The organism is Kitasatospora terrestris, assembly GCF_039542905.1.
Taxonomy (GTDB): domain Bacteria; phylum Actinomycetota; class Actinomycetes; order Streptomycetales; family Streptomycetaceae; genus Kitasatospora; species Kitasatospora terrestris.
The window spans coordinates 507,496-730,137 of the sequence record NZ_BAABIS010000001.1 but is presented as its reverse complement, the minus strand read 5'-3'; the positions used below and the strand labels follow the sequence as shown (position 1 = coordinate 730,137).

Sequence of the window (222,642 nt, the reverse complement as noted above, 5' to 3'; positions counted from 1 at the left end):
GGATGGTCCTGGTACTCCGCTGCGCACGACGACACCGCGGCCTACGCCCGTTCCCGGGACCAGGCGCTGGCGGCGGGCGAGCAGGCGATCCAGAACATGAACACCCTCGACCACGCCGACCTCGCCCGGGGGCTGGACCTCTGGGAGGCCTCCACCACCGGCGACCTGCACGAGCAACTCGTCCAGGGACGGACGGAGTTCGGCAAGCAGGTGACCCAGGCGCAGACGGTGAGCACCGCCAAGGTGCTGGCCGGGGCGGTGACGGAACTGGACGAACGCTCGGGCCGGGCGGCGGTGCTGGTGGCCCTGCGGATCACCGTCCGGGCGCCCGAGCAGCAGCCCGCCGTCAAGGACAGCCGGCTGCTCGGCGAACTGACCCGCACGTCCACGGGCTGGAAGCTCAGCGCCCTCGGCCAGGCGCCCATGGGGTCCGCCACCGGCGGGTAGCCCCCGCCGCTGCCCAGCCCGCCGCCTGTCACCCGTGAAAGGACGCCATGTCGACCACCACCCGCCACGTGATCAACCGTCAACGCCGCCTCGCCGCACGCCCGTCCGCCGCGGAGACCACCGCGCCCGCCCGCCTGCCCGCCCCCGGGACCGCCCCCGGGGCCGCCCCAGAAGCCGCCCCCGAAGCCGCGGCCGGGGACGCCCCACCCCGCCGATCCCGCCGGACGCCGGTGCTCGCGGCGCTCGCCCTGCTCAGCGTGCTGCTCGGCGGCTTCAGCGCGCTCGCGGCGAGCCGGGCGGCCGACCTCCGCTCGGGGGGCGCCGCGCACAACGCCGCGCTCGCCGACCCGGCCCGGACGAGCGAGGTCAAGGGCGCCGTGATCCAGGCGGTGAACGCCCTGTTCTCGTACAACTACGCCGACACCGCCCGCACCGACGACGCCGCCAAGACCCTGCTCACCGGCGCGGCCGTCCAGCAGTACGCCGGCATGCTGGCCCAGGTCCGCCAACAGGCCCCGCAGCAGAAGCTGGTGCTCACCACCACCGTCACGGACGCCGGTGTGGTCCGACTCGACGGGGACCGGGCCAGGCTGCTGGTCTTCGCGGACCAGCGCAACGTCAGTACGGCGGCCGGCACCACCGGCAAGGACGACGCGAGCTACGCCGCCGCCATGTTCGCCGTGGACGCCGTCCGCGAGGGAGGCCGTTGGCGGATCGCCGCCATCGACACCTTCACCCGCTGACGCCGCCGGACCCCGACCCCGCCACGCACGCCGACGGCTCGCGAGGCGGCGTGACCCCCGCGCACGCTTCTGTGCGGGTACCGATGCGCGAACGATGCGAGTGTTCGGCCGGATCCCGAGCGCCGAGGGTGGTGGTCGGAGGCGCCCGCTCCGGGTGCGTGCAGGAGAGTGACCATGGACTTCCACCCCGCGGCGGCCACCCGATGAGCACGGCGCGCACGCACTGGCTGTTCGGCGACCAGCTGGGCCCGCACTTCACCGAGCCGGGCGAGGACGGGCCGGACGCCGACGCGCCCGTGCTGCTGATCGAGGCCCGGTCGGTGTTCCGCCGGCGGCGGTTCCACCGGGCGAAGGCGCACCTGGTCCTGTCGGCGATGCGGCACCGGGCCGCCGAACTGGGCGACCGGGCCCGGTACGTCCGGGCGGAGACGTACCGGGAGGGGTTGCGCCGGGCGGTGGGTTCGGCGCCGGTGACGGTGTGCCACCCGACCTCCCGGGCCGCCCTCGGGCTGGTGACCTCCCTGCCGCAGGTGGAGGTGCTGCCCCCGCGCGGCTTCCTGGTGCCGTTCGCGGACTTCCGCCGCTGGGCGGACGGGCTGGGCGGGCGGCGCCTGCTGCTGGAGGACTTCTACCGCCGGGTCCGCCGGGCCGAGCACCTGCTGCTCGACCCCGACGGCGAGCCCGCCGGCGGCCGGTGGAACCTCGACCGGGACAACCGGGAACCGCCGCCGCGCGGCGCGCCGACGCTGCCCGTCCCCCCGCCCCGCTGGCCGGTCGAGGACGACATCGACCGGCAGGTCCGGGCCGACCTGGACCGTTGGGAGCGCTCGGGCGAGGTGTCCTTCGTCGGCCGCGACGGCCCGCGCCGCTTCGCCGCCACCCGCGCCGAGGCCGAGGAGGCCCTGGAGCACTTCGCGACCGCCCGGCTCGCCCACTTCGGGCGGTGGGAGGACGCGATGCTGCACGAGGACCCGTGGATGGCGCACAGCCTGCTCTCCGTCCCGCTCAACCTGGGCCTGCTGCATCCCGGCGCGTGCGTGCGCCGAGCCGAGGCGGCGTACCGCGGCGGGGCCGCGCCGCTCAACAGCGTGGAGGGCTTCGTCCGGCAGGTGGCGGGCTGGCGGGAGTACGTGTGGCAGCTGTACTGGCACCTGGGGGAGGGGCACCGCTCCGCCAACGCGCTCGGCCACCGCAGCGCGCTGCCCGACTGGTTCGCCGACCTGGACGCCGACGCGGTGCAGGCCCGGTGCCTGTCCCGGGTGCTCGCCGAGGTCCGCGACAGCGGGTGGGTGCACCACATCCCGCGGCTGATGGTGCTCGGCAACTGGGCGCTCCAGCACGGCTACGACCCGGCCGCGGTCACCGACTGGTTCCACCGGTGCTTCGTCGACGGCTACGACTGGGTGATGGTCCCTAACGTGGTCGGCATGTCCCAGTACGCCGACGGCGGCAGGATCACCACCAAGCCGTACGCGGCCGGCGGCGCGTACCTGCACCGGATGAGCGACTTCTGCGGCCCGTGCCCGTACCGGCCCACCGAGCGGCTCGGCGAGCGGGCCTGCCCGTTCACCACCGGGTACTGGGCCTTCGTCGACCGCCACCGGGACGTCCTCGCCGCCAACCACCGCACCGCCCGCTCGGTCGCCGGGCTGGACCGGCTCACCGGCCTGCCCGAGGTGCTCGCCGCCGAGGCCGCCCGCGGGGCGTCAGCCCCCTGACGCGGACGCGAGGTCGGCCAGCACCTCGCGGGCCGCTCGCGCCCCCGACGCCAGCGCGCCCTGCACCGACCCGGTGGCCCGGTGGTCGCCGCACACGTACCGCCCCGGCGCCCACCGGCTGCTGCGGCTCAGCGGGTGCGGGGCCGGCATGGCCGGCAGCGCCCCGGGGATCCGGTACGCGGCGAGCGACCGCCACCCCGAGGTGTCGCACCCGTACAGCTCCCCGAGCCGGGCCCGGACCGCGCCCTCGTCGGCGCCGGTGCCCAGCACCGAGGTCGACACCAGCGAGAGCCCCGGCGGGGCGCAGCCCGGCACCACCTCGGAGAGGACCACCGAGTTGAGCAGCCGGCGGTCGGAGTCGACCAGGAGCATCGGCTCGGCCCGGGGGCTGCGCTCGGCCGCATGGTAGAAGGTCGTCACCGCCCGGAGCGCCGGCACCGGCAGGCCCGGCAGCAGAGCGCCCGCGGTGCGCGGGTCGGTGGCCACCACCACGCAGCGCGCGCCGATCTCCCGGCCGCCCTCCAGCTGCACGCCGTCCTCGCCCACGCCCGCGACCCGGGCCTCCAACTCCAGCGTCCCCGGCGGGAGTTGCGCGGCAAGCTGGGCCGGCACGGCTCCGATTCCGGCCTCGGGCAGGGTGAGCGACCCGCGCATCATGCTGCGCCAGTAGAAGTGGAACACCCGGCTGGAGGTGGTCAGCGTGTCCTCCAGGAAGATCCCGGCGAGGAAGGGCCGCAGCACCCCGTCGACCGTCTGCAGCGAGACCCCCGCACCGCGCAGCGCCGCCACCGTCGACACGTCGCGCCCGCCGCGCAGCAGGGAGGCCGGCAGCAGCCGGTCACGCGCACCGAGGACACCGAGCGCCACGACGTCCCGCGGCGGCAGCATCCGGCCGGGCAGCAGGTCGGCCGCCAGATCGGGCCGCCGCAGCGGATCGACGAACCGGAACCGGCCGTGCGACCCGGTCAGGACGAAGCCCGGGGTGAACCGGTGCAGCCGCAGCGCCCGCACGTCCAGCCGGCGCCGGACCTGCGGGTACGCGGTGTTGAACACCTGGAACCCGCGGTCCAGCCGGAACCCGTCGACGAGGTCGGTGCGCATCCGCCCGCCCACCCCGTCCGACGCCTCCAGCAGCCGGACCTGCCGCCCGGCCGCCGCGAGGTCCAGCGCGCACGCCAGCCCCGCCAGGCCGGCCCCGACCACCACGACATCCGCCGAACCGACCGCACGCATCATGCCTCCTCGTTCGCCCTGTCCTCCCGGCCGCTGCCGCCGGGCCCGCCACGCCGGTCCGTGCCGCGCGCGGTGTCCGGCCCGCCTGCCCGGCTGGTTCGGAGCCGCGGGTCCGACCGGATTCCGGGCCCGCGCCGCAGGGCCGCCGACGCGGCCACCGCCGCCGTGCGGCCCGAAGCCGCCGCAGCCGTCACAGCCGCACCCCGAGCCGGGCCGCCGCATCCGCCACCGGACGGCTCGACGGCGCGGTGCGCAGCAGCTCGCCCGCCAAGGGATGGGTCCGCACCACCTGGGCGGCCACCCGGTCGGCGGCCAGCAGTTCACCCGCCGCGCCCACCGCGTCCCCCGCGCGGGCCGCGGCACGCGCCCGGTCGATGCCGTGCCGGGCCCGGCGCTCGGCCGGGAGGGCACGGAGATCCATCCCCTCGATCCGCGCCAGGGCGCCCAGGTCCTCGCCGAGTTCGAGGGCCGCGTGGACGGTGTGGACGGCCCACTCGCCCTCGCCGAACCCGGTCGGTCCGGACGACGACGCATCCGTGTGCGCGAGGGCCGAGGCCGCCTCGGCCAGGTGCGCCGAGGACTCCGCCTGTCGGCCGCGCTGCCCCTCCAGCACGGCCGACACCAGGTGCAGGGTGCCCCACACCGCCCACGCCTGCGGGGCCGCCCGGCCGAGCACCGCCCCGGCCGCGGCCAGCCCGGCGTCCAGGCACTCAGCGGCCTCGGACACCGCGCCCGCAGCCAGGCCGACCTCGGCCTGCAGCCACAGCGCCGACGCCGACAGCACCGGGTCCGCGGCGGGCTCGGCGAGGTGGCGCACCTCCGCGGCCGCGAGCGCCGCCAGGTCGAGCGCGCCCAGGCGCTTGGCCAGGAGGGCGGCCTCGTGCAGGGCCCGCGCGAGGAGCCGGGACGGCTCGGTGTCGGCCGGGGCGTCGGCGGTGCGGGCTCGCAGGTCGTCCATGAGCGGGGGCAGGGCGAGGGCGAGGTTGGTCCAGCGGGCTTCCTGCCGGTGGCGGACCGCCGCCGACAGGCGGTGCCGCAGCGCGTCGACGGACGGCCGGTCGGCGGGGTCCGGGCCCGCGGTGAACACGTGGGCGGGGGACGGGCCGGCGGATCGTGCGCCGGTGGCGGCGGTGCCGGCCGGTCGCGCGCCGGCGGAGAGCGAGCCGGTGGAGGGCAGGTCGGCCCCCGGCAGGTCGGCCGCAGCCCGGGCGGGGATCCCGGACCGCAGCAGGGCCCGACGCAGCGCCGGGACGGCCCGGTGGAGCGGCCCGGTGACCGGGTCCTCCCGGCCGCACGGCAGGCCCAGCAGCTCGCCGGGCGCGACGCCGAGCGCGTCGGCGAGGGCGTCGACCATCGCGTACCGGTCGAGCCGCTGCCGGCCGGCCTCGGCGGCCCGCAGCCATTCGGTGCTGCGCCCGACCGCCTCGGCGACCTCGGCCCGGGTGAGCCCGGACGCCTCCCGCAGCAGCGCCACCCGACGGCCCACGCACAGCCCCGCGTCCATCCCGACCTCGTTCCGTGCCCGTCGTCCCGGCACCCGGGAGCCGATAGCCACGGTAGATCGACTCGGAGCGAGCGCGGCCTGACACGCCGTCGGACCCGAACGATCCTTGCGCACCGCACCGCACGGCAGCACAGCCGGTGATGCGCTGCACGAGCGCTGCGAGCTGCTGCGCGCGGCGGGCCCTCGGCAGGCTGGAACCCTCCCCGGGCGATGGAGGTGTGGGACTCATGACCGTACGGCTCACCCGAGCGGAGCTCGACGCGATCGAGGCCGTGGAGCGTCGGCTCCGGGCAAGCGACCCCGCGCTCGACCGGCTGCTGAGCCGGTGGCCCGGACGCATCGGGCGCCTGCTCTGGCGTCCCGTGCCGCTGGTCGTCCTCATCGCGGTGCTGGCCGTCGCGACCGGCGCGGCGGCCGTCTGCGCGGGCGCCGCCGCCCCGGAGGCCTCGGCTGCAGCCGTCGCCGGGGCCGTCGCGCTGGTGGCCGCGTTCCGCCGGCTCCTCCGGGTGGCCGGCCGGTGAGCGGGGGAGAGCCGCAGGCGGCGGACCGGTCGGGCCCGCCGGGAATCCGGCAGGTGGACGGGCTGAGACTGCTCGTCGCCGGTGCCACCGGCGAGCTGGGCGGCGCGGTCGCCGCCGCAGCCGCGGACCGCGGTGCCCGGGTGGTGCCCGCCGGCCGCGATCCCGACCGCCTCGCGGCCGCCGCCCGCCGTGCGGGTGCCCCGGGCACCCTGCGCTTCGACGCCTATGACCTGGACGGCTGCGCGTCGCTCGCGCCCCGCGCGGCCGACCTCCTCGGCGGACTGGACGCCGTGCTGACCGCGTTCGGGGTGGTGGCCTTCGGCCGCGCGGACGAGACGTCGCCCGAGGTGGAGGAGCACCTGATGGCGGTCAACGGGCTCGCTCCGGTCGCGGTGCTGCGCGGCGCCCTGCGGGTGGTCGGCCCGGGTGGTGCGATCGGTGCCGTCACCGGCATCGTGGTCGAGCGCCCGCTGGCCACGACGGCGGCCTACCGCGCCTCCAAGACGGCGCTGGCCGGGTGGCTCGACACCGTCCGCCTGGAGCTGCGCCCCCGACACGTCGGAGTCCTGGACGTCCGGCCGCCCCACCTCGACACGGGGTTCGCCGCCCGGGCCGTGGCCGGCCGCGCCCCGCGGCTGCCCGCCGGGGCGGACCCGCGCCCCTGGGCGGAGGCCGTCGTGGACGGACTCGCGGACGGGACGGCACTCCTGCGGCCCGGGCCGTCCGGCGAACCGCGGTGCGGCCCTTGACGCCCCGCGCGCCCGGGCACCGGCTGCGCCGCCCCGCCCGTCCGCCGGCCCGCCGCCACGACGCCGACACCCGTGCGGACACGCTCCTCGCCGACCTCGTCCCGCCGGACGGCACGGCGGACGGCACGGCGCCGGCCGTGGTCCGGCCGCGGGGCCGCCGCGCCGCCGGCGGCGCTTGATGACGCCGCGGCGGGTTCCTACCGTTGAGGGCATGGACGCCGACGACCGGGCGACTCCCCGCAGCCTGCGCGAGCGGCTGGGGTCCGCGCTGTTCGAGCGGGTGGCCGGCCCCGACGGGCCGGCCAAGCGGCGGCGCATCCACGGCACGCCCGGGCCGCGCTGGTTCCCGCCCGACGCGGCGATCAGGGCCGTGCACGGGGACGCCTCGATGTTCGTCGGTGGCCTCGCCGCCCTGCTCGTCCAGTCGCTGCACCCGTCGGCGATGGCGGCGGTCGCCGCGCACTCCGGCTACCGCAGCGACCCCTGGGGCCGGCTCCAGCGCACCAGCACCTTCCTCGCGGTCACCACCTTCGGCACCGCTGCGGACGCGCAGGCCGCGGTCGACCGGGTGCGCGCGGTGCACCACCGGATCCGGGGCACGACCGCGGCCGGCCGGCCCTACCGCGCCGACGACCCGCACCTGCTCGCCTGGGTGCACGCCGCGGAGGCGCACAGCTTCCTGCGCGCGCACGAGGTGTACGGCGCCGCGCCCCTCGATCCGGCCGGGTACGACGCCTACGTGGCGGACATGGCCGTTGTCGCGGCCGCCCTCGGCGTCGAGGACCCGCCCCGCGACCGCGCCGGGCTGGACGCCGTGCTCCACTCCTACCGGCCCGAGCTCGCCCGGACGGACGAGGCGCGCGAGGCCGCCCGCTTCCTGCTGCTCCACCCGCCCCTGCCGTGGCCCGTCCGCCCGGCGTACGGCGCGCTGGCGGCGGCCGCGGTGCACCTGCTGGAACCGGAGCACCGGGGCCTGCTCGGCCTGCCCGGCGTGCCGCTCGTCGAATGCGCCTTCCAACCGCTGGGCACGGCCGTGGTCCGGTCGATCCGCTGGGCCCTGCCCGCAGCGCCCGGACCCCGGACGGCCTCCTGAGACCCGCGCCGACCGCTGCGCATTCGATGCGAGGGGTGCCGGCCCGGCCGGGGCGACGAGGCTGAGGCCGGGCGGACGTGGAAGGAGAGGGCGATGACGTTCGACGACTCCGGTACCGAATCGGTCTGGGACTATCCGCGTCCGCCGGTCGTGGTGCCGTGCGGCGAGCGGGTCGTCGTGACCTTCGGCGGGCTGGTCGTGGCCGACTCCGTCCGGTCGGTGCGGGTGCTGGAGACCAGCCATCCGCCGGTCCACTACCTGCCGGCCGAGGACGTGCGCACGGATCTGCTGGTGCCCGCCGCCGGGCGGACGCAGTGCGAGTGGAAGGGCGTCGCCCGCTACTGGGACCTGAGGGTGGGCGCCCGGGTGAGCGCCCGTGCGGCCTGGAGCTACCCGCAGCCGCTGCCGGGCTTCGAGGCGATCCGGGACGCGTTCGCCTTCTACCCGGAACGGGTCGACGAGTGCCGGGTCGGCGAGGAGCCGGTGTCGGCGCAGCCCGGCGACTTCTACGGCGGCTGGATCACCTCCCGCATCCGCGGCCCGTTCAAGGGCGCGCCCGGGACCGGAGGCTGGTGAGGGCGCGCGGCTCCGGTCAGCGGGCGTCCCCGGTGGCGAAGTCGGGGAGCTCGGGGGAGAGGAGTTCCTCGGCCCCGCCGTCGAGGAGCTCCTGCATCGCGGTGGAGCGGGGGAGCATCGTGCTCTCGTACGCGCGGACGGCCGCGCCGAGGCTGTCGCTCCCGGCGACGGCGAGGGCGAGCTCGCAGGCGTCGAGCATGGCGAGGTTGACGCCGACGCCCAGCGGCGGCATCAGGTGGGCGGCGTCGCCGAGCAGGGTCACGCCGGGGTCGTGCTCCCAGGTGTGGGGGACGGGCAGGGCGTGGATCGGCCGGTCGACGTACCGGCCGTCGTTGTCGGTGATCAGCCGGCGGAGCTCCGGTGACCAGTCCCGGAAGGACTCCAGGAGCCGGGCGCGGACGGCGTCGGTGTGCCCGGGGGCGGGGCCGGCGGCGGTGGGCCGGTCGACGGGGGTGCGCTGGATGACGTAGACGCGGATGTGGTCGCCGCCGTTGCGCTGGGCGAACAGGGCGCGGTCGCCGTCGGCCGCCGCCGCGCTGCCCCGGCCGACCAGCTCGGCGATCTCGGGGTGCCGGTTGTCGACGTCGTGGAACCAGGCCTCCAGGAAACTGACACCGGTGTACCGCGGGGTGGCGGGCGAAACGGCGCGGCGGACCCGGGACCAAGCGCCGTCGGCGCCGACGACGAGGTCGGCCTCGACCGCGGAGCCGTCGGCGAAGCGCAGCCGCCGGGGGCCGCCGGCGGGGCCCTCCACCGCCTCGACCGCGCTGCCCCAGCGCACGGTGCCGGGCCGCAGCGAGCCGAGCAGGAGGTCGCGCAGGACGCCGCGGTCGATCTCCGGCTTCGTGCGCTCCCCCTCCTCGGGGACGTGGTGGAAGACCAGGTCTCCGGACGGGTTCAGCTGGCGCATCTCCTGCCCCTCGGGGCGGGAGAGCCGGTGGAACTCCTCCAGCAGTCCGGCCTCGCGCAGCGCGATCTGGCCGTTGTCCCGGTGCAGGTCGAGGGTGCCGCCCTGGTCCCGGGCGTCGGGGCCGCCGTCGCGGTCGTGGACGGTGACCGGGATGCCGTGGCGCTGGAGGATCCGGGCGAAGGTCAGGCCGCCGGGGCCGGCGCCGACGACGGCGATGCGGGGTGCGGGGGTGGTGTTCATGCCTCCAGAAAACCAGAACGACTTCACAAGTGCAACGGTTGCACTTTTGAATCCGCACCACCCAAGGCGGTACGATCCTCGGCATGAGCGAGAGCGACACCGGGCCCGCGCCGATCGGGCGCCGCGAACGCAAGAAGGCCGCCACCCGCCAGGCGATCGCCGACGCCGCCCTGCGCCTCTTCCTGGAGCGCGGCTACGACGACGTCGGCATCCGCGAGATCGCCGACGCGGCCGACGTGTCCACCACCACGCTCTTCAAGCACTTCCCGGTCAAGGAGGCGCTCGTCTTCGACCAGGACGCCGACCAGGAGGCCCGGCTGCTCGCCGCCGTGCGCGAACGCCCCGCGGGCTGTTCGATCCCGGCGGCCCTCCGCGAGCACGCGCTGCGCCACCGGATGGCCGCCGCCGACCGGGACGAGCGCTTCACCGCCTTCTTCGCGCTGGTGAACGGCACGCCCGCCCTGCGGGACTACCTCCAGGGCATGTGGATGCGCCACGCCGCGGCCCTGGCCCGGGTCATCGCCGAGGAGAGCGGCCTGCCCGAGGACGACCCGGCCTGCGCGGCCCTCGCGCACTTCGCCCTCGAAGCCCCCCGCGCCGCCGACGGCCGGCCGGACCCCCGCCGGGCGGTGGCCCGCGCCTTCGACCTGCTGGAAACCGGCTGGCAGGCCCTCGCCGCCGACCGCTGACCGGCCGCGCCGGTAGGCGGTGCCATCCGATCGGGCCCGCGCTCCGAACAAGGGCTGACAGGGAGCGCACCCGTACCCCGGAAGGAACACCGCCATGGTCACCGTCGAGCGGAGCATCGTCCTCGACCGCCCCACCGACGACGTGCTCGCCTACCTGGCCGACTTCGGCAACACGCCGGAGTGGGACCCGGGCACCGAGAGCTGCACCCGGCTCGACAGCGGGCCGGTCGCGCCGGGCGCGAGCTGGCTCAACGTGTCCCGCTTCCGCGGCCGCCGGACCCAGCTCACGTACACCCTGGAGAGCTACCAGGCGGACCGGCTGCTCTTCGTCGGCCGCAACCGCACGGTCACCGCGACCGACGACATGACGCTGCGGTCGGTCGACGGCCGCACCCTCCTGGTCTACCGCGCCCAGCTGCGGTTCAAGGGCGTCGCCCGGCTCGCCGCGCCCTTCCTGCGGTCCGCGTTCGAGCAGCTCGCCGACCAGGTCGCGGAGCGCATGCCGCGCGTCCTGGCGGCCCCGGAACGGAGGTGACGGCCGTGCCCGCGCCCACCGGCGGCCGGCCCCGCGACCTGGTGGACCGGATCGCCCGCGCCGTCGCCGACAACGACCCGGTCGCCCTGGAACTCCTGCTGGCCGCGCTGGAGGCGGTGGCCGACCCCCCGATGCTGGACCGCCTCGACGCGGCGATGGGACGGGCGGTGGTTCCCCACCGGCGGCAGGCGGCGGCCGCGGCCGGCGGGCAGCCGGGCTGAGCGCTCGCCCGCCGCCGGTCAGCCGCGGGCGACGCGCAGGGCCCAGACGATCAGCGGGGCCTGCAGGGGGAGCCGGGCGACGGCGGCGGCCCGCAGTGGGGCGGGCTTGTGGCGCCAGTCGTACGCCATCTTGACGTTCGCTGGGAACACCGCGGCGAACAGCCCGGCGGCGGTGAGCGCGCCGGCCCGGCGGGTCGCCGGGAGGGCGACGGCGGCGCCGACCGCCAGCTCCGCGACCCCGCTGAGGTGCGTCCAGGTGCGCGGCGAGCCGGGCAGGCTGCGCGGCACGATCGCGTCGAACTGGCGCGGCACCACGAAGTGGGCGACACCGGCGCCCAGCAGGAGGCCGCTGAGCAGGCGGGCAGAGCGGTCGGTCGGCATGGTGCTCCTCGGCGTTCTCGGCGGGGGCGTGCGGGGCTTCGACGGACAGCGGCGATGCTACCGGCCGGTAACGTCCGGTGGGAAGCACCGGTCCGGGGCCGGACGGCCCAGGCCGTTCTGCGGCGCCGCTCCTACGATGAGGGTGGAGGCCGCCGACGCGGTCGGGCGGAGCCCGTCCACGCCGGCCCCCTCCTTCCGGTCCGCGCCGTCCGCGACGCGGTCATCGCAGAAGGAGCGCACGACATGAGCAGCAGCGTCACCGGACCCGACCGCGGTGCCCCGGCCACGAAACACCGGCCCTTCGCCGCCGGGTGGACCGTCTTCGCCGCGGTCATGCTGGTCCTCGGCGGCATCCTGAACCTCCTCCAGGGGATCTCGGCCATCGCCAAGGACGACCTGGTGGTCGTCACCCGCGACTACACGTTCTCGTTCAGCACCTCGGCCTGGGGCTGGATCCACCTGATCCTCGGCATCGTGATCGTCCTGGCGGGACTGGCGCTCTTCAGCGGCGCGGTCTGGGCCCGGGTGGTCGGCATCGCCCTGGCCGTCCTGAGCATGATCGCCAACTTCCTGTGGCTGCCCCACTACCCCGTCTGGTCGGTCGTCCTGATCGCCGTCGACGCCTTCGTCATCTGGGCCCTGTGCGTCGGAACCAGCAGAAGGGCGGACTGACGACGTGCCCCCTAGGTCCGGGGCAGGAGGACGGTGAAAACGGTCCCGTCCGCGGTGCTGCGGACCTCGGCGACACCGCCGTGCGCGGTCACCACGGCCCGCACGATCGCCAGCCCGAGGCCTGTGGAGCCGGTGGAGCGGGACCGCGCCCGGTCTCCCCGGACGAAGCGCTCGAACACGCGGTCGATCAGCTCGGGCGGGATGCCGGGCCCGGTGTCCGCGACCACCAGGCGGACCGACCGCTCCGCCGCCTCGACTCCCAGGGTCACCCGCGTCCCCGGCGGAGTGTGGGAGCGGGCGTTGGCGAGCAGGTTGGTGACGACCTGGCGCAGCCGGTCGGCGTCGCCCCGGACGAGTACGGGCTCCGCCGGCAGCTCGAGGAGCCAGCGGTGGTCGGGCCCGGTGGCCTGGGCGTCCGCGACGGCGTCCAGCGCGATCCTGGTCAGGTCCACCTCCTCGTCGGCCAGCGGCCGGCCGGCGTCGAGGCGGGCGAGCAGCAGCAGGTCCTCGACGATCGCGCCCATCCGCCGGGCCTCGGCATCGATCCGCTCCAGGGAGTGGTGCACGGGGTCCGGCACCGGCCCGGGGTGGCGCAGCGCCAGTTCGGCATGGCCCCGTACGGTCGCGACGGGTGTGCGCAGTTCGTGGCTGGCGTCCGCCGCGAAGGCGCGCAGCCGCTCCTCGATCTCGTGGCGGCGGTTCAGCGACGAGCCGATGTGGTCGAGCATCCGGTTGAGCGAGGCGCCGACCCGGCCGACCTCGGTGCGCGGGTCGTCGTCGGGAACGCGGTGGGAGAGGGCGACCGCGCCGCTGTCCAAAGGCAGTTCGCTCACCTCCTCGGCGGTGCCGGCCACCCGCTCCAGGGGGCGGAGCGACCAGCGCACCCACAGGGTTCCGGCGACGCCCACGGCGACCAGGGCCACCGCGAACACCGTCAGCTCCAGGCTGATCAGGCGCTCGGTGGTCTCCTCGACCGGGTGCAGCGGCAGCCCGGTGACCAGGACGTCGCCGTCGCGGCCGGAGACGGCGCGCAGCCGGTAGTCGCCGAGCGCGGCGATTCCCACGGTGCGCGCCGCGCCGTCCACCGGCAGCGCGGCCACCGCCCGCTGCTCGGCGGAGGTGAGGGTCACCCCGTCGTCGTCGTTGGGCTCCACGCCGTCGTCCGCGTCGCCGTCGACCACGCCCGCCGCGGTGACCCGGCCGGACACCAGGCGGGCCCCGAAGGTGCCGGGCGCCTGCGCCCTGGTGTCGGCGCCGTCGGTCGGCGCCCCGTGCTCCAGGCTCGCCGCGTACCGGCCGCCGGCCACGGCCAGCTGCTGGTCGAGCCGGTCCACGAGGAAGTGCCGCAGCGCGGCCGTGGTCGCCAGCCCCACGCCGACGAAGGCCAGGACGAGCAGCGCGAGCAGTCCGGCGACCAGCCGGGCCCGCAAGGTCCGGGGGACGAGCCGGGGCCGGCGTGCGGCCCGGCGGCTCACGGGGCGGCCTTGATCAGGTAGCCGGCCCCGCGGACGGTGTGGATCATCGGTGGCCGTCCGGCGTCCACCTTCTTGCGCAGGTAGCTGATGTACAGCTCGACGACATGGGCCTGCCCGCCGAAGTCGTACGACCAGACGGCGTCGAGGAGCTGCGCCTTGCTCAGCACCTGACGCGGGTGCTGCATCAGGTGGCGGAGCAGCGCGTACTCGGTGGGGCTGAGCTCGACCGGCTCGCCGCCGCGGGTGACCTCCCGGGCCCGGTCGTCGAGGACCAGGTCGCCGAGGACCAGGGCGTGCTCCGGCGGCCCGCCCGCGGGCCGCGGCTCGGTGCGGCGCAGCAGGCCGCGGAGCCGGACGGCGACCTCGGCCAGGCTGAACGGCTTGGTGACGTAGTCGTCCCCGCCCGCGGCGATGCCGGCGATCCGGTCCTCGACGCCGTCCCGGGCGGTCAGGAAGAGCACCCGGACCTCGGGCTGCTCCCGGTGGAGCAGGCGGAGCACCTCCATCCCGTCGAGGTCGGGCAGCATCATGTCGAGGACCACGGCGTGCGGGTGCCAGGCCGCGGCGATCTCGACCGCTTCCCGGCCGCGGGTGGCGCCGCGGGTCTCCCACCCTTCGTAGCCGAGCGCGCCGCAGAGGACGTCGACGAGGTCGGGTTCGTCGTCGACCACGAGGATCCGCCAGGTCGGCTGAGTGCTGGGCTCCACTGTGCTCCCGGGTGCTGGTCTGGCTGCCGTCCCCATTGTGGCCGCCGCGATGAGAAAGCGGTGAGATCCAGTGCCCCCCGGTTCTCGATCCCGACCGCGCTGACCTGCGGAGGAACCGTCCCGGTCCGCTCGTCGGGGGCCCGGACTCAGAGGGAACTGAGAGGTTGCGGTGGCAGGGTTGGTCCCCTCGGCGGCACCGTGCCGCCCGAGGTCGGAAGGAGGCCGGGGATGGTCGCCGTCGCACCGCGGCGCACGCCGCCCGCCAGTCGGCACGCGCGCCGTGATCCCCGCCGCTTCCCGGTCGCGGCCGTGCCGGCGGCCGTCCTGGCCGCGATCGCGCTGGGCGGCCTCGGGGTCCTCGCGCTCTGGTGGCGCGGCACCGGCTCGGTGACCGGGGCGGCGGGCTGGCTGACCGGCGCGGGCCGGATCACCGGCCTGCTGGCCGGGTACGCCGCACCCGTCCTGCTGCTGCTGATGGCCAGGATCCCGGTCCTGGAGCGGGAGGTCGGCGCGGACCGGCTGGCCCGCTGGCACGCCTTCGGCGGCCGCTACCTGGTGTCGCTGACGGCCGTGCACGTCCTGACGATCGTCTGGGGCTACGCGTTGACCGGTGGGCACGGTCTGCTGGGCGAGGGGGTGGACATCGTCCTCCACTACCCCGAAATGATCAAGGCGTCGCTGGGCACGCTGCTGATGTTCGCCACCGGTGCGGTCTCCGCCCGCGTCGCCCGTCGCCGGATGTCCTACGAGGTCTGGTACTACCTGCACCTCGCGACCTATCTCGCCGTGGCGCTCGCCTTCGGGCACCAGTTGGCCACCGGCGCCGACCTCGGTGACGGACCGGCCCGCCTCGCCTGGTCGGCGCTGTACGTGGGCACCGCCGCGGCGCTCGGCTGGTTCCGGCTGGCCGTGCCGTGGCTGCGGGACCGGCGGCACCGACTGCGGGTGGCGGAGGTCCGGCCCGAGGGTCCGGGGGTGGTCTCGGTGTTCCTGACCGGGGAGCGCCTGAGCGAGCTGCGGGCCGAACCCGGCCAGTTCTTCAGGTTGCAGTTCCAGGCCCCCGGGCTCCGCTGGGCGGCCAACCCGTACTCGCTGTCCGCACCGCCGCACGAGAGGTTCCTGCGCTTCACGGTGAAGGACCTCGGGACGCACAGCGCCGCCGTCGCACGGTTGCGGCCGGGCACCCGGGTGCGGGCCGAGGGCCCGTACGGCGCCTTCACCGAGCGGCTGCACCGGCGGTCCAAGGTGCTGCTGCTCGGCGCGGGCGTCGGGATCACCCCGCTGCGGGCATTGTTCGAGACGCTGCCGGGCGAGGTCACGCTGGTCCAGCGGGCGCGCCGCCCCGAGGACCTGCTCTTCACGGCCGAGCTGGCCGCGGTGGCCGAGCGACGGGGCGGGCGGGTCCTGGCGCTGACCGGCTCCCGCGCCCAGGTCGGGGACCTCGGCGAAGCGCTGCGCAGAGCGGTCCCGGACCTGGCCGCCCACGAGGTCTACCTGTGCGGTCCGGAGCCGATGGCCGAGGAGGCCGTCCGGGCCCTGCGGGCCGCCGGTGTGCGCCCCGGCCGCATCCACCACGAGTCGTTCGCCTTCTGAGGAGCACCGCCATGCGCCGAGCCGTCGTCACCGGTGCCGCCACCGCGGCCGGGGTCGTCCTGCTGCTGTCGCTGAAGCCGCACGAGAGCGCCCCCGCCGCCGCGATCGGCACGCAGGCCGACACCGAGCCGGCCGCGGGTCGCAGCGAGCCGACCCCGGGTCCCGCCACCACCGGAGCACCGTCCGCGGCCCCGTCACCCTCCGCGTCGGGGAGCCCGTCCGCCTCGGCCGCGTCCCGGGCGGTCACCGGCGGCGCCGTGGACACCCGGTACGGACCGGTGCAGGTCAAGGTGACCCTCGCCGGTTCGCGGATCACCGCCGTCGACGTCGTCCAGTACCCCGCCGAGGACCGGCGCGACCGCGAGATCAACAGCTTCGCGCTGCCCGTGCTCAACAGGGAGGCGATCGCCGCGCAGAGTGCCCGGATCGACGTGGTCTCCGGGGCGACCTACACCAGCAACGGGTACATCCGTTCCCTGCAGAGCGCCCTCGACCGGGCCGGACTGTGAGCGCCGCACCGGCGGAACCGGTCCGCCACGCCGAGCACGTCATGGGAACGGTCTTCTCCGTCACCGTGCGCGACCCGGGCCCCGGCACCGGGCCGGCGTTGGAACGGGCGATGGCACGGCTGCACGAGATCGACGCGGTCTTCTCGACGTACCGCGAGGACAGCGACATCAGCCGCCTCGACCGCGGGGACACCACCGTCGAGGACTGCCACCCCGACGTGGCGGAGGTTCTGGCCCGGTGCCGGGAGACCGCAGCCCAGACCGACGGCTGGTTCACCGAACGCCCAGCCGGGCGGCTCGATCCGAGCGGCTGGGTCAAGGGCTGGGCGGTGGAGGAGGTCGGCCGGATCCTTCGGGCCGGGGGCTCCCGCGAGCACTGCGTGAGCGGCGGTGGGGACGTCCTGACCGAAGGCGGGCCGTGGCGGGTGGGCGTGGCGCACCCCTTGGTGCCGGGCGCCCTCGCGGGCGTGGTGACCGGCACCGGCCTGGCCGTGGCGACCTCCGGCACGGCCGAACGGGGCGCCCACGTGATGGACCCGTTCACCGGCCGCCCGGCCACCGCCTTCAGTTCGGTGACCCTGGTCGGTGCCCCGGAGGTCGGACTGGCCCGCACCGACGCCTGGGCCACCGCCGTGTTCGCGATGGGCCCCGAGCGCGGACCGGCCTGGGTCGAGCGACAGCCCGGGGTGGAAGCCCTCGCCGTCCTCCCGGACGGCTCCCGGCTGCGGACGGGCGGCCTGTCCCGCTACCTGCCGCCCGTGGGACCCGCCGACTGGACCCTGCCCGCCGCCGCCCGGTGAGCGGTCGTCGGTGCCGCACGGCCCGTCGGGCACCGGCGGAGCGTCAGACCAGCGCGGCGCCCCAGGACCTCGCCCGGTCGAGCTCGCCGGCGCGCAGCGGTCCGTCGGCCTCGTCGATCAGGAAGCCCTCCGGCTCGGCCACGACGTCGTAGTGGTGGTGGGTGAGCCGGTGGGCGATGCCGTCGGCCGCTCCGCCGGGGTGCTTGATGGCGGCCCGGGTGTCGAACGCGGCGGCGTGGGTGCCCGGTTCGGTGTCGGGGAGGCTGTGGAACCAGGTACGCAGCCCGGGTCCCTCGGTGGTGGCGCGGGCCTCGTCGGCCTGCTCCTGGTGCCCGGCCTTCTTGGCCTCGGCGGAGGCGGCCATCTTCCGGCTGAGCCGGTTGGACATGCCGTGCATGTGGGTCGGCCCGCCGACCACCAGCAGGTCGGCCGTGCGGGTGACGTCGACGCCCGCCTCGGCGACCGGCAGGCAGCTGACCGTGGCGTCCGGACTGGCGTCGTGGACACCTTCGGCGATCGCCTCGGCGACCTCCCTGGTGTTGCCGTACATGCTCTCGTAGACGATGACGGCTCGCATCGCTCCCACCTTCTTCCCACCGCCGCCGCGCCGCGGCGGCGGTGCTCGTCATTCGTGAGGGACCACCGCGACCGGGCACCGGGCGTGGTGGACGGCCGCATGGGTGACGTGACCGATGTGGGGCCCGGGAGCGCCACGCCGGCTCCGACGGCCGACGACCAGGAGGCTCGGCCGGTCGGCCGCCTCCAGGAGCGTCGAAGCGGCGCTGCCGCGCAGCAGCGTGGCGGTGCACCCGACGTCGGGGTACTTCTCGCTCCAGGCGCCCACCAGGTCGTCGAACTGCTGCTGCTCGACGCCCGCGATCTCGTCCTCGATGCCCGCGACCGCGGTGGGCGCGAGGTACTGGGCGGCGCGGGCCGGCTGCCAGGCGTGGACCACGCGCAACGGCAGCTCCCTGCGTCGGGCGGTGTCGAAGGCGAAGGCCAGCAGGTCGTCGCAGGGGCTGCGCGGGTCCAGTCCGAGGACGATCCCGGGCGCGGGCGGCGGCGCGTCGGCGACGGGTGCGCGGACGAGGACGGTGGGACAGGCGGTCCGGGCGAGGACGTGCTGGGCGACCGATCCGACGAGGAAGCCGCGCAGCGTGGTGAGGGCGCGGGAGCCGAGGACCAGGAGGGAGGAGGTCCGGCTCGCTGCGACGAGCGCGTCCTCGGCGCTGACGGGCATCTGCACCGGTCGCACCTCGACGCCCGGCAGCAGGGCCCGGAGCCCGCGTTCCGCCGAGGTGAGCCGGCTCCTGCCCTCCGCCACGGCGTCGGGCGTGCCGAGCAGGTGGGGCGCGGCCCACGGCCAGGCCTGCAGCAGCTCCAGCGGGACTCCCCGCAGCGCGGCCTCGTCGACCGCCCACTCCGCGGCGGCCAGCGCCTGGGGCGATCCGTCGAAGCCCACGGTGACCGGCCCGTCCATGATGACCTCCGGCGCGCTCGAAGTGGCTGGTCCGCTGCCAGTCTTCCGCGTCGCGCACGGCGGGGGAGGGTGCCGACCGGCCCTGTTCGCGGTCCGGTCGGCCCCGTCGCGTCCGGTGTGGCTAGACGACCGTGCCGGTCAGGCCGCGGGCGGTGACGATCTGCGCGGTGCCGTCCGCCAGGCGGTAGGAGATGCCGACCACGGCCGCGTCGCCGGCGGCGACGGCGTCGGCCACCACGCGGGAGCGGTCCAGCAGGAGGTCGACGGTGTGCCGTATGTGCTCGTTGATGAAGTCGTCGTCGTGGGTGAAACCGGCGGCGAGGGTGGCCAGCACGCTGGGCGTGACGCGCTCGATCACGTCGCGCACGTACCCCGGCGCGGTCGTGCCGTCCTTGATGGCGGCGCGGGTCGCGGCGACGGCGCCGCAGGAGTCGTGTCCGAGGACGACGACCAGCGGGCTGCCCAGGACGCTGACGCCGTACTCGATGCTGCCGAGCACCTCCGGGCCCATCACGTGACCGGCGGTGCGGACGACGAAGAGGTCGCCCAGGCCCTGGTCGAAGATGATCTCCGCGGCGAGGCGGGAGTCCGCGCAGCCGAACAGCACGGCGAACGGGCTCTGCGACGGGGCGGTGGCGGCCCGACGGGCGGCGTCCTGGTTGGGGTGCTCGGGCTCGCCGGCGGTGAAGCGCCGGTTGCCCGCCAGGAGTGCGTCAACGGCGTTCTGGACAGTCAGTCGATCGATCATGGCCGTAGCCTATGCGGACTCGGCCCCCCGCAGGTTTCCGGTCCGTGACGTGGTCACGGGTGGCCCTCCCGCCACGCCGCGCCCGAAAACAGTGCACGACCGCTGCGAGGGGATCCTCCCGGGCCGGGTCGCCACGATGGGTGCAGAGGAGGACCACCATGACTCTCGCCGACTCCACCCCGTCGACCCCTCCCGAACCGGACCGTCCCGGACTGCGGACGCCCGAAGAGACGCCCGAGTGCGAGGGGTCGACCAGCCACGGGATCTCGATCCCCGAACCGGTCGAACTGCGCACGGCCTGGCCGAGCTGGATCCCCCTGCTCGCCATCGGCCTGCTGGTGGTGAGCTTCGTGGGCTTCGCCGTCGCGCGGGTCTGCGGGTGGGGAGGCTAGGCCCGCACTCCGCACGACCCCCGCCCCCGCTCCGTCCGGCTGCTCCGTCCTGCGCGGGCCGGGCGGAGCGGGCTGACGGAGCGGCCTGACGGAGCGGGCCGTCCCCCGGTTGCGACCGGTCAGCCGCCGGCGCCCGCATAGAGGGCGATGGCGTCGCCCGCGCCGACGGTGGCGGAGAAGGTGCCGTTGCCGGCGACGGTGTACTTGGGGCCGCTGCAGCCGCCGCCCGCGCTCGGGTCGCCGTGCTGGACGTCGCAGTAGCTGCCCGCCGGGAGCGAGGTCTGGAAGGTGCGGGTCAGCGCGGTGGTCTCGTGGTTGATCGCCACGTAGCCCTTGGAGCCGCGGCCGAAGGCGATGGCGTTGTTGCCGTTGGACCACCAGTTGGTCACCGCGGTGCCGTTGGTGGCGTTGCGGAAGCCGACCATGTTGGCGATCTGCCGCCAGGCGTGCTGGCACTTCCAGCCGTTCTGGTAGCAGGCGGTGACGCTGCCGCCGTTCGGCGGTCCGGCGTCGATGTCGGTGAACTCGTAGCCGGAGTACACGTTCGGCGAGCCGTAGGGCCAGGCCAGCAGGTAGACGTTGGCGAGCGTGTAGGTGTTGCCGTTCTTGTAGTTGAGGGTGGATCCGTTCCGCTCGGTGTCCCAGTTGTCGGTGAAGGTGCGGGAGTTGGTGCTGGGGAGGTAGCCGGCGCCCCAGGAGTCGTTCCAGTTGCTCAGGTAGGCGAGCTTCTCGCTGGTGAAGATCCGCTTGAGGTCGTAGGCGCCCATGAAGGCGTCGACGTCGCCGGTGCCGGTGTACTCGCCGGGCTGCACGGCCTCGCCGGAGCCGTAGATGACCTCCTGGGCCCAGTAGATGCCCGGGTTGGTCAGCTTGGCCTTGATCGCGGCCAGGTCGCCGGAGGCGATGTGCTTGGCGGCGTCGATCCGGAAGCCGTCCGCGCCCTTGGCGATCAGGCCGTTGAGGTAGGCGGCGATGGTGGAGCGGACGTAGTCGCTGCCGGTGTCGAGGTCGGCCAGGCCGGAGAGCTGGCAGTTCTGGACGTTGGCCCGGTCGGCGTAGTTGGAGATGTTCGTCCGGCAGGAGTGGAAGTCCCAGTCCTGGTAGTAGCCGGGGTAGTTGTACTTGGTGTAGACGGTGCCGCCGGTGCCGGTGCCGGACCCCGCGCTCATGTGGTTGACCACGGCGTCCACGACGACCTTCACGCCCGCGGCGTGGCAGGTGTTGACCATGGAGGTGAACGCGGACGCGTCGCCGAGCCGTCCGGCGATCTTGTAGCTGACCGGCTGGTAGGAGGTCCACCACTGGCTGCCCTGGATGTGCTCCTGGGGCGGCGAGACCTCGACCCAGCCGTAGCCCTTGGGGCCGAGCACGTTGGTGCACTCCTTGGCGACCGAGGCGTAGTTCCACTCGAAGAGGGTGGCGGTGACGGTCTTGCTGCCCGGAGTGGAGGCACGGGCTTCGGGGGGAGCGGTCGCGAGTCCGGCCGCCGCCGTCGCCGCGATCAGGGTCGCGGTGACGAGGGAGGCGCTGCGCCGACGGTGGGGGACGGGCGAGCGGTGGTCCACGGGTTCTCCAGGTGGGGTGGGAGCCGGGATTGCCCGAAAAGCGCACGGCACCTCCTGCAGGTCCTTGCTGCAAGAAGCCTGAAACTTGCCGGAAACATTTTCGGTAGCGCAGACCGTACGGGCGGCGCCGACGGGGCGTCAAGGCTCTTGACCGCGTCCGTACACCAACTCGCTCAGAGGCGGACCACGACCAGGGCGGTGTCGTCGGTGGCGCCGTCGGGCGGCAGGAGCTCGGTGAGGACGGTGTCGGCCAGCACCTCCGGGTCCGCCGAACGGTGGGCGGCGAGCGACCGGGCGAGCCGCTCCAGGCCGACGTCGATGTCCTCGGTCCGGCGCTCGACCAGGCCGTCGGTGTAGAGGGCGAGCGTGTCGCCCTCGGAGAACCGGACGGCCGCCTCGGGGCGCGGGCGGTGGTCGGGCCGGGCGCCGAGCGGCGGATCCGTGGCCCCGTCCAGGAACTCCACCGTGCCGTCGCGGTGCACCAGCGCGGGCGGCAGGTGGCCGGCGCTGCTGTACCTGATGGTGCGGTCGGCCGCGTCGATGAACGCGGTCGCGGCGGTCGCGGACTCGGCGCCCTCGACGAAGCGCGCGTACAGGCCGAGCACCTCCAGCGCCTGGGCCGGGCCGCGGGCGACCCGGGAGGCGGCGCTCAGGGCGCTGCGCAGTTGGCCCATCACCCCGGCGGCGGCCAGGCCGTGACCGACCACGTCGCCGACCGCGACCGCGACCCGCTCGCCGGGCAGCTCGACCAGGTCGTACCAGTCGCCGCAGACGTTGAGCGCGCCGAGCGCGGGGCAGTAGCGGACGGCGGCGCGGTGGCGCTCCAGCGGCCGCGGGGCGGGCAGCATGGCCTCCTGGAGGGCGAGCGCGACCTTCCGTTCCTGGGCGTGGGCCTCGCGCAGCCGCTCGTTCACCTCCTGCAGCTCGCGGGCCCGGGTGTACAGCTCGGCCTCCAGGACGCGGGCCCGGTTGCCCTCGGGCAGCCCGTGCGCGCGGATCAGCTGGGTGATCTCCTCGACCCGGTGGACGAGCAGGACGGTGCGGCCCTCGCCGTCGAGGATCGGTACGTTGACCGGGCTCCAGTACCGCTCCTCCCACTCCCCGGGCCGCTCCGCGGACTGGACGTCGTAGCGCTGCAGCGCCATGGTGTCGCGCTCGCCGGTGGCCAGGACCCGGTTCAGCGAGGCCGCGAGGTTGCGGACGCCCGTGGCGTTCGGGTCGTTGGGGTTGTCGGGGAAGACGTCGAAGAGGTACCGGCCGACCACCTGCTCGCGGGTGCGGCCGGACTGCAGCAGGAAGTCGTCGTTGGCGTCGGCGTACACCAGGTCGGGGGTGAGCAGCGCGACCATGCACGGCAGGGCCTGGAAGACCGCCCGGTAGTCGACCGCGGGCCCGGTCACCACGCCCGGTCGGTCGGTGTCCTCGATCATCACGCACCTCCGACAGCCGCAGCGGGCCCGCCGCGCGTCGCGCGGCGGCGCCGGCAGTGCTCCCATCCTCGCGGAGGACGGCCGCACAGGCTCGCCGGGCGCGCCGCGCCGCCCGGATGCGCCGGTGCCGCCACGCGCTGCCGTACCGTGGGAAACACCCCCACGGGTATGTGCAACGGAACGCCCCCGAACGGAGCCCGGCATGGAGTACGGCATCCCCGTCACCCTCGACCTGCCCTTCGCCGACGCCGTCGAGCGGACCAGGGCCGCGCTCGCCGACCAGGGGTTCGGGATCCTCACCGAGATCGACATGCAGGCCACCCTGCGGGCCAAGCTCGGCGAGGAGATCGAGGAGTACCTGATCCTCGGCGCCTGCAACCCGCCGCTCGCCCACCGCGCGCTCGGGGCCGACCGCAGCATCGGGCTGCTGCTGCCCTGCAACGTGGTGGTCCGGGCCGCCGACGGCCGCACGGTGGTCGAGGCGATGGACCCGCAGCTGATCGTCCGGGTCGCCGGGAACCCCGAGCTGGCGGCCGTCGCCGACGAGGCCGCCGCCCGCCTGCGCGCCGCGCTGGACGCGTTGGCCGCGCTGGATGGCTGAGCCACGGCGGGGGCGGTCGCCGGCGAGGCGGAGACCGGCGTGCCGGCAGGCGGGACGTCGTTGACGGCGGGCGGCGGCCCTGCTGCAATGGCCGGATGCGCTCCGGGCTGCTGCTGGTGACGAGGGCCCACATCGACTTCGGTCGGGTGTGGTCCGCGGCGTGTCGTCGTCCCTGACCACGCCGCGACCCCGTCCTGCCCTTCTCCCCGGAGCCCCCATGTCCCACGCCCCCGTCGGCGCCCCTTCCGCTGCCCTGATCGACCCCCGCGGACCGCGCTTCGCCGCCACCCTCACCACCGTCGTCCTGGCCGCGACCCTGGTCACCGGCAGCGGCTGGCTGCTCGCCGCCCAGACCGCCGTCTTCGCGACCGGCGCCCTCCTCGGCCTGCGCCGCTCCCCGTACGGCGTGCTCTTCCGCACCCTCGTCCGGCCGCGCCTCGGCCCGCCCGCCGAGCTGGAGGACGAGCGCCCGCCGCGCTTCGCGCAGGCCGTCGGCCTCGCGTTCGGCCTGCTCGGCACGGTCGGCTACCTGGTCGGACCGGCCTGGCTCGGCCTCGCCGCCACCGGCGCCGCGCTCGCCGCGGCCTTCCTCAACGCGGCGTTCGGCTACTGCCTGGGCTGCGAGGTCTACCTGCTCGCGACCCGGCTGCGCGGGGCGGAGCCGGCCCGTGGTTGACCCGACCGGGCTGGTGATCTGCGCGGCCGTCCTCGTCGCGGCGGCCGTCTTCGGCGCGGTCCGCACGGCGCGCGACGGCCGGCTGCGGGTGCGGAGCGCCGACGCGGGGCTGCGCCTGACCTCGGCCGAGCTGGGGCAGCGGGTCGGCGAACGGGCGACGCTGGTGCAGTTCTCCACCACCTACTGCTCCTCCTGCGACGCGGCGCGCCGGCTCCTCGGCGGCCTCGCGGCGACGACGGCGGGCGTCACCCACGTGGAGGTCGACGCCGAGGCGCGGCCCGACCTGGTCGCCCGCCTGGGGCTCCTGCGCTCGCCGACCGTCCTGGTGCTCGACCGCGACGGCCGGATCGTCCGCCGCGCCTCCGGGCCGCAGCGCCGCGCGGAGATCCTCGCCGGGATCGAGGCCGCCACCGTGTCGGAGACCGCGGGGGCGCCGAGTCGCGGCTGAGCCCTTGTCCTGACGCGGAATCATCTGCAGGCTTCCAGCCATGACTTCGCAGGAACTGCTGGACGACCTCCGCGCCATCTGCTCGCCGCTGCCGCCCGAGGGGGCCGGGACGGCGGGCCGGGACCCGCTCCTCGCCGCGCTCGGGGACCTCGCCGCGGTCCACGGGGCCGCCGACGAGCGGGTCCGGCTGCTGCTGGCGTACGGCCGGATCTTCGCCACCCCGCGCCCGCGCACCCCGCAGGCCCTCGGCGAGGCCGCCGGCCTCACGCCCGCCGGGGTGGGCGATGCCTTCGGGGCCGGCGAGGTCCGCAGGGTCGGTCGGCTGACCGGGCGGTGGCCCGCCGCGGCCGACCTCGACGACCACCACCGCGCGGGCATCTCCGGCAAGGAGAGCAGGCTGCGGTGCACCTGGGGCGGTGACAGGCTCAACCCGTGCGGGGAGAAGCCCAAGTACGCCGTCGTGGACGCGCGCGGTGCGCAGTGGGCCTGCTGCGACGGCCATCTGCCCGGCTATCTCCGGTCCCGGTCCGGCAGTTGAGGACTTGTCGGGAGCATGATGTGTAAAATTGCTGAAAGTTTCAGGCTGTTCTGCCGTTCTCCTTGACGACCGTCGCGCGAGGCGGCATCGTCACTGGCGCGACCGGCCCGCAGCCCCAGGCCGGGGAAGACGGGGCCGGGCGCATCGGAGTCCATCCATCCGAACTCCGGGACGCCCGCCGCAGCCCCCACGCGCCGTGCGGGCGTCCCGGCCTGCTCGGCGCCAACGGCGCGACGGCGGTCGCGGCACCGCCCGGCGGCCGGCCGGGGCCGGGCCGGATCCGTCGACGCCGCCCCGTTGCAGTGGAGCGCTGCCGGCCGGAGGGGGAGACCGGGATGAGCCGTACGACGCCACCGCGTCCGCAGGACCCGGTCACGGTCCTGCCGGAGCTGGTCGGCCACGGCCGTACCACCACCCGGCTGCACCCGCGTCACGGTGCGCCCGGCGTCGGGGACAGTTCGATCGGCGGGCCGCTGCTGTGGCCGCAGGACGAGCCGTGGCCCACGTGCACCGAACCGCACCCGCGGGGTGAGGGCTACCTCCTGCGCGACGTCGAGCAGCGGCACGCCGAGCTGTACGGTCCGCGCCGGGTGCGCATCTCGCCCGAGGGCCGGCTGATCCCGTTCCACCCGGTGCCGCGGGCGCTGCACCGCCCCGACCTCGCCGACACCGACCCCCTCCCGCTGCTGGCGGTCGCCCAGTTGTACCGCCGGGACGTGCCCGACCTGGCGCCCGGGCCCGACGGCTGCGACCTGCTCCAGGTGCTCTGGTGCCCGTTCTACCTCCACGGGCCGAACCGACTGGAGCTGGAGCCCCGGCTGTACTGGCGGCGCAGCGGGGAGGTCGGTGACGTCCTCGCGCCGGCACCCCGGCCGGAGGTCGCCGGGCCGGGATCGGCGTTCGCCGGGCCGTGCGTCCTGCACCCCGAGCAGGTCATCGAGTACCCCGATCTCCCGGCGCTGCCGAAGGCGGTCTCCGGACGCCTGACCGGAGGGGAGGCGGAACGGTACCGGGCCGCGCTCGGGGTGGCCCCCGGCTGGAAGGCGGGTGGCTTCCCGCACGACCACGAGGCGGGCCCGCCGCCGACCCGGTGCGCGTGCGGGGCGGCCCTGACCCTGCTGCTGGCCGCGACGTACGGCGAGTGGGATCCGGAGAACCCGACCTGGCAGCCCGTCGAGGACCGGCCGGGCCGGGTGCGGCTGAACGCGCCGACCGGGTTCGGCGTCTGCGAGGGGTCGGCGGTCCAGATCTTCGTCTGCTCGGACGATCCCGCGCATCCCCACCTCACCTGGACGCGCCTCTGACCGCCGGGTCGCGGACGACTGCCGCGGCGGCCGCCTCGGGTGGGCGCGGGTGATCCGCCCGGTGCGGTGGAACCGGCGCCCGGTGGCCGGATCCATCCCTGCGGAAGCCGGCAGGACCGCCCGGCCGCAGGGGCGCGGTGCCCCGGTGGGCGGGCCGGCTGACCGGGCGTGAGCGTGTTCGGATCGTCGTCCTTGCCTCTGACCAGGGGACTCTCCCGCGCGGGAATGCCGCACCGCTGCCCGGAGCGGTCCCGGCAGCGGGAGCCGGCGGGGCGGTCGGTCCGGGGACGGCCGAAAGTGGGTGCGCGGATCCGGACACCTGACGCCAGGTGGTGGGTGAGTCGGCCGCGTGGGTACGCAGGGCGTTGGTTGGCGTGCTATCGGTTGACTCAGGCAACCGTTTCGACGTCGGCCGAGTGCCCGCGCCCCAGCGGCGGGTGCTCCCGACCCCAGCCGACCGTGTCCGCCCCCGCCGGAGGTGCTCGATGAAGGTGACCGTCGACCAGGACCGCTGCTGCGGCTCGGGACAGTGCGTCCTGACCGCGCCCGAGGTCTTCGACCAGTCCGACGACGACGGCCTGGTCCGCCTGCTCCTGCCCAGCCCGACGCCGGAGCAGCACGCCTCCGTCCGGCTCGCCGCAGCCCTGTGCCCCGGCAACGCCATCACCGTGCACGACGTGTGACCAAGCAGCCCCCTGCGACAGGACCGGAAGGACCGGAATGACCACCGCCGCACACCGTGCCGTCCCGAGCGACCCCGCCGACCTGGCCGTCCCCGCCGCGCGTGACGGCGGCTGCCCCTTCGACCCCCCGCCCGCCTACGACCAGGCCCTGCACACCGCGCCCGTCACCCGCGCCGGACTGTGGGACGGCAGCTCGCTGTGGCTGGTCACCGGCCACGCCCAGGTCCGGGCCGTCCTCGCCGACGAGCGCTTCTCGGCCGACGCCCGCCACCCGGGCTTCCCGTTCCTCTCGCCCGGCCGCCGCGAACTGGTCACCCGGACCACCCCCACCTTCCTGCGCCTCGACGGCGCCGAACACGCCCGCCAACGCCGGATGCTCACCGGAGACTTCATCGTCAAACGGATCGAGGCCATGCGCCCCGAGATCCAGCGGATCGTCGACGACACCCTCGACCGGATGACCGCCGACGGCTCGCCCGCCGACCTGGTCAGCGCCTTCGCCCTGCCGGTGCCGTCGCTGGTCATCTGCCACCTGCTCGGCGTCCCGTACGAGGACCACGCGTTCTTCCAGAGCCGCAGCACCTCGCTGCTCGACCTCGCCGCCCCCGCCGAGGCCGTCGGCGTCGCCCAGCGCGAACTGACCGACTACCTGCGCGAGCTGACCGGCCGCAAGCGCAGCCACCCCGACGAGAGCGTGCTCGGGCGCCTCGCCGCCCGCCCCGACACCACCCTCGAAGAGGCCGCCGCCATGGGCCTGCTGCTGCTGGTCGCGGGCCACGAGACCACCGCCAACATGACCGCCCTCGGCACCCTCGCCCTGCTCCGCAACCCCGAGCAGGCCGCCCGGCTGCGCGCCGAACCCGGCATCGCCAAGGGCGCCGTCGAGGAACTGCTGCGCTGGCTGAGCATCGTCCACCTCGGCGTGCCGCGCGTCGCCGTCGAGGACGTCGACCTGGACGGCACCCCGGTCCGGGCCGGCGAAGGGGTGCTCTGCATGGTCTCGACGGCCAACCGCGACCCCGAGGTGTTCCCCGGCGGCGACCGGCTCGACATCGGCCGCGACGCCCGCCGCCACTTCGCCTTCGGCTTCGGTGTCCACCAGTGCCTCGGCCAGCCGCTCGCCCGCGCCGAGTTGCAGATCGCCCTGCAGACCCTCTTCCGGCGGCTGCCCGAGCTGCGGCTCGCCGTGCCGTACGAGTCGATCCGCTACCGGACCGACATGGTCGTGTACGGGGTGCACGAGCTGCCGGTGGCCTGGTAGGGCCCGGGTCCGCGGTGCGTCTGCCCGGTGGCCGACCCGGCAGCCGGGCCGACCACCCGGTCCAGCGTCGGGGCGCCGGGCTTCACCGGTCCGGGCCGCCCGCCGCGTCGCGGGCGACGGCCAGGTCGGACCGGACGGCCAGCGTGGTCGGGTGGGTGTCGCCGAGGATCCGCAGGCACTGGCGGAGGGCGGCCTCGAACAGGGGGACGGCGCGGTCCGGTTCGCCCGCCGTCTGGTGGGCGAGCGCGAGGTTGTTGCGGGCGGCCAGGGTGTCGGGGTCCTCCGCGACGTCCTGGACCGCTGCCGCCAGCGAGGCCTGCTTGGGGTCGGAGCGCCGGCGCGCGACGGCTTGGAGGACGCGGCGGCCGAGGTCGGACGTGGCGTCCGCGGCGGAATTCCCCGCCCGGGCCAGGACGGCCCCGCCGTAGGCCCGTACCGCAGCGGTCGGGTACGGACCGGCCTGCTCCACCAACCGGACGATCTCCGCACTCATCCTTGTCTCCCCTCGGGTCGAGCACAGGGGCAAAACAGGCTTCCTGACGGAGCGTAGATCAACGGACTGACTGGTTCGGGTGTTCGGCTCGACCACTGCCCCGCTGCCCCGCTGTCGTGACGGCATGTCAGAATCCGCTGCATGATCGAGAACACGGGGATGAACACCTACCAGCGCCTGGCTGCCCGGCTGCACGAGCTCGGCATGATCACCCGCCGGAAGGCGGAGGAGGTGTGCGCGTACACCGCCGACTGGAGCGAGCCCCGCCCGGAGCGGCGCACCGACGAACTGGCCGCGGTGTTCGAGGACTGCGGCGTGGCCCTGCAGGTCCACGGCGAGGACGTCGACTTCGCCGAGGGCGCCTACGCCGGCATCCTCGAGGACGCGGAGCGGATCATCGGCGGCGCGGTCGCCGTCACGGACGTGGCACTGGTCGGCGAGATCGGCTCGCTGCGGGACCTCGACTTCAAGGTCAACGGCGAGGCCAAGTCCTGGCAGATCGAGCAGGAGTCCGACGACTACCTCGACCTGGGGGCCGTCCACGAGGGCATCTCGGACCTCCTCCCGGGCGGCGGCGACCCGCGGGTCTTCCACTGCGTCCCCGGCGACGGCGCCTGTGCCGACGACTACTACCTGCTGGCCACCCCCGGCCAGGCGGCGGCGCTGCGCGACGAGTTCGGCCTGCGCATCGAGGTCCGCGGCGCGGACGGACTGCCTGTCCGCCGGCAGTAGCGCCCCCCGGCACGGCGCAGGACCAGAGGCCGGGCGCCGTGCCGGGTCCGGCGATCAGCGGGTCTCGATGACGACCTTCTCGATCACCACGTCCTCCAGCGGCCGGTCGTTGCGGCCGGTCTCCACATCGACGATGGTGTCGACGACCCGCTGGCTGGCCTCGTCGACGACTTCGCCGAAGATGGTGTGCTTGCCGGTGAGCCAGGTGGTCGGCCCGACCGTGATGAAGAACTGGGAGCCGTTGGTGCCCGGCCCGGAGTTCGCCATGGCCAGCAGGTAGGGCTTGGTGAACGCCAGGTCCGGGTGGAACTCGTCGGCGAACTTGTAGCCGGGCCCGCCGGTGCCGTTGCCCAGGGGGTCGCCGCCCTGGATCATGAAGCCCGAGATGACCCGGTGGAAGACCGTGCCGTCGTACAGCGGCTCGTTGCTGGGCTGTCCGGTGTTCGGGTCGATCCACTGCCGCTCGCCCGTGGCGAGTTCCACGAAGTTCTTGACGGTCTTCGGGGCGTGGTTCGGCAGCAGCCGGACCGCGATGTCACCCCGATTGGTCTTCAGCGTCGCGTACAGTTCCTCCGCCATCACGATCCTTCGGTGTGCGTCCGATTGGTGCGGCCAGTCTCCCCGCCCGACGCGTGCAACGCCGGTCTGTGACACGGTCTCTCACCCGTACGGATGGCCCGGTTGTCGTCGGCCGGGGGAGCGGCGGGCGCGTGGGCGGCACTGGTCCGGCGGGGGCGGGGCGACACCGAGGTGCCCGGGCTGCTGCCGGCGCTGGAGCCTGCGCCGCCCGACGGGGCGGGGGCGGCGGCGCGGGGGTGGAGGCGGCCCCCGACGCGCTGCGGGTGGTGAGGAGGACGGTGTCGCCGGTGCCCGACTGCGCTCCGGCCGGAAGGACGGCGGCCCTCGGCCTGTCCCGGGTCCTGCGCGCGGCCACCTGATACCCCGCCCGAGGTCGGGGCGCGGGTGTCCGCCAGACTGTCCCGATCGTCGACAGGGAGTGGGAATGGGCAACACATCTGCTGGTGGACCGGCTCCCGTGCAGTCGGACGGCCGGGAAGCCGCAGGGGCGGGGGACGGCGAAAAGCGAGCCGCCACCCGCACGCCGCCCCCGCGGGTCAGACGCCTCGGCGTCACCAGTGCCGTCGTCACCCCGCTCGCGCTGATCGGCCTGGGGGCACTCGGGAGCAATCCGGACTACACCGTGGTGAGCCTGATCGCGGGGGTCCTGGTGTTCTGCCTCGGCGGTGCACTGGCGCTCCTGCCTCGGACAAGCACATGGCCGGTCCTTCTGATGGCCCTGCCGGGGATGGCACTCCTGATCGGGGTCGGTCCGGCGATCCAGTCCGAGGTGCTGGTCCTGAGCGGAGTGCACACCCCTGTCGTGGTGACCGCCGCCCACAGCTCGAAGGGCAAGAACGACCGGGTCAGCTGGACGTGCGATCTGCGCCGGACGGACGGGCTGCCCCTGCCGCACGCCTTCCTCGACGGAAGCTCGGGCTGCCACGGCCGGTCGGATGTCGGCCGGACACTCGACGTCCTGGTGGATCCGGCCGGGTGGGTGCCTCCGGGTGTGCCGGACATGGACCGCGAGGACCTCAGGCAGGGGATCACTCTGCTCGCTGTGGCGACGGCGCTCCTGGCGGCCGTGCCCGTCCTCGCCCGGCGCACCAGGCCGCAGGCCGCCGGCCTGTAGGCCGCCCACCAGGCGGGCCCCAGGGCCAGGCTCTCACCCAGGCCGGCGAGGACGCCTTCCTCAGCGGCCTGTCCGCCTCCCTGGCCGTCGTCACCGTCATCGTGCTCGCCGCCGCCCTCGGCTGCCTCCTGCGCGCACCCCGGCAGGCCCCGAACAGCGGCTGACCCGGCCGGCGGTGTGCCAGGGTGGCACGGCAGGTGGACGCTTCCGTCCGCCCGGTGAGAGGTGTTGGTGACCATGGCCACGTACGTGCTGATTCCCGGTGCCGCGGCGGGCCCGTGGTACTGGCACCTGGTGGGGGCCGAGCTGCGACGGCGCGGCCACGACGTGGTGGCGGTGGACCTGCCGTGCGAGGACGACTCGGCCGGGCTGGCCGAGTACGCCGACACCGTGGTCGACGCGATCGGCGGCCGCACCGGCGTGGTCCTGGTGGCGCACTCCTTCGGCGGGTTCACCGCGCCGCTGGTGTGCGACCGGGTTCCGGTGGACCTGCTGGTGCTGGTGCAGGCGCAGATCCCGGCACCGGGCGAGAGCCCGGCCCAGTGGACGGCCGACACCGGCTACGAGCAGGCCCGGCGCGAGCAGGACGAGCGCGACGGCCGGGCCCCGGGCGACGACGACACCGACCTGTTCTTCAACGACACCCCGCCGGACCTGGTCGCGGAGGCGCAGCGGCACACGCGTGGGCAGTCGGCCACCCCGTTCGCGGAACCGTGGCCGCTGGCCGCGTGGCCGGACGTGCCCACGAAGTTCCTGCTGGCCCGGGACGACCGCTTCTTCCCCGCCGCGTACATGCGCCGCATCGTCCGGGACCGCCTGGGGATCACGCCCGACGAACTGCCGGGCGACCACTGCCTCATGCTCGGACACCCCGCGGAGCTCGCCGACCGGCTGGAGGCGTACCGCACGGGGGCCTGACGGCCGCCCCAGCCCCAGCCCCAGCCCCAGCCCCAGCCCCACTGGCCACCCGCGATCAGCTCCGCGTCTCCTCGCGGCGTCCAAGAGCGGCCGCACCGGGTACGACGAGCAGCTTGCCGGTGGTACGCCGAGCCTCCAAATCGCGGTGGGCCTGGGCGGCCTCGGACAAGGCGTAGCGGCCCGTTACGGTGACCTCAAGGGCCTTGGAGCGCACCCACTCGAACACATCGGCGGCCCGTCGGAGCAGTTCGGACCGATCGGCGATGAAGTCCCCGAGGCTGGGCCGGATCAGGGTCAGCGAACCGCCGTGGGCGAGCCGGATCGGATCGAACGGCGGCACGGCACCACTTGCCGCACCGAAGAGCACGAGATGGCCGCGGGCTCGCAGGCTGGCGAGGCTCGCATCGAAGGTGTGCGCGCCGACGCCGTCGAAGACGACCGGCAGCCCCTGACCGCCGTTGAGCCGCCTCACCTCGGCTGCGAGATCGTCGACCGCGGAGGAGAGGATCACCTCGGCGGCCCCGGCGCGCTTCGCCAGCTCGGCCTTCGCCGTGGTCGACGTCGTGCCGATCACCCTGCCGCCGAGACGGGTGATGAGCTGGGTCAGAAGCAGCCCCATGCCACCGGCAGCCGCATGCACGAGTACCGTGTCACCTCCCTGGACCGGGTAGGCGTCCTTGACGAGATAGTGCGCGGTCATGCCTTGGAGGAGCACGGCGGCTGCCGTCTCGAAGCCGATGTCGTCGGGCAGCGGCACCAGCCGGGAGGAGTCCACGACGGCCCGCTCGGCATACGTGCCGGGAATCTCCACCCAACCGACCCGGTCCCCCACCGCGACGTCGGTGACGCCGGGGCCGACTTCGACGACCGTGCCGGCGCCCTCAGCACCCGGGGTGAAGGGCAGCGGGAGGCCGTAGCGGCCTTCGCGGTGGTACACGTCGAGGAAGTTGACCCCGGACGCGGCGACCTCCACGACCGCCTCGCCCGGACCCGGCCGCGGCTGGTCCACCTCGGCCTCCTGCAGCACCTCGGGACCGCCCACTCCGTACACCTGAATCGCTCGCATGACCCCTCCGACAACGGCTCAGCCCCCTCCAACCCCGTTGATGGCGATCCGATTCCCGACCAGCAGACCGGCCCGCCCGACCCACCTCGACCGCGCGACCGGGCACGTCATACGTCGCTACGAACGCGAGAGACCCGGCGAGCTCGGGCACGTCGACATCAAGAAGCCCGGCAGCATCCCCGACGGCGGCGGACACAAGGTCCCTGGCCGGCAAGCGGGCCGCAAGACCCGCAGGAACGTCGGCTACAGCTACCCGCACACCGCCGTCGACGACCGCTCCCGCCCCGCCTGCAGCGAGATCCACGCGGACGAGAAGAAGGAGACCGCCGTCGCCTTCCGGCAACGGGCCCGCGCCTTCTTCACGGACGCTGGGACCACCGTCGAACGGGTTCTGGCCGACAACGGCTCCTGCTACCGCTCACGCGACTGGCACCACAGCCTGGCGGCGGCCGGGATCACCCACGAACGAACCCGGCCCCACCGGCCCCGGACCAACGGCAAGGTCGAACGCTTCAACCGCACCCTGCTCGACGAATGGGCCTGCGCCGGCTCCTACCGGTCAGACATCGAACGCCGTGAAGCGTTCCCCGGCCGGCTCCACTCCTGCAGTCACCACCGCGGACACACCGCACTCGCAGGCACCCCCCGCAAGCCGCGTCCCCAACCTGACGGGCCAGAACAGCCAGCCCGTCCGGGCGGGGCGCACTCGCGCATCCGCCTCGCCGCCGCAGAAGCCGCCTTCGCCGCAGCCGGCGCCGAAGGATCTGCGATCTTCCTCGCCACGGAGTGGTGGGTGTGACGAACGGGTGCGGTGGCCGATGGCGTGTGGTGCGCAGTGTCCGCGCCGGTGCGTCCCGACGGGACGCGTCCGGGCGGGCGCCGTGGTGTCGGCGCCCGCCCGGGGGACGTGCCGGCGTCGGGTCAGAACTCCAGCACCTCGCGGTCGAGCGGATACTGCGCACGGTGAGGGCCCTCGTACGGTGAGGGCGTGATCGGCAGGACGCCGGTCGGTTGCAGGCCCAAGTTGTCGTCCCAGATCCGGGGTTCGACCTGTCCGAGGACGCGGAACTGCTGGAAGGTGAACGGCGGGCTGTCGGTCGGGAAGAACTCGGCCGTGGTCATCACCTGGAAGTGCAGGTGCGGGGTGGTGGAGTTGCCGCTGTTGCCGATCAGCGCGAGGATCTGGCCGGGTTCGACGCAGTCGCCCTCCCGGACGTTGAGCGAGCCTGGCTGCAGGTGGGCGTAGAGCAGGTAGCGGCCCGGTGCGACTTCCAGGGTGATGTGGTTGCCGACGGTGTCCTCGATCGGCGGGATGGGCGGCGTGTGGGGCGGCGGGTTGTCCGGGACCCCGTCCTGGACCTCCACCACCCGGCCGCGGGCCGCGGCCGCGACCGGCTGGCGGTAGCTCAGGTAGCTGGTGAGCTGGGTGGGGTCGCCTTCCCAGGCCTGCCCTTGCTCGCCGACCCGGTACCAGTCGATCGCGAAGCGCTGCGGCACGCCGAAGCGGCCGTTGACCGGGGCGAGACCGCGCCGGTGGTGGGTGTTGCCGCAGCACGACTCGCTGGCGTACCAGGCGCCGGGGAGGACCGGCGGGCTCAGGTTCAACGGCGCGGTGCGGGCGGTCGGGGTGGCCTGCACCGTCTCCTCGAACGCGGAGGGGCCGGAGGCGGTCAGGATGGCACCCGAGAAATGGTGTTCGAGGACCTCGGGCACCGTTCGGCCCTGGTCGAGGGTCAGGTCGAGCCAGATGATCCACTGCTGGGAGCCCTGGATGACGGTCGGCGTCGGCGCCGGGGGCGGTGGGGTGTACGCGTCCGCACCGGGCAGGGGGTTGCCCACCGGATTGGCGGCCTCGGCCAACGCCTGCCCGCTCAGCGAGCCGATCACCTGGTGGGTGCCGGCGTCCTCGACGTCGACACGGTCGAGCCGCACCGGCGCGCTGCTGGACAGTGCGCTCGTGGTGAGCAGTTCGTACGAGAGGTGCGTCTTGCCGTCCGTGGCGTCGAACGGTGCCGGTTCGGTCATCACCGCCGCCGTCAGGGGCGTGAACTGCGTGCCGGGCGCCAGAGCGGCCGCGCCGGTCCCGTATCCGGGTCCCGCTGAGGCCACCAGCGTGCCGACCGCGAGCGCGGCTGCGGCGAGCCCGCGAAGTAGAGGGACGCGACCGGTGCGGTTACGAGGGTCGTGCTCTGCCATGGTGCTCTTTCATCCGTCGGGTCCGGGGCCGTGAAGGACACCGGCACGCCCCGCGCCGAGACGCAGGCCCATGCAACCCGCAGGCGCACCGCTTCGGACGGAGGCCACCAGGACGAGGCGTCGAACTACACCCGTCCAGCCGCACGCCGGTCTGCGCCGCCAACTGGACCAAAGGCGCCACTGCGCCATCTGACGTCATGTCGGAACCACGGGTACGGGCGGGGCCCAAAGGACCCTGGAACTCGGGTGGGGACAGTCGAACCTGGGTGTTTCGCTATCCGAGCGACCTGTCCGATGCCCGCTGGGCCCTCGTCGAGCCCGCCCCCACCGCCTGGCGCCAGGCCCGAACCGAACGGGCCCTCGCATTCGGCCGACCGCCCGAACACGACCTGCGCGACCTCCTCGACGCAATCCTCTACGTCTGGCACGGGCCGCCGGCCGGGTGGCCGCCGCGATGGTCGCAGTGACGCCGCCCGGGATCCCGGTGCCGATGCCGGGCGAGGACGGGCCGGACGCCGACGCGCCCGGCGGTCCGCTGCTGTGCTGCCTGGTGGCATCGAGGGGTTCGACCGGCGGTTCCACGGGTTCCACGGCGCGACCCACGGTGTCACGATCGGCCCGGCCACCGGCGACTACCTGATCGAGTGCGTCCGCGAGCCGTGACCGGCCGCGGTGGCTCACACGCCGTCCGGTCGCGCGGACCGGACGGGCAGGCGGCTGGGCCGCCCCGCCTCCGGAGGGCGTCGGTGCTCAGCGCCGCCCGGACGGGCTGCCGATCCGCAACAGGTTGCCGCTGCGGTCGACCAGCGCGAACTCCCGCATCCGGTGACCGGTGTCGGCGGGTGGCATCAGCCGACTGCCGGTGGCCGGGTCGATGGGCACGCCGAGCCGCGCCCAGTCCCCGTGCAGCGCGTCCGCGTCCCGGACCTGCAGGTAGCAGCTGCCGGCCGTGGTCAACGGGTCCACCGCGGGGTCGTACCGGAAGTGCAGTTCGACCGTGCCCCGGACGACGATCAGGTAGCTGTCCTCCCCGTCCCAGCGCCCGCGCGGCTCGAAGCCCAGGCGGGAGTAGAAATCCGAGGTCTCGTCCAGGTCCCGGCTCGGCAGGACCGGTACCGCATACTCGACGCGTTTCCCGTACTCGTCCACGGCGCCACCGTAGGGCGTCCCCCTGACACCGGGCCGTGCCGGGCGCGCGTCTCCGGGGCGCGGCCCACCGCCACGGGTGTGACGCCGGGCCGTGCGGCGTGTGGGCGTCGTCCAGGGCGGGGACGCTCGTGCGATGCAGAGGGACATCACCGTACGGGTCGACGGGGTCGCGCGTCGGCTGACCGTCGACACGCGCACGACGCTGCTGGACGCCCTACGCGAGCGGCTCGGGGTGACCAGCCCCAAGAAGGGGTGCGACCACGGGCAGTGCGGCGCGTGCACGGTGTTGTCCGGGGCCCGGCGCGTGCTCAGCTGCCTGACGCTCGCGGTCTCCCAGGACGGCGCCGAGGTCGTCACCGCCGCAGGGCTCGCCGCCGGGGCGGCCGCCGGCGATGGACCACCGGGCGCCGCCGGCGATGGACCACCGGGCGCCGACGGCGGCCTGCACCCGGTGCAGCGGGCCTTCGTCGACTGCGACGCACTCCAGTGCGGCTTCTGCACCCCGGGGCAGGTCGTCTCGGCGGTCGGGGCGCTCGACGAGTTCGCCAGGGGCTGGCCGAGCGCGGTGACCGAGGGTCCGGGGACGCCACGGCTGGACCGGGCCGAGGTGGCCGAGCGGATGAGCGGCAACCTGTGCCGTTGCGGGGCCTACGCCAACATCGTGACCGCCGTCCGGCAGGCGGCCGGGGCCTCCCCGGCCGCGCGGGCGGTCACCTCCCGGCCGGGCGGCCCCCGGGAGACCGATACGGAGGTGGCGGGGTGAAGCCGTTCGACTACCTCAGCCCCGTCGACGCCGCGGCCGCCGTGCGCAGCGTGGCCGGGAATCCGGGCGCGGTGTTCCTCGGCGGCGGGACGAACCTGGTGGACCACCTCAAGCTGGGCGTCGTGGCGCCCGAGCTGGTGGTCGGCCTCGCCGGTGTCCTGCCCGCCGAGGTCGAGGAGCTCGACGAGCTCGACGGCGGCGGTCTGCGGATCGGCGCGGGGGTAAGCAACAGCGAGCTCGCCGCGGACCGGCGGGTGCGCGAGCGCTTCCCGGTGCTGTCGCAGGCACTGCTGTCGGGGGCGTCGGGGCAGCTGCGCAACATGGCCACCGTCGGCGGCAACCCGCTGCAGCGGACGCGCTGCGCCTACTTCCAGGACGTCACCACCCCTTGCAACAAGCGGGAACCCGGCTCCGGCTGTTCCGCGATCGGCGGGTGGACCCGGCACCACGCGGTCCTCGGCGCCTCCGAGCACTGCATCGCGGTCCACCCGTCCGACATGGCGGTGGCCATGGCGGCGCTCGACGCGCGGGTGCGGGTGCTCGGTCCGGCCGGGGAGCGCACCGTCCCCTTCGTGGGGCTGCACCGGCTGCCCGGCGGCGCACCCGAGCGCGACACCGTCCTGGAGCACGGTGAGCTGATCACCGCGATCGACCTGCCGGCCGCGCCGATCGCCCGCCGCTCGGCCTACCGCAAGGTGCGCGACCGCGCGTCCTACGCCTTCGCGCTGGTCAGTGTCGCCGCGGCGCTCGACGTCGAGGACGGCGTGATCGTGGACGCGCGGGTCGCGTTCGGCGGCGTCGCGCACGCACCGTGGCGCGCGTACCGGGCCGAGGAGGCGCTGCGGGGCGCCCCGGCCTCGGAGCGGAGCTACCGGGACGCCGCGGACGCGGAACTGGCCGGTGCCCGGCCGGCCGAGGGGCTGGACGGCGGCAACGCGTTCAAGATCCCGTTGCTGCGCCGAACCCTCGCCGCCACCCTGCGCGGCCTGGCAGGAGAGGGGTCCCGATGACGTTCCCGAGCGAGCCGGACGCCGTCGGCCGCGATCTGCCCCGCCGGGACGGGCCGGTCAAGGTGCTGGGTACCGCCGGCTACGCCGGTGACGCCCCGTTGGCGGACGCCGCGTACCTGCACGCCGTCCAGGCCACGATCGCGCGAGGTCGCGTCACCGCGCTCGACACCACCGCCGCCGAGGCACTCGACGGTGTGGTCGCGGTGCTCACCCCCGCGACCGCCGAACGCCTGGCCTCCACCGAGGACCGCGAGCTGGCGGTCCTGCAGGACGAGGAGATCGCCTTCCGGGGCCAGGTCGTGGCCCTGGTCGTCGCCGACAGCTCCGAGGTGGCGCGGCACGCGGCCGCTCTCGTCCGGGTCGGCTACGCACCGCAGGCGCACGACGTCGAGCTGCGGGCCGACCGCGACGACCTGTACGCGCCCGAGAAGGTGAACCCGGACTTTCCCGCCGACACCTCCGAGGGCGACGTCGACGCCGCGCTGGCGGCCGCAGCGGTGACCGTCGACGAGACGTACACCACCGCGATGTACCACAACAACCCGATGGAGCCGCACACCACGGCGGCCCTGTGGGACCCGGCGGGTGACGGATTCCTCACCCTGTGGGACTCCACCCAGGGCGTCCACCCGACGCGTGCCGTCCTGGCGCCACTGTTTGGTCTGGACGAGGCGCGGGTGCGGGTGGTCTGCCCGTACGTGGGCGGCGGGTTCGGCTCCAAGGGGCAGCCGCACGTCAACGTGGTGCTCGCCGCGATGGCGGCGCGCGCGGTGCCCGGCCGGCCGGTGCGGATCGCGCTGACCCGGCAGCAGATGTTCGCCCTCGCCGGCTACCGCACGCCGACCGTCCAGCGGTGCCGCCTCGGTGCCGACCGGGACGGCAGGCTCACCGCGCTCGCGGTCGACGTCGTCGAACAGACCTCGCGCATCAAGGAGTTCGCCGAGCAGACCGGGGTGCCCGCGCGGATGATGTACGCCGCGGCGAACCGGCGGACCACGCACCGGCTCGCCGCGCTCGACGTCCCGGTGCCCTCCTGGATGCGCGCACCGGGCGAGTGCCCCGGCATGTTCGGCCCGGAGGTGGCGATGGACGAGCTGGCCGAGCGCCTGGGACTGGACCCGGTCGAGCTGCGGATCCGCAACGAGCCCGCCGTCGAACCCGGCTCCGGCAAGCCCTTCTCCAGCCGCGACCTCGTCGGCTGCCTGCGCGAGGGCGCGGCGCGCTTCGACTGGGCGCGGCGCGATCCGCGGCCCGGGGTGCGCCGCCGCGGCGACTGGCTGGTCGGTACGGGCGTCGCGGCCTCCACCTACCCGGTCAACCGCATGACGAAGTCGACGGCGACGATCCGGCGGGAGGGCGGACGCTACGTCGCCGAGATCGGGGCGGCCGACCTTGGCACCGGCACGTGGACCACCCTGGCGCAGATCGCGGCGGACGCGCTGGGCGTGCCGGTGGACCGCGTGGAGGTGCGGATCGGCGACACCGACCACCCGGTGGCGTCGGTGGCCGGGGGCTCCTCGGGCATGACGACCTGGGGCTCGGCCGTCGTCGAGGCCGCCCGCGCCTTCCGGGCGGAGCACGGGGCCGAGCCGCCGGACGGGGCCGAGGCCTCCGGCGCCGTCGGTCCGGCCGACGACCGCTACGCGATGCACGCCTTCGGGGCGCAGTTCGCCGAGGCGCGCGTCCACATCGACACGGGCGAGGTGCGGGTGGCGCGCCTGCTGGGCGTGTTCGCCGCGGGCCGGATCATCAACCCGCGCACGGCGCGCTCCCAGTTCGTCGGCGGGATGACGATGGGACTGTCGATGGCCCTGCACGAGCAGAGCGTCCTCGACCCCCGCACCGGTCACGTCGTCAACCACGACTTCGCCGACTACCACATCGCGGCCAACGCGGACGTCGACGGGATCGAGGCGCACTGGCTGCCCGAGCACGACCCCCACGTCAACGCCATGGGGTCCAAGGGCATCGGGGAGATCGGCATCGTCGGCACGGCCGCCGCGGTGTCGAACGCGGTGTGGCACGCCTGCGGGGTGCGCGTGCGGAACCTACCGATCACGCTGGACAAGGTCCTGCACGCTCTGGAGCAGCGGCCCGGGCCGTGAGGAGCTCCTGACTCCGAGCGCTGGAACGTCCGCATGGGTTTGAACTGGGGTGATGCGGTGCGTCCGCGTCCGCAACGCGACCGGTCCGGGTGGTGCACCGCGTGATGGCCTCGCCCCGGTGGCTCTGTTCACGAGATCGAGCCAGTACCCGATCTCGTGAACAGAGCCACCTGCCTGACAGCTGGGCGACGGACCGTCGGCGGGCGCAGGACGCGCAGTGCCGGATCTGCGATGCGCCCCGCCACCACCGCGGCCACCCTGTCCCTTCCGGGCGATGACCGCGGTCTGGTCGAGCACGCTGTCCCCCCGGCAGCTCAGCGACCTCGACGGAGCAGTGATCGCAGCGGCCTGCAGACAACCGACCACCCACGCCGAGACCGAGACCGGCGATCTCTCCCCTCAGGACGCCTACGGGAAGGAGGCCCGCCTCCCAGGCCGGCGTCCCCATGGGTTCGGGTTATTCGGCCCTGCCCGTCGCTCGCAGTAAGGCGCCGGGCTCTATGGGGCAAGCGACTCTTCGTCCGCAACGCCGCGGAGGCACGGCTGCTTGTCGATGCGGGTCCCTAGCCGACCAGGCGGCGGCGCCAGTCCAAGGGGGTGACGGTGATGGCCCGGCCGGGGTCGTGATCCCACTCGGCAGGGAGGCCGACTGCTTCGAGGGCAGCCACGACCTCGTGGCCGATGGCGGTCGTGGTTTCGGACGAGCCGTCGAAGCCGCCGTAAAGCAGCATCAGTCCGTGGCCGGCCGCGGCGGAGTCCGTGCACTGGGTGTGGAAGTAGACGAAACCACGGGCGTCGGGCCCGCCTTCAGCGCCGATCTCGGCCTGGCCGCAGCTGCGGCAACAGGTGAAGTTCTCGCGGGCGGTGATACCGGCCTCCCGCAAGGCGGTGAACGCTCGGGTGAGCCGCTCGGGGTCGGTCTCGCCCTGCCATTCGGCCTGCTCCGCGACCCGCTCCAGCCACAACCGGTCGGCCAGTGCCTGCGCCTGCTCGCGCGAGACGGGCCGGCGGTCCTGGGTGACCAGGTACTCCTCCGCAAGCTCGGCCAGCCCGGCGCGGGAGACGTAACCGCCGGCCAGCACCTCGCGGACGCGCTCCTCCAACTCCACGCGCTCGCCTTCGTCGAGGTCGAGCGGCGGCACCTCACGGGCGGGGCCCATGTCCAGCAGCGACCAAACCAGACCGCCGTCCCACCCTGCCTCCTGTCGGGCCCAGCCGGTCATCGCCGCAATCACCACCTCGGGCCCGTCGGCCATCGCCTGGAAGTGCCGGTCGGCGGCACCGTCGCGGTACTCCAGCGTGTAACCGCCACCGGTCTGGTGCCAGACCTGGGCGAAGACGTCAGGCAGGTCGGGTATCCGCTGGACCACCAGGAAACGGTCACCGTCACCACCGATCCGCCGGACCAGCCCAGCCAGTTCCTCGGCGGACACGCGGACGTGCCGCTCCCGGTTCTCCGTCTTCACCACGATCTCGAGCATGCGCAGACTCTGACACAGCCCTCTGACTGCGGACCTTCCCGGGACCGCGACGCAACTGCTGCTGCGACAGCTCGAACAAGCACCAAGAACAGGACTGATCGGACAGAGATCACGTCGCGGTGGCAGGCCTCACCTGGGGACGCGGGGACTGCGTGTGGGAAGGTCATGCGTGTGATCAACCAAGATGGCGGCTCGGATCACGAGCTCGTACTCGCGGACGGCATGAGTCCTGCGGACGTCGTGCTTGTTCATCGCGAGGCGCTTCGGGTACTGCGCTCCGGCATCGACACAGCCCACGTCGACGCCTACAGCGACGATCCCTGGCCGCCCGCAGTGGTGCACTCGTACGAACGCGTGCTGTCCCTGGCCCGGGAGGCGGCGGCACATGGCACCCGCCCCCGGCGCGCCGATCCCGGTATGGGCATCGACATCGATGTCCGCGACGACGCGCAGTTCGAGCTGTTGTTGGACTTGGCTCCCCACGCGATCAATGCCGAAGGCCGGCGAGGGGATCGGTTGGTGTTCGGCGCCGGTGACTCCGGCACCTCTCTGTGGATTGCCGTGACACGGGAGCAGGAGGTGGAGCTCCTGTCCCGACTGGATGCGCTGGGGATCCCGCCGACCGCGTTCGCCGTCCGGCAGCGTAACCACTGAGACGCCCTCACGCTGCGGGTTCGGGCTCGATCCGGCTCAGGGTGTAGTCAGTTTCCCTGCTCACGGGCCCTACCGGCTCAGGAAGTGCGGGTCGTCCGACGCGATGTACCGGCTGAGGAGCTCGCGGTCGTGGAACGCGGAGTGCAGCAGGTCGGCGTCGCCGTCGAAGAGACAGACGCAATGGGAAGGGTCCGATTCGCCGGTTTCGTCAAGGTGAAACGGGGCGAGGGGCGATTGGCCGGTCACGGGGTGATCGTATGGGCTAGTTCGGACAGCTGGAGGTCGTATGCGGGGCCATGCCCGCGGCAACCATGCCCGCTGCCATGGTCGGGGGCCCCTGAAAGCTGTCCAGGAGCGTAGCTGGCGGAACTGATGCCTGCGGGTCCGGCGGTCGCTGCTGGTCCTGCCGCGAGAAGGAGCAGCAACGGCGCTAGGCGAAACGGGAGACCGAGGCCCAGGCGCGGCTGGAGGCGGCCCGCGCGGCGAACTCCGCACTGGGCCCGTGCTGGACGTGCCGGGGCTCGAGCGGCGGGAAGGAGGGCCCGGTGCTGGAGCTGTGGGAGAAGGCCGGCCCCGACCGGCTGGAGTGCCTGCAGTGTGTCAGCGACCGGAAGATGCAGGAGCTGGGCCCGCTGGTGCTTCCCGCCCTGATCCGGCGGGAGTTGGTGGCTGCGTTGGTCTCCGCCCCGGATGGCCCTCGCCCATGATGCGCGCGATCACGTTGGTCTCCCGTGGTGAAGTGCTGCTCCTGCCGGATTGGCTGGAGCGTTGCCCCTCCCATCGTTCTTCCGCCGCGGGAGCTGGTGTGCAGGGCGCGTGGCGGAGGCTCTTCACCCGTGCGGTGCACCCAGCGGATGCGCCCACCGGGCCCGGCGTCGGTCAGGGTGAACAGGTTCGGGGACCAGGTGGTCCACGACGCGGCCACGATCGGGACGGTGACCGTGGCCGACACCCCCGCGCGGCGCCGCCATGGTGGCGGCCAGAGGTGCCGACGTCCTCGGTGCAGCCGCCGATCGGCTCGGTGAACAGGATCAACCCTGACTCGGCAGGCCGAAGGCGGCGGTCGAACGCCTCCTTCGGCGGGGTGGTGACGGCCGGCGCGACATGGGCCGCGCCGGCGCCGGGTGCTGTCGCCACACCCTCCCAGCAGCGGGGTGGAGAGCGCGCCGGCACGACGGCCCCGAGGCAGGCGGATACCGGTAGGGTCTCGGCACGTCCGGCTCCCCGTGGAGCCCCACAGCTGGACGCCAGGACCGGCTTCCCGGTGGCCGGCACCCACCAGCGCGGGGTCGTCATTGGGCAGTCGGCGTGACTGGGAAAGGCCGCCCCTCCTCGGGCGGGTGTTGCGCAGGAGGGCCGGGGAGGCGGCTACTGCCCGACGAGGTCCTTGTACTGCTCGGCCGTGAGCAGGTTGTCCAGTTCGCCGGTGTCGGTCAGGGTGAGCTCAATCATCCAGCCGTCGCCGTACGGGTCCTGGTTGACCAGTTCGGGTTCGCCATCGAGCTCGGTGTTCAAGGCGGTGATCTTTCCAGATACCGGCATGAAGAGATCACTCACCGTCTTGACCGCCTCCACGGTTCCGAAGACCTCTTCGGCGGCGAGCTGCTTTCCCATCGTGGGGATGTCGACGAAGACCATGTCGCCGAGCTCTCTCTGTGCGAACTCAGTGATGCCCACGCGAGCGGTGTTCCCCGTGACCAGCACCCACTCGTGGTCCTTGCTGTACTTGAGGTTCGACGGGAATTGCATGGAGGTCTCCTCGCTGGTGGAAAGACAATTGCGTAAGGAGCCTGCTACAGGTCCCGGCCTTCCTGCGCGACCGCCATCCCAACGAGTGAACGTGGGGTGTCAGCTTCGCCGGCCCGGTGCCGCCCCGCCCCGAGCTGGTATCGGGCCATCGAGGTACCGGCTCCGCTGCCGGCCAGCGGGTTCGCGGTGCGACATCGCCCCCTGGCGCGGCTGCGAGCGCGGTGGCGTCGCCGTGCGACGGACCGGCTGCGCCCCGCCGGTCTGTCGGCGACGCGCAGCCAGCGCCTGCCCGTCCCCATCGCATGCCGAGTCGGGTGAGGCGTTGGTGTGACTGCTCGGTGTCGTGGCGGAACCCGAACTGGCCTGGTGACGCGTCAGCCGTATCACAGGCTGCGGGCGCCGCCCTCGATGAGGATGAGCAGACCGATGGCGATCAGGATCACGGGGGAGCGGGACGTGACCCCAGCGGGCGAGGGCCTCGGCGATGACGGGGCGGGTGGCGAAGGACTTGCCCGTGAAGCACCACACGGCCACGCGTACGAGAAACACCGCGGCGTACACGCCCATCCCGCCGATGCCGCCGATGCCGGCGGTGGCGAAGACGGGCACGTGGACGCCGGTATCGTCCCCGCCGTCGGCGAAGGTGACCGCCGGTCGGGGCGCGCACCGGAGGGTCTGCACTGCAGTGGTCATCCCGACACCGGAGCGGCCGTGAGGGTTCGCGACCGGGGCTACACGGTGGTGTCAGGTGGTGTCAGGCCGTCCGACGTGCGTGAAACCCGGCGCGCCACCCAGGGTTGCCCCTTCGTTCGCAGTGTCGATCTGCTGGTCGGGAGGCTCGTTGTCCGGGCCGGGCGGGCCGGCCCCGGCACGGGGCGGTGGGCCGGGTGGCGTGCTACTCCGGACTCTTCCCGTGCCGACCGTTCGGGTGGCCCTTCGGTCCGTGTCGGCCGTTGCCGGCCGGGTGATTCGGGCCGAGGGGCGTGGGGGCCGGGGCAGGGGCCGCGGTCCGGGGCTCGTCAGCGGATGCGGGGGAGAGGGGTGCCGGCGGGGCCGTCTGCTGCGGGCTCGGCGCCGAAGGGCTCTCGGGGGAGGGCACCGCCGCCGTCGGTGCCGTGGCGGGTGAGGTCGCCGGGCGGTGAACCGCCGTGGGGCTGTCGTCGAGGGTGGCGCTGCCACCCAGGCCAGTGAGGACGACGAGCGAGGCCGCGGCCAGGAGCGGTTTCGCGTACGCCGGCCGCATGGCACCGGTTCGCGTCCTGCGCAGGGACCGGTGGACGACGGCGGCGACCCCGGCAGGTCCGCCCGGTTCCTCCTCGGTGAGGAGCCGGGCGCAGGCGGCCGCCGACGGGCGGCGTTCCGGATCCATGTCGGTCATCCGCCGCAGGGTCCTCGCGAGGCCGGCGGGCAGGGACCGGGGGATGGCGGGCGGGCGGTGCAGGCGCGCCGCCGCTGCTTCTATCGGGGCCCCCGTGTACTCGCGGATGCCGGTCAGGCACTCGAGCAGCAGCAGACCCAGGGCGTACACATCGGCGGCGGCCAGGGCGCCCTGGCCGCGGATCTGTTCCGGAGCGAGGTAGGCCGGGGTGCCGATGATCAGGCCGGTGCCGGTGAGTGCTTCGTCACCGGGGGCAGCGGCCTCGGCGAGGAGCCGGGCGGCACCGAAGTCGGCCAGCCTGACCCGGCCGTCAGCGTCCATCAGGACATTGGACGGTTTGACGTCCCGGTGGACGACCCCGTGGGAGTGTACGAACGCCAGCACCTCGGCCACATCACGTCCGAGCCGCCGGACCTGATCGGTCGGCATCGGGTGGGACCGCAGCAGCTCCGCCAGCGTGGGACCTGGCACCAGTTCCAGGGCGAGGTAGGGCTGCTCGCCGACGACCCCGTAGTCGTAGACCTCGATCAGCCCCGGATGGCGGAGCCGGGCCAGCAGCCGCGCCTCCGTGCCGAAGCGCCGGGCCGCGTCCGCGCTCGCACCGGGTCGGAAGACCTTGAGAGCCACCTCACGCTTCAAGCGCTCGTCCACGGCGTGCAGGACGTCGGCCCCGCCGCCCCGGCCGAGCACCGAACACACTCGGTACCGCTGCGCGAACAGTATCGTCGCCGTGCTGCTCTCGGCGGTCACGGTCATACCAGTCTCCGGAAGTCGAAGGTCGCCAGTTGCCGCACGCCCTGCTGGAACGCGTGTGTCCCGCCGCCTACCCGCGATCCCCGGGTACACGCTCCCGGGTGTGCTGACGCCGCCCCTCATCCGCGGAACCCCGTCCGGCCGCCGGCGCGTTCCTGGGGGCGACGCCCACAAGGACATCCACGTCGCCGCCGTGATCACCGGGCGCGCGAGCCGGGCCGCACGGCGATCAGTCCCGCCACAAACAGGCGCCCCGGTCCCGCCGTCGCGCCACGACCGGTGCCACTGGCAAGCCGACTTCGAACTCACCCGCAGGCGCCGGGCCACCTCCGCCGGCTTGACCTCCTGCTCGGACAACTCGGCTGCCCGCGCCCGCACCCGCACCCGCACCCGTACCGACTCCCGGCGCAGCCGCTTCAGGACCATCAGGGACTTCGCCCGGATTCACCCCGACGGGCTGAAGTCAGCAACGAAGACCAACCGTGTCGCCCGAGACGTGGACAGCCGTAGGGCCAGACCCAGAGGGCTGGTGTTCACCTGACCGGAGTCTGCGTCTCGCCGGCCAGACCGAGGTGGTCCTTGAGCGCGCGCTTGCCGGTGTCGGTGAGAGCGACGGCGCGGCTTGTGCCGATCCGAGTGATCCAGCCGGCGTCGAAGGCGTGACGGCACAGGGCGGCGCCGACGGCGCCGGCCAGGTGGGGGCGGCGTTCGGTCCAGTCCAGGCACGAGCGAACCGGCGGGCGCCGGGTGGCGGGCGGTTGTGCGATGCCGAGTTCAGCGAGCCAGGCGGCCCCGTCGCTGGTGAGAGTCAGCCCCTGCCCCCAGTCCAGCAGCCCCCGATCGGTCATCGCCTCGGTGATCGCCACCCCGAGAGCGCCGGCGAGATGGTCGTAGCACGTGCGGGCACGGGCCAGCGCCCGGCTGCGGTTGGCAGCGGGCAGCGAGCGGGGCGGATCGGCGCGCCGAGGCGCCATCGAAGCAAGCTTCTCGATCAGTTCGGCCGTGTCGGGGTCGGCCAGGCGGACGTAGCGATGGCGGCCTTGGCGCTCCTGCGTGAGGAGCCCCCCGCTGACCAGGAGGTTCAAGTGCCCGGTCGCCGTCGAGGCGGCCACTCCGGCATGGCGCGCCAACTCGCTCGCGGTCCATGCACGGCCGTCCAGAAGGGCCAGGCAGAAGCCGGCCCGGGTGCCGTCGGCCAGCAGTGCGGCCAGTGCGGCCAGGTCAGGGCCCTCGACGTGAGCGTCATGGGTTGTTCATCGCTGTCCATTGTCCACCTGCGATTCTTCGGCGGCCGCCGAAGAATCGCAGGTCTACGGTCGGCCCCATGAACACCGCTACGCCCAGCAGCGCGCCCACCGACCTGTCGTCCGAACACGTGACCGTCACGCCGAGCATCCTGTACTTCGGAACGCCGGTCGTGCTGCTCTCCACGGAGAACGAGAACGGCTCCTTCAACCTTGCGCCGATGTCCTCGGCCTGGGCCCTGGGCCAGGTGATCGTCCTCGGTCTTGGCGCTGATGGACAGACCGCCCACAATCTCCGCAGCCGCCGTGATCTGGTGGTCAACCTCCCCGCGCCCGCACAGTGGCCGGCGGTGGAACGATTGGCGCCGCTGACCGGGCGCACCCCGGTACCCGTGGGCAAACGTGGTTCCTTCCGTTTCGAGCCCGACAAGTTCGCCGCCGCCGGCCTGCGGCCTCAGCCCTCCGAGCTGGTGCGGCCGCCTCGCGTCGCCGAATGCCCGATGCAGTTGGAAGCCCGTGTCGCCCGGGCCCAGCCCGATGTCTCCGGAGAGTTCCTCATCGTCGAAGCCCGTGTGCTCAAGGTGCACGCTGATCCCCGGATCGTCGTCTCCGGTTCCCAGCACATCGACCCGGCCGCGTGGAGCCCGCTGATCTACAACTTTCGCCACTACTACGGACTCGGCCCCGAACTGGGCCACAGCTTCCGCTCCCAGACAGCCTGACGAAGCCAGTGGTCCACCGCGAAGAGCCACGGGACAAGCGAGAAGATCGAGCACGGACCATCACCCGGCGGCCCATCCCCACCGCGCATACCAGGATCTTCCCGCACGAATGACCACGAAATGCAGGCGGGTTGCCTGTTACTGGGAGCTCCTACTGTCGGTGCAAGGCTTCGGCGACCGCGATGGTGTCCCAGTAGAACGGGTGCATCTCGGTAATGAGTCCGTCTTTGACGGTGATCAGTTGCATGACCGAAGTTTCCAGGGTCCGACCGGTGGCGCGGGCCTGCAGGCGGCCCCGGTTCAGTACCACGACACTGTCTCCGTCAACCACGAATCTCTGCTCCAAGAACTCCAACGACTGCCACGCCTCGCTCATCGCGGCCATGAACTCCTCGATGCCGCGCGGCCCGTGCCAAGTGCCCCCGTAGGGCAACCCGGGTGCCTGGTACATCACCACCTCAGGATGGAGACACCCGGCGAGTTCGTCGAAGCCGGCCTTGCCCATGCCTCCGGCGGCGATGTAGGCCGCTTCGGCGGCGTAGAACTTCTGCAGCACAGCCAAGGCGTCGCCCCGTGCGCGCACATCTCTGCGCGGTTCGGTCACCGATACCGCGGTCGGGCTCGAATCCATCGTGTTCTCTGCGGTCATCAGCCCATGGTGACGATTCGACGGGAAGGACGCCGGCGACAATCGGACATCGCGTCCTGAGGGTCACCATCACGGTCGGCGCGGGAGATCCGGCCGGTGGCCGGTGTCGTCGCCGTGCCCGGTGACACCGGGTAGCGGGTTCTCCAGCCGCGCCCCACCCTCCAGGCGCAGGGCCGCGCCGGCGAGGTGGCGCCGATCGGCCACACCGGGTTCCAGTCCGGATCGATCGCAGCCGGCGCCTGAGCCCGCGCAGCGCATGCCTTGCCCCATGGGCGGCGTAGAGGGCTATAGTGCTAGGCAACTAGATAAATGGAGGAACCGGTGATTGAGTTCCACCTGGACAGCCGGTCCGGCCTGTCCCCGTACCAGCAGCTGGTCCAGCAGGTGAGGCACGCACTGCGCCTGGGCCTGCTCGAGGAGGGCGACCGGCTGCCGACGGTCAAGGACGTGGCGAGGCAGACGGCGGTCAACCCGAACACGGTGCTCAAGGCGTACCGGGAGCTGGAACACGACGGTCTGGTGGCCGCCCGTCCCGGCGTCGGGACGTTCGTGACCCGGACGCTGGCCGGCGGCACGCTCGCCGCGCAGGGACCGCTGCGCAAGGACCTGCAGCGCTGGCTGACCAAGGCCCGCCTGGCCGGGCTCGACGACGAGAGCATCGAGGCGCTGTTCATGGACACGTTCCGCAACGCCGCCGGAGAGGACGTAGCGTGAGCGCCGTCTTGCGAGCCCAGGGCCTGGGCAAGAGGTACAGGCAGCGCTGGGCGCTGCAGAACTGCGACCTGGACGTCCCCGCCGGCCGGGTGGTTGGCCTGGTCGGCCCCAACGGCGCCGGAAAGTCGACCCTGTTGAAGCTGGCCTGCGGCATGCTGACCCCGACGGCCGGCAGCATCGAGGTCTGCGGTGGCCGTCCTGCCGCGGGTGTGGAACAGCTGGCCAAGGTCGGCTTCGTCGCCCAGGACACCCCGGTCTACGCCGCGCTGAGCGTCGCCGACCACCTCGACTTCGGCAGACGCCTCAACCCGGGCTGGGACGACGCCGTGGCGCACGACCGGATCCGCCGCCTCGGTCTGGACCTCAAGCAGCGGGCCGGCCGACTGTCCGGCGGCCAGCGCGCGCAGCTCGCTCTCACCCTGGGCATCGCCAAGCGGCCGGAGCTGCTGGTCCTGGACGAGCCGGTCGCGGCTCTGGACCCGCTCGCCCGACGGGAGTTCATGCAGGACCTGATGGAGGCCGTCGCCGAACACGAGCTGAGCGTCGTGCTCTCCTCCCACCTGGTCTCCGACGTGGAACGGACCTGCGACTACGTCATCGTCCTGGTCGATTCCCAGGTGCAGATGGCCGGCGACATCGACGACCTGGTCGCCCGTCACCACCGGCTCACCGGCCCCCGCCGGGACCCGGACACCCTCCCGGCCGGCCGGCACGTCATCACCGCCAGCCACACCGACCGGCAGACCACCCTCCTGGTGCGCACCGACACCCCGCTCCACGATCCGTCCTGGACCGTCAGCCCGCTCGGCCTGGAAGACATCGTCCTGGCCTACATGACCCGGCCCGCCGATGCGGTACGTGACACCCGACCCGCGCTGGAGGTACTCCGATGATCTGGCTGACCTGGCGCCAGTTCCGCACCCAGGCAGCCGTGGTGTTCGCCGCGGTGGCCGCCCTCGCCGCCGCCCTCGCGGTCACCGGCCCACAGCTGGCCGACCTCTACCGGACCGCCGGCAGCAGCCTGGTGGACCAGATCGCCAGTTCGGACCGGACCCTCTACTACACCGGACTGCTGGCCGTGCTCGCCGTCCCCGCGGTCATCGGGATGTTCTGGGGCGCCCCGCTGGTCTCCCGTGAACTGGAGACCGGCACCCACTGAGCGTTTTCAGCGCGGGCACCGATCGGGTGACGGCTGGGTGACGTCAGCGGGCAGCGAAACGAGCGAGGCTCTCCGGCGGTTGAGTGAGATGTCTGACGTCTCAACTCGGTGGCCGGAGAGCCTCGTTGGTTGTCTATCCTGCATCACTTGACCTGCCGCACGCGCTGGTGGAGTGGGTCACCATGCTGATTGTCACCCGTGAGGGTGACCGGCGCTGCAAGCTCCGGCCGTCGCAACGCGCGATCGTCGCGCTGGTGTACCTGCGCAAGCACGACACGCTCGCGCAGATCGCGGCCGGGTTCGGGATCAGCGTGGGTACGGCCCACGCCTACGTTCGTGCGGTGACCGGGCATCTCGCCCGCAAGGCGCCGGGGCTGACCCGGGCCCTTCGCGAGACGGACGGGGCATACGTACTGGTCGACGGCACCCTGGCCGAGTGCGACCGGGTCGGCGACGGCCGTGCCGATTACAGCGGCAAGCACCGCCGCCACGGCGTGAACCTGCAGGTCATCACCAATCCCGTTGGCAAGCTCGCGTGGATCTCACGACCGCTGCCGGGCCGAATCCACGACCTGACCGCGGCCCGGCACCACCGGATCGTCGAGACCTGCGCCCGGCTGCGGATCCCGGCGCTCGCGGATCTGGCCTATACCGGAGCCGGCCCAGGCGTCGCCGTTCCGGTTCGCCGCCGGCCCAAACGCGAGCTGACCGCGAAGGAGAGGTCCCTGAACAAGGCCCATGCCAGGCTCCGCTGTCCGGTCGAGCGCGGCGTCGCCACCCTCAAGCATTGGCGCATCTTCCGACACGCCCGCTGCAGCCCCAACTGGCTCACGTCAGCCGCCAGGGCGGTCCTCACCCTGGAGAGGCAACGCTGAAAATGCTCACTACCTCGCGTGGAACCAGGGCGTCACCCGCACCCGCTGGCTGGTGACCAAACTGGGCCTCGGCGCGGCAGTCTCCATGGCCGCTGCGGGGCTGACCAGCCTCGCGGTGACCTGGTGGAGCAGCCCCATCGACCGTGCCGTCGACGCCGGCGGCGCAACGGACACGTACTTCCCACGGCTCGACCCCGTGGCCTTCGCCGCACGGGGCATCGTCCCCATGGCCCACGCCGCCTTCGCCTTCGCCCTGGGCGTCGCCCTCGGCCTGGTCATCCGCCGTACCCTGCCTGCGATGGCCACCACGTTCGCCCTCTACACCGCCGCCCAGATCGCCGTGCCGATGTGGATCCGGTCCCACCTGGCCGCCGCGGACCGGACCGTCCTGCCGATCGAGCCCGACGGCGCCCCTCTCGGCATCCAGGACGGCGCCAAGCAGATCGTCGCGCACCTCGAACAGGCACCCGGGGCCTGGGTCACCTCCCAGCAGACACTGAACGCCGCCGGGCAGCCGGCCCCCGTGCCGTCGTCATTCGCCGACTGCCTGCACATCGAGTCGGGCCCGCCCACCCTGCAACAGGTCGACCGCTGCGTCGCCGATCTCGGCGCCCTGGGATACAAACAGCAGGTGACCTACCAGCCCGCCGGCAACTTCTGGGCCCTTCAATGGGCCGAGGCCGGGCTCTACCTCGGCCTCGCCCTGGCCCTGACCGGGTTCTGCGTCTGGTGGATCCGCCGCCGGGTGACCTGACAGACGCCAGCCCCACGACGCGAACACCCATGAGGGCAGGCCGCAACCAGGCTGACCCTCACCGCACCGGGACCTCCCGCCACTCGCCGGTACCGGCTGCTCCGTGCACCCCGGAGCCGGTACAGGCACCGGCTTGCCGGCTCGGGTTCACCTCGACTCCGCCCGGGCCTCGCCGGAGGCGTCCGCCGACACGCGGGAACGGGGCACAGGGAGCAGCGGGCGTGAGGGTGAGTCGCCTCTCCATTTGTGACTGGTCGGCATTTCGGTTGTGGTGGGGTCTGTACGGCGGCGCGAGTGGCACGGTGACCGGCCCACGGGTGTTCCCCCTCGGGTAGCACGTGCGGCCGTCGCTGACTATCCACGAACGTGAACTCGCGATGGATAGTCCTGTGATCGTCGTTCGGGGATTGTTGAACCCGACAGCGGGGCCGGTATCTCTGGGCCGGTATTGACTCATGGTTCGTTTTGGATTCTGTCCGGTACGGAGGGTGGCAGGGGTCCTCCCGGCCGAGACGCTTCGCTGTTCGTCATTGAACGCCTGAAAGTATGAAAAAAAGGGGGGCCTGTGAAGAAGAACATGCGTACGGCGGCCAAGGCGCTCGCTGTCGGAGCTGTGGCGGTGGCCTGCATGGCCGCTGGGACGGGGAGCGCTTCGGCGCTCGACCGGAGCGTGCTGCCCAAGGGGTACAGCCTCAACATCGGCGACAGGCTCCTGTCGCCGATGGACTCCACCCTGCGCCAGTACGAACTGGTCCTGCAGTCGGACGGCAACCTCGTCGAGTACCGTCTCGACCACGGATATCGGACGAAGACCTGCTGGGCGTCGGGTACCTACGGCAAGCCGGTGCACCACGCGACGTACCAGCAGGACGGCAACTTCGTGCTGTACGGCAACGACATCTACAACACGGCGTACTGGGCCTCGAACACCGTGGGCGTGCCTGGCTCGACGGTCAACGTCAACATCGGCGGCGCCATCTACGTCGGCACCAAGCTCTACAAGGGCAACTGCTGACCAAATGCTGTCCTGGCCGGCTCGGTACCCGTACGCGTACCGGGCCGGCCAGCAGTGCTGTTGCACGTTGCACGGCCATCGGACCGAGCTGGCGGGGGTGCCCAGGCCGATCAGGCGCTTGCCCCTCCCCGGCACCGGGGAAGCCGTCGGCTGAGGGGCACCGTGGTCGTCGCGCTGCGCGCCGTGGGCGTGGTGGTTGTCCGCTGCGCAGCGGCCAGGCTCCGTGGGATGTGAGCAGTGCGTCCCGGGGCGGGCCTCAAACCGCCTGCTGAGCGAAGTCGTGCGGGCTACTGGGGAGTGCGCTGGTAGAGGACCACACGGGATGAGCGTGTGCGTTGCACGCGTCCGGCGCGGTGCAGGATCTGCAGGTGGTACGAGACGGTTGACGGGCTGAGGTACAGGCGCTGGGCAAGCTCACTGGTGCTGCGGGGTTGGGCCAGTTCGGCCAGCATTCTGGCGCGGGTGCTACCGAGCAACTGCTCGTCGGACGACGGGAGGCGGTCTTCCCGACCCGCTGGGTAAAGGATCATCGGTTTGCGGGGGGCTGCAACGCTTGTCGGTTCGCCGGCGCAGAAGATGGCCCTGTCCGCGAAGACGCTTGGCACGAGGATCGCGGCGTCGGCGGACAAGTGGAGACGGTGGCGGCTGGACGGGCGGAGGTGGACCTGGAGGGAGCCGTGGCGCCATTCCAGGTTCGGCGCCAGCTGGTCGATCGTGTCGGCGATTCCGTTCCGGGCGATGCTGGTGGCCCGCACGTTGATGTCCCCTTCCAGCCGGGCCCGGATGCGTGGCCACTCGGGTGCGAGGGCGGCGTGCCAGAACTGGGCCAGTTCACCGGCGACGCGGTGAGCCAGGTGGGCCTCGCCACGCTCCAAGGCTGCCAGGAGTATCCGGGGTGCTCTGGAAGCAGCGGCCTGATCCCACGAGTGGCCGTTCACGGCCCCTTCGAGCTCGTAACGGATGCGCTCCGATGGCGTCGTCGCGACCGCGTGCAGGGCGCCGTCCAGGTCGGTGACCGGGCCGGCTGCTGGCTGTGGTCGCAGGAAGTCCGGCGCGTAGCCGTGGGGTCCGCCACCCGCGACGACTGCCAGCAGGCCCAAGTGCTGCTCGGACAGCGCCTTGGCGGCCCTGGCGCGCCAGGCACCGGACAGCGCCTGCGGCATCTGAGCGAGTGCGAAGAGCAGGTCCTTCGCCGGGTCCAAGGGGGAGAAGGCGAACCGAATCCTGCCCAGGCCTTCCGTACCCAAGTCGATCCGGATCACGAGAAGCCCCCTCTGGCAAGTGTCTTCGAAAACAATCGAATCATTCGACGACGGACACGTCATCCGATTCCCTGGATCCGGGCCGAACCCCCGGCCCCGGATGAAGTACGGAGGACGTCTTGCGCGCACTGCCGAAGGCACCTGAGCTCCGCCGCACCGTCGCCATGGCCACCGCCGCCCTCGTGATCGCCGGCGGTGCCACTCTCACCAGCGCCGGCTCGGCCGGCGCCGCCACCCCGAGCTGCGGCAGCGATCAGGGGGGTACCAGTGGTGCACCCTGGTACAGCTGGCACCTGGTTCCCTGCGTCAACTACGACAGCTACAACAACAAGTACTACCCCACCGTCCACATCTGGGGCGGCAGCACCGACGTGCGCATCTACCAGGGCATCTACGACTCCTGCAACGGCGTCACCTACGGGGTCAACGGGGACTCGAACTCCAACCACATCTTCCCGGGCGACAACTGGATCGTCGCCGGCAACTCGGTCCCCAACCCCTACTGCGGCTCCGGTGTATGGGCCATCGCGCGGATCTCCGAGTCCGGGAACGGCTCGCCCTGGGCCTGGTCGTCAAGGATGTGAGCACTCCACCGGTCCGGGGTGGATTGCGCCTCTGACCTGGCCATTCATCTCTTCCGAGGGGCGATGGGTCCGGGGCCGGCCCGGGCGCGCGCCGGATACGCGGACCCTCGGGCGAGCCGGGCGAGGACTGGTTGATCGGTGGGCCGGGTGCGCGCGGCTCAGTCCACCGTGACGACCATCTTCCCCGTCGCCGCGCCGGACTCCATGGCCCGGTGCGCCTCGACGATCTCCTCGAACCCGAAGACCCGCACCGGGCGGGCCCGCAGGGTCCCGCTCTCGACCTTCGCGAGGATGGAGTCGAACGGGATCGAGGAGAGCGGGAAGTCCGGCGTTCCGAGGGCGAACGCGCTGCCGAAGAAGCTCAGTTGGACGCCGGAGGGCAGATCGGTCAGCGGCGCGAACTCGTGGACCGGAGCGAGGCCGCCGAGGAAGCCGAGCTGGCACACCCGTCCGCGCGGGCGCACCGTGGCGAGGGAGTCCCGCAGGACGCTGTTGCCCACGACGTCGAGGAGCGCGTCCACCTCGATCCCCCCGGCCCGGACCTGTGTCGCCAACCGGCCGTCGTCGACCAGCACCCGCGAGGCGCCGATCTCCCGGAGCAGGCCGGCCCGGTCGGCGCTGCGGGTGGTGGCGACCACCGTGGCGCCGTGGTCGCGCGCCAGGTTCACCGCGGCCTGGCCGAGCGAGGACGTCGCCCCGCGGACGAGCAGCGTCTCCCCGGGGCGCAGCGCCAGGTTGCCGTGCAGCGCGCTCCACGCGGTGGCGTACACCTCGGGGACGGCGGCCAGATCGGCCCAGTCGAGCGAGGTGCGGACCGGTACGACGTTGGTGGCGGGGGCGGTGACCAGCTCCGCGTAGCTGCCGTTGCGGGTGCGCCCCATGCCGCCGAGGAGTGCGACGACAGTGGCGCCCGTGGGGAGTCGCCCGCTCGGGTCGTGCTCGACGGTGCCGGCGCATTCGATGCCGGTGACCGCGGCGACGTCGCCCCAGGCGCCGCTGCGCATGTAGGTCTCGGCGTGGTTGAGCCCGAACGCCCTGACCCGGACGAGGACTTCGCCGTGGGCGGGGCGCGGGTCGGGCAGGTCGGTGACGGTCAGGACCTCGGGTCCGCCGGGGGTGGTGATGACGATGGCGCGCATGATCGATCTCCATTCTTGAGCGGTCGTTCAAATAAAGGGCCGAAAAACGGCCGCCACGGGGGGTGGCGGCGTCGAGGTGCGGAGGGAGGGTCAGGCCGTGGCGGCGAAGGCGTTGTCGACGATGGCGCGCAGGACCGCCTCGTCGGGGTTGGCCTTGCCCACCACCATCAGCCCCTGGGCGGTGGCGACCAGCAGCCTGGCGGTCCCGGCCGGGTCGAGGCCGGCCCGCGCCTCGCCGCGGCGTACGGCGGTGGTCAGCGCCCGGGTCATGCAGTGTTCGAGTCGGGCGAGGTGGCCGCGGACCACGGCGGCGGCCTCGTCGTCCTCGGCGGCGTTCTCGATCGCGGTGTTGACGAGCAGGCAGCCCTGCCGGCCCTCCGGGCTCAGCAGGTCCCGGACCAGCCCGTCGAAGTAGCCGCGGACCTCGGCCACCGAGGCGTCGGGGGAGTCGAGTTCGCCCAGCTTCTGGGGCACGACGAGCTTGGAGTAGCGTTCCAGCGACTTCAGGAAGAGCGCCCGCTTGCCGCCGGGGAAGGCGCTGTAGATGCTCCCCGGCTTGACCCCGGTCGCCTTCACCAGGTCCTCGATGGACGTGGCCCGGTAGCCGCGCTCCCAGAAGCGCCGCATCGCGGCCTCCAGGACCTGCTCCGGCTCGAACTCCCGTGGTCGTGGCATGCGGACAACATATCTGAATGGGCATTCAAGAACAACCGTCCCGGTCCCACGGCCTCCGTCGAGCACGACCATCGGCCCGCGACGGCACGTGACCTCGGGACTTCGCCACGACGCGTGCACCGAACCGGTCCTCCCGGCCGTGTCCCACCGCAACGACCGCCGGGACGGGGGTCTCCCGTGCCGCGAGAACCGGGGCGCGCGGCTGTCGAGGTGCGCCCCGGCCGCGGGTTCCCCGGGCCCGGCCCGCTCAGGCGGGGCTGACGGTCTTCAGCCGCTCGAGCAGCGCGGTGCCGTCCGGTACGCCGAGTCCGGTGCAGGCGTCCCAGCCGGGACCGGCAGTGAAGGCTCCGATGTCGCCCTGGGTGATGTCCCGGAACCCGACCGGGGACGTGCCGGCCGTGGCGCCGTCGTAGAGCTGGGGCTGCATCAGGCCGAGCGGCCGGCCGAGCGACTGGGAGAGCCGGCAGGCCAGGGCCGCCCACAGCGGCGCGACGGCGCTCGTCCCGCCGAAGACCAGGCGCTCGCCGTCGACGAGCACCTCGTACCCGGTGGTGGGGTCGGCGACGGCGGCGACGTCGGGCAGGCCGAGGTGCTGCTTGCCCGGGGTGCCGTTCGGCACGCCGACGCCGTGCTGCCAGACGGGCTGGGCGTAGAACTTGCTGACGCCCCCGCCGGAGGCGGACTCGGGCCCGTTGTTCCAGACCCGTTCCAGCTTGATCGTGCCGGACTTCGGGTCGGCGTCCAGGTGTGTCCCGCCGCAGGCGAGGGTCCCGGGGCTGGAGGCGGGGTAGTCGGCGTGCGGCTGGCCGTCCGGCTCGCCGTCGCCGCTGCCGTTGTCGCCGGCGGCGGCGCAGACGGTCACCCCGAGGGCGGCAGCGTCTGCCAGGGCGGCGTCGAAGGCCTTGCGGCCCTGCTTGGTCCACCGCTCCTCGTTCGCGCCCCAGCTGATGCTGACCGCGGTGGGCGTGGGCGTGGCGTGCACCGCCGCGCTGAGCGCGTCCGCGAAGCCCCGCAGGGTGTTGTGCGCGAAGTAGACCACCTGCTTGGCGCCGGGGGCGAGCCCGCCCGCGACCTCGATGTCGAGCAGCACCTCGCCGTCGGCGCTGTTCGGGTCCCCGTTCGGCCGGTTGGCGGCGCCGTTGACACCGACTGCCGTCACGCTGGGCGTCGCGATGCCGAGTCCGGAGAAGTACGCGTCGAGGTCCGCCTGCGTGAAGCCGCCGTCGAGCTCGATGATGGCGAGGTGGTGCCCGGAGCCGTCGGTGTTCGGCGGGAACTTGTAGATCCGGCCGAGCTCCACCGGCGTGTAGCTCCTGCGGGCCGCGGCCGGCTTGAGCCGGTGGAGGTGGGGCTTGGCCTGGGGCCGGTCGTCCATGCCGAGGACCGCGACCACGGCGTCCTGCCAGTCGGCGAGGATCTGCAGTTCGCCTTCGCGCTGCCGGTGCGCGACCAGCGCGCCGTCGTCCGGGTGCTGGCTCTCGACCATTTCGAGCGATCCCGGGTCGACCACGGTGCGGATCCGGCTCAGCGGGCCGCTGATCTTGATCCGGCGGGAGCCCTGGTCGACCTCGGTGACCTGCAGTCCGTGTTCCTGCGCCGTGCGGCGGATCATCTCGACGTCGGCCGGATCCGCCCCGTACCGCTCGGCCAGCTCCTCCCGGCTGATCGTCTGCGGGCCCTGGACCAGGGAGTCGGGGATCTCGGCCCGGCGCCGCAGGACGAGGGTGAGGTCGATGGGCTGGGAATCGTCCACGGCTCCCACGGGGCGGGCGTCGGAAGCGGCCGTACGCGCAGATCCGGGGAGCGGAACAAGTCTGTTCGTTGACATACCAAGAGTATTCTCCCGGGCACTCTGCGTGGGCGACCGCCGAACGGCTGACACCGCGCCGGCGCACCCGCCTCCACGTGGTTCGAGCGCGACGGGTCGACGGCCCTCCCCCCGCTCTGTTCCCCGGGCGACGGCCGCCGGAGGCCCAACTCGGCAGCCCCCGGGCGCTCGTGAACCACCCGCCCGAAGGCTTCGCTGACGGGCGGCGCCGGACCCGACTGCGTGCTATCCGCTGACCGGCCGTCAGGGGCCCGTGGCATCATGCCGCCATGACGACGCGCGAAGCTCCCGCAACGGCGGCCGAGGCGGTGCAGGAACTTCGGGAGATCGCCCACGGGTGGGTCGACGGCCGACGCGCTGACCCGGATCTTCTGATCCGGGCCGCGCTCCGCGCCCTGGTCGCCGGCGTGGACACCCCGTCGGTGGTTCTCCTCGCCGCGCTCTTCCGCGGTGAGGAGGACCAGGCCCCGGAGCTGTTCGGCCAGGTGATGGACGAACTCGGCTTCGGCTTCCACCCGCCCAAGGACTACTGGGAGGGCCGGCTGGCGCTCGCCCGCTGGTGGGCCGCGGAGATCGCCGGCGGGTGGCTCGACCCCGTCGAGGGCGCCGCACTCATCGTCGAGGATGTGGCCGAAGCCTACGGGAAGTGCGAGGAGTTGGCGCCGATGGTCGATGCGATGGTGGCGCTCATGGACCCTGTCGGCGCCGCGTACCCGGACGACGTTCCCGCACACCTGACCCGGGCCGCCCGCGAACTCCTGGCCCGCATCCCGCCCCCGTCCGCCCCTCTCTGACAGCACGAGGGCGCCGTGCCTGCCGCAGGCCGGCTTTCGTCCGAGTGTTCTGCGAAGCGCCCCCGGCGCGGCCGGCCGGCAGCACGTCCTGACTGCCGAACGCCGCGAACGCGGATCCTCGATATCGGCATCCCGTGGGTCCCGGCGTCAGCGGCCGCCCCGAGCCCGCGGCCTGCCTGCGCGATCGGGGCGCCGCCGATACAGCGCGCGGTACTACGCCCGGCGCGCCGGCGGGACGGGTGCGCCGGCGTCGGGTCGACGGGCGGTGCGGTCAGTACTCCTCGTCGGGGTAGCCCCAGTCGATGGAGGTCTCGGCGTCCGGCGCGGCCTCGGCCACGGCGGAGGCGAAGGAGGTCTCGAAGTACGGCTGCCAGCGGCCGAATCCGCTGATGCTGACCGGGAACCTGGACTCGCCGGTGACGTAGTGCACCCCGTTGTCGACGACCGGGCCGTAGCTGATCTGGCCCTCGAAGCCCTCGTCGCGCAGCAGGGTGCCGACGGACGCGGCGACCGCCTCGGCCTGCGCGGCGTCGGTGAGCTTGGAGACGGTGAAGTGGAGATCGATGTTGACGGACATGCCCGCAGGCTACCGGCCGTCGCCGACAGCCTTGCGGGGCGGCCCGGGCGGGGCTTCGGGAGGGACGGGCCGGGTCAGAGCTCCGGGTGGTCGCCGAAGCCGTCGTGGCCGGCGCCGGCCGCCGTCAGGGCGAGCCAGCCGTGGCCCCGGACGGGGGTGTCCGCGCCGATCGCGGCCGGGTCCACCGAGAGGTGCGCGGCGGCGGTGTTGACGCCGGTGGTCTCGGCCCGGCCCGGGTCCTCGGCGTACCACTCGTACTCCTCCGGGTCGTCCTCGAAGTCCGCCTCGGTCAGGACGGTCTCCCAGGGCAGCGGCGTACCCGTCCACTCCGAGTCCTCGTGGCGCCAGTACCCGCGGACCACCTCGCCGTCCACCGCCGCCGCCCAGATCACCGCGTCGGCGAACGGGTCCTGGTAGTAGACCTGGGCCCGGCCGCACGCCCTGCTGAGCCGCTCGATCACCTCGTGCGGCCCCCACCGCGTCGCCCCCAGCGGTTCGTTGGCGTAGATCAGCCGCCAGCCCGCGTACTCGGGCGTGACGAACACCCGGTGCACCGCGTCCGGCGCGTACTTGGTGTCCTCCTGCTGCGCCTCCTGCCCGTACCGGACCGTCACCGGGATCCGGTCGTGCAGGCCCAGCGCCTCGAAGGCGGCCTCGTACGTCGCGCCCGGCACCGCCAGCCACCAGTGGTCGGGCTGCTCCTCCGGGCGTTCGGCGGCGAAGCGGTCGCGGGCGAGCCGCTCCCACCCGGCCCGGTCGAGCCCGGCGGACTCGGAGGTGGCCAGCAGGACGTCGACCAGGCGGGCCAGATCGGCCTCGGCGGGGATCATGGTGTTCATCCGGGCGAGTCTAGGCCGAACGGCTGACGCGACGTCACGGGAGCTGCGGGGGAGCGGCAGGGAGGCGTGGCGGGGAGGCGTGGCGGGCCCGGAATCAGGCCGCGAGGACCTCCTGCCCGCGCTTCGAGGCCCTGACCTTGGGCTTCCGGTTCGGCAGCGAGAGCCGGACGACCTTGCGCCACGCGGAGAACACCTGCTTGGGCAGGGGCCCGGTGACGTACTCCAGCTCGTACTTCTCGAACAGCGCGCGCACCTTCACCGCGACCTCGGCGTACCGGTTGCTCGGCAGGTCCGGGAACAGGTGGTGCTCGATCTGGTGCGACAGGTTGCCGGTCATGAAGTGCATGGCCCGGCTGCCGCTGATGTTCGCCGACCCCATCATCTGGCGCAGGTACCACTGGCCGCGCGTCTCGCCGTCGATCGACCGGCGCTCGAAGACCTGGACGCCCTCGGGGAAGTGCCCGCACATGATCACCGAGTGGGACCAGACGTTGCGGACCAGGTTCGCGGTGAACGTGGCGGCGAGCGTGGGGAGGAACGACGGGCCCGACAGCAGCGGGTGGATCACGTAGTCCTTGAGCACCTGCTTGCGGATCTTGCGGCCCACGGCCCGGGCCCGCGCCCGGAACTCCGGGTCCTTGCGGCGGCGCTTGCCCAGGTTCTTGCCGAGCTCCAGGTCGTACGCCGCGATGCCGTACTCGAAGAAGCAGGCGTTGACGAGGTTCCACAGCGGCTGGCCGAGGTGGAACGGCTGCCACTTCTGGTCCTCGTCGACGCGCATGATGCCGTAGCCGAGGTCGTTGTCCTTGCCGATCACGTTGGTGTACGTGTGGTGCAGCTCGTTGTGCGAGTGCTTCCACTGGTCGGACGGCGAGACGTGGTCCCACTCCCAGGTGGTGGAGTGGATCTTCGGGTCCCGCATCCAGTCCCACTGGCCGTGCAGGACGTTGTGGCCGATCTCCATGTTGTCCATGATCTTCGCCACGGACAGGCCGGCGGTGCCGATCAGCCACGCGGGCGGGAAGAGAGAGAACAGCAGCACGCCCCTGCTGGCCAGCTCGAGCTTGCGCTGCGCGGAGATGACCTTGCGGATGTACGCGGCGTCCTGCTCTCCGCGGTCGGCGATCACCTCGTCGCGGATCGCGTCCAGCTCGCGGCCGAGCTCCTCGATCTGCTCCGCGGTCAGGTGGGCGGTGGGGTCGATGGCGGTCAAGGTGCGCCTACCGTTCGATGTCGCAGGGGCCCGCCGCGGCGGACACGCAGGTCTGGATGAGGACGCCCGGCTCGGCCTCGGTGATCTCGCCGGTGCGCAGGTCGCGGACGGCGCCCGCCTTGAGCGGCGTGACGCAGCCGAAGCAGATGCCCATGCGGCACCCCGAGGGCATCAGCACCCCGGCCTCCTCGCCGACGTCCAGCAACGGCGTGGCGCCGTCCGCGTCGACCGTCCGGCCGGTGGCGCTGAACGTGACCTCGCCGCCCTCGCCGGTGACGACGGTGGCGGGGCGGAAGCGTTCGGTGTGCAGGAGCTCCCGGACGCCGTGCGCGGCCCAGTGCTCCTCGGCGGCGTCGAGCAGCCCCGCGGGCCCGCACGCCCAGGTCTCGCGCTCGGCCCAGTCGGGCACGAGCTCGTCGAGACGGGCGACGTCGAGCCTGCCGTCCGTGCCGGTGTGCACCTCGGTGAGGCGCAGCCGCCCGTTGGCGGCCAGCCCGTGCAGCTCGTCGCGGAAGATCACGTCGCGCGGCCGCGGCGCGCAGTGGACCAGGACGACATCGGCGAAGTCGGTGTCGCGCAGCATGCCCATCACGGGCGTGATGCCGCTGCCGGCCGTCAGGTAGAGCACCTTGGCGGGCTTGGCCTGCGGCAGCACGAAGTCACCGGTCGCCTGCTCCAGCTGGACCAGCGTGCCCGGGGCGGCCCTGCGGACCAGGTGGTTGCTGACCTTGCCGTCCGGGACCGCCTTCACGGTGATCGTGAGGCGGCCGTCCCGGCGGTCCGTCGGCGAGGTGATCGAGTACGCCCGCCACAGGCGCCGCCCGTCGACGTCGACCCCGATCCGCAGGTACTGGCCGGCCGTGTGGCCGCGCCAGCCCCGTCCCGGCCTGATCACGACGGTCGAGGCGTCACCCGTCTCGGGGTGCACGGCCTCGATGCGCCCACGCAGGTCGGCGCCCGCGCGCAGCGGGCTGACCAGGTCGAGGTAGTCCGACGGCAGCAGTGGCGTCGTGACCATCTCCAGCAGTTTCCACGCCCTGCCGCGGAGGGTTGCACTCGTCATGTGTCCAGCTTGCTGCGCTTCGGGGCGTAAAGTCCTGACCGTAGGACGTGAAACTGCTCGACCGAATTGTTCGCAGGAAACAAGAACGTGAGCCATGCCATCCGGAGGGCCAGCGAACTGGCCCTGGACGAGACGACGGTCACCGCACTGCGGGCCGCGCTGAAGACCACCGCCGACGAGGTCGTCCAGGCGATCATCGACGAGGTCCCTCCCTATGCCAACGCCCTCTCGGGCAGCATGGGAGGCACCATCCGCCGGGCCGTCCGCACCGCCCTGGGGCACTACCTGGACCTGGCGAGCGGGAACGCCACCGGCGGCGACGCCGGTGACGCGGCGTACGAGCTGGGCCGCGGCGAGGTGCGCGACGGCCGCTCGATGGACGCCCTGCTCAGCGCCTACCGCGTCGGCGCCCGCGTGGCCTGGCGGTGCCTGGCCGCCGGTGCCGTACCCGCCGGCCTGCCCGCCGCCGAGGTCGCCAAGTTCGCCGAACTGACCTTCGCCTACATCGACGAGCTCTCCGCCGCGAGCGCCGCGGGCCACGCCGACGAACTGGCCGCCCGGGGCAGGGCACAGGAGCGCCACCTGGAACACCTGGCCCGCGACCTCCTCGCGGGCGCGAACCCGGACGTGCTGGCCGCCTCCGTCCAACGGTCCGGGTGGCAGCCCCCGGCCACGCTGACCGCGGTCCTGCTGCCGGCCGCCCAGGCCCGGCCCGCCTACCGCGAGCTCGACCCGGGCACCCTCGTCCTCGACGACCTGCCGGACGCCACCGGTGTGCTGCTCGTCCCCGACGCCGACCGGCCGCACCTCCTGCGGCAGCTGACCGACCGCACCGCCGTGGTCGGCCCGGCCCGGCCGTGGACCCGGGCGGCCGCCTCGTACGCACGGGCCGTACGCGCCCGCTCGCTCTCCGCCGACATCCGCGACACCGAGGACCACCTGCCCGAGCTGGTGCTGAGCGCCGACAAGGACGCGTTCGCCGACCTGCGGGCCCGGGCCCTCGCGCCGCTGCGTTCTCTGCCCGGCGCGACCGCGCGGCGGATGGAGGAGACCTTGCGGGCGTGGCTGCTGCACCAGGGCAGGCGGGACGAGGTGGCGGCGGCCCTGTTCGTCCATCCCCAGACGGTCCGGTACCGGATGGCGCAGCTGCGGGAGCTGTTCCCGGACCTCGCCTCGCCGCAGCGGGTCCTCGAACTGACGCTGGCCGTGGGGCTTCGGACCGGCTGACGCCTACCTCGACGTCCGCGAACGGGTCGGCGGGTCGGCGGTGGTGGCCGGGGCTGCGGTACGGGGACGAGACGCCCGGTCGAGGTGGGCGCACGGGGGTACGGGGGAGGGGTATTGTCGGAGCGCGCCAAGCCGCCCCGGACAGGAACCCGGAGGAACCGATGCAGACCAGCAGCCGCCCGGCCACGGCCCGGCTCCTCGTGGTGTGCACCCTGCTGCTCGGACTGTTCCTCATGCACGGCGCCCCGCTCGCGGCCGGAGGCTGCCACGACGACATGGCGCGCGCCGTCGCGGCCCCGGCCATGGCATTCCCGCACCTCGCGCACCCCGCGACGGCGGGCGACGCCGCCGGCCGCGACCCGCGCGCCGTGCCTGCCGCCGCCGACACCCGCGGCGGATCGGCCTGCCTGTCCACGCCGGCCCACGGGCGCGTCGTGCTGGACCCGCCCCCGCTCCTGGCCGTCCTGTCCGTGGCCCTGATCGTCGGCACGGGCATGCTCGCCACGACCGCGGGAACGGCCAGGCTGCGCGGCCCCCCGGGCGGCGGGCGCCGACTCCTGCTCCAGGTGTGCGTCGCGCGGACGTGAGAGGGCCCACCCGATCCCCGCACGGGGAACCGGGCACCGACCCTGCTCACCTCCGCGCCCTCGGCGCGGCCTTCTCCAAGGACATCCGATGCGTACCACCCGTCTGTCCCGCCGCACCCTCGCCCTGGCGGGCGCCGCCCTCCTCACCACGGTCCTGACCGCCTGCGGTTCCGGCACGGACCACGACATGCCGGGCATGAACCACGACGGCGCCTCGCCGAGCGCCTCCGCCTCCGCCGGCCACGCCATGCCCGGCATGGACCACGGCGCGCCCGTTGCCGACGGCGCCGGAGCGCCGGCCGACAACCGCTCCGGGTACCGCTTCGACGCGGCCGCCGCCACCCTGCCCGCCGGGCAGCCGACCGACTACCGCTTCAGCATCACCGGCCCCGACGGCAAGCCGGTGACCGCCTTCGCGGTCGAGCAGACCAAGCAGATGCACTTCTACGCGATCCGCTCCGACCTCACGGGCTTCCAGCACCTGCACCCCACCATGGCCCCCGACGGCACCTGGACCGCCCCGCTCGCGGCCCTGACCTCCGGCTCCTGGCGCACCTACGCGTCCTTCACCCCCGACACCGGCGACGGCAAGGGCACGGCGCTGGTCCTCTCCCGCACCGTGGACGTCGACGGCAGGGCGGACGCCGCGCCGCTGCCGGCCGCGGCCACCACCACCCAGGTCGACGGCTACACCGTCACCCTCCAGGGCGCCCCGATGGCCACCATGGCCCACCCCGTGACGGTCACCGTCACCAAGGACGGCAAGCCGGTCACCGACCTCCAGCCCTACCTCGACACCTACGCCCACCTCACCGCCTTCCACGAGGGCGACATGGCCTTCGCCCACCTCCACCCCGCGAGCGCGGCCGCCGGCGGCCGGGGCGGCCCCGAGCTCGCCTTCCACGCCGAGTTCCCCCAGGCCGGCAACTGGCGCCTGTTCCTGCAGTTCCAGACCGCCGGGCAGCTGCACACCGCTGCCCTCACCCTCAAGGTCGGCTGAGCCGTCCGGGGGGCGGGGCGTCGCCGCGACGACGCCCCGCCCCCCGGACACCGTCGTGCGTCAGTCGGTCGGCATGCGGGCCTCGCATTCCTTGATCACGGCTTCGAGGTTGTCGGAGAACAGGGTCTCCAGCGGGAAGGTGATGGGGAGGGCGGACTCGACGGCGGTCATCAGTTGAACGGCCGCGAAGGAGTGGCCACCGGATGCGAAGAAGTCGTCGCCGAGGTCGGCGGTGGGGACACCGAGCGCCTCGCACCAGGCGTCGATGACGGTGCGGTCGACCGGGGGGTCGCTGCTCATGGAGGGGCCTCCGGTTTCTGCCGGCTCCGGCCGGCTCGGTCGTTCGGTCACTTGGGGAGGAGGGTGACCGGCATGTGCTCGACACCCCACATGAAGTTGGAGTGCATCGTCCGGACGGGGCCGGCGAGTTCGGCGCCGGAGAGGCGGTCGACGAGCAACTGGAGCATGACGCGGAGCTCGATCCGGGCGAGCGCGGCGCCGATGCAGAAGTGACTCCCCATGCCGAACGCCAGGTGACGGTTGGGGGTTCGGCCGAGATCCAGCCGGTCCGGCCGGTCGAAGACGGCCTCGTCACGGTTGGCGGAGGGGTTCCAGATGGCGACGGTTTCGCCGGCCTTGATCGTCTGACCGCCGATCTCGGTGTCGGTGCGGGCGACGCGCTTCATGTGCATCGCCGGACTGGTGTAGCGGAGGACCTCCTCGACCGCGCTGTCCGGACTGACGTCGCCGTCGCGCAGGCGCTGCCATTGGGCGGGGTTCTCGATGAGGGCGAGCAGACCGCCGGCGGAGGCCAGCCGGGTGGTCTCGTTGGCGCCGAGGAGGATGCCGTTGCAGTTCATGACGATCTCTGCGTCGGTCAGGGGGACCCCGTCGACCTCGCTGGTGGCGAGCGTGCTGACGACGTCGTCGCCGGGCGCGGCGCGTCGCTGCTCGAGGAGTCGGGCGTAGTAGGCGAAGATCTTCGCGTTGGCCACGGTGCTCGCCGCGACGCTGACCGGGCCGCCCTCGGCGCCGAGGTTGGCGCCGAACGCCCTGCTGGTCATGTCGGTGAAGGCCTGGTGCTCCTCGCGGGCCACGTCCATGATGTGGCACACGATCGCTGCGGGCAGGACCGCCGCGATGTCGGTGACGAAGTCGACCACCCCGGTCTCGACGGCCTCGTCGATCAGGGGGGTGAGCACGTCGCGCATGGTCTGTTCCATCTGGGCGGTCCTGCGCGGGGTGAAGGCCGAGTTCATCAGGTTGCGCAGCTTGGTGTGGCGCGGCGGGTCGGTGACGATCATCATCCGGCCGGCCGCCGCGTCCACGCCGTGCCGACCGGAGCCGAGGCGCATGCCGCGTTCGGAGGTGAAGGTGTTGGTGCCCTTGTAGACCTGGACGGCGGGTTCGTACGTCATCACCGCCCAGAACGCCTCGCCGGGGACACCGGTGTCGTTCCAGTGGACGGGTGCGGTGGCCCGCAGTTCACGCCAGACCGGCAGGGGGTCGCCGTGGGCGTAGAGCGCCGGGTCCGCGACGTTCAGTGCTGGGGTGGGCCGCTGCGCGCGGTCCTTGGCCGCTGCGGTCATCGGGCGGTCACTTCGACCGGGATGCTCTTGTACTCGAGCATGAAGTTGGACCGCAGGCGGACCACGTCGCCCGCCGGAGCCAGTCGGCCCGGCCGCGTGGGCAGGCTGCGGAGCAGCGCGTTGAGCGCGGTGCGGCCCATCGCCGCACCGATGCAGTGGTGCGGGCCGCTCGCGAAGCCGACGTGGCGGTTGGGGGTGCGGCCGAGGTCGAAGCGGTTCGGCTCGGGGAACTGGTTCGCGTCGCGGTTGGCGGAGGCGATCCACAGGGTGACGGAGTCCCCCTCGGCGATCTCGACACCGCGGACCGTGACCGGCCTGGTGGCCGTCCGCTGGACGTAGGAGGCGGTGGAGGTCCAGCGGACGAATTCCTCGATGCCGGTGTCGACCAGTTTCGGATCGGCGCGCAGCCGATCCCACTCCGCCGGGTCGTCCATCATGGCGAGCACGCCGCCACTGGCGCTGTGCTGGGTGGTCTCGTTCCCGCCGATGGCCAGGTTCATCAAGTTGAACAGCAGGGTGTCCTCGTCGAGTTCCCGCTCGCCCTCCTCGGGGGTGAGCAGGATGCTGACCGCGTCGTCGCCGGGGACGGCGCGGCGCTTGGCGATCAGGTCGAGGAAGAAGTCGAAGATGTCCGCCTGGGCGGTGGCCAGACGCAGGCCCTCGTGGCTGATGCCGAGGGAGTGGTCGTCGTCCCGGTAGCCGATCATGGTCTGGGTCAGGGCCAGCAAGTGGAGCGCCTCGTCGTGGTCGATGCCCAGCTGCGCCATGAGTCCGCCGGCCGGGAGCTCCCGGGCCACGTCGAGGGCGAGGTCGCCGCCGCCGTCGGCCCAGAGCCGGTCGAGGGCGAGCTCGACCCGGTGTCGGACCGTCGTGGTGACCCGCTCGATCAGCGCGGGTGAGAAGACCCGGTGCATGCGGCGGCGCAGCTGTCGGTGGCGCGGCGGGTCGGAGGTGACGAGCATCCGCCCGGAGGCGGTGTCGATCTCGTCGCGGAAGGACCCTCCGATGACCGTGCCGTGCTCCGAGCTGAACGTCTCGGTGTCGCGGAGCGCCGCGAGCACGTCGTCGTACGTGGTCAGCGCCCAGAAGCCGCCGGACGGGGTGGGGTTCCAGTGGACCGGGGACTGGGTGCGCAGCTGTTCCCACAGGAGGTGGGGGTCGCCGCTGACGAAGGCCTCGGTGTCGTTGAGGTCGATCCGGGCCACCGGTCCGGGAACCTGGGTCACGTGTCGTCTCCCTTGCGCGGTGCCGCGTCGGTGGCGGCGGCCATGTCGGTCAGGACGGTGTTGGACAGGATGCTCTCGAGGGTGACGAACGCGCCGTTGTCGCGGGCGATCCGGCGGCTGAGCCGGAAGGCCAGCATCGAGTTGCCGCCGAGCTCGAAGAAGTCGTCGTCGGTGCCGATCCGTTCGGTGCCGAGCAGTTCCTCCCAGACGCCGGCGAGGTAGCGCTCGGTGTCCGTCGCGGGTGCGGTGTACCCGCTGCGGCGTCGGCCCCGGTCGGCCAGCAGGTCGAGCAGGGCCGCGGTGTCGCGCTTGCCGTGCGGGGTCGCCTGGATCTCGGGGACGTTCAGGAACTCCGAGGGCACCTGGTAGTCGGGCATCGTCGCCTGGGCGTGGGCCCGGACCTGGGGAACGGTGGTGCGTCCCTGGAGGACGACGAAGGCGACGAGCCGCTTGTCCTGGTCGCTGCCCTGCGGCAGGACCGCCGCGTCCAGGACACCGGGGTGGGCGATCAGCGAACGCTCCACTTCGCGCGGCTCGACCCGGTAGCCGCGGATCTTCACCTGGTCGTCGTTGCGGCCCAGGTAGTCGAGGACGCCGTCCCGCTCCAGGACCAGGTCGCCGGTGGCGTACATGGTCGATCCGGGTGGGCCGAGCGGGTCCGGGAGGAACCGCTCGGCGGTGCGGGCGGGGTCGCCGAGGTAGCCGCGGGTGACCCCGGCGCCGCCGATGTACAGCTCGCCGGGCGTGCCCACCGGAACGGGGCGCAGCTCGGGGTCGAGGACGTGGAGCAGGACGCCGGACAGCGCGCGGCCGATCGGGACGCTGGTGGCGTCGTGCAGCACCTCGGTGATCCGGTGGGCGGTGGCGGCGGTGGTGCCTTCGGTCGGGCCGTAGAGGTTGACCAGCTCGCCGTCGAACTTGCCGGCGAGGATGTCGCGGCAGGCGGCGGGGCGGACCACGTCGCCACCGGTCTGCAGGATCCGCAGCGAGGAGAAGACGTCGGGGTCCTCCGCGGCGATGTGGTTGAAGGCCATGGTGGGGGAGAGCAGCGCGGTGATCCGGCGGCGGCGCAGCTCCCGGCCCGGGTCGCCCTTCACCAGGTCGGGCACCGAGGGCATCATGACGATCTCGGCACCGAACCAGAAAGAGCTCCAGAGCTCCCAGTGGAAGGTGTCGAAGGAGACGTTGGCGATCTGGGCGACCCGGTCGGCCTGGGTGAGCCGGGGCAGTTCGGGATTGGTGACGAAGTGCACCAGGTTGCGGTGCTCGACCACGACGCCCTTGGGCGTGCCGGTGGAGCCGGAGGTGAACAGCACGCAGGCCGCGTCCTGGCCGTCGGGTTCGGGCAGGTCCGGGCCGGCGGTCCGGGGAGCGCCGACGGACGGGTCGTACCGCTGGACCAGCGGGTTGAACCCGGGGTCCAGCTGTTCGGCTCCGGCGGCGTCCACCAGGGTGACCCGGACGCCGGCCGCGCGCAGCATGAGCTCGCGCCGGGCCTTGGGGTAGCGCTGGTCCACGGCGACGTAGGCGGCGCCCGCCCGCAGCGCGCCGAGGATGCCGATGACCAGGTCCACGTCGCGCTCGCGGTGGATGCCCACCCGGTCCTCCCGGCGCACCCCGGCCTCGATCAGCTGCCGCGCCACGGCGGCGGAGGCGCGGTCGAGTTCGGCGTAGGTGAGCCGGCGGCCCGAGTCGTCGGAGACGGCGGGCGAGTCGCCGTGGGCGGCGACCGAGTCGGCGAACATCCGGGTGAGGGTCGGGGGCGCGGTCGGGCCGTGCGGGTTCACGGTGGGAGCACTCCTTGTCATTCGGGCAGGCCGTCCGCGATGACCCGCAGCAGGTCGTCGGGCGCAGAGCGGTGGGTGTGGTCGTCGCCGGGCAGCAGGATCTGGCGGACCCGCCCGTAGGCGGACCATTCGTCCATCTCCTCGGGGCGCGTGTGGGTGTCGGCGGTCCAGGAGATCGTGGTGATGTCGAGGGGCGTGGGCCCGGGGCCGGCCGGCGTGTAGCCGCAGGTGAGGCTGGTGTCCGCGCGCAGGACCCGGATGGAGAGGGCGAGCAGTTCGGCCGGGGGTTCCGGTTCGTCTCGTGACGCTGCGCCGTACCGGAGTTCGGCCAGGTACTCCTCGTCGGTGGTCTCCGGCGTGAAGGGCCCGTTGCGGCCGCCGCCGAAGTAGCCGCCGCGGTGGGGCGCCAGGCAGGAGGAGGCGAAGAGCTGTTGCGGCAGGGGTGCCGAGCGGCGGGCCAGTTCGGCCGCGAGTCCGTAGCCGAGCCGGGCACCGAAGCAGTGCCCGAAGAACGCGAACGGCCGGTCCAGGCAGGGGCCGAGGGCGTCGGCCGCGTCGCGGGCGAACTCCTCCATCGAGGTGTACGCGGGGTCCCGCATGCGGTTCTCGCGTCCGGGCAGCTGGATCGGGCAGACCTCGATGTCGCCGATCCGGGTGGGCCAGGCCCGGAAGACCGAGGCGCCGATGCCGGACACCGGCAGGCAGAACAGGCGGGCCCGGGAGTCCGGATCGAGGTCGCGGATGAGCCAGCGCCGGGTGCCTTCGCGGGCGCTCATCGCGCGACCCGGCCGACACCGGCGGGACGGGGGTCGGTCCAGTTCTCGGCTATCCAGGCGAGGCAGGCGGACCGCTCGCCGCGCTGCCCGGTCGGCTGCCAGCCCTCGGGCACGGGACGGGTGGCGGGCCAGATGCTGTGGCGTCCCTCGGTGTTGCTGACGGTCAGCCAGTCGGCGTGCTCCGCCGTGTCCACGGATGTCTCGCTCATCACTGCTCCGGTCGGATGTGTGGGGTGGAGTCGGGCCGACCGTGCGGCGCCATGGCCGACCGTGCGGCGCCATGGCCGGCCGTGCCGGCCCGGAGGCCGGCACGGCCGGCGACGGGTCGCGTGCGGTCGTTCGGGGCATCGCGACGGACCGCTCCGTCCGGCGGCGGGGCAGGGCGGCAACAGTGCCGAGCCGGGCCGGTACGGCGACCTCAGAGTGAGGCTAGGCGGTGCAGAGGGTCTCCAGCGGCACCTGGTGCGGCAGAAGGGAGGCACCTGTGGGTGCCGCGGCGGCACCGCTCGTCCTGGATCCGGCGGACCAGGTCGAGGACGGCGAACCGGGGTGTCCCCCCGGCCGCCGGGCGGACCGGGCGCACCATGCCCCGGCTGACCAGCAGGTGGACGGCGGTCGCCGTCGAGTCCTCGGTGAGGCCGGTGCGAGCGGTGGCGTCCGCCAGGGTCCAGGGCGGCCTCATGGCGGCGAGCCGGCACAGCACGTCGGCCTCGGCCGGGCGGAGCGCGTCGAGGCCTGCCTCCAGCGCGGCCCGCAGGTCGGTCGCGGGCCGGGACGGCGGGGTGACCAGTCTGAAGGGCTGGTGCACGGCGATCCCCAGGAGTTCGGCGGGCTCGTAGAGCAGCAGCCAGTCCGCGGCGGCCTCGACGGCGGCCGGGATGCCGTCCAGCCGCCGACAGACCTCGGCCAGCGAACGGAGCATCGCCGGGTCCCGGCGGGCCGCGGGCCCCAGGTGGTCCGCGCGGGCGAGCAGCAGCCGCAGCGAGGGGGCGGCTGGCGGTTCGTGGCCGGTGCCGTCCGCCGCGGTGACGTCGAGCGGGAAGACGGGGTAGTCGGTGTCCGCCCCGCAGCGGCCGTGCTCGCGGCTCTCGTGCAGCACCCGCAAGCCCGGGCAGAGCTCCACCAGCCGCCGCAGGGCGGCCTCGGCCCTGGTGTCCAGGCCGCCGCCGGGCAGCGCGAGCAGGGTGTCACCGGTACCGAACGCGGCAGCCAGGTTGTCGAGTTCGGGCTCGCCGCGCAGCAGCGCGTCGAGGCGCTCGGACACCTGGCCCCGGTGGCGCCCGGTGACGGAGCCCCAGGTCCCCGCCCACACCACGGGCATGAGCCCCGCGGCGTACGTCCGGTGGGCGACCTCCTGGATGAGCCTTGACTTTCCGACTCCCGCGATGCCGACGACCCGGATGAGCCGCCGGCCGCCGGAGGCGATCTGCCGGGCGAGGGCCTCGACCTCGCGTTCGCGACCGATGATCGGCCCGAGGGCGGCGGGTGGCGGCGTGAGCTGGTCGGCCAGTTCGACCTGCGTCCGGGCTCCGGTCGCGGCCTGTTCGAGCTCCGCCCGGCGGGTGCCGGTGAGCCTGAGCCCGTCGAGGAGCAGCCGCAGCGTCTCGCGGCGCGGATTGAGGGTGAGGTCGAGCTCCAGGTCGCGGATGGTGCGGATGCTCACCGAGGAGAGGTCGGCGAGCTGGCCCTGGGTCATGCCGGTCCGTCTGCGCGCGGCCTTCAGCAGGTCCCCGAGGCTGGGGCCGGCCGCGCCTGCCGTCCCCTTCGCCGACGTCGCCGAGTGCTGTGCCTTGCTCAAGATTCCCCCGCCCTCGTGCGTTCCGGCATCGCCGGAACGGATCCTCCCGGTGTCCGCGGAATCGGCACGAATTCGCCCGAGATTCATTAGTCGCGGCGCCGGACGTTATATCCCCGTGATTGGCAATTCCGACCGGGGTGTTCGGGATCTTGGCCCGTACCCGATCTGCTTCTAGGTTCTCTCCCGGGTCGGCTTGACTTGTCAAGGCCATCCGAATAATGAGACAGGGGCCCTGTCCGACTCGCCCCGATCGCCCCATGTGGGCGTGATGTGCTGTCAACTTGGCTGTTTGATCTGCGCGTTCTCCGAACTTGTCATGTCTGCTAGGGTCCCATGCCCATGGCAGTCCGTCTCACGGGCGACTACGCCCGACTGTGGTTGGCATCCGGAACGTCGTCATTGGGGGACGGTGTCACAATTGCCGCAGGGCCATTGCTGATGGCCACCGTCAGCAGTGATCCCGCAGTGGTAGCCGGAGCAGTGTTCGCGCAGCAACTTCCCTGGCTGCTCTTCTCGCTCTTCAGCGGTGTGTTCGTGGACCGGGTCGACCGGCGGGCAGTCGTCGGCGCGGTGGGCGCCGCCCGCGCGCTGGTCATGGCGGTCCTGGCGGTCCTGGTCTGGCGGGACCTGGCGAGCATCCCGGTGATCTATGCGGCGGTCTTCCTGCTCGGCACGGGGGCGACCCTGTCGGACAACGCCGGCCAGGCACTGGTGCCGAGCGTGGTGGCCACCGGCGACCTCGCCCGGGCGAACGCCTGGATCTCGGGCGTCCGCATGGTCTGCAACCAGTTCGGCGGCCCGCCGATGGGCGGCTGGCTGTTCGCCGTCGCCGCGGCGGTGCCGTTCGGCGTGGACGCGGTCTGCTTCGTGGCCTCCTCGGCGCTCGTGCTCTCGCTGGCCGGACGCAAGGCCGCCCCCGCGGCCGGCCCCCGCAGCCCCGACGGGTCGACGGCTCGCGCCTCGGTCCGGCAGGAGATCGGCGACGGGCTGCGCTGGCTGTGGAACCGCAGTGCGCTGCGCATGCTCGCGGTCGCCATGGGCCTGATGAACATCAGCTACGGCGGAGCCTTCGCGGCGTACGTGCTCTACGCGCGCGAGCGATTGGGCTTCTCCGAGGTCGGCTACGGGTTCCTGCTCGCGGCGACCGCCGTGGGCGGCGTGGTGGGCACCGTGTCGGTGGCCCGGCTGGATGCCAGGTTCGGCGCCGCGACGCTCCTCAGGGCCGGTATGGTCGTGGAGACGCTGACCCACCTGGTCCTCGCGGTGACCCGCTCGCCCTGGGTGGCGGGTCTGACCCTGGTGCTGTTCGGCGCGCACGCCACCATCTGGGGCGTGGTCTCGGTGACGCTCCGGCAGCGGGTCACGCCGGAAGGCATGCTGGGCCGGATCAACAGCGTCTACCTGCTGTTCAGCATGGGCGGGTTCGCGATCGGCTCGCTCCTCGGCGGCCTGGTCGGCCATGCCTTCGGCATCGTCGCGCCGTTCTGGGCCGCATTCGCGGCGATGACCGTGATGACGGCCGCCGCCTGGCGGGTCATGGTGCCCGCCGCCCTCTCTCCCCGGGCGACGGAGCCCGCCCGCTCCCCGGCCTGACCACCCCGACAACCTGGACGGACGAAGCGATGACCCCTCAAACGCCGGACCGGACCGAACGCGCCGCACTGCGCGAGCTGTTCGCCGAGGTCCTCGAACTCGATGCCGGGCTGATCGGCGACGACGACGACTTCTTCCGCCTGGGCGGCCATTCCCAACTGGCCATCAGGCTCGCGGTCCGGGTGCGCAACCGGCTGGGCGTCCGGCTGACGGTCGGCGACGTCTTCGCGGCACCCACCGTCGGCTCGCTCGCCGGCCGGGTGGCCGACGCCCCGAAGGCGGCCCCGCCCCTGCGGGCCCGCCCGCCGGCCGGCGGGGCCGCCGACTGACCCGGACCGGCACCCGAGATGCCGGTGATCTGCCTCCTGAGGTGCCGTCGAGCAGCCCGGCGGCGACCTAGCCTTTGGCCGAGGTGCGGTCGGCGGTCCCGATCCGCCGGCGACCGGGCGGATCGGAAGGAAGGCAAGGCCGTTGACCCCTCTGTCCTACGGCCAGCAGCGCCTGTGGCTGCTGGACCGGTTCGAAGGGACCGGCTGGACGTACCACATCGCCATGCGGCTGGAGATGCGCGGCGACCTGGACGTGCCGGCCCTGGAACAGGCGCTGGCCGATCTGGTGGAGCGCCACGAGACCCTGCGCACCGCCTTCCCGGACGACCGGGGGGTGCCCCGCCAGGAACTCCTGCCGGCCGCCCGGGTCCCCCTCGCCGTCCTGGACGGGCGGAGCGCCGGGCTGCAGACGCTGGTCGACCGGGTCGTGCGGCAGGAGTTCGACCTGGCGACCGAGGCCCCCTTCCGGGCGGTCCTCATCGCCCGGGGCCCCGCCGAGCACGTGCTGTGCATGGTGATGCACCACATCGCGGTCGACGGATGGTCGATGGAACCCCTGCTCCGGGACCTGGCGGCGGCGTACTCGGCGCGGGCGGCCGGCCGGGCCCCCGGCTGGGACCCGCTGCCGGTGCGGTTCGCGGACTTCGCCCTGTGGGAGCGGGACGTCCTGGGCTCGCCGGACGATCCGACCTCCCTGCTCTCCGAACAACTGGACTACTGGTCGGCCGCCCTGCGGGGCATGCCCCAGGAGATCGCCCTCCCCACCGACCGGCCCCGGCCCGCGACGCCGAGCCTGCGCGGCGGGGCCGTACCCGTCGTCGTCGACGCCGACCTCCACCGGACGCTGGCGGCACTGGCCCGGGACTCCCGGGCGACCCTGTTCATGGTGGTGCACGCGGCCGTCGCGGCGCTGCTGTGCCGCCTGGGCGGCGGTGAGGACATCCCGATCGGCACCGGTCTTGCGGGCCGCGTGGACGAGGCGCTCAACGACGTGGTCGGGTTCTTCGTCTCCACCGTGGTGCTGCGCGCGGACCTCTCCGGCGACCCGACCTTCCGCGAGCTCCTCGGCCGCACCCGGGACGCCGACCTGGCCGCCTTCGACCACCAGGACGTGCCCTTCGACCGGGTGGTGGAAGCGCTCGCGCCCCGCCGGGAGCCCGGCCGCCACCCGCTGTTCCAGACCATGCTGGCGATCCAGGGCGACTACCGGTCGAGACTGGACTTCGCCGGACTGGACGTGACGGCCGAGAAGGAGGGCGCGATCGAGCGGCAGGCCGCCAAGTTCGACCTCTACCTCGACCTCTCCGAGACCCGGGACGCCGACGGCGTGCCGGCGGGCCTGCACGGCGAGCTCAAGTACGCGTCCGCCCTGTTCGACGAGCCCACGGTCCGGCTGCTGGCCGAGCGCCTGCTGCGGATCCTGCGGGCGATGGCCGCCGATCCCGGCCTGCGCCTGTCCGAGGCCGTCCTGGTCCCCGCCGACGAGCAGGCCCGCCTGGCCGCCGGCCTCGGCGCCGAGGACACCCTGCCCGAAGCGGTGGCCCGGGTGCTCGCCCGCCAGTCCCGCCCGGGCGGCCGGTACCGGGTCCGGGTGCTGGACGGACGTCTCGCGCCGGTGCCGACGGGAGTGTCCGGCCGGATCCACCTGTCCGGGGGCCCGTTCGCCGGCGACGCGGCGACCGTGCCCGACCCGTACGGGACCGCCCCGGAGGAGCTGCTGGACACCGGGCTCCAAGGCCGGCTGCGACCCGGCGGCGGACTCGAACTGACCGCCGACGGGGGCCCGTTTGTCCCCGAGCTGCTGACCGGTCGCCCCCGCGGCACGACCCGCGGACCGTCCGCCCGCCCGCGGACACCGCGCCAGGAGATCCTCTGCGGCCTGTTCGCAGACGCGCTCCGGCTGGACACCGTCGGAATCCACGACGACTTCTTCGAACTCGGCGGCCACTCCCTGCTCGCGGCCCGGGTCGTCGGCCGGCTGCGCACCGACCTCGGCCTCGCCCTCGACCTCGGCGCGGTCTTCCGCGCACCCACGGTGGCCCGACTGGACGCCCTGATCGGACAGGGCGCCGGCCGGCCGGCGGAAGCCGCGCCCACCGCGCCGCGCCCGGAGCCGATGCCGCTCTCCCCGGCCCAGTTCGGGCTGTGGATGGTCGACCAGATCGAGGGGCCCAGCGCCTCCTACAACATCCCGGTCGCGTTCCGCCTCACCGGGCCGCTGCGGCCCGACTGCCTCGAGGCCGCGCTGAACGACGTCGTGCGACGGCACGAGGCCCTGCGCACCGTCTTCCCGCAGGACGGACTCGGCGACCCGTTCCAGCGGATCCTGCCGCCGCAACGGGTCCGCCTGGACCTGCACCGCGAACACGGCACCGAGAACGGACTCGCCGACCTGCTGGCCGCCCTCGGCGCGCAGGTCCTCGACCTGGCCGACGGCCCACTCTTCCGGGCCCATCTGATCGAACTGGGCCCGACCGACCACGCGCTGATGCTGCTGGTCCACCACATCGTCTTCGACGGCCGCTCCCTGCCCCCGCTGCTCGACGACCTCGGTGAGGCCTACGCGGCACGGCTGTCCGGCCGGGCACCGGACCTGCCCCCTCCACCGGCGCAGTACGCCGACTGCGCGCTCCGCCAACTGGCCCGGCTCGGCGACGCCGACCACCCGGACAGCCTGCTGGCGACCCAGCTCCGGTACTGGCGCGACGCCCTGGCCGGACTGCCCGCCGAGTCCACCGTGCCGGGCGACCGGCCGCGCGCCCGCGCGGCGGGCGACCCGAGCGGGATCGTCCCGGTCGTGCTCGACCTCGAACTGCACCGCGGTCTGCTCCGGACGGCACGGCAGAACGGCACGACACTCTTCATGGCCCTGCACGCCGGATGGGCGGCGGCCCTCGCCCTCAGCGGCGCGGGCGACGACATCGCGATCGGAACCCCCGTCGACGGTCGGGCCGGCGGCGACCCGGACGACGCGATCGGCTACCTCGTCAACACCCTGGTCCTGCGCACCGACGTCTCCGGCGACCCCACCTACCGGGACCTGCTGGCCCGGGTCCGGGCGACGAACCTGGAGGCGTACGCCCGGCCCGACGTGCCGTTCGACCGGCTGGTGCAGGCGCTCAACCCGCCGCGGGAGGCCGGCCGCAACCCGCTGTTCCAGGTCGGGCTGGCCCTGGAGCAGGGCACCGTTCCGACACCGCGCCTCCCGGGCGTCCACGCCGCGGCCCTGGCGCTGCACGGCGCGAGCGCCAAGCTCGACCTCGACCTCACCCTTGCCGAGCAGTACGACGGCGAGCGGCCCGCGGGCCTCGCCGGAACGCTCGAGTACCCCACCGCCCGCTACGACCGCGCCACCGTGGAGGCCGTCGCCGCCAGGTTCGGGGCGCTGCTCGCCCTGTTCGCGGACGACGCCGACCTCCGGCTGCGCAGCGCCGCTGCGATGCTCCGGCGCGAAGAAATGGAGTCCTGACGATGCACCCGTCCTCCTTCCGGCAGCAGGGGCTCTGGTTCCTGGACCAGTTGGAAGGTCCGTCCGCGACCTACAATGCGCCGAGCGCCGTACGGCTCGACGGACCGTTGGACCGGGAAGCCCTCGACCTCGCACTGAACGACCTGGTCGAACGCCACGAGGCGCTGCGCACGGTGTTCCGTGCCCAGGACGGACAGGTCTACCAGGAAGTGCTCGGCGGGGGAGCGGGCACCGTCCGCCTCGCGGTGGTGCCGACTCCCGAACCGGACGTACCCGCGGCCCTGGCCCGGCTGGCGGCCGAGCCCTTCGACCTCGCCGCCGACCTGCCGATCCGCGCCCACCTGCTCCGGATCGACGACGACCGCCACGTGCTGCTGCTGGTGATCCACCACATCGTCACCGACGGCGCCTCGGAGGTCCCGCTGCTCCAGGACCTCGCCGCGGCCTACCGGGCCCGCGCCGGCGGCCGACCGCCGGGATGGGAACCGCTGCCGCTGCAGTACGCCGACTTCGCGGTGTGGGAACGCGACCTGCTGGGCCACCCGGACGACCCCGACTCCGAGGCTCACCGTCAACTCGCATTCTGGAAGGACCAGCTGGCGGAACTTCCGGAGGAAGTCGGCCTGCCGGTCGACCGGCCGCGGCCGGAGGCCGCCTCCTACCGCGGCGCCCACACCACCGTGCACTGCCCGCCCGAACTGCACCGGGCCCTGATCGAGGCGTCCCGCGAGACCGGGACGACTCCCTTCATGGTGGTCCAGGCCGCGACAGCGGTCCTGCTCACCCGGACGGGCGCCGGCGAGGACATCCCGCTCGGCTCGACCGTGGTCGGCAGACCGGAGGAGGCCCTGGAACAGCTGGTCGGCTACTTCACCAACACCGTGGTGCTGCGCACCGACACCAGCGGCAACCCCTCCTTCCGGACCCTGCTGGGCCGGGTCCGGGAGGCCGACCTCGACGCCTGGTCGCACGAGGACCTGCCGTTCGACCGGATCGTCACCGCCCTCAACCCCACGCGGTCGGCCGGTCGGCACCCGTTGTTCCAGGTCAGCCTCGCGATGGAGGAGGGGAACCCGGTCGCACTCGACCTTCCGGGCCTGCGCGCCGAGTTCCTGCCCGTCTCCACCGGCACCGCCAAGTTCGACCTCACCTTCGTCTTCACCCGGCACCGGAACACCGACGGGAGCCCGGCCGGCCTCGACATCACCGTCGAGTACGCCGCCGACCTGTTCGAGGAGACGACCGCCGCGGCCGCGGCCGCACGCCTCGCCCGGCTGCTCGCCGCTCTGACCGCAGACCCGGACGCACGGATCCTGGACGTCGAGGCGCTCGCCCCGGACGAGCGCGAGCAGCTCCTCACCACCTGGAACGCCGTCGCCCTGGAGCCGTCCGCCGCCACCCTGGTCGACCTCTTCGAGGCGCAGGCCGCCCGGCGGGCCGGGGCGATCGCGGTGACGGCCGGAGAGGAGCGGCTCGGCTACGCCGAGCTCGACGCCCGCGCCAACCGCCTGGCCAGGCACCTCGTCGCGCACGGCGTCGGCCCGGAGCAGCTGGTCGCGGTCGTGCTGGAGCGCTCCGTCGACCTCGCCGTCGCGATCCTCGCGGTCCTCAAGGCCGGCGGCGCCTACCTGCCGATCGACCCCGACTACCCCGCCGAGCGGATCGCCCGACTGATCGAGGAGGGCCGGCCCCTCCTCGCGGTCACCAACACCGTCGCCGCCCGGCACCTGCCGGGCCCGCAGGGTCTGCGGCGCATCACCCTCGACCACCCCGAGACCCGTTCCGCGCTCGACGCCCGGGACCCCGCGCCGCTCACCGACGCCGAGCGGCGTGCCCGGCTGCGGCCCGAGCACCCGGCGTACGTCATCTACACGTCCGGTTCCACCGGCCGTCCCAAGGGCGTGGTCATCCCGCACCGCAACGTCGTCGCGCTGCTGCGGGCGACCGAGGACGCCTTCGCCTTCGACGACCGGGACGTGTGGTCGTGGTTCCACTCGTACGCGTTCGACGTGTCGGTCTTCGAGATGTGGGGCGCGCTGGCCCACGGCGGACGTCTGGTCACCGTCCCGTTCGACGTCTCGCGCTCGCCCCGGGCCTTCCTCGACCTGCTCGCGGACGAGGGCGTCACCGTGCTGAGCCAGACCCCCTCCGCGTTCTACCCGCTGATCCGGGAGGACGCGCGCCGGGGGCGCGAGCTCGCTCTGCGAACCGTGGTGCTGGCCGGCGAGGCACTGGACCTCGGTCGCCTGGGCGACTGGTACGACCGGCACCCGGACGACGCGGTGACGCTGGTCAACATGTACGGGATCACCGAGACCACGGTCCACTCCACCCGTCTGGCCCTGGACCGCGCCACGGCCGCCGCCGCGGCGGGCCGCAGCCCGGTCGGCCGCCCGCTGCCGGGCCTGCGGATGTTCGTCCTGGACGAGCGCCTGCGTCCGGCCCCGATCGGCGTGACGGGCGAGCTGTACCTGGCCGGCCCGCAGGTGGCGCGCGGCTACCTCGGCCGGCCGGGCCTCACGTCCGAGCGGTTCGTGGCCTGCCCGTTCGGACCGGACGGCGAGCGGATGTACCGCAGCGGCGACCTGGCCCGGTGGACGGCGTCCGGCCGGCTGGAGTACCTGGGCCGGGCCGACGACCAGGTGAAGATCCGCGGCTTCCGGATCGAGCCGGGAGAGATCCAGGCTGTGCTCACCGCGGACCCCGACGCCGCCCAGAGCGCCGTGGTGGTGCGCGAGGACACCCCCGGGGACCGGCGCCTGGTGGCCTACGCGGTGCCGTCCCGGCCCGACGTGACCGCGGACCGGCTCCGCGGCTCCCTCCAGGACCGGTTGCCGCAGTACATGGTCCCAGAGGTCATCCTGCTGGACGCCCTCCCGCTGACCCGCAACGGGAAGCTCGACCGGCGCGCCCTGCCCGCCCGGGCGGGGGCCGGCGACGACCCCCGGACGCCCCGGACCCGGGTCGAGGAAGAGCTGCTCCGGTACTTCGCCGAGGCCCTCGGCGTCCCCGAGGTCGGCATCGACGACAACTTCTTCAACCTCGGCGGGCACTCCCTGCTCGCCGTCCGCCTCCTGGACCGGATCAAGGGAATCGCCGGAACCGGCACCGCCACGCTGTCCATCCGCGACCTGTACCGGTGGCCGACCGTCGCCAGACTGGCCGAGCAGTTCGCCACCCGCACCCGGGGCAACCCGATGGAACCGGTGCTGACCATGCGCTCGGGCGAGGGCGCCCCGCTGTTCTGCGTGCACACGCCGTCCGGACTGAGCTGGGTCTACTCGGGGCTGCTGCGGCACATCCACGAGGACCGCCCCGTCATCGGGCTGCAGTCACCGCAGTACACCGACCCCGGACTGCGGCAGCCGACGGTGGAGGAGATCGCCGACAGCCATGTGGCGCGGATCCGCGAGGTCCAGCCGCAGGGGCCCTACCACCTGCTCGGCTGGTCCTTCGGCGGCGTCGTGGCGCATGCGATCGCGGTCCGCCTGCAGGCGCTGGGGGAGCAGGTGGGCACCCTCGCGATGATGGACTCCTTCCCCCTGCCGCGGAGCTTCCGCACCGGCGCCGTGGTGGACCGCCGGTGGGTGATGTCCGCGCTGCTGGAGGACGAGGGCCGGGAGCTGCCGGAGCCGGAGTCGGACGAGGAACTGGTCGAACTGCTGCGCCGCCAGGACACCGTGTTCGGGATGCTGGAGCACGACCAGGTCGCCACCGTGGTCCGCACGACCTTCGACAACCTGCGGGCGTTCGTGGCCTACGAGACCGCCGGGACGTTCGCCGGCGACGTCCTGTACTTCCGAGCCCTCGGGACCGAGGCGGAACTCGACCCGGCCGAGGCCTGGGCCCCCTACGTGCGGGGCGCCCTGGTGTCGCACGGCGTCGACGCCGAACACATGGGGATGAACCAGCGCGAACCGATCCGGGTGATCGGGAGCCTGCTCGACGCCCGGCTGACCCGCCCGAACACGGAGGAGTGACAGTGCAGCGGACAACCACACTCGAATGGCGGCTCACGCCCGGCGCGCCGGCCACCGCGGTGGTCGACGGGGTGGGCCCGGAGCGGGCCGCCGCATGGCTGGAGGAGCGCCGCCCGGAGATCGCCGGGGCCCTGCTGGAGCACGGCGCACTGCTGCTGCGAGGTCTGCCGGTCGACGGCGTCGAGTCCTTCGCCCGTCTGCGCGACGTCCTGATCCCCGAGCGGACCCCGTACCGGGAGAAGGCCACCCCGCGCAGCGACTTCGGCGCGGACGTCTTCTCCTCCACCGAACTGCCGCCCGCGCAGGCGATCGAGATGCACAACGAGAACAGCTACACGCTGACCTTCCCCGGCCTGCTGCTGTTCGCCTGCCTCGTCGCCCCGGACGAGGGCGGCGCTACCCCGGTGGCCGACGTCCGGCAGGTCCTCGCCGACCTCCCCGACGCCATCCGGGACCGGGTGCGCGCGGTCGGCTGGAGGCTGACCCGCAGCTACCTCGAGCACATGTCCACCGACTGGCAGACCGCATTCGCCACCGACGACCCCGCCAGGGCCGAGGCGTACTGCGCCGACAACCGGATCGGCTGGTCGTGGCGCGAGGACGGGCTGCTGCGCACCGGCCAGATCCGGCCCGGGATCATCCGTCACCCGGCGACCGGCGACGAACTCTGGTTCAACCACCTGGCGTTCTGGAACGAGTGGGCGCTGGACGAGGAACTCCGCGAGACCCTGGTCGAGGAGTTCGGACGCGACGGCCTGCCGTTCAACACCTCCTACGGCGACGGCACCGCGCTCACCCGTGAGGACCTGGAGACCATCCGCGCCGCCTACCGGCGCGCCACCGTCCGCGCCCCGTGGCAGCCGGGAGACCTGCTCCTGGTCGACAACCTCCGGTGCGCGCACGGACGGGACCCGTTCCGGGGCGATCGGCGGATCGTCGTGGCGATGGGCCGGCCGGTGGCCCTCGCCGACTGCCGTCCCACCGTCCAGCCCTCGGCCGCCGCCGTCTGAGCCCGAACCGAAGGAGGTCCCGAAGGTGCCAGCAGTACGACCGATGACCACCGCGCCCGACAGCGAACCGCGCCACCCCGACCTGGTCGACCGGTTCCGCGCCGCGGTCCGTCGACACCCCGGCCGGACCGCCGTGTGCGGCCCGGACGGAACGCTCGACTTCGCCGCACTCGACCGGGAGTCGGCTCGCCTGGCCGCCGCCCTGGCGGCCCGCGGGGTCGGACCCGGCGACCGGGTCGCGGTGAGCGTGCCCCGCGGCTGCGCGCTGGTGAGCGCCCTGCTCGGGGTGTGGCGGGCAGGCGCCGCCTACGTCCCGCTGGACGGCGGCTACCCCGCCGAGCGGCTGGAGTTCATGGCCGGGGAGGCCGGGATCACCGCGGTGATCGGCGGGCCGGCCGACGGCCGGGCGGCGCCCGGCGGGGCATGGGTCCTGGACCCCGCGGCCGACGAGGGGCCGACCGCGCCCGGCGCCGACGCCGCTCCGGGGCCGGGCGACCCGGCCTACGTGATCTTCACCTCCGGTTCCAGCGGCCGTCCCAAGGGAGTCGAGGTGACCCGCTCCGCGGTGGCCTCGCTCTACGCGGCGCTGGAGGAGGCCGAGGTCTTCGAGGGCCCACCGGCGGTGGTCGGCTGGAACGCCAGCGTGTCCTTCGACGCCTCGGTGCCGCAGTGGGCACGGGTGTGTCGCGGCGACACGGTGGTGGTCATCGGCGAGGACGACCGCAAGGACCCGGACCGGCTCGCCGCACTGCTCGACGAACACGCCGTCACCGATCTCGATCTGACGCCCTCCCACTGGGAGTTGCTGCGCGACCGGCTGCTCGGCCCCCGGCCCGACGGTCGCCGGCTGCGGCTCCTGATGGGCGGTGAGCCCGTACCGGCGCCGGTCTGGCGCGAACTGGCCGACGCCGGCGGGCAGGGCGGGCCGCAGGCGCTGAACCTGTACGGCCCGACCGAGTGCACCGTGGAGGTCGCCCGGGCCCGGTTCGCGGGCCGGGACCCCCACCTGGGCGAGGCACTGCCGGGCAGCCGGCTGCACGTCCTCGACGGAACGCTGCGGGAGACCGCCCCCGGCGAGGAGGGCGAGCTGTACGTCGGCGGCGGAAGACTCGCCGTCGGCTACGTCAACCGCCCCGGGCTGACCGCCGAGCGGTTCGTCGCCGATCCCTTCGGACCGCCCGGGGCGCGGATCTACCGCACCGGCGACCGGGTGCGGCGGACCGGGGCCGGCCTGCTGGAGTTCCTCGGCCGCGCCGACCGGCAGGTCAAGCTCCGGGGGTTCCGGGTGGAACTCGCGGAGGTGGAGGCCGCCCTGGCCGCCTGCCCGGAGGTGTCCAGCGCCGTGGTGCTGCACGACCGCGGCCCGGCGGGCGACCGGCTGATCGGCTACGTCGTCCCGGCCCGTGCGGCCGGCGACCGGCTGCGCGAGCGGCTGGCCCAGCTGCTGCCCGAGCACATGCTGCCCGCCGATGTGGTGGGCCTGGACGCGCTGCCGCTCAATCCGAACGGGAAGCTCGACCCGGGCGCCCTGCCGCGGCCGGAGCGGGTCCCGTCCGGCGGCCCCGCGGGCAGCAGGCCGCTGGGCCCGGTCGAGGAGCTGATCGCGGAGGTGTGGACCGAGGTGCTGGGCCGCGAGGGCGTCACCGCGGACAGCGACTTCTTCGCGTTGGGCGGGCACTCCCTGCTCGCCCTCCGGGTGGTCGGGCGCCTGAAGCGGGAGCGCGGCGTGCTGATCGCCACCAAGGACGTGTACCGGTACCCGCGCCTGCGGGACCTCGCCGCCCACGTGACGGGCCTGGCGAACGCCGCCCCGGGCGGCCCGACGGGGCGCGAGCCCGGAAGGTGAGGGGGCCGATGTCCTCCATCGGACAGCAGGACCCGGCGGTGGTCCGCCCCAGGATCCTGCCCGGGGCCCGACGCACTCTGGTGTGCCTGGGCTTCTGCGGCGGCGGTGCCGGCGCCTACCTCCCGTGGGCCGACACCCTGGCGCCGGACACCGAACTCGCGGTGGTGTGCTACCCGGGGCGGGAGGGGCGGTTCGCCGAGGAGTTCCTGCAGGACTGGGACGAGCTGGCCGAGGACGCCGTCCGTGCCGTCGGCTCGGTGGCCGCCGAACGCCCGTACGTCCTCTTCGGGCACAGCATGGGCGGCTGGATGGCCTTCGACGTCGCCTCCCGGATCCAGGACCGGGGCGGGCCCGCCCCGCAGGCGCTGGTGGTGTCCTCCGCGAACGCGCCCAGCCGAGGCCTCACGCCCCAGGACATGTTCCCCTCCCAACGGGACTCGGACGCCGGCCTGCTGGAGTGGATGCGGACCTTCGGGCTGATCCCCGCGCACGTACTCGGCGACCCGGACCTGCGGGCGATGGCCGTCGAGCTGATGCGGGCCGACCTGGTGGTCAGGGACACCTTCCGCCACCGCGGGGCGGCGTCCGTGGGGATGCCGCTCCAGGTGCTCAGGGGCGCGGACGACCCGGTCATCGACCCCGACACGGTGGGGCAGTGGCGGGCGCTCGCGACCGGCGACTACCGCCACGACGTGCTGCCGGGCGGGCACTTCTACACCCCCGAGGTCTGGGCCGGCCTGCCGTCCCGTATCACCGCGCTCGGCGTCGTCTGACCCGCCGCCCGGCGGCGGCATTTCGCCTGCGAGCTGCCGCCGGGACTGCCGACCGTGCCTGCGCCGCTCACCTACTGTCCGTCAGGTGACCAGTGCCAGCGGATCGTGCCAGACGATCGAACGAACCCTGCGCGAGACATGGGCCGACCTGTTCGGCGCCGAGGTCTCCCCGTACGACGACTTCTTCGAGATCGGGGGCAACTCGCTCCGGGTGGTCGACGCGGTCATCGCCGCACGGCAGCGCGGGATCGCCCTGCGCAGCTCCGCGGTGTTCCGCAACCCGACCCCCGCCCGGCTCGCCGAGAGCCTCACCCTCGGCGCCGCAGGCGAGGGCGTCCGTCCGCCCGCGGCGCTGACCGCGGACTCCCCGGCGGCGGCCGATCCGACCGAACGCCGCAGGCTGACGCGGATCACCACCGGCGAGGGCTCGCCGGTCTTCCTGGTGCACTCCGACCGGTACGCCGGCGCCGAGCGGGCGGCCGCGCTCGGCTGGTGCGGCGGACGCCCGGTCCACGGCCTGGTCCTGCCGGGCACGGACGGGACCGACCCGTGGGAGGGCAGCCTGACCGGGCTGGCCGAGGCCTACGCCGCCGAGCTCCTGGAGGCCCGGCCCGAGGGCGGGTTCGCGCTGGTCGGCGTCGCCGCCGGCGCGGTGCTCGCCTTCGAGACGGCCCGGGTGCTGCGGGCCCGCTCGGCGCAGGTGTCCGCGCTGGTGATGATCCGCCCGGACCTCCCGGGGCAGGCCGGACCGGCCCACCCGCAGGAGGCGCTGGAGGCCCAACTCGCCCGTGTGGCACGGCTGTGCGGGCTCGGTGGCGAGGAGAGCGGCGAGCAGGTGCTGGCCCGGCTGCGGGCGGAGGGCTGGTACGACGGGGAGACCCCGGCGGCGGAGCTCCCCAGGCTGCAGCGGGCGTCCGCGGCGCTCGCGGTCGCCCTGGCCGGATACCGGCCGCGGGCCTACGACGGCCCGGTGCTGATCGTCCAGGACGAACGGGACGCCGGGCCGACCGAGGAGGTCTGGGGGCCGGTGCTGGAGGACGACGCCGTCCACTGGACCGACTACGGAGTGGAGTCGCCGGGCCCGCTGCTCGCCGACCCCGAGATCGCCCGCATCACCCGCGAGGAGCTGGCCCGATGACCCACCTGCGGACCCTGCCGAACGGCATGGCGGTGCACACCCTCAACCGCAACGAGACCGACTACCTCTACAAGGAGATCTTCGAGGACGAGGGCTACCTCCCGGCGGAGGGCCTCGGCCTGCCCGACCGGCCGGTGATCGTGGACGTCGGCGCCAACATCGGGATGTTCAGCCTGTTCGCCGCGCAACGCTGGCCCGGCGCTCGGGTGTTCTCCTTCGAGCCGGTGCCCAGGACCTTCGAGGCGCTGAGCCGCAACATCGCCGCACTGCCCGGCGTCACCGCGTTCAACCTCGCCCTCGGCAGCGCCCCCGAGATCCGGCAGCTGACCCACTACCCGCAGTACACGATGATGTCCGGCTTCGACGCCGACCCCGCCGAGGACAAGGCGCTGGTCCGCTCCTACATCGAGAACGTCGCGGCAGGACTGGACGACCCACTCCGCCGGGAGGTCTTCGTCGAGGAGGCGGACGAGCTCCTGGAGGGCCGCTTCGAGGACGTCGAACTGGTGGCCTGCCAGGTCGACCGGCTCGACGCCGTGGCGGCACGGCTCGGCATCGACCGGATCGACTTCCTCAAGGTCGACGTCGAGGGATTCGAACTCGCGGTACTCCAGGGCATCGGCGACCGGTTGTGGCCCGGGATCCGCAACGCCGCCGTCGAGGTCGAGGGCGGACCCGCCGAACTCGCCCGGATCGACGAGCTGTTCACCCGCCACGGGATGCGCACCGCGGTCGACCAGCCCGCCGAGTACCGGGGCACCGAGGTCTACACCCTGTTCGCCACGCGAACGGCCTGAACCACCCAGGAGGACCGTGAACACGCCGCAGCCGAGCGCGGGCACCGCCCGTTCCGCCGGCTACCTCCGCCTGGCCGGGCGCAACCGGCTCACCGACCGGAAGTGGATCGCCCGGCCGCGCCGGGTCGCCGACCCGCGGCTGCGGGTCGTCTGCTTCCCGCACATCGGGGGCGGAGCCGCGCTCTACAACGGCTGGACCGGCCGGCTCCCCGCCGACACCGAGCTCTGCGCGGTCCGGCTGCCGGGCCGGGAGAACCGGGTCGAGGAGCCGCTCGTCGACGAACTGCCGGTCCTGCTGGACGGCATCGAGGGGGCACTGGCTCCGCTGCTGGACCGCCCCTACGTGTTGTTCGGACACTGCTCCGGCTCGATGCTGGCCTTCCAGCTCGCCCGCCGCCTGCGGGCGGCGGGCCGGCGCATGCCGTCCCTCCTGGTCGTCTCGTCCATCGAGGCACCGGCGGTCCGCGAGATCACCGACCCGATGCACGTGCTGCCCCGCGAGGAGCTGTTCCGCAGGTTCGCGGACTACGGCGGGATCGCGCCGAGCGTGCTCGCCGACCCCGACCTGATGGCGCTGTTCGAACCGGTGATCCGGGCCGACTACCGGCTGATCGAGCGGCTGGCCTACCACCCGGAGCCGCCGCTCGACGTGCCGCTCACCGTGATCGGCGGCCTGCACGACCCGGTCGTCGAGTACGGCGCGATGACGCACTGGCGCGCCGAGACCTCCCGGCCGTTCTCCCTGCGGCTCGTCGACGCCGGCCACTTCGTGGTCGACGAAGCGGCCGACCTGGTGGCCCGGATGCTTGCCGAACTCTCGACCGAGGAGAACCAGTGACCGTCCTGCTGACGTTGCCCGGCGCCTGGGAACCGGACCCGGTGCCGACCCCGGGCCGACCGACCGAGGAGAGCGTCGGATTCGCCGACCTCGCCGAGCGTCTCGGCGGGCCGGAAGCCGACCCGGTGACCGCCCTGCTCGTGGTCCACCTCAAGGTCCTCGACCTGATCTCCGAGGACGAGGGACTCCACACCGAGGTCGCGCTGCCCGGGCGTGACGGGATCCGCCGCCTCCAGGTCGGACCGCCCGGCCCGACCTGGCAGGAGTCCGTCCGCCGGCTCGCCGACCCGCTCGACGCGCCCGCCGACCCGCTCGACGCCGATCCGCCGGCCCGGCACCGGCAGGTGCTGTTCACCGCCGTGGACGCCCCCGGGACGGGCGGGTACGGGCTGGAGGTCTTCGTACAGGGGTCGACCCTGCGACTGCGCGCCCGGGCCGACGCGCTCACCCCCGACCGCCTGACCGCCCTCGGCCGGATCTACCGGTTGGTCCTGGAGGCCTTCGCCGCCGACCCCGGGGGCCCGGTGTCCGGGGCGTACCTCCCCGCGCACGACCGGCACGCCGAGCTGGAGACCTGGGGATCCGGCGGCACCGCGCACCGCGAACCGGTCGGTGTCGACGAACTGATCACGGCACAGGCCGCCCGCACCCCGGACGCGACGGCCGTCCGGACCGCCGCGGGCACGCTCAGCTACCGCGACCTGGAGGAACGCTCGAACCGGATCGCGCGGCACCTGCGCTCCCTCGGCTCCCGTCCGGACACGCTGATCGGTGTCTGCCTGGGACGCACCCTCGACCTCCTGCCGGTCCTGATCGGCGTGTGGAAGTCCGGAGCCGGCTACCTCCCGCTCGACCCCGAACTGCCGGCCGAGCGGCTGCGGCTGATGGCCGCCGCGGCGGGCTGCGAGATCGTCGTCACCGAGCGCCGGCACCTCGAAGCCCTCGGCCCGGCCGGCCCCGGGCACCACCGGGTGCTGATGGACGAACACCGGGCCGCCGTCGACGCCCACCCGCCGACCGCGCCCGAGGCACCCGTCCGGGACCACCGGCGGCTCGCCTACGTCATCTACACCTCCGGCTCCACCGGCGCCCCCAAGGGCGTGATGATCGAGCACCGCGGCCTGGCGAACTACCTGCTCTGGACGGTCGACGCCTACGCCGCCCGGGGCACGGGAGGATCGGCGGTCTTCTCCTCGATCTCCTTCGACCTCGGGATCCCCAACCTCTTCACCCCGCTGCTGACCGGGCAGCCGGTCCATCTCCTGCCCGAGCCGCTGGACCTCGCCGACCTGGGCGACCGGCTCGCCGAAGGCGCACCGTACAGCTTCCTCAAGATGACGCCGGGCCACCTGGACCTCCTCAGCCTCGACCTCACCCCCGCGCAGACCCACCGCCTGGCCGGGATCGTGGTCGCCGCCGGCGACGCGTTCACCAGCGAGCTCGCCGCCCGCTGGATCGACTCCGCGGGCACCGGCGGCACGGTCGTCGGCACCGAGTACGGCCCCACCGAGATCACCGTGGGCAACTCCGGCGAACCCGTCCTCGAACCGCCCTCCGGTGAACTCATCGCCCTCGGCGCGCCGATCCCCAACACCACCATGTACGTGCTGACCGAGAGGCTGGAGCCGCTGCCGCTCGGCGTCCCGGGCGAGGTGTACATCGGCGGCGCCGGCGTCGCCCGCGGCTACCTCGGCCGCCCCGGGCCGACCGCGGACCGCTTCCTCCCGGACCCGTACGGCGCACCGGGCAGCCGGCTCTACCGCACCGGCGACCGGGGCCGGCGGCGCCCCGACGGCTCCCTGGAGTTCCTCGGCCGGCTGGACCACCAGGTGAAGATCCGCGGCTACCGGGTCGAACCGGGCGAGATCCAGGCGGTCCTGCGCCGCCACCCCGACGTGGCCGAGGTCGTCGTCCTCGCCTGCGGGCCCCACGGGCGGGGCCGGCGTCTGGCGGCGTTCGTGGTCCCGGCCCCCGGCACCACGGCCGACGCCGACCGGCTGCGCGCCCACGTCGCGGCAGACCTGCCCGACCACATGGTCCCCACCCACGTCCTGGCCGTCGACCGAATCCCCTTGACCGCCAACGGCAAGGTCGACAACCGGACGCTGCAGGGCCTGCTCCCGCTCTGACGCAACCACCAGCTCCGAGAGGTATCAGCGTGTCCGTACTCGCCGCACCCGACGCCGCACCCGACGCCGTGCCCGCCCGCACGCTCCGACTGGAGCTCACCGGGCCCGAGCGCGCGGCGATCCGGCAACTCGCCGGGGAACTCGCCGGGACCGCGCCGGCCCTGCTCGACGACCACGACTGGCTGGCCGAGGCCCGGCGGCTGAGCTGCCGGCTGCCGCTGCGGCTCCTGGAGGGCCTCCGCGAGCTGCGCCAGGACTCCGGCCGCGGCCTGTTCGTCCTGGCCGGCCTCCCCATCGACGTCGGGACACTGCCGAACACCCCGACGGTGGCCGGCTCGGTGGAGCGGCTGCCGCGGCTGCCCGCCGCGGTCGCGATGCTGCTCGGCCAGCAGCTCGGCGAGGTCGTCGCCTACCGGGACGAGAAGCAGGGCGCCCTGGTCCAGAACGTGGTGCCGGTCAGCTCCCTCGCCCACACCCAGAGCAACGCCGGGTCGGTCCAGCTCGAACTCCACAACGAGAACGCCTTCCACCCCCACCGCCCGGATCTCATCGGCCTGTTGTGCCTGCGCACCGACCACGAGGGCCGGGCCGGAACGCTGGTCGCCTCGATCCGCGACGCACTGGCGCTGCTCACCGAGGACGAGCTCGCCCTGCTGCGCGCGCCGCGGTTCGTGACCGAGGCTCCGCCCTCCTTCGGCGCCGGCGGCGCCACCGAGCCGCACCCGCTCCTCGGCGGGAGCCCGACGGACCCGGACATCCGGGTGGACTTCAACGCGACCGCCGGCCTGGACGACGAGGCCGGCGGCGCGATGGCCGGGCTGGGCGCGGCGCTGCTCGCGTCGGCGTCCTCGCTGGTCCTGCGCCCCGGCGAGATGGTCTTCATCGACAACCGCCTGGTCGTCCACGGGCGGACCGACTTCACCCCGCGCTACGACGGCCGCGACCGCTGGCTGCACCGCATCTACGTGCACCTGGACAGCCGGCGGAGCGCCGGTTCCCGCACCGGCCGCGGCCCCGTACTGATCTAAGGCGTGTCTGACAAATGATCATCTGGCTGGTTCGCGGAGCCAGAGGATCAGGGAGGCCAGGACGACTCCGGCTCGGTAGCGGTCGGCGAGTTTGTCGTACCTGGTCGCGATCGCGCGGAACTGCTTGAGGCGGGCGAAGCATCGTTCGACCACGTTGCGGTCGCGGTAGATCTCCTTGTCGAAGGCGGGTGGTCGGCCGCCGAGGCGCCCTCGGCGTCGGCGGTTGGCCGCCTGGTCGCGGCGCTCGGGGATCGTGGCGGCGATGCCCCGGCGTCGCAGCAGGTGGCGAATGGCCCTGCTGGAGTAGGCCTTGTCTCCCAGCACGCGCTGCGGTGTCGTGCGCGGACGGCCCGTGGCTGCCCGCGGGATGCGGATCCCGTCGAGGACGTCGGCGAACGCGGTGGCGTCGTTGACGTTGCCCGGGGTGAGCACGATCGACAGCGGCAGGCCCCGGCCGTCGACGGCGAGGTGGACCTTGGTGGTCAGCCCGCCTCGGGACCGGCCGAGGGCCTGGCGCGTCTGCGAGCGGCCCGGATCTTCCAGTTCGTCCCCGTCTGCATCCCCTTTTTGCGGGCGCCGGCGGCGTGCTGGTGGGCGCGGTTGACCGTGGAGTCGACGGCGACGGTCCATTCGACCCGGCCCACCGCGTCGTCGTGGACCTGGACGTGTTCCAGGAGTTTCGCCCAGGTGCCGTCCGCCTCCCAGCGGGCGAACCTCTCGTAGACGGTTTGCCATGGGCCGTACCGATCCGGGAGGTCGCGCCAGGGTGCTCCGGTCCGGAGCCGCCACAGCACGCCGTTGACCACCTGCCGGTGATCGCGCCATGGACGGCCACGCCCGTCCACCTGCGGCAACAAGGGCTCTATTCGCTCCCATGCCGCGTCCGTCAGCTCGCCTCGACCTGCCACAAGATCAATTATCAGACACGCCTTAGGAGGAACCGTGCGCGATCCTGATGCGCCGCCGGCCGGGGCCGGCGGCTGGTACGTCGTCGTCAACGACGAGCAGCAGTACTCGGTCTGGTGGGACGACCGGCCGCTCCCCGCCGGCTGGAGGTCGGTCGGTCCGCCGGCCGGCCGCGAGCAGTGCCTGGAGCGGATCGAGGAGCTTTGGGTCGACATGCGTCCGGCGGCCCGCCGGCCGGACACCCCGGTCGCGGCTGCGGGCCGAGGACAGGAGCAGGGATGAACGGCACCTCCCCCGGACCCGTCGTGCTGGGGATCTCGGCGCACTTCCACGACGCCGCCTGCGCGGTGCTGGTCGGCGGTGAACTCGTCGCCGCAGCCCACGAGGAACGGTTCACCCGGATCAAGCAGGACCCGGCCCTCCCTCGCCGGGCGGTCCTGGAATGCCTGCGCCAGGCCGGGCTGACGCTGGCCGACGTCGACTGCGTGGCGTACTACGAGGACCCGGTGAAGAAGCTCGACCGCCAGCTGTGGACGGCGCTCCCCGCTCTTCCCGACGCGCGCCCGGAGGCCCTGGACCGGCTGGACGCGGACCGGCCCCGCCGGGAGATCCGCGACCTCCTGGGTTACGACGGCCCCCTGGAGATCGTCGACCACCACCTGTCCCACGCCGCCAGCGCCTACTACTACTCGGGCTTCGAGGAGTCGGCAGTACTGACCGTCGACGCGGTGGGGGAGTGGGCCACCACGACCTGGGGCCGGGGCGCGGGCGACGACCTGGACCTGCTCGCCGAGGTGGAGTTCCCGCACTCCCTCGGCCTGCTGTACAGCACGATCACCGGCCACCTCGGCTTCGAGGTGAACGAGGGCGAGTACAAGGTGATGGGTCTGGCACCGTACGGGCAACCGCGTTACGCGGACCGCGTGCGCCGGCTGGTCGAGGTGGCCGACGACGGCTCGTTCCGCCTCGACCTCGACTTCTTCGACTTCACCAACTCCCGCACGATGGCCGCAGGCAAGCTCGCCGACCTGCTCGGCCTCGAGGCCCGGGAACCGGAGTCCGAGATCGGCCAGGACCACTGCGACCTCGCCCGTAGCATCCAGCTGGTCACCGAGGAGACCCTGCTGACGCTCGCCTCGCGGGCCCGCCGGCTGACCTCCAGCGACCGGCTGTGCATGGCCGGCGGGGTCGCCCTGAACGTCGTGGCGGTGCGCCGGATCGTCGAGGAGGGTCCGTTCCGCGAGGTCTTCGTCCAACCCGCCGCGGGTGACGCCGGCGGCAGCCTCGGCGCCGCGGCCGTCGCCCACCGGCGCCTGACCGGCCGGCGTCCGGCCCGCGGGCGGATGCGCACCGCGCTGATCGGTCCGGGCCACTCCGTGCAGGAGGTCGCCCAGACCCTGGCCGCGGCCGGCGACCGGGGCTTCCACGACTTCCGCGGCCGTGAGGACCGGCTGTTGGAGGCGGTCGTGGACCGACTGGCCGCCGGCAAGGCGATCGGCTGGTACCACGGCCGTTCGGAGTTCGGGCCGCGGGCGCTCGGCGGCCGGTCCATCCTCGCCGATCCCCGCCGCCCGGAGATGCGCGACCGGATCAACGCCCTGGTGAAGATGCGCGAGGGTTTCCGCCCGTTCGCTCCGGCCGTGCTCGCCGAGAAGGCCGCCGACCACTTCCGGCTCGACCACGAGTCGCCCTTCATGCTCGAAACCTGCGAGGTGACCTCGCCGCTCGACCTGCCGGCCGTTACCCACGTCGACCGCTCGGCCCGGGTACAGACCTTGACCGAGCAGGTGAACGGCCGGTTCTACCGGCTGGTGCGCGCCTTCGACGAGCGCACCGGCTGCCCGATCCTCCTGAACACCTCGTTCAACCTGCGCGGCGAGCCGATCGTGCAGACCCCGGAGGACGCTCTCCTGTGCTTCGTCCGGTCCGCCATCGACTGCCTGGTGCTCGAGGACTTCGTCATCGACCGCGAGGACATTCCCCCGGCCTGGCTCACCTGGTTCTCGGGGACCCGTCCCGCAGGCGGTCCGGTGGTCAGCGACTCCGTCTACTCACTCCTTTAGGCGCGCCCATGCCCAGCGACACCGACCCGATCCGCTCCTACACCCGCCGCCTCGCCCGGACGCTCGCCGCGGAGGACGGCGCGCTGGCCCTTGGGCTCCTCCAACGGCTGTCGGCAGCGGGGGCCGCACCCGCGGCGCCCCGATCCGCCCCGGTGGACCCCCGCGACCTCGGCATCTGGCGGCTCGACGACGACGGGACCCACCTGCGCCGCCCCGACCTCAAGGCAGACTGGCAGTTCTGGGCGGACCTGGAACGCCTGCCGCCGGCCACCGGCCACCGCCGGGTGGCCGTGCTCGGCGAGTCGGTGGCCCGCGGGTACTTCTTCGACCCCGCCACCACCTACGCCGGTCTGGTCGGTGACTGCCTGCGCAGCCTGCCCGGCCTGACCGACGTCGACGTCCTCGACCTGGCGCGGACCAACGCGAACGCCGAGGACATCCGCCGGATCCTGGCCGAGCTGGCTTCCGTCGCTCCCGATGCGATCGTGGTGTTCGCGGGCAACAACTGGTACCAGCCCACCCTGACCGACGCCGAACGCCGGCTGATGGCCGACGCGCTGCGGGCCGGGGGCTACCCCGCCGCACAGCGGCTCTTCCACGCCGCCATGGTCGCCCGGGCCCGCGAGTTCCTGGACGGCCTGGCCGCCACCGCGGCCGACTACGGCGCCGAAGTCGTCCTCGTGGTGCCCGAGTTCAACCTGGCGGACTGGCACGAGGAACCCTTCCTGGCCTGCCCGGTGCTGCCGGGTGCCGGCAACCTCGCCTGGCAGCGGCTGCGAGAGCGCGCCGAGCGGCAGCTCGCGGCCGGTGAGACCGCCGAGGCGGCCGGGACCGCGGTCGAGATGATCGCCCTCGACGGTGGCGGCAGCGTCGCCGCCCATCGGCTCCTGGCGAGCGCACTGGCGGGCGACGACCCGGCCGGTGCCGAGCGGGCCCTGCGCAACGCCAAGGACGCCGCCGTCGGACGGTTCGCGCCGCACGCGCCCCGGATGCTTACTGCCGTCCAGGAGACCATGCGGGCCAAGGCCGCAGAACACGGCTTCGCCCTGGTCGACCTGCCCGAGATCCTGCGCCGGGCGGCCGACGGCCGCACTCCGGGCCGGGAGCACTTCCTCGACTACTGCCACCTGAACCACGAGGGACTCGCCCTGGCCGCCGCGTGGACCGCGGCTGCCCTCGGCACCCGGCTGGGCGGCCGCGACGACCGGACGGATCCCGCCGCGATCGCGGCCGCGCTGACCCCGCCCGCCGCGGCCGGCCAGGCCGCCGCGCACTTCCTGGCGGCGATCCACAACGCGCACATCGGACAGCCCGCGGAGATCGTCCGGTACCTGCTGGAGCGGGCCCTGACGCTCGACGAAGGCGTCGCGGCACACCTGGCCGAATATCTCGACTACCAGTCCAGGCTGGCCCCGAACTGGATCTGCGCCAGTTTCGAACGCTCGGCCCGCGTGCCGGAGCTGGCCCGCTACCTGGAGGTCGGCGATCCGCAGTCGGCCGCCAAGCTCGCCGACCACGACCTGCGGCAGACCATGCTCGACCTGCTGGCCGAGCGCGGTGCGGCCGACCCCGACGCGTACCGGCGGCTGCTGATCGCCGAGCACGCCCGGCCGGAGGTCGACCTGCTCACGGACATCAGCCGGGCACCCACTTGGCGCGAGCAGTTCGGCAGCACCGGGCAGCCGCACCCCTTCGTGGTCGCGCCGGGCCCGCACACCTACACCTGGCTGGTCCTGGCAGGGCCCGCGGAGGTCGAGCTCGGGCTGACCGCCCGGCTGCCGGCCGGCGACCCCGGCGAAGCCCTCGTCGGCGTGCTGGTCAACGGCGTGGAGGTGGCGAGTGTCGGCCTCGGCCCGGAGTGGCGCAGCACGCGGACGACCGTTCCCGCGCAGCACTGGCGGCCGGGCCTGAACCGGGTGACGCTCAGCTGGCCGCTTCGGGAGATCCCCGGCGACCGGCTGCTGGAGGAGGCCGCCCGGACCCTGGAGCGCGGCGGGACGCCGCGTAGCAATCCGGCCCGCGGCCACCTGCACGTCCTGACCGCGTCCGTCCGGTCGCCCACGGCCTGACGAACGGAACGAGCGAATCCCGGGCTTCCCGGCGCCGATGCGCCGGGAAGCCCGGGATTCGCGTGCGCGGCCCCGCCGTCAGGCGTCGAGCGGGGCCAGGAACCGGCGCTCGTACCGCTTGATGCACTTGGTGGTGCGAGCCAGCTCGAAGGCCGCCAGGCATTCCTCGTCGGCGAAGCTGGCGGTGCGGTACCGCTCGTACGCGGCCAGGCTCTCGAAGGAGAACAGCGCGTACGCGACATCGCTGTCGCCCTCGCTCGGCAGGAAGTAGCCGTGGTGGGTGCCGCCGAGGCGGTTGACCAGCGTGATCCAGCGCCGGCCGTACTCGGCGAAGTCGTCGAGCCGGTCCGGGTCGATCTCGTAGGTCAGGTGAACGGTGATCATGCCTGGACCGCCAATCGTCGGGCCTCGATGTCCTCGGCCAGGTGCCGGGCCAACAGCTCCGGCTCCTCGAACAGGTAGAAGTGACCGCCCGGAAGCGCGTGGAACGCCACCGGCAGGGTGCTGCGGGACCGCCATCCGTCGATCATCGGTGTCGTGGTCAACGGATCGCCGGTACCGGTGAAGACGCTGATCGGGACGTCGAGCGGCGGGCCGTCGGCATGGGTGTAGGTGTCGACGATCCGCAGGTCGGCCCGGAGCAGGTCCACCATGTAGTCGACCATGTCGGGGTCGGCCAGCATCTCCTCCGGGGTCCCGCCGAGTTCGCGCAGGAAGGCGACCAGGCGCTCCTTGGGCCACAGGTCCCGGCGGTCGGGGAAACGCGTGCTCACCAGGTCCGGGGCCGGCATGGCCGACACCCCGAGCCAGACCGGCGGCCTCCCGCCCCGGACCAGCTCCCGCACCAGCTCGTAGCCGATCAGCGCACCCATGCTGTGCCCGAAGACCGCGAAGGGCCCGGTGACCTCCCGCAGCAGCTCCGGGGCCAGCGCCCGCACCGCGTCGGCCGTGCCGCGCCACGGTGGATCGTCGGAGGCCAGGCCCCGGCCCGGAAGCTCCACGGCACGCAGCCGCCAGTCGGACGGAAGGTGGCGCTGCATCAGGAGGAAGCTGGCCGACGAGCCGCCCGCATGGTGCAGGAAGAAGCAGGTGAACTCCTCCGGCCCGGGCGCGCCCGGCGGCGGGGCCGGGCGCTTGCGCAGTTCCCTGAACACGACCGGCCCTACCGCGCGGCGCGGTCGACCGCGCCCGCGACGGCGGAGACGGCGGCGTACGCGCCGTCCGGGTGGATGGCGACGCCCCAGGTGGGCACGCCGTCGACCGTGCACTCGGCGCAGACCGCGACCGAGGAGGGCTCCCCGTCGACCGGCTGCACCGACAGGGCCAGCACCTGCACGTCGACACCGAGCTCGCGCAACCCGGCGGCGAAGGCGTCGCCGTCCCCGGCCGCCAGCCGGTGCTCCTGTCCGTCGAGCCGGACCGCCACCCGGCCGTCCTGCGCATCGCCCAGCCGCAGCCGGTCGCCCGGCGACAGGTACTCCGCGCGGAAGAGCTCCCACACCGTGGCGGACCCGACCTCGGTGGCGCTGCTCTCGCTGTGTCGCTGGACGACCTTGGAGAACTCGAACTGGAGGCGGCGCGGCAGGTCGATCCCGTGCTCGGTCTTGAGCAGGTAGGCGACCCCGCTCTTGCCGGACTGGCTGTTGACCCGGATGATCGCCTCGTACGACCGACCCACGTCCTTGGGGTCGATCGGCAGGTAGGGCACTCCCCACGGGGTGTCGGCCAGATCCGTCCCGGCCAGGCCCGCGGCCCGCTCCATGGCGTCCAGGCCCTTCTTGATGGCGTCCTGGTGGGATCCGGAGAACGCCGTGTAGACGAGTTCGCCCGCGTACGGGTGCCGGGGGTGGACCGGGAGCTGGGTGCACTCCTCGGCGACGCGGCGCACCTCGTCGATGTCGGAGAAGTCGATCATCGGGTCGACGCCCTGCGAGAACAGGTTCATGCCCAGCGTCACCAGGTCGACGTTGCCGGTGCGCTCCCCGTTGCCGAACAGGCAGCCCTCCACCCGGTCGGCGCCGGCGAGCAGCGCGAGTTCGGCCGCCGCCACACCGGTGCCGCGGTCGTTGTGCGGGTGGACGGAGAGCACGATGTGCTCCCGGCGGGAGAGGTGGCGGTGCATCCACTCGACCTGGTCGGCGAACTCGTTCGCGGGGGTGCACTCCACGGTGGCCGGGAGGTTGATGATGATGGGCCGCCCCTCGGCTGGCTGCCAGACGTCCATCACCGCCTCGCAGATCTCCAGCGCGTAGTCGGGCTCGGTGGCGGTGAACGACTCCGGCGAGTACTCGAACATCAGCACGCCGCCGACGTGCTCCGCGGCGAGCTTGGTGATCAGCCGGACGGCATCCACGGTCAGCTCGCGGATCCGCTCCCGCCCGGCGTCGAAGACGACCTGCCGCTGCAGCGGGGAGACCGAGTTGTACAGGTGCACGATGGCGCGCGGGGCGCCGCTCACCGCCTCGAAGGTCCGCTCGATCAGCTCGGCCCTGGCCTGGGTGATCACCTGGATCGTTACGTCGTGGGGGATCAGGTCCCGGTCGATCAGCTCGCGGACGAAGTCGAAGTCGGTCTGGCTCGCCGAGGGGAAGCCCACCTCGATCTCCTTGAAACCCATCCGCAGGAGCTGCTGGAACAGCAGGTGCTTCCGGGGCAGGTCCATGGGCTCGACGAGGGCCTGGTTGCCGTCGCGGAGGTCGACCGAGCACCACAGCGGCGCGTGGCGCAGCCTGCGCGAGGGCCAGGTCCGGTTGGGCAGGTCGGGCCCCTCGAACGGCCGGTAGCGGTGGGCCCGCATGCCGCTCGGCCGCTGGACGGTTCCGGTCAGGGCGGGGACGGCGGGGACGGTCGGTCCCGAGGTGTTGGTGGTCATGTATCGGTTGCCCAATCGAAGCGGGATCAGAACGGGGACTGCAGCCGCCGAGTGCCGGCCGACTGCCACAGGACGCGGGCCGAGCCCGCCACGGACCCCAGGGAGTAGGCCGTACGGAAGAGGCGGACCACATCGGGGTCGCTGGTGCCGGCGGCGCCGAAGACCTGGACGGCGGTGTGGGCGCAGTCCAGGGCGGCGGACAGGCTCGCGGCGGCGGCGGCCGGGGCCCGGTGGGCGGCACGCTCGCCCTGGTCCTCGCCCTGCGCCGCTCGCCACAGCCCGGCCCGGGCCAGTACCAGGTCGACGGCGCAGCGGGCGATGCGGTGCGAGGTGCCCTGGTGTTCGAGCAGCCGTCGTCCCGCCACCACCCGCCGCGAGGCCCGCTGCTGGGCCAGCTCCAGACAGCGCCGACCGACCCCCACGGCGTACGCGCCGAGCGCGATCAGGTCGCGGTCGGCCACGTCCCGCGCGGTCCGCGGGTCGGCGGCTGCGGTCGTCCGGGCCAGCGCGGCGGGCAGTTCCTCCCGCGGGTCCGCGTCGGCCCGGCGCGCCCGGGCCCACCGCAGGAATTCCTCGCCGGCCCGCGGGTCCGCCGGGCCGGCCGTGAGCGTGTCGAGGAGGGCGCGGACCTGTCGGACCAGTGCGTGGTCGCGGCAGCCGGCGCCCAACTCCTCCAGGACGAGGCACCATTCGAGCAGGCCGAGCAGCGGCGCACGGCCCGGCTCCGGCAGCAGCAGCTCGGAGAGGCCGAGGCCGTCGACCACCTCCCAGCCGGACGCCCCCGGCCCGGCGGCTGTGCCGCTCTGCTCCACGGCGGCCAGCAGCCCGTGCTGCGCCGGATCCAGTAGAAGGTTCACCGGATCGTCCTTCCGATCGCGAACTCGCCTGCGATCAGGTCGAGTTGAAGTTCCTGGGCGCCTCCGGAGACGGTCAGCTCCGGGGCCTCGGCGACGGCGGCGCGCAGCACGGACCGGCTGCCTCCCGGCCCGTCGGCGCCCGGCACCGCGAGCAGTTCCTCGGCCGCCCAGCGCACCAGCGACTGAGCGGCGAGCCCGGTGCCGAGCTTCGCGTAGGCCGTGACGGTCTCGTCCAGTTCCAGCCCGTCCGCGGTGGCCACCGCGTGGTACGCCACCGCGCGTGCGTTCTCGACCGCGAACTCCCGGCGCACGAAGTCGGCGGCCAGCACCTCGCGCTCGGAGTCCGGCAGGGCGGCGAGCTCCGCGGCCGCCGCGTCCCGCCAGGCCCGGGCCCGGGTCAGGTAGTCGAAGCCGCCGCGCTCGAAGCCGATGACGGTGGGCAGCAGCGCCCAGCCCCGGTGCGGCTCGCCGAGCACCGCCTCCGGTCCGACCCGGACGCGGTCGAGGGTCACCGTGTAGTACGGCTCGCCCGAAGCGCGGGCCACCGGCTCCACCCGGACACCGGGGGCCGAGAGGTCGACCAGGAACAGGGAGATGCCGTCGTAGCGGCTCTCCGACCGCCGGGTGCGGGCCGAGCACAGCGCGATCGCGGACAGGTCGGTCAGCAGGCTCCAGGTCTTGCGGCCGCTGACCAGCCAGCCGTCGCCGTCCGCCGTGCCGGTGGTCTCCACCCGGGTCAGGTCGCTGCCGGCCCCGGCCTCGGAGAGCAGCAGGCTGGCCAGCAGGCGGCCGGACGCGATCTCCGGGAGCCACCGGCGGCGCTGGGCCTCGGTCCCGAACGCCAGGATCGCGCAACCGACTCCCTGGACGGTGATCAGCTGGGCGACGTCGGGAAGCCCGCGGAGCCCGATGCGCTCGGAGGCCGCGGCGTGGTGGGCCAGGTCGAGGCCCCGTCCCCCGTACTCGACGGGGAAGTGCACGGCCAGCAGCCGGGCCGCGCCGAGCCGCCGGAACGCCTCCTGCGGCCCGGCACCGGCGGGCAGGGCGTCGAGCACCGCGTCCACCTCGGCCACCAGGGCCGCCTGATCGGGGCTGAGTTCACGACGCACGGACGGTGCTCCCGTCGACGGACCGGGCGGCGAGCGCTGCGGCGAGCGAGCCGGCGGAGGTCCGGTCCAGGGCGTCGCCCGCGGCCGCCCTCAGCTGCTCGACCTGCGCGGCGAAGTCCGCGAGTCGCGGGTTCGCGAAGAGCACCGACACCCGCAGCCGCAGGGCGGTCTGCCGGGCGAGCCGGCTGACCAGGTGCATGGCCAGGACGCTGTCCCCGCCCACCGAGAAGAAGTCGTCGTCGAGGCCGATGTCGGCCCGTTCCACGAGCTCGCGGGCGAGGGACAGGACGAGCGCGGGCACTTCCCGCTCGCCGCCCGCCGGTGCGGCGTCCTCGGCGGGGCGGGTGGCGTCGTCGGCGGGGCCGTTCATGGGCGCGGGACCTCCGAAGGGTTGTCACAGGGCATGGGTGTGTTCCTGGTTCTGGCCGGGCGGCGCGGCGCGGTCAGGCCGGCAGCGCGGAACCGACGGTGGTGGGCTCGGACGACAGCAGCAGCCGGTCGACCTTGCCGCTGACCGCGGTGGGGAGGCCGTCGACCCGGCGCCACAGGCTCGGCACCATGTAGCCGGGCAGGCGGGCCGCGGCGAACCCGGAGAGCTCGCGGGAGCCGAGTTCGCTCCCGGCGGCCAGCACGGCGACGGCGACCAGGCGGACGCCGGTCCGCGCCGCGTGCGGGACGACGGCGACGTCGAGGACCGCGGGGTGTTCGAGCAGGCAGGTCTCCACCTCGCCGAGCTCGACGCGGAACCCGCGGACCTTCACCAGGTGGTCCGACCGTCCGTGGTAGACCAGCTCGCCGGCCTCGTCGACATGGCCGAGGTCGCCGGTCCGGTACATCCGCTGCCCGGGCCGGTCCGGTCCGGGCAGCGCCACGAAGCGCTCCGCGGTGAGCCCGGGCCGGCCCAGGTAGCCCCGGGCCAGCGCCTGACCGGACAGGTAGATCTCGCCCACCTCGCCCGGCGCGGCAGGCCGCAGGTCGCCGGTCAGCACCTCGGCGCGCAGCCCGGGAATCGCCCGGCCGATGGGGACGTGCGGCCCCGGGTCCGCCTCGCTGCACCGGTGGGTAGTGGCCCAGACGGTGCTCTCCGTCGGGCCGTACTCGTTGTGCAGCCCGGCACCCGGGACCTCGGCCAGGTGCAGGCGGGCCACGGTGTGCGGCAGGGCTTCGCCGCCGAGGACGACGCACCGCAGACCGGCCAGCGCTTCCGGGTGGTAGCGGAGCAGGGCGGCGTACTGGGACGGCAGGCCGTCCAGGTGACTCACCCGTTCCTCGACCAGCAGGTCGGCCAGGAGTTGAGGGTCGCGGATCTCCTCCTCGTCGGGGACGAGCAGTCGGCCGCCCGCCGCGAGGGTGAAGTACAGCCCGGCAACGGCCGCGTCGATGGTGAGCGGAGCGAGCATGGCGTAGGTCGTCGGCGCGGGGTAGACCCCGAACCGGGTCAGCGTCGAGGACACCACCGAGCGGTGGGAGATCACCACGCCCTTGGGCCGCCCCGTCGAGCCCGAAGTGAAGATCGCGTACGCGGCGTGGTCCGGATGGAGGGCGGCCGGCTCCCGTGCGGGGCGGTCTTCCGCCGAGCCGCCGTCGACCGGCACGAACTCCGTCCCCGCCGCCTCGGCGACCCGGCGGTCCACACCGGTGACGGCCACGGGCCGGGCGTCGGAGGCGATCATGCGGACGCGGTCGGCCGGCAGGTCGGCGGCGATCGGAACGTAGGCGGCCCCGGAGAGCACCGTCCCGAGGACCGCGACCACGGACTCCGCCGACCGGTCGACGGCCACACCGATCATGCCGTCCGGCCGGGCGCCGGCCCGTACCAGGGCGTCCGCGAGCCGCTCGGCCCGTGCGAACAGCTGCCGGTAGGTGAACGAGGTCCGGCCCGCCGTGACGGCCGGCGCGTCCGGGGTGGCCCGGGCCCGCGAGGTCAGCAGGGCGCGCAGATCGGTCGCCGTGCCGCCGTCCTCCCGGCGGGTCTGCGTGGAACTCATGTCCCCTCCTGCCCGTGGACGGCGGCCGAGAGCAGCTTGCGGACCTGAGGAGAGTCGAGGAGGCCGCCCTCGGCCTCGACCCGGTGGATCCGGGCCGCCGCCGGGGCGGTGAGCAGGGGCGTCAGCACCGGGTGGGGCCGGGCGGTGATCACGCTGATCCCCCCGCCGGTGGCCGCGGGCCCGGCGGTCATGCTCGCGCGCAGGAACCTCAGCCAGCCGCAGTAGCGGTCCAGCAGGTCGTCGACCAGCTCGTACGCCTCGTCGTCCCCGCCGTACTGCTCGGCCATGCTGTCCCGGGAGCCGAGCAGTGCCGACTCCCAGCGCGCCACGTCCGGCTCCCGCTCCGGGTCGAGGAGACCGGCCGGATCGATACCGCTGGAGGCGCACAGCCGCGCGAAGTCCTTGCGCAGATCGGCCGCGGTCACCGGGTAGGGGTCCACCAGGACCGCCGGCGTCCCGGCGACGGAGCAGATGTGCAGGCCGAGTGCCGCCGTGCCGCAGTAGGCGAGGACCAGATCGGGGGCGGCGGGCAGGGCGTCGAGGATCAGCCGGGCGTGCTCGGTCAGCAGGAGGGGGTGCTCGATGTGGTGGACCAGCGGGTCGACCCGCACCAGGTCGACCGGTCCACCCGGCGCCGCGAGGAAACCGAAGTCCGCCGTGTCGCCCACACCGCGGAACTCCAGCGCCAGAACGGTCCGCGGAGCGGTCACGAGGCCGCGCCCGCCGTGCTCGGCCGCAGCGCGGGGCGGGCCCGGCGGGCGCCCTTGAGCTGCGCGGCGAGCTCGGCCGGCGTGGGGTTCTCGAACATCGTCTGCAGGGCCAGCTCGACCCCGAACTCGTCCTTGAGCCGGTTGAGCACCCGGGTGGCCAGCAGCGAGTGGCCGCCGAGCTCGAAGAAGTCGTCGTCGACGCCGACCGTGTCGAGCCCCAGCATCTCGGCGAAGTGGGCCGCCACCCGGCCGGCGGGATCGCCGGGCGCACCGGAGACCCCGGCCCCGTCGACCGCGTCGGCCAGCGACGCCGGACGCATGTCCGTCCAGTGCCGGTCCACGTAGTCCAGGCAGTTCTGCCGACGGTCAGGGCCGTGCACGGTCTTCCACCCGGCCGGGACGCCGACGGGCGCGGGCCACAGCGAGTGCTGGTTCTCGTCGTTCACCAGGACGAGGAATTCGCCGTTCACATCATCGAAAAGAGCGCTCACGAATCCCACCTTGCTTGCGGCGGTACTCTGATGACCGCGCACGATGTCACGAAGGTAGAAGACGGGACGTCCGTCGATCGGCAGCACCGGCGGCGACCGAGCGGCAGCTTCCGCCCGGCCGGCCGCCGGGTTTCACCGGGCGTTGAAGTACTTCGCCTCGGGGTGGTGGATGACGATCGCGTCGGTGGACTGCTCGGGGTGCAGCTGGAACTCCTCGGAGAGCACCACGCCGATCCGTTCCGGCCTCAGCAGCTCGGCGATCTTGGCGCGGTCCTCCAGCTCCGGGCAGGCGCCGTAGCCGAGCGAGAAGCGCGCGCCCCGGTACTTCAGGGCGAACATGTCGCGCACGTCCTGCGGGTCCTCGTCGCCGAAGCCCAGCTCGAAGCGGACCCGGGCGTGCCAGAACTCGGCCAGCGCCTCGGCCAGCTGCACCGACAGTCCGTGCAGCTCCAAATAGTCGCGGTAGGAGTTGGCGGCGAACAGCTCGTTGGCGGCCTCGGAGATCCGGTTGCCCATGGTGACCACCTGCAGGGCCACCACGTCCCGCTCGCCCGACTCCTCCGGGCGGAAGAAGTCCGCCAGGCACAGCCGCCGTCCGCGCCGCTGGCGCGGGAAGGTGAAGCGGGTGCGCTCCGAGCCGTCCTCGCTGTAGACGATCAGGTCGTCGCCCTTGGAGTTGGCCGGGAAGTAGCCGTAGATCACGGCCGGCTCCAGCCAGCCCTCGGTCTGCAGCCGGTCCAGCCACATCCGCAGCCGCGGCCGGCCCTCGGTCTCCACCAGCTCCTCGTACGAGGGGCCGCCGGAGCGGGCCGCCTTCAGACCCCACTGGCCCTTGAACAGCGCGTCCTCGTCCAGCCAGGTGGCGTAGTCCTGGAACGGGACGCCCTTGACGATCCGGTCGCCCCAGAACGGCGGGGCGGGCAGCCGGTTGTCCACCGCCACGTCCGAGCGGATCTGCCCGAGGTTGACCTCCTCCGGCTCCTCCACCTCGACCCTGGCGTGCCGCCGCTGCCGCAGCTCCGGCAGGGCCGCGCCGGGCACCCCGCGCTTGACCGCGACCAGGGCGTCCATCAGCTTCAGGCCCTCGAAGGCGTCCCGGGCGTAGCGGACCTCGCCCTGGTAGATCGCGTGCAGGTCCTGCTCCACGTACGCGCGGGTCAGCGCCGCGCCGCCGAGGATCACCGGGAAGTCGGCGGCCAGGCCGCGCTGGTTCAGCTCCTCCAGGTTCTCCTTCATGATCACCGTGGACTTCACCAGCAGGCCGGACATGCCGATCACGTCCGCCCTGTGCTCCTGCGCGGCCTCCAGGATCGCCGAGACCGGCTGCTTGATGCCCAGGTTGACCACGTTGTAGCCGTTGTTGGACAGGATGATGTCGACCAGGTTCTTGCCGATGTCGTGGACGTCGCCCTTCACGGTGGCCAGCACGATGGTGCCCTTGCCGTCCGCGTCGGACTTCTCCATGTGCGGCTCCAGGTGCGCCACCGCGGCCTTCATCACCTCGGCGGACTGGAGCACGAACGGCAGCTGCATCTGGCCGGAGCCGAACAGCTCGCCGACCACCTTCATGCCGCTCAGCAGGGTCTGGTTGATGATCTCCAGCGCCGGACGGGTGGTCAGCGCCTCGTCCAGGTCGGCCTCCAGGCCGCCCCGCTCACCGTCGATGATCCGCTGCTGCAGGCGCTCCTCCAGCGGCAGCGCCGCCAGCTCCTCGGCCTTGGACGCCTTCACCGACGCCGAGCTGACGCCCTCGAAGAGCTGGAGCAGCTTCTGCAGCGGGTCGTAGTCCTCGGTGCGCCGGTCGTAGACCAGGTCCAGGGCGACTTGGCGCTGCTCCTCGGGGATCCGGGCCACGGGGAGGATCTTCGCCGCGTGCACGATCGCCGAGTCGAGGCCGGCCTCCACGCACTCGTTGAGGAAGACCGAGTTGATCACCACGCGGGCGGCCGGGGAGAGGCCGAAGGAGATGTTGGACAGGCCCAGCGTGGTCTGCACCGCCGGGTGACGGCGCTTCAGTTCGCGGATCGCCTCGATGGTCTCGATGCCGTCCCGGCGGGACTCCTCCTGGCCGGTGCCCAGGGTGAAGGCCAGGCAGTCGACCAGGATCGAGCCCTCGTCGACGCCGTACTCGCCGGTCAGCTGCTCGATCAGCCGCTCGGCGATCGCGACCTTCTTCTCCGCGGTGCGGGCCTGGCCCTCCTCGTCGATGGTCAGCGCGATCAGGCCGGCGCCGTGCTCCCGGGCCAGCGCGGCGATCCGGCCGAACCGGGTCTCGGGCCCGTCGCCGTCCTCGTAGTTGACCGAGTTGAGCACCGCGCGGCCGCCGAGGTGCTCCAGGCCGGCCCGCAGCACCTCGGGCTCGGTGGAGTCCAGCACGATCGGCAGGGTGGAGGCGGTCGCCAGCCGGGCGGCGATCTCCTTCATGTCCGCGACGCCGTCGCGGCCGACGTAGTCCACGCACAGGTCCAGCAGGTGGGCGCCCTCGCGGATCTGCTCGCGGGCGATCTCCACGCAGGCCTGCCAGTCACCCGCCAGCATCGACTCGCGGAACTTCTTCGAGCCGTTGGCGTTGGTCCGCTCGCCGATCGCCAGGTACGAGGTGTCCTGGCGGAACGGCACCGGCTGGTACAGCGAGGCGGCGGCCGGCTCGGGCTGCGGGTCGCGGACGGCGATCGGCCGGCCCTGGACCCGCTCGACCACCCGGCGCAGGTGCTCGGGGGTGGTGCCGCAACAGCCGCCGACCAGCGACAGGCCGTACTCCCGGGTGAAGGCGTCGTGCGCGTCCGCCAGCTCCTCGGGGCTCAGCGGGTAGTGCGCGCCGTTCTTGGTCAGCACCGGCAGGCCCGCGTTCGGCATGCAGGACAGGCCGATCCGGGCGTTCTTCGCCAGGTAGCGCAGGTGCTCGCTCATCTCGGCCGGGCCGGTGGCGCAGTTCAGACCGATGAAGTCGATGCCCAGCGGCTCCAGCGCGGTCAGCGCCGCACCGATCTCCGAGCCCAGCAGCATGGTCCCGGTCGTCTCCATCATCACCTGGACGGTGAGCGGCAACCGCAGTCCGTACTCGCGCATCGCCTGCTGCGCCCCGGACACCGCGGCCTTGACCTGCAGCAGGTCCTGGCTGGTCTCCACCAGCAGCGCGTCCGCGCCGCCGGCGATCAGGCCCGCCGCGTTCAGCCTGAAGCCCTCGCGCAGCACCTCGAAGGTGGTGTGGCCGAGGGTGGGGAGCTTGGTGCCCGGGCCCATCGAGCCCAGCACCCAGCGCTGCCGGCCGTCCTCGGCGCCGAAGGCGTCCGCCGTCTCGCGGGCGATCCGCGCGCCCGCCTCGGACAGCTCGAAGATCCGCTCGGGGATGTCGTACTCCCCCAGCGCCGTGCGATTCGCACCGAAGGTGTTGGTCTCCACGCAGTCCACGCCGACCGCGAAGTACGCCTCGTGCACCGAGCGCACGATGTCCGGGCGGGTGACGTTCAGGATCTCGTTGCAGCCCTCGAGCTGCTGGAAGTCCTCCAGCGTCGGGTCCTGCGCCTGGAGCATCGTGCCCATCGCGCCGTCGGCGACGACGACACGGGTGGCGAGCGCCTCGCGCAGCGCGTCCGCGCGCAGTTGCTGGGCAGGGGGGACGAGTGCGGCCATGGCAGGCTCCCTGGGTGCGACGGCTGTCGGCTACGCGTCCGGACGGACGCGAACGGTCAGCGTACGTCTTCGGGCCGCCGCGCTGACGGAGCGTCCGGCATTCGGTACTCGGACCGCCGCGAGTCGGGACCGCTCCGGGTCATGGAGGCCGTACTCAGCCGCATCCACCGCACGCTCGGCATCCGTTGCTGACGCGCCCGTAACCTGTGGTCATGGCGATCAACGGCTTCGGGGCCACCGAGCTCCAACTCGTCCTGCTCCGCCGGATGGCCGACTTCCAACCGGCCCTGGTGGAGGACGCGGTGCTCCGGCTGGGCGCCACCCGGGCCGAGCTGCGGGAGGCGAACAAGCGCTGGCAGGCGATGATCCGCGCGCCCCGCTTCCCGCGCGGTGGTGCTCGGTACACCGCAGTGCTCGGACCGCCGGGCGCCACCGCGGCGCGGCGCATCGGCGACCTCGACTGCACCGCCCACCAGTGGGCCCTTTCGCTCTGGCCCGAGCTCCGCTTCGAAGTGCTGCTCGGACCGGCGGAGCTCGGCGCACCCCTGCTCAACGAATGGCTGGTCCGCCCGCCCGGCTCCCCGGTGCCTGCGCTGCGCACGCTCGTCGACCTGGCGCCCTGGACCTGCGTGCCGGACGACGTTGGTGCCGCGTTCCCGTCCGCCGTACCGCGGGAAGGGACCGCGCCCACCCGCTTCCAGCTGGACCTTCAGGCGCCGGACACGGACGGGCGACTGCACTCCTGCACGGCCGACTTCACCTGGGGCCTGCTCCAGGAGGTCCGGGTGGCGGACGAGTAGCCGCCACCACCCACCGGGGCGGCACTCGGACGGACCGCCCGGCGGGGCAGCGAAGATGCTTGCGTGGAAAGGGGATTGACGGGCCCGGAAGCGTCGGAGGCCGTCCACGACCACGGCTGGCGCTTCCTGCTGGGCAGCCTGCGGACGTCCGTTCCGGTCGGTTCGCCGGCCGAGGCGATCGACGTCGCGGCCACGGCCTCCACCGTGTGCGGCAGCGACGCCGACCGGCGCCTGACGGTCGACGCCCGCCCCCACCGGGTCGTCCTCACCCCGCAGTCGGTGGACCGCGCCGCCGTCACCACCCGGGACGTCGAACTCGCCCGCCTGGTCTCCGCCGCCGTACGGCAGACCGGCCCGTCGACGACCGGCCCCGAGACCGGAACAGGCGCACCGCGTTCGGTCCAGAGCCTGGAGATCGCCATCGACGCGCTGCGCATCGCCGAGATCCGGCCGTTCTGGAAGGCGGTGCTGGGCTACGCCGACGAGGCGGGTGCCGGAGGACCGGAGGACCCGCTCGTCGACCCGGTCGGGCAGGGCCCGGCGATCTGGTTCCAGCAACTGGACCGGGCGCGCCCGCAGCGCAACCGCATCCACGTCGACATCTGCGTCCCGCACGACGAGGCGCCCCGGCGGATCGAGGCCGCGCTGGCGGCCGGGGGCCGCCTCGTGTCGGCGACCCGCGCCCCCGCCTTCTGGGTGCTCGCCGACGCGGAGGGCAACGAGGCCTGCGTCACCACCTGGCGGGGCCGCGACTGACTGGCCCCACCGAGCAGAATCCCGCCGCGCGATGAGGATCGTCGCGGCGCAGCGCCGGCTGCGGGCTGTCCGCTCCGCGACGGTGCCGCGGGTCGGAATTGACCTGCGAATGTCCCAGCCAAATGAACCACGCCATGGGTCTTTTCGCGACCTAGAGTTGTGATCGCAGGGCCGCGAACGAACGACGGAACGGCCCATGACCAGGGGAGACCATCATGAGCAGCACCGCGTCGAAGCCCGTCCTCACCCGCGCCACCGAGGCCGAGACGACCAGCGACCCGAGCAGCACCATGACGCTGCTCGCCGACTGCGGCACCGACGGCAGCCCGATCACCACCTATCGATCCACCTTCGCCAAGGGCGCGGTCGGCGCCCCGGCCCACTTCCACACCCGGGCCTCGGAACAGTTCTTCGTCATCTCCGGCGCGCTCCAGGTGCTGGTGGGCGACGAGGTGAAGACCCTGAACGAGGGCGACTTCCTCCTCGTCCCCCCGCACACCCCGCACGCCTTCGCCGCGGCACCGGGCAGCGAGGCCGACGTGCTGTTCACCTTCACGCCCGGCATGCCGCGCTTCGACTACCTCCGCCTGCTGGGTCGGGTGATGCGCGGGGAAGCGGACGTGCAGGAGATCAAGGACTCCTCCGAGCTGTACGACAACCACTACGTCGACAGCCCGCTGTGGCGCACCACGTTGGAGGCCGCTGCCGAGTAGACGCGCCACTTGCCGTGCCGGCCGGGCGCGGCGGGACGGCGCGGACGGGCCGTCACCCGCGTCCCGGCCGAGCGGGCGGTGCGGGTGAACTTCTGGTCGGACTCGCCGTCACGCATGCACCGCACGAGCGGGGGTAACCGCCACGCACGACCAGGTACCTCCGAGGCGGACGAACTCGATTCCCGCGGAGGCGAGTTGAAGGGAAGGAGCCAAGGTGACGACGGGCATACCGGGCAACGACGCATCCGCACCGTCACTCGACGAGCTGAGCGACCAGGCCGACCGGACCCGCAGACGGCTCGACCACACCGAGGACGCCCCGACCGGTGGAATCGCGCTCCCCGAGAGCGCCGTGCGAAAGGCGGCAGCCGTGAAGGACGAAGTCCAGGAACAGGCCGTGCAGGCCGCCGAGGCGGTACGCGACACGGCCGCACGCGCCGTTCGCGCCGCACGGGAGCACACCCCGGCGGAGGTGCGCGACCGGGCCGGACAGGTGATGGCGCAGGCCCACGAGGCGGTGGCCCACCTCGGGCACCTCGCCACGGACCACACCCCGCCGCAGCTGCGCGAGCAGGCCGGCCGTGCGGCGACCACGGCACGCGCCAACCGTACCCAGCTGCTCGCGCTCCTCGGCGCGGCGGTTCTCGCCGCCTCCGTGGTCCGGGTCGTGCGCAGAAGGCGTCGGTGAGAACGGCGGACAAGCCCGCCGGGCAGGTCGGGAACCCGGGCACCGGGCCCGACCTGCCCGGCGGCGCGCGGTTCGCGCCGCCGCCCTGGAGGGGGCCGGGTACGTACGGGTCAAGAAGGGGTACGCCGGCAAGCGTTCGCGTACCTGGCTCGCCGCGGTGCCTTCTGCGGCGTTCCTGGCCCGCGGGTGCCGTTCCCCTGCTCCGGTGTCCGCTCCTGCCCCCATGGGGCGCGACCGGGCCTATGGAAAACGTATCGGCCGGCGCAGACGCTCCCGCAACACCGCACCTCGTCTCCTGGTCGTACCGCCCGGGCATCCGGCCCGGCGGCACGACACGGACGCCGGGAGGCAGCGGTGGGCAGCACGGCGACGAGGACGCGCCCGGCCGGTAGGAGCCGGCTCGTCACGGGGGCCGGGCCCGCGCTCCTGCCCCGCCGACGTCCGACGGCCGGCGCCTGGAGGCGCGGCCGCGTGCTCACCCCGACCGTCCTGCTCGCCGCCCTCGCCCTCGCAGGCCACCGCCGGGTACCGGACCTGGGGGTGCACCTGGGCAGCCTGTGGGAGAGCGTCCTGCCCTGGACCGCCCTCCTCGTGCCCGCCGTGCTGCTCGCCGCCGCGGTGCGCCGGGCACCGGCGCCGGCCTGCGCCGCGCTCGTGCTCGCCGCGGTGTGGGCGGCCCTGTTCGCGGCGCCGCTCACCCGCGGCGCCGGGGCAGCCGGCACCGGCACCGGACTCACCGTGGTCACCCACAACGTCGGCGCCGCCAACCCGGACCCCGGCGCGACCGCCCGTACGCTCCTCGCCGCGCACCCCGACCTGATCGCCCTGCAGGAGGTCACCGACGCCTCCCTCCCCGACTACCAGAGGGCGCTGGGCCCCGAGCTGCCGCACCACGTCCGGATCGGGACCGTCGCACTCTGGAGCCGCCACCCGCTGACCGGCGAGCGGCGACTGGTGATCGACCCCGGGTGGAGCCGCAGCCTGCGGGCCGAGGTCCGGACACCCGGCGGGACCTGGGCCGTGTACGTCGTGCACCTGGCCTCCGTCCGGGTGGGCGCGTCCGGCTTCACCACCGGCCACCGCGACCGGAACATCGCAGCGCTCGGGCGGGCGCTGGACGAGGAACCCCTGCGCAGGGTCGTGCTGCTGGGCGACCTCAACACCGCGGCCGGGGACCGCGCGCTCGACCCGCTCACCCACCGCCTGAGCTCCGCGCAGGACGCCGCGGGCAGCGGCCTCGGATTCACCTGGCCGACGACCTTCCCGCTGGTGCGGGCCGACCACATCATGACCCGGGACGTGGTCGCCACCGCCGCATGGACCCTGCCCGCCACCACCAGCGACCACCGGCCCGCAGCGGCCACGCTGACCCCGTAGGAACCACGGCGCGCGGCCGTGCGGGGACGGACGTCGCGCCCCACCCGGACGGGTCGCAGGAACCGGCGAGTGCGCTGAGCCCGCCGGACGGGGCACGATGTCGGCGGCCGGGCCCGATTTCCCACGGGCGGCCGGTCGGTGGGGCGGGCGGCCGCGATCCGCCGTGCAGACCGTTGATCTCCGGGCAGTGCGGCACCGCGGCCCCCACTTCCGGTGCCGCGCAGCCGTCCCACCGCACTTCGCAGATTCCGGCCGGAGAGGCCGGAACGGTCCGGTCCGGCCTCTCCGCAGGACTCGTGCGACGGACCGGACCCGGCCGTGGTTGCTAGGATGACGGCTGGTCAGGGAGGGCTCGGGCGTGGGGGATCGACCGGTGGGTTCGCAGGCGGGAAGTGACCGCGCGGGTTTCGGGTGCGCGGCGTGCTGCGCCGAGGACGCCGCGGTGGCGCGGGCGCACCATCGGAGCCGCGACGGGGTCCGGCTCGAGACGATGATCCGGGACGACTCGCACTTCATCGTCTCCGTGCAGCGCTGCGTCCTCTGTTCGCAGGCCTTCGTGAGTGTCTTCACCGAGTACGTCGACTGGGTCGCCTCGCAGGACGCGCAGTACCGGACCGTGCTGCCGATCACGGACGCCGAGGCGGACGACCTGGCGGCGGGGCGGTTGAGCCCGCACCGGGTCGGGGCCCTGGGGCACGGCCGCCGCCATCTGCAGAGCGACTGGCCGAGCGAGGCCGACGAGCCGTCCGTGTACTGGGACAGCGGCGTCTTCGAAGTGCGCGAGGGTCGCTGAGCCGGACAGCCCCACGCCGGCCCGGTCGGTTGCTCGTGCAGCGCCTGCTCATGGCCAGTCGGGGGCGGGGTCTTCGTCGAGGAGGGGTCTGATGGCGCCGAGGACGGCGCCGATGCAGACGTCGCGCAGTTCGGTTCGGGTGCAGGTCTCGTGGGTGAGCCAGTCCACGCACAGCACCTGGACGAACACCAGCCAGCTCTTCAGGACGCCGGACACGGCTTCCCGGGTGCCGGCGTCGGTGAGCGGGAGCACGCCGAGGAGCCGCTCGCGCAGGGCGTCGAGTTCGTTGGTGATGATCGTCTGGACCAGGCGGTCGCCGGCCAGGACCCGGTTCGCCGCCAGGACGGTGTTGCGGTTGGCCGCGAAGTACTCGATGTGGGCGTCCAGGCCCTCGGTGAGCTGTTCGACCAGGGTGTCCGCGGGGTCGAGGCGGGTCCGGGCGAGCAGCTGGTCGGCGACCTGCTGATAGAGGGCGGCGAACAGGTCCCGCTTGCTCGGGAAGTGACGGTAGAGCAGAGCCCGGGAGACCCCGGCGCGCTCGGCGACGTCCTCCATGAGCACGTCGTCGTACGGCTGCGCGGCGAAGAGCTGCGCGGCGACCGCGAGGAGTTGGGCGCGGCGGTCGGCGGGGCTGAGTCTCTGGCGGGGAGGCACACCGCCATGCTACTTGACACGTGTCTACTAGTCGGCCGTAGCCTGGTGCCGCTGGTTGACATGTGTCTACTAAAGGGGGATGCCATGGCCGAGGCCAGGGCGCTGCGGATTCTCATGACAGTCATGGGGTACGCGTGCGTGGCGATCGGGCTCTTCCACGTCCTGCTCGGGAACGCCGCGATCCCGGGCGCGGGTTCGGCCGGTGCGACCGTCGACAGCCTCGGGCGGTTCTTCGGGGCGGTCTTCGCCGGCTACGGCCTCGGTTGGCTCTGGGCCGCTCGGCAGTCTCCGATCCCGGCAGCCGCGGTGCGCTGGCTGGCGGGAGTCCTGCTGCTGGGCGGGTTCGGGCGGCTGGTGTCCCTGGCCGTGGACGGGTGGCCGCACTGGTTCCAGGTCGTCCTGGCCGTGGTCGAACTCGTGCTTCCGCCGGTGTTCTTCCGGCTGGCCGGCGCGCGGGGGCAGGCGCCCCGGCCGGCGGACGCTCCCGCGGGCCTGTAGACCAGGGGAGCGAAGGCCCCTGGCAAGCCGCCGTGAAACGGCCTGCCAGGGGCCTTGTGGCGACGGATCGTCACGCCGTCGGCGGCACCGGCCCATTCACCGTGCAGGTCTCACGAGGCCGCGATGGGGACCAGGAAGAACACCTGGCCGTCGGGCCCCTCGAGGCGCAGCGGCGTGTCGGGCAGGGCCTCGAAGACGGCGTCGGCCACCTCCTGCGGGTCCGTGGCGCGGGTCAGCGGCTCCCGCAGGGCGTTCCGTACCGCCAGCCGGGTCTCGGGGGACGGGGCCGGCGCCGAGGCGTCGTCCCTGGCCTCGGCTATGCACTCCAGTAGCTGGGTGTCGGTCATGTCCGCGTCCAGGCCGCGGCGCAGGGCGATCGCGGCGGCGCCGGTCGCCAGCGCCGCCCGCGAGTGCGCGCGGCAGATCTCCCCGTCGGTTCCGGCGGGGTGGAAGAAGCGGGCCGTGCCGATGTTGGACCTCACAGCAAGCCTCCAAGGCGAGCAGAAGTGACGCGGGAGTGACGCGGAAGTGGGGTGTGGGAAGCAGTGGGATCAGGCGCCGCACCTGGCGTGGCCTGCAGAGATATTCTCTCGCCCGGCACTGACAGTCCGTCGGCCCCACAGCTTCGAGGAGTCCCGGTTCCGGCCCCGCGCCGGCCCGCCACGCGGGGCTGCGGCACGGCTGCGGCCGGCTCCCTCCACCCGAACGAGGCAGGGGCGCTCATGGCGACGACGGCGGCGCGGCCGCTGTCAGGGGACCAGGCACTGCGGCGGCAGCGGGAACCAGCGCAGGGCCTCGAACTCTGCGGGGAGGGTGCAGGGGCCGGAGTCGATCAGGTCGGGCCGGCTGTCGAGCAGGGCAGCGGCCTGGGCGAGTTGCCCGGGCAGGGCCTCCTCTCCCATCCGGGTCCGGGAGTGCGGCCACCGCAGGTTTCCGTGCCTGTCGTAGCGGGCGTCGGTGAGCCGCAGCGGCGGTTCGGCCGCGGCGTTCCGGTGGCGCCAGAGGCCGGTGTGCGGGTCGAAGCGGTAGTCGGGCAGCAGCCGGTGGCCGTGGTCGGCGAGCAGGTCGACGGCGTCGATGAGGTAGTCCCGGACGGTGTCGGAGACGAAGTAGTGGAAGTTGATCCGGGTCCAGCCCGGTTTGATGCCCTCGCAGTGGTGTCCGACGATCTCGTCCCGGAAGGCATGGGAGTGCGGCGTGTCGATGGCGAGCAGCCGGTGGCCGTAGGGGCCGGCGCAGGAGCAGCCGCCGCGGGACTGGATGCCGAAGAGGTCGTTCAGGACGGCGACAACGAAGTTGTGGTGCAGGAAGCGCTCTTCGTGCCGGATCCGGAAGGAGACGATGGACAGCCGACGGGCCCGGTGGCTGCCGAGGACGTCGATCCGCGGGTTGCGTTCCCACCGGTCCAGGGCGGCCTGCCACATCCGTTCCTCGCGGGCCTGGATCAGGTCGGTGCCGACGGCGTCCTTGAGCCCGAAGACCAGCCCGGCGCGGATGGACTCGACGATGGCCGGCGTGCCCCCCTCCTCCCGTGCGACCGGGTCGTCCAGGTACCGGTGGCTGCTGGGGTCCACGAACACGACCGTGCCGCCCCCCGGTGCGGTCGGGACCGGGTTGCGGACCAGGTCCCGGCGGACGACCAGCACGCCGGGTGTCTGCGGGCCGCCGGGGAACTTGTGCGGTGACAGGAAGAGCGCGTCCTTGCCGTCGCCGCGGCCCGGGGAGCTCTCGGCCGCGCGCACGGGGACGTACGGTGCGGCGGCGGCGTAGTCCCAGAACGAGAGCGCGCCGTGGGCGTGCAGGAGTCGGGCGGTGCGGTCGGCGTCGGTGAGGATGCCGGTCACGTTCGAGGCGGCGGAGAAGCTGCCGATCTTCAGCGGCCGGTCGGCGAAGCGCAGGAGTCGGGCCCCGAGGTCGGCGAGGTCGAGGTGGCCGTCGGCGTCCTCGCCGATGGCCACCACGTCGGCGACCGTCTCGCGCCAGGGCAGTTCGTTGGAGTGGTGCTCGTACGGCCCGACGAAGACCACCGGCCGCTCCCCGGGCGGCAGGTCGGGCCCGGGCCGGGCGACGGGGCCGGCGGGCGTGCGCAGTCCGAGGATGCCGACGAGCTTGTTGACGGCGGCCGTGGAACCGGAGCCGCAGAAGATCACCAGATGGTCGTCGGTGCCGCCGACGCTCTCCCGGATCGTCCGGCGGGCGTCCTCCCGGAGCCGGGTCGTCTGCAGACCGGTGCCGGAGCTCTCGGTGTGGGTGTTGGCGTACCGGGGGAGTACGGCCTCGCGGATGAAGTCCTCGATGAAGTCGAGCGATCGGCCGGACGCCGTGTAGTCGGCGTAGGTGACCCTGCGCGGGCCGTAGGGGCCGTCGAGGACCGCGCCCTCACCGATGATGCCGGCCCGGATGCGCTCCAGGAGCGGTGAGGTGGGAGCGGAGGAGGTGGACTGCTCGCCGGACGCGGTGGTGGTGCTCACGTCGGCCTCCTTTCGGGGCGGCCGGGACCGGTGGCTGCGGTCCCGGAGATCCCCCGGGTGACTGCCAGCATCCCCCACCCGCCTGCGCCGGGCCAGTGCCGGTGGGCCCGGGTCGGAGTCGTGATCGTCCTTCAGCCGTACACCCGTCCCGTTGTGGCAGCTCCGCGGACCGGCCCGTGGTTGTGGGACGATCACCGCGATCACCGCGCCCGCCCGGCCCGCCGCCCGCGGGTGCGGCGGGCCGGGCGGCGCGGACGCAGGACGAGGGAGAACCGGATGACCAGCAGCACGGCCGGCCCGCGGCTCTCCGCGCGGGCCCGCGGCACCGCGCCGTTCTACGCGCTGGAGTTCGGCCGGCAGGCCGCCGCGCTGGAGGCGCAGGGCCACAAGGTGGTCAAGCTGAGCATCGGGGAGCCGGACTTCGGTGCGCCGGCCGCGGTGCGGGAGGCGATGCGCGAGGCGATGGACGGCCGGCCGCTGCCGTACACGGCGGCACTCGGACTGCCGGAGCTGCGGGAGGCGATCGCCGGGTTCTACGCCGAGCGGCACGGGGTGGAGGTGGACCCGGCCCGGGTGGCGGTGACGGCCGGGGCGTCGGCGGCGCTGGTGCTGGCGGCCGCGGCCCTGGTGGATCCGGGCGACGAGGTGCTGATCGCGGACCCCTCGTACCCCTGCAACCGGCAGATCATGGAGAGTTTCGGGGCGCGGGTGCGGCTGGTGCCGACCTCGCCGGAGACCCGCTTCCAGCTGGACGCGGCGACCGTGCGCGCGCACTGGTCGGCGGACACCCGCGGGGTGATGGTCGCGACCCCCGCCAACCCGACCGGCACCTCGGTGCCGACGGAGGAGCTGGCGGCGCTGTGCGCGCTGGCCGCCGAGCGGGGCGGCTGGCGCCTGGTGGACGAGATCTACCTCGACCTGGCGGACCGGGACGCGGACGGGCGCCCGCCGCGCAGCGCGCTGGCGCTGGACCCGGGAGCGGTGGTGGTGAACAGCTTCTCGAAGTACTTCGGCATGACCGGCTGGCGGCTCGGCTGGTGCGTGCTGCCCGAGGAGCTGGTGCCGGCGGTGGACCGGCTGGCGCAGAACTACTTCCTGTGCGCCTCCGCCCCGGCGCAGCTGGCCGCGCTGGCCTGCTTCACGCCCGCGGCGCTGGCGGAGTGCGAGGAGCGCCGGGCGGAGTTCGCCCGGAGGCGGGCGCTGGTGCTGGACGGGCTGGCCGGGATCGGCCTGCCGGTGCCGGTGCCGCCGGACGGCGCGTTCTACGTCTACTTCGACGTCAGCGGGACGGGGCTGTCCTCCTGGGAGTTCTGCGAGCGGGCCCTGCGGGAGGCGCACGTGGCGCTGACGCCGGGGCTGGACTTCGGCCGGGTGTCGGCCGGCACCCACGTCCGGCTGTCCTACGCGGCTTCGAGCGCGGAACTGGCCGAGGGCATCGAGCGCCTCGGCCGCTTCACCGCCGCGCTGCGGGCGTGAGCGGGCAGGCCGCTCGGCCGCGGCCGAGCAGCCGCGCCTGGAAGCCGCCCCCCGCGAGCGTCGCGGTCGCAGCCGCAGCGGGCGTTCTTCGAGGTGAGACCCTCCTCGGGCGCCGCGTGCTCATCCGGCGCTCGACGAGCCGCTACCGCCGGGACGGCCGCCGCACCCCCCCGACGCCTCGAGCGATCCGGCTGCCGGTCGGCCTCAGCCCCAGTCCTGCAACTGCTGGATCAGGTCGGCGTCGCCCTCGATCCGCAGCGAGCCGGCCGGAATGCGCATGTACATCAGCAGGGCCGTCTCGCTCGCCGTGCCGTGGACGGCGGTGGTGGGCTTGCTCCCGGCGGCCTCCGCCGCGGTGAGGCGGGTGAAGCGGGAACCGGCGGCGTCCACCGTCTGGCGCCAGGAGCCGCCCTCGGCCGCGTGGTAGTCGATGGTGGCGGGCTCGCCCGGCCACGGCACCGTGCCGGTGCAGACGGTGGCGAGGAACTCCTCGATGGCGTCGAGCGCCTCGGTCGTCGGCAGCTCCTGCGGAGCACCGGAGGCCAGCTGGGCGTCATAGGTGTGGATCAGCGACTCCGGGACGCGGCGGCGGGCCACGGCGGCCACCGTGTGCGGCGAGGCCAGCGGTTCCCACCAGGCCCAGCAGCCCCGGTCCGGTCCGGCCTCGCGCAGAGCGGTGAGCAGCTGCTCCGTCGAGTCGGCCAGCCAGGTCATGAGGGCCTCGCGCTCCCTGGGCGCCGCCAGCCCGTCCTTGCTCGGCCGCTCGTCGCCCGGCGCGGTGTTCAGCACGATGTAGGCCCAGAAGCGGTCCCCCTCACTGAGGTGGTTCGCCAGGTCGTACAGCGTCCAGCCCGGACAGGACGGGACGTCGGCGTCGAGGCTGGGGGCCGCGGCGACGGCGGCGCGGAACGCGGCGGAACGCTCGTCAATCATCCGCAGCAGGGTGGGGAAGTGGAGATGATCAGTCACGCGGACCTTCTACCACCCGGACCGGGCCCCTCGCACTCGATTAACCGATCATTTCTTCGAGGTGCCGCAGGAGGGCCGTCTCGTGAGGTCGGGGGCCCCGTCCCGGAGCGTCCTGGCTCAGCCCGAGGCGTCGATCAGGGAGGTGACGCAGGCATCCAGCCGCTCTTCGACGGTTCGTGTCGTCAGCTCGGTCCGTCCTGCGTCCCACCACGGCCGTGCCCCACTGCACTTCCTCCGAGAACGCCAGTGGCTCCCGCACCTGCCAGTACAGCCGCTCGTCCGCGGTCGCGGCCAGCACCCCGCCGGCCTCCTGGTACGCCTCGGTGAAGCGCAAGCCCCACGCCGGGCCGTGCAGCAGCGCGAGACTGGTGGAGCAGTGCGCCACGTCGAGGTCCGCCGGGCCCCAGGAGGCCACCGCCCAGTCGACGACGCCGGTGATCCGGGCACCGGCGGCACCGGCCGGGTCCTCGGTCGGCAGGGCGAACAGCACGTTGCCGGGCTGGAAGTCCCGGTGCAGGAACCGCCCGTTGCAGTTCGGCGCCGGCCGGCGGATCACGTCGATCGCGGCGGCCCAGACCGCGGCGTCGGCGCCCCCGGTTTCCTCCGGCACCGACATGGCTGCTTCGTGCGTGCGGCGTCGGGTTCCTAGGCTGCTGTGCCGGCTTCGGTGATCATGCGCAGGAGTTCGCGCGGGCCGCCGGTGGCCAGTGCTCGGCGTTGGCGGTGGGCGCCGTTGCCCTCCTGGAGCAGCCGGTGCAGCAGGGAGGTGACCTGTCGCTCGTCCCCGCTGTCCTGCAGGGCCGGCCGGATGTGCCGGACGAGGTCGGCGACGATGTCGCCGACCTTGTGCAGTCGGGCGGTGCGGGGGTGGTGCAGCTGGTCGTCCGTGCCGTGGCGGGCGGCGTGCCAGGCGGCTGCTGCCAGGCTCTCGGGCGGTCGGGGGACCGTCGGGGTTCGGCCGGTCCGGCCGTTGAGGGCGGTGGCGACCAGGGCGCGGACCAGGCCGGCCATCAGGACGGCTTCGTCGGCCCGCAACTGGACGTCCATCGCCCGGACCTCGATCGTCGGATAGCGGTCGGACAGGCGGGCCTGCCAGTACAGCTGCCCCAGGTCGCGGATCATGCCGTGTTCCACCAGCGCGTGGATGCGCCGGTCGTAGTCGGCGGCGTCCGCGAATTCGGGCGGGATGCCGGCCACGGGCCAGCGGCTGAAGACGATCGTGCGCCAGCTGGCGAATCCGGTGTCGCCGCCGTGCCACAGCGGTGAGTCGGCGCTCAGAGCGGTCAGCACCGGAAGCCACGGCCGGAGCTCGTTCAGCACCGCCACCTGTGCCTCGCGGCCGGGCACGCCGACATGGACGTGCATGCCGCAGATCAACTGCTCACCGACGAGTTGCGGGGCGTCGGCGTGGAGGGCCCGGTAGCGTGCGTCGGCGCTCACGGGGACCGGTGCGACCGGGGCGAAGGGGGCGGTGCCGCAGGCCGCGAGGCGGCAGCCGACGCTCTCGGCCGCGTGGGCGAGCGAGTGCCGAAGCCGCAGGAGGTGGCCGCCCACCTCCGCCAGTTCGTGGCAGACGGGGGTGGCGATCTCCACCTGGCAGCGGAGCATCTCCTGCTGGACTTCGCCGGGGCTGATGGCGGGCTGAAGTCCGGCGGCCTTCCGGACGCGGTCCGTCCAGGGGAGCGGACGGCCGGTCAGCGGGTGGAGGAGGAAGTACTCCTCCTCCACGCCCAGGGTGAGCCCGTCCATGGTGATCGGCCTTTCGAACGGCGGCTCCTGCAGGCGTGCAGGAGGTTTCGGGATGCTTCTTGTCCGGACGGGGTCGTTCCATGCGCGGGGCCGCCCGCCGCGGACGGCCTCCGGCAGGACAGGTCAGCGAAGACCGGCGATGACGCAGGCGATGACGAACAGCACGGCAACGGCGATCACCAGTACCGATGCGGTCCAGCGGGCCCTCAGCTCGCGGTACCGGGCCTCGTACTCGGTGCGCAATTGCTCGTGGCGAGTGCGCAGCCGGACCAGGTTTTCGCGGGCGGTGTGCAGGTGGGTGCGGATGTAGTGGTGCTCGAGGTCGCGGCGTTGGGCGGTGGTGAGCCAGGGCAGCAGGTCGGCGAGGTCGCGGGCGGCCTGCCGGGCCCGCTGGTTCTCGGCCTGCCAGTGCAGGTAGCCCTCGAGCTTGCGCAGCCCCCGGTCGGCCTCGGAGCCGGCCGCCGCAGGGTGCGACTGCGGTCGGCGCCGAGGCTTGCCCGGGTGGGGGAGGGTCACGTGCCGTCCCGGCCGCGCTCGTCCGCGGTGCGGGCGACGCCGCCCTGGTGGACGGCGTCCTGGAGCTCGTCGGGGATCTCGGGGTGGTGGAGGTTGAACGCCGGGGATTCGGAGCGGATCCGGGGCAGGGTGAGGAAGTTGTGCCGCGGCGGCGGGCAGGAGGTCGCCCATTCCAGGGAGCGGCCGTAGCCCCACGGGTCGTCGACCTCGATCTTCTCCCCGTACTTGGCGGTCTTCCAGACGTTGTAGAGGAACGGCAGGAAGGACAGGCCGAGCAGGAAGGAGCCGATGGTGGAGAGGGTGTTCAGCGTGGTGAAGCCGTCGGAGGCGAGGTAGTCCGCGTAGCGACGCGGCATGCCCTCGGCTCCGAGCCAGTGCTGGACCAGGAAGGTGGTGTGGAAGCCGATGAACAGCGTCCAGAAGCAGATCTTGCCGAGGCGCTCGTCGAGCAGCTTGCCGGTCATCTTCGGCCACCAGAAGTGGAAGCCGGCGAACATCGCGAAGACGACGGTGCCGAAGACCACGTAGTGGAAGTGCGCGACGACGAAGTACGAGTCCGAGACGTGGAAGTCGATCGGCGGGGAGGCCAGCAGCACGCCGGTCAGGCCGCCGAAGAGGAAGGTGATCAGGAAGCCGATCGACCAGAGCATCGGGGTCTCGAAGCTGAGCGAGCCCTTCCACATGGTGCCGATCCAGTTGAAGAACTTCACGCCGGTCGGGACGGCGATCAGGAAGGTCATGAAGGAGAAGAACGGCAGCAGCACCTGGCCGGTGACGAACATGTGGTGCGCCCAGACGGTGACCGAGAGTCCGGCGATGGCGATGGTCGCGGCGATCAGGCCGGAGTAGCCGAACATCGGCTTGCGGCTGAAGACCGGGATGACTTCGGAGACGATGCCGAAGAACGGCAGCGCGATGATGTAGACCTCAGGGTGACCGAAGAACCAGAAGAGGTGCTGCCAGAGGAGCGGGCCGCCGTTGGCCGGGTCGAAGACGTGCGCGCCGAACTTGCGGTCGGCCTCCAGCGCGAAGAGCGCGGCGGCGAGGATGGGGAAGGCCAGCAGGACCAGGACGGAGGTCAGCAGGACGTTCCAGACGAAGATCGACATCCGGAACATCGTCATGCCGGGGGCGCGCATGCAGATGATCGTGGTGATGAAGTTGACCGCGCCGAGGATCGTGCCGAAGCCGGAGAAGGCCAGGCCCATGATCCACATGTCGCCGCTCACCCACGGGCTGTGGGTGCCGTCGGACAGCGGCGTGTAGGCGAACCAGCCGAAGTCCGCCGCCCCGTTGGGGGTGAGGAAGCCGGAGATGGCGATGGTCGAGCCGAACAGGTACAGCCAGTAGGCGAACATGTTCAGCCGCGGGAAGGCGACGTCGGGGGCGCCGATCTGCAGCGGCATGATCCAGTTGGTGAAACCGGCGAACAGCGGGGTCGCGAACATCAGCAGCATGGCGGTGCCGTGCATGGTGAACAGCTGGTTGTACTGCTCGTTCGAGACCAGCTGGATGCCGGGGCGGGCGAGCTCGGCACGCATGATCAGCGCCATGATCCCGGCCAGCAGGAAGAAGACGAACGAAGTGACCAGGTAGAGGCTGCCGATCTTTTTGTGGTCGGTGGTCGTCAGCCAGACGACGATGGCCCTGCCCCGGCGGGCCCACTGCGATGTTCGAGTGGGGCCGGGGGGAGTGGGCGGGGTGCCGGACTCGGTGAGGATGGTCATGGGCAGGCTCCGTTCCTGAAGACACGCCATACCTAACAGTCACCTGGGCGATACGCACGGTGACACTCGGGTGCGTGGGTGACCGCCGGGGTTGAACACCCGCCGCCGTGTTGACGCGCCCCCCGTCCGTTGCACCCGTCCGTCGCCCTTGCGGCGACAGCCGCGGAGGATCTTCCAGGTCTTCATCCGGGCGAAGACGTGCTCGACCCGGGCGCGGACCTGTCGGTGCTCACGGTCGTGCTCGGCCTGCCGACCGGTCAGCTCGCCGATCCGGCGCGCTCGGGCGGCCGCTCACCCGCGACCAGCGGCCCGTAGCCGTATCCCTTGATCAGCACGGACCGGAGTGTCTCAGGCCCCGGCTTCGACGAGGATGAGCAGGCCGATGGTGATCAGGACGACGGGGAGCAGGAGGTGGCCCCAGCGGCTGAGGGCCTTGGCGATCAGGGGGCGGGTGGCGAAGAAGCGGCCCGCGAGGCACCAGACGGCGACCAGGGCGAGGAAGACGATCACGTACACGCTCATGCCGCCGACGCCGGCGGTGGCGAAGACAGGGACGTAGACGCCGATGTTGTCGCCGCCGTTGGCGAAGGTGACGGCGGCCACCTCCAGGGCCCTCGGTCCGACCTCGGCCGTCTCCTGCTCGTCGCCCTCGTCGCCGCGGTGCTTCCACGCCTGCCAGGCCGCCTTGAGGCCGAGGCCGAGGGGCAGCAGGCCGAGGTAGGGGATCGCCGACTCGGGCAGGAAGGTGGCGCCGAACGCGGCGGCGACGGCGACGGCGAGGATGGCGGCGAAGCCGAGGTACTGGCCGATGACGATCCGACGCGCGGAGCCGGGGCGCCCGGCCCCCTGGGCGAAGAACAGGGACAGGATCAGGATGTCGTCGATGTTGGTGACGGCGAACAGGGCGACGGCCTGCCCGATGATGCCCAGGTCCACGAGTTGGTGTCCTTCTTCCTCGGTACGAGTGTCCGCTGACGCTATCGGGAGCCGACTCGCGCCGGGCGCGGGGAGCCGGACCGGCCCCCCGGAATGGCTTGACCTGTCGGCCGCATCGGAGACGATGCGGCCGTGAACGACTTCGAGGAGTTGATCAGCCGAGTCGTGGCTGCGTCGGCCGCGAGTGACCTGCTCCGGTCCCCGGTTTCCGCCGCAGGGCCGGCCGAGGCCGAGCGGAAGCTCGGCTTTCGCCTGCACCCCCTGCGCGCCGCGCTCTACCGAAGGGTCGGCAACGGCGGTTTCGGTCCCTCGGACTCCGTTCTGCCGCTCTCCGGCGGGCCGAGCGCGGACTGGGAGACCTCGGTGGTGCAGGGGTACTCGGACAGGATCCCTCCGCGAGGATCGGACACTTGGTGGTCATGGCCCGAAGGGGTTGTGCCGGTGCTGGACTGGGGCTGCGCGATGTTCGCGTGCGTGGACTGCCGCAGCGACGAGGGAACCGTCCTGCTCTTCGATCCCAACGCGATCAGCGGCCAGGACGTGTCCAGGGCGTGGTTCGTCGACGGAGGCAGCCTCGCCGAGTGGCTCGGGACGTGGCTGGACGGCCGAGGCCGGTACGAAGAAGACGCCGTCAACGGGGGCTTCCCCCGGCTCCGCTGGGCGGACGCGGCCTCGCGACTGCAGTCGGCTCGGCTCGGGGACGGGTGAGGACCGGATCCTCAGCAGCCGGAACGAGCCCCGGCCGTACACGGCTCCCTCGAGCATGCCGCCACCTGCGCGATGTCCGGCATGCGAGGCGGCCTGGTCGAGGTGCTCGATCTCCTGGGTACTGGCCGTGCCGGCTTTCAGGGTTCGGAGGCAGGAGGTGAATGTCCAGTAGCCGCCGCGGAATCCGCGCTCGCAGATCTGCTGGAACAGCGTGCGGCCGATGACTCGGATCCTGGTGGTCCGGCGCCCGTGTAGGACGCCCCGGTTCGGGCAGCCGCGTGGATTCGTACACCTCACACACATCACATCAGGGCGGAGAACCCTCATGATCAAGCTGCTGCACAAGGCCGGAGTGAAGTCCGAGCACGCCTACATGGCCGGCATCGCCTCCATCGGGCTGTCCTTCGCCTCCTGGATGGTCTCCCTCACCGCCGAGCCCGCGGGCCTGGACCGCGCCGACCGCTGGGGCATCTTCGTCGGCGAGTGGGCACCCACCTTTTTCTGCATGGGGCTCGCGCTCTCCCAGTACGAGCGCGAGGACAGCAACCCCGTCTACGTCGAAGACCCCCGCATCGCCGCCAACGCCTGACGGCCGACCGCGACCGACCCACCGTCCAGCCGCATCCTCTCTTCGCACACCCGCCGGAGAACGCCATGACATCCGTCCAACGTCCACCCATCGAAGAACACCCCGACCTCGCCGAACTCCGCGACCGCCACGACCGCGTCGCCGTCAGCTCGCGCGGCCAGATGATCGAAGCCCTCGCGCTGCTCACCGGCCTCTACCTCGCCGCCTCACCCTGGATCTGCGGCTTCAACGGATTCACCACCCTGGCGGTGAACAACCTGCTCTCCGGCATCGCCTTCATGCTGCTGCTCGGCGGCCTCGGCACCTCCTACGAGCGCACCCACTCCATGGCCTGGGCCGCCGCCGCCATCGGCGTGTGGACCATGATCGCCCCCTGGGTCGTCGCCGGCGACGTCGCCCACACCCGCTCCATCACCAGCAACCTCATCACCGGCGCCGTCGCCCTCCTGCTCGCCTGCGCGGCCGCCGCAGGCGCCCGCGGCAGGCCCCAGCGCGTCCAGAACGCCACAGCGGCCCGGCAGGGCACCCGCGCCAACCCGCACGACGGACTCTGACACCGGCCGCGCACCGTCGGCCCGCGCACCGTCGGCCCGCGTGCCGGACGGGTCTGCGGGCCGGCCGCGCGCAGGAGGGAGGAACGCGATGGATACGCGGAACGACGCCGGGCCTGCCCCGGCCGTTTCGGTGGCCGTGGCGCAGGGCGCCTTCAACGCGGTCGGCGGGCTGTGGCCGCTGCTGCACCGCCGCAGCTTCGAGTGGGTCTTCGGACGGAAGACCGACGCGTGGCTGCAGACCACGACGGGGGGCCTGCTGGTCTCCGTCGGCGCCACCCAGCTCGCCGCCGCCCGCGACCCCGACGGGCCGGCGCACGCCCGGCTCATCGGCCTCGGTACCGCACTGACCCTGCTGGCCGTCGACCTCGCCAACGTCCCCACCGGGCGGATCCGTCCCACCTACCTCCTCGACGCCGCCCTGGAAGCCGGCTGGATCTTCGCCTGGCTGCGGGCACGGCCGGCCCCGGAGCCCCGGTGACCGACCGCCCTGCGCAAGGCCGCCCGTCGGCCCCGCCCGGGGCCGCAGAGGCGACCGGGAACCGCGGCGCCCCCAGCGGTCCGAGGACCACCGGGGGCGCCGCGGCGGGAGCTGCGGTCACTCCCACTGCTCGGCCGTCGCGCCGTGGTCGCCGAGTGCGCTCCTGACCTGGTCCGCCGGGTCCCTCGCCTTGTCCTTGAACGGGTGGCCGACTCCGATGCCTCTCCTGCTCCTGTGACCGGGTAGCCCCCGTCCCGGAAACCACAGCGGCACGCGTCAGCGCCCCGCGGGGATCGCCCGACTGGCCCAACCCGGCCCGCCCGCCGCTGGTGGCGGCGCGGGTCGGGGTCTAAGAAGGAAGCCGGCCGGGCAGCCGCCCGGCAGGAGCCCCAGGCCACCCGGCCCGGGGCGAGGGCCGGCCCGGTGGCCTGGGCAGTCCGCCGAGCGGCACCACCCGGGCCGCCGCGCCGGCGAGGAGGAAAGGGGTCGTGATGGCCAGACCCGTATGGACCGGCGTGCTCACCTTCGGCCTGGTGACCGTGCCCGTGTCGCTGTACACCGCGACCGACAGCCACAGCGTGGCCTTCCACCAGCTGCAGCGCGGCACCGGCGACCGGGTGCGCAACAAGCGCGTGAACGAGCGCACCGGCGACGAGGTCCCGTACTCGGAGATCGTCAAGGGCTTCGAGGTCACCGACGGCGAGTACGTGGTCGTCGAGCCGGACGAGCTGGAACAGATCTCCCCCGGGCGCTCGCGCACCATCGACATCTCCGGCTTCGTCGACCTGGACCAGGTCGACCCGATCTTCTTCGACAAGACGTACTACCTCGGGCCGAAGGGCAAGGAGTACGCGAAGATCTTCCAGCTCCTCACCGAGGCGCTGACCCGCTCCAACCGGGCCGGTATCGCCCTGTTCTCCATGCGCGGCAAGGAGTACCTGACCGCGGTGCGTGCCGAGGGCGGCCTGCTGGAGCTGCACACCATGCACTGGGCCGACGAGGTCCGCGACCCGCACCAGGAGATCGGCGACCTGCCGGACGGCCCGGCGAAGTACAGCCGGCAGGAGCTGGCGACCGCCCAGCAGCTCATCGACGTGCTCAGCGTGGACTGGGACCCCAGCGAGTACCACGACACCTTCGAGGAGCAGGTCAGAAAGCTGATCGAGGACAAGCTCGCCGGCCGCGAGATCGCCGTCTCCGAAGGGCCGCCCGCCGAGGCCACCAACATCGTCGACCTCATGGACGTCCTCAAACGCAGCCTCGAAGGCGTCAAGGGCGGCACAGCAGAGCCCGCCGCCCGCTCGTCGCGCACAACGCCGAAGGCCACCGACGGGAAGAAGAGCACCAGCAGTGCCCGGTCCGCCGACGCGAAGAAGCCGGCCGCGAAGAAGCGCGTCACCGCGAAGGAAGACCTGTCCCAGCTGACCAAGGCGCAGCTCTACGAGAAGGCCACCCAGTACGAGATCGCCCACCGCTCCACCATGACCCGCGACGAACTCCAAAAAGCCGTCGCCAAAGCGGCCCGCAGCCACCTGCGCGCCGCCTCCTGACCGACAACCCACCGGTGGTTTCTCCGAGAGGGCGGTTCGCGAGCACCTGGGCGGAGTCTACCCGCCCAGGGCCGTGCTGCGATGCGCCCCGGCCCACGACCGCCCGTGCGGCACCTCGGCCAACTCCGAAACGATCAGGCGGTCCCGGAGGACCTCCACCGCCAGGGGCAGGACATGGGCTAGGCGAGGCCCACGTCCTGCCTGGTCAGCAGCCGCATGTCCTCGACCGTCAGGCCACCGAGCGGCCTGCGCCGCAGCTCGCGCACGGTCGCCTTCAGCCGGGCTTCGCCGCCTGACGGGGCCGACCAGCAGTCGCGCACAAGCTCCTCAAGAGAGCGGTCACGGTTCACGAGCCGCGTCACCGACCGGTCGTCCCATGTCAGATCTCGAACGCGGTCCGAGCCGTCGGCGCTGGGTCAGTTGGAAAGCTTCTGGCGCCGGGTGCGGCGAGGCGTGCCGGCTGCATCGTGACGGTCACCCGTCATGGCTCCCCCCAGGTTTCCCCACTCTGCGGACACGAGTACCTGCGCTATCTCCGTTCCGGCTCTTCTCCTGTGCCGAGCGGGAGTTGGTCCTCCGTCGGAACGTTCGGCAGGACCTGGTGTGACGTTGGTCGATGCCCCGTGGGCCGTCCTGCGCGGCAAGGTCCGTCAAGCCGGGGCCTGGGATGCTCTCCACCCGGGCGGTGTCGGCGCTCAGCCGCGTGGCCCGCAGTCCTCCGGCGTCAGGGGCGGTGGAAGGAGGGCGAGTGCCTGCTCTTCGAGTGCTCCTTCGAGCGCGAGGCCGGGTCGGCGTCATCACCGGGATCCGCCGGACTGATGGGCTGAGCGGCGCGAACGAGAACGCCCCGTGACGTATGGTCGGGAGCCTTGAAGATCATCGATCAGGGGAGGGGGCATGGTGGTCGGGACGGCGGAGTTCACGCGGGCCGCGGAGCGGGACGGCCTGGTGCTGGACGAGGGGCAGTGGGCGGTGGCGGCCCGGCTCGCCGGACTCGGATCGGCGTTGGGCGGCAGACGGCGGCTGTTCGGCCGGGCGACGGCGCCGGTTCGCGGGGTCTACCTGTGGGGATCGGTCGGCCGGGGCAAGAGCTGGCTGGCGGACACGCTGTTCGACGCCGTCCCGCTGACCGAGGAGACGGAGAAGCGGCGCCTGCACTTCCACGAGTTCTTCCGCCGCTTCCACACCGCCTACGGCCGGTACCGGGACGAACGGGCCGCAAGCGACCGGGCGGTCGAGGAATTGCTCGGCGACTGCCGGTTCCTGTACTTCGACGAGTTCCACGTCCACGACGCGGGCGACGCGATGCTGATCGGACGGGTCGTGCGCTCGCTCCTCGCCCGCGGGACCACCCTGCTCGCCACCTCCAACTACCCGCCCGCCGGCCTGCTGCCCAACCCCGTCTTCCACCAGCTCTTCGAACCGGTCATCGCCCTGCTGGAAGCCTCGCTGGACGTCGTCGAGCTGCCGGACGGCCAGGACTACCGGACCTCCCGCGGCGCGGGCCGGCCCCGCTCCGGGTTCGCCGCCGGACGCCACCTGTGGCCCGGCACCGAACATCAGCTCACCGACGCGGGGTTGACCGTGCCGACAGCGGACGAACGGCGCCCGCTGCGCGCCGGGACCGGGAAGGTGGAGGCCCTGGCCGTGCGCGACGGGCAGGTCTGGTTCGACTTCCACGAGCTGTGCGACCGTCCCGTCTCGACCGGCGACTACCTGGAACTCGCCGACACCGCGCAGGACTGGGTGCTCACGGGCCTGCCCCGGCTGGCCGAGACCAACCGGGACGCGGCCCAGCGCTTCGCCAACCTGATCGACGTCCTGTGCGACCGGGGAACACCGCTCACCCTGGTGAGCCGGGCGCCCCTGGCCGAAGTGCTCCGCGGCGACGGCCTGCCCGCCGACATCAACCGGACCGCCAGCCGCCTGTCCCTGCTGGAGCAGCACGCACCCGCGGGCGCCGTTCCGCCGACCGCGCACGAATCCGCAGACCGGTGCGGCTCAGGTGAGTCGGCGGACGGGGGGCGGGGTCCAGCGTCCGTCGAGGGCTTCGGGGCGGGGTGCGTACAGGCGCAGGGTGAGGCCGAGCGGGCCGGTCGGTGCCGGTAGCCAGTTCGCGCGCCGCTCGGGTCCCGGGTCGCTGTGGGAGATGTGGATGTCGAGGGAGCCGTCGGGGTTGTAGGCCAACGCGTCCCGGTCGCCCAGCGCGAAGCGGTTGATGGGGTTGGCGACCTGGAAGCCCTCGGCGTCGTACATCGTGACCGACCAGAACGCGGCGACCGGCGGCAGGTCGTCGGCCGGGAAGTGCAGCAGGTAGTCGTGCTCGCCGGTGACGGGGTTGCCGTCCGCGTCGGTGGTGAGGACGGGGTAGATGGCGTCCTCCGGAGGGTTGGCGCCGAGCCCGATCGCGGTGACGGCGGCCCGCTTGAAGTAGGCGTTGCCGTACACGCCCATGGTTTCGGCGGTGACGCGCCAGCCGTTGACGCCCGTGCCGATGGTGGCGGGGGAGGCCAGGATCGCCTCTCTGGCGTTGCGGGCCCCGGCCTCCAGCGCGGCCAGGTCCGTGTCGGAGAACCCCGCCGGGTCGAAGTCGCGGCCGGGGACGATGCCCAGGTGCGCGATGCGCGCCAGTACGGCGAAGTCGGTGGCGTGCGGCGGGTTGGCGGCCAGGGCCCGGCACGCGTGGGTGAAGAACTCGACCGCGGTGAAGCCGTTGACGGTGGCCAGTGGGTCGCTGACGGCGTCCACGGTCGGGTCGACCCGGTGCTCGACCGGCTCGCGGGCGGTCAGTGTCAGGCCGTCCTGGATCCGCCGGACCTTCTCGTAGTCGGACGTCCCGTTGGTCTGGATCCGTCCGATGACCCATGCGTACGGCGTCGGCGAGCGCAGCACGGCCGCCCCGGCGGGCAGTTCGCCCTGGTGGTCGGGGCCGACCACCAGGTAGTCCTGGTCGCCGGAGCCGGTGGTGCGGGGGCCGAGGGTGGCGAACACGTCGGTCCACATGTCCAGCAGCGGGACCATGAAGTAGCGGCCCGCGGTGTCCGAGACGTGCAACTCGACCGGGCCGGCCGTCAGGTCGAGCCACGCGGACGAGTAGAGGGTGTCGAAGTTCGGTCGCACCACCGAGCGGAACTCCGCCGATGGGAACTCGCGCAGGTGGTGGAACTCGTTCGGCGGTCCGAAGAGCGGTTTGGTCCCCGTGGGGGCGGACACCGCCTGCCGGCGGGTGACGTCCATCGTGACCAGCGGGTACAGGTATACGTACGCCTCGTGGGCGAGCGTCGTGAGGTCGTCCGACATCATGCGCGCTTCTCCTCGGTCCGGCACCGGGGCATCGCCGCCCCTTCAGGACGCTTCCGGGGCCGGACGCCACCGGCAACTGCGACCGGCCGAACGGGTGAACCACCGGTCCGCGCCATTCCGTGGAACCGGCCCCGGAGAGGCCCCGGCGGTCGGGCGCGCCGGCGAGCTGTGGCGGTGCGGTGACCGACGCCCGACGCGGGTCTGGTTCGTGGTGCGGGAGCCGCGCCTTGCGCGCGGAGGGGGCACAGGCAACCCTTGATCCACTCCGCGCCATGATCGAACACCGCCCCGGTCCGGCGATCGGAAACAACAGCAGGACGGTGGTTCGGAAAACAGCAGGCGGCCGGGACGCGTGCGGGATGGAACCGTGGGCGCCTCGCCCGTGTGCGGGATCCGTGCGCCGGATGCGCCGGTCGTGAACGCGCCATGTTCGCCGATTGCCGTAACGGGACCCTCCGGTTGCCCGGAGACTGTGCGGGACGGTCGCCCTGCGGCCCGGTCCCGTAGCCGGGTCGGGAAGAACTCCTCTGCGGTGTGGGGCTGTTGCGCTGCCGTTTCGTCGTCTTGCCGCGTGGCGGGGGTTCCGGCGCACGTGGTCTGGCGCCGCCAGGCGCAGTCACCGTGAGAACACGATTCGATACCCGATCCATCCGGAGCTACACCGGTGATGAAGAGGGTTCACATCATTGTGCGAACTTGCCTGCGACATGGGATTTCGACGGCCTTCGGTGACGGTCCCGGCCCTAGCTTCGGTGCGGGCGCGCTGATGCGTACCCGCACCATCACCTGCGAGAGAGGCCGATCATGGCTACCGCCACCACTGACCCGATCACCATCAAGCTGGACCAGCTGTTCGCCGCCACCGACACCGACGGCGACGGCTACGTCGACTGGAGCGACTACCAGCGCCTCGTCGACCGCTACCTGACCGGCTACAAGATCGACAAGAGCGACCGTCGGGCGCAGGCACTGCTGATCTCGTACCAGATGCAGTGGGCCGAGCTGCTGCGCCACGCGGACGGCGCCAACCGCCTCTCCAAGGAGCAGTACCACTTCGCCAGCCGCGCGGCGAGCGTGGACACCAGCCGCTTCAACATGGTCGAGGGCGTTCCGCACGCCATCTTCGACATCATGGACACCGACGGCGACAACACCATCAGCAAGGCCGAGTTCAAGCAGTACCTGGATGTCTGGAACATCACCGACCCCGGTGCCATGGACACCTTCGCCAAGCTGGACACCGACGGTGACGGGGTCATCAGCCGGCAGGAGTTCATCCGCGCGGTCAGGGAGTTCTTCTACTCCCAGGACCTGGAGGCCCCGGGCAGCCTGATCTACGGCCGCCTGTCCCGCTGACACACAGGGCTGCCGACCAGCACGGCGGAGCCCCGGACGGGGCACCGGGTCGGACGACGGCCTGGCCCTCGTCCGGCGGCCCTCCTGCGCGTTGCACCCGGACAGCGGTCCGGCCGGGAACCACGGATGGTGGCTCCGGGCCGGACCGCTTTCGCCTGCACGGCAGGGGCCCAGGCCCACCGACGGTGCGGACGGCCGCCCACCGGTCGTTCAGGTCCAGGGCAGGCACGCCCAGACCGTCTTGCCCGACCCGGCCGGAACGGTGCCCCAGCCGGTCGTGAGGCGCTCGACGATGTGCAGGCCGTGGCCGTTCGGGGCGGCCGGGCACCAGGGTCGGGGCTCGGGCAAGGTGGCGCTCGAGTCGGTGACGGCGACGGTCAGCCGGTCGCCGTCGAGGTCGATGTCGAGGTCGGTGGGCCCGGGCGTGTGCCGGCAGGCATTCGCCAGGAGCTCGCACGCCACCAGCAGGACGTCGCCCTTCTGCCGGGCGGCGTCGGCGCCCTCGTGCGGCATGGCGTCGAGCGTCCGCCGGACGTATGCCATACCGGGTGCCGCCGACGAGGCGCTGTCGGCGGCCAGGCCGATGTGCCAGTGGCCCGCGGTCCGCATGGTCCTCACCTTCCTCGTGGAGACCCGGTAGCCGGGCCACCTGGGCGTCTTGCCGCTACCCGCGCCCGTAAGCGCGGTGGCCGGGGCGCAGCGCGGGCCGACCGGCCGGGCTTCGTTTTCGGAACGGTCGGTGGCGCAGGTGTTCGCTTACGTGGCAGTACGCGGTCGGCTCGCCGGGAAACCGTGGAGGAAGGACAGCAGCCCGTCGGGAGGGAGGCCGATCCCATGGCTGTGCACGCGGAACTGGGAGCGAGGCGGCGTCCGGCGCCGCCGGGAACGCTGGTGGTCGCGCTGGAGGGGGAGGCCTACATGGACACCGCGCCGGTGCCGGCCCGTGTGCTGCGCCGGGCGCTGGCCGGACGTCCGCTGCCCGGGGTGCTCGTGGTCGACTGCTCGGGAGTGACGTTCTGCGCCTGCGACGGTCTGAACGAACTGCTGCGGGCCCGCCGCGAGGCCGCCGAGCTGGGGGTCGCGTTCCGGCTCGCCGCCCCGGGCGAACAGTTGGCCCGCCTGCTGGAGATCACTGGAACAGGTACGGTTCTCGAGGTCCTGCCCGCCGCTTCCGCGGTGTCGGCGCTCGGTGTGGGCGTGGACGGGGGCGTATGACGGGGGAGGCTCCCATGGATCCGGTCACGGGCGACGCAGGGATGTGCGCGCAGGTCGAGGCGCTGGCCCACGAGATGGCGCGGCAGGTGGGGCAGGGGCTGTGGGAGCTGCCCGCGCACGACGCGGACCTGGCCCGCGCGACCGCTGCGCGCCTGGCGGACGCGGTCGGCCCCGCCCCGGCGCAGGAGGCGCTGGCGGGTATCGAACGCCTGGAGCACCTGCGCGAAGCCGTCGCCGCGATCGCGATCGCGGTGGCCCGCACCCACGGGCGCCTGGCCTGGTTCCTCGCCCGGGCCGCGGACGCCCTGACCCCGGTCCTGCGCTGGAGGGCGCTGACCGCGGAGGACGCGCTGACCTTCGGCACCCGCGTCCCCGGGGCCGACGAGCTCACCGACGCCGAGAACGCCGTCCGACGCCTTCACGCCGCCCTCGCCGAGGACCTCGACGCCGAACCCGCGCCCGCGCCCGCGCACCTGCGCTCCTGGCGTGCGGGTCGGACCCGTGCTCCGGCCGGCGCGGCTGCCCCCGGCGCGAGGGCGGTGGTGCGCGGCTTTCGCCAGGAGGACAACAGGGGCGTAGCGTCGGAATCGGCACCGTCCCAGAACACCTGAGCGAGGCCGGGTGCGAGCACGAAGGTGGCGACCGACAGTGCTCCAGCACGTTCCGGTGACGCGATCCGCGTTCGACACCGCAGATTCCGAGGTCGCGTACGAGTTCATGTGCCGGGCGTCGGCCATCAGGGCGCCGCCCGCGTCGGCGTCGAGGAGGTCCACGCAGTGGGCGACGTGGGCGTCGAAGAGGGTGAGGGGGTCGAAGCCGGTGCGAGGGTGTCGGCCATGCCGACGAAGGCCCGGGCCAGCTGCTGCTCGCGGATCATGTCCTTCGCCTGCTTCCCGTCCCGGCTCGGTGTGGTCGGTGCTGTACTCATCAGAGGACGTTAGAAGTCATCTCATTTGGCCAGTCTGCGGTGGCAGATGAGGGCGGCGGCAATGGTGGCGAAAGCGGCGAAGTGGGTGCCTTTGCGTTCGTAGCGGCGGTGGAGCCGGCGGAAACCGCCGAGCCATGCCACCGTCCGCTCGATGACCCAGCGGTGCCGGCCGAGGCGGGTCGAGGACTCGATGCCGCGGCGGGCAATGCGGTGGGTGATCTGCCGTCGACGCAGGTAGGAGCGGATGAAGCGGTGGTCGTAGGCTTTGTCGCCGTGGAGCTTGCCGGGCCGGCGCCGTCTCGGGCCGCGGCGGGAGCGGATCGGCGGGATCGCCTCGACGAGCGGGATCAGGGCCTGGCTGTCGTGCAGGTTGGCGCCGGAGATCGCGAGCGAGATGGGCAGACCGGTGCGTTCGGTGAGCAAGTGGATCTTCGACCCGAACTTGCCCCGATCGACAGGATTCGGACCCGTCAGCTCCCCCTTTTCGTGGCGCGCATGTTCACCGAGTCGACCGCGCACCTGGACCAGTCCAGCTCGCCGCGAGCGCCGAGTTCGTCCAGGACCAGGCGGTAGAGCTTGGCCCACACCCGGGCCGCGGTCCACTCCGTGAACCGGCGGTGCGCGGTCGGCCCGGACGGTCCGAAACACGGCGGCAGCTGGGCCCATGTGCACCCGGACGTGGCCACGAACACGATCGCGGCCAGCACCTCCCGGTCCCCGTGGCGCCGGCGGCCACCACCCTGCGGCCGGGTCGGCGCCGCCGGCACCACCCGCTGGAACAGCTCCCACAACTCGTCCGGCACCAGACGCTCCACGATCGTCACGCGAGCAGCCTACAAGCCCAAATGAGATGACTTCTAAGTCCGTTTCTGGTAGTGGCCTCGTCCGGGTTGTTCGAGGAGTCCCTGACGAACGAGTCGTCCCAGGCGGGAGCGGGTGACGTTGATCGAGGGCTCGTCGGTGGACAGCCCGAGGAGTTCGTGTAGCTCGCGAACGCGGAAGACCCGCTCGGGGTGCTCGTTGAAGGCGGTCACGATGCGCTGGTAGACGGTGTCCGTGTCCGAGGGGGCCGGTTTATGGTCGGGCGAGGTGAGGCCGTCGATGACCTTGCGGGTCACGGTGAGCTCGGCCAGGCGGGCTTCGGCGTCTGCGAGCTCGGCGGTCAGTCGCTCGATCTGTTCGCGCAGGCTGTGGGCTCGTGCGGCGGTCTCGTCGTGTTCGGCCTGCAGCAGCCGCAGGAGTTCGGTGATGCTCACGCGGCCAGCTCGACGTCGTCGCGCCAGGTGGGGCTGGGGGTGGTGAGGCGGCGGAGCATGCCCGCGGTGGAGGCCCAGTAGACGCGGGAGGCGGCGTTGTCGGGCCGGTGGTCGTAGTCGCGGGCGAGGCGTCGGTGGAGCATGAGGGTGCCGTTGACCTGCTCGACCACCCACCGCTTCGGTTGCGGAACGAACCCCTTGCCCACGTCGTCGGGGTTGCGCCGGACCACCTCGACGGTGATGTCCTTCACCGCCCCGTGGATGATCACGGCGTCCTTGAAGCCCTGGTCGACCAAGGCCTTCTCCAGTCGCATCCCGCACCGTTCGGCTGCCTGGTCCAGCAGGGCGATGCCGGCCTCGTTGTCGTGCGCGCTCGCGGCGAGGACCACTACACCGATGACCAGGCCCAGTACGTCGACGGCCAGTCCCCGCTTCCTGCCGGACGTCTTCTTGTTCGCGTCCAGTCCCGTGGTCGCCTTCGGTACCCCGGCCGCCGCGCGGACGGACTGGGTGTCGATGATCACCAGGGACGGGTCCTCTAATCGACGGGCCCGCTCCCGGACCTGGCAGCGCAGGATCTCCTGGATCCGCTGGTCAAGGCCGTCCTGGCGCCACAGGGTGAAGTAGTAGAACACCGCCGACCAGGTCGGTAAGTCGTGTGGCAGGAGCCGCCACTGGCAGCCCGTCCGGTTCTGGTAAAGCAGTGCGTTCACGACCTCGCGCAGGTCGCAGGAGCCCGGGTCCCCGGTCGCCGACCGCGACACCCGCTCCTGCTTCCAGGCGGTGACCAGTGGCTCGATCAAGGCCCACTGCCCGTCGGACAAGTCCGTTGAGTACGACATCCGTTCCATACCCCGACCCCACCATGCTCACGACAGGCGACTCAGCCTGGACGGCTCCGTACACACGAACGGGCGACACCAGATCATCCAGAAACGGACTTAACGCCCTCTCATTCTGACCCCGGCTCGATCCTGCGGTGGATCATGTCGCGGGCCACGTCGGCGGCGGTGCGGCCCTCGCGGAACGCTCGGGCCCGCAGCAGCGCCAGGGCCTCGGCGGCGCCGGTTCCGGTGGCGGCCATGATCATCCCGGTGGCGTGGTAGACCTCGTCCTCGCCGGTGCCGGTTTCGTGGAGCCAGGCCGCGACGCCGTCGTCCGGCGAGGGCCGGTGGTCCAGGGCGGTGAGCACGCTGGTGGCGACGTCCGAGGCGAGGACGGCGTCCGCGAGTTCGTCGGGCCTGGGCAGGCCGGCGGCGGCGCGGTAGAGGTCGAGGGTGCCGATCACGACGGTGGAGGTGCCCAGCGGCAGGGAGTAGACCGCGCGGGCCCCGGCCTCGACGGCCTGCGGGGCGAAGAGCGGCCAGCGGCGGGCGTCGGTCATGGAGGCGAGGTCCGAGGCGAGGACGGGGGCGGCGACCTTCGCGGCCAGCAGACCGGGGCCGTCGCCCAGGGTGAACTGGGTCTCGGCCACCTGGCGCGCCACAGGGTCGGTGGCGGACAGGGCGGCGGCGTAGGTGCCGTCCGCCACCAGGCTGAGCGCCAGGCCGTGCACGGGCAGGAGGGCCAGCAGTTTCGTCGAGCGCCGTCCCCGGGGCCACCTGTCAGGACGCCCACCCGGCAGGGCCGGTGCCGCGACGTGCCGCTCGGCAGTCCTCGACATCAAGGCCGCGCCCACCGGCGAACCCGCCGAACCGGGGCGCCCCTGCGTACGGCCCGGGGGCCGCCCACCGGGTCGAGAAAGTGCTCTCCCGCCCCGGCCGGGAGGAGGCCTCGCCGGTCGGGGCGGGAGATTCGTGGGGACGGTGCCTACCAGCGGTACCAGCGGTGGCGGCCGCCGGACGGATGGGCGCCGCGGGCGACGAACCCGACCAGCCAGACGATGAAGACGATGATCGCGGCCCACCAGAGGACCTTCAGGGCGAAGCCGGCCCCGAACAGCAGCAGGGCGAGGAGCAGGACGAGCAGAAGCGGCACCACGGTGAACCTCCGAGAGTCGATTGTCGTGGCGCCTGCTGCCCCGGACTGTGCGGAACATTCGCCGAATGTTCCGCACAGTCCGGGGCAGCCGACCGCTTGGCCGATCGAGCAACCGACGAACTGGGAGGCCGCCGTGAGCACGGGCGACAAGGTCGAGAACACCGGCGAGAAGATCAAGGGGAAGGCGAAGGAGGCCGCGGGCAAGGCCGTCGGCAACGAGCGCCTGGAGGCCGAGGGCCGTACCGACCGGGCGAAGGGCGACCTCAAGCAGGCGGGCGAGAAGGTCAAGGACGCCTTCGGGCGCTGACCGGTCCATCGGCCGGGGGCCTTCGGACCCGCCCCCGGCCCCTGTTGTCCGGTGAAGCCCCGTCCGCGGGGCCGGTCGACGCCGGGGGCAGCCCCCACCAGGCACTTCGCCGCCCACTACCGCCACGCCTACGTGGACGTCACCGAGCACCATGCCGGGCCTGCACCCCGACCGCGCGGCTCGGGGGTGCCGAGGACCTTGGCGGCGCCGCCGTGGATCTCCACGCGCAGGCCGGTGGCGGGGTCGGCGTAGACGGGGTGGCCGTCGGGGGTGAAGAACCGCAGGCGGGTGGGGGAGGGCTTGGCGTGCACCCGCACTCCGGGCAGGCCGACGCCACGAGGACGTGCCCGGTGGACGGCCGTCCAGGTCCAGTCGCACCCGAGGCCGTCCCGGCTGGTCTCCAGCCGGCCCCGCTCGGTGTGCACCGCCGTGATCGCCACCCGCCCCTCTCAACCACCGACATTCCCCGTCCGGGCGGGATCCTGCCCGCTCGCCGACACTCGCCGATCCCGTGATCGCGACGCGCCGGGTGAAACCGGTTCGCACTGGGCAGCTGACGTGCCGTAAGGTCGTGTCCACCGACGCGGGGTGGAGCAGCTCGGTAGCTCGCTGGGCTCATAACCCAGAGGTCGCAGGTTCAAATCCTGTCCCCGCTACTCGATGGTCCGGGCCCGGTGCGCTGCTGCGCACCGGGCCCGGCCGTGTTCCGCCGCAGTGCTGCGGCCTCGGATGCGGGTCGGCGGGTGCCGGGCCGGCTGTGCGGGCAGTTGCGCAGCAGGTCGGTGGCAATGCCGTCGTCGCCGGTCTCGACTGCTGGCACCGCCGCGGGCGCACCCGCAGGAATCACGCCCATCCCCGTCATCACCGGGCAGCGGCACCCCACAGCCAAGATCATCCTGCGGCATCGGTTGAACAATTGTCTTACACAACCGTCCCATTCTGGGTTAAGAAGTCATCTCATTTGGCCAGTCTGCGGTGGCAGATGAGGGCGGCGGCAATGGTGGCGAAAGCGGCGAAGTGGGTGCCTTTGCGTTCGTAGCGGCGGTGGAGCCGGCGGAAACCGCCGAGCCATGCCACCGTCCGCTCGATGACCCAGCGGTGCCGGCCGAGGCGGGTCGAGGACTCGATGCCGCGGCGGGCAATGCGGTGGGTGATCTGCCGTCGACGCAGGTAGGAGCGGATGAAGCGGTGGTCGTAGGCTTTGTCGCCGTGGAGCTTGCCGGGCCGGCGCCGTCTCGGGCCGCGGCGGGAGCGGATCGGCGGGATCGCCTCGACGAGCGGGATCAGGGCCTGGCTGTCGTGCAGGTTGGCGCCGGAGATCGCGAGCGAGATGGGCAGACCGGTGCGTTCGGTGAGCAAGTGGATCTTCGACCCGAACTTGCCCCGATCGACAGGATTCGGACCCGTCAGCTCCCCCTTTTCGTGGCGCGCATGTTCACCGAGTCGACCGCGCACCTGGACCAGTCCAGCTCGCCGCGAGCGCCGAGTTCGTCCAGGACCAGGCGGTAGAGCTTGGCCCACACCCGGGCCGCGGTCCACTCCGTGAACCGGCGGTGCGCGGTCGGCCCGGACGGTCCGAAACACGGCGGCAGCTGGGCCCATGTGCACCCGGACGTGGCCACGAACACGATCGCGGCCAGCACCTCCCGGTCCCCGTGGCGCCGGCGGCCACCACCCTGCGGCCGGGTCGGCGCCGCCGGCACCACCCGCTGGAACAGCTCCCACAACTCGTCCGGCACCAGACGCTCCACGATCGTCACGCGAGCAGCCTACAAGCCCAAATGAGATGACTTCTAAGCTCTTCCCGTCGATCAAGCCGTCGACCGCATCCGACTCTCCGGGGGGACCAGACATGACCAACCCGACCGCGACCACGCCCGCCACCGCTTCCCGGGCCGAACTGTCCATCGACGGTCGCCGGCTCTCGTACCTGGACTTCGGCGGCACGGGCCGGCCGCTGGTCGCCCTGCACGGGCACCTGTCCGAGGGCGCCACCTTCGCCGACCTGGCCGCGGCGCTCGGCCCCCAGTGGCGGCTGATCGCCCCGGACCAGCGCGGCCAGGGCGAGTCCGACCGCGCCGCCGACTACTCGCGCGACGGCTACCTCGCGGACCTGGAGACCCTCCTGGATCACCTGGACCTGGGCGAGGTCGTCCTGCTCGGCCACTCCCTCGGCGCCATCAACGCCTACCAGTTCGCGGCCCGCCACCCCGAGCGCGTCGCCGCGCTCGTCAACGCCGAGGGCCCGGTCGCGCTCGGCCTCGACGGCACCAACCCGTTCGGCTTCCTGCTGAACCTGCCCTACGACGCGCCCACCCGCGAGGCATTGGTCGAAGGGCTCGGCCCGGCCGCGCCGTACTTCTCCGACCGCCTGCGGGAGAACGCCGACGGCACCTGGCGGCTGCCCTTCCACCCGCAGGACATGTACAGCTCCGAGGACCAGGTCCACGGCGACCACTGGGCCCAGTGGACGGCCACGAACTGCCCCGCCCTGCTGATCCGCGCGACCAAGGGCACCCTGCCGGCCGACCAGGCCGCCGCCATGGTCGAGCGCCGCCCCGGCACCGCGTTCGCCGAACTGGACGCCGACCACCTCCTGTACACCACCGCCCCGGACGCCTTCGCCACCACCGTCCGGAACTTCCTCGCCACCCTCTGATCCGACCCGCGCAGGCCGTCCCGCCCCGCAATGCGACTGGCTGACGGGCGAGTCCGCAAAACCGTCTAGCGCCCGGCATCTGACGCACCGCGGGGTCGTGTCCCCCTCCGGGCGGGGGAGCGGTTCCCTTGTTCCGACGAGGTGATCGTCTTCGGTGCTGTGATCACCCTGTGGACCTGGAACGTCAGTGCTGCGCAGAAGTGGCACTGGGACGACCTGTTCCTCGTCAATGACCTCAGCGGCAAGTGCATGGTGCCCAAGGGCGGCGCCTCGGGCACCAACGGAACCGTTCTCACGCTGTGGACCTGCGAGTTCAACGAGCTCTACAGCTCGCAGCGGATGGACCACGGCGAGGGCCAGCCGCGCGACCACATCTTCACCGTGCACGGCGGCAAGTGCCTCACCAGCGAGGGCGGCTGGGTGGACAACGGCACCCGGACCAGAGCCGGAAGACAGGGCAGGAGGGCTTCGGCGCGGCGGCACGCCGGTCAGTGGACACGCTCGGCGGCACACAGGGCTGTGTCGACCGCGGCTTCCAGGTGCCTTGCGGTGGCGTCGTCGCCGGGCTGGACGGTGATCGCGACAGTGGCGGTGAGGCCGTCCGCCGTCGCGCCGCCGCGGGTCTCGTAGCCGGGGATGCTGCCGCCGTGGCCCCAGTACACCCCGCCGCAGGACAACGGCGTGCTCACCAGCCCGAGCCCGTACTGGGAGCCCGGGGCGAAGGGCTTTCCGGCGTCCACGGTGCGCTGCATCTCGGTGAGTTCGGCGGGGCGCAGCAGGTCCCCGCCGGCGAGGGCGCCGAAGAACCGGTCGAGGTCCGAGGGGGTGGACACCATCTGGCCCGCTGCCCAGGCCCAGGACGGGTCCATGTCGGTGATGTCGATCAGCGGGCCGGTGGCCGATTCCCGGTAGTAGCCGTGCGGGTGGGCCCCGCGGATGGTCGCGTCGCCCGGTGCGGGGAAGTAGGTGTGCCGCAGCCCGAGGCGGCGGACGATGCGCCGGTCGATCTCGGCGGCGAGCGGGTGGTGGGTGACCTCCTCGGTGATCAGGCCGGCCAGCACGTAGTTGGTGTTGCTGTACGTCCACCCCTTGCCGGGCTGGAAGGCGGCCGGGTGCCGGAGTGCGATGTCGACCAGTTCGCGGGGCTGGTAGTGGCGGATGTCGTCGTCGAGGTAGTCGGTGTAGTTGGGCAGTCCGCTGGTGTGCTGGAGGAGCTGGCGCACGGTGATGGCGTTGCCGTCGATCCCCGTTCCGCGCACGACGCCCGGCAGGTACGTCTCCACCGGTTCGTCGAGCTTCACGCGCCCTTCGCCGACGAGCTGGAGCACGACGACGGCGGTGAACGTCTTGGTGTTGCTGCCGATCCGCACCTGCCCGTCCCTGGGCACGGCGGCGCCCGTGGCCACGTCCCCGACGCCGGCGGTGTAGGTGCGGGTCCGCCCGTTCCGTCCCTTCACGGCGGCCAGCGCTCCGGGGGCGCCGTCCTGGCGCACCAGCGCGTCAAGCTGTCGCTGGACGGCGTCGGGGCGGGGAGCCGCAACGGAGGAAGGGGCCGCGGCAAGGGCGGTGACGCCCATGGCGGCGGTGACGGCGGCGGAGGTCAGTGACCTCCAGCGGCGGGGCCGGGGTTCCACGAAGGATCTCTCCTGCGGTCGTGTGGACATGAGGTCCCGGGTGCGCCGGGCCTTTCGATGACACCACCCACCGACTGCGAAGATCATCAGTTCCGGGGATGAGCGCCGCCCGCCACGTGTGCGTCCGAGGTCCACCACGCCCTACTCCTCGGGGCGTACAGCCACGTGCCCCCTGCACCGCCGCACCGCCGCACCGGGCCTTCCCCCGCCGACCCCGGCGCGGGTGCGTGCCCTGTTCTCGCCGGCACCGCCCTGGTCTGCCCGCCCCTGTCCGCCGTCATCGGCGTCGTCGCCCACCCCGCCCGGCCCGCCTGTGCTGCTGGAGGGCGGCGTCAGGTGATGACCGGGCTGCGGCGCTCGACCAGGACGACGTCGCGCCACCGGCCGAGGTGGCGGCCCAGGCGCTCGCGGGTGCCGACGACCCGGAATCCGGCCTTCGCGTGGAGGGCGAGGCTGGCGGTGTTCTCCGGGAAGATGCCGGACTGCACGGTCCAGATCCCGGCGGCGTCGGTGGAGGCGAGCAGCGCCCGGAGCAGGGCCAGGCCGACACCTTGGCCCTGGGCGTCGGGGTGGACGTAGACGGAGTGCTCGACCACGCCGGCGTACGCGCACCGGTCCGAGACCGGCACCACCGCGGCCCAGCCCAGCACCCGGCCGCCGCCGTCGAGGGCGACCAGGCGGTGCTCCGGGAGTCGGGTGGCGTTGAACACCTCCCAGGTGGGGGCGGTGGTCTCGAAGGTGGCGTCGCCGCCGTCGATACCGGCCTGGTAGATCGTCAGGACCTGCTCGGCGTGCCCCAGGAGCATCCCGGTGGCGGTCACCGCGGTGGCGGTCATGCGGCGGCCTCGACGCCGAGTTCGACGAGCAGGTGGCGGATCCGGGCCTCGATCTGGTCGCGGATCGGCCGGACGGCGTCGACGCCCTGACCGGCCGGGTCCTCCAGTTTCCAGTCCAGGTAGCGCTTGCCGGGGAAGTACGGGCAGGCGTCGCCGCAGCCCATGGTGATCACCACGTCGGACGCCTGCACCGCCTCGACGGTCAGCACCTTCGGGACCTCGGCGGAGATGTCGATGCCGACCTCGACCATGGCCTCGGCCACCGCCGGGTTCACCGCGTCGGCCGGCGCGGAGCCGGCGGATCGGACCTCGACGCGGTCACCACCGAGGCGGGTCAGGAAGGCGGCGGCCATCTGGGAGCGGCCGGCGTTGTGCACGCAGACGAACAGCACGGACGGGACGGCGGGAGTACTCACGAGCGGTTCATCCTTCGGACAGGAACGGCAGGGAGGGGTTCAGCGGCCGGCGGCGGCCGGGTGGCGCTCGCCGTGGGGGACCACGGCGTCCTCGGCGGCCAGGGCCGGGCGGCCGAACAGGACCACGACCAGGGCGATGCCGACGGCCAGGCCGACGAGCTGGGCGGCGATGAACGGCAGCACGGAGGCGGGGGCGATACCGGCGAAGGTGTCGGTGAACGCCCGGCCGACGGTCACCGCGGGGTTGGCGAAGGACGTGCTGGAGGTGAACCAGTAGGCGGCGCCGATGTAGGAGGCGACCGCGATGGGGGCGAAGTGCGCGCGGCCGGCGCGGGCCAGACCGAAGATCAGCAGGACCAGGCCGGCGGTCGCCACGACCTCGCCCAGCCACAGGTGCGGGGCCGAGCGGTCGTGGGTGGACCAGGCGACCAGCGGCTCGGCGAACATCGCGTCCGCGAGCACCGCGCCGCCGACCGCGCCGCCGATCTGCGCCGGGACGTAGGCCGCGACCTCCCGCGGGCCGGGCCCGCCGCCGTCGCGGCCGGTCCACCAGGCGGCCAGGGTCACGACCGGGTTGAAGTGGGCGCCGGAGACCGGGCCGAGCAGCAGGATCAGCACGCCGAGGCCGAACACGGTCGCCAGCGAGTTGGCCAGCAGCTGCAGGCCGACGTCCTGGGAGAGCTTCGTGGCCTGGATGCCGGAGCCGACCACGACGGCGACCAGGGCGCCCGTCCCGACGAACTCCACGGCCGCCCGGCGGCCGAGCGGCGCTGTCGCGATCATCTCGCGCCCCCGGTGGCGGCCGGGGCCTGGAGCAGTGCGGACAGCTTCGCGAGCGCGGTCGGCAGGACCCAGTAGTAGACCCACGTCCCGCGACGCTCGGAGGCGACCAGGCCGGCCTCGCGCAGCACCTTGAGGTGGTGGGAGATCGTCGGCTGCGAGACGTCGAACGGGCCGGTCAGGTCGCAGACACAGGCTTCGCCGCCGTCGTACGAGGCGATCAGTGACAGCAGCCGCAGGCGGACCGGGTCCCCGAGGGCCTTGAACATCTTCGCCAGGTCGACGGCGGCCTCTTCGCCGAGCGGCTCGCGGACCATCGGCGAGCAGCACGCGGCCGCTTCGTCCTGGTCGAGCACCTCAAGTTCCAGATTCGACATGTGTCTATGTTGACAGTCATCTATTCGAAGAGGCAAGCTCGCGGCATCGACAGCTGTCGATACAAGACCTCGGATCGGGGAGACCGCCATGTCCCGCGTTCAGCTCGCCCTGCGCGTTGCCGACCTCGAAGGCTCGATCGCCTTCTACTCCAAGCTCTTCGGCACCGAGCCCGCCAAGCGCCGCCCCGGCTACGCGAACTTCGCCGTCGCGGAGCCCCCGCTCAAGCTCGTCCTCATCGAGGGCGAGCCGGGCGAGGACACCCGCCTCGACCACCTCGGCGTCGAGGTCGAGAGCACCGAGCAGGTCACCGCCGCCACCACCCGGCTCAAGGACGCCGGCCTGGCCACCTTCGAGGAGAGCGACACCTCCTGCTGCTACGCCCTCCAGGACAAGGTCTGGGTCCACGGCCCCGGCAAGGAGCCCTGGGAGGTCTACGTCGTGAAGGCCGACGCCGACACCCTCGACAAGGCCGCCACCGCCCCGGACGCCTGCTGCGGCACCACCGCCTGCTGCACCCCCGACGAGCAGGCGCTCGACCCCGCGCAGACGCCGGCCGAGGCGAAGGCCGCCGCCGGCTGCGGGTGCGGAAGCTGACGCCGACCTGCCGGCGGCCCCTCGGAGTCTTCAGCAACACCCTAAAAACCACGGCTGTTGAAGAACTTCGGAACACCGTTTTCTGACAGAACCCCCGGCCGTGAGCAACCCCTTCGAGACCGCCGGCCCTCCCTCACCGCGGCCGGGCCGGCGGACGCCCCACCGTCGCCGGACCCGAGATCATCCGGGCCGCCCGCGACATGCCCCCCAACCCCGAGACCTCGATCACCTCGATCGCCAAGGTCATCGGCGTCAGCCCCGGCACCCTCTACGACCACATCCCCGACCTGCAGGAACCCCGCGCCTCCGGGCGGCTCCCGAAGCAGATCACCGGCACCTGACCGCTACCGCCGAAACCCGGACCGATCCTCCCCGAAGGCCAACTCCTCATCTGCGCAGGGGTAGGAGAAGAGCTGGGACGGGAATAGCGCAGGTACTCATGTCCGCAGAGTGGGGAATCTTGGGGGAGCCATGACGGGTGACCGTCACGATGCAGCCGGCACGGCTCGCCGCACCCGGCGCCAGAAGGTCGCGGCGTGGTTCACTGCTTGGTACTACCGCAGTCCCGGAACGGTCGTCATAGGGGGATTCCTGCTACTGCTGACGGCAGTGTTCCTACTGGTGGGGCAGTTCGGCGACAGCACTCCCGAACCGTGCCCACCCAGCAAAGTCTGCGACTTCGTCCGCTGAGCCTGCCGACCGGTGGCCGCTGCACCGCCGTGCGGCTGCCCCTGACTTCTCCGGGTCGCCTCGGCGGTGGTCGTGCGCGGGCACGAGCGGTGGCGGGGGTGCACCGCTCGGCGGCGATGGGCCGTTGCACCCTGACCGCCGTGCTCGCGGCCCGAACCGGCCGCGCGCCTCAGCGATCGCGGCCAGGGCCCGCCCGGCCTGCGGTGAGCACCGGCTCGGCTACCGCGTCCGTTCGCTCGGCCCGCCGCCTCGACACCCGGCGCCACGCCCCCGCGCCGGCCAGGAGCGCCAGCCCGTCCACCACCGCCGTGGACAGCCCCATCGCCGCGACCGCCTGCCACGAGTGGTCGTCCAGCTCCCGGCCCTCCGGCGACGCCCACAGCCGGATCCGGTGCCCGTCCGGGTGCACCTCGTCCGCCGGGCGCACCTCGTCGAAGGTGCGTCCGCCGACCGACCAGACGTACCGGCACTCGACCTCGTCCTGCGGCCCCGCGCCCTCGTCCCAGCGCTGGCCGGTCACCCGGCAACCGCTGAGCTCGACCGTGACCGGTTCCGTCGTCCGCCCCCGCAGCCGGACCTGCTCCACCGTGCCGCCCGTGGTCACGAACCCGGCCAGCACCAATGCCGTCAGCCCGCCGGCGGCCAGCGCGTCGGCCCACCGGTCCAGGCCCGGCCGGAGCCTGAGCCCGACCAGCGCCGTCACCAGGCCGGCCACGAGCAGCACGAGCGGCCAGGCCGTCCACGGCGTCCCGTCCGCCCAGTTCCACAGCAGCACGCCCGCGCCGACGACCGCGGCCACCGACCCGCCGACCGCGACGTACCCGCCCACCTTCTGCGCCACCTCGCACCCCCTTCCCCCGCTACCCACCCGTCCGGTCCCACAACCACGCCGCCACCGCCAGGCAGTCGTCCGCCGCTGGCCCGACCCGGGCGTCCACCTGGCGGAGCATCGCGTCCCCCGGGTGGTGCGCCGCCGCCCACGCCCGATCGGCGCCGCCGATCCCGTCGCCGACCCGCACGAAGTCTCGCCCCGCCGCGTACGCCAGGATCCCGCGCGTCCTTCAAGCCGGTTGCGTGTCCACCCAGGACCTGAAGAGCAGGCAGTACGGGCCGGGGTGCTCGCCGCCATGCCTCGAAGCCCAGCTCGCCGCGGTGCAGGACGGCGCGCTCAATCCCCCTGATGCGTGCCGTACTTGCCGCCGCCGGCGCAGGACGCCCGGCGGCGGATCACCGACCCGCCGCCGCGACCGGGGCAGGGAAGGCGCTGCTTGCTCTCCGCATGCTGGTACCCGGCCCGGCCCGTCGCGCGGTGCGTCACCCCCGCGGGCGCCGCCAGCGGTCCGAGAGCCGGATCCAGAAGGCGGTTCCGGGGTGCTTCGCTTCCAGACGGGACAGCCGCTTGGCAGCCGTGGCGTTGCCGCGGTCCGCCGCCCGGCGGTACCAGTCCAGGGCAGCCCGGAAGTCGCCGCGCTGTTCGAGGGCGCGGGCGCCGTCCAGGATGGCCGAGGTGATCTGCCTCTCCCCGGCGCGTCGCAGCCAGTCCAGGCCGGTGAGGAAGTCCTCCTCGGTGCCCGTTGCGATGAAGTTCTGGCCCAGCGCTCGCATGGCCGGGGCATTGCCCGCATCCACCGCGACGAGGAGCCAGCGCCGGGCGTTCTGCGGATCCAGCCGGGCCAGATCGAGGGCCACGCCCACATCCCCGGCCCGGGCGAGCTCTTCCAGAGCGCGGAGGGACTGCCGGTCACCGTCCGCGGCGAGCTCGCGGTAGCGGCTGAGTCCCCGCTGGCGCAGCTTCTGGCGTCCGGCGCTCTTCCCCTTGCCCGCGAGCTTGACGGACAGTCTGGCCGCCTCCCGCTTGGCTGTCCGGTCACCCATCGCCTCGGCCCTGAGGTACTGCTGCAGAGCGCCTTCCAACCGCCCTTGCTCCTCGCGGGCGAGTGCGCTCTCGCACAGGTGGGCGATCTGGCGCCGCTTGGCGGCGCTGAGGACGGTGGCCGCCCCAGCCTGCTGCGTGCTGCTCTTCTTCGGCGCGGCTTTCTTGGCGGCGGGCGCGGGCGCGGGCGCGGGCGCGGGTGTGGGTACGGGTGCGGGCGCGGAGGCGGCTCTCTTCGCGGCGGGTGCCGGTGCGGTCTTCCCGGCCGCCGGTGCGGCGGTCCGGGCCTGCGCCGAGCCGAGGCGCTCCGCCTCCCGGACGGCCTTCTGGTCCCCCTTCGCGGCGGCGCGGCGGTACCACTCCAGCGCCCGGTCCGGCTGCTGCTCCTGCTCCAGCAGCTCCGCGGCCTCGACCATGGAGGGGCGGTGGCCCTTCTCGGCCGCCGCTTGGAAGCGGTTGAGGGCCGCCTTGATGTCGCCCTTCTCGCGCCACCGACGGCCGAGTACGTGCATGGCCGCGGTGTTGCCCGCACGGGCGGCGCGGCGGTACCACTCCAGCGCCGTCGCCTCCTGTGCCGGGTCCTGGGCCAGCAACTGCGCTGCCAGCAGCATCGCGTGGGCGTTGCCGGTGTCGGCGGCCCGCGCGTACCAGTGCAGCGCGGGTTCGTTCAGAGCGGCGTTCTGGTACCAGCTGCCGAGGATCAGCATGGAGTGCAGGCTGCCCTGCACGGCGGGCAGTTGGTGCTCACCCAGCAGTGCGAGCTCAGCGACGGACGGTGGAACGTGCGGTGCGCCGCCGCGCAACCGGGCCACCGCCTTCGCGGCCGTGTCATCGCCGAGCGCGGCGGCCTTGGCGTACCAGTGGGGTGCTTCGGCCGACTGCTTCCGGTCCTGCTCCAGCAACTCGCCGAGCCGTGCGGGAGCTTCGCGGACTCCGCCCTCGGCCGCGCTCCGGTAGAGGTCGACCAGCCGGTGCCGTTGCTTCGGGAAGCTCTGCTGGATCAATTCCGCGGCCTGGTACGCCCCGGTGGGGTTGCCGGCCGCAGCCGACCGCAGGAGCCACTGCAGGGCGGACTCCTGGTCCCCGGTCGCCTGCTGGGCTCGGGCGACCAGCCGCATGGCCTCGCTGTCGCCGGCCCTGGCAGCGGCCAGGTGCTTGGTGCCGGGCGGGTTCGCGGTGGCAGGCGGGTTCGCGGGGGCAGGCGGCACGGCCGCGGCATCGTTCCTCGCGCCTGCCGAGGTCGAGGGTGCCTTCGCCGCTGCCGGCCGTGCGGCGGTCGTTTCGGTCGGTGCGGTGGCAGTCGGTGCGGTCGCTGCGGCGGCCGGCGCTGCGGCAGGTGCCGTGACGGCTGCCTTGACCATGGTCGCCGCCGCCGCAGTCGCGCCGCGTGCGGCGGCCGGGCCGGGCGCGTGCGGGGGCAGTGTGATGTCGTCCCCGTCCGGTCGACCGGGCGGTGCGGCGCTCGGCTCGTGCCGGCCGGGTCTGCGGTCGCCGGGTGGCACGGTCGGGCCCTCCGGGTCCGGCCCGCCGGCTCCCGGGTCGGACCTGGGCGGGGCCGGCACCGGTGTCCAGGCCCCGGCTTCCGGCGAGCTGTCAGCGCCCCACGGCTCGTCGGGCCCTCGTTCCCGTCCCGGCAGCCGCAGCGGAGCCCGCAGGTTGATGGCGAGGGCCGAGCGGTCCTCCAGAACCCGCCAGAGCGGGCGCGGCAGCCACTCCTGCTCGTCGGGGGAAACGGCGGCCGGCAGCAGCCCGGCCAGCTCGGCCAGGCCGGGTCGGTCGGCCGGGTCCGGCTCCAGGCAGGGGCGGACGACCCGCTCCACGGTCGGCGCCAGCCCGCGCAGGTCCGGCCGCCCGCGGACGATGTTCCAGCTGATCTCCAGCTCGGATCCGGGACCGAACGGATGGCGGCCGAGCGCCGCGTAAGCCAGCACCAGGCCCAGCGAGAAGACGTCGCAGGAGCTGTCGACCGGTTCTTTGCGGAGCAGTTCGGGGGCGGCGAAGTTGAGCGTGCCGAGGTCGGCGTTCCCCGTGAGGGTGGTGCCGTCCTCGAGGGTGAGGTGCCGGGCGATGCCGAAGTCGACCACGTACGGCCGGGTGCCGGCCAGCAGGATGTTGCCCGGCTTGAGGTCGCGGTGGACCAGCCCGGCGGCGTGGACGGCCCCGAGGGCGTCGACCAGCCCGGTGGCCGCCACCCGCCAGGTCCGCTCCGGCAGGGGCCCCTCGCACTGCTCCAGCGCGGTCGGCAGATCGACACCGCGGATGAACGTGGTGGCGAACCAGGGCTCGGTGGCGTGCGGGTCGGCCTCCACCAGGGTGGCGGTGTACTCGCTGACCACCGTCCGGGCCGCCCGCACCTCCCGGGCGAACCGGCGGCGAAGCAGCTCGGGGTTCCCGGCCAGGAGATGCGGGTGGATGGTCTTGAGCGCCACCCCGGCGCCGTACGGGCTGCGCGCGAAGTAGACCGTTCCCCACCCGCCCTGGCCCAGCCGGGCGAACAGCCGGTACGGGCCGATCGTCTCCGGATCGTCCGGCCGCAGGTGCTCCAACTCGCCCTCTTCTCCGTTCGGCCGGCTCGGGGACCCGCCCTGGTGTCGCCGTTCGGCCCGTCCGTCGAGGCGTCAGCCGACGCGGGTCAGGTCGTCCCCGTCGCGCGGGCGCCTGGGCGGCTTGGCCCGCACCCCCTCGTGCCGTTCGCCGGGCCAGCGCTGCCCGCTGCGGGAGAGCAGCACGCCCGGCACGATCTCGATCTCGTCGTCCGGGCCGAAGGCGCGCAGCAGTTCCTCGCGTGACTGCCCCGCCGACAGCTGGTTCAGGTGCGGCAGGGGCTCCCACGGGGTCGGTTCGCCACCGGGCCTGCGCGTGCGGACGGAGCTGAGCGCCGTGCTCAGGTCGAGCACGCGCAGCGTGCCGTGCCGGGAGACCAGGACCAGGTGCCGTCGGCTGATCCGCCGGCGGCGGTCCTCGTCGAGGTGGCGATCCTCGATCCGGTCCAGGTGGCCGCGGCCGAGGACGAACTCCCGGGTGTCGTCATGGGTCAGGTTGTCCCAGGCCCGGCAGACCCCGTCGACCGTGATCTTGAGTTGCACCCGGGGCCGGCGCGGGCCGCAGTCGTGCAACAGCGTCCGGTGGACCTGGCAGACCACCTTGCCGCGTGCCAGCGCGGGCTTCGGCGTGCAGCCGACGACCGGGCACTGCCAGGCGTGCTCCAGCACGTCGGAGCGGGGCCTGCCGCGCTGGTCGAGCAGGCGGGCGGCGCGCAGCCGGTCGTGCTCGTCGGCGCTGGACACCTCGCGATCGGCGAAGAACCGCATGTCCCGGGGGACCAGCCGCACCGAGGGGCCGACCCGCTCCGGCTTGAGGAACCGGTCCTGGTTGCCCTGGATCCACTCGTGGCGGCCGCGGTGGCCCTTGAAGTTGTCGCTGCTGATCACGGGGGTGCCGAGGGCCTTGGCATGGTCGAGCAGGTCCGGGTCGGCGGTGGCGTGGGCGGTGATCAGGGAGCGGTCGTGCCACTCGCGCAGCAGCGCGGGCTCCGCGGGGTCGGGGAAGTCGGCGTCGTGGGCCGGGTTGAGCAGGTTGTCGTCGGCGATCGCGTGGACGGTCACCTCGCGGTCGCCGGTGAGGTCGCGCAGGGCGTCCAGGACCAGCCGCAGGCGGTGCAGCGAGCTGCGGTCGGCGCCGCCGAGCGACCGCTCCCGCACGATGTTCGACAAGTCCAGTAGGAAGTCGGCCTGTTCGGGGTCGCCCTCCAGGTGACGCGCCATCAGCCGAAGGTCCGTCAGATCGCTGGTCACGTGTTTCCACTCCACACCGAAGCGTTGTCGGTACGGGAGTAGAGGCTAGCCCGTCCGGCCGGGACGCACCCGCGCATCCGGGATTTCCGCGCCGTCGACGCCGAGACCCGCGGGCGGGCGGAAGACCGTGCCTGGCAGGGCAAGTGCGCCATGAGGGCCGGCTGCGAGGCCATCGGCGGGGTGCGGCACGTCGGCGGGCCGGTGCGCCGGCCGTCCTCCCGCTCGATGGTGGCGGTGCTGGTGAGGGTGCTGGGGGCGCCCCCGGCCGGGGGCTGGGGAGGGTGGTGATCCGGGTGGTCAGCGCTCTTCGCGGAAGTCGACGTGCCGCTGGGCGACGGAGTCGTCCGCATGTCCGCCCACTGCCGACTGGCCGACCGGAAGCCGTCGTTCGGCAACGCCATCTCCCGCTCGCACCGGAGCACCCGCCGCCGCTTCGACCCCAACATCCAGCGCAAGCGCTACTGGCTCCCGGCGAGGGCCGGTACGTGCGCCTCACGCTCAGCGCCAAGGGCCCTCCGCCGAGGACACCCGCCCGCGCGCCGAAGCACTTGCCCACCAGATCGAGTACGCCACCGCCATCGCCGTCGCCGCGGCGGCCGGGCGGGGCTGGCCGTGCTGCGCCAGCTGCACCCCGTCGCACGCCGGGTCCTGCTCGGCACCGGCGAGCTGCTGCGCGCGGCGCTCGGCGGGTTCGACGTGGCGGCGGCCCGGGACCGGGTGAACCCGGCGCTCGCGCTGTTGCCCCAGCGGGCTGACGAGGCGGGGGTGGCCACCCTGGCGTGGGAGCGGCGACGACTGCTGCACCCGGGCCGGCTGTCGGTGATCGGGAGGCCGGCGGTTGCCCGGCCCCACCGCCGGGTCCCGCCGACTCCGCGCCGCCCGCGCCCGCTGGCGCGGGATCCCGTCCTGATCCCCGGTCAGGAAACGCCGTCGGTCCGCGGTTCGGTTGACGGCTCGCCGTGCCGCGGCCTGACAGGATGCGGGGCATGCTCACCGCGTACCGCCACGACACCGTGTCCTGCTCGATCGGCGACTGCCTCGCCACCGAGGTCTCAACACCCGACCTCGTGGTCCACGACGATGAGGGGGACCGGTACGAGGAGACCCGTGCCTGGCGGCGCTCGATGTGGGCGAAGGGCTGGCGCTGGGTCGGCAACCGCACCTCCTGCCCCAGCTGTCCTCCCCTCGTCGTCGAGAGCCCGCAAGGCCGGCACCTGCCGGGGCCCGCGCTCCGGACCGTCCCGGCACCCGCCGTCGAAGGAGCATGAACCACCGGGCCATGCCCCCCGCGGGGGTGATCACCCCCGCAGCGGGGTTTTCGACCGCGCCGACGGGTGAGACCCACTCCATGGGAAATTACGTGATCACTGTTCCGGGCACCCTCCGACACCCGCTCGAAGAGTCGCAGCGCCGCACACTGCTGGCCGTGGTCCGCCCGGCGGACCCCGACGAGGTCGGCACCCGCGTCCCCGACCTCGACGTCCTCACGCTGGACGAGCCGGAAGGAACATTCGTCCTGCGCCTGGAGGTCGAGGCGCCCGACCACGACACCGCGGGCGAGGAGGCACTGGACCTGACCCGGCGCGCCTTCGCCGCGGCCGGGTACCCGGACGACGCGATCGGCGTGGGCACCCCGGCCGTCACCGGCATCGACGTCGGCTGACGCCCCCGCCTGCAGCGCACGAACCGTGCAGCGAAAGCGGCAGGCGGACGTGCAGGCCCCGCTCCGACGAATCCGCCTCCATCCACGAAGGGACGCTGATGAACAGCGACGGTGCGCTCTGGTGGTTGGCCGGCGCGGCGGTCGTGGTCACCGTGGTGATCGCGGGCGTCCTGGTGGTGAGACTCGTCCGGGCCAGGAAGCTGCTCGGGGCATCGGGGATCCCGATGTCGAACAAGGTGCTGTTCTGGGCGTCCCTGGTCTACCTGGTCAGCCCGGTGGACCTGCTGCCCGACCCCGTCCTGCTCGACGACATCGGCTTCCTGCTGGTAGCCCTGCGCGCCCTCACCAAGGCCGGCTCCCGTCTGCGGACCGGCCGCGACAGCGACCCTGCCTGATCGCCTCAGGCACCCCGCCCACCGGAGAACCCGGCGTAGTCGCTGCCCTGCGGATCCGCCCCTGAAGGCTCCCTGCTACCGCGGCAGGGCGGCGAGCAGTTCCCGCTCACGCTCGGCGTCCAGGCCGGCGCGGCGGTCGCGGTGCAGGCCCTGCTCACGCTCCCAGCGCAGGATGTCGGCAAGCAGTTCCGACCGGGACCGGTGCCGCAGACCTGCGGCGCGGGCCGCGGCACCGGTGCGGGCGGACCAGCCTTCCCAGCCCGGCTCGACCAGCCACATCGGCAGCGACTGCGGTCCCATGTACTGGGCGACGCCGTTCTCCAGCAGCCACGCGGAGTCGGCGGCGACCGTCGGCCCGGTGTGCCCGCCGACCGCCCGGCACAGCTCGATCCACTCGCCGAGCGGCACCACCGGGCCGACGGCGTCGAAGGTACCGACCGTCCCCCGCTCCGCGGAGTCGAGCAGCCAGGCGGCGAGATCGCGGACGTCGACCGTCTGGGTCGGGGCTGCGGCGGCATCGGGCACCAGCATCGGCCCCTGCGGATCGCGGGCGGCGCGGGCCACCCAGTACCCGGAGCGTCCGCTGTGGTCGCCGGGGCCGCCGATGAGTCCGGCCCGGGCGATGAGCAGGCGGTCTCCCGCGGCGGCCGTCGACGCCCGTTCGCAGGCGACCTTCGCCTCGCCGTACAGCTCGCGGTCGACCTCCGTCCGGGCGGTCGGCGGGAGGAGCGGCGTGGACTCGTCCGCGCCGGGAGCGCCGTGGGAGGCGTAGGCGCTGACGGAGGAGACGTACGTCCAGTGGCCGGCCCGGTCGGCGAGCCGGGCGAGGGCGTCGCGGACGAAGCCCGGCTGCCACGACACCTCGACGACGGCGTCCCAGTCGCGGCCGAGCAGCGGACCGTACGCCGAGGGGTCGCGGCGGTCGGCGGGCACCAGGGTCGCACCGGCCGCGACGCCGCCGCTCTCGCCGCGCGCGAGGCAGGTCACCCGGTGCCCCCGCTCGACCGCCTGCCGGGAGACCTCCCGGCCCACCCATGCCGTTCCGCCCAGGATCAGTATCTCCATGCCGCCACCCCATCACGACGACCCCCGGGCACCGGCCGGATTCGCTGACAGCGGAGGCGCCCCTCGGGGAGGGCCGTGGCCACCCGCAGGTGATCGACCCGTAGCTCGACGTGCGAGCACCGCCGGCACCGCCCCGCCAGGCTCGCCGGCCCCGCCAGCACCGCCCCGCCAGGCTCGCCGGCCCCGCCAGCACCGCCCCGCCAGGCTCGCCGGCCCCGCCGGCACCGCCCGGCCCGGGCTCGTTCGGTCCGGGCGGCCCGTCCTTCCGGCCCGGGCTCGTTCGGTCCGGGTGGCCCGCCCTTCCAGCCCGGGCCCGAGGGGCCGGGTTCCCCGGCCGGGCCGCGCCGAGCCCGCGCCGTCCGCGCTGCTCGACGTGCCGGGGGTCGGCCGGGACGTACGGCCGTGGCGGGCGACCGTGCCGTGGCGGGCCCTGGCAGGGGCGCGGAGAATGGTGATCACGAGCAGCCGGCGTCTGGATTGCGGATGTGAAGCTCTTCGGTGGTCTCGCCGCGTCCCCCGGGGCACTGGCGCCCGGTGCGGGCGCCGGCGAGAAGGGGCTGAGGGCCGGTGCCCTGGGCCTCTTCTCGTCCGTGGTCATGGGGATCTCGTCGACCGCCCCGGCGTACAGCCTCGCCGCGACGCTCGGCCTGATCGTCGCCGGCGTGGGCCTGCAGACCCCGGTGGTCATCATGCTGGCCTTCGTGCCGATGCTGCTGATCGCGCACGCCTACCGGGAGCTCAACGCCACCGACGCCGACTGCGGTACGACGTTCACCTGGGCGACCCGCGCGTTCGGGCCCCGCACCGGGTGGATGGGCGGCTGGGGCATCATCGTCGCCGACGTCCTCGTGATGGCGAACCTCGCGGAGATCGCCGGAATCTACGGCTTCCGCCTGGTGGGCGCGGACTCCCTCGCCGACGACCGGCTGTGGACGACGGTGGCCGGGGCCGTCTGGATCACCGTGATGACCGCGATCTGCTACATCGGCATCGAGATCTCGGCCGCCGTGCAGCGCTGGCTGCTGTGCATCGAGGTGGCCGTGCTGCTCCTGTTCGCCGTCGTGGCGCTGGTGAAGGTTTACAGCGCCGACGGCCCGGCGACGGCCGTCCACGTCTCCGCGTCCTGGTTCGATCCGACCCGGATCGCCTCGCCGCAGGCGTTCACCACCGGTTTCCTGGCCGCCGTCTTCATCTACTGGGGCTGGGACACCGCGGTCACGGTCAACGAGGAGACCGCCGACAGCAAGCACATCCCGGGCCGCGCCGCCGTGATGTCGACGGTGCTCCTCCTGATCGTCTACACCCTGGTGTCCACCTCCGCGCAGGCGTTCGCCGGAGTCGGCAGCGAGGGCATCGGACTCGGCAACGCCGCCAACTCCGACGACGTGCTCTCCGGCCTCGGCCGGGCGGTCTTCGGCGGGGAGGGTGCGGGCGAGTTCCTCACCAAGCTGCTGATCTTCATGGTCCTGACCTCGGCGGCCGCCTCCACACAGACCACGATCCTGCCGGTGGCCCGCACGGTCTTCTCGATGGCCGCGCACAAGGCGGTGCCCTCGCGCTTCGCCCGCCTGCACCGCCGGTACCTCACCCCGACCTGGTCCACGGTCGGCATGGGCCTGGCGTCGGTCGGCCTGCTGGTGCTGCTCACCGCGGTGAGCCACAACGTCCTGGCGGACTCCATCGCCTCGGTCGGCCTGGCCATCGCCTTCTACTACGGCCTCACCGGCTTCGCATGCGTCTGGTTCTACCGCCGGGTGCTCACCCGCAGCCGACGGGACCTCCTGTTCAAGGGCGTACTGCCGGGCGTCGGCGGGATCATCATGCTCGGCCTCTTCTGCTACGCGGCCTTCGACGTGTACGCCGACCCCGGTTACGGCGCGACCGCGGTGGACCTGCCGGTCATCGGCCGGACCGGCGGGGTCACCGTGCTGGGGCTCGGAGCGCTGCTGATCGGCGCCCTGCTCATGCCGTTCGTCACCCGCGAGCACACGGCGACCCTCCGCCTGCAGCGGCGGCTGCTGCCGCGCCTGCTGCCGCCGCACACGGCCGTCGAGCACGCCAACCGTTACGTCCCCGCCGACGGCCGCTCCGGCGTGGGCGGGGACTGGTTCGACGTCATCCCGCTCTCCAGCAGCCGGGTCGGCCTGGTCGTCGGCGACGTCCTCGGGTCCGGGCTGGCCGCCGCGGCCACCATGGGACGCCTGCGGACCAGCGTGCGCGTGCTCTCCCGCCTCGACCTCGACCCGGACGACCTGCTCTCCCGTCTCGACGACGCCGTCCGGCAGGACACCGAGGACCCCACGGGGGACCGGACCGCGGACCGCGCCACCGGGGCCGTGGGAGTGACCTGCCTGTACGCGGTGTACGACCCGGTCACCGGCCGGTGCTGCCTCGCCCTCGCCGGGCACCCGCCACCCACGATCGTCGACCCGGCAAGTGGTCTCGCCATCCACCCGGAGCTCCCGGTCGGGCCCGCGCTCGGAGTCGACGGGCCGCCGTACCGGAGCACCGAGCTCGCCCTCCCGCCGGGCAGTCTGCTCGCACTGCTCACCGACGGCCTGATCCACACCCCCGACCACGCCGCCGACGAGGGCCGCGAGCTGCTGGCGGGCGTCCTCGCGTCCCACCGGCACTCGCTGGAAGAGCTGTGCGACCGGGCCCTGGAGACCCTGCTGCCCGGCCCGGTGGACGACGACGCGGTGCTGCTCCTGGTCCGCACCCGACTCCTGGACCGCGAACGGGTCGCCGAATGGGAACTGTCCGCCGAGCCCACCGCCGTCTCCACCGCGCGCCGGCTGACCTCGGGACAGCTGCGCGACTGGGGCCTGGACGAACTGTCGTTCACCACCGAGCTCATCGTCAGCGAGCTGGTCACCAACGCCGTCCGGTACGCCCGCGGGCAAGTCCGCATCCGCCTCATCCGGGACCGCGGCCTGATCTGCGAGGTGTCGGACACCGGGCACACCTCGCCCCACCTGCGCCACGCCGCCACCGACGAAGAGGGCGGGCGCGGGCTGTTCATCATCGCCCAGATGACCCGCGGCTGGGGAACCCGCTACACCACCACCGGCAAGACCATCTGGACCGAGCAGGACCTGCCCGACGGGAGCTGACGCCCTCGCCACCGCCGGCTGCGCCCCCGACCGTGGCCGCCGTTCGCGCCGAACGCGAACACGAACGCGACCGCGCCGTCACGGTCAGGGGCGGCGACGGCGGTGGCGATGCGCCCGCCCGGGCGGCCGCCGCTGCGGGCGCGGCCACGGGAGCCCGCGGCTCCGGCGCCTGCACCGAGGCTGCCGACATCGTCCTCACCCCGACCGCATCCACCGCATCCACCGCATCGACCGCATCGGCGGCGTCGCCGCGCTCACCGTCCGCACCCGGTGCATCGCCGTGCGGACTCCACTCGGCGGCACGCTGCCCTCCTCGCCGCCCGGAGGGGCCGGGGAAGGCCTGCCGGGTCGGCCAGGTCCTGCTCGGTGTCCGCCCGGCGGGTCACGTGCGGGGACCACGGCGGGTGTTCGACCGCGATCTCCCACAGGCGACCGGCGTGGTGGGTGAAGGCGCGCCACCGGGAGGGTGAGCCAGACGTCAGGTCGGACGGCACCGGGCGCTCACCCTTCTCCAGGCACAGCCGGTAGGCGGCCGCGCCGCCGGTGTACTCGACGTGGGCCGGCGGTTCGTCGACCCGGAGCCGAGGGCGTCCGCGGCGAGGACTACGAAGGGGTCGGTCGCGTGGAGGGAGAAGAACCACAGGCCGTCCCGGCCCCCGAGCTCGCGCACGTAGGCGTGCAGCTTGGTCTCCTCGAACCGGCTCTCAGCCAGGGCGGACACAGTGCGGGCCAGCAGGAGGCGGGACACGGTGGGAGGGGGGCAGAGACGCTAGAAGCGATGCCCGCCGGGGTGGCGGCCGCTGGCGCGACGTCGTCCCCGTCGAACGCCGCAGCCCGTACGGCGGCTGACCCTCGCGGATCTCAGGCGGGCCGGAGTACGGGGTCGATGTCCGCCAGGATCGCCCGCAGCGCCCCGGCGCCGCGGGCGACGCGGTCGTCGTCGCCCTGCGCGATCCGCTCGCACAGGCGGAGGGCGTCGTCCCGGTCGGTGGCGAAGATGCTGAGCACGTCGTGGACCGCGGTGTGGATCCAGTCGGCGTGGTTGTCGTCGGCAACGGCGAGCGCGGACGCGACGATCGTCAGGCCGGCCCGGTCGTTCCGCCGCAGCAGCGCCCGCACGGTCACCCGGGTGACGTAGGTGTCGTCCGGGTCGAGCACGAGGTCCAGCAACGGCTGTTGAGCTTCGGGCAGTTCGGCGAGTGCCGCGAGGCCGCGACCGGCGTCCGCCCGGTCCTGGTAGGAAGCGCTCCGGCCCAGCGCTCGGAGCGCTGCCGCGGCGGCGAGCCTCAGCTCGGTGTCGGTCTGACTGGTCATGAGCCATCTGTAGCAGGCGGCCGAGGGCGTTGCGCAGGTGGGTCGGCGTGCAGGACGCGGCGGTGGTCGGAGCAGCCCCATCGACGGGGACATCGCGGAGGCGGAGGAGGCGTTCGACCTCGGTGTCTTGAGCGGCCTGACGTCGCTCGGCGATGGCCGAGGAGGCGTCGGAACAGCAGTTGCCGATGCACCCCCTCGGCGGGCTATCGGTGAGCAGGGGTACTGACCTCGGCCGGGAGCAGTCGGGTCCTGCGGTAGCGTCGGTCGCCACGTGACGACAGCCACTGACTGGCTGACCGAATCGGCTGGCTGCGCGACAGGCGGGCCAACCGCACTGGTCGGCCCGTGGGTCTCCCGGACCCAGAGTGGCGCGCAGGAGTCGCTCCGCCGACCCGCCCGGACCCGCGGCGCCTGGTCTCTGATCGCGCGATTGGGACCCCGCGTGCCACCGCCGGGCATCCCTGCCTGCGGTCGATTGCCACGTGCTGGCTCCCGGCCCGGCGGTGTCGTCGAGCATCCGGCCATCGGTGCCGCGGGGCCCTCGGCGGCTATCTGCGTGCCCTCCGCCCTCCGACGCCTTCACCATCCACCACGGCGAGGATCTCGGAGGGTTCAGCCTGCTCCAGGTCCAGGTCTCCACGACGGACCCGCACGTCCGAGTGAGCGGGCAGGCGGCGGCAATCGCGGTTCCAAGTGCGCGGCTTGAGTCGACCTCCTGCCCGCGACTCGGACCGGCGGCCGTGTCAGCCTCATGATCAACCCTGTCGCCGGCGCGGAGGGAAGATCCTGAGCCGCTACAAAGGGTGGGCAACCTTCCGTCCAACAGCCAGCAGGACTTGCCGGACTCGCCCCCCGGCTGGTCGCCCGGGCTGCCGGGCCCTTTCGCGACAGTGATTGGGAACGAGTTCGGCGGCCGGTCGGGCGTGGCGTGTGGTGACCTTCGTCTGCCCGAGTGGGGCTGGTGTGACGGGCTGGTACCGCGGTTCCAGACAGGGTTCCGGGAGCCTGTTCTCCTACTCGTCGCCGTGGGCTACGGTCGGATGCGCGCATGCCGTACAGCCCCGGGGGAGTAGCACATGGCGGTCGAGCGGCCCGGTGCGGACGCCCTGGAGCACGTCAGCCGCCTCCTTCCACACCCGGTCGGCGTCGCGCCCAAGGACTGGGAGCCGATCCGACGCCGGCTCGGCACTGACCTGCCCACCGATTACAAGGCGTTCATCGACTCCTACGGTGGTGGCTGCGTCGACACCTACTTGTGGATCCTTGAACCCGGGTGCGCGAATGAGTTCTACGACCTGATCGACGCGGACGGGAGCGGGCGGGGGCCTACGAGGAGCTGTGGGCCGGGGGCGAGGAGAAGCCCGCCGAGCTCGACGGGACCGGTGCCCGGCTCATCCCGTGGGCGTCCACCGACAACGGCGAGTTCCTCTTCTGGCTCGTCCGACCCGGCCAGGATCCCGACGAATGGACCGTCATGATCAACGAGGCGCGCGGTCCCTGGTGGGAGCACCTGGACATGGGCTTCACCCGGTTCCTCGCCGCAGCCCTCACCGGTGACGTCCGCTCCGAGATCCTCTCCGACTCCTTCCCCGCCGCCTCCCACGACTTCCGGCCGTCCGCTGACTTCGTGTAAGGGCCCTACGGGCAGAGCCCAGTAGTAGTACGTAGCCGGTCGACTGGGAGCAGGCAGGCCCGAGCCCGATCGGCCAGCTCCCGGCCTTTTGAGGCAGAACGAGCAGCGAGAGCCCCGGACGTCTGCGCCCCGTGCTACCGATGGTCACCATGGACGATGAGACCACGCCACCGCCGGCGACCCCCAGCGACGCCGAGAGGATCTTCCAGCGCGGCTGCCAGATCCTGGACGGCGAAGGCGGAACGGACGCCTGGGACAAGGCCCGCGCCCTGTTCGAGGAAGCCGCCCGACACCCGGACCCCCTCATGCTCTGGCGCATCGCCCACGCGTGCCGGTGGGTGCCGACCCAAGCCGCCTACTGGATGAGCCGAGCGGTCCTGGCCGAAAGCCGGCCCGGCGGCATCACGACGGACCAGAACCTCCTGCGCATCGTCGGAGGCCGGAACGGCGACACCCTCACCCAGGACTTCTCGATCGCCGTCCGATCGGACAACCACGACCTGGCCGTCGCCGCGCTCACCACGGCCGCCGGAACCCGCCTGTGGGCGATCCTCGAAGACGGACGCGAACTCCCACCCGAAGAGGCCGAGGAGATCATCGACGACACCGACCTCTACAGCCCCAACTACGTAGGCGTCGACCACGAAGTGCCGAGAATCTGGATGGACTGCAAAGGCATGGTCTACCCGTACATGGCCCGCACCGCGCTGCTCGTCGTCGCGGACGAGCTGCGCAAAGCCGGACTCCAACGGGCTCACCTGTTCACCCCGGAGCGGTGAACCGTTCTCCCGCCTGTAGCAGGCGGCAGGCCCGAACCGTCGGGGAGGACGGCGAGGCCGGCGAGGTCGACGCCGGGGTTGATCGGCGGACCGTAGGGGTTGCCCAGGCTGACGCCGATCCGGTGGTCGATGGTGTGGCCCCGCATGGGCCAGTCGACCTCACCGCAGGTGCAGGGCCGGACCGGCTTGCACAGCTGCTCGGCCCAGCGGCCCTACCGGGCTGCGAGTTCGGTGACCTCCGGCAGCTCCTGCGCGAGGAACTTCGAAAGGGGGAGTCAGGCCGACGGAGTTCCGAGGTGAGGCTCACCACCCGTTTTCTCGCTGCTGGCCGCTCGTTGACGGCCTTTCCGACGGGTCGGCCAGCACCTGCCCTGGGCCGGATCGTCATCGTGGTGGTTGTCGCCAGGCTTCATGACGAACGGATACGGTCCTGGCGGGGTGAGCGGCCGTTACCTGGGGCTACCGCGTCAGGCCAGAGCACCGGTTCGCGGCTGGACCAGGCGTTTCAGCCCGGTGCGAGCCGGGCCCTGTCCGGTCGATCGTGCCGGGCGCCCAACGCCGCGCTGATCCGGCGCCATCGCAGCTGGGACGCCCCATGATCTTCTCCCCGCTCTGGGTGGGAGGCCGGGGCTGGCCGGCCGGCCGTGATCCAAGGGTCTGCCCGTCCGAAGACACCCCGGGCACGGCTGGGTGCTCAGAGGAGGTAGTGGGCGAGGCTGAAGGTCAGGAACGCCGCGAGTGAGAGCCGGTTGACGAGCAGGTGGGTGCGGTCGATCGGGGGGAGGGCGGGGGTTGCGAGTGGGCGGCGGGCAGGGCGGTGGGCGAGGAGGGTGATGGTCTCGGCGGCTTCGGTGGGGGAGGAGGGGCCGCCGAGGTGGCGGTGGAGCAGACGGCCGGGCAGGCTGCCGCACCTGATCTCCTGGCTGTCGGCGAGCTTGATGACCAGGCTGCCGCGGTGCACGGCGGCGGCCTTGACCCGGGCCCAGGGGATCCGCTGGTGTCGCAGCGCCCCGGTGGTGGACACGCCGTCGTGGTCGACGGCGATCTGCCAGCCGAGGGCGGAGACGGTCCAGATGAACGCTGCGGTGCCGAAGAAGAGCGGGCGGAGCACGCCACCGGTGAAGGTGTCGGGGCTCGACAGGACGACGAGCCCGGCCAGAAGCGCCGCGGTGAGCGGGCCGGCGGCCATGCGGAAGGCGGCGGGCATTCCGAACACGCGGGCCGGATCGCGTGGCGCGTCGGGGAGGTCCGGGACGGCGGCGAGGGTCTTGGCCGCGAGGGCGGGGACGGCCAGTTCCTGCTCCAGGCGTCCGGGCTTGCGGCGCAGGCGCCGGTGGGGCAGGGGGCGTTCGTCGGCGATGTCCGCGACCCAGTCGGCGCCGGGGGTCGGCGGGCGGTAGACCAGGACCTGGGCCGAGGTGCCGTCCGGGCCCTGGTAGAGCAGCCCCGGGACGGGCTGGGCGGCCTGCTCCAGGATGCGGGCGGCCTCGTCGACGCCGTACGGCTCGAACTCGTCCGCGTAGCCGGACTTCTCGCTCCGGGTGTCCTCGTGCAGCCAGGCCGGGCCGTTGTCGTCGGTCGCTGTCCAGCTGCAGCTCTCGCGGACCTGCAGCCGCCACAGGGCGGGCGCGCCGGAGTGCTCGCCGACCGGGTGGACCGAGGGGGAGCCGTGGCCGTCCAGCGTGACCTGGACGGCGAGTGCGGGTGCCCCGGCCTCGGTGAGGGCCCGTCGGCGGCGGACCGAGCGCGCGGCGGAGGCGAGCAGCAGGATGCCGAGCGTGCCCGAGGCGGTGGCGCCGGCGGCCCAGCCGCTCGGATCGAAGGTGTCGCCGGCGATCCGGACGAAGCCGTGCTCGTCGGCCAGGACGACCAGCGGGTCGCCGGGCTTCGGGGTGTCGTCCCACTGGTTGTCGAGCTGGACGGAGGTCGGTCGCCTGCTCCCGGGCAACGGGAAGCGGACCGTCAGGTCGTCCGGGCCCGCGGCGACCACCGTGGCCTGGACCCGGGTCGCGGCGGCGATGCGGGCCTCGGTGTCGTTCCGGTCGACGGCGCCGAGCACCGCGAGGACGGCGGTGGCGGTCAGCAGCAGGGCGCCCAGCGCCCGTCGGATCCATGGCGTCCGCACGGTGATCGGCGACGCGGCGGCACCTGCGGCCGTCCACGGGTACGGGAGCGGCGGTCCCATCAGGGCCTCCGCCCGGGCCCGGGCTCGGCGGCGGCCGAGCTCCACCCGTCCGAGGACTGCCGCCAGCAGGCCGTGGGCCAGCAGAGAGACCGCGGAGGTGAGCTGGTTGGGCAGGCCGTCCGGGACCAGCCAGACCAGGGCGCCGGTGACGGCGGGTACGGCCCAGAGGTTCCGCGGCCTGGCGAGCAGGACGAAGAACTCGGCGACCAGCAGGGAGGCTGCGAGGACGCCCGGCCACCGGGGGACGTCGGCGCAGGCGGTCGGGGCGGGACAGGAGGTGTCCGACACCATCGCCAGCAGCGCGACGGCCACCGGGAGCAGGGCGAGCCAGCGGGTCTCCCAGCGGCGCCACACGCGCGTCGCCCGCCACTGCTCCGCGGCGGCGGGGGTGAACGGCGGGGCGGCAGGGAGCGGTGGTGCGGGAAGCATGCGGAGATGATGGCAGGCCGGTGCCGACGGCCGGGTGCCGGGGTGGACGTTCGTGCAGGCCAGAGGCCCGAGGAAGTGCTGGCGCGCGGCCCGGCGGGGCGGCCGCCGAGGCCCGGTTCGGTCAAGCGGACAGGACCTACTGGATGCTCATGGGAGCGGGTCCGCTGTCCGGACGACCGGGCTCTGTCGCGCCCCGGAGCTTCCGCGTCGCCGGCCGGGCGAGGGAGCCGTCAGGCCAGCGGACCGGCCAGCAGCCGGGCGGCCAGGCCGTGCAGTTCGGCCACCAGCTCCTTCGTCAGCCCGCCGTAGTGTTCCTGACACATCCACCCCTGACTGGTTGACGTACGACCTTGCGGAGAAGGATGCGCTGCGAGGTGCGGCGGTTCCCGTGGGCAGGGGCGTCGAAGGCCGTCAGTGCGGGCTCGGGGACGGCGGCGGAGCGATGTCCGGCCGCCTACGCGCAGTCCTCGCCCCCTGCTGCCACCCTCTCTCGCGTACTCGGGCGTGCAGTCCTCACCGGGTGTCACCGGGTGCGGCGGTGGGACCGGGCACCGGCTCGGTGACTGCCTGGTGCCCGTCAGCCGTCCACTCCACCGGCTCGAGCCGCGCGAGCTGCCCGGCCTGCTCCCGGAGCTGCCGCCTCGTCACAACCGCCTGACGGCCGAAGATCAGGGCCATTCCGACACCGGTCGAGATGTACGCCGTCATGTGCGGGTCGAGGTCGAACCCGAATCGCAGCACGACGAGGGTCGCGATCATCGACACCGTCGCCAACGACACCCATCTCAGCATCTTCATCCGCCGAACCGTACCCGAACGGATGGACGCCCCGGCCGGGCGGGTCGGCCTTGGCCTGCCGACCGGGGCCGACTGCTTCAGCCCGCCCGGTCACGCCGTTCGCCGGGGATCGATCACGCTGCCGGAGCCGTCCCTCGCCAAGGGCCGGTGCCGTGTCCCGGCCTCCTGCCGACACCGAACGGCGCGAGGGCCCGAAAAGTTTTTCTTCCGCCGTGTCGATCCATGGCTGCGCCGTTCGACCTTGGGCTGAGAGGGTCGAGAGACGATCCCTGATGAAGGAGGCAGACCATGGCGAAGTACATGCTGATCATGCGTGGCACGGACGAGTCGATGGCGAAGATGATGTCCACGCCGTTCGAGGAGATGCTGGAGACGGTGGGCCGCTTCAACGAGGAGCTGATCCGGGCGGGGGTGCTCGTGGCCGCGGAGGGCCTGGACGACCCGTCGCAGGGCGTGGTGGTCGACTTCGCCGGCGAGACGCCGGTGGTCACCGACGGGCCCTACGGTGAGACGAAGGAGCTGTTCGGTGGCTTCTACCTGATCGACGTCGCCTCCAAGGAGGAGGCCGTCGAGTGGGCGAAGCGCCTGCCGGCGTTCCCCGGCTCGAAGTGCGAGGTCCGCCGGGTGCCCGGCATCGAGGAGTTCCCGCAGGACAACGAGTGGATCGTCAAGGAGCGGGCGTGGCGCGAGCGGACCGGCCAGCTCTGATGCCGGAAGCAGTCGACGGCCCGCCGGTCGCCGAGGCGGCGCGGCGGGCCGTCGAGGCCGTCTGGCGGATCGAGTCCGCGCGGATCGTCGCCGCCCTGACCCGCTACACCGGGGACTTCGCACTCGCCGAGGACGTCGCCCAGGAAGCGGTCGCGGAGGCACTCGTCGCCTGGACGCGGGACGGCACACCGAACGACCCGGTGGGCTGGCTCCTGGCGACCGGGCGGCGGCGGGCCATCGACGCCTTCCGCCGTGCCTCGGCACTCGGGGAGCGCTACGCGGTGCTCGGGGCGGAGCTGTCCGACGGCGGTTTCACCGCCGGGGCGTCGGCCGTGCCGACGGCTCCGCAGGAGCTGCCGTGGGACCCCGACCGGGTCGACGACGACGTCCTCGCCCTGATGTTCACCGCCTGCCACCCGGTCCTCTCGCCCGAGGCCAGGGTCGCCCTCACCCTGCGCGTGGTGGCCGGCCTGTCCAGCGAGGAGATCGCCCGGGCCTTCCTCGTGCCCACACCGACCGTGCAGGCGCGGATCACCCGGGCCAAGAAGACCATCACCGCCGCCCGCGTCCCCTTCGAACTGCCGCCGGCCGAGGAGCGGCCGGCACGGCTCGGCGCTGTCCTGAGCGTCCTGTACGTCATCTTCACCGAGGGTTCGACCGCGACCACCGGCGACGACCTGCTGCGCCCCGACGTCGCCTACGAGGCCGTACGACTCGCCCGGACCGTGGTCGCGCTGCTGCCCGCCGAACCGGAGCCCCACGGCCTGCTCGCCCTGTTCGAGCTCACCGCCGCACGCTTCCCGGCGCGCACCGGGCCGGACGGCGAGGCGGTGCTGCTGGAGGACCAGGACCGCCGGCTGTGGGACCGCTCGGCGATCCGCCGCGGCCTGGCCGCGCTCGGCCGGGCCGCGGCCCTCGGGCGGGGCCTGGGCCCGTACGGTCTGCAAGCCGCGATCGCCGCGTGCCACGCGGCGGCGCCCTCCGTGGCCGAGACCGACTGGGAGCGCATCGTGCTCCTCTACGAGGCACTCGGCCGGGTGGCCCCCTCACCCGTCGTCGAGCTCAACCGGGCCGTGGCCGTCGCGATGGCGAGCGGACCGCACGAGGCACTGACCCTGGTCGACGACCTGCTCGCCTCGGGCCGCCTGTCGGGCTCGCACCTGCTCCCGAGCGTGCGCGGCGAACTGCTGCTCCGCCTCGGCCGCGGTGCCGAGGCCCGCACCGAGCTGGAACTGGCCGCCCGCCTGTGCAACAACGCTCCCGAGAGGGCCGTGCTGCTGCGCAAGCTGGCCGACCTGGACTGATGCGCCCGATACGGACAGCCGCACCCGCAGCCGACTGGCACGGACGCCGGGATTGCTGGAGGTGGCCCACAGACGAGTGGTCTGTGGGCCACCACTGAGGTGTTGCTCGGCCTGTCAGCTCATAGCGGCATCTCGGCATTCCGGGTTGGGTCGGTGGTCGGGGCGGGGCGGCGGGGACGACGCCCGGTGGCTGCAGCGCGAGGCGGCCCGGGTCGGCCGCGCCGTGAGCTTCGGGATCCGGGGTCGGTCGCGGGTGCGGGCCCGCGGTATCCACCTGAACCTGACGGGCGAGCAGGCCGCCGCCCTGGCCGTCGCCGTTGCCGAGGACGAGGACAAGGTACGGCAGGTTGTCGGCCAGGCCCTCGCGGACTGCTTCAACGGCGGCCCCTACGGTGGATTCTCCGCCGACGACTTCGCGTTCGACACCGACGGCATCGTTCAACCGGCCTATCCGGATGAGCGGTTCCGGAGCAGCGCCAGAGAGGCGGCTATGGCCGGGGCGACGACACCCAGCAGCGGCGGGATCCCCCACCGCACGGGGCTCCCGCCGCAGGCCGACCCGCGCCGGCCGTCGTCGACTGGACCCGACGGAGTCGTGGGACAGACCCCGGGTGGGGCGGGCATCGGGCGGTGGCCGCCCCACCCGGGCGAAGGTCAGGCTGCTTCCAGGCCCTGCCGAAGCTGCGTGAGGATGCGGGACAGCAGGCGGGAGACCTGCATCTGAGACACCCCCAGGCGCTCGCCGATCTGCGACTGCGTCATCTCCTGGGTGAAGCGCATCGACAGGATCAACCGGTCGCGCTCCGCGAGGGCGGCGACCAGCGGCTGGAGCGAGACCAGGTCTTCGACCAGGGCGAACCGCTCGTCCGTCCCCCCGGCCCGGCCGGCGAGATCACCCGGCCCTTCGTCGTCATCACCGGCCGGCAGGTCCAGGGAGTCGGCGCTGCGCGCGTTCGCCGCGGCCAGGCCCTCGACGACCTCTTCCTGCTCCATTCCCACGTGCTCGGCGAGTTCGGCCACCGTCGGCGCCCGGTCCAGTTCGTGGGAGAGCGTGTCCCGAGCCCTGGCCAGGGTCAGCCGGAGCTCCTGCAGGCGGCGCGGGACGTGGACGGCCCAGGTGGTGTCGCGGAAGTGGCGGCGGATCTCACCCACGATGGTGGGGATGGCGAAAGTAGTGAACTCCACCCCCCGCCCGGGGTCGAACCGGTCGATCGCCTTGATCAGGCCGATCGCGCCGACCTGCACCAGGTCCTCCATGCTCTCGCGGTGCGCGCTGAACCGGCGCAGCACGAAGCGGACCAGTGACAGGTTCAGCTCCACCAGCGTGCCGCGAACGTAGGAGTACTCGTGGGTGCCCTCCTCCAGCGAAGCGAGCCGGACCAGCAACACCCGGCTCAGCTCCCGTGCGTCGGCGGGGGCGACCTTCCGCAGCTGTCCCGCCCCGTCCAGCTCCGCAACCGCCTCGAAGGACCTGTGCGGCGTCGTCACCTCCACATCGTTGTGCGCGCGGTCGTCCACGAGGAGTTCGTCACTGGTCACGGCCATGTCGATCCTTTCCCTCCGCAGTGCGGTCCGTACCCGGCTACCCCGCATGTAGTTCGTGCTCCTCCCGATGGTGTGGAGGTTCGGTGCAGGCCTCCCCGGGGCAAGGGCGCGCACTGGACTCGCCGAAATGGGACAACCACCGAGTGCCGAGCAAACGGGCCCCAGCAAGGCGCCCCGACCGGCGGTCAGGTGAGTTGCGCTCCGGAAGACGCGGCAGTCCAGAAGGAACTCACCAAAACGACGAGCGGGGAACCGAGCCGTGTCGACTTCCAGAGGGCGGGGCACCGTGCCGGGCGGCACCGCGTCTTCGCCGGGAGCCCCTCCGCCGAGCGGGGAAGGTCCTGGCAGCGGGTACCGCCTACGACGCTGCCACCTACTCCCGTGGCCCGCGAACGATGCCCCCCATCCGGCCCACACCGGCCCGAGCCCGCCACCGCCCGGACCGGTCGGTGCTCACGCCAGCGGGCCCCGCACCACGCCCGTGGTGCGGGGCCCGCCCGGTGGCCGCCCGGGTCAGAGAACGCTGCCGCTGTAGTAGCCGTCCAGGCGCTCGTAGTACTCGCGGTCGCCGGTGTGCTCGTTCCTGTCGAACTCCGGAGAGTTCTTCACCTCGTCCTGGGTGCGGTCGACCCACACCGTCTTCTCCGCGACATCGACGCGAGTGATGGTGCCGGCCGGGAGCAGCACCTCGCGGCCGAAGATCCACGGGCCGGTGTCCACCACGATATGAGCGGTGTCGACGTCCTCGGTGTGCTTGTCGACCTTGCCGATGTGCCCGTCCGTGGCCTCGACCCGGAACCCCGTCAGGTCCGTACCCGCCGCATAGCCCTCGGCGCCTCCGTAACCCCACAGCCCGCTGCTCACAACTGCCTCCTCGCGTGAATTCGGCTTGCGTTCTTCCGACGCAGCCTCGACTGCCCCGCTTGCGCGAGGTCATGTCCGCGGATCCCGGGACAGGCCGAATTCGCGCTCCGCCACGGGCGGAGGGGTTACCGAGAGCCCGGCTCCGAGCAGGGACGGACGGGCGCTCCGCCGCAAATCCGGCACGGCCGCCCGCGCGCCACATCCTGACCGTCACCCAGGTCGACGCTGTCCTGCCTCCGTCCCCGCCCTGGGGCACGGGCTGCGCGAAGACGAGCCGGCACGGTACGGGCACGGGGAGTGGCCCGTTCTCGGGCGGGAAGACGCGGGGCGGACTCCGGCCTCGACGGGGGGTGCTCTGCGTTACCCGGCGGGCATCACGGTCAGGCTGACGGCGGCCGCCCGTCCGAGCCCGCCGCGCCCTCCTGTTCTGCCACGTGCCGCAGCGCCGTGGGGCCGGCGCCGGCTGCCCACACGGGGTCAGGTGGCGAGGCCGGTGAAGGTGAGGTGTCCGGTGTCGGTGGCCAAGTGGCGGGTGCGGGTGACCCGGATGGGCAGACCGTCCTGGATGCCATGGATGTCATGGGTGACGGAGGCCGGGGAGTGTTCCGCTCGCAGGTTCACCTTCGCGGCGACCGCGCGGGCGTCGGCCTCGTCGAGGCGGGCCGTGACCTCCTGACGGCCGTCGGCGAGCCGGACCAGCAGCCGCTCCGGACGCCCGGGAGGTGCGAGGATGCCGACCAACAGAGCCGGCTCGGTGATGTTCACCCCCTCCGTCCTCCCGTGCCCCCAGGTCCCCGGTGGCGTCAGCCTTCGACGCCGGTGGAGGTGTGGGCCGCGCCGACGGGTTTGGACTCGGGGGAGCCGCGCTGGCGCAGGTAGACGGAGAGGATCGCCATGGAGGCGACGGCGAGGAGTTCGGACTGCCAGTTCTGCAGGGTGCGGTTCCAGAAGTCCGCGGAGGACACGTAGTCCCCCCACGTGAACGGTGCCTGCAGGTCGCGCAGCCGCTCGGCGTTGAACGCCGACACGCCGGCGACGGACTGGGCGAACCAGGAGCCGAGGAAGAACGCGGCCATCACCAGGCCCAGCGAGCGCGAGTACACGGTGCGGCGCAGCCCGGCCGCGCGGGCCCATGCGGGGGAGTCGTTCCCGGCGTGCGGCCGAACGAGTGAGCCCACGTCAGTCGGGCCAGGTGCCGGTCAGCCGACGGGTCCCGGCCGCGCCACCGCGGTCGATCGCCGCCTTCACGAGGGCGAAGACCGCTCCTTGCAGGGCGGCGGCGAGCAGCACTTCTCCCCAGGTGCGGTCCTGGTCGGTGGCCTTGGGCGCTTCGTCCTGATGGCCCAGCAGGGCCCACAACCGCTTGAACACCGCCCCCGCGACGGCGCCGCCGAGCACGCCGAACAGCAGTCCGAGCGGCTTGTAGAGGATCTTGACCATCATCATCTCCCGGGTGGACCGCCGCAGCGTGACCGACAGGTGTGGATCGAGCAGGACTCAACGATGCGCGTCACGACGCTTGCCAATCACGTTCCCGACCTCCGGCCGCTGATCCTGATCGGCGGCGCCTCGCATCCCCGGCCAGGGGGGCAGGTCGGTCAGGATCCGCGCCGGCCGCGACGGTGGCCGGCCCGACAGAGGCGGGGCGGGCGGCAGCGGTCCTGGTGCCGTGGAAACGACGGTCATGATGTCAACACTCCTTCCAGTTCCGCCGATCCGCCTACCCCGAGCCGCTGTCGCCACGCACCGCCGCGGGCCTCCATCCCACCGCGATGCGTACGGGCGCCGTCGCCGACCAGCGGCGGCGCGCCACCGTCGGCAGTCACTCACCCGTGGGACGGGTCCCTTCGGGCAGACGCCGCGGCACGGGCCCGCACCCGGCACCCGCTCCAGCGCTGCGCCTGCGCCGCCGACGGGTCGTGACGTCGCGGCGGCCGCCCGGGCATGCAGCGGAGCGAAGACCTGCGTGCACTGCCATCGCGGACCTGCCCTCCTGCCCGGGAGTCGGACGCGCTGCGGACGGGCTCGAATGGGCTCGGCTGGTTGCCGTCCGGCCGGGCATGGGGCCGAATCGGTAGGAGCCGGGCATACCGGCTGCGAGCCGGGGCATGCGATGCCCGTCCGATCCATCGACTCGAAGGTGAGTGCAGTCATGAGCAAGGTGCAGGAATCGATCGACGTCAACGTGCCGATCAGCACCGCGTACAACCAGTGGACGCAGTTCGAGGACTTCCCGAAGTTCATGGACGGCGTGGAGGAGATCACCCAGACCGACGACCGGCACAACCACTGGAAGACGAAGATCGCCGGTGTCAGCCGGGAGTTCGACACCGAGATCGTCGACCAGGTTCCGGACGACCACGTCGCCTGGCGCACCGTCGGCGGCGACGTCAAGCAGACCGGGATGGTGAGCTTCGAGCCGATCGACGCCACCCACACCCGGGTCATGATGGAGATGGACTTCCAGCCCGACGGCATGGCCGAGAAGGCCGCCGACATGATGGGCATGCTCGACCGGCAGGTGAAGGGCGACCTCAAGCGGTTCAAGCACTTCATCGAGGAGCGCGGCACCTCCACCGGCGGCTACCGCGGCACCCTCTGACACCGCGTCCCCCGCGCCCCCGCCGCCGTACCGCGGCGGGGGCGTCGCGTTCGGCCGCCTCGGCGGCGTTTGTCCGGGGCGCTCAGAAGCCGTAAGACACGTGAGGCAAGTGGGCCTGACCGGTTCGTGCTTCACAGATGTCCGTGGGTTCGTCGGGACGTACGGCACGTCAGTGGTGCGCGTGCCTGGCGGTCCGGGCAAGGCTTGTCGCCGAGGTCGGGGTGGAAGGTCGCCGCATTCACCGTGCCGGGGAGACAGCCGGCCGGCTGTCCGGTTCCGCCCGGGGGAGGGTGCGGACTGGGCGGGTGGCGAGGAGGGTGGTGGCGGTGAGGAGTGCGACGGCGGCGCCGGTGAGGAGGACCGCGTCGGTGCCGAAGGCATGGGTGGCGGGGCCGGCGAGGGCGCTGCCAAGGGGGTACAGGCCGACGGAGCCGGCGACCTCGTAGGCGTGGACGCGGTTGAGGACTTCGCCGGGGACGTGGGTCTGGACGGTGGTGGCCCACATGACGCCCCAGAGGCCGATCCCGGCGCCGACGGCGAGTTGGGCGGCGGCGAGCGCCCAGAGGGGGAGGCCGAGGACGATGCCCAGGGGGTAGAGCGGGTAGGCGAGCATGGCGGCCGCGCCGGCGGCGAGCGGGTGGGCGGGTTTCCAGCGGATGGCGAGCAGGCCGCCGACCACGATGCCGGCGCCGAGGGCGCAGTTGAGCAGGCCGAAGGCGGTGGCGCCGTGTTCTGGAACCACCACTCCGGCGGCGACGGAGAGTTGCGGCCCCCAGGACAGGACGGCGAAGACCATCCAGATGGCGATCACGCCCCAGAGCCAAAGGGGGACTGGACCCGACGCTGGTCCGGAGCGGGCCGAGTCGTACTCGGCCCGCCGGCCACACGGGCACCGAGCACGAAGACATCGTGCTCGGTGCCCGGACGCAGCGCCGTCCTCCTTCGCAAGGCGAGCCTGCCGATGTCACCGCCGGGCGCGTGCTGCGGGTGCTCGGTTCGCCGCGCTGAGCCGGTGGGCCGTGGACCGCGCCGGCCGGACACCGCCTGCCCGGGGTGGCAGGGACGAAAGCCGAGGAGGTGTCGCGGTCAGCCGGTGCAGGCCATGGCGCGGGCGTGGCCCTCGTGTTCGTTTCGTGCGGCTTCCAGCAGGGTGCGCCAGGAGGTCACGGTCGGGCGGCGGCGCAGCAGGGCGCGGCGCTCGCGTTCGGTCATCCCGCCCCAGATTCCGTGTTCGATGCGGTGATCGAGGGCGTGGGCGAGGCACTCGGTCCGCACGGGACAGCCGCCGCAGACCGCCTTGGCCCGGTTCTGGGCGGCTCCGTCCACGAAGAGATCGTCCGGGTTGGAGAAGCGGCATGCCGCACGGTGGTTCCAGTCGTTGTCCGGTGCCGACACTTCGCTGCCTGTCCTCTCGTCATTCTTGATCGCCTGATGCCCGTTACGCGCACGGTCATGCGAATATGCGAAGCGAAAGGTGAGGGCGATCCGCTGATGGTCCGTAAGGGAGAGCCGGCTGGGCGGTAACTCGTCCGGGTGGCCTCTCGCCCAAGGCGCGGCTTCGCTGCCCGCCCCGGTCATGTGAGTGCCGGCGCCTCCCGGCCGGCGTCTCCGGTGAGCGTCGGCCCCGTCCCCGCCACAGGTGTGCGGCGGGGACGGCGGTTCCGGACGGTGCTCGGCGGGCCTATCGGCCGCGGCGGGTGACGGGACCGAGGAGGGCGAGGCGCTCGTCCTCGCCGACGCCGCCCCACACGCCGTAGGGTTCGCGCACCGCGAGCGAGTGGTCCAGGCAGCGCTTGCGGACCGGGCACCGGGCGCAGATCCGTTTGGCCGCCGCCTCGCGTTCGTCATGGGCGCGGCCGCGTTCTCCGGACGGGTGGAAGAACAGGCGCTCGTCCACGCCCCGGCATGCCGCGCGCAGTTGCCAGTCCCACTCCTGGTGGATCGGCTCCGGCAGACGCGATGTCACCGCCATGAACAACCCCTCTCTCGACGATCATCGACCGCGCCGGATCGGGCCCGGCGGGCGCGCACGGCACTGCGCCTTACCGCCGGGTGCGATTCCATGCCTGCCGCGTGCCGGTCCGGCTGTGTTCGCGGGTGGTGGCGCGTCGGGTGTCACCAGCGGTACCAGTGGCCGCGACTGCGGGTGGAGGCGGCAGCGGGCGAGGAAGCCGATCAGCCGGCCGGCCAGGAGGAGGACGGCGACCCACCACGGGGGCCCTGACGGCGAAATCGGCACCGGACAGGATCAGGGCAGGGGAGGGCCTCCTTCACGGTCGACGGCGCCATGCGTGCCAGGCATGTCCCGCCCGTCGGGGGCCGCGGCCTGTCGAGGTGCTCGTTGCCGCGGCTCTCGCCGGGCTCCTGTGGCCGGGTGGTTTGGCCTCGCGGATCGGGGTGAGAAGACCTCCCGGGCGGCATGTGGGAGCCGGCCCGTGGCGGCGCGTCCCCCCTTGCCGCCACGGGCCGCACCCCGCCGTTCCCCTCATCTCTTCCACGGTCCACCCCGAGGTGGGCGGCCACTGCGGGGTGCGGGGCAGTGGCCGAACCGGGAGGACGCCGCAGTGGCGGCTCGCGCCCTTCGAACTCGCGCCCTTCGAAGAGGACACCACCGGCAAAGCCCTTCCCCGCTGCCTCCGTCGAGGGCCCGGTGGCGACCGATGGCGCGAACAGCTGTCGGCCGCCGGAGTGGAGAGCCATGAAGACTTGAATGAAAGATTTTTCGCCATCTTGCGCAAGGCTCTCGGGCGGTCGCCGGTTCCACCCGGGTGGCGGCGACATGTACGCAGGGGAGAGGGCTGGTGAGAGCCGTTCGTAGCCGCTGGTCAGCGCAGCGTGATCGTCGCAGCCCGACTTCACATGGTGAACGGATGTTCCGATCGGCACCTGCATGACATGGCCGAATCGCAGGCAAGAGCACGGCACGCGCCGGAAGTTGGCTTCACTTCGTGATCTGATGAGCGGCGCGGGAGCCGATCGCCGGAGCCCGCGCCGATCGACCAGTGTCAGTCCCCGACAGGAGGCTCGAACGTGTCGTACTCCTCTTCCCGCCTGCACCGGCTGTGGCGCCCACTGCTGCTCGCCATAGCCCTGGCGGCAGGCCTGTTCTCCACTTCCGTCCCGGCCGGCGCAACCACGCAGGCCAGCGCCTTCGCCGCGGTGACCTTCGACGTGGACGCGAACACCGCGTACGGCGACACCGTCCTGGTCTCGGGCAGCGTGGCGCAGCTGGGGTCGTGGAACCCGGCCGCCGCCGTGCCGCTGACCACCGCGTCGGCGACGTACCCGCGGTGGACCGCAACCGTCCAACTCCCGCTCGGTGCCACGGCGCAGTACAAGTACCTGATCCGGTCGGCGAACGGCGCGGTGACGTGGGAGAGCATCCCCAACCGCACGGTGAACGTGCCGACCGTCGGCACGGCGACCACCAGCGACCGCTGGAACACGGTGAACGGCGCCACCGTCGGGACGGTCTTCCACGTCAACGCGGCCACCACCTACGGCCAGAACGTCTACGTGGTGGGCGACATCGCCGAACTCGGCGGCTGGAACCCGGCCAAGGCCGTCGCGCTGGGCACCGACACCGGCAGCTACCCGACCTGGACGGGCAGCATCCCGCTGCCGCCCAACACGGCGGTCCAGTACAAGTACCTGAAGAAGAACCCGGACGGCACGCTCGTCTGGGAGGGCGGCCCCAACCGCGGCATGGTCACCCCGTCGGGCGGCCTCCTGGCGATCAACGACACCTGGAAGTAGCCGCCGACCGGGCCGCGCGGGGCCGCCGGGCCGTCGCTCCCTCCCGGGGGCGCACGGCTGGGCGGCCCCGCGCGGCACAGGTGGCATGGCAACCCGGGTGCCGCCGCCTACCCGGTGGTCTCGCACAGCATCAGCATGCAGGTCATCGGCCTGGAGCCGGACCTGCTCGACCGTGCGGCGGGCCTGCCCGCAGCCGCCGAGCTGCCGCCGCCCGGCGCGCCGGCGATCGCCCGCTGCCGACAGCTCCGAGCCCGTGGCCAGCCGCTTGGACGGCGTGCGGCAGGCGCCCGGAGACCGGGGTGGCGGGGCCATGGTCGAGGTCGATCGCTCGACCACGGGCCGGCCGACGTCGCTGCGATGTTCCCCGGATTCCGCGAGCTGTTCCGTACGAAGGTTCGCGGTCCCCCACGGCCGGGACAGCCCCGGCGCCCGTCCGTGCCGCGTCGGCTTCTAGCCTCGGGCTTTCACCAGCCGGGCTTTCCATGTCTTGATCACGGCTGCGGGCATGCCCCTGACCAGCGAGATTGGGACTTGTCGAGGGTCCTGTCGGGTGCGAGGAAGGAAGCACTTCTCAGGTGAAGCGGCACGTCGCCATCCACCCGGGCCCCGCGACGGGACTCCCGTGGTCGCCTATGCTCGCAGCGACGAGGTCGCCCGCACGGTAAAGAACGGGACCCGGGGTGCGGACAGGGTCGTTTGCCTCGTCACCTTCACGTGGTCGACGCCGAGCTGCTAACCGCGCCGAGTCGTCCGAACAGGTTGTCCGACGGGTGGTCAGGAAAGCAGAAAGTGCCTCTGACCAGCGAGAATGAGGATTGTCTAGGCCCTTGTTCCCGCGCCCGTCGGAGGCACTTCCCAGGTGAGTAAGCGTATCGGGTCGTACCCGCGTGTCCGGGTCGAGGGCACCGGTCGAGGGGTGGTCTCGCAGTCCGGCGCCCTGCTGCTGGTCGAGACGGCCGCAAGACGGGGCTGGACGCGGCGATATCGACGGCGCTGGCGCCGTGGCGCAAGGCTCGCACGGTCCACGACCCGGGCAAGATCCTCCTGGACGTCGCGCTCGCGGTCGCCCTGGGTGCGGACTGCCTGTCCGATGTCGCGATGCTGCGGGCCGAGCCTGCCGTGTTCGGGCCGGTGGCCTCCGACCCGACGGTCTCGCGCCTGATCGACACCCTGGCTTCGGCCGGGCCCCGTGCACTGGCGGTGATCCGGCGGGCACGAGCCGAAGTCCGAGAGCGGGCCTGGCGGCTGGCCGGCGAGGCGGCTCCGAACGTGGGTGACGAGGTGATCGTGGACATCGACGGCGTGCTGGTTCTCGCGCACTCCGAGAAGGAGCACGCCGCCAAGACCTGGAAGAAGACGTTCGGCCATCACCCGCTGTTCGCGTTCGTCGACCACGGCCCGGGCGGATCCGGCGAGCCGGTCGCCGGGCTGCTGCGGCCGGGGAATGCGGGCAGCAACACCGCCGCCGACCACATCGAGGTCGCCCGTCTGGCCCTGGCCCAGCTGCAGAAGAGGCACCGGCGGGGCCGCCGGACGCTGATCCGCACCGACTCCGCTGGCGGCACGTACGACTTCCTCAACTGGCTGACCGCACGGGGGCGATGGCTGTCCTACTCGGTGGGGATGACCATCACCGACGCCATCCACGCCGCCGTGCTGAAGATCCCGACCTCTGCCTGGACCGCGGCCGTCGAACCTGGCGGCGAGATCCGCGAGGGCGCCTGGGTCGCCGAACTCGCCGGCGACGTCCTTACCGGCTGGCCGACCGGCATGCGGCTGATCGTCCGCAAGGAACGACCGCACCCAGGCGCCCAGTTGCGCTTCACCGACGCCGACGGCATGCGGCTGACCTGCTTCGCCACCAACACCAAACACACGCCGATCACGCGCCTGGAGCTACGGCATCGCCAGCGGGCCCGCGCCGAGGACCGCGTCCGGGCCGCCCGCGACACAGGCCTGCGCAACATGCCGCTCCACGACGCCGCCCAGAACCAGGTCTGGCTGGAGATCGTCCAGCTGGCGCTGGACTTGCTCGCCTGGATGCCCATGCTCGCCCTGACCGGGCGCGCCCGCCGGTGGGAGCCCAAGCGGCTGCGACTGCGACTGTTCTCCGCCGCCGCCCAACTCGTCACCACCGGCCGCCGCAGCTACCTCCGTGAGCTGCCCCGGCTTTCGTGGAGTCCGCGATCGTGTGATCAAGCGACTTGCGGGTGTTGGTCCAGGCTCGCCCAGTATGCCTGTTCGTACTCGTCGGGTGGCATGTAGTCGAGGGCGGAGTGGAGTCGTTCACCGTTGTACCACGCGACCCACTGGAAGACGGCCCGCTCAACCTCGTCGAAGTCCCGCCATGGTCCCTGATGCTCGATCAGTTCGGCTTTGAACGTACCGTTCAGGGCCTCGGCCATCGCGTTGTCGTACGAGTCTGCGACGGAGCCCACGGACGCCGAGGCGCCGGCCTCGGACAATCGCTCTGTGTAGCGAATGGACACGTATTGCGACCCGCGGTCGCTGTGATGAATCAAGCCGGCGCCCTTCTTGATCTTCTGTCGCCACAGCGCCATCTCCAACGCGTCCAGCGGCAGGTCGGTCCGCATGTGGGTGGCGGCCTGCCAGCCCACGATCCGGCGGGAGTACGCGTCCAGGACGAACGCCACGTAGACCCAGCCCGACCAGGTACGGACGTAGGTCAGGTCGGCCAGCCACAGCTGGTTCGGGCGCTGGGCGGCGAAGTGGCGGTTGACCAGGTCCGGCGGACGAGGTGCCGCCGGCTCCGGGACGGTGGTGCGGCGCCGCTGCCCGCGGATCACGCCCTCGATGCCGAGCTCGCGCATCAGCCGCTCGACGGTGCACCGCGCGACCTGGTGGCCGGCGCGGACCAGGGCCCGCGTGATGCGGCGGACCCCGTAGGTGCGGCCCGAGTCCTCCCACACCGCTGTGACCAGCGGAATCAGTTCCTCGTCGCGGAGCCGGCGGGCCGATTTCGGCCGCTGCTTGCGCGCGAAGTACGTCGACGGCGACAGCTCCAGCACCCGGCATACGGGATCGACCCCAAAGCCGTCGCGCAGGTGGTCGATCACCTGCTCGGCCTCGTCCGGGGACGGTCGATCTCCTGGGCAAAAAACACGCTGGCAGCCTTGAGGATCTCGTTGGCCCGCCTCAACTCGGCGACTTCCTTGCGGAGTTCCTTCAGCTCGTCCTGCTCTGCGGTCGTGAGCCGATCGTCGCGCTCTCCGGCGTCGGCCTCGGCCTGGCGCACCCAGGACCGCAGGGCCTCCTTGTGGATACCCAGGTCACGGGCCACGTGAGCGACGGGCCGACCCGTCGAGCGGACCTCGCGCACGGCGCGCTCACGAAGTTCATCGGGGTACTTACGGGGTGCTGGCACTGCTCGTGGTTCTCCTTACGTCTGGATCGTAACAAACCCAGACATCAAGGACTCCAGGAAAGCCAGAGCAGCTCACCGCCTCGCCCGCCACTGGCCCTGGACCGACGTGATCACCAGCGCGTTCGCCTGCCTGCACACGCTGCCAAACCCCGGCTGACCAGCGACATCCCCGTCCCAACGAGCAGCGGACCGCTTCCGGAGCCGTGGAACCCCGGCGCCCACCCGACGCGACAGCCGGGCCCTCGGTCTGCCTACAGACAGACAACCCAGCCCGGACAAGCAGAAACGGCCCGCCAGCCAAGCTGACGAGCCGTCATGCAAGATCGAGGCTAGAGTCCTGCCATGGCTCCCACCACCGATCCGATCGCCCGCGCCGTCGAGGTCACTGACATCACCTACCTCGAAGCCTGCGGTTGGATTCCCGAGGTGGGCCGATGAGCACCCCGGACCTGGGCCGTCCTGCGTGGTTCACCGGCTCCGACGAGAAGTTCGCCGTGTTGCGCCGCGCCGCCCAGGCGCGCGGCGTGGTCCTCGACCCGGTCACACCGCCGGGAGAGCACGACGCCCAGGAGCTGACCGACGAGCTCGCCGACGTTCTCCTGGCCGAGAGCGGCTTCGGCGCCGACTGGGAGATCACACCGTTCGGCGACCTGGTCGAGGACCTCATCGATGCCCTCAACCACTACGCCTACCCCGACTGAACCGTCCTCCTGCCACACCGCGCCCCGCCCTCCACGCGTACCGTCCCGGCCGGCACGGCAGTGTCAACAGCTTCGTCGAGGACCCGTCCACGGCCGGTTCGCCGCCGTCCACCAGCTCGCGAACCAGAGCGACGACCGCCTCCTCGGGGTCAGCCCGCCACCATGCGCCACCATGCGGCGGCCTCGGCGCCGGGCTCACCAGATGCATGCGGCTGACTGCTCCACGGCAGCCAGCGGCACCTCAGTGCCGGCCGTCCCTGCCTGCGCGCCGACGGCGCGGCGTCCCCGCTGCGCACGGGGGGCTGCCGGCCCTGTGGCGTGACGTTGGGTCAGAACGCCTCGTTGGGAGTCGGGAGCCGGTACTCGGGGGGTGTTGCTCTGTGGCTGGTCGTTGCTGAGTCACAGAGCCCGAGGTGGGAAGTGCGGGCGTTTCCGATTCGAGGCCGCCCGGCGTGCGGTACCGGACAGTTGTCGATGACCGCTGAACCTGTTCCGCGCACCGCTGGGATCACCGGTCACCCCGGACGCGATCGGCGACCTCATCGAGATCCAGGCCCTCGCCACCCGGGCCGGTCCGGAAGGACCGGTGGCACCGCACCGGACGATGCCCGCCCTCGGCCTGACGACGGTGGACGGCGTCACGTACCGCGGGCACGGAGGTGTGAACGCCCGCGGAGGACAGGGCCCCGCGCGGAGAGCAGACTGGAGTGGTAGGTAGGCGATCGGTCGAGGAGCGGCGATGTCTGCGTTCGATCCCAGTCTGATCTGCACACGGATGATGCCTCATTCATCCACCACCCGATGGGTCCGGCTGACCGATCCTCCCTCCGGACACATGTCCCTCGACGTCCAGGACATCGATCCACTCGTCTCGGTAGGGGAGATAGTCGTCTCCGAGACCTATTGGCGGCACCTGACGGCCGACGAGATCCACGAACTGCCCGAGGACCAGCAGGACGACCCGGCCCAGCACGTCGTCCAGGACACCCGGGTCGTCGTCAGAGGCCATGGTGCGCAGTCCGTGCCCGTGGAGCCCGATCAGGACGTCGACATCGAACTCGTGTGTGAGCACACGTCCGGTGACGGCGCGGAGGAATGGCACGTGGGGCGCCTGGTCGCCCACTTGTCCGGCCCTGCGACCAGTGAGCTGCCGCTGTACTTCGCGATCGGCGGCGACGGCGTGGAACCGCACGTCTCGGAGGAGCAGCTGAGTGTCTGGCTCGACCCGGGCCAGGAGAGGAACCCCTCCTTCTCGATCGACAGCGCTCCGTCCGGCGCCGACGTACGCGCCTGTCTCATCGGCGGTGAGCGGACCATCCGCTCCTCGGAGATCCTCGTCGAGAAGGAGCAACAGCTCACCTATCAACAGGCCCTGCATCTCGGGCTGCTCGACGGCATGACCGAGGACGAGCTGGACGTGGTGCGGGAGAACGGCTTCAGCCGCACGGTGCAGATCGCGCACGCCACGGGCTCGGACCCGGTTCGGGTGTCGTCCGGGAACCAGGTCAGGGTAAACGTCGCGTGCCGGGCCCCGGAGAACGGCGGCGGCGTCGAGCGGGCACACGTGGCGCTGGTCGCCCCGCAGTGGAAACCCGTCACCGTCCCCGTCACCGCGGTGGTCCAGAGTGTGTCGGTCTCCCTGGACAAGGACAGGTTCACCCTCGCCCGGGCCGCGCGTGCGGGGCTCGACGTCACCGTGTCCTCGGGACTCGGCACCGCGGGATACGTGATGTTCGAGCTCTGGGGAGGCGGCGACGTCGTGAGCCTGCCGCCGCCGGCGCCTCTGGTCTACGGGCCCCAGGCGAAGGTCCGCACGTGGATCCCGATGTCCGTCTCGCCCACCGCGCCCCTGGGCCCGGCCGACCTCCGGCTGGTGGCGCTGTTCAGCGCCGCAGGCGCGGAGGACGCTCTCACGACCACCTTGGACTTCCACGTCACGGTCGTCCCGAGCGCGACAGAAGTGCGGGTGAGCCCGACCGTCATCGGCGTGCCCACAGGATCATCCGGCCTGCTGACGGTCGCCGTGCTCTCCGGCGGGGGCTCCAAGGAGGTCGAGCTGACCCCCGGTCCGCTGCCGCCGGGCGTGCGGATGGAATCGGCGACACTGTCTCTGGGCCCCACCGACACCGAGGTGCAGCGTGTACTCCGCATCGACGTCGATCCGGACAACGCCCGTCTCGTGTCCGGCCAGCCCGTGGAGATCCGCTGGAAGGCCGGCCACGGCCAGAGCGGGACCGCGGTGTTCCGGCTGACCGTCCTTCAACGGCCCGAGTCGAGGACGTTCTCGCAACCGATCATCACTCCCGCGGGTGTCCCGCTGGCCGGGCGCGCCGAATTCGTGATCAACAGTGACGGATCGGCGCGGTTCAAAGGATTCATGCGGGCCACGGGACTCTTCTCGTACAAGTTCACCGTCCGAGCCGTCCTGCAGTCGCGCAGCCGCGCCGTGGCGGTCATCCACCAGAAGTCGGGACGGGTGTACGGAACCGACACGCCCGGCCCGCGTCAGCTCGACTGGGACGAGCCCGCGGACGCTCAGGTGATCGCCGACATGTGGCCCGACTTCCGTGGGGGCTCGATCGCGGCGAGCCGCAGCTCGGACATGATCGGCCTGGTCGGCGGCGGCGCGGAGCTGGTCGGCGACGTACTGGAATTCGCCGTCGCGAACGCGCTGCTCCTCCCCTTCGGGCCCGCCGGGCAGTGCCTGGCCGGCCTGTCCTTCGTCGGCAGCGAGATCGGCGACATCGCCGACGCCCCGATCATCGGACCGGGAGGCCTGGCCGGTGTCCTGGTGGCCGGTGGCGTCGCCTTCCTCGTCAGTCCCGCCCTGGTCATCCCGGCCTTCATCGGCGGAGCGCTCATCGGCGAGGCTCTCGTGGGACACCGGCCACTCGAACCGCCGGAGAGGGCGGAAGCCGAGCGGGTCTTCGGGGACACCTTGCCGTGGGACCGCATCCGGCTCACCAATATGTCGGGGCCCGGAGGGAGTCCGGTGACGCTCCCTTCCTACGACGGCACCATCCTCGTCAACCTGGGCGACGGGTTCGACAGTCCGCTGAACTGGACTCTTCCGCCGACGGTGTGGCCCTTCACCTCGAAGCCCGGACAGACTCTCATCCACGAACTCACGCACGCCTGGCAGATCGCACACAAGTCGTTCAAGCTCGAGTACTTCTGGAAGGGCGCGGTCGACCTGTTCCGCGCCTTCACGAGTGCCGCCGTTGGCGGCGACCTCTACACCGCCTACCGCTACGGGCCCGCCGGAGAGCCGTGGCGGCACTACGGGCTGGAGGAGCAGGCGTCCATCGTCGACGAATGGTGGGCGGGGACGACGGACAGGTCGTCCGGACAGTTCCCGCCGGGCGCTACACGACCGGGGAAATCCGAACAGGACCCCTACTTCCGCTACATCTCCGAGAACCTCCGCATGGACGAACCTCTGTGACCACGGCCGGGACACCGCTCGCCACCCGGCGCCGGGGACAGGGGGCGCGGGCCGGGCCCGCTGGGCGGTGGCCCGTGGGCCTTACCGCTCGCAGGTCCCGGCGGAGCAGGACGCCCGCCACCGGGACTGCGACCAGCCGGCGGGAGGCGAGTTCCTCGGCGACGGCGAGTTCGCTCAGGACGGCCGGGCCGGCGGCGCGGACGGCCGCCGCCTTCACCGCGGTACGTCGCGGTGATCGCGTAGTCGCGGCTGGGGGGCGTGGCCGTCGTTCTCATGCCTTCGGGTCGATCGGCGGTGTGGTGTGGAGCTCGGCTTCCGGAGCCAGCTCCAAGCCGGCCATGGCGAGGAAGTCGGTGAGTTCGAGCCAGCCGCCGTTGGTTCCGACGTCCCAGCTGGTCCAGACGTCCCACTGCGACGGGCAGCCCCCGGAGGTCTGCACCACCCGCGCGAGGGTCACATCCTCGTGCAGGTGGGCCTCGACAGCGCCCAGATGTTGGTCGTGGGCGATGAGGAGGTCGTCCACGAGACCGATCAGGCGGACGCTTCCGCCGGGGAACTGGAGGGTGAGACCGGCCGTGAAGCTGACACGGCCGTCGTTGTAGTCGATCTGCCGAACTGACCGGATCGTCTGCCCGACAAACTGGGTCACCGGAACATCCGGCGAATCGTCGATCACGGAGACGCTTCCGTACTCCTCCATCGAGTACGGACCGTGCGGCTGGTCGGCCCGCAGAGACACGCCGGTCGAGGGCGTACGGAACAGAACCGGGCCCAGCCCCTCCAGGTGAAGCCACAGGTACACCAGCGACGGATCGTCGTCAGCGTAGTGATGCCAAGCCGTGGTCGCCTTCAGCAGTCGCCTCCCGATCAGGTCGGCGGCAAACAGCTCCTCATCGTCGATCACCCGCCGATGCTCGCACGGCCTCACCCAGAGGACACGCGAATTCCTGACCTGCTGCCGCCGCTAGGAGCCGTCCCACTGAAGTTGCTGGCGACCACGGACGAGCGAAGCCGGCCGATATGCCTTGGCCTCACATGTCGCGATTACTATGGTGCCGACTCATGGCCACTGAGCTGCGAGAACTCCGTCGTGGATCCGCCTCACGATCGGAGGCCTCCCAGGAACTCGAGGTTTCCGTCCAGAGAGGCGCTTGTGCCAGCCGTGGTCGGCGGCCTGCCAGGCGGACACGCAGGACGACGAAGGTCGAGGTCAGCTGGTCGCGGGAGCCGCGCCGCCAGGTCACCGTCCGGGCCGCTTTCCGACCTGCGGCCCGGACGTGCTCGGCCAGCGGAACCGGACGGGTGCGGTAGCGGGGGCTTGGGCACGGGCTTGGGGCCGAGTCCGCCATGGGGCGGCTGGCATGTGACGGTATGGACCGGATGGGCGGTGGCAAGGCCTTTGACCTGCACGATCCACCGCAGACCGCGCCAGCCGTCCTTCTCCGGGCTGAGGCATGTCTCAGAGACATGCGGACCGCAGTGGGCCCCGCCTGTCGCTGTGGACGCGACATTCCATACTGACGAACGAGCAGCGACGGGTCTGGGGTGCGGCCCCGGCTTGCGCCGGGCCGCACCCCAGACCCGTCTCCATCAGTTCCTGCGGGATTCCGGCCGGGTGCCGCGGTGTCCCTTTTCCTGGCCGGGGGTGCCGCGGTCCTGCGTGCCGGGATCCGGGGGGGTCAGCCGATGAGGTGGCTGACGCCACCGTCGCCGCTGCCCACGGTGTTCTGGCCGACGACGCAGGTCTGCTGCGGGTTGTTGTTCAGGACCTTGGCCTCGATCGGGACGGCGAGGCCGATGAGAGCGCCGACGCCGATGTTGTGGATCTCGGGGAGGCAGAGGTTCGGGTTGTCCAGGGTGTGGGTGTTGGGGCTGTGGTTGCCCTGGGTGCCGGTGGCGTTGGTGCCGCCGTTGCCCTGCAGGGAGGTGGCGGAGCCGTCGGAGTCGCCGATCGCCATCGCCGGGAAGGCGGACATGGTGACCGCGGAGACCGCGATGCCGACGGTGGCGAGCGTCTTCTTGAGCACGGGGGAGTTCCCTTTCAAGGCAGGGGGTGTGTATCGGATCGACAGGTTCAACGCGCCGCACTGCCCGAAGTGGCTGAGCCGACAGGGTGAACCTTTTCGAAAGGAACGCCCCTGCCCCATGGAACAAGTTGGGCGGCTGTGATCACGGCGCCAGGCCTGCGCCCGAGCAGCCCTTTTCCGAGCTCTCCGCCGACCAGCCGATGGGCGAGCACGTCGAGCGGCCGCCCAGTGGAGAGCTCGCCCTTCGAGGAGCCGATCGCGAGGCCTGCCCTGCCACGGCAGACGACTCCCGTGGCGCGCGAAGCGGAATGACGACGCTCGCCGAGGCTCGGGCACTGCTCAGGACCTGTGGACCGGTCCCGGGGACCCAGGACCGACAGGGTGGCGATGCGGCCTCCGTCCGCCTGGCGCGCCTGCGGACCGTCTCGGCCACCTCACGGCCGCCCCACGGAGGCCGAGACCAGCGCGCCGTCCACACCCTTCGTCACCTGCGAGAACTCGGGATGGAGGGGCTCACCGGGTTGCCCGTAGGAGGGCGTCGTGGAGTTGTTGGCGATTCATGGTCGACCGATGGGGGATCTGCAGTTCCTGGGCGCGCCTGTACAGCTCTTTCCTGGTCAGGCCGGAGATGTCCTCATGCACCGTTCCTTTTCGCCGGCCGGGTTTTCCTGTGCGGCCCCGCCCGCCGCTCCCCTTTGTGGTGGCATCATTTGCGATGGGCCTCGAACGGCTCTCCCCGCGTCCGGGTCCTCTGACGGTCCCGCCGAGGGACGCCAGGCTTTGACGTAGCGAGTTGATCTCGCGGTTGGCCAGTTTGTCCTCGACGGTGCGGCGGATCTGCTCATGGCGCGCGTCAGTGTAATTCCACGGGTCCCAGGCGACGGTGAGCAGGTCGATCAGTCGCTCGGCCATGCGGAACTCGTCATCGGTAAATTTTCGCTCCTCCGCGGGCATGTGGTCGAGTCCGCGGCGCGGGTCGCGCACCTCGTCCGGGAAGTAGAGGGTGTGCAGTGTCAGCAGTCCTCTCTCGGCGTGTACTGCGGCCAGGTACATCCTGTCCCGCATGGAGAACGTGGCAATTCCCGCCCGGTTCGAGCGCTCCATTGCGTAGGCCAGCAGCTGGTAGATCTTGGCGTGACCTTTCCCCCGCGGGTCGAGGTAGTAGGAGGCCCGGAAGTACAAGGGGGATACGTCGGAGAAATTGACGAACTCAGTGACCTTGATTTTCCGGCTTTTTTCCGGGATGGCTTCTTCGAGCTCTTCGGGTTCGATGGCCAGATATTCCCCGCCGCCGGCGTCAAATGCTTTCACGAGGTCACGGAAATCGACCTCGGTGCCGGTCCGCTCATTCACCCACCGGATGCGGACCCGATCGGAAGTTCCGCGTTCGATTTGGTTGAAGGCGATGTCGTGGGATTCCACCGCCTTGTGGAGCGCCACTGGCAGCGTAATGAGCCCGATGGTCAGAACGCCGGTCCACACTGGTCCAGTCATGACAGCCTTTCCGTGCCCCGCTGACGTCCGCCGGTGGTGACACTCGCTCGGCGGTATCGATCATAATTTCCGACTGGTCGGCCTGGCTATCGCGGCCGATGGGGTTCGGCCGTTCGTGGAGCTTCCCCGCTCGATGGGCAGGGTGCGTCAGGCCCCTGGACAAGCATTCGCGCGTGTCCGGAAGACGCCGAGCAACTGCCTCGGAACTGTCGGCCGCGCCGCTCCGGACGTTTCCTGCCATCGGGGGGCGGGTGTTCGGATCGCCCCGGACAGGAAGACGAAGTGGGGTGGACGGCTCGCGGATAGCGGATTGGCGGCACCTGCCGGCAACGGTCGGAACGATGTTCTGGATCGTGGTCACGTCCGGCGGAGCGGTCACCACGCCGGCACAGCTCGACGATCTCGGCCTTGAACTCCGGCGTGAACGAGCGGCGAGGACGCGGCTTCTTCTTCCCGTGCTCTCCAGGACGGACATCGTCCTTCCGAGGCCGAACCCCCTGATCAGGAGTATCCGTCAAAGCGGGTCAAGCCCAACCGACCTGCCCACGCCCCAGGCCGCCCTGGAGCGAGCCGTCGCCCGCTACGACGCCGCGCTGTCCACCCCGACCGGCGCAAGGCCGCGGCCAGGGGGCCGAGCTGCTGCGCCAGGTTCCCAGGCCGGAGCCTCCGGTCGACCGGTCGACCCGGCGGACACGCCGTCGGCGGGTTCCGATCGGCTCGAAACTTCGATGGCGACGGCCGGGGTCGGACGAGAGGGGGCTGTGCCATCCTCGTGCACGTGATTGATCCCCCGAACGGCGGCTGGTCCTTCGCCACGGCCCGAGAGTCGGCCCGATTCGGCGCCTGCCTGGCGAACCGCGTCCCCGGCCTCCCCCACCTCCGCGGCGTCCAGCATGCGGGCGGCGCGGACGGGACGCTGTGCGGCATCCCGGAACGGCGCATCGCCCGCGTCCGGAGCCTGTTCGTCCCCGACGACCCGCGGTCGTGCCCGCGGTGCCGCGAGGAGGCGGAATCGGCCCCGACGCAGCCGTGCGTCCAGGAGCGCCTGCACGACCGTGTCCTGGAATCGGTTCGGAGCGAGATCCGTGACGAGTTGCTCGCCGCCCTTCGCGAGGGCGCGAACGTTCCCGTGTGGCTCAACTGCCCCTCCACAGTGGCGCAGCACTACGCCAGGCTCGACGGGCTGACCGACGGCGCCGGCCCCGCCGCCGAGGCTCTGGCGGCAGCGGCGCGTCCCGGGGTGGCGAACGTGGAGCACGATCGCTGGCGCTTCCTGGTCGTCCTGCCGGAGGACGGTCGCCCACCCGTCGTCGCTCGCGGGCCACGCGACCTCGGCTGACACCACGGGCGGCCGCCCGCAACCGGTATCTGCCCGTGTGCGCCTCGATGCGTTGCGACGTCAGCGGCCGGACTGCACGGCCGAGAGGATCAGGAGCCGTTCCAACGCCGGAAGCGATCACAGCGCACCCATTCGCGTAGCTCGAAGTGGTCCAGGAAGCCGCGCCACTCCTGGGCGGTGGGCTCGTGGTGCTCCTCGCGCGGCCGCAGTGAGCGGTGGCGGGCGGTGAAGGCCCGGTGGCGGGTGATGACGTCCTCCGGGTAGACCGCGGCAGGTGGCCAGGCGAGGTCGCCCTGGGCGTGTGCGCTCGCGACTTCGGCAGCCATCGCGTCCACGAGCGCGCCTGTCCGACCTCGGCACCGGGGACGTCCCCCTGCTGGGCGAGCCCGACCCCGACACGCCGGCCGGGTGAGAACGCCACGGCGTGCGGCAGGCCGCCCGAAGCGGTTCGCCTCGGCCGTGCCGCGCAGCGGCGTGGTGCTTGGACGGGCCGCGCGGCCGCCGGCTTCGCCGACAGGTTCTAGCCTGCCCGAGCAGCGGCGAGCATCGCCCCACGCCCCCCTGAACGCTCGGGCAGGGCCGGGTGGTTGTCCGGTGCTAGTTGAGCATGTGGGCGGCCTGGACCTGCTGGAGGTGGATGAGGACGTCATGGGTCTGGGCGAGGCGGATCCGGGGGGCGTCGGCGATGCCGGGGTAGGTGGCGCCGATGTTCTTGATCGTGTGGGGTTCGGCGAGCCACGTGCGGGCTGCGGTGGGGGTGTTGCGCAGGTCGACGACGTAGTCGCGGTAGCGGACCTGGTCGAGGGTGTACTCGGCGGTGCCTGGGACGGCGGGGGCGGCGGTGAACCGCTCCGGGACGCCGTCGTGGTTGAAGGCGTTGAACGCGCCCTGGTTGAAGGCGAGGCCGACGCTCAGGTAACCGGCGCCCAGTTGCTCGCGCAGGAACTCGCCCTGGACACGGGGGTGGCTGGCGGGGGAGTAGGTCCTGAGGGCGACGTGGGTGTTGTGGGCGGAGAGCATGATCTTGCTGCCGGTGCGCCGCTGCCACCAGGCGACGTTGTCCGCCATGACGCGGTCGCGGTGGAGCATGGCGGCGGGGATGTTCTGGGGGTCGTCCCAGTCGAAGGCGTACAGGGTGGTCATCTGGTGGATCGCGGTGGCGTGCTGGAGGGCCCAGACGTGGGCGTCGGCGCCGGCGCCGGGGTGCTGTTTGAGCAGTTCCACCGCCCGCCCGGTCCGTTCGGCGAGCTCCTCGCGTTCGGCGAGCGGCTTCGAGAAGTAGTCGTTGACGTAGGTCTCGGCGCTGGTGGTGGGCCGCAGGCCTCGGTACAGATCGGCGATCTGCGCGGCGAGCTCGGGGCTGGACGCGGCCGCGAACGCGTTCACCTTGTCGTACAGCCCGGGGCCGGCGAAGCCGTTGTCGTCGCCGACGAAGTGCACCGGGTCGTCCGCGTGCTTGACGTTGTAGGCGCGCATCCACTGGAGCAGATCGCGGTTCTCGGCGTTGTTCCACCAGTGGTAGGTGCCCTGGAACTCCTCGTCCATGATCTGCTTCAGGTCACCCTCACCGCGCGTGAGGTAGGCGTCGATCCGCAGTCCGCTGCTCCAGGCGGCTTCGAAGGCGAAGGTGCGAAAGCCCTTCTCCTCCACCAGGTAGCGGAAGAGACGGTGCTTGACGGTGACGAATTCGTGCGAGCTGTGGGTGGCCTCGCCCACGCCCACCACCTCGGCGTCGCCCACCATCGCACCGAACGGGCGCAGATCGGCCAGGCTGCCCCGGGGCTCGGTGGTGCGCAGCGGGTGAGCCACCCGGTCGAGGGCAGCCGCGGGCGAGCGGAACGCTGCGGCGTCGGAGGGGACCGACGGAGCGGACGGAGCGGACGGGGCGGACGGGGCGGCGGCGGAAGCGGTGGAGGTGGCGACCAGCGTGGCCCCGAGAGGGACGAGCAGCGCGGCCAGCAGGAACTTGCGCGTGGTGATCATGGCTCAACTCTGGCCGCACGCCGGTACCGCGGGCCATCCGGTACACCCTCCGACCGGCCCGGGGGTTGTCCTCACCCGCCGACCGACGGGTCACCGGGACCACGCTCCCCGTCGTGAATGGGAGTCGAGCACGCTGCTCCGCTCAAGCCCGGGGGGCACCGGCGAACCAACCGCCCCAACCGCCCCAACCGGAAACTCCACCTCCTACGGTTGCTGAGACGTGCCGCAGTCGGGAGAAGGACGGAATCCGGGCGGCCGCCCACGTGTTGCCGGGCCATGTCGTGCGGCTGGTGCCCCCGGCGCGGCACCGACCTGTCCGAGCGGTTTCCGCGGCTGGTGCCCGCGCTATCCGTCCTCCCGGCCGGCACGGCACCTGACCCGCGACCCCGTCAACGGAGCGACCAACAGCGGGGGCGGCTGCCTCGCGGTCGACTGAGGCCGTCCAGGTCCCGCCCGTGCGGTCCCGGCAGTCGAAGTGCAGGAAGATGTCGCCCTCGAAATCGTTCCCGACGGGAAGGAAGACCTCCTGAACGGCTCCGGGCGCCATGGGGCCCAGGTCTGCCGGAAGGTGCGGTGAGGCAGGGTTCTGCTGGGTCGGTTCTTCCCGTGACCGGCTTACGAGGTTCTCCTGAGCCGGTTCCCCTCGTGACCGGTGTACAGCGCCCACGCCGTCGCCTTCGGAGCCGACCTGCACCGACTCCATTGCCGAGCCGGTCATCTGGCGGACCACAAGCCCGAGCACCTGTCACTCGGACCTGTGGAAGTCGTCGATCGCGAAGAGCGGGCTCCGCGCGGCGCGCTGATCGTGCTCGATGCTGCTGAGCCGGCGTGCCACGGTGGCGGCCTGGGCCTCTGCTGCCGCCGCCTGGGCATGTGTCGCAGCCGCTTGGGCCTCCGCTGCCGATGCCTGCCGCACGGCCGCCTGGGCTGCAGTACGGGTTGCCGATGCCCTCCACCCGGCGAAACCGGCCGTCCCCGCACCCACCACCGCAGCCGCGATCGCGGTGATCAATGCCCTGTCCGTGTCGTCCTCCCCTCGGCCGCACTCCTGCGGCCGCCCGCCGTCACCGTGCCCACCCGCCCCACCCGCAACCCGGTGGCCCGGACGGCCCCGTCGCGACGCCGCACGGGTGGGCCGCGACCCCGTGCGGGCACCGGCGAGGACCGGCCGACCCCGATGGCGGGGGCCGTTCATCGCCGCGGCGGCGAGCCGCGGCAGGGGTGTCAGGGCGTCAGGGTGTCAGGGTGTCAGGACGATCTTGCCGGTGACGGTGCCGGACTCCGCCAGGCTCAGCGCCTCGGCGGCCCGGGCGAGCGGGAGGCGGGCGGCGATGCGGGCGGTGATCTCGCCGCGGTGCAGGGCGCCGAAGACCTCGGTGAGGTCGGTGCGCAGGCGGTCACGGAAGCGGTCCCGGCCGAGGGCGCGGCCGGCCCAGATGTTGTAGAAGTACGCGTGCCGCCCGTTGGGGAGGGCGTTCCAGAGCCAGGTGCGGGCGAGGACCTTCAGGACCGGCCACTGCTTGGAGCCGCTGTCGTCGCGGGTGGAGGCGCTGCCGTAGGCGACGAGGGTGCCGCCGGGGGCGAGCAGCTGCCAGGAGTCGATCACGCTGCGGCCGCCGACGTGGTCGAAGACCGCGTCCACCCCGCCGGGCGCCAGTTCGCGTACCCGGTCGGCGACGTTCCCGCCGCGGTAGTCGACGGGGATCACACCGAGTTCCCGCAGGGCGTCGTGGTGCCGGGCGGACGCGGTACCGATGACCGCCGCGCCGGCCGCGTGGGCGAGCTGGACCAGGACGGAGCCCACGCCGCCGCTCGCGCCGTGCACGAGGACCGTCTGCCCGGCCCGCACTCGCGCCCGGCGGTGCAGCATCTGCCAGGCGGTGATGCCGTTGACCACGACCGTCTCCGCCTCGGCGGCGGTGAGCCCTTCCGGGACGTCGACCGCGTCCGCCGCGTCGATCACCACGTGGCTGGACCAGCCGCCGATCTTCAGCAGCGCGGCGACCCGCCGTCCGGCCAGGTCCGGGTCGACGCCGGCGCCGGTGGCGATCACCCGTCCGACCAGGTCGTAGCCCGGGACGAAGGGGAACGGCGGCTGGTCGTAGTACCGGCCGCGGCGCATCTGCTGCTCGGCGAACGAGACGCCGCTCGCCTCCATGGCGACGACGACCTGGCCGGGGCCGGCCTGCGGTACCCGGCCGTGACGGATCTCCAGCCCCTCCGGCGCCACGATGCCGGGCAGAACGACCTGGGTCATGCGGTCGGTCTCCATGACCGTCCCCTTCCACGCTTCGAACACCCTGTTGCGTTCGTTAGAAGTTATAACTCCATGCTTCGGTAACAGTCAAGAAGAAGAGTGATAACCTCTAACTGAACGTCGGCGCCAAGGCCGGCCGAGGTTCGGAGGCGGCAGTGGCGGAGCCGGACGCGAAGACCCCCCGGGAGCGCTACCGCGCCCAGGTGCGGGACGAGATCAAGCAGCACGCGTGGGAGCAGATCGCCACCGCCGGAGCATCCGCGCTGTCCCTCAACGCCATCGCCAAGCGGATGGGCCTGAGCGGCCCCGCGCTCTACCGGTACTACGCCAACCGCGACGAACTGATCACCGAGCTGGTCCGGGACGCCTACCGAAGCCTCGCCGACACCTTCCGGGCCCACGGCGACGCCGGTGCCGACCTCGCCGCACTGGCCCGCGCCCTGCGCGCCTGGGCCCTCGACGACCCCCAGCGCTACCTGCTGGTCTACGGCACGCCGGTGCCCGGCTACCAGGCGCCGGAGGACACCACCCGGATCGCCGGCGAGATCATGGCCGTCCTCCTCGACGCCTGCGCCGGGCTGCCGCTCACCCCGACCGAGTTCGACGAGCACCTCGACGACCACCGCGCCTGGGCGGGCGACCACCCCGCGCCGTCCTCGGTGCTCCGCCGCGCCGTGACCTTCTGGACCCGCCTGCACGGCGTGCTGTCCCTGGAGTTGGCCGGCCACTTCGCCGGCATGGGCTTCGACCCGGCCCGCCTCTACGCCGCCGAGGTGGACGCCCTCACCGGCCCCTGACGCGGCAGTCCCGTCACGTCGCGGCTCGACGTCCGCGCCGCCGGCCAACAGCACGGGCACCTGCCGGACGACATCCTTGCGCTGCGCCACCGGTAGGGACCGCGCTGAACGGACGAGGAGGCCAGCCCAGCGCTTTCCTTTGCGGCGGCGGACGCGGCCCGCTGAACGCTCGGTTCGCAGTCGTCGAGAACGGCCGCGGCCTGTTCATCACCGCCCAGCTCACCCAGCGCTGGGGCGTCCGGCCTCCCGACCGGGGGAGGACCCTCTGGGTCGAACAGACCCTCCCTTGACCCGCGCGCCCGCTGCGCCGGAGGCGCCACTCGGCCGCGGGAGTTCGGCGCCGGGTGGCCGCGACCGGGTGGGCCGACAGGCCCTGCTGGCGATCGGCCCGGCGGCGGACCATGGAAGCGGAGGTACCAGACCGGACATCTGGAGGTCGGCGGTGACCGCGTCCGAGGAGCGCCCGGGCGCGGTCCGGGAGGCGGAAGAAGAGCAGCGGCCCGACGCCCCGGACCCGCGCGAGCCGCTCGGCCTGCTCTTCCGTGACCTGCGGACCTCGCCGAACGGCCTGTCCGAACGTGAGGTACAGCGCCGGCAGACCGTCCACGGGCCCAATGCCCTGACCCGCCGGGGAGGGCGACGGTGGCCGCACGAGCTAGCGCAGCAGTTCACCCAGCCGCTCGCGATCCTGCTGTCGCTTGCCGCCGTGCTGGCGGTGGTCAGTGGCACACCGGCGCTGGCGGTGGCGATCGCGGCGGTGGTCGTGCTGAACGCGCTGCTTGCCTTCGCCCAGGAACGGCAGGCCGAGCGGGCGGTCGAGGCACTGGCGGACTTCCTGCCCGAGCGGGCGACTGTGGTCCGGGCCGGCCGGCCCCGGGAGGTGGCCGCGACCGAACTGGTGCCCGGTGATGTCCTGGTGGTCGAGGAGGGGGACCGGGTGTCCGCCGACGCCCGGCTGCTGTCGGGCGGTGTGCAGGTCGATCTCTCCGCCCTGACCGGCGAGTCCGTGCCGGTCTTCCGCTCCGCGGAGGACACCGACAACCCTGGACCGCTGCTGGACGCCCGCGATCTGGTCTTCTCCGGGGCGGCGTGCACCGGCGGACAGGCCCGGGCCGTGGTGACCGCCACCGGGATGCACACCGAACTGGGCCGGATCGCCGCGCTCAGCCAGCGCACCCGGCGTGAGGAGAGTCCGCTGGAGCAGCAGGTCCGGCGAGTGGCCCGATTGATCGCCGTGATCGCCGTCGGGGTGGGTCTGGCTTTCCTCCCCATGGGTCTGGCTGCCGGACTCCCGCTCTCCGCCGCGGTCGCCTTCGCGGTCGGCCTGCTCGTCGCCAATGTGCCCGAGGGGCTGTTGCCCACCATCACTCTTGCGCTCGCCGCGGGCGTGCGGGACCTGGCCCGGCGCGGCGCCGTCGTCAAGCGGCTCTCCGCGGTTGAGACCCTCGGCTCCACCACGGCCGTCTGCACGGACAAGACCGGCACACTCACCGAGAACCGGATGCGGGTCACCACCGTCTGGACGCCGGCGGGGGAGAGCCCGGCCAAGCGGCCCGCGCAGGCCGGCACCGAGGTGGTACGCCTGGCCCGGGCCGCCGCCCTGTGCACCACCGCCGACCCTGCTGCGGGCCACGGGGATCCGACCGAACTCGCGCTCCTCGAGCTCGCCGAGCGGGTCGGCTCCCCCTGCGTGCCGGCCGTGCGCGACGCCGAGCGGCGCGCGCTCTTCCGCTTCGACCCGCACGTGAAGCTGATGACCACCGCGGACGCCGCCGACGGCACACTTGTCCTGCACACCAAGGGCGCCCCGGAGGAGGTCCTCACCCACGCCACCCGCGTGTACGACCGCGGCACCGTGCGCCCCCTCACTCCCGCCGGCCGGACCGAGGTGGTGCGCACCGTCGGACGCCTCGCGGCCCGGGGCCTGCGGGTGCTCGCGGTGGCCGTCCGTCCGCTGGAGCCCCGGGCACCCGCCCCCGGGCGCCGGGAGGACGCGGAGCAGGACCTGTGCCTGCTGGGCCTGGTCGCCATGGCGGACCCGCTCCGGCCCGAGGTGGCCGGCTCGATCGCGCTGGCGCACCGGGCCGGGATCACCGTGCACGTGGTCACCGGTGACAACGGCCTCACCGCTGCCGCGGTCGCCGAACAGGCCGGCATCGGCCATCGCGGCATGCGCATCGTCACCGGCACCGAACTCGACACGATGGACGACGACCGGCTCGACGCCCTGCTCGCCCGCCGCGAGGAGGTGATCTTCGCGCGGAGCTCGCCCGAGGCCAAACTGCGGATCGCCGACGCGCTGCGCGCCGAGGGGAACACCGTGGCGATGACCGGCGACGGCGTCAACGACGCCCCCGCGCTGCACCGGGCCGACATCGGCGTCGCGATGGGCCGCTCAGGCACGGACGTGGCCCGCGAGGCGGCGACCGTCGTGCTCACCGACGACAACTTCGCCACCATCGTGGCCGCCGTCGAGTACGGGCGCCGCACCTACGACAACATCCGGAAGTTCATCGTCTACATCTTCACCCACGCGGTGCCCGAGGTGGTTCCCTTCCTGGTCTTCGCGCTGGCCGGCGGAGCGGTCCCCTTGCCGCTGACGGTCATGCAGATCCTCGCCGTCGACCTCGGCACCGACACACTCCCGGCGCTCGCACTCGGCCGTGAACGGGCCGAGCCCGGGCTGATGGACCGCCCGCCCCGACCACGCTCCGAACGGGTCATCCGTCCCGCCATGCTCGCCCGCGCCTGGGGCTTCCTCGGGCTGATCTCCGCCTTCCTGGTGATGGGCGGGTACTTCCTCACCCTGGCTCGCGGCGGCTGGCACCCCGGCGACGACGTCGGACCCGGCACCGCCCTGCACCCGACGTGGCAGCAGGCGACGACCGTCACCTGGCTCGGCATCGTCGCCTGTCAGATCGGTACCGCCTTCGCGGTCCGCACCGACCGCGCGCCGCTGCGCGCCGTCGGCGTGTTCAGCAACCCCCGCCTGCTCGGTGGCATCGGTTTCTCGCTCGCCTTCGCCGGTGCGATCGTCTACCTGCCCGCCCTGCACCGCCTGTTCGGCACCGCCGCCCTCACACCCACCCAGCTGCTCACCGTCCTGCCGTTCCCGTTCCTCGTCTGGGGTGCGGACGAGCTGCGCCGAGCCCTGGTCCGCCGCCGGACGGCCGTGCCGACCGGTGGGCTCCCCGTCGAGCCCGTGCCGCCCGCCCCGGTCGAGGAGAGCGGTCACCACCCGCTTCCGGTCCTGCTCGCTCGGCACGGCTGGAGCGCCCACCGGCTGACTCACGCCCTCGGCGTCGGGGAGCACGCGGCCACCGAGATCGTCGCGCACGCCCGTCGCGTCGCGGCCGAGCACGGCCACCGCCCCAGGTGAAGAAGTCGAGGGAGCCGAGTTCGAGGGTGCTGCGGTGGTTCTCGTCGAGGGGAATCTCGCAGCAGTCGGCGTCGTCCTGCGACGGTCCCCGAGCTGCCGCGATGAAGTGACCGTGACCGGAGCGGTGTGTTGACTGGATCGGACAGGCCGGCGCTGCCGGGAGATGCCAGGTGCTGGGGGCCGCCGCGGCCCCGGTGGCAGGGTACGACCGGTGAGCAGTCGGCGGAACGTCGATCAGCTCTGCGGCCGGTCTCGACCGCGTGGGCCTGCGCCGCCCCGCGGGCCGGGTGGCGGCCCGGCCTCTCCTGTGGGCCTGTCCACGTCCACCAGGACCGGAGGGGTGCTGTCGGTCGCCCCGTCCATCGGGGCCGGTCGGCCCTGTCCGGGCCCCTGGCCAGGAGCGAACCTGGTGGTATGGCGACGACCAGCCGCAAGGACTACTACGCGGTCCTCGGAGTCCCGCACGACGCCGACCAGAAGACGGTCAAGCGGGCATTCCGGGACCTGGCGCGCACGCACCATCCGGACCGCAGCTCGGAGCCCGACGCGCAGGAGCGCTTCGAAGAGATCACCGAGGCCTACGCGGTGCTGTCGGACCCGGGCAGGCGGTCGGAGTACGACCGCCACGGGACGGCGAGCCTCGACGGGATCTCCGTCGAGGACCTGCTGGCCGGGCTCGACCTCGGCGACCTCTTCGGAGGCGGGGGCACCCCCGGCTTCGGCGAGGACGACGCGTGGCCGGGCGGCTTCTTCACAGGTCGGCGCGGGCGCCTTGCGGACCGCGAGGCGGACATCGAGATCGCTCTGACCGTGCCGCTCACCACCGTCCTGGGCGGCGGCACCGGGACGGTGACCGTTCGCAGACCCGGTCCGTGCGGTGTCTGCGGCGGATCGGGCGTGGCGCCAGGCACGCGTCCCCGGTCGTGCGGACGGTGCGGCGGCACGGGCAGCCTGGTGATCGAGCGGCGCCGGGGAGCTCTGGTGATGCGGCAGGTGGCCACCTGCTCCGCGTGCGGCGGCACCGGCGCGGTCGTCGAGCGGCCGTGCCCGGCGTGCGCGGGCTCGGGATCGGCGGAACAGAGCGAGTCCGTCACCCTGCGGATCCCGCCGGGCATCGCCGAGGGCACCGCGCTGCGCCTGCCCGGCAAGGGCATGCCGCCACCGTTGGGCGGCGGTCGCCACGGAGACGCGTTCGTGGTCGTCCGCACCGTTGCGGACCCCCGGTTCGAGCGGCACGGCGCCGACCTGTGGCACACCGAGGAGGTCACGGTGCCGGATGCGGTGCTCGGCACGCGGCTGACCGTGGCCGCTCTCGACGGTGACGTGGTGCTGAGCGTACCGCCCGGGACGCAGCCCGGGACTGTGCTCGGGATCGCCGGCCGGGGCCTGCCCCGGAGCGGGAGTGGCCACGGCCGTGGAGACCTGCGGGTCCGAGTGGACGTCAGGGTCCCCGACCGGCCCGGGGAGGAGGAGTTGCGGCTCTACCGGCAGCTCCGGGACCTGAGGACGGCCCCGGAGCCCGGACCGGTGGTGCCCCGGGCGGCCGGAGGGGCCGCGGAGCCGCGGGAGGACACGGCGCCGGGCCCCGAGGACGGGCGTGACCGGTGGTGGCGGCGGTGGTGGCACCGGTTGACTGGTTGACCGGCTGCCGAGGGCCCGGTGCCAGCCGACGCGGACGGACCACGGCGCAGGTGTGCGCCGCGGTCCCTCTTCGGACGTGGTCACCCGTGCATCGACAGCTCGTTGACGGTCGCGTCGGCCCGGCCGGCGTGGAGCAACTGTTGCCCGAGGCCGATCGGTGCGCGAGTGGTGGTGTGCTCGTCGCCGATCATCGCCCGCACCAGCTCCGGCCTGGCCGCGCCGAGCGCCTACGACACCGTCGTGGTCGCCGACCCCACCGGCAGCACCTACAACGTCACCCTGCCGCTGGGTCCTGGACCGAGGTCCTCGACACCAACGGCGCGACGGCCGCCGGGGATACTGGCGGCGACCCGCAGGCGGTCACGGTCTTCCGCGGGAGCCGATCAGGTGACCGGTCCCGGGCCCCGTGTGTGGAGGTCCGGGCCCGGTGCTGCCCTGGTGCTGGTGTCGGGTCAGTTGTCGGGCAGTCCGAGGACGGTCAGGTTTCCGGTGCCCGGGGTGGAGTCGGCGTTGTCGAAGGCGTTCCAGATTTCGGCCTTCACGGTCCCGCCGGTGAGGTTGCAGGGGCGCCGGTGGCGGAGGCGAGGCCGGCGGCCTGGGTGTAGTGCTCCCGGCCGGCGACCGGGTCGGTGGCGTAGTAGCGGTAGGTCTCGACGCGGTGCCAGGCGCTGGTGCCGCCGTTGTAGGTGAGGTTCAGCCCGGTTGCGGTGAGGGTGTTGTCGCCTTGGGCGCACAGGGTCGGCGAGGACGCACTGCCGGTACCGCCCGTCGTGGTGGAGGTGGCCGTGGGGGTCGGGTCAATCACCGGCTTCGGGTTGCAGGGGAGGTTGAGGACGGAGGTGTTGCCGGTGGAGACGGTGGAATGCCGAGCTCCGCGGTGCTGTTGTCGTAGGGTGTAAATACCCCCTGGGGTATTAATGAGAGGCTGGTCATGGTGCAAGAAGTCGACATCGAAGCGCTCGCCGCAGCGCGTGAGCGGGGCGCCCTGGTGCTCGATGTGCGTGAGGCGTTCGAGTTCACGGCCGGCCACGTCCCGGGCTCCCGGTGGATCCCGCTGGGGCAGCTCGCGGGAGGCCTGGACGGCCTCCCGCGCACCGGCCCCGTGCTGGTGATCTGCGCCTCCGGCAATCGGAGCCGGGTCGGGGCCGAACTGCTCACCCGGGCCGGCTTCGATGCCGTCTCCGTGTCCGGGGGAGTGGCCGCGTGGTCGCTCTCCGGCCGTGACCTGGCCGCCGGCACCGCCTGACCTTCCCGCCACCCGCGAACGGAGCTGACCATGGACTACGGCATTCCCGTCACCCTCGACCTGCCCTTCCCCGAGGCCGTCGAGCGCACCCGTGCCGCCCTCGCCGAGCAGGGCTTCGGCATCCTCACCGAGATCGACGTCGCCGCCACCCTGCGGGCGAAGCTCGGCGAGGAGATGGAGGACTACCTGGTCCTCGGCGCCTGCAACCCCCCGCTCGCCCACCGCGCCCTGCAGGCGGACCGGCGAATCGGCCTGCTGCTGCCGTGCAACGTGGTGGTGCGGGCGAGCGCCGGGCGGACCGTGGTCGAGGCGGTGGACCCGCAGCTGATGGTCCGGATCGCCGAGCAGTCCGAGCTCGTGACCGTCGCGGACGAGGCCGCCGCCCGGCTCCGGGCGGCGCTGGACACCCTCGCCGGCTGACCGGCGCGACATCGGGCCCGCCCGCGCGGGCCCTTCTCTTCGACCTTCCCCATACCCCCGCCCGTATTTTTGGGAGAACCGCGTGAACCACCCCGACACCCTCCCCGCCCGGTCCGCCGCCGAGACGCCCCCGCAACCGCCCGGCCTGCTCGGCCGGCTCGGCACCTGGTCGGTCCGGCACTTCAAGGCCGTCCTGGTCGGCTGGCTGGTGGTCGTGGCGGTGCTCGGCGCCTTCGCGCCGCAGGTGACCTCGGCGCTCTCCGGCGCCGGCTGGCAGGCCGACGGCTCGGAGTCGGTGAAGGTCCGCCAGGTCGCCGAGCAGCACTTCGGCGGCAACGCCTCGACCGCCCTGCAGATCGTGGTGGCCGCCGACCGGCCGGTCACCGAGCCGGCCGTCCAGCAGGTGATCGCCAAGGCCGGCGAGCTCGCCGCCGCCGACCCGCGGGTGTCCACCGTCGTGGCGCCGCAGCCCGGTGCGACGATCAGCCAGGACGGCCGGACCGCGATCCTGCTGGCCGGGGCGAAGGCGTCGCCGGACGACATGGTGCGCGCCGCCGACGACCTCAAGGGGCCGCTGAACGAGCTGTCCACCGACGGGATCAGTGTCCACGCCACCGGCGCCTCCGTGCTGTGGAGCGACTTCAACAAGGCCAACCACGACGCCATGATGAAGTCCGAGATCATGTCCTGGCCGGTGACCCTCGCGATCCTGGTGCTCGCCTTCGGCTCGCTGGTCGCCGCCGGGCTGCCGCTGCTGCTCACGATGGCCGGACTCGCCGCCTCGGCCGGGTCGCTGGTCCTGATCAGCCACCTGTTCCCGGTCTCCATCTGGGCGATGAACTTCGCCATGATGTTCGCCCTCGCGCTGGGCATCGACTACGCGCTCTTCCTGGTGGTCCGCTTCCGTAGCGCCCGCATGGGGCGCTCGCTCAGCAGCGCCGGGGCGGTGGCCGAGACCATGGACACCGCGGGCAAGGCCGTGCTGCTCTCCGGGGCGACCGTGCTGGTGAGCCTGTCCGCCGTGATGCTGGTGCCGTCCCCGGCGTTCCGCTCGATGGCGGGCGGCATCATGCTCGCCGTCCTGTTCGTCCTCGCCGCCACCCTGACGCTGCTGCCCGCCGTCCTCGGCAGGCTCGGACACCGCGTCGACTCGCTGGCCCTGCCGTGGGTGAAGGCCGGAGAGCACCGCTCCCCGCGCTTCGCCGCCTGGGGCGAGCGGCTGTGGAAGCACCCGCTGCGCTACGGCGCCCTCGCGCTCGCTGCGCTGATCGCCCTGGCCGCACCCGTGATCGGGCTGCGCACCGCGATGCCGTCGATCACCGTGATCCCGGGCGATGCCAGTGCCCGGGCCGGCTACACCGCCGTCCAACAGGCGTTCGGGCCCGGCGCTCCCGGCACCCTGCAGGTCGTCACCCCCGCCGGCCAGGCCGCGGATGTCGCGGCGAGGATCTCCGCCACGCCCGGCATCGCCGGTGTGATGCCCGCCCAGAGCGCCCCCGACGGTTCCGGCTGGTCGATGATCCAGGCCGTCCCCACGGTCGACCCGTCCAGCCCGGACCTGGCGCACACCGTGCACGTGCTGCGCGCCGAGCTTCCCCAGGAGACCCTGGTGGGCGGCGCGGCCGTGGAGAACCTCGACCTGCAGCACCTGCTGACCGAGAAGACCCCGCTGGTGATCGGCGTGGTGATGGCACTGGGCTTCGTGCTGCTGCTGGTGGCCCTGCGCGCGCCGCTGATCTCGCTGCTCGGTACGGTCGCCAGTCTGCTGTCCACCGGTGCGGCGTTCGGTGTGGCCCGGCTGGTCTTCCAGGACGGGCACGGCGCAGGGCTGTTCGGCTTCAAGTCGCAGGGGTTCCTGGACGGCTGGGCGCCGGTGTTCTTCTTCGCCATGATCTTCGCCATCGCGATGGACTACACCGTCTTCCTGCTCGCCTCCGCCAAGGAGCACTACGAGCGCAGCGGTGACCCGAAGGAGGCGATGGTCGGCGCGCTGGCCCACTCCGGGCGGGTGATCTTCGCTGCGGCCGGGGTGATGGTCGCGGTGTTCTTCACCTTCGCCCTGTCCGGGCCGCTGCCGCCCAAGGAGATGGGCATCGTCCTCGGTGTCGCCGTCCTGCTCGACGCGGCGCTGGTCCGTCTCGTCCTGCTGCCGGTGATCCTCCGGCTGACCGGCCGCGCGGCCTGGCGCATCCCGGCCTGGCTCGACCGGGTGCTGCCGAAGATTTCCTTCTCCCACGGCTGACCCGGAGGCCGACCGCCGGTGGCGGGGCCGCTGACTCGCGGTCCCGCCACCGGCGGTTGTGGCCTGCGCGGAGGGCCCGGCGGCAGCGCGGAGCGCGGGGTGGCAGCGGGCCGGCGGGGGAGTCGCAACCGCCACAGGCCTTCCGATCAGGGATCGGAAGGCCTGTGGCGGTTGCGGGAGTTCAGCGGCGGCTGAGCAGCTTCGCCAGGAAGCCGCCGCCCTTGCGGGCGTTGCGGTCGCAGCTGCAGCGGGCGTTCTTCGGGATGCCGGCGAGCACCTGCTCGACGTGCATCCCGCACCCCGCGTAGTCGGCCTTGCCGCAGGTGCGGCACACGGTCCGTCGGCACATCGCCGTCTCTCCTCGCATCGTCCGGCGGCTCTCGCCCGTGCCCCCACTATACCCACAGGGGTATCCGAACGGCGGGTTCGAGGGCCGGGCGGCCCACCTCCGGAGGGGTCGGTCGGACCCTGCCGGGAGCGGCCCGGTGAGCCCACGGGGGAGGGGCCGACGGCCCTCGGCACGCGGGCGGACCGGTGGAAAGGGTGGAGGTAGCGCCCCGGCAGCTCCGGCGCCCGGCGGACCGGAGCGCCCGCGCGGCCCGTCCCGGGTGAGGAGTGACCACGATGACCGACTCCGTAGCGACTCCGGCACCACCGCACCCGCTGCTGGCCGCCACCGGGGTGCGCAAGGTCTACCGCACCGGATCCGTCGAGGTGACGGCCCTGCGTGGACTCGACCTGACCGTGGAGCGCGGGGAGCTGGTCGGTGTGATGGGTCCGTCCGGCTCGGGCAAGACCACCCTGCTCAACTGCCTGTCCGGCCTGGACGACATCGACGGCGGGCTGGTGGAGGTCGACGGCCGGGACCTCTTCGCGATGTCGGACGCTGAGCGGACCGAGCACCGGGCCCGGACGATGGGATTCGTCTTCCAGGCGTTCAACCTGATCCCGGTCTTCTCCGCGGCCGAGAACGTCGAACTCCCGCTCCTGCTGGTCGGCACGGCGCCCCGCGAGGCCAGGGCCCGCGCCGTGGAGATGCTGGGGCGCGTCGGGCTCGGGCACCGGGTCGGGCACCGGCCGAGCGAGTTGTCCGGCGGCGAGCAGCAGCGGGTGACCATCGCCCGCGCGCTGGTCGCCCGCCCGGCCGTGGTCTGGGCGGACGAGCCGACCGGCAACCTGGACAGCGCCATGGCCGACCAGGTGATGGACCTGCTCCGCACCCTCAACCGGGACGAGGGCCAGACCATCGTCCTGGTCACGCACGACGAGGCGATCGGGCGACGGCTGCCCCGGCTGGTGCGGATGCGCGACGGCCGGCTGGTGGCGGACACGGCCCGGGCCGCAGCGGTGGGCTGAGCCGTGTACCCGAACCTGCTGCTGCCCCTGCTCGGCCTGGTGGGCGCGGCCCTGCTGGTCCTCCTGGCGGTGGCCCTCCGCCAGCCGGTCGTCCGGCGCCTGGCGGTCCGCCAGGTCGCCCGGCGCCGCACCGAGGCCGCCCTGGTGATCACCGGATCCATGCTGGGGACCGCGATCATCGTCGGCGCGCTGGTGGTCGGCGACACCCTCGACTTCTCGGTGCGCCAGGAGGCGTACCGCACCCTCGGCCCGGTGGACGAGCGGATCGTCGCCACGGCCGCCGACGGGCCGACGATCGCCGCCCGGCTGCAGCCGCTGACCGCCGACCCGCAGGTCGACGGGGTGCTCAGCGGCGAGGTCGCCCAGGCGGCGGCCGCGAGCACGGCGGGCGGCCGACCGGCTGCCGAACCGCGCGTACTGGCGTGGCAGTTGGACCTGGACGCGGCCGGAGGTTTCGGTGCGGCGGGCAGCGACCCCGGCCTGGCCGGGCCGACTCCGCCGCCCGGCCAGGTGGTGCTGAACGAGCCGCTCGCCCACGCCCTGCGGGTCGGCAGCGGACAGCTGGTCACGGTCTACCTGTACGGGCAGCCGGCGGACTTCACGGTGGCCCGGGTGGTCCCCGACCAGGGTCTGGCCGGCACCGGGCTCGGCGGACGGGTCAACCGCAACGTCTTCCTGCCGGCCGGTGCGCTGGACGCCGCCGCCCGTGCCGCCGGGGCCCAGCCCCAGTCGGTGACCATGGTGTCCAACCGCGGCGGCGTCGAGTCGGGCGAGAAGCTCACCGACGCCGTCACCGCCGGCATCCGGACGGCCCTGGGCCAGGACGCGGGCGGCGCCGCCGTCGACACGCCCAAGCACACCGTGCTGCGCGCCGCCGAGCAGACCGGGGCCGCACTCGGCGCGCTGTTCCTGATGATCGGCAGCTTCAGCATCATCGCCGGCGCCCTCCTGCTGGTGAACATCTTCGTGATGCTCGGCGAGGAGCGGAAGCCGCAACTGGGCATGCTGCGCGCGGTCGGCCTCAAGCGCTCGCGGCTGGTCGGCGCCTTCACCCTGGAGGGCACGCTGTACGCGCTGGCGGCCGCGCTGCCCGGGGTGGCGCTCGGCATCGGGGTCGGCTGGGTGGTCGCCCTGGTCTCGGCGCAGATCTTCCGCAGCTGGTCGACCGGTGGGAGCGGCCTCGACATCGCCTTCGCCGTCAGCCCGACCAGCCTGCTCAACGGTGCCGCGCTGGGGCTGCTGATCGCCGTCGCCGCGGTGGCCGCCACCAGCGTCAGGATCAGCCGCTTCAACGTGATCGCGGCGATCCGCGACCTGCCGGCCGCGGCCGCGCGTCGGCCGCGCCGCCGCCGGGCCGCCGTCTTCGGCGCCCTCGCCGTGCTGTGCGCCGTCGCGGCGGTACCGGCGGTCGCCCGCAGCCAGGCCGAGCAGACCTACCTGCTGCCCGCCCTCGCGGTCGCGTTCGCCGTGCCCGCCGCACGCCTGGTGTGGCCCCGACGGGTGGTCACCAGTACGGCGGCCGCGCTGGTACTGGTCTGGACGCTGGCCGCGAGCGTGGTCCGGCCCGGGATCTTCGACACCCCCTCGATGGCGGTGTACGTGATCATCGGCACCCTCGCCTCGTTCTCCGGCGTCGTCCTGGTCAGTGAGAACCAGCTGCTGCTGCTCCGGCCGCTGCGCCCGCTGATGAACCGGCCCACCCAGCAGGGCCTGGCCACCCGCCTCGCGGCCGCCTACCCGCTGGCCAAGCGCTTCCGGACCGGCTCGACGCTGGTGATGTACACCCTGGTCGTGCTGGTCCTGGTCCTGCTCACCGAGATCAGCGGGATCCTGAACACCGGCATCGACCGGTCGGTGGCCGACGCCACCGCCGGCTACACCCTGCGGGTGGACTACAACCCGCAGGCCGGGCAGGACCCGCTCGCGGACCTGACCGGACCCGCCCGCGCCGGCCAGATCACCGCGGTCACCCCGCTGCTCAACGCGCGCGGCCTGGCCACCGACCCCGGGCACCGCACGGCGCAGCCGCTGGAGACCGCGGTGGTCGGAGTCCCCGACGGCGCCGCCACCGGCATCGCCTTCCAGGAGCGGCTGCCCGGTCTGGCCGACGACCGCGCGGTCTGGGACGCACTCGCCGCCCACCCCGAGTACGTCGTCCTGGACGGCTTCTTCGGCGCCACCGGCGGCCCGGCCGGCAAGTTCTACGCCCCCGGCGACACCCTGACCCTCACCGACCCGCTCACCGGCGCCGGCGAGCGGAAGACCATCGCGGGCGTGCTCAACAGCGGCCTCGCCTTCTACCCCGGCAACGGCACCAGCGCGGCCGTCTACCCGCTGATCGAGAGCGCCCGCGGCGCGGCCGCCCAGTTCGGCCCGCAGGCACTGACCGCCGGCGCCCTGGTGCGCACCGCCCCCGGCACCTCGCCGGACGCGCTCGCGCCCGAACTGCAGGGCAGCCACCTGAACGCGAGTCTGGTCGCCACTCCGATCGCCACCGACGTGCACCGGCTGTTCGCCGCCGACACCGCCTTCTTCCGGTTGATGCAGGGCTTCCTGGCCCTCGGTCTGCTGATCGGCATCACCGGCCTCGGCGTCGTGATGGTCCGGGCCGTGCGGGAGCGGCGGCGGACCATCGGCGTGCTGCGGGCACTGGGATGCCAGGCCCGGACCGTCGAGCGCGCGTTCCTGTGGGAGAGCTGCTTCGTCGCCCTGGAGGGGACCGTCCTCGGCTGCCTGCTCGGGGTGCTGACGACCTGGCTGATGTACCAGAAGAGCTCGGCCTTCGCCGGACTGAACGGCGGCTTCCCGATCGAATGGGGCGCCATCGGCCTGCTCGCCGCCGTCACCTTCGCCGCGTCGCTGCTTGCCGCCCTCGGCCCGGCGCGCCACGCGGCCCGGATCAGACCCGCGCTGGCCGTCCGGGTGCCGGACTGACCGCGCCGCACCGCCCCGGGTCGGGCCGCCCGGCTCGGGCGGTGCGGGTCGGAGCGGCCCAGCGCGGTGGTACCGAACGGCCCTGTCCGGGCCGACGGCCCGGGCGGAGAGTGGGAATACGGACCCGTCCCCGGAGAGTGAGGGACCATGCAGCACCGAAGCGTTCACGACGTGATGACCCAGGAAGTCGTCACCGCGCGGCCCGACACCCCGTTCAAGGAGGTCGCGGCCCTGTTCCACCGCAACGACATCACCGCCGTGCCGGTGGTCGACGAGCAGGACCGGCCGATCGGGATGGTCTCCGAGGCCGACCTGATCCGCAAGGAGGCCGTGCTGCCGGACCCGGAGGGCCGCCATCCCGGACGCTGGCTCAAGCCCGGGGAACGGGCCCGGGCCGAGGCCGAGACCGCAGGCGGACTGATGACCAGCCCCGTGGTGTCCGCACGTGCGACCTGGACGATCGGCGAGGCGGCCCGTCAGATGGACAAGCACCGGGTCAAGCGCCTGCCCGTCGTCGACGAGGCCGGTCGGCTGGTCGGCATCGTCAGCCGCCGTGACCTGCTCCAGGTCTTCCTGCGACACGACGCCGCGATCCGCGAGGAGATCGTCCACGACGTCCTCGGCCAGACCCTGTGGCTCAACCCCGAGGACGTCCGGGTCGCCGTGGACGACGGCATCGTCACCCTGAGCGGTCGGCTGCCGCGCCGCAGTCTCGTACCGATCACCGAGCAGCTGTGCCGCGCCGTGGACGGCGTCGTCGCCGTCCACCAGTCGCTCGAATGGACCGAGGACGACACCGATGTCCGCCTCGAACAGCCCCACGCCTACCGCTCCGGACGCTGACCGAGCCCCGACGGGCAGGAGAACCATGGACGGAACGATCGTGGTCGGCTTCGACGACACGCCGCAGAGCGCCGCCGCCGCCCACTGGGCCGCCGGGGAGGCCCGGCGGCGCGGCGTGCCGCTCGACATCCTCCAGGCGTGGCCCTGGCACGAGCCCCACGTCCTCGGCAGTTACGACGCGGTGCAGTGGGCCCGGCAGCGGCTGGCAGGCCGGCTGGTCGAGCTCCGGGCGGAGTTCCCCGGTGTCGAGGTGGACGCGGCGCAGCTCCCCGAGGACGCGGCCGACGCCCTGGAGGCGGCTGGTCGCACGGCGGTGATGCTGGTGCTCGGCTCGCGCGGGCTCGGAGCGGTCCGGGGTTTCCTGGTCGGCTCGGTCAGCCACCGGGTGCTCGGCCGCGCGGCCTGCCCGGTGGTCCTGGTCCGGACGGACGACGCGGACAGCGCAGCTACGTCGGCGGCGCGGGAGGTGGTGCTCGCCCTCGATCCGCACCGCCCCGGCGACCGGGTGACCGCCTTCGCCTTCGAGTCGGCCGCCCTGCGGTCGGCCCCGCTGCGTGCCGTCCACGCCTGGGATCCGCCGGCCGGCAGCGAGTACATGGCCTTCGCCGCGCTCGGCAGCCTCGACGCGGAACTCGAGGCCGCCGCGCGCCGAGGGCTCGCCGAGGCCCTGGAACCATGGCGCAAGCGCTACCCGCAGGTCCGGGTCGAGACGCGGACGCCGCGCGGTCCGGCCCCCGTCGCGGTGGTCGAGGCCGCCGCCGGTGCCGGGCTGGTCGTCGTCGGACGGCACACCCGCCGGTCACCGGTCGGCCCGCACCTGGGCGCGGTCACCCGTGCCGTGGTCCACCACGTGCAGGGCCCGGTCGCGGTCGTGCCCTGCGGCTGACCGCCCGGACGGGCATCGGAACGGACGGGCACCGGAACGGAGGAGCACCGGAACGGAGGGGTCCGGTCCTCGACGCCGCGCCCCTCGGCGGCCCCTGCCACCCGGGGGTCACGTGTTCTTCGACGGGGCGCCCGTGCCGGCGGGAACGGTGATCACGGGGCAGGGGGCGCGGTGCAGCAGCCCGTGCGGGACGGAGCCGAGCCGCATGCCGGTGAAGCCCCCGTGCCCGCGGCGCCCGACCACGACGGCGAGGGCGTGGGCTGCCGTCCGGGACAGCTCGTCGACCGGGTGACCCTGCAGCACCTCATGGGTCAGGTCCAGGTCCGGGTGGTCGATCAGGCAGCCGGCGGTGACCTCGTGGAGCTGCCGACGGACCTCCGCGACCGCGCGCTCCTCGTCCACGGGTACGTGCAGCGACACCTGCCAGGCCGACACCGCGCGCAGCGCGGCCCCGCGGTGCTCGGCGAGCTCGGCGGCGAACGCCACGGCCCGCTCGGACGCCGCGGACCCGTCCACACCGACCACCACGTACGGCGGCTCCTGGGAGCTGTGCTCCGGGGCCCTGACCACGGCGACCGGGCAGTGGGCCTGCGCGCTGACCGGGACGGTCACCGAGTAGCCGCTCAGCGCCTCCTCCAGCCGGTTCAGCCCGCGGGAGCCGACGACGAGCAGCTCGGCACGCTCGGACTCGCGGCAGAGTACGGGCGCCGGGTTCCCCTCGACCAGGACGGACTCCACCACCAGGCCCGGGTACCGCTCGTGGACCAGCCCGGCCGCCTTCTCCAGCGCCGCCTCACCGCTGTGGCGCAGCGCCTGGTGGAAGCGGCCGCCGTCGTACCCGCGCAGGTCCCGCAGCTCCTCACGGACCGCGTGCACCAGCCGCAGCGGCACGGCGCTCCGCCCGGCCGCGTCCGCGGCCCAGGCGACCACCATGGGGCTGACGTGCAGGGCGTCGACACCCAGGACGATCGGACGGCGATCACCGGCGGACGTCATGGCTCCTCCATCGGGTCCGGGTCCGGATCCTCGGACGGGCCGGACACCACCCACGCTAGGCGGCACGGCCCGCCCCGGCGAGGGCCGACCGGCCCAGCGTCCCGGGGCGCAGCGGCGCACCCGGCAGGGACGTTGCTCCCTCGTCCGCCGACGCGGGCCGGCGGAGGCTGGGGGAGAGGGGCCCGCGGAGCGGGCCGAGGAGGTGGGAGCGCCATGCGACACCGCAGTGTCGGAGAAGTGATGACCCGTGAGGTCGTGACCGTGACGCCGACGACGGGGTTCCGTGAGGTCCTGGAGCGGCTGACCGAGTACGACATCACCGCCGTGCCGGTGGTGGACCGGGACGGGCGCCCGCTCGGCGTGGTCTCCGAGGCGGACCTGCTGCGCACCCAGGCGCGGCAGGAGGACCCGAGCGGGCTGCTGCCGCCCGCGGCGGGCGGGCCGGCCGGTGCGACCGCCGGCGAGCTGATGACCAGCCCCGCCGTGTGCACCACCGAGGGCGCCAGCGTCGTCGCGGCGGCTCGGCTGATGGCCCGTCGGCAGGTCAAGCGCCTGCCGGTGGTCGGCGGGGACGGCCGCCTGGTCGGTGTGGTCAGCCGCGGCGACCTGCTCCGGGTGTTCCTGCGCGACGACGTGGCGATCCGGCACGAGATCATCGAGGACGTGCTGGGCGAGCTGGAGGGCGTCAGCCCGGCCGAGGTGTCCGTCGAGACGGACCAGGGCCGGGTGGTGCTCAGCGGCACGGTCGGCTCCGCGCAGGCGGCGGCGGTCCTGGTCCGGCTGTGCGGCGCGGTCGACGGCGTGGTGTCGGTCACCGACCGGACCCTGCGCACCGCGCCTCAGAGCCTGAAGGTGTAGCTCTCGCCGGGCCGGACGGTCGTCGGGGCACCGCGGAACCGGACCTCGACCGGCGCCTGGCGGCCCTCCCGCAGCCCGACGGTCACGCTCCGCCGGTCGACCGCGACCAGGACGCCCCAGTGCCCGCGGTAGCGCAGTTCGACCTCCAGGGAGGGAATGGCGGAGGGCAGCCGGGGGTCCAGCCACAGCGCGTCCTCGCGCACCTCCAGGCCGGTGAAGCAGCGCTGCAGCAGATCGACCGCCCCGGCCATCGCCCCGAGGTGGACGCCCTCCCGGGTGGTGCCGCCCTGCACGTCCCGCAGGTCGGCGGTGACCGCGTCGCGGAAGTGCCGCCAGGACGCGCGGCGGTCCGAGCGGGTGAGCACCCAGGCGTGCACCACCGAGCTGAGCGTGGAGCCGTGCACGGTGCGGCGCAGGTAGTACGACACGGTGCGGCGCAGCAGCTCGTGCCCGGCGGGGTAGCCGAGGCGGCGCAGCAGCTCCCGGACCTCGCGGGCGGAGAACAGGTACCAGAGCATGAGCACGTCCGCCTGCTTGGACGCCCGGTACCGGTTGACCGTGTCGCCCTCGGCCTCCAGGATCCGGTCGAGCCTGCGCAGGTCCGGGTACCGCCGCCGGTAGCCCTCCCAGTCGAGTTCGGACAGCCGCTCGTACCCGTCGAACTGGCTGATCACGCCTTCGTGGAAGGGCACGTGCAGGTGCCGGCCGACGTCCTGCCAGCGCTCCAGCTCCGCGGCGTCCAGGGCGAGGCGCTCGGTGAGTTCGTCCCGCCGGTAGCCGGGCAGGACGTCGAGCGCGTCGGCCGCCCGGGCGAGCACCCAGGAGGCGAGCACGTTGGTGTACGCGTTGTCGTCCAGGCCGGGCCCGGGGGCCCACGGGTACGCGTCGTGGTACTCGTCGGGGCCGAGCACCCCCCGGATCGACCAGCGTCCCCGCCCGGGGTCGAACCGCGCGGCGGAGGACCAGTACCGGGCGATCTCCAGCAGCATCTCGGCGCCGGCCTCGGCGAGGAAGTCGAGGTCACCGGTGGCCTGGTAGTACTGCCAGACGTTGTAGGCGACCGCCGAGCCGACGTGCCGCTGCAGGTGGCTGTGGTCGGGGAGCCAGCGGCCCGACAGCGGGTTGAGGTGGACCCGGGCCGACTCCTCCCGGCCGTCGGCGGCGCTCTGCCACGGGTACTGGGCGCCGCGCCGCCCCTCCGTCCGCGCCGCCTGCCGGGCCGCGTCCAGACGCCGGTGGCGGTAGCGGAGCACCGACCGGGCCAGTTCGGGGAAGCGCAGGTTGAGCAGCTGGAGGACGAACAGCTCGTCCCAGAACACGTGGCCCCGGTACGCCTCGCCGTGCAGACCGCGGGCGGGAACGCCGACGTCCAGGTCGGCCGAGTGCTCGGAGTAGCTCTGGAGCAGGTGGAAGAGGTCCAGGCGCAGCGCGCCGATCTCGGCGAAGTCCGCGTCGATCCGGCAGCGCCGCCACAGCTCCCGCCAGCGCAGCGCGTGCTCGTCCAGGAGGGCACCGAAGCCGGGGGCGGCCGCGGCCAGCCGGCGGGCGGCGCGCAGCGGCTCCCCGGTGGCAGGGTCGCGCGAGGTGTGGACCGCCACCACTTTCTCGACGGTCAGCGGCGTGCCGGGCGTGAGGTCGACGCCCAGCAGCCGGGCCGCCCAGCCGTCCCGCACCTCCCCGGCGCGCCGCGCCGCGACCGGCGCCCCGGCGCGGTGGACCCGGTGGCGGGCGGCGAGCGCGATGCGCTGGCCGGCCCCCGTCGCCACCTCCAGCCAGAGCGCCCCGTCCGGTGCCGAGCCCTGGCCGACGGGCACGAGGTGACGACCGGTCAGACCGGCGTACCGCGGCACGCCGGTGTTGGTCACGGTGCCGTCGAGCGCCGAGCGGATCTCCAGCGGGCCGGACCAGTTCTCGGCGGTCAGCGTGGTCTCCAGCGCCACCACGTGCGGCCGGGCCTGGCTGGCGATCCGCCGCTGGACCAGGCGGGTGCGGCTGCCGTCGGGGGCGGCCGCCACCGCGCTCCGGGTCAGCACCCCGCGGCGGAGGTCGAGCTCCAGCCGCTGGTCCTCCGGCGGACCGGCGAACCACGCGCCGCCCGGCCGCCGGAAGGCGAACGCCAGCCAGTTGGGGCAGTTGACCAGGTCCTCGTGGGTGAAGACGCGGTCGGCGACGGTCGACTCGGCGCGGTCGTAGCAGCCGGCCAGATAGGTCCCCGGGTAGTGCGTGCCGTCGGCCACCGCCTCGGGGGCGGCGCCCCGGGTCACCAGGTAGCCGTTCCCGACGGCGCACAGCGCCTCGCGCAGGCCCTCCGAGGTCGGGTCGAAGCCCTCGTAGCGGAGGGTCCACGGGTCCGCACCGGCGGCCCGGCCGCCCCGGCGCGCCGGGCCGGCGGGCGGCGTCTGGGCGTTCACGGGGCCTCCTCGCTCGGTGTTCGACGGGCCTGTCCCCAGTGTGCTGGCCGTCGGTCCCACGCGCCCGGTGCCCATCGGACCGACGGCCGGGGCCGCTCGGCCCTGGGCCGTCGCGGCCGCGTCCGCTGTGCTGGAGGCAGGGGGCGGAGCCGAGGTCTGGAGGACGGCCATGGCGACACGGACACCCCTGGTCCACCAGCGGATCCTGCACACCGGGTCCGGTCGCGGCGTCGCCGTCACCGGGTACGCCGCCGGTGTGCTCGCACCCGACGGCGCCCGGGTCGTGCTCGACACCGCGTGCCTGCCGTACGACCGGGACGAGCTGTGGATCGTGCTGACCCCCGCCGAGGCCCGACGGCTGGCCGAGCTGCTGGCCGAAGAGGCCGGCGCCGCCGAACGGGAGGCCGCGCCGTGAGGGTCTCCGACCTGATGACCGCGCCGCCGGTGACGGTCCCGCCGAGCGCCCCGGTGCGGCAGGCCGCCCAGCGGATGGCCGACGCCAGGGTCGGCTGCGTCCTCGTCGCCGACCGGGGCACGCTCCACGGCGTCCTGACCGACCGGGACCTGGCGGTGCGCTGGGCGGCCGTCGGGGCCGACCCGTCCACTCCCGTGTCCGCCGTGATGTCGGCCCCGGCGGTCACGGTCGACGCCACCGACGACCTCGCCGCCGCCTACCGGGCGTTCCGGCGCACCGGAGTCCGGCGCCTGGCGGTTGTCGACGGCACCCGCCCGGTGGGCGTCGTCACCGTCGACGACCTCTTCCTCGACGTCCTGCAACACCTCGCCGACCTGCTCGGCCCGGTGTCCTGGAGCGCGCTGCGGGAAGGCAGCGCCGGCCCCGGACCCACCGGGCGGAGGACCGACCCCGACGGGAGCACACCATGGAACACAGCTGGGACACCGTAGGCGAGGTCATGACCCACGCGGTCGTGGCCGTCGGACGGGACGCGCCGTACCGGGAGATCGCCGAGACCCTGCGCAGCTGGAAGGTCGGCTCGGTGCCGGTCCTGACCGGTGACGGGCGGGTGATCGGCGTGGTCTCCGAAGCCGATCTGCTGGTCGCCCGCGAGAGCGAGGGCGAGGACGGCGCCGAGGCGATGACGGCCGGGCAGCTGATGTCCGCGCCCGCCGCCACCGTCCACCCGGGCAGCCCCGCAGCGGAAGCCGCCCGGACGCTGGCCCGCCGCGGTCTGAGGCGGCTGCCGGTCGTCGACGAGGAGGACTACCTCCTCGGCATCGTCAGCCGCGGCGACCTGCTCAAGATCCACCTCCGGGAGGACGAGGACCTCGCCGCCCAGGTCCGCTTCGAACTGCTCGCCGCCCTGCACCCCGGGCCCGCCGGGGAGCTCGACGTCCGGGCCGAGGACGGACGGGTCACCGTGACGGGGCCGCTGCCGGACGCCTTGACCCCCGCCGGACTCGCCCGTCTGATCCGCTCCGTGCCCGGTGTGGTCGACGCCGCGGTCCGCGCCGCCGCGCCGGCCTGAGCGCCCCGGGCGACCGACATGGCCACGCCCGTCCTGGCCGCCGTCGACGGCACGCCCGACAGCGGCCCGGCCGTCCGGTGGGCCGCCGAGGAGGCCGAACGGCAGGGCCGCCCGCTGCGCCTCGTCCACGCCTGGGGCCGGCCCGAGCACCTCGCGCCGGCCCTGCCGGGCGTCAGCGAGGTGCGCGGCCGGGCGCTCGCCGCGCTGGCGGGAGAGGCGGCCCGGGTCCGGAGCGAGCATCCGGCGGTCCCGGTGGAGACCGCGCTCCTGGAGGTGCCGGCGCCGCGCGGCCTGCTCGCGGAGGCGGAGCACGCCGCCCTCGTCGTGGTCGGCACCCACCGGCCGCGCGGACTGCCCGGGCTGTTCCTCGGCTCGGTCGGCCTCGCCGTCGCCGCCCGGACCACCCGCTGTCCCGTCGTCCTCGTCCCGCCCCGGGCCCGGGAGCAGCCCGGCCCGGTGGTGGTGGGAGTCGACCCGGTCCGCCCCTCGGGCACCGCGGTCGCGTTCGCGGCCCGGGAGGCCCGGGTCCGGGAGCTGACGGCCCGCGCCGTTTCCGCCTGGCCCCAGCCGGGCTGCTGGGACGACATCGGTGAGGACGAGCGCGCCTCGGTGGCCCACGCCGAGCTGGAGCGGCTGGGGCGCGTGCTTCCGGGGCCGCTGCGCACCGCCGCCCGAGCCCTGCCGGGCCGGCCGTCCACGGTGCTGCTCGCCGCGTCGGCGGACGCCGCGCTGCTCGTCCTCGGCCGCTCCGGCCGCCGGCTCGGACCGGTCGCCGGAGAGGTCTGCGAGTACGCCGTCTGCCCGGTCGCGATCGTCCCGGACGCGTGATCCCGCGCTGCGCCGCCGCCCGGCGGGCAGAATCGGAGAGAAGCCGACGCACCTTCCCCCGGGAGCAGGAATGGACGAGAACCCCCCGGCCGAGGCCGAGCAGCGTGTGACCGTGTTCCTGCTCGACGACCACGAGGTGGTCCGGCGAGGGGTGCGCGACCTGCTGGAGGCCGAACCCGACATCGAGGTGGTCGGCGAGGCGGGCACCTGCGCGCAGGCCCTCGCCCGGGTGCCGGCGCTGCGTCCGCAGGTCGCCGTGCTCGACATCCGGCTGCCGGACGGCGACGGCGTCGGCGTCTGCCGGGAGCTGCGCGACCGGATGCCCGGGCTGGTCTGCCTGATGCTGACCTCGTTCGACGACGACGACGCCCTGCTGGACGCGATCATGGCGGGCGCCGCCGGGTACGTGCTCAAGCAGGTCAAGGGCTCCGACCTGGTGAGCGCGGTGCGCACGGTCGCCTCCGGGCAATCGATGCTGGACCCGGCCACCACGCGCAAGCTGATGGAGAGCCTGCGCCACCACGACGAGAGCGACACGCAGGCGGCGCTCGCCCAGCTCACCCCGCGCGAGCGGGAGATCCTCGTGCTGATCGGCGAGGGGAAGACCAACCGCGAGATCGGCCAGGAGCTCTACCTGGCCGAGAAGACGGTCAAGAACCACATCTCCCGGATGCTCGCCAAACTCGGTGTCGAACGCCGGCTCCAGGCCGCGGTGCTCGCCGCACACGCGGAGGGCGAGCACCAGCACCCCGCTCGGCCGCATTGAGCCCGCTCGGCCCGGCGGACAGGTCCGTCCGGCCCATGCGGGAGGAGCGGCTCCGGCCCGACCGTGGAGGGTGAGGGGCAGCGGCCCCACCCCGCACCGGCCAGGAGGCCGTGATGATGTACTACGACCACGGAATGAACGGTTGGGGCTTCGGCCTGATGATGTTCGGCATGCTGCTCTTCTGGGGCCTGCTGATCGCCGGAGGCGTCGCGCTGTTCCGCTACCTGGGGCACGCCTCCCAGCACCACGCGGCCCCGCCGCCCGCCCCACCGGCGCCGGCCGGACCCGCGCGCACCGATCCGGAGCAACTGCTCGCCGAGCGGCTGGCGCGCGGCGAGATCGACCCCGACGAGTACCGCCACCGCCTCGAAACGCTGCGGGCCGGCCGCGGCCAGGGCACCGGCTGAGCCGGGGGGAGGCTCTCATGAACATCCGGACCCTGGACGCGCAGACCCTGGAGACGCTGGTCTCCGCCGCGGTCGCGGCGCCGTCCGTCCACAACACGCAGCCCTGGCACTTCCGACTGGTACCGGAGACCTCCTCGCTGGAGGTGCGGTCGGTGCCCGAACGCACCCTGGCGGTGATGGACCCGGAGGGCCGGGCGCTGCACATCTCGGTCGGCGCGGCCGTGTTCAACCTGCGCGCGGCCGCCCGCCACCTCGGCTGGATCCCCGACGTCCGGCTGCTCCCGGACCCGGCCGAGCCCGACCTGCTCGCCGCGATCGGCCTGGACGAGCCCGCAGCCGTCCACCTGCGGGCCACCGACACGCTGTACGAGGCGATCTGGCACCGGCACTCGATCCGGACGCCGTTCACCGGCCCCCCGGTGCCGGGCCCGGTGCTCGCCGAACTCGCCGAAGCCGCCCTGGCCGAGGACGCCGCGCTGTTCCTGCCCGACCGCGCCGAGACCGAGCGGCTGCTGCACCTGACCGCCGAGGCCGAGCGGCTGGGCACCACCGACCCGGCCCTGCGGCAGGAGAGCCGCAGCTGGATCCAGCAGCCCGGGGAGCCGCTCGGGATCCCCGTCTCCGCGCTCGGGCCGCAGGACAGCGGCGGACACCTGCCGATGCGCGACTTCGGCGCGCTGCAGCCGGAACGGCACCTGGCCCCCGCCGCGTTCGAGCCGGAGCCCAGGATCGCCGTCCTCACCACCCGCGGCGACGCCCGCACGGACTGGCTGCAGGCCGGCATGGCGCTGCAGCACGTCCTGCTCGTCGCCACCGTGCACCAGGTGCGGGCCTCGCTCCTGCACCAGGCGATGGAGTGGGGCAATCTGCGCTGGGCGGCCCGGGAGACCCACCAGGGCCCGGGACACGTCCAGATGCTGATCCGGATCGGCTACGGCCCGGAGGGGGCGCCCACGCCCCGGCTGCGCGCGAAGGACGTACTGGACCGCTGAGCGTCAGTCCGCCGGGAGCGGCACCCGCCAGACCAGGCGGGTGCCGCCCCCTTCCGGTGCGGTGGCCTCGAAAGTGCCGCCCAGCCCGGCGGCCCGCTCGGCGAGATTGGCCAGGCCGCTGCGCCTTCCTCCCGACGGCAGGCCGACGCCGTTGTCGCGGACCGTCACGGTGAGGTGGTCACCGGCCTCCACCACGACCTCGACCGCGCTCGCCCCGGCGTGCCGGGCGGCGTTGGACAGGGCCTCCTGCAGCACCGCCACCGCCTCGTCGGCGACCTCCTTCGGCACGGCCGCGTCCAGCAGGCCCGCCGTCCGCAGCGCCGGGGCGAATCCGAGCACCTCGGCGGCGCGGTCCACCACCGCGGCCACGGCGGCCCGCAGCCCGGCCACCGCCGGGCCGCTCTCGCGGGCGCGCAGCCCGAAGATGGTGGAGCGGATCGTCTTGGCGGTCTCGTCGAGGTCGTCGATGGCCCGCAGCACCCGGTCGGTCGCCTCCGGGTGCTCGATGAAGCGCATGGCGCCCTGCAGCGTCATCCCGGTGGCGAAGAGCCGCTGGATGGCCAGGTCGTGCAGGTCCCGGGCGATCCGGTCGCGCTCCTTGAGCAGGGCCACCTGCTCGGAGTCGCGGCGCCGTTCGGCCAGCTCCATCGCGACCGCGGCCTGGCCGGCGAAGCCGAGCAGCGGCGCCGACTCGTCCGCCTCGAAGAGCGGCGAACCGGTGGACCGGGCCATCATCAGCACACCGCGCACACCCAGCTCGGCGGTGCCGATCGGCACCGCGACGGCCGGGCCGAGACCGGCCCAGCGGGGAGGGCCGACGGTGATCCGCGGGTCCCGCTGCACGTCCGCACTGACCACGGGACCGCCGGTGAGGGCGGCCGCGCCCATGAAGGAGCCCTTCAGCGGGAGGATCAGGCCGCTGTGCTCGCTCGCGCCCTTGCCGACGGCGATCCGTACCTCCAGCTCCTCCGTCTCCGGCAGCGGCAGGGCGACCACCACCAGATCGGCGCGGGCGATCTCGGTGGCCCGCGCCACCAGCAAGTCGAGCACCTGCTGCTCGGAGCTGCCGGACAGCAGGCTGCTGGTGACCTCGGCGCTCGCGGTCAGCCAGCGCTCGCGCAGCCGGGCCTGGGCGTACAGCCGGGCGTTCTCGATCGCCACCCCGGCCGCCACCGCGAGGGTGGAGAGCACCGCCTCGTCCTCGGCGTCGAACACCCCGCCGCCCCGCTTCTCGGTCAGGTACAGGTTGCCGAACACCTTGCCGCGGATCCGGATCGGCACCCCGAGGAAGCTGTGCATCGGCGGGTGGTTGGCCGGAAAGCCGTAGGACGTCGGGTGGTCGGAGATGCGGTCGAGCCGCAGCGGCTCCGGGTGACGGATCAGCTCGCCGAGGATCCCGTGGCCGGAGGGCAGCGGGCCGATCCGCCGGGCCTGCTCGTCGCTGATGCCGACCGGGATGAACTGGGACAGCCGCTGGTCCTCGCCGACCACCCCGAGCGCGCCGTACTCGGCGTCCACCAAGGTGACCGCGGCCTCCACGATGTGCCGAAGGGCCTGGGTCAGCTCCAGGTCGCGGCCCACCGCGAGCACGGCCTCCAGCAGGCTGTGCACCCGGTCGCGGGTGCCGCGGGCCGCGTCGAGCCGGCTCTGCAACTCGTCCAGCAGGTCGTCCAGCCTCAGCTGCGGCAGGGGGGTCGGACTGTCGGGTGCGCTGCCCACCGCTTCCTCCGGAGCCTCGGTGACGGCACTCCCAGCGTAGGCCCGCGCGGCGGGCCCGGCCCGCGAACCGGGGCCGGTCGGCCCACCCCGCGGACCCGGCGGACCCATGGTCATGACGTCGCCCCGGGTGACCCTGGAGACGGGGGAACCCGAACGTGACGGGAGTGAGGACGATGAAGGCCCTGACCTACCACGGACCCGGCCGCCGTACCTGGGGCGAGGTGCCGGACCCGGTGGTCCGGGACCCGGAGGACGCGGTCGTCCGGGTGGACGCCGTCACCATCTGCGGCACCGACCTGCACATCCTCAAGGGCGACGTCCCCGAGGTCACCGAGGGCCGGGTGCTCGGCCACGAGGCCGTGGGCACCGTCGTGGACGTCGGACCCGGCGTGCGCACCTTCGCCGCGGGCGACCGGGTGCTGATCTCCTGCATCTCCGCCTGCGGGCGCTGCGCGTACTGCCGCCAGGGCACCTACGGGCAGTGCACGGGCGGCGGAGGATGGATCCTCGGACACCTGGTCGACGGCACCCAGGCCGAGTACGTGCGCACCCCGTTCGCCGACACCTCCCTGCACCACCTGCCCGGCGGGGTCACCGACGAGCGGGCGCTGCTGCTGGCCGACATCCTGCCCACCTCGTTCGAGGTCGGGGTGCGCAACGGCCGGGTGGGACCCGGCGACACCGTGGTGATCGTCGGCGCGGGCCCGATCGGGCTGGCCGCCGTGACGACCGCCCGGCTGTACAGCCCCGGCCGGATCGTCGCCGTCGACCTCGCCCCCAGCCGCCTGGAGGCCGCGAAGCGGGCCGGCGCGGACGAGGTGCTGGACGCCGCCACGGGCGACGACGCGGCGATCCGCGCGCTCAGCCGGGACGGACTCGGCGCTGACGTCGCGATCGAGGCCGTCGGCGTACCGGAGACCTTCGAACTGTGCACGCGGGTGGTGCGCCCCGGCGGACGGATCGCCAACGTGGGTGTGCACGGCCGACCCGCCACGCTCCACCTCGAGGACCTCTGGATCAAGAACGTCACCATCACCACCGGCCTGGTCGACACCAGCACCACCCCGCTGCTGCTGGAGATGCTCGCCGCCGGGCGGCTCGACACCGACGACCTGGTCACCCACCGGTTCGGCCTCGACGAGATGCAGGACGCCTACGACGTCTTCGCCGACGCCGGAAGCAACGGCGCCCTGAAGGTCGCCCTGTTCCGGACCTGATCCGGCATGTGCACGAGAAGGTGAGACCCCCATGGACACGCGTCTGCACCCCGACCCCCAGGTGCTCGCCCGCCGGATCGCCGACCGGATGGCCCGGCTGGACATGGACGAGGAGGAGCTGGCCCGCGAGGCGGGCATGTCGCCCCAGTACCTGGCGGTTCTGACGGCCAGTGGTCCCGGCTTCGACCCGAACGGGTTCCTGCGCGTCGCCGCCGCCCTCGGGCTGACCTACCGCGAACTGATCGAGGGGCGCGCCGACCTGCCGCCCGGGCAGGGCGCACCCGGTCTGCGGCCCGCGCTCCTGCGGTTCGGCGAGGAGGAGTGCTGGGACCGGCTGGGCAACCGCGGGGTCGGACGGATCGTCCTGCCCGCCGAACCCGCACCGCTGGCCTTCCCGGTCAACTACGCCGTCGACGGCCGCACGATCGTCTACCGGACCAACCCGGACGGCGCCGCGGCGGCACCCGACGGAACGGCGGTGTCGTTCCAGGTCGACCGGATCGACGACCACCGCAGCCACGGCTGGAGCGTCCTGCTCACCGGCACCGTCGAGCGGATCACCGACCCGCCGACGCTGCAGCGGCTGCTGCGCGACCTCGCCGTGCAGCCCTGGGCGGGCGGCCCGCGCCTGCTGTGGATCCGGGTCCGGCCCCAGCAGATCACCGGGCGGCGCATCACCAGCACGCTGAACGGCGGCGACGACTGAACACGGGCCCGGACGTCCGGCGCGCAGGTCACCGGCCCGTACGAGGTGACGACGGCCCGCGCCGTCCGGCTGCGGGCCGGCCAGGAGCCCGTCGGCCTGCCGGTCCGGGCCGCCCCGGAGGGGCGGGAGGGCGGGAGGGCCGAGTGGCCCAGGGGAAAGGGCCGGTGGGTGTCCCCGGGGGAGGCTGCCGGACCCTTGGGCCGGGGCCCGCCGAGGCGCACGGTGGGAACAGGACACGAGTCCGGCAGCCCTGCCAGGCAAGGAGCGACTCCCATGACCGAGCGGCCCCTGACACTCACCGACCTCTGGCTCGTGGTGGCGGCCGGATCGGCGGCACCGTCCCTGCACAACAGCCAGCCGTGGAGGTTCCGGCCGACCGCCGACCTGGACGGCCTGCTGGTCTACGGGGACCGGACCCGG

Annotated in this window: 216 protein-coding genes, 1 tRNA gene and 12 pseudogenes (2 of these 229 cut by a window edge); 119 read left to right on the top strand and 110 right to left on the bottom strand. The window is 73.2% G+C overall.

The genetic code is table 11. The features are described 5' to 3' along the window. The 3 genes from ABEB06_RS03600 to ABEB06_RS03590 form a co-directional block, all read left to right on the top strand. On the top strand, positions 1 to 447 hold the 3' portion of the coding sequence (locus tag ABEB06_RS03600) for a hypothetical protein (RefSeq protein ID WP_345695298.1). The gene continues 81 nt to the left of window position 1, outside the view; 447 of the gene's 528 nt are visible here — the last part of the coding sequence; its start codon lies off the left edge, out of view; it ends in the stop codon at positions 445 to 447. Between the two features lie 47 nt (positions 448 to 494). Further along, positions 495 to 1,190 carry a hypothetical protein gene (locus tag ABEB06_RS03595; protein WP_345695297.1) on the top strand — a complete coding sequence of 232 codons (696 nt, stop codon included), beginning with the start codon at positions 495 to 497 and terminating at the stop codon, positions 1,188 to 1,190. A 203-nt stretch (positions 1,191 to 1,393) separates the two neighbouring features. Next, positions 1,394 to 2,908, top strand: a complete 1,515-nt coding sequence (locus ABEB06_RS03590; protein WP_345695296.1) for a cryptochrome/photolyase family protein — start codon at positions 1,394 to 1,396, stop codon at positions 2,906 to 2,908. Here ABEB06_RS03590 and ABEB06_RS03585 read toward each other — a convergent pair. Next, positions 2,897 to 4,141, bottom strand: coding sequence for an NAD(P)/FAD-dependent oxidoreductase (locus ABEB06_RS03585; RefSeq protein WP_345701726.1), 1,245 nt, complete (start codon positions 4,139 to 4,141; stop codon positions 2,897 to 2,899). The genes ABEB06_RS03590 and ABEB06_RS03585 overlap by 12 nt on opposite strands. 190 nt (positions 4,142 to 4,331) lie before the next feature. Beyond that, positions 4,332 to 5,645 carry a helix-turn-helix domain-containing protein gene (locus tag ABEB06_RS03580; RefSeq protein ID WP_345695295.1) on the bottom strand — a complete coding sequence of 438 codons (1,314 nt, stop codon included), beginning with the start codon at positions 5,643 to 5,645 and terminating at the stop codon, positions 4,332 to 4,334. 227 nt (positions 5,646 to 5,872) lie between these two features. Between ABEB06_RS03580 and ABEB06_RS03575 the strand changes: the two genes are divergently transcribed. The 5 genes from ABEB06_RS03575 to ABEB06_RS03555 all read left to right on the top strand — a co-directional run bounded on the left by ABEB06_RS03575 (position 5,873) and on the right by ABEB06_RS03555 (position 8,584). Further along, positions 5,873 to 6,166 carry a DUF3040 domain-containing protein gene (locus ABEB06_RS03575; RefSeq protein ID WP_345695294.1) on the top strand — a complete coding sequence of 98 codons (294 nt, stop codon included), beginning with the start codon at positions 5,873 to 5,875 and terminating at the stop codon, positions 6,164 to 6,166. A 53-nt stretch (positions 6,167 to 6,219) separates the two neighbouring features. Continuing rightward, entirely contained in the window at positions 6,220 to 6,915 is a 696-nt protein-coding gene (locus ABEB06_RS03570; RefSeq protein ID WP_345695293.1) for an SDR family NAD(P)-dependent oxidoreductase, read from the top strand. Beyond that, entirely contained in the window at positions 6,912 to 7,094 is a 183-nt protein-coding gene (locus ABEB06_RS03565) for a hypothetical protein (protein ID WP_345695292.1), read from the top strand. The genes ABEB06_RS03570 and ABEB06_RS03565 overlap by 4 nt, the downstream gene beginning before the upstream one ends. A gap of 32 nt (positions 7,095 to 7,126) precedes the next feature. Beyond that, the gene (locus ABEB06_RS03560; protein WP_345695291.1) at positions 7,127 to 8,008 is read left to right on the top strand and encodes an oxygenase MpaB family protein; all 882 of its coding nucleotides are present in this window, start codon (positions 7,127 to 7,129) and stop codon (positions 8,006 to 8,008) included. A 93-nt stretch (positions 8,009 to 8,101) separates the two neighbouring features. Continuing rightward, positions 8,102 to 8,584, top strand: a complete 483-nt coding sequence (locus ABEB06_RS03555; protein WP_345695290.1) for a DUF427 domain-containing protein — start codon at positions 8,102 to 8,104, stop codon at positions 8,582 to 8,584. Positions 8,585 to 8,600: 16 nt separating this feature from the next. On the opposite strand, the gene ABEB06_RS03550 is transcribed toward ABEB06_RS03555, so the two are convergent. Next, positions 8,601 to 9,734 (bottom strand): FAD-dependent oxidoreductase, encoded by a 1,134-nt coding sequence (locus ABEB06_RS03550; protein ID WP_345695289.1) that lies wholly within the window; start codon positions 9,732 to 9,734, stop codon positions 8,601 to 8,603. 83 nt (positions 9,735 to 9,817) lie between these two features. On the opposite strand from ABEB06_RS03550, the gene ABEB06_RS03545 reads away from it, so the two are divergent. From ABEB06_RS03545 to ABEB06_RS03535, 3 genes are all read left to right on the top strand, one after another. Continuing rightward, entirely contained in the window at positions 9,818 to 10,423 is a 606-nt protein-coding gene (locus ABEB06_RS03545) for a TetR/AcrR family transcriptional regulator (RefSeq protein WP_345695288.1), read from the top strand. 94 nt (positions 10,424 to 10,517) lie between these two features. Further along, positions 10,518 to 10,958 (top strand): SRPBCC family protein, encoded by a 441-nt coding sequence (locus ABEB06_RS03540; protein WP_345695287.1) that lies wholly within the window; start codon positions 10,518 to 10,520, stop codon positions 10,956 to 10,958. A 5-nt stretch (positions 10,959 to 10,963) separates the two neighbouring features. After that, the gene (locus ABEB06_RS03535) at positions 10,964 to 11,179 is read left to right on the top strand and encodes a hypothetical protein (RefSeq protein WP_345695286.1); all 216 of its coding nucleotides are present in this window, start codon (positions 10,964 to 10,966) and stop codon (positions 11,177 to 11,179) included. An 18-nt stretch (positions 11,180 to 11,197) separates the two neighbouring features. On the opposite strand, the gene ABEB06_RS03530 is transcribed toward ABEB06_RS03535, so the two are convergent. Then, the gene (locus ABEB06_RS03530) at positions 11,198 to 11,560 is read right to left on the bottom strand and encodes a DoxX family protein (protein WP_345695285.1); all 363 of its coding nucleotides are present in this window, start codon (positions 11,558 to 11,560) and stop codon (positions 11,198 to 11,200) included. Between the two features lie 243 nt (positions 11,561 to 11,803). On the opposite strand from ABEB06_RS03530, the gene ABEB06_RS03525 reads away from it, so the two are divergent. Next, positions 11,804 to 12,232 carry a DUF7144 family membrane protein gene (locus ABEB06_RS03525; protein ID WP_345695284.1) on the top strand — a complete coding sequence of 143 codons (429 nt, stop codon included), beginning with the start codon at positions 11,804 to 11,806 and terminating at the stop codon, positions 12,230 to 12,232. An 11-nt stretch (positions 12,233 to 12,243) separates the two neighbouring features. Here the strand turns inward: ABEB06_RS03525 and ABEB06_RS03520 are convergent, their stop codons facing one another. After that, positions 12,244 to 13,707 (bottom strand): sensor histidine kinase, encoded by a 1,464-nt coding sequence (locus ABEB06_RS03520; RefSeq protein WP_345695283.1) that lies wholly within the window; start codon positions 13,705 to 13,707, stop codon positions 12,244 to 12,246. Beyond that, positions 13,704 to 14,450: a response regulator transcription factor gene (locus ABEB06_RS03515; RefSeq protein ID WP_425559567.1), complete on the bottom strand. Its 747-nt coding sequence runs from the start codon at positions 14,448 to 14,450 to the stop codon at positions 13,704 to 13,706. Before ABEB06_RS03515 ends, ABEB06_RS03520 begins: the two co-directional genes overlap by 4 nt. Before the next feature lie 192 nt (positions 14,451 to 14,642). Between ABEB06_RS03515 and ABEB06_RS03510 the strand changes: the two genes are divergently transcribed. The 3 genes from ABEB06_RS03510 to ABEB06_RS03500 are packed head-to-tail and all read left to right on the top strand — an operon-like array spanning position 14,643 to position 17,316. Further along, positions 14,643 to 16,007, top strand: coding sequence for a ferredoxin reductase family protein (locus ABEB06_RS03510; protein ID WP_345695281.1), 1,365 nt, complete (start codon positions 14,643 to 14,645; stop codon positions 16,005 to 16,007). An 11-nt stretch (positions 16,008 to 16,018) separates the two neighbouring features. Next, entirely contained in the window at positions 16,019 to 16,516 is a 498-nt protein-coding gene (locus ABEB06_RS03505) for an FMN-binding protein (protein WP_345695280.1), read from the top strand. 41 nt (positions 16,517 to 16,557) lie between these two features. Continuing rightward, entirely contained in the window at positions 16,558 to 17,316 is a 759-nt protein-coding gene (locus ABEB06_RS03500; RefSeq protein ID WP_425559760.1) for an FAD:protein FMN transferase, read from the top strand. Positions 17,317 to 17,359: 43 nt separating this feature from the next. Here the strand turns inward: ABEB06_RS03500 and ABEB06_RS03495 are convergent, their stop codons facing one another. The 3 genes from ABEB06_RS03495 to ABEB06_RS03485 all read right to left on the bottom strand — a co-directional run bounded on the left by ABEB06_RS03495 (position 17,360) and on the right by ABEB06_RS03485 (position 19,544). Further along, positions 17,360 to 17,893 (bottom strand): flavodoxin family protein, encoded by a 534-nt coding sequence (locus ABEB06_RS03495; RefSeq protein ID WP_345695278.1) that lies wholly within the window; start codon positions 17,891 to 17,893, stop codon positions 17,360 to 17,362. Between the two features lie 48 nt (positions 17,894 to 17,941). Next, positions 17,942 to 18,796 (bottom strand): universal stress protein, encoded by an 855-nt coding sequence (locus ABEB06_RS03490; RefSeq protein ID WP_345695277.1) that lies wholly within the window; start codon positions 18,794 to 18,796, stop codon positions 17,942 to 17,944. 121 nt (positions 18,797 to 18,917) lie between these two features. Continuing rightward, positions 18,918 to 19,544, bottom strand: a complete 627-nt coding sequence (locus ABEB06_RS03485; RefSeq protein WP_345695276.1) for a carbonic anhydrase — start codon at positions 19,542 to 19,544, stop codon at positions 18,918 to 18,920. Between the two features lie 158 nt (positions 19,545 to 19,702). Here ABEB06_RS03485 and ABEB06_RS03480 point away from each other — a divergent pair, with 158 nt between their 5' ends. Then, positions 19,703 to 19,936 (top strand): DUF6480 family protein, encoded by a 234-nt coding sequence (locus ABEB06_RS03480; RefSeq protein WP_345695275.1) that lies wholly within the window; start codon positions 19,703 to 19,705, stop codon positions 19,934 to 19,936. A 119-nt stretch (positions 19,937 to 20,055) separates the two neighbouring features. On the opposite strand, the gene ABEB06_RS03475 is transcribed toward ABEB06_RS03480, so the two are convergent. Together ABEB06_RS03475 and ABEB06_RS03470 are read right to left on the bottom strand one after the other, a co-directional pair. Beyond that, complete coding sequence (locus tag ABEB06_RS03475) at positions 20,056 to 21,441, bottom strand: alpha-amylase (protein ID WP_425559759.1); 1,386 nt, start codon at positions 21,439 to 21,441, stop codon at positions 20,056 to 20,058. 233 nt (positions 21,442 to 21,674) lie between these two features. Then, the gene (locus tag ABEB06_RS03470; RefSeq protein ID WP_425559566.1) at positions 21,675 to 22,931 is read right to left on the bottom strand and encodes a SpoIIE family protein phosphatase; all 1,257 of its coding nucleotides are present in this window, start codon (positions 22,929 to 22,931) and stop codon (positions 21,675 to 21,677) included. 202 nt (positions 22,932 to 23,133) lie between these two features. On the opposite strand from ABEB06_RS03470, the gene ABEB06_RS03465 reads away from it, so the two are divergent. From ABEB06_RS03465 to ABEB06_RS03435, 7 genes are all read left to right on the top strand, one after another. Next, complete coding sequence (locus tag ABEB06_RS03465; protein WP_345695274.1) at positions 23,134 to 23,532, top strand: DUF302 domain-containing protein; 399 nt, start codon at positions 23,134 to 23,136, stop codon at positions 23,530 to 23,532. 217 nt (positions 23,533 to 23,749) lie between these two features. Continuing rightward, positions 23,750 to 24,208, top strand: a complete 459-nt coding sequence (locus ABEB06_RS03460) for a DUF4395 domain-containing protein (RefSeq protein WP_345695273.1) — start codon at positions 23,750 to 23,752, stop codon at positions 24,206 to 24,208. Then, positions 24,201 to 24,656 (top strand): thioredoxin family protein, encoded by a 456-nt coding sequence (locus ABEB06_RS03455; RefSeq protein WP_345695272.1) that lies wholly within the window; start codon positions 24,201 to 24,203, stop codon positions 24,654 to 24,656. The genes ABEB06_RS03460 and ABEB06_RS03455 overlap by 8 nt, the downstream gene beginning before the upstream one ends. A gap of 40 nt (positions 24,657 to 24,696) precedes the next feature. Further along, a complete protein-coding gene (locus tag ABEB06_RS03450) occupies positions 24,697 to 25,194 on the top strand; it encodes a hypothetical protein (protein ID WP_345695271.1) in 498 nt (165 codons plus the stop codon). A 335-nt stretch (positions 25,195 to 25,529) separates the two neighbouring features. Next, positions 25,530 to 26,498, top strand: a complete 969-nt coding sequence (locus ABEB06_RS03445) for a hypothetical protein (protein WP_345695270.1) — start codon at positions 25,530 to 25,532, stop codon at positions 26,496 to 26,498. Positions 26,499 to 26,983: 485 nt separating this feature from the next. Then, entirely contained in the window at positions 26,984 to 27,181 is a 198-nt protein-coding gene (locus ABEB06_RS03440) for a ferredoxin (RefSeq protein WP_345695269.1), read from the top strand. 37 nt (positions 27,182 to 27,218) lie between these two features. Next, positions 27,219 to 28,442 carry a cytochrome P450 gene (locus ABEB06_RS03435; protein ID WP_345695268.1) on the top strand — a complete coding sequence of 408 codons (1,224 nt, stop codon included), beginning with the start codon at positions 27,219 to 27,221 and terminating at the stop codon, positions 28,440 to 28,442. 82 nt (positions 28,443 to 28,524) lie between these two features. Here the strand turns inward: ABEB06_RS03435 and ABEB06_RS03430 are convergent, their stop codons facing one another. Continuing rightward, positions 28,525 to 28,935, bottom strand: coding sequence for a tetratricopeptide repeat protein (locus ABEB06_RS03430; protein ID WP_345695267.1), 411 nt, complete (start codon positions 28,933 to 28,935; stop codon positions 28,525 to 28,527). A gap of 141 nt (positions 28,936 to 29,076) precedes the next feature. On the opposite strand from ABEB06_RS03430, the gene ABEB06_RS03425 reads away from it, so the two are divergent. Next, positions 29,077 to 29,667, top strand: coding sequence for a hypothetical protein (locus tag ABEB06_RS03425; protein ID WP_345695266.1), 591 nt, complete (start codon positions 29,077 to 29,079; stop codon positions 29,665 to 29,667). Between the two features lie 54 nt (positions 29,668 to 29,721). Here ABEB06_RS03425 and ABEB06_RS03420 read toward each other — a convergent pair whose 3' ends face one another. Beyond that, entirely contained in the window at positions 29,722 to 30,246 is a 525-nt protein-coding gene (locus ABEB06_RS03420; RefSeq protein ID WP_345695265.1) for a peptidylprolyl isomerase, read from the bottom strand. Positions 30,247 to 30,973: 727 nt separating this feature from the next. On the opposite strand from ABEB06_RS03420, the gene ABEB06_RS03415 reads away from it, so the two are divergent. Then, positions 30,974 to 31,360 carry a hypothetical protein gene (locus ABEB06_RS03415; protein ID WP_345695264.1) on the top strand — a complete coding sequence of 129 codons (387 nt, stop codon included), beginning with the start codon at positions 30,974 to 30,976 and terminating at the stop codon, positions 31,358 to 31,360. 237 nt (positions 31,361 to 31,597) lie between these two features. After that, entirely contained in the window at positions 31,598 to 32,278 is a 681-nt protein-coding gene (locus ABEB06_RS03410) for an alpha/beta hydrolase (protein ID WP_345695263.1), read from the top strand. A 55-nt stretch (positions 32,279 to 32,333) separates the two neighbouring features. On the opposite strand, the gene ABEB06_RS03405 is transcribed toward ABEB06_RS03410, so the two are convergent. After that, on the bottom strand, positions 32,334 to 33,344 hold the full coding sequence (locus tag ABEB06_RS03405; RefSeq protein ID WP_345695262.1) for a quinone oxidoreductase family protein: 1,011 nt from the start codon (positions 33,342 to 33,344) through the stop codon (positions 32,334 to 32,336). A gap of 85 nt (positions 33,345 to 33,429) precedes the next feature. Here ABEB06_RS03405 and ABEB06_RS03400 point away from each other — a divergent pair. Further along, a pseudogene (locus ABEB06_RS03400) lies at positions 33,430 to 34,021 on the top strand (DDE-type integrase/transposase/recombinase); the annotation flags it as partial. Between the two features lie 244 nt (positions 34,022 to 34,265). On the opposite strand, the gene ABEB06_RS03395 reads toward ABEB06_RS03400, so the two are convergent. Next, positions 34,266 to 35,369 (bottom strand): M23 family metallopeptidase, encoded by a 1,104-nt coding sequence (locus ABEB06_RS03395; protein ID WP_345695261.1) that lies wholly within the window; start codon positions 35,367 to 35,369, stop codon positions 34,266 to 34,268. Between the two features lie 437 nt (positions 35,370 to 35,806). On the opposite strand from ABEB06_RS03395, the pseudogene ABEB06_RS03390 reads away from it, so the two are divergent. After that, positions 35,807 to 35,962, top strand: a pseudogene (locus ABEB06_RS03390) (IS5 family transposase); the annotation flags it as partial. A gap of 118 nt (positions 35,963 to 36,080) precedes the next feature. Beyond that, positions 36,081 to 36,203, top strand: coding sequence for a hypothetical protein (locus ABEB06_RS03385; protein WP_345695260.1), 123 nt, complete (start codon positions 36,081 to 36,083; stop codon positions 36,201 to 36,203). Positions 36,204 to 36,290: 87 nt separating this feature from the next. On the opposite strand, the gene ABEB06_RS03380 is transcribed toward ABEB06_RS03385, so the two are convergent. Further along, complete coding sequence (locus tag ABEB06_RS03380; protein WP_345695259.1) at positions 36,291 to 36,689, bottom strand: bleomycin resistance protein; 399 nt, start codon at positions 36,687 to 36,689, stop codon at positions 36,291 to 36,293. Positions 36,690 to 36,822: 133 nt separating this feature from the next. Here ABEB06_RS03380 and ABEB06_RS03375 point away from each other — a divergent pair, with 133 nt between their 5' ends. From ABEB06_RS03375 to ABEB06_RS03365, 3 genes are read left to right on the top strand one after another with little or no spacing between them, the layout of a single operon-like run. Then, positions 36,823 to 37,452 carry a (2Fe-2S)-binding protein gene (locus ABEB06_RS03375; RefSeq protein WP_345695258.1) on the top strand — a complete coding sequence of 210 codons (630 nt, stop codon included), beginning with the start codon at positions 36,823 to 36,825 and terminating at the stop codon, positions 37,450 to 37,452. Further along, the gene (locus ABEB06_RS03370) at positions 37,449 to 38,462 is read left to right on the top strand and encodes an FAD binding domain-containing protein (protein WP_345695257.1); all 1,014 of its coding nucleotides are present in this window, start codon (positions 37,449 to 37,451) and stop codon (positions 38,460 to 38,462) included. The genes ABEB06_RS03375 and ABEB06_RS03370 overlap by 4 nt, the downstream gene beginning before the upstream one ends. Further along, positions 38,459 to 40,567, top strand: a complete 2,109-nt coding sequence (locus ABEB06_RS03365; protein WP_345695256.1) for a xanthine dehydrogenase family protein molybdopterin-binding subunit — start codon at positions 38,459 to 38,461, stop codon at positions 40,565 to 40,567. Before ABEB06_RS03370 ends, ABEB06_RS03365 begins: the two co-directional genes overlap by 4 nt. Before the next feature lie 563 nt (positions 40,568 to 41,130). Here the strand turns inward: ABEB06_RS03365 and ABEB06_RS03360 are convergent. Continuing rightward, positions 41,131 to 42,048 carry a DUF6891 domain-containing protein gene (locus tag ABEB06_RS03360; RefSeq protein ID WP_345695255.1) on the bottom strand — a complete coding sequence of 306 codons (918 nt, stop codon included), beginning with the start codon at positions 42,046 to 42,048 and terminating at the stop codon, positions 41,131 to 41,133. Positions 42,049 to 42,213: 165 nt separating this feature from the next. On the opposite strand from ABEB06_RS03360, the gene ABEB06_RS03355 reads away from it, so the two are divergent. Beyond that, complete coding sequence (locus ABEB06_RS03355) at positions 42,214 to 42,702, top strand: hypothetical protein (protein ID WP_345695254.1); 489 nt, start codon at positions 42,214 to 42,216, stop codon at positions 42,700 to 42,702. 69 nt (positions 42,703 to 42,771) lie between these two features. Here the strand turns inward: ABEB06_RS03355 and ABEB06_RS03350 are convergent, their stop codons facing one another. Next, positions 42,772 to 42,948, bottom strand: coding sequence for a hypothetical protein (locus tag ABEB06_RS03350; protein WP_345695253.1), 177 nt, complete (start codon positions 42,946 to 42,948; stop codon positions 42,772 to 42,774). Positions 42,949 to 43,247: 299 nt separating this feature from the next. On the opposite strand from ABEB06_RS03350, the gene ABEB06_RS03345 reads away from it, so the two are divergent. Continuing rightward, the gene (locus tag ABEB06_RS03345; protein ID WP_345695252.1) at positions 43,248 to 43,409 is read left to right on the top strand and encodes a hypothetical protein; all 162 of its coding nucleotides are present in this window, start codon (positions 43,248 to 43,250) and stop codon (positions 43,407 to 43,409) included. Positions 43,410 to 44,070: 661 nt separating this feature from the next. Here the strand turns inward: ABEB06_RS03345 and gcvH are convergent. From gcvH to ABEB06_RS03330, 4 genes and pseudogenes are all read right to left on the bottom strand, one after another. Then, entirely contained in the window at positions 44,071 to 44,451 is a 381-nt protein-coding gene (gcvH, locus tag ABEB06_RS03340; protein WP_345695251.1) for a glycine cleavage system protein GcvH, read from the bottom strand. 895 nt (positions 44,452 to 45,346) lie between these two features. Continuing rightward, positions 45,347 to 46,585: a serine/threonine-protein kinase gene (locus ABEB06_RS03335; protein WP_345695250.1), complete on the bottom strand. Its 1,239-nt coding sequence runs from the start codon at positions 46,583 to 46,585 to the stop codon at positions 45,347 to 45,349. Positions 46,586 to 46,852: 267 nt separating this feature from the next. Further along, positions 46,853 to 47,008 (bottom strand): annotated as a pseudogene (locus tag ABEB06_RS39250) (helix-turn-helix domain-containing protein); the annotation flags it as partial. A 107-nt stretch (positions 47,009 to 47,115) separates the two neighbouring features. Further along, positions 47,116 to 47,802, bottom strand: coding sequence for an ArsR/SmtB family transcription factor (locus tag ABEB06_RS03330; protein WP_345701723.1), 687 nt, complete (start codon positions 47,800 to 47,802; stop codon positions 47,116 to 47,118). Positions 47,803 to 47,906: 104 nt separating this feature from the next. Between ABEB06_RS03330 and ABEB06_RS03325 the strand changes: the two genes are divergently transcribed. Further along, positions 47,907 to 48,548, top strand: coding sequence for a flavin reductase family protein (locus tag ABEB06_RS03325; RefSeq protein ID WP_345695249.1), 642 nt, complete (start codon positions 47,907 to 47,909; stop codon positions 48,546 to 48,548). A 151-nt stretch (positions 48,549 to 48,699) separates the two neighbouring features. On the opposite strand, the gene ABEB06_RS03320 is transcribed toward ABEB06_RS03325, so the two are convergent. Together ABEB06_RS03320 and ABEB06_RS03315 are read right to left on the bottom strand one after the other, a co-directional pair. Beyond that, positions 48,700 to 49,197: a nuclear transport factor 2 family protein gene (locus ABEB06_RS03320; protein WP_345695248.1), complete on the bottom strand. Its 498-nt coding sequence runs from the start codon at positions 49,195 to 49,197 to the stop codon at positions 48,700 to 48,702. 69 nt (positions 49,198 to 49,266) lie between these two features. Continuing rightward, complete coding sequence (locus ABEB06_RS03315; RefSeq protein ID WP_345695247.1) at positions 49,267 to 49,401, bottom strand: hypothetical protein; 135 nt, start codon at positions 49,399 to 49,401, stop codon at positions 49,267 to 49,269. A gap of 105 nt (positions 49,402 to 49,506) precedes the next feature. On the opposite strand from ABEB06_RS03315, the gene ABEB06_RS03310 reads away from it, so the two are divergent. From ABEB06_RS03310 to ABEB06_RS03285, 6 genes are all read left to right on the top strand, one after another. Then, a complete protein-coding gene (locus tag ABEB06_RS03310; RefSeq protein WP_345695246.1) occupies positions 49,507 to 49,911 on the top strand; it encodes a GntR family transcriptional regulator in 405 nt (134 codons plus the stop codon). Further along, positions 49,908 to 50,804, top strand: coding sequence for an ABC transporter ATP-binding protein (locus ABEB06_RS03305; RefSeq protein WP_345695245.1), 897 nt, complete (start codon positions 49,908 to 49,910; stop codon positions 50,802 to 50,804). Before ABEB06_RS03310 ends, ABEB06_RS03305 begins: the two co-directional genes overlap by 4 nt. After that, positions 50,801 to 51,070 carry a hypothetical protein gene (locus ABEB06_RS03300; protein WP_345695244.1) on the top strand — a complete coding sequence of 90 codons (270 nt, stop codon included), beginning with the start codon at positions 50,801 to 50,803 and terminating at the stop codon, positions 51,068 to 51,070. The genes ABEB06_RS03305 and ABEB06_RS03300 overlap by 4 nt, the downstream gene beginning before the upstream one ends. Before the next feature lie 125 nt (positions 51,071 to 51,195). Continuing rightward, the gene (locus tag ABEB06_RS03295; RefSeq protein ID WP_345694664.1) at positions 51,196 to 51,945 is read left to right on the top strand and encodes a transposase family protein; all 750 of its coding nucleotides are present in this window, start codon (positions 51,196 to 51,198) and stop codon (positions 51,943 to 51,945) included. 52 nt (positions 51,946 to 51,997) lie between these two features. Further along, entirely contained in the window at positions 51,998 to 52,699 is a 702-nt protein-coding gene (locus tag ABEB06_RS03290) for a hypothetical protein (protein ID WP_345695243.1), read from the top strand. Positions 52,700 to 53,264: 565 nt separating this feature from the next. After that, entirely contained in the window at positions 53,265 to 53,714 is a 450-nt protein-coding gene (locus tag ABEB06_RS03285) for a hypothetical protein (protein WP_345695242.1), read from the top strand. A 287-nt stretch (positions 53,715 to 54,001) separates the two neighbouring features. Here the strand turns inward: ABEB06_RS03285 and ABEB06_RS03280 are convergent, their stop codons facing one another. After that, the gene (locus ABEB06_RS03280) at positions 54,002 to 54,976 is read right to left on the bottom strand and encodes an ArsR/SmtB family transcription factor (RefSeq protein ID WP_345695241.1); all 975 of its coding nucleotides are present in this window, start codon (positions 54,974 to 54,976) and stop codon (positions 54,002 to 54,004) included. A 119-nt stretch (positions 54,977 to 55,095) separates the two neighbouring features. On the opposite strand from ABEB06_RS03280, the gene ABEB06_RS03275 reads away from it, so the two are divergent. Continuing rightward, on the top strand, positions 55,096 to 55,560 hold the full coding sequence (locus tag ABEB06_RS03275; protein ID WP_345695240.1) for a hypothetical protein: 465 nt from the start codon (positions 55,096 to 55,098) through the stop codon (positions 55,558 to 55,560). Positions 55,561 to 55,718: 158 nt separating this feature from the next. Here ABEB06_RS03275 and ABEB06_RS03270 read toward each other — a convergent pair whose 3' ends face one another. The 3 genes from ABEB06_RS03270 to ABEB06_RS03260 all read right to left on the bottom strand — a co-directional run bounded on the left by ABEB06_RS03270 (position 55,719) and on the right by ABEB06_RS03260 (position 59,127). Continuing rightward, positions 55,719 to 56,699 (bottom strand): zinc-binding dehydrogenase, encoded by a 981-nt coding sequence (locus tag ABEB06_RS03270; protein WP_345695239.1) that lies wholly within the window; start codon positions 56,697 to 56,699, stop codon positions 55,719 to 55,721. A gap of 90 nt (positions 56,700 to 56,789) precedes the next feature. Further along, positions 56,790 to 57,374 carry a TetR/AcrR family transcriptional regulator gene (locus ABEB06_RS03265; RefSeq protein ID WP_345695238.1) on the bottom strand — a complete coding sequence of 195 codons (585 nt, stop codon included), beginning with the start codon at positions 57,372 to 57,374 and terminating at the stop codon, positions 56,790 to 56,792. A 247-nt stretch (positions 57,375 to 57,621) separates the two neighbouring features. Continuing rightward, entirely contained in the window at positions 57,622 to 59,127 is a 1,506-nt protein-coding gene (locus ABEB06_RS03260) for a S53 family peptidase (protein ID WP_345695237.1), read from the bottom strand. Positions 59,128 to 59,471: 344 nt separating this feature from the next. Between ABEB06_RS03260 and ABEB06_RS03255 the strand changes: the two genes are divergently transcribed. Then, positions 59,472 to 59,996 carry a hypothetical protein gene (locus ABEB06_RS03255; protein WP_345695236.1) on the top strand — a complete coding sequence of 175 codons (525 nt, stop codon included), beginning with the start codon at positions 59,472 to 59,474 and terminating at the stop codon, positions 59,994 to 59,996. Positions 59,997 to 60,267: 271 nt separating this feature from the next. Here the strand turns inward: ABEB06_RS03255 and ABEB06_RS03250 are convergent, their stop codons facing one another. The 4 genes from ABEB06_RS03250 to ABEB06_RS03235 form a co-directional block, all read right to left on the bottom strand. Further along, positions 60,268 to 60,573: a hypothetical protein gene (locus ABEB06_RS03250; protein WP_345695235.1), complete on the bottom strand. Its 306-nt coding sequence runs from the start codon at positions 60,571 to 60,573 to the stop codon at positions 60,268 to 60,270. A 74-nt stretch (positions 60,574 to 60,647) separates the two neighbouring features. Then, positions 60,648 to 61,412: a hypothetical protein gene (locus ABEB06_RS03245; RefSeq protein ID WP_345695234.1), complete on the bottom strand. Its 765-nt coding sequence runs from the start codon at positions 61,410 to 61,412 to the stop codon at positions 60,648 to 60,650. A gap of 94 nt (positions 61,413 to 61,506) precedes the next feature. Further along, positions 61,507 to 62,625 carry a fatty acid desaturase family protein gene (locus ABEB06_RS03240; RefSeq protein WP_345695233.1) on the bottom strand — a complete coding sequence of 373 codons (1,119 nt, stop codon included), beginning with the start codon at positions 62,623 to 62,625 and terminating at the stop codon, positions 61,507 to 61,509. Positions 62,626 to 62,632: 7 nt separating this feature from the next. After that, on the bottom strand, positions 62,633 to 63,688 hold the full coding sequence (locus tag ABEB06_RS03235) for a ferredoxin reductase (RefSeq protein WP_345695232.1): 1,056 nt from the start codon (positions 63,686 to 63,688) through the stop codon (positions 62,633 to 62,635). 87 nt (positions 63,689 to 63,775) lie between these two features. Between ABEB06_RS03235 and ABEB06_RS03230 the strand changes: the two genes are divergently transcribed. The 3 genes from ABEB06_RS03230 (at position 63,776) to ABEB06_RS03220 (ending at position 66,502) form a co-directional block, all read left to right on the top strand. Beyond that, on the top strand, positions 63,776 to 64,915 hold the full coding sequence (locus ABEB06_RS03230; RefSeq protein WP_345695231.1) for a PucR family transcriptional regulator: 1,140 nt from the start codon (positions 63,776 to 63,778) through the stop codon (positions 64,913 to 64,915). A gap of 161 nt (positions 64,916 to 65,076) precedes the next feature. After that, entirely contained in the window at positions 65,077 to 65,502 is a 426-nt protein-coding gene (locus ABEB06_RS03225; RefSeq protein ID WP_345695230.1) for a hypothetical protein, read from the top strand. 88 nt (positions 65,503 to 65,590) lie between these two features. After that, positions 65,591 to 66,502, top strand: coding sequence for a hypothetical protein (locus tag ABEB06_RS03220; RefSeq protein WP_345695229.1), 912 nt, complete (start codon positions 65,591 to 65,593; stop codon positions 66,500 to 66,502). 60 nt (positions 66,503 to 66,562) lie between these two features. On the opposite strand, the gene ABEB06_RS03215 is transcribed toward ABEB06_RS03220, so the two are convergent. The 7 genes from ABEB06_RS03215 to ABEB06_RS03185 form a co-directional block, all read right to left on the bottom strand. Continuing rightward, complete coding sequence (locus ABEB06_RS03215) at positions 66,563 to 66,802, bottom strand: phosphopantetheine-binding protein (protein WP_345695228.1); 240 nt, start codon at positions 66,800 to 66,802, stop codon at positions 66,563 to 66,565. 47 nt (positions 66,803 to 66,849) lie between these two features. Continuing rightward, the gene (locus tag ABEB06_RS03210; RefSeq protein WP_345695227.1) at positions 66,850 to 68,091 is read right to left on the bottom strand and encodes a cytochrome P450; all 1,242 of its coding nucleotides are present in this window, start codon (positions 68,089 to 68,091) and stop codon (positions 66,850 to 66,852) included. Continuing rightward, positions 68,088 to 69,317, bottom strand: a complete 1,230-nt coding sequence (locus tag ABEB06_RS03205; protein ID WP_345695226.1) for a cytochrome P450 — start codon at positions 69,315 to 69,317, stop codon at positions 68,088 to 68,090. Before ABEB06_RS03205 ends, ABEB06_RS03210 begins: the two co-directional genes overlap by 4 nt. Then, on the bottom strand, positions 69,314 to 71,104 hold the full coding sequence (locus tag ABEB06_RS03200) for a non-ribosomal peptide synthetase (RefSeq protein ID WP_345695225.1): 1,791 nt from the start codon (positions 71,102 to 71,104) through the stop codon (positions 69,314 to 69,316). The genes ABEB06_RS03205 and ABEB06_RS03200 overlap by 4 nt, the downstream gene beginning before the upstream one ends. A gap of 17 nt (positions 71,105 to 71,121) precedes the next feature. Further along, positions 71,122 to 71,880, bottom strand: a complete 759-nt coding sequence (locus ABEB06_RS03195; RefSeq protein ID WP_345695224.1) for a thioesterase II family protein — start codon at positions 71,878 to 71,880, stop codon at positions 71,122 to 71,124. Further along, positions 71,877 to 72,089, bottom strand: coding sequence for an MbtH family protein (locus ABEB06_RS03190; RefSeq protein WP_345695223.1), 213 nt, complete (start codon positions 72,087 to 72,089; stop codon positions 71,877 to 71,879). The genes ABEB06_RS03195 and ABEB06_RS03190 overlap by 4 nt, the downstream gene beginning before the upstream one ends. A 209-nt stretch (positions 72,090 to 72,298) precedes the next feature. Next, positions 72,299 to 73,678, bottom strand: a complete 1,380-nt coding sequence (locus ABEB06_RS03185; protein ID WP_345695222.1) for a helix-turn-helix domain-containing protein — start codon at positions 73,676 to 73,678, stop codon at positions 72,299 to 72,301. Positions 73,679 to 74,011: 333 nt separating this feature from the next. Between ABEB06_RS03185 and ABEB06_RS03180 the strand changes: the two genes are divergently transcribed. The 12 genes from ABEB06_RS03180 (at position 74,012) to ABEB06_RS03125 (ending at position 92,608) form a co-directional block, all read left to right on the top strand. Further along, positions 74,012 to 75,271, top strand: a complete 1,260-nt coding sequence (locus ABEB06_RS03180) for an MFS transporter (protein WP_345695221.1) — start codon at positions 74,012 to 74,014, stop codon at positions 75,269 to 75,271. Positions 75,272 to 75,300: 29 nt separating this feature from the next. Then, positions 75,301 to 75,600 carry an acyl carrier protein gene (locus ABEB06_RS03175; protein WP_345695220.1) on the top strand — a complete coding sequence of 100 codons (300 nt, stop codon included), beginning with the start codon at positions 75,301 to 75,303 and terminating at the stop codon, positions 75,598 to 75,600. Between the two features lie 142 nt (positions 75,601 to 75,742). Next, positions 75,743 to 79,069: a condensation domain-containing protein gene (locus ABEB06_RS03170; protein WP_345695219.1), complete on the top strand. Its 3,327-nt coding sequence runs from the start codon at positions 75,743 to 75,745 to the stop codon at positions 79,067 to 79,069. 2 nt (positions 79,070 to 79,071) lie between these two features. Further along, positions 79,072 to 83,049, top strand: coding sequence for a non-ribosomal peptide synthetase (locus ABEB06_RS03165; protein WP_345695218.1), 3,978 nt, complete (start codon positions 79,072 to 79,074; stop codon positions 83,047 to 83,049). 2 nt (positions 83,050 to 83,051) lie between these two features. Further along, on the top strand, positions 83,052 to 84,059 hold the full coding sequence (locus tag ABEB06_RS03160) for a TauD/TfdA family dioxygenase (RefSeq protein WP_345695217.1): 1,008 nt from the start codon (positions 83,052 to 83,054) through the stop codon (positions 84,057 to 84,059). A gap of 25 nt (positions 84,060 to 84,084) precedes the next feature. Further along, complete coding sequence (locus tag ABEB06_RS03155; RefSeq protein WP_345695216.1) at positions 84,085 to 85,905, top strand: non-ribosomal peptide synthetase; 1,821 nt, start codon at positions 84,085 to 84,087, stop codon at positions 85,903 to 85,905. A gap of 8 nt (positions 85,906 to 85,913) precedes the next feature. Continuing rightward, positions 85,914 to 86,678 carry a thioesterase II family protein gene (locus tag ABEB06_RS03150; protein WP_345695215.1) on the top strand — a complete coding sequence of 255 codons (765 nt, stop codon included), beginning with the start codon at positions 85,914 to 85,916 and terminating at the stop codon, positions 86,676 to 86,678. Positions 86,679 to 86,763: 85 nt separating this feature from the next. Next, positions 86,764 to 87,816: a thioesterase domain-containing protein gene (locus ABEB06_RS03145; protein WP_345695214.1), complete on the top strand. Its 1,053-nt coding sequence runs from the start codon at positions 86,764 to 86,766 to the stop codon at positions 87,814 to 87,816. Continuing rightward, a complete protein-coding gene (locus tag ABEB06_RS03140) occupies positions 87,813 to 88,613 on the top strand; it encodes an FkbM family methyltransferase (RefSeq protein ID WP_345695213.1) in 801 nt (266 codons plus the stop codon). The genes ABEB06_RS03145 and ABEB06_RS03140 overlap by 4 nt, the downstream gene beginning before the upstream one ends. Before the next feature lie 16 nt (positions 88,614 to 88,629). Continuing rightward, the gene (locus ABEB06_RS03135) at positions 88,630 to 89,451 is read left to right on the top strand and encodes a thioesterase II family protein (protein WP_345695212.1); all 822 of its coding nucleotides are present in this window, start codon (positions 88,630 to 88,632) and stop codon (positions 89,449 to 89,451) included. Then, complete coding sequence (locus ABEB06_RS03130) at positions 89,448 to 91,580, top strand: amino acid adenylation domain-containing protein (RefSeq protein WP_345695211.1); 2,133 nt, start codon at positions 89,448 to 89,450, stop codon at positions 91,578 to 91,580. The genes ABEB06_RS03135 and ABEB06_RS03130 overlap by 4 nt, the downstream gene beginning before the upstream one ends. A gap of 29 nt (positions 91,581 to 91,609) precedes the next feature. After that, positions 91,610 to 92,608 carry a TauD/TfdA family dioxygenase gene (locus ABEB06_RS03125; RefSeq protein WP_345695210.1) on the top strand — a complete coding sequence of 333 codons (999 nt, stop codon included), beginning with the start codon at positions 91,610 to 91,612 and terminating at the stop codon, positions 92,606 to 92,608. Between the two features lie 18 nt (positions 92,609 to 92,626). On the opposite strand, the gene ABEB06_RS03120 is transcribed toward ABEB06_RS03125, so the two are convergent. Further along, positions 92,627 to 93,516, bottom strand: a protein-coding gene (locus tag ABEB06_RS03120) for an IS5 family transposase (protein ID WP_345695209.1) whose coding sequence is annotated in 2 segments (ribosomal slippage) — positions 92,627 to 93,168 and positions 93,168 to 93,516 — 891 coding nt in all. Because the reading frame shifts where the segments join, the coding sequence is not laid out codon by codon here. Positions 93,517 to 93,550: 34 nt separating this feature from the next. Here ABEB06_RS03120 and ABEB06_RS03115 point away from each other — a divergent pair. From ABEB06_RS03115 to ABEB06_RS03105, 3 genes are read left to right on the top strand one after another with little or no spacing between them, the layout of a single operon-like run. Next, positions 93,551 to 93,796: an MbtH family protein gene (locus ABEB06_RS03115; RefSeq protein WP_345695208.1), complete on the top strand. Its 246-nt coding sequence runs from the start codon at positions 93,551 to 93,553 to the stop codon at positions 93,794 to 93,796. Further along, complete coding sequence (locus ABEB06_RS03110) at positions 93,793 to 95,577, top strand: carbamoyltransferase family protein (RefSeq protein ID WP_345695207.1); 1,785 nt, start codon at positions 93,793 to 93,795, stop codon at positions 95,575 to 95,577. The genes ABEB06_RS03115 and ABEB06_RS03110 overlap by 4 nt, the downstream gene beginning before the upstream one ends. Before the next feature lie 8 nt (positions 95,578 to 95,585). After that, entirely contained in the window at positions 95,586 to 97,646 is a 2,061-nt protein-coding gene (locus ABEB06_RS03105) for an SGNH/GDSL hydrolase family protein (RefSeq protein WP_345695206.1), read from the top strand. Positions 97,647 to 97,724: 78 nt separating this feature from the next. On the opposite strand, the gene ABEB06_RS03100 is transcribed toward ABEB06_RS03105, so the two are convergent. The 11 genes and pseudogenes from ABEB06_RS03100 to metH form a co-directional block, all read right to left on the bottom strand. After that, the gene (locus ABEB06_RS03100) at positions 97,725 to 98,030 is read right to left on the bottom strand and encodes an NIPSNAP family protein (protein WP_345695205.1); all 306 of its coding nucleotides are present in this window, start codon (positions 98,028 to 98,030) and stop codon (positions 97,725 to 97,727) included. After that, the gene (locus ABEB06_RS03095) at positions 98,027 to 98,800 is read right to left on the bottom strand and encodes a thioesterase II family protein (RefSeq protein ID WP_345695204.1); all 774 of its coding nucleotides are present in this window, start codon (positions 98,798 to 98,800) and stop codon (positions 98,027 to 98,029) included. The genes ABEB06_RS03100 and ABEB06_RS03095 overlap by 4 nt, the downstream gene beginning before the upstream one ends. A gap of 8 nt (positions 98,801 to 98,808) precedes the next feature. Next, positions 98,809 to 100,518, bottom strand: coding sequence for a 2-isopropylmalate synthase (gene leuA / locus ABEB06_RS03090; protein ID WP_345695203.1), 1,710 nt, complete (start codon positions 100,516 to 100,518; stop codon positions 98,809 to 98,811). A gap of 26 nt (positions 100,519 to 100,544) precedes the next feature. Beyond that, on the bottom strand, positions 100,545 to 101,375 hold the full coding sequence (locus ABEB06_RS03085; protein ID WP_345695202.1) for an acyl-CoA dehydrogenase family protein: 831 nt from the start codon (positions 101,373 to 101,375) through the stop codon (positions 100,545 to 100,547). After that, positions 101,372 to 102,484, bottom strand: coding sequence for an acyl-CoA dehydrogenase family protein (locus ABEB06_RS03080; RefSeq protein ID WP_345695201.1), 1,113 nt, complete (start codon positions 102,482 to 102,484; stop codon positions 101,372 to 101,374). The genes ABEB06_RS03085 and ABEB06_RS03080 overlap by 4 nt, the downstream gene beginning before the upstream one ends. Then, positions 102,474 to 102,854 (bottom strand): phosphopantetheine-binding protein, encoded by a 381-nt coding sequence (locus tag ABEB06_RS03075; RefSeq protein ID WP_345695200.1) that lies wholly within the window; start codon positions 102,852 to 102,854, stop codon positions 102,474 to 102,476. The genes ABEB06_RS03080 and ABEB06_RS03075 overlap by 11 nt, the downstream gene beginning before the upstream one ends. Before the next feature lie 73 nt (positions 102,855 to 102,927). Next, positions 102,928 to 104,472: an amino acid adenylation domain-containing protein gene (locus tag ABEB06_RS03070; protein ID WP_345695199.1), complete on the bottom strand. Its 1,545-nt coding sequence runs from the start codon at positions 104,470 to 104,472 to the stop codon at positions 102,928 to 102,930. Beyond that, positions 104,469 to 105,182, bottom strand: coding sequence for a hypothetical protein (locus tag ABEB06_RS03065; protein WP_345695198.1), 714 nt, complete (start codon positions 105,180 to 105,182; stop codon positions 104,469 to 104,471). Before ABEB06_RS03065 ends, ABEB06_RS03070 begins: the two co-directional genes overlap by 4 nt. After that, positions 105,179 to 105,418: pseudogene (locus ABEB06_RS03060) on the bottom strand (phosphopantetheine-binding protein); the annotation flags it as partial. The gene ABEB06_RS03065 and the pseudogene ABEB06_RS03060, both read right to left, overlap by 4 nt. Before the next feature lie 48 nt (positions 105,419 to 105,466). Then, positions 105,467 to 105,673, bottom strand: a pseudogene (locus tag ABEB06_RS03055) (MbtH family protein); the annotation flags it as partial. 132 nt (positions 105,674 to 105,805) lie between these two features. Beyond that, on the bottom strand, positions 105,806 to 109,306 hold the full coding sequence (gene metH, locus ABEB06_RS03050) for a methionine synthase (RefSeq protein WP_345695197.1): 3,501 nt from the start codon (positions 109,304 to 109,306) through the stop codon (positions 105,806 to 105,808). A 212-nt stretch (positions 109,307 to 109,518) separates the two neighbouring features. On the opposite strand from metH, the gene ABEB06_RS03045 reads away from it, so the two are divergent. The 6 genes from ABEB06_RS03045 (at position 109,519) to ABEB06_RS03020 (ending at position 114,433) form a co-directional block, all read left to right on the top strand. Further along, positions 109,519 to 110,106, top strand: a complete 588-nt coding sequence (locus ABEB06_RS03045; protein ID WP_345695196.1) for a hypothetical protein — start codon at positions 109,519 to 109,521, stop codon at positions 110,104 to 110,106. A gap of 75 nt (positions 110,107 to 110,181) precedes the next feature. Further along, complete coding sequence (locus ABEB06_RS03040) at positions 110,182 to 110,862, top strand: VOC family protein (RefSeq protein WP_345695195.1); 681 nt, start codon at positions 110,182 to 110,184, stop codon at positions 110,860 to 110,862. 215 nt (positions 110,863 to 111,077) lie between these two features. Beyond that, entirely contained in the window at positions 111,078 to 111,575 is a 498-nt protein-coding gene (locus ABEB06_RS03035; RefSeq protein WP_345695194.1) for a cupin domain-containing protein, read from the top strand. 214 nt (positions 111,576 to 111,789) lie between these two features. Next, on the top strand, positions 111,790 to 112,263 hold the full coding sequence (locus tag ABEB06_RS03030) for a hypothetical protein (protein WP_345695193.1): 474 nt from the start codon (positions 111,790 to 111,792) through the stop codon (positions 112,261 to 112,263). Positions 112,264 to 112,734: 471 nt separating this feature from the next. Next, positions 112,735 to 113,640, top strand: a complete 906-nt coding sequence (locus tag ABEB06_RS03025) for an endonuclease/exonuclease/phosphatase family protein (RefSeq protein WP_345695192.1) — start codon at positions 112,735 to 112,737, stop codon at positions 113,638 to 113,640. Between the two features lie 490 nt (positions 113,641 to 114,130). Then, complete coding sequence (locus ABEB06_RS03020; RefSeq protein ID WP_345695191.1) at positions 114,131 to 114,433, top strand: hypothetical protein; 303 nt, start codon at positions 114,131 to 114,133, stop codon at positions 114,431 to 114,433. A 48-nt stretch (positions 114,434 to 114,481) separates the two neighbouring features. Here ABEB06_RS03020 and ABEB06_RS03015 read toward each other — a convergent pair whose 3' ends face one another. Next, positions 114,482 to 115,087 carry a TetR/AcrR family transcriptional regulator gene (locus ABEB06_RS03015; RefSeq protein ID WP_345695190.1) on the bottom strand — a complete coding sequence of 202 codons (606 nt, stop codon included), beginning with the start codon at positions 115,085 to 115,087 and terminating at the stop codon, positions 114,482 to 114,484. Between the two features lie 84 nt (positions 115,088 to 115,171). On the opposite strand from ABEB06_RS03015, the gene ABEB06_RS03010 reads away from it, so the two are divergent. Beyond that, a complete protein-coding gene (locus ABEB06_RS03010) occupies positions 115,172 to 115,585 on the top strand; it encodes a DUF4345 domain-containing protein (RefSeq protein ID WP_345695189.1) in 414 nt (137 codons plus the stop codon). A gap of 110 nt (positions 115,586 to 115,695) precedes the next feature. Here ABEB06_RS03010 and ABEB06_RS03005 read toward each other — a convergent pair whose 3' ends face one another. Together ABEB06_RS03005 and ABEB06_RS03000 are read right to left on the bottom strand one after the other, a co-directional pair. After that, entirely contained in the window at positions 115,696 to 116,067 is a 372-nt protein-coding gene (locus ABEB06_RS03005; RefSeq protein WP_345695188.1) for a hypothetical protein, read from the bottom strand. Positions 116,068 to 116,334: 267 nt separating this feature from the next. After that, positions 116,335 to 118,056 carry an aminotransferase class V-fold PLP-dependent enzyme gene (locus ABEB06_RS03000; RefSeq protein ID WP_345695187.1) on the bottom strand — a complete coding sequence of 574 codons (1,722 nt, stop codon included), beginning with the start codon at positions 118,054 to 118,056 and terminating at the stop codon, positions 116,335 to 116,337. A 276-nt stretch (positions 118,057 to 118,332) separates the two neighbouring features. Here ABEB06_RS03000 and ABEB06_RS02995 point away from each other — a divergent pair, with 276 nt between their 5' ends. Continuing rightward, on the top strand, positions 118,333 to 119,532 hold the full coding sequence (locus tag ABEB06_RS02995) for an aminotransferase class I/II-fold pyridoxal phosphate-dependent enzyme (protein ID WP_345695186.1): 1,200 nt from the start codon (positions 118,333 to 118,335) through the stop codon (positions 119,530 to 119,532). Between the two features lie 204 nt (positions 119,533 to 119,736). Here ABEB06_RS02995 and ABEB06_RS02990 read toward each other — a convergent pair whose 3' ends face one another. The 7 genes and pseudogenes from ABEB06_RS02990 to ABEB06_RS02960 form a co-directional block, all read right to left on the bottom strand. Continuing rightward, positions 119,737 to 120,501, bottom strand: coding sequence for a maleylpyruvate isomerase family mycothiol-dependent enzyme (locus tag ABEB06_RS02990; protein WP_345695185.1), 765 nt, complete (start codon positions 120,499 to 120,501; stop codon positions 119,737 to 119,739). Between the two features lie 117 nt (positions 120,502 to 120,618). Next, positions 120,619 to 121,141, bottom strand: a pseudogene (locus ABEB06_RS02985) (phosphotransferase); the annotation flags it as partial. Positions 121,142 to 121,146: 5 nt separating this feature from the next. Beyond that, the gene (locus tag ABEB06_RS02980) at positions 121,147 to 122,250 is read right to left on the bottom strand and encodes a carboxylate-amine ligase (protein WP_345695184.1); all 1,104 of its coding nucleotides are present in this window, start codon (positions 122,248 to 122,250) and stop codon (positions 121,147 to 121,149) included. Positions 122,251 to 122,373: 123 nt separating this feature from the next. After that, positions 122,374 to 122,766 (bottom strand): hypothetical protein, encoded by a 393-nt coding sequence (locus ABEB06_RS02975; RefSeq protein ID WP_345695183.1) that lies wholly within the window; start codon positions 122,764 to 122,766, stop codon positions 122,374 to 122,376. After that, a complete protein-coding gene (ctaD, locus tag ABEB06_RS02970; protein WP_345695182.1) occupies positions 122,763 to 124,493 on the bottom strand; it encodes an aa3-type cytochrome oxidase subunit I in 1,731 nt (576 codons plus the stop codon). The genes ABEB06_RS02975 and ctaD overlap by 4 nt, the downstream gene beginning before the upstream one ends. Before the next feature lie 39 nt (positions 124,494 to 124,532). Then, positions 124,533 to 124,736: pseudogene (locus ABEB06_RS02965) on the bottom strand (hypothetical protein); the annotation flags it as partial. Between the two features lie 105 nt (positions 124,737 to 124,841). Beyond that, entirely contained in the window at positions 124,842 to 125,429 is a 588-nt protein-coding gene (locus ABEB06_RS02960) for a cadmium resistance transporter (protein WP_345695181.1), read from the bottom strand. A gap of 132 nt (positions 125,430 to 125,561) precedes the next feature. Here ABEB06_RS02960 and ABEB06_RS02955 point away from each other — a divergent pair, with 132 nt between their 5' ends. The 5 genes from ABEB06_RS02955 to ku (ABEB06_RS02935) all read left to right on the top strand — a co-directional run bounded on the left by ABEB06_RS02955 (position 125,562) and on the right by ku (ABEB06_RS02935) (position 129,308). After that, positions 125,562 to 126,137, top strand: coding sequence for an SMI1/KNR4 family protein (locus ABEB06_RS02955; protein ID WP_345695180.1), 576 nt, complete (start codon positions 125,562 to 125,564; stop codon positions 126,135 to 126,137). Between the two features lie 325 nt (positions 126,138 to 126,462). Beyond that, positions 126,463 to 126,726 carry a hypothetical protein gene (locus tag ABEB06_RS02950; protein WP_345695179.1) on the top strand — a complete coding sequence of 88 codons (264 nt, stop codon included), beginning with the start codon at positions 126,463 to 126,465 and terminating at the stop codon, positions 126,724 to 126,726. A gap of 65 nt (positions 126,727 to 126,791) precedes the next feature. Further along, positions 126,792 to 127,280 carry an SPW repeat protein gene (locus ABEB06_RS02945; RefSeq protein WP_345695178.1) on the top strand — a complete coding sequence of 163 codons (489 nt, stop codon included), beginning with the start codon at positions 126,792 to 126,794 and terminating at the stop codon, positions 127,278 to 127,280. Between the two features lie 88 nt (positions 127,281 to 127,368). Then, positions 127,369 to 127,758: a hypothetical protein gene (locus ABEB06_RS02940; protein ID WP_345695177.1), complete on the top strand. Its 390-nt coding sequence runs from the start codon at positions 127,369 to 127,371 to the stop codon at positions 127,756 to 127,758. Between the two features lie 491 nt (positions 127,759 to 128,249). After that, a complete protein-coding gene (gene ku, locus ABEB06_RS02935) occupies positions 128,250 to 129,308 on the top strand; it encodes a non-homologous end joining protein Ku (RefSeq protein WP_345695176.1) in 1,059 nt (352 codons plus the stop codon). A gap of 179 nt (positions 129,309 to 129,487) precedes the next feature. On the opposite strand, the gene ABEB06_RS02930 is transcribed toward ku (ABEB06_RS02935), so the two are convergent. Further along, entirely contained in the window at positions 129,488 to 129,628 is a 141-nt protein-coding gene (locus tag ABEB06_RS02930) for a contact-dependent growth inhibition system immunity protein (protein WP_345695175.1), read from the bottom strand. 577 nt (positions 129,629 to 130,205) lie between these two features. Here ABEB06_RS02930 and zapE point away from each other — a divergent pair. Beyond that, positions 130,206 to 131,417: a cell division protein ZapE gene (gene zapE / locus ABEB06_RS02925; RefSeq protein WP_345695174.1), complete on the top strand. Its 1,212-nt coding sequence runs from the start codon at positions 130,206 to 130,208 to the stop codon at positions 131,415 to 131,417. Here zapE and ABEB06_RS02920 read toward each other — a convergent pair. Further along, complete coding sequence (locus ABEB06_RS02920; RefSeq protein ID WP_345695173.1) at positions 131,310 to 132,611, bottom strand: DUF1254 domain-containing protein; 1,302 nt, start codon at positions 132,609 to 132,611, stop codon at positions 131,310 to 131,312. The two genes, zapE and ABEB06_RS02920, sit on opposite strands and share 108 nt — an antisense overlap. An 804-nt stretch (positions 132,612 to 133,415) precedes the next feature. Here ABEB06_RS02920 and ABEB06_RS02915 point away from each other — a divergent pair. Next, the gene (locus tag ABEB06_RS02915) at positions 133,416 to 133,967 is read left to right on the top strand and encodes an EF-hand domain-containing protein (protein ID WP_345695172.1); all 552 of its coding nucleotides are present in this window, start codon (positions 133,416 to 133,418) and stop codon (positions 133,965 to 133,967) included. Positions 133,968 to 134,177: 210 nt separating this feature from the next. Here ABEB06_RS02915 and ABEB06_RS02910 read toward each other — a convergent pair whose 3' ends face one another. Beyond that, positions 134,178 to 134,576: an ATP-binding protein gene (locus ABEB06_RS02910; RefSeq protein ID WP_345695171.1), complete on the bottom strand. Its 399-nt coding sequence runs from the start codon at positions 134,574 to 134,576 to the stop codon at positions 134,178 to 134,180. Positions 134,577 to 134,801: 225 nt separating this feature from the next. Here ABEB06_RS02910 and ABEB06_RS02905 point away from each other — a divergent pair, with 225 nt between their 5' ends. Both ABEB06_RS02905 and ABEB06_RS02900 read left to right on the top strand, forming a co-directional pair. Next, positions 134,802 to 135,182, top strand: a complete 381-nt coding sequence (locus ABEB06_RS02905) for an STAS domain-containing protein (RefSeq protein WP_345695170.1) — start codon at positions 134,802 to 134,804, stop codon at positions 135,180 to 135,182. A 14-nt stretch (positions 135,183 to 135,196) separates the two neighbouring features. Then, on the top strand, positions 135,197 to 135,793 hold the full coding sequence (locus ABEB06_RS02900) for a hypothetical protein (RefSeq protein WP_345695169.1): 597 nt from the start codon (positions 135,197 to 135,199) through the stop codon (positions 135,791 to 135,793). A gap of 125 nt (positions 135,794 to 135,918) precedes the next feature. Here the strand turns inward: ABEB06_RS02900 and ABEB06_RS02895 are convergent, their stop codons facing one another. The 6 genes from ABEB06_RS02895 to ABEB06_RS02870 all read right to left on the bottom strand — a co-directional run bounded on the left by ABEB06_RS02895 (position 135,919) and on the right by ABEB06_RS02870 (position 139,346). Then, entirely contained in the window at positions 135,919 to 136,110 is a 192-nt protein-coding gene (locus tag ABEB06_RS02895; RefSeq protein ID WP_345695168.1) for a hypothetical protein, read from the bottom strand. Positions 136,111 to 136,131: 21 nt separating this feature from the next. Beyond that, positions 136,132 to 136,928 (bottom strand): IS5 family transposase gene (locus ABEB06_RS02890; protein WP_345701722.1). Its coding sequence is split into 2 segments (ribosomal slippage): positions 136,132 to 136,583 and positions 136,583 to 136,928, totalling 798 coding nucleotides; the frame shifts between segments, so codons are not numbered across the junction. Positions 136,929 to 136,967: 39 nt separating this feature from the next. Next, on the bottom strand, positions 136,968 to 137,366 hold the full coding sequence (locus ABEB06_RS02885) for a type IV toxin-antitoxin system AbiEi family antitoxin domain-containing protein (protein WP_345695167.1): 399 nt from the start codon (positions 137,364 to 137,366) through the stop codon (positions 136,968 to 136,970). Next, positions 137,363 to 138,217: an IS5 family transposase gene (locus ABEB06_RS02880; protein WP_345695166.1), complete on the bottom strand. Its 855-nt coding sequence runs from the start codon at positions 138,215 to 138,217 to the stop codon at positions 137,363 to 137,365. Before ABEB06_RS02880 ends, ABEB06_RS02885 begins: the two co-directional genes overlap by 4 nt. 101 nt (positions 138,218 to 138,318) lie before the next feature. Next, the gene (locus tag ABEB06_RS02875; RefSeq protein WP_345695165.1) at positions 138,319 to 139,029 is read right to left on the bottom strand and encodes an ANTAR domain-containing protein; all 711 of its coding nucleotides are present in this window, start codon (positions 139,027 to 139,029) and stop codon (positions 138,319 to 138,321) included. 146 nt (positions 139,030 to 139,175) lie between these two features. Then, a complete protein-coding gene (locus tag ABEB06_RS02870; RefSeq protein ID WP_345695164.1) occupies positions 139,176 to 139,346 on the bottom strand; it encodes a hydrophobic protein in 171 nt (56 codons plus the stop codon). Between the two features lie 133 nt (positions 139,347 to 139,479). Here ABEB06_RS02870 and ABEB06_RS02865 point away from each other — a divergent pair, with 133 nt between their 5' ends. Continuing rightward, positions 139,480 to 139,653: a CsbD family protein gene (locus ABEB06_RS02865; RefSeq protein ID WP_345695163.1), complete on the top strand. Its 174-nt coding sequence runs from the start codon at positions 139,480 to 139,482 to the stop codon at positions 139,651 to 139,653. A gap of 128 nt (positions 139,654 to 139,781) precedes the next feature. On the opposite strand, the gene ABEB06_RS02860 is transcribed toward ABEB06_RS02865, so the two are convergent. Beyond that, entirely contained in the window at positions 139,782 to 140,093 is a 312-nt protein-coding gene (locus ABEB06_RS02860; RefSeq protein ID WP_345695162.1) for a DUF6296 family protein, read from the bottom strand. A gap of 142 nt (positions 140,094 to 140,235) precedes the next feature. Between ABEB06_RS02860 and ABEB06_RS02855 the strand changes: the two genes are divergently transcribed. Beyond that, positions 140,236 to 140,309: transfer RNA gene (locus ABEB06_RS02855), tRNA-Met, on the top strand. A gap of 301 nt (positions 140,310 to 140,610) precedes the next feature. On the opposite strand, the gene ABEB06_RS02850 is transcribed toward ABEB06_RS02855, so the two are convergent. Then, a protein-coding gene (locus ABEB06_RS02850) for an IS5 family transposase (RefSeq protein ID WP_345701722.1) occupies positions 140,611 to 141,407 on the bottom strand; the annotation gives its coding sequence in 2 pieces (ribosomal slippage) (positions 140,611 to 141,062 and positions 141,062 to 141,407; 798 coding nt in all). Positions 141,408 to 141,505: 98 nt separating this feature from the next. On the opposite strand from ABEB06_RS02850, the gene ABEB06_RS02845 reads away from it, so the two are divergent. Beyond that, the gene (locus tag ABEB06_RS02845; RefSeq protein WP_345695161.1) at positions 141,506 to 142,312 is read left to right on the top strand and encodes an alpha/beta fold hydrolase; all 807 of its coding nucleotides are present in this window, start codon (positions 141,506 to 141,508) and stop codon (positions 142,310 to 142,312) included. A gap of 488 nt (positions 142,313 to 142,800) precedes the next feature. Here ABEB06_RS02845 and ABEB06_RS02840 read toward each other — a convergent pair whose 3' ends face one another. The 5 genes from ABEB06_RS02840 to ABEB06_RS02820 form a co-directional block, all read right to left on the bottom strand. Then, positions 142,801 to 143,889 carry a serine hydrolase domain-containing protein gene (locus ABEB06_RS02840; RefSeq protein WP_345701721.1) on the bottom strand — a complete coding sequence of 363 codons (1,089 nt, stop codon included), beginning with the start codon at positions 143,887 to 143,889 and terminating at the stop codon, positions 142,801 to 142,803. Between the two features lie 389 nt (positions 143,890 to 144,278). After that, positions 144,279 to 144,782, bottom strand: coding sequence for a GNAT family N-acetyltransferase (locus ABEB06_RS02835; protein WP_345695160.1), 504 nt, complete (start codon positions 144,780 to 144,782; stop codon positions 144,279 to 144,281). After that, on the bottom strand, positions 144,779 to 145,198 hold the full coding sequence (locus tag ABEB06_RS02830; protein ID WP_345695159.1) for an arsenate reductase ArsC: 420 nt from the start codon (positions 145,196 to 145,198) through the stop codon (positions 144,779 to 144,781). Before ABEB06_RS02830 ends, ABEB06_RS02835 begins: the two co-directional genes overlap by 4 nt. 39 nt (positions 145,199 to 145,237) lie before the next feature. Then, a complete protein-coding gene (locus tag ABEB06_RS02825; RefSeq protein WP_345695158.1) occupies positions 145,238 to 145,981 on the bottom strand; it encodes an aquaporin in 744 nt (247 codons plus the stop codon). Continuing rightward, complete coding sequence (locus tag ABEB06_RS02820; protein ID WP_345695157.1) at positions 145,978 to 146,355, bottom strand: ArsR/SmtB family transcription factor; 378 nt, start codon at positions 146,353 to 146,355, stop codon at positions 145,978 to 145,980. Before ABEB06_RS02820 ends, ABEB06_RS02825 begins: the two co-directional genes overlap by 4 nt. Before the next feature lie 88 nt (positions 146,356 to 146,443). Here ABEB06_RS02820 and ABEB06_RS02815 point away from each other — a divergent pair, with 88 nt between their 5' ends. After that, positions 146,444 to 146,950, top strand: a complete 507-nt coding sequence (locus ABEB06_RS02815; protein WP_345695156.1) for an ArsI/CadI family heavy metal resistance metalloenzyme — start codon at positions 146,444 to 146,446, stop codon at positions 146,948 to 146,950. A gap of 200 nt (positions 146,951 to 147,150) precedes the next feature. Further along, positions 147,151 to 147,291 carry a hypothetical protein gene (locus tag ABEB06_RS02810; protein ID WP_345695155.1) on the top strand — a complete coding sequence of 47 codons (141 nt, stop codon included), beginning with the start codon at positions 147,151 to 147,153 and terminating at the stop codon, positions 147,289 to 147,291. 518 nt (positions 147,292 to 147,809) lie between these two features. Here ABEB06_RS02810 and ABEB06_RS02805 read toward each other — a convergent pair. The 3 genes from ABEB06_RS02805 to ABEB06_RS02795 form a co-directional block, all read right to left on the bottom strand. Continuing rightward, positions 147,810 to 148,481, bottom strand: a complete 672-nt coding sequence (locus ABEB06_RS02805) for a hypothetical protein (protein ID WP_345695154.1) — start codon at positions 148,479 to 148,481, stop codon at positions 147,810 to 147,812. A gap of 473 nt (positions 148,482 to 148,954) precedes the next feature. Continuing rightward, positions 148,955 to 152,059 carry a serine/threonine-protein kinase gene (locus tag ABEB06_RS02800; protein WP_345695153.1) on the bottom strand — a complete coding sequence of 1,035 codons (3,105 nt, stop codon included), beginning with the start codon at positions 152,057 to 152,059 and terminating at the stop codon, positions 148,955 to 148,957. Positions 152,060 to 152,131: 72 nt separating this feature from the next. Further along, the gene (locus ABEB06_RS02795; RefSeq protein ID WP_345695152.1) at positions 152,132 to 153,307 is read right to left on the bottom strand and encodes a hypothetical protein; all 1,176 of its coding nucleotides are present in this window, start codon (positions 153,305 to 153,307) and stop codon (positions 152,132 to 152,134) included. A gap of 348 nt (positions 153,308 to 153,655) precedes the next feature. On the opposite strand from ABEB06_RS02795, the pseudogene rpmB reads away from it, so the two are divergent. After that, a pseudogene (gene rpmB / locus ABEB06_RS02790) lies at positions 153,656 to 153,816 on the top strand (50S ribosomal protein L28); the annotation flags it as partial. On the opposite strand, the gene ABEB06_RS02785 reads toward rpmB, so the two are convergent. Continuing rightward, positions 153,806 to 154,111 (bottom strand): hypothetical protein, encoded by a 306-nt coding sequence (locus ABEB06_RS02785; protein WP_345702120.1) that lies wholly within the window; start codon positions 154,109 to 154,111, stop codon positions 153,806 to 153,808. The pseudogene rpmB and the gene ABEB06_RS02785 overlap by 11 nt on opposite strands. A gap of 182 nt (positions 154,112 to 154,293) precedes the next feature. On the opposite strand from ABEB06_RS02785, the gene ABEB06_RS02780 reads away from it, so the two are divergent. The 3 genes from ABEB06_RS02780 to ABEB06_RS02770 all read left to right on the top strand — a co-directional run bounded on the left by ABEB06_RS02780 (position 154,294) and on the right by ABEB06_RS02770 (position 155,365). Then, positions 154,294 to 154,575, top strand: coding sequence for a hypothetical protein (locus ABEB06_RS02780; RefSeq protein WP_345695151.1), 282 nt, complete (start codon positions 154,294 to 154,296; stop codon positions 154,573 to 154,575). A 92-nt stretch (positions 154,576 to 154,667) separates the two neighbouring features. Further along, positions 154,668 to 154,970: a hypothetical protein gene (locus ABEB06_RS02775; protein ID WP_345695150.1), complete on the top strand. Its 303-nt coding sequence runs from the start codon at positions 154,668 to 154,670 to the stop codon at positions 154,968 to 154,970. Positions 154,971 to 155,068: 98 nt separating this feature from the next. After that, positions 155,069 to 155,365 (top strand): YkvA family protein, encoded by a 297-nt coding sequence (locus ABEB06_RS02770; protein WP_345695149.1) that lies wholly within the window; start codon positions 155,069 to 155,071, stop codon positions 155,363 to 155,365. A gap of 75 nt (positions 155,366 to 155,440) precedes the next feature. Here ABEB06_RS02770 and ABEB06_RS02765 read toward each other — a convergent pair whose 3' ends face one another. Continuing rightward, the gene (locus ABEB06_RS02765; RefSeq protein ID WP_345695148.1) at positions 155,441 to 156,430 is read right to left on the bottom strand and encodes an NAD-dependent epimerase/dehydratase family protein; all 990 of its coding nucleotides are present in this window, start codon (positions 156,428 to 156,430) and stop codon (positions 155,441 to 155,443) included. Between the two features lie 485 nt (positions 156,431 to 156,915). Here ABEB06_RS02765 and ABEB06_RS02760 point away from each other — a divergent pair, with 485 nt between their 5' ends. Further along, a complete protein-coding gene (locus ABEB06_RS02760) occupies positions 156,916 to 159,543 on the top strand; it encodes a SpoIIE family protein phosphatase (RefSeq protein ID WP_345695147.1) in 2,628 nt (875 codons plus the stop codon). Between the two features lie 254 nt (positions 159,544 to 159,797). Here the strand turns inward: ABEB06_RS02760 and ABEB06_RS39245 are convergent, their stop codons facing one another. From ABEB06_RS39245 to ABEB06_RS02755, 3 genes are all read right to left on the bottom strand, one after another. Further along, on the bottom strand, positions 159,798 to 160,058 hold the full coding sequence (locus ABEB06_RS39245) for a DUF2071 domain-containing protein (protein WP_425559758.1): 261 nt from the start codon (positions 160,056 to 160,058) through the stop codon (positions 159,798 to 159,800). After that, on the bottom strand, positions 160,022 to 160,264 hold the full coding sequence (locus ABEB06_RS39240; RefSeq protein ID WP_425559757.1) for a DUF2071 domain-containing protein: 243 nt from the start codon (positions 160,262 to 160,264) through the stop codon (positions 160,022 to 160,024). The genes ABEB06_RS39245 and ABEB06_RS39240 overlap by 37 nt, the downstream gene beginning before the upstream one ends. Before the next feature lie 140 nt (positions 160,265 to 160,404). Continuing rightward, on the bottom strand, positions 160,405 to 160,857 hold the full coding sequence (locus ABEB06_RS02755) for a hypothetical protein (protein WP_345695146.1): 453 nt from the start codon (positions 160,855 to 160,857) through the stop codon (positions 160,405 to 160,407). A 1,474-nt stretch (positions 160,858 to 162,331) separates the two neighbouring features. Here ABEB06_RS02755 and ABEB06_RS02750 point away from each other — a divergent pair. After that, entirely contained in the window at positions 162,332 to 162,490 is a 159-nt protein-coding gene (locus ABEB06_RS02750; protein WP_345695145.1) for a hypothetical protein, read from the top strand. Positions 162,491 to 162,639: 149 nt separating this feature from the next. Next, complete coding sequence (locus ABEB06_RS02745; protein WP_345695144.1) at positions 162,640 to 163,269, top strand: hypothetical protein; 630 nt, start codon at positions 162,640 to 162,642, stop codon at positions 163,267 to 163,269. Between the two features lie 694 nt (positions 163,270 to 163,963). Here ABEB06_RS02745 and ABEB06_RS02740 read toward each other — a convergent pair. After that, positions 163,964 to 165,883, bottom strand: coding sequence for a hypothetical protein (locus ABEB06_RS02740; protein ID WP_345695143.1), 1,920 nt, complete (start codon positions 165,881 to 165,883; stop codon positions 163,964 to 163,966). Between the two features lie 513 nt (positions 165,884 to 166,396). Continuing rightward, a complete protein-coding gene (locus tag ABEB06_RS02735; protein ID WP_345695142.1) occupies positions 166,397 to 166,681 on the bottom strand; it encodes a hypothetical protein in 285 nt (94 codons plus the stop codon). A 288-nt stretch (positions 166,682 to 166,969) separates the two neighbouring features. Here ABEB06_RS02735 and ABEB06_RS02730 point away from each other — a divergent pair, with 288 nt between their 5' ends. Continuing rightward, positions 166,970 to 167,389: a YciI family protein gene (locus ABEB06_RS02730; RefSeq protein WP_345695141.1), complete on the top strand. Its 420-nt coding sequence runs from the start codon at positions 166,970 to 166,972 to the stop codon at positions 167,387 to 167,389. Beyond that, positions 167,389 to 168,693, top strand: coding sequence for an RNA polymerase sigma factor (locus ABEB06_RS02725; protein WP_345695140.1), 1,305 nt, complete (start codon positions 167,389 to 167,391; stop codon positions 168,691 to 168,693). The genes ABEB06_RS02730 and ABEB06_RS02725 overlap by 1 nt, the downstream gene beginning before the upstream one ends. A gap of 654 nt (positions 168,694 to 169,347) precedes the next feature. Here ABEB06_RS02725 and ABEB06_RS02720 read toward each other — a convergent pair. The 5 genes and pseudogenes from ABEB06_RS02720 to ABEB06_RS02700 all read right to left on the bottom strand — a co-directional run bounded on the left by ABEB06_RS02720 (position 169,348) and on the right by ABEB06_RS02700 (position 172,548). Then, complete coding sequence (locus tag ABEB06_RS02720) at positions 169,348 to 170,238, bottom strand: RNA polymerase sigma factor SigF (protein WP_345695139.1); 891 nt, start codon at positions 170,236 to 170,238, stop codon at positions 169,348 to 169,350. Positions 170,239 to 170,751: 513 nt separating this feature from the next. Then, positions 170,752 to 171,102, bottom strand: a complete 351-nt coding sequence (locus tag ABEB06_RS02715; RefSeq protein WP_345695138.1) for a PRC-barrel domain containing protein — start codon at positions 171,100 to 171,102, stop codon at positions 170,752 to 170,754. A 477-nt stretch (positions 171,103 to 171,579) separates the two neighbouring features. Continuing rightward, positions 171,580 to 171,867: a hypothetical protein gene (locus ABEB06_RS02710; RefSeq protein ID WP_345695137.1), complete on the bottom strand. Its 288-nt coding sequence runs from the start codon at positions 171,865 to 171,867 to the stop codon at positions 171,580 to 171,582. Between the two features lie 38 nt (positions 171,868 to 171,905). Continuing rightward, a pseudogene (locus ABEB06_RS02705) lies at positions 171,906 to 172,268 on the bottom strand (DUF6766 family protein); the annotation flags it as partial. A gap of 13 nt (positions 172,269 to 172,281) precedes the next feature. Beyond that, positions 172,282 to 172,548 (bottom strand): DUF4235 domain-containing protein, encoded by a 267-nt coding sequence (locus tag ABEB06_RS02700; RefSeq protein WP_345695136.1) that lies wholly within the window; start codon positions 172,546 to 172,548, stop codon positions 172,282 to 172,284. Positions 172,549 to 173,254: 706 nt separating this feature from the next. On the opposite strand from ABEB06_RS02700, the gene ABEB06_RS02695 reads away from it, so the two are divergent. After that, positions 173,255 to 173,704, top strand: coding sequence for an SRPBCC family protein (locus ABEB06_RS02695; protein WP_345695135.1), 450 nt, complete (start codon positions 173,255 to 173,257; stop codon positions 173,702 to 173,704). Positions 173,705 to 173,942: 238 nt separating this feature from the next. On the opposite strand, the gene ABEB06_RS02690 is transcribed toward ABEB06_RS02695, so the two are convergent. From ABEB06_RS02690 to ABEB06_RS02680, 3 genes are all read right to left on the bottom strand, one after another. Beyond that, positions 173,943 to 174,515, bottom strand: a complete 573-nt coding sequence (locus ABEB06_RS02690) for an MFS transporter (RefSeq protein WP_345695134.1) — start codon at positions 174,513 to 174,515, stop codon at positions 173,943 to 173,945. A gap of 275 nt (positions 174,516 to 174,790) precedes the next feature. Continuing rightward, positions 174,791 to 175,099, bottom strand: coding sequence for a WhiB family transcriptional regulator (locus ABEB06_RS02685; protein WP_345701720.1), 309 nt, complete (start codon positions 175,097 to 175,099; stop codon positions 174,791 to 174,793). A gap of 286 nt (positions 175,100 to 175,385) precedes the next feature. Then, positions 175,386 to 175,676 carry a WhiB family transcriptional regulator gene (locus ABEB06_RS02680; RefSeq protein ID WP_345695133.1) on the bottom strand — a complete coding sequence of 97 codons (291 nt, stop codon included), beginning with the start codon at positions 175,674 to 175,676 and terminating at the stop codon, positions 175,386 to 175,388. Positions 175,677 to 176,734: 1,058 nt separating this feature from the next. Between ABEB06_RS02680 and ABEB06_RS02675 the strand changes: the two genes are divergently transcribed. Together ABEB06_RS02675 and ABEB06_RS02670 are read left to right on the top strand one after the other, a co-directional pair. Then, positions 176,735 to 177,460, top strand: coding sequence for a CBM20 domain-containing protein (locus ABEB06_RS02675; RefSeq protein WP_345695132.1), 726 nt, complete (start codon positions 176,735 to 176,737; stop codon positions 177,458 to 177,460). A gap of 859 nt (positions 177,461 to 178,319) precedes the next feature. Beyond that, positions 178,320 to 179,725 (top strand): annotated as a pseudogene (locus ABEB06_RS02670) (IS1380 family transposase). Here ABEB06_RS02670 and ABEB06_RS02665 read toward each other — a convergent pair. After that, positions 179,656 to 180,845 (bottom strand): IS3 family transposase gene (locus tag ABEB06_RS02665; RefSeq protein ID WP_345694688.1). Its coding sequence is split into 2 segments (ribosomal slippage): positions 179,656 to 180,581 and positions 180,581 to 180,845, totalling 1,191 coding nucleotides; the frame shifts between segments, so codons are not numbered across the junction. The pseudogene ABEB06_RS02670 and the gene ABEB06_RS02665 sit on opposite strands and share 70 nt — an antisense overlap. Positions 180,846 to 181,279: 434 nt before the next feature. On the opposite strand from ABEB06_RS02665, the gene ABEB06_RS02660 reads away from it, so the two are divergent. Next, positions 181,280 to 181,546 (top strand): histidine phosphatase family protein, encoded by a 267-nt coding sequence (locus ABEB06_RS02660; RefSeq protein ID WP_345695131.1) that lies wholly within the window; start codon positions 181,280 to 181,282, stop codon positions 181,544 to 181,546. A 739-nt stretch (positions 181,547 to 182,285) separates the two neighbouring features. Continuing rightward, the gene (locus ABEB06_RS02655; RefSeq protein WP_345695130.1) at positions 182,286 to 184,991 is read left to right on the top strand and encodes a hypothetical protein; all 2,706 of its coding nucleotides are present in this window, start codon (positions 182,286 to 182,288) and stop codon (positions 184,989 to 184,991) included. Between the two features lie 46 nt (positions 184,992 to 185,037). On the opposite strand, the pseudogene ABEB06_RS02650 reads toward ABEB06_RS02655, so the two are convergent. The 5 genes and pseudogenes from ABEB06_RS02650 to ku (ABEB06_RS02635) form a co-directional block, all read right to left on the bottom strand. After that, a pseudogene (locus ABEB06_RS02650) lies at positions 185,038 to 185,214 on the bottom strand (LysR family transcriptional regulator); the annotation flags it as partial. Between the two features lie 48 nt (positions 185,215 to 185,262). Next, positions 185,263 to 185,895 (bottom strand): hypothetical protein, encoded by a 633-nt coding sequence (locus ABEB06_RS02645; protein ID WP_345695129.1) that lies wholly within the window; start codon positions 185,893 to 185,895, stop codon positions 185,263 to 185,265. Positions 185,896 to 186,148: 253 nt separating this feature from the next. Next, positions 186,149 to 186,419 (bottom strand): annotated as a pseudogene (locus ABEB06_RS39235) (transposase); the annotation flags it as partial. A 251-nt stretch (positions 186,420 to 186,670) separates the two neighbouring features. Then, positions 186,671 to 187,018: a rodlet layer protein gene (locus ABEB06_RS02640; RefSeq protein WP_345695128.1), complete on the bottom strand. Its 348-nt coding sequence runs from the start codon at positions 187,016 to 187,018 to the stop codon at positions 186,671 to 186,673. A gap of 513 nt (positions 187,019 to 187,531) precedes the next feature. Next, positions 187,532 to 188,512: a non-homologous end joining protein Ku gene (ku, locus tag ABEB06_RS02635; RefSeq protein ID WP_345695127.1), complete on the bottom strand. Its 981-nt coding sequence runs from the start codon at positions 188,510 to 188,512 to the stop codon at positions 187,532 to 187,534. A 778-nt stretch (positions 188,513 to 189,290) separates the two neighbouring features. On the opposite strand from ku (ABEB06_RS02635), the gene ABEB06_RS02630 reads away from it, so the two are divergent. After that, entirely contained in the window at positions 189,291 to 189,851 is a 561-nt protein-coding gene (locus tag ABEB06_RS02630) for a hypothetical protein (RefSeq protein WP_345695126.1), read from the top strand. 89 nt (positions 189,852 to 189,940) lie between these two features. Here ABEB06_RS02630 and ABEB06_RS02625 read toward each other — a convergent pair whose 3' ends face one another. The 4 genes from ABEB06_RS02625 to ABEB06_RS02610 all read right to left on the bottom strand — a co-directional run bounded on the left by ABEB06_RS02625 (position 189,941) and on the right by ABEB06_RS02610 (position 194,091). Next, entirely contained in the window at positions 189,941 to 190,177 is a 237-nt protein-coding gene (locus ABEB06_RS02625) for a hypothetical protein (RefSeq protein ID WP_345695125.1), read from the bottom strand. A 271-nt stretch (positions 190,178 to 190,448) separates the two neighbouring features. Continuing rightward, positions 190,449 to 191,834: an erythromycin esterase family protein gene (locus ABEB06_RS02620; RefSeq protein ID WP_345695124.1), complete on the bottom strand. Its 1,386-nt coding sequence runs from the start codon at positions 191,832 to 191,834 to the stop codon at positions 190,449 to 190,451. 745 nt (positions 191,835 to 192,579) lie between these two features. Then, the gene (locus ABEB06_RS02615) at positions 192,580 to 192,846 is read right to left on the bottom strand and encodes a hypothetical protein (RefSeq protein ID WP_345695123.1); all 267 of its coding nucleotides are present in this window, start codon (positions 192,844 to 192,846) and stop codon (positions 192,580 to 192,582) included. Between the two features lie 228 nt (positions 192,847 to 193,074). Further along, positions 193,075 to 194,091 (bottom strand): medium chain dehydrogenase/reductase family protein, encoded by a 1,017-nt coding sequence (locus ABEB06_RS02610; RefSeq protein ID WP_345695122.1) that lies wholly within the window; start codon positions 194,089 to 194,091, stop codon positions 193,075 to 193,077. Between the two features lie 155 nt (positions 194,092 to 194,246). On the opposite strand from ABEB06_RS02610, the gene ABEB06_RS02605 reads away from it, so the two are divergent. The 3 genes from ABEB06_RS02605 (at position 194,247) to ABEB06_RS02595 (ending at position 199,908) form a co-directional block, all read left to right on the top strand. After that, positions 194,247 to 194,888, top strand: coding sequence for a TetR/AcrR family transcriptional regulator (locus ABEB06_RS02605; protein ID WP_345695121.1), 642 nt, complete (start codon positions 194,247 to 194,249; stop codon positions 194,886 to 194,888). 442 nt (positions 194,889 to 195,330) lie between these two features. After that, positions 195,331 to 198,267, top strand: a complete 2,937-nt coding sequence (locus ABEB06_RS02600) for a cation-translocating P-type ATPase (RefSeq protein ID WP_345695120.1) — start codon at positions 195,331 to 195,333, stop codon at positions 198,265 to 198,267. A gap of 414 nt (positions 198,268 to 198,681) precedes the next feature. Further along, entirely contained in the window at positions 198,682 to 199,908 is a 1,227-nt protein-coding gene (locus ABEB06_RS02595) for a DnaJ C-terminal domain-containing protein (protein WP_345695119.1), read from the top strand. A 538-nt stretch (positions 199,909 to 200,446) separates the two neighbouring features. On the opposite strand, the gene ABEB06_RS02590 is transcribed toward ABEB06_RS02595, so the two are convergent. Continuing rightward, a complete protein-coding gene (locus tag ABEB06_RS02590; RefSeq protein WP_345695118.1) occupies positions 200,447 to 200,713 on the bottom strand; it encodes a hypothetical protein in 267 nt (88 codons plus the stop codon). A 126-nt stretch (positions 200,714 to 200,839) separates the two neighbouring features. On the opposite strand from ABEB06_RS02590, the gene ABEB06_RS02585 reads away from it, so the two are divergent. The 3 genes from ABEB06_RS02585 (at position 200,840) to ABEB06_RS02575 (ending at position 203,816) form a co-directional block, all read left to right on the top strand. Continuing rightward, the gene (locus ABEB06_RS02585; protein ID WP_345695117.1) at positions 200,840 to 201,154 is read left to right on the top strand and encodes a rhodanese-like domain-containing protein; all 315 of its coding nucleotides are present in this window, start codon (positions 200,840 to 200,842) and stop codon (positions 201,152 to 201,154) included. Positions 201,155 to 201,184: 30 nt separating this feature from the next. After that, the gene (locus ABEB06_RS02580) at positions 201,185 to 201,574 is read left to right on the top strand and encodes a DUF302 domain-containing protein (protein WP_345695116.1); all 390 of its coding nucleotides are present in this window, start codon (positions 201,185 to 201,187) and stop codon (positions 201,572 to 201,574) included. A gap of 82 nt (positions 201,575 to 201,656) precedes the next feature. After that, positions 201,657 to 203,816: an MMPL family transporter gene (locus ABEB06_RS02575; RefSeq protein ID WP_345695115.1), complete on the top strand. Its 2,160-nt coding sequence runs from the start codon at positions 201,657 to 201,659 to the stop codon at positions 203,814 to 203,816. Between the two features lie 181 nt (positions 203,817 to 203,997). Here ABEB06_RS02575 and ABEB06_RS02570 read toward each other — a convergent pair whose 3' ends face one another. Then, positions 203,998 to 204,165, bottom strand: a complete 168-nt coding sequence (locus ABEB06_RS02570; RefSeq protein WP_345695114.1) for a hypothetical protein — start codon at positions 204,163 to 204,165, stop codon at positions 203,998 to 204,000. A gap of 275 nt (positions 204,166 to 204,440) precedes the next feature. Between ABEB06_RS02570 and ABEB06_RS02565 the strand changes: the two genes are divergently transcribed. The 4 genes from ABEB06_RS02565 to ABEB06_RS02550 all read left to right on the top strand — a co-directional run bounded on the left by ABEB06_RS02565 (position 204,441) and on the right by ABEB06_RS02550 (position 209,835). Beyond that, on the top strand, positions 204,441 to 205,172 hold the full coding sequence (locus tag ABEB06_RS02565; RefSeq protein WP_345695113.1) for an ABC transporter ATP-binding protein: 732 nt from the start codon (positions 204,441 to 204,443) through the stop codon (positions 205,170 to 205,172). Positions 205,173 to 205,175: 3 nt separating this feature from the next. Continuing rightward, positions 205,176 to 208,106, top strand: a complete 2,931-nt coding sequence (locus tag ABEB06_RS02560; RefSeq protein ID WP_345695112.1) for an FtsX-like permease family protein — start codon at positions 205,176 to 205,178, stop codon at positions 208,104 to 208,106. 147 nt (positions 208,107 to 208,253) lie between these two features. After that, complete coding sequence (locus tag ABEB06_RS02555; RefSeq protein WP_345695111.1) at positions 208,254 to 208,949, top strand: CBS domain-containing protein; 696 nt, start codon at positions 208,254 to 208,256, stop codon at positions 208,947 to 208,949. 25 nt (positions 208,950 to 208,974) lie between these two features. Next, positions 208,975 to 209,835, top strand: coding sequence for a universal stress protein (locus tag ABEB06_RS02550; RefSeq protein WP_345695110.1), 861 nt, complete (start codon positions 208,975 to 208,977; stop codon positions 209,833 to 209,835). Between the two features lie 108 nt (positions 209,836 to 209,943). On the opposite strand, the gene ABEB06_RS02545 is transcribed toward ABEB06_RS02550, so the two are convergent. Continuing rightward, positions 209,944 to 210,831, bottom strand: a complete 888-nt coding sequence (locus ABEB06_RS02545) for a universal stress protein (RefSeq protein ID WP_345695109.1) — start codon at positions 210,829 to 210,831, stop codon at positions 209,944 to 209,946. 240 nt (positions 210,832 to 211,071) lie between these two features. On the opposite strand from ABEB06_RS02545, the gene ABEB06_RS02540 reads away from it, so the two are divergent. Beyond that, the gene (locus tag ABEB06_RS02540; protein WP_345695108.1) at positions 211,072 to 211,689 is read left to right on the top strand and encodes a CBS domain-containing protein; all 618 of its coding nucleotides are present in this window, start codon (positions 211,072 to 211,074) and stop codon (positions 211,687 to 211,689) included. Here ABEB06_RS02540 and ABEB06_RS02535 read toward each other — a convergent pair. After that, a complete protein-coding gene (locus ABEB06_RS02535) occupies positions 211,671 to 214,100 on the bottom strand; it encodes a glycoside hydrolase family 65 protein (protein WP_345695107.1) in 2,430 nt (809 codons plus the stop codon). The genes ABEB06_RS02540 and ABEB06_RS02535 overlap by 19 nt on opposite strands. A gap of 169 nt (positions 214,101 to 214,269) precedes the next feature. On the opposite strand from ABEB06_RS02535, the gene ABEB06_RS02530 reads away from it, so the two are divergent. The 7 genes from ABEB06_RS02530 to ABEB06_RS02500 all read left to right on the top strand — a co-directional run bounded on the left by ABEB06_RS02530 (position 214,270) and on the right by ABEB06_RS02500 (position 218,580). After that, positions 214,270 to 214,515, top strand: coding sequence for a hypothetical protein (locus ABEB06_RS02530; RefSeq protein WP_345695106.1), 246 nt, complete (start codon positions 214,270 to 214,272; stop codon positions 214,513 to 214,515). Next, the gene (locus ABEB06_RS02525) at positions 214,512 to 215,006 is read left to right on the top strand and encodes a CBS domain-containing protein (RefSeq protein ID WP_345695105.1); all 495 of its coding nucleotides are present in this window, start codon (positions 214,512 to 214,514) and stop codon (positions 215,004 to 215,006) included. Before ABEB06_RS02530 ends, ABEB06_RS02525 begins: the two co-directional genes overlap by 4 nt. After that, positions 214,982 to 215,587 (top strand): CBS domain-containing protein, encoded by a 606-nt coding sequence (locus tag ABEB06_RS02520; RefSeq protein WP_345695104.1) that lies wholly within the window; start codon positions 214,982 to 214,984, stop codon positions 215,585 to 215,587. Before ABEB06_RS02525 ends, ABEB06_RS02520 begins: the two co-directional genes overlap by 25 nt. 18 nt (positions 215,588 to 215,605) lie before the next feature. Beyond that, a complete protein-coding gene (locus tag ABEB06_RS02515; RefSeq protein ID WP_345695103.1) occupies positions 215,606 to 216,415 on the top strand; it encodes a universal stress protein in 810 nt (269 codons plus the stop codon). A 70-nt stretch (positions 216,416 to 216,485) separates the two neighbouring features. Next, positions 216,486 to 217,181, top strand: a complete 696-nt coding sequence (locus ABEB06_RS02510) for a response regulator (protein ID WP_345695102.1) — start codon at positions 216,486 to 216,488, stop codon at positions 217,179 to 217,181. Positions 217,182 to 217,294: 113 nt separating this feature from the next. Then, on the top strand, positions 217,295 to 217,588 hold the full coding sequence (locus ABEB06_RS02505) for an SHOCT domain-containing protein (RefSeq protein ID WP_345695101.1): 294 nt from the start codon (positions 217,295 to 217,297) through the stop codon (positions 217,586 to 217,588). Positions 217,589 to 217,605: 17 nt separating this feature from the next. Continuing rightward, positions 217,606 to 218,580, top strand: a complete 975-nt coding sequence (locus ABEB06_RS02500) for an Acg family FMN-binding oxidoreductase (RefSeq protein ID WP_345695100.1) — start codon at positions 217,606 to 217,608, stop codon at positions 218,578 to 218,580. A 3-nt stretch (positions 218,581 to 218,583) separates the two neighbouring features. Here the strand turns inward: ABEB06_RS02500 and ABEB06_RS02495 are convergent, their stop codons facing one another. Continuing rightward, positions 218,584 to 220,299 carry a sensor histidine kinase gene (locus tag ABEB06_RS02495; RefSeq protein ID WP_345695099.1) on the bottom strand — a complete coding sequence of 572 codons (1,716 nt, stop codon included), beginning with the start codon at positions 220,297 to 220,299 and terminating at the stop codon, positions 218,584 to 218,586. A 173-nt stretch (positions 220,300 to 220,472) separates the two neighbouring features. Here ABEB06_RS02495 and ABEB06_RS02490 point away from each other — a divergent pair, with 173 nt between their 5' ends. The 3 genes from ABEB06_RS02490 to ABEB06_RS02480 all read left to right on the top strand — a co-directional run. Continuing rightward, positions 220,473 to 221,516 carry a zinc-dependent alcohol dehydrogenase family protein gene (locus ABEB06_RS02490; RefSeq protein WP_345695098.1) on the top strand — a complete coding sequence of 348 codons (1,044 nt, stop codon included), beginning with the start codon at positions 220,473 to 220,475 and terminating at the stop codon, positions 221,514 to 221,516. A gap of 31 nt (positions 221,517 to 221,547) precedes the next feature. Then, a complete protein-coding gene (locus tag ABEB06_RS02485; protein WP_345695097.1) occupies positions 221,548 to 222,222 on the top strand; it encodes a pyridoxamine 5'-phosphate oxidase family protein in 675 nt (224 codons plus the stop codon). 273 nt (positions 222,223 to 222,495) lie between these two features. Next, on the top strand, positions 222,496 to 222,642 hold the 5' end (the start) of the coding sequence (locus ABEB06_RS02480; protein ID WP_345695096.1) for an Acg family FMN-binding oxidoreductase. It continues 843 nt past the right edge of the window; the window shows 147 of its 990 coding nt (coding positions 1-147); it begins with the start codon at positions 222,496 to 222,498; its stop codon lies off the right edge, out of view.

Excerpts from the sequence above, each read along its gene's own strand:
- ABEB06_RS02765 (WP_345695148.1), bottom strand. The coding sequence starts at position 156,430 with ATGGAGATACTGATCCTGGGCGGAACGGCATGGGTGGGCCGGGAGGTC.
- ABEB06_RS03545 (WP_345695288.1), top strand. The coding sequence starts at position 9,818 with ATGAGCGAGAGCGACACCGGGCCCGCGCCGATCGGGCGCCGCGAACGC.
- ABEB06_RS03020 (WP_345695191.1), top strand. The coding sequence starts at position 114,131 with ATGATCCGGGACGACTCGCACTTCATCGTCTCCGTGCAGCGCTGCGTC.
- ABEB06_RS03530 (WP_345695285.1), bottom strand. The coding sequence starts at position 11,560 with ATGCCGACCGACCGCTCTGCCCGCCTGCTCAGCGGCCTCCTGCTGGGC.
- ABEB06_RS03365 (WP_345695256.1), top strand. The coding sequence starts at position 38,459 with ATGACGTTCCCGAGCGAGCCGGACGCCGTCGGCCGCGATCTGCCCCGC.
- ABEB06_RS03510 (WP_345695281.1), top strand. The coding sequence starts at position 14,643 with ATGGTCGCCGTCGCACCGCGGCGCACGCCGCCCGCCAGTCGGCACGCG.
- ABEB06_RS03555 (WP_345695290.1), top strand. The coding sequence starts at position 8,102 with ATGACGTTCGACGACTCCGGTACCGAATCGGTCTGGGACTATCCGCGT.
- ABEB06_RS02730 (WP_345695141.1), top strand. The coding sequence starts at position 166,970 with ATGGCGAAGTACATGCTGATCATGCGTGGCACGGACGAGTCGATGGCG.
- ABEB06_RS02820 (WP_345695157.1), bottom strand. The coding sequence starts at position 146,355 with ATGTCGAATCTGGAACTTGAGGTGCTCGACCAGGACGAAGCGGCCGCG.
- ABEB06_RS02610 (WP_345695122.1), bottom strand. The coding sequence starts at position 194,091 with ATGACCCAGGTCGTTCTGCCCGGCATCGTGGCGCCGGAGGGGCTGGAG.
- ABEB06_RS02735 (WP_345695142.1), bottom strand. The coding sequence starts at position 166,681 with ATGAAGATGCTGAGATGGGTGTCGTTGGCGACGGTGTCGATGATCGCG.
- ABEB06_RS02905 (WP_345695170.1), top strand. The coding sequence starts at position 134,802 with ATGGCTGTGCACGCGGAACTGGGAGCGAGGCGGCGTCCGGCGCCGCCG.
- ABEB06_RS03485 (WP_345695276.1), bottom strand. The coding sequence starts at position 19,544 with ATGATCGATCGACTGACTGTCCAGAACGCCGTTGACGCACTCCTGGCG.
- ABEB06_RS02875 (WP_345695165.1), bottom strand. The coding sequence starts at position 139,029 with ATGTCGAGGACTGCCGAGCGGCACGTCGCGGCACCGGCCCTGCCGGGT.
- ABEB06_RS02500 (WP_345695100.1), top strand. The coding sequence starts at position 217,606 with ATGAACATCCGGACCCTGGACGCGCAGACCCTGGAGACGCTGGTCTCC.
- ABEB06_RS03270 (WP_345695239.1), bottom strand. The coding sequence starts at position 56,699 with ATGCGCGCCATCGTCATCACCACCCCCGGCGGACCCGAGGTCCTGACC.
- ABEB06_RS02565 (WP_345695113.1), top strand. The coding sequence starts at position 204,441 with ATGACCGACTCCGTAGCGACTCCGGCACCACCGCACCCGCTGCTGGCC.
- ABEB06_RS03045 (WP_345695196.1), top strand. The coding sequence starts at position 109,519 with ATGGCGATCAACGGCTTCGGGGCCACCGAGCTCCAACTCGTCCTGCTC.
- ABEB06_RS03250 (WP_345695235.1), bottom strand. The coding sequence starts at position 60,573 with ATGTCCGTCAACATCGATCTCCACTTCACCGTCTCCAAGCTCACCGAC.
- ABEB06_RS02995 (WP_345695186.1), top strand. The coding sequence starts at position 118,333 with ATGACCAGCAGCACGGCCGGCCCGCGGCTCTCCGCGCGGGCCCGCGGC.
- ABEB06_RS03235 (WP_345695232.1), bottom strand. The coding sequence starts at position 63,688 with ATGACGAGTGCAACCCTCCGCGGCAGGGCGTGGAAACTGCTGGAGATG.
- metH (WP_345695197.1), bottom strand. The coding sequence starts at position 109,306 with ATGGCCGCACTCGTCCCCCCTGCCCAGCAACTGCGCGCGGACGCGCTG.
- ABEB06_RS02845 (WP_345695161.1), top strand. The coding sequence starts at position 141,506 with ATGACCAACCCGACCGCGACCACGCCCGCCACCGCTTCCCGGGCCGAA.
- ABEB06_RS02745 (WP_345695144.1), top strand. The coding sequence starts at position 162,640 with ATGGACGATGAGACCACGCCACCGCCGGCGACCCCCAGCGACGCCGAG.
- ABEB06_RS02740 (WP_345695143.1), bottom strand. The coding sequence starts at position 165,883 with ATGCTTCCCGCACCACCGCTCCCTGCCGCCCCGCCGTTCACCCCCGCC.
- ABEB06_RS02555 (WP_345695111.1), top strand. The coding sequence starts at position 208,254 with ATGCAGCACCGAAGCGTTCACGACGTGATGACCCAGGAAGTCGTCACC.
- ABEB06_RS02770 (WP_345695149.1), top strand. The coding sequence starts at position 155,069 with ATGAACAGCGACGGTGCGCTCTGGTGGTTGGCCGGCGCGGCGGTCGTG.
- ABEB06_RS03575 (WP_345695294.1), top strand. The coding sequence starts at position 5,873 with ATGACCGTACGGCTCACCCGAGCGGAGCTCGACGCGATCGAGGCCGTG.
- ABEB06_RS03395 (WP_345695261.1), bottom strand. The coding sequence starts at position 35,369 with ATGACCGAACCGGCACCGTTCGACGCCACGGACGGCAAGACGCACCTC.
- ABEB06_RS03360 (WP_345695255.1), bottom strand. The coding sequence starts at position 42,048 with ATGCTCGAGATCGTGGTGAAGACGGAGAACCGGGAGCGGCACGTCCGC.
- ABEB06_RS03070 (WP_345695199.1), bottom strand. The coding sequence starts at position 104,472 with ATGAGTTCCACGCAGACCCGCCGGGAGGACGGCGGCACGGCGACCGAT.
- gcvH (WP_345695251.1), bottom strand. The coding sequence starts at position 44,451 with ATGCAATTCCCGTCGAACCTCAAGTACAGCAAGGACCACGAGTGGGTG.
- ABEB06_RS02585 (WP_345695117.1), top strand. The coding sequence starts at position 200,840 with ATGGTGCAAGAAGTCGACATCGAAGCGCTCGCCGCAGCGCGTGAGCGG.
- ABEB06_RS03300 (WP_345695244.1), top strand. The coding sequence starts at position 50,801 with ATGATCTGGCTGACCTGGCGCCAGTTCCGCACCCAGGCAGCCGTGGTG.
- ABEB06_RS03320 (WP_345695248.1), bottom strand. The coding sequence starts at position 49,197 with ATGACCGCAGAGAACACGATGGATTCGAGCCCGACCGCGGTATCGGTG.
- ABEB06_RS02595 (WP_345695119.1), top strand. The coding sequence starts at position 198,682 with ATGGCGACGACCAGCCGCAAGGACTACTACGCGGTCCTCGGAGTCCCG.
- ABEB06_RS03490 (WP_345695277.1), bottom strand. The coding sequence starts at position 18,796 with ATGGACGGGCCGGTCACCGTGGGCTTCGACGGATCGCCCCAGGCGCTG.
- ABEB06_RS02980 (WP_345695184.1), bottom strand. The coding sequence starts at position 122,250 with ATGGACGGGCTCACCCTGGGCGTGGAGGAGGAGTACTTCCTCCTCCAC.
- ABEB06_RS02570 (WP_345695114.1), bottom strand. The coding sequence starts at position 204,165 with ATGTGCCGACGGACCGTGTGCCGCACCTGCGGCAAGGCCGACTACGCG.
- ABEB06_RS02625 (WP_345695125.1), bottom strand. The coding sequence starts at position 190,177 with ATGGCTGCCGAAGTCGCGAGCGCACACGCCCAGGGCGACCTCGCCTGG.
- ABEB06_RS02840 (WP_345701721.1), bottom strand. The coding sequence starts at position 143,889 with ATGGGCGTCACCGCCCTTGCCGCGGCCCCTTCCTCCGTTGCGGCTCCC.
- ABEB06_RS03100 (WP_345695205.1), bottom strand. The coding sequence starts at position 98,030 with ATGATCACCGTTCACCTGACCTACGAGATCGACCCGGACCGGCTCGAC.
- ABEB06_RS02680 (WP_345695133.1), bottom strand. The coding sequence starts at position 175,676 with ATGGCGGTGACATCGCGTCTGCCGGAGCCGATCCACCAGGAGTGGGAC.
- ABEB06_RS02520 (WP_345695104.1), top strand. The coding sequence starts at position 214,982 with ATGGAACACAGCTGGGACACCGTAGGCGAGGTCATGACCCACGCGGTC.
- ABEB06_RS03325 (WP_345695249.1), top strand. The coding sequence starts at position 47,907 with ATGAACACCGCTACGCCCAGCAGCGCGCCCACCGACCTGTCGTCCGAA.
- ABEB06_RS02620 (WP_345695124.1), bottom strand. The coding sequence starts at position 191,834 with ATGATCACCACGCGCAAGTTCCTGCTGGCCGCGCTGCTCGTCCCTCTC.
- ABEB06_RS03525 (WP_345695284.1), top strand. The coding sequence starts at position 11,804 with ATGAGCAGCAGCGTCACCGGACCCGACCGCGGTGCCCCGGCCACGAAA.
- ABEB06_RS02780 (WP_345695151.1), top strand. The coding sequence starts at position 154,294 with ATGCTCACCGCGTACCGCCACGACACCGTGTCCTGCTCGATCGGCGAC.
- ABEB06_RS02910 (WP_345695171.1), bottom strand. The coding sequence starts at position 134,576 with ATGCGGACCGCGGGCCACTGGCACATCGGCCTGGCCGCCGACAGCGCC.
- ABEB06_RS02720 (WP_345695139.1), bottom strand. The coding sequence starts at position 170,238 with ATGGCCGTGACCAGTGACGAACTCCTCGTGGACGACCGCGCGCACAAC.
- ABEB06_RS03590 (WP_345695296.1), top strand. The coding sequence starts at position 1,394 with ATGAGCACGGCGCGCACGCACTGGCTGTTCGGCGACCAGCTGGGCCCG.
- ABEB06_RS03585 (WP_345701726.1), bottom strand. The coding sequence starts at position 4,141 with ATGCGTGCGGTCGGTTCGGCGGATGTCGTGGTGGTCGGGGCCGGCCTG.
- ABEB06_RS03440 (WP_345695269.1), top strand. The coding sequence starts at position 26,984 with ATGAAGGTGACCGTCGACCAGGACCGCTGCTGCGGCTCGGGACAGTGC.
- ABEB06_RS03480 (WP_345695275.1), top strand. The coding sequence starts at position 19,703 with ATGACTCTCGCCGACTCCACCCCGTCGACCCCTCCCGAACCGGACCGT.
- ABEB06_RS03515 (WP_425559567.1), bottom strand. The coding sequence starts at position 14,450 with ATGGGGACGGCAGCCAGACCAGCACCCGGGAGCACAGTGGAGCCCAGC.
- ABEB06_RS03450 (WP_345695271.1), top strand. The coding sequence starts at position 24,697 with ATGACTTCGCAGGAACTGCTGGACGACCTCCGCGCCATCTGCTCGCCG.
- ABEB06_RS03335 (WP_345695250.1), bottom strand. The coding sequence starts at position 46,585 with ATGACCGTGACCGCCGAGAGCAGCACGGCGACGATACTGTTCGCGCAG.
- ABEB06_RS03075 (WP_345695200.1), bottom strand. The coding sequence starts at position 102,854 with ATGAACGGCCCCGCCGACGACGCCACCCGCCCCGCCGAGGACGCCGCA.
- ABEB06_RS02880 (WP_345695166.1), bottom strand. The coding sequence starts at position 138,217 with ATGGAACGGATGTCGTACTCAACGGACTTGTCCGACGGGCAGTGGGCC.
- ABEB06_RS02750 (WP_345695145.1), top strand. The coding sequence starts at position 162,332 with ATGATCAACGAGGCGCGCGGTCCCTGGTGGGAGCACCTGGACATGGGC.
- ABEB06_RS03140 (WP_345695213.1), top strand. The coding sequence starts at position 87,813 with ATGACCCACCTGCGGACCCTGCCGAACGGCATGGCGGTGCACACCCTC.
- ABEB06_RS03190 (WP_345695223.1), bottom strand. The coding sequence starts at position 72,089 with ATGAGCGAGACATCCGTGGACACGGCGGAGCACGCCGACTGGCTGACC.
- ABEB06_RS02915 (WP_345695172.1), top strand. The coding sequence starts at position 133,416 with ATGGCTACCGCCACCACTGACCCGATCACCATCAAGCTGGACCAGCTG.
- ABEB06_RS03410 (WP_345695263.1), top strand. The coding sequence starts at position 31,598 with ATGGCCACGTACGTGCTGATTCCCGGTGCCGCGGCGGGCCCGTGGTAC.
- ABEB06_RS03540 (WP_345695287.1), top strand. The coding sequence starts at position 10,518 with ATGGTCACCGTCGAGCGGAGCATCGTCCTCGACCGCCCCACCGACGAC.
- ABEB06_RS03415 (WP_345695264.1), top strand. The coding sequence starts at position 30,974 with ATGGCACTCCTGATCGGGGTCGGTCCGGCGATCCAGTCCGAGGTGCTG.
- ABEB06_RS03035 (WP_345695194.1), top strand. The coding sequence starts at position 111,078 with ATGAGCAGCACCGCGTCGAAGCCCGTCCTCACCCGCGCCACCGAGGCC.
- ABEB06_RS03445 (WP_345695270.1), top strand. The coding sequence starts at position 25,530 with ATGAGCCGTACGACGCCACCGCGTCCGCAGGACCCGGTCACGGTCCTG.
- ABEB06_RS03465 (WP_345695274.1), top strand. The coding sequence starts at position 23,134 with ATGGAGTACGGCATCCCCGTCACCCTCGACCTGCCCTTCGCCGACGCC.
- ABEB06_RS02810 (WP_345695155.1), top strand. The coding sequence starts at position 147,151 with ATGCCCCCCAACCCCGAGACCTCGATCACCTCGATCGCCAAGGTCATC.
- ABEB06_RS03180 (WP_345695221.1), top strand. The coding sequence starts at position 74,012 with ATGCCCATGGCAGTCCGTCTCACGGGCGACTACGCCCGACTGTGGTTG.
- ABEB06_RS03255 (WP_345695236.1), top strand. The coding sequence starts at position 59,472 with ATGACGACGCGCGAAGCTCCCGCAACGGCGGCCGAGGCGGTGCAGGAA.
- ABEB06_RS02725 (WP_345695140.1), top strand. The coding sequence starts at position 167,389 with ATGCCGGAAGCAGTCGACGGCCCGCCGGTCGCCGAGGCGGCGCGGCGG.
- ABEB06_RS03405 (WP_345695262.1), bottom strand. The coding sequence starts at position 33,344 with ATGCGAGCGATTCAGGTGTACGGAGTGGGCGGTCCCGAGGTGCTGCAG.
- ABEB06_RS02755 (WP_345695146.1), bottom strand. The coding sequence starts at position 160,857 with ATGACCAGTCAGACCGACACCGAGCTGAGGCTCGCCGCCGCGGCAGCG.
- ABEB06_RS03165 (WP_345695218.1), top strand. The coding sequence starts at position 79,072 with ATGCACCCGTCCTCCTTCCGGCAGCAGGGGCTCTGGTTCCTGGACCAG.
- ABEB06_RS03505 (WP_345695280.1), top strand. The coding sequence starts at position 16,019 with ATGCGCCGAGCCGTCGTCACCGGTGCCGCCACCGCGGCCGGGGTCGTC.
- ABEB06_RS03495 (WP_345695278.1), bottom strand. The coding sequence starts at position 17,893 with ATGCGAGCCGTCATCGTCTACGAGAGCATGTACGGCAACACCAGGGAG.
- ABEB06_RS02485 (WP_345695097.1), top strand. The coding sequence starts at position 221,548 with ATGGACACGCGTCTGCACCCCGACCCCCAGGTGCTCGCCCGCCGGATC.
- ABEB06_RS02940 (WP_345695177.1), top strand. The coding sequence starts at position 127,369 with ATGGATACGCGGAACGACGCCGGGCCTGCCCCGGCCGTTTCGGTGGCC.
- ABEB06_RS03550 (WP_345695289.1), bottom strand. The coding sequence starts at position 9,734 with ATGAACACCACCCCCGCACCCCGCATCGCCGTCGTCGGCGCCGGCCCC.
- ABEB06_RS02825 (WP_345695158.1), bottom strand. The coding sequence starts at position 145,981 with ATGATCGCGACAGCGCCGCTCGGCCGCCGGGCGGCCGTGGAGTTCGTC.
- ABEB06_RS03355 (WP_345695254.1), top strand. The coding sequence starts at position 42,214 with ATGCGTGTGATCAACCAAGATGGCGGCTCGGATCACGAGCTCGTACTC.
- ABEB06_RS02545 (WP_345695109.1), bottom strand. The coding sequence starts at position 210,831 with ATGACGTCCGCCGGTGATCGCCGTCCGATCGTCCTGGGTGTCGACGCC.
- ABEB06_RS02945 (WP_345695178.1), top strand. The coding sequence starts at position 126,792 with ATGACATCCGTCCAACGTCCACCCATCGAAGAACACCCCGACCTCGCC.
- ABEB06_RS03420 (WP_345695265.1), bottom strand. The coding sequence starts at position 30,246 with ATGGCGGAGGAACTGTACGCGACGCTGAAGACCAATCGGGGTGACATC.
- ABEB06_RS02515 (WP_345695103.1), top strand. The coding sequence starts at position 215,606 with ATGGCCACGCCCGTCCTGGCCGCCGTCGACGGCACGCCCGACAGCGGC.
- ABEB06_RS03500 (WP_425559760.1), top strand. The coding sequence starts at position 16,558 with ATGGGAACGGTCTTCTCCGTCACCGTGCGCGACCCGGGCCCCGGCACC.
- ABEB06_RS03225 (WP_345695230.1), top strand. The coding sequence starts at position 65,077 with ATGCAGACCAGCAGCCGCCCGGCCACGGCCCGGCTCCTCGTGGTGTGC.
- ABEB06_RS03150 (WP_345695215.1), top strand. The coding sequence starts at position 85,914 with ATGTCCTCCATCGGACAGCAGGACCCGGCGGTGGTCCGCCCCAGGATC.
- ABEB06_RS02660 (WP_345695131.1), top strand. The coding sequence starts at position 181,280 with ATGAGCACCCCGGACCTGGGCCGTCCTGCGTGGTTCACCGGCTCCGAC.
- ABEB06_RS03215 (WP_345695228.1), bottom strand. The coding sequence starts at position 66,802 with ATGAGCAGCGACCCCCCGGTCGACCGCACCGTCATCGACGCCTGGTGC.
- ABEB06_RS02510 (WP_345695102.1), top strand. The coding sequence starts at position 216,486 with ATGGACGAGAACCCCCCGGCCGAGGCCGAGCAGCGTGTGACCGTGTTC.
- ABEB06_RS03425 (WP_345695266.1), top strand. The coding sequence starts at position 29,077 with ATGATCGAGAACACGGGGATGAACACCTACCAGCGCCTGGCTGCCCGG.
- ABEB06_RS03265 (WP_345695238.1), bottom strand. The coding sequence starts at position 57,374 with ATGCCACGACCACGGGAGTTCGAGCCGGAGCAGGTCCTGGAGGCCGCG.
- ABEB06_RS03110 (WP_345695207.1), top strand. The coding sequence starts at position 93,793 with ATGAACGGCACCTCCCCCGGACCCGTCGTGCTGGGGATCTCGGCGCAC.
- ABEB06_RS02505 (WP_345695101.1), top strand. The coding sequence starts at position 217,295 with ATGATGTACTACGACCACGGAATGAACGGTTGGGGCTTCGGCCTGATG.
- ABEB06_RS03580 (WP_345695295.1), bottom strand. The coding sequence starts at position 5,645 with ATGGACGCGGGGCTGTGCGTGGGCCGTCGGGTGGCGCTGCTGCGGGAG.
- ABEB06_RS02490 (WP_345695098.1), top strand. The coding sequence starts at position 220,473 with ATGAAGGCCCTGACCTACCACGGACCCGGCCGCCGTACCTGGGGCGAG.
- ku (WP_345695176.1), top strand. The coding sequence starts at position 128,250 with ATGGCCAGACCCGTATGGACCGGCGTGCTCACCTTCGGCCTGGTGACC.
- ABEB06_RS03175 (WP_345695220.1), top strand. The coding sequence starts at position 75,301 with ATGACCCCTCAAACGCCGGACCGGACCGAACGCGCCGCACTGCGCGAG.
- ABEB06_RS02530 (WP_345695106.1), top strand. The coding sequence starts at position 214,270 with ATGGCGACACGGACACCCCTGGTCCACCAGCGGATCCTGCACACCGGG.
- ABEB06_RS03310 (WP_345695246.1), top strand. The coding sequence starts at position 49,507 with ATGGAGGAACCGGTGATTGAGTTCCACCTGGACAGCCGGTCCGGCCTG.
- ABEB06_RS02550 (WP_345695110.1), top strand. The coding sequence starts at position 208,975 with ATGGACGGAACGATCGTGGTCGGCTTCGACGACACGCCGCAGAGCGCC.
- ABEB06_RS03460 (WP_345695273.1), top strand. The coding sequence starts at position 23,750 with ATGTCCCACGCCCCCGTCGGCGCCCCTTCCGCTGCCCTGATCGACCCC.
- ABEB06_RS03195 (WP_345695224.1), bottom strand. The coding sequence starts at position 71,880 with ATGAGCGCCCGCGAAGGCACCCGGCGCTGGCTCATCCGCGACCTCGAT.
- ABEB06_RS03470 (WP_425559566.1), bottom strand. The coding sequence starts at position 22,931 with ATGATCGAGGACACCGACCGACCGGGCGTGGTGACCGGGCCCGCGGTC.
- ABEB06_RS02920 (WP_345695173.1), bottom strand. The coding sequence starts at position 132,611 with ATGATGTCGGACGACCTCACGACGCTCGCCCACGAGGCGTACGTATAC.
- ABEB06_RS02895 (WP_345695168.1), bottom strand. The coding sequence starts at position 136,110 with ATGAGTACAGCACCGACCACACCGAGCCGGGACGGGAAGCAGGCGAAG.
- ku (WP_345695127.1), bottom strand. The coding sequence starts at position 188,512 with ATGACTGGACCAGTGTGGACCGGCGTTCTGACCATCGGGCTCATTACG.
- ABEB06_RS02540 (WP_345695108.1), top strand. The coding sequence starts at position 211,072 with ATGACCCGTGAGGTCGTGACCGTGACGCCGACGACGGGGTTCCGTGAG.
- leuA (WP_345695203.1), bottom strand. The coding sequence starts at position 100,518 with ATGACCACCAACACCTCGGGACCGACCGTCCCCGCCGTCCCCGCCCTG.
- ABEB06_RS02835 (WP_345695160.1), bottom strand. The coding sequence starts at position 144,782 with ATGACCGCCACCGCGGTGACCGCCACCGGGATGCTCCTGGGGCACGCC.
- ABEB06_RS02950 (WP_345695179.1), top strand. The coding sequence starts at position 126,463 with ATGATCAAGCTGCTGCACAAGGCCGGAGTGAAGTCCGAGCACGCCTAC.
- ABEB06_RS03245 (WP_345695234.1), bottom strand. The coding sequence starts at position 61,412 with ATGAACACCATGATCCCCGCCGAGGCCGATCTGGCCCGCCTGGTCGAC.
- ABEB06_RS03595 (WP_345695297.1), top strand. The coding sequence starts at position 495 with ATGTCGACCACCACCCGCCACGTGATCAACCGTCAACGCCGCCTCGCC.
- ABEB06_RS03220 (WP_345695229.1), top strand. The coding sequence starts at position 65,591 with ATGCGTACCACCCGTCTGTCCCGCCGCACCCTCGCCCTGGCGGGCGCC.
- ABEB06_RS03010 (WP_345695189.1), top strand. The coding sequence starts at position 115,172 with ATGGCCGAGGCCAGGGCGCTGCGGATTCTCATGACAGTCATGGGGTAC.
- ABEB06_RS02655 (WP_345695130.1), top strand. The coding sequence starts at position 182,286 with ATGTCTGCGTTCGATCCCAGTCTGATCTGCACACGGATGATGCCTCAT.
- ABEB06_RS02900 (WP_345695169.1), top strand. The coding sequence starts at position 135,197 with ATGGATCCGGTCACGGGCGACGCAGGGATGTGCGCGCAGGTCGAGGCG.
- ABEB06_RS02700 (WP_345695136.1), bottom strand. The coding sequence starts at position 172,548 with ATGATGATGGTCAAGATCCTCTACAAGCCGCTCGGACTGCTGTTCGGC.
- ABEB06_RS02815 (WP_345695156.1), top strand. The coding sequence starts at position 146,444 with ATGTCCCGCGTTCAGCTCGCCCTGCGCGTTGCCGACCTCGAAGGCTCG.
- ABEB06_RS03435 (WP_345695268.1), top strand. The coding sequence starts at position 27,219 with ATGACCACCGCCGCACACCGTGCCGTCCCGAGCGACCCCGCCGACCTG.
- ABEB06_RS03105 (WP_345695206.1), top strand. The coding sequence starts at position 95,586 with ATGCCCAGCGACACCGACCCGATCCGCTCCTACACCCGCCGCCTCGCC.
- ABEB06_RS03560 (WP_345695291.1), top strand. The coding sequence starts at position 7,127 with ATGGACGCCGACGACCGGGCGACTCCCCGCAGCCTGCGCGAGCGGCTG.
- ABEB06_RS03375 (WP_345695258.1), top strand. The coding sequence starts at position 36,823 with ATGCAGAGGGACATCACCGTACGGGTCGACGGGGTCGCGCGTCGGCTG.
- ABEB06_RS02580 (WP_345695116.1), top strand. The coding sequence starts at position 201,185 with ATGGACTACGGCATTCCCGTCACCCTCGACCTGCCCTTCCCCGAGGCC.
- ctaD (WP_345695182.1), bottom strand. The coding sequence starts at position 124,493 with ATGACCATCCTCACCGAGTCCGGCACCCCGCCCACTCCCCCCGGCCCC.
- ABEB06_RS02695 (WP_345695135.1), top strand. The coding sequence starts at position 173,255 with ATGAGCAAGGTGCAGGAATCGATCGACGTCAACGTGCCGATCAGCACC.
- ABEB06_RS03430 (WP_345695267.1), bottom strand. The coding sequence starts at position 28,935 with ATGAGTGCGGAGATCGTCCGGTTGGTGGAGCAGGCCGGTCCGTACCCG.
- ABEB06_RS03210 (WP_345695227.1), bottom strand. The coding sequence starts at position 68,091 with ATGACCGCAGCGGCCAAGGACCGCGCGCAGCGGCCCACCCCAGCACTG.
- zapE (WP_345695174.1), top strand. The coding sequence starts at position 130,206 with ATGGTGGTCGGGACGGCGGAGTTCACGCGGGCCGCGGAGCGGGACGGC.